181 protein-coding genes, 1 tRNA gene and 3 pseudogenes (2 of these 185 only partly in view) are annotated in these 230,686 nt (G+C 72.6%); 75 read left to right on the top strand and 110 right to left on the bottom strand.

The genetic code is table 11. The features are described 5' to 3' along the window. Positions 1-2,081: the 3' portion of a beta-propeller domain-containing protein gene (locus WMF27_RS44835; RefSeq protein ID WP_437943621.1), read on the top strand. 379 nt of this gene lie to the left of the window's left edge; only the last 2,081 of its 2,460 coding nucleotides appear in the window; its start codon lies off the left edge, out of view; it ends in the stop codon at positions 2,079-2,081. 69 nt (positions 2,082-2,150) lie between these two features. On the opposite strand, the gene WMF27_RS44830 is transcribed toward WMF27_RS44835, so the two are convergent. After that, entirely contained in the window at positions 2,151-2,879 is a 729-nt protein-coding gene (locus tag WMF27_RS44830) for a glutathione S-transferase C-terminal domain-containing protein (RefSeq protein WP_437762744.1), read from the bottom strand. Positions 2,880-2,964: 85 nt separating this feature from the next. On the opposite strand from WMF27_RS44830, the gene WMF27_RS44825 reads away from it, so the two are divergent. Beyond that, complete coding sequence (locus tag WMF27_RS44825) at positions 2,965-3,693, top strand: helix-turn-helix transcriptional regulator (RefSeq protein WP_437762745.1); 729 nt, start codon at positions 2,965-2,967, stop codon at positions 3,691-3,693. A 941-nt stretch (positions 3,694-4,634) separates the two neighbouring features. Here WMF27_RS44825 and WMF27_RS44820 read toward each other — a convergent pair. From WMF27_RS44820 to WMF27_RS44810, 3 genes and pseudogenes are all read right to left on the bottom strand, one after another. Beyond that, positions 4,635-4,766, bottom strand: a pseudogene (locus WMF27_RS44820) (helix-turn-helix domain-containing protein); the annotation flags it as partial. 163 nt (positions 4,767-4,929) lie between these two features. Next, entirely contained in the window at positions 4,930-5,373 is a 444-nt protein-coding gene (locus WMF27_RS44815) for a hypothetical protein (protein ID WP_437943619.1), read from the bottom strand. 184 nt (positions 5,374-5,557) lie between these two features. Then, a complete protein-coding gene (locus WMF27_RS44810) occupies positions 5,558-6,493 on the bottom strand; it encodes an FHA domain-containing protein (RefSeq protein WP_437943617.1) in 936 nt (311 codons plus the stop codon). Between the two features lie 113 nt (positions 6,494-6,606). Here WMF27_RS44810 and WMF27_RS44805 point away from each other — a divergent pair, with 113 nt between their 5' ends. After that, positions 6,607-8,124: a hypothetical protein gene (locus WMF27_RS44805; protein ID WP_437943615.1), complete on the top strand. Its 1,518-nt coding sequence runs from the start codon at positions 6,607-6,609 to the stop codon at positions 8,122-8,124. Positions 8,125-8,130: 6 nt separating this feature from the next. Here WMF27_RS44805 and WMF27_RS44800 read toward each other — a convergent pair whose 3' ends face one another. The 6 genes from WMF27_RS44800 to WMF27_RS44775 form a co-directional block, all read right to left on the bottom strand. Beyond that, complete coding sequence (locus tag WMF27_RS44800) at positions 8,131-10,590, bottom strand: protein kinase domain-containing protein (protein WP_437762749.1); 2,460 nt, start codon at positions 10,588-10,590, stop codon at positions 8,131-8,133. A 124-nt stretch (positions 10,591-10,714) separates the two neighbouring features. After that, on the bottom strand, positions 10,715-11,239 hold the full coding sequence (locus tag WMF27_RS44795) for an SRPBCC family protein (protein WP_437762750.1): 525 nt from the start codon (positions 11,237-11,239) through the stop codon (positions 10,715-10,717). Next, on the bottom strand, positions 11,226-11,582 hold the full coding sequence (locus WMF27_RS44790; RefSeq protein WP_437762751.1) for an ArsR/SmtB family transcription factor: 357 nt from the start codon (positions 11,580-11,582) through the stop codon (positions 11,226-11,228). Before WMF27_RS44790 ends, WMF27_RS44795 begins: the two co-directional genes overlap by 14 nt. 129 nt (positions 11,583-11,711) lie before the next feature. Further along, the gene (locus WMF27_RS44785) at positions 11,712-11,843 is read right to left on the bottom strand and encodes a hypothetical protein (RefSeq protein WP_437762752.1); all 132 of its coding nucleotides are present in this window, start codon (positions 11,841-11,843) and stop codon (positions 11,712-11,714) included. A 151-nt stretch (positions 11,844-11,994) separates the two neighbouring features. Then, a complete protein-coding gene (locus WMF27_RS44780) occupies positions 11,995-13,107 on the bottom strand; it encodes a M23 family metallopeptidase (RefSeq protein WP_437762753.1) in 1,113 nt (370 codons plus the stop codon). A gap of 122 nt (positions 13,108-13,229) precedes the next feature. After that, a complete protein-coding gene (locus tag WMF27_RS44775; protein WP_437762754.1) occupies positions 13,230-14,018 on the bottom strand; it encodes a Uma2 family endonuclease in 789 nt (262 codons plus the stop codon). A 209-nt stretch (positions 14,019-14,227) separates the two neighbouring features. On the opposite strand from WMF27_RS44775, the gene WMF27_RS44770 reads away from it, so the two are divergent. From WMF27_RS44770 to WMF27_RS44760, 3 genes are all read left to right on the top strand, one after another. After that, positions 14,228-15,013 carry an HAD family hydrolase gene (locus WMF27_RS44770; RefSeq protein WP_437762755.1) on the top strand — a complete coding sequence of 262 codons (786 nt, stop codon included), beginning with the start codon at positions 14,228-14,230 and terminating at the stop codon, positions 15,011-15,013. Between the two features lie 140 nt (positions 15,014-15,153). Then, positions 15,154-15,402 (top strand): type II toxin-antitoxin system Phd/YefM family antitoxin, encoded by a 249-nt coding sequence (locus WMF27_RS44765; RefSeq protein ID WP_437529506.1) that lies wholly within the window; start codon positions 15,154-15,156, stop codon positions 15,400-15,402. Continuing rightward, complete coding sequence (locus tag WMF27_RS44760) at positions 15,399-15,803, top strand: type II toxin-antitoxin system VapC family toxin (RefSeq protein ID WP_437762756.1); 405 nt, start codon at positions 15,399-15,401, stop codon at positions 15,801-15,803. Before WMF27_RS44765 ends, WMF27_RS44760 begins: the two co-directional genes overlap by 4 nt. Before the next feature lie 65 nt (positions 15,804-15,868). On the opposite strand, the gene WMF27_RS44755 is transcribed toward WMF27_RS44760, so the two are convergent. Beyond that, positions 15,869-16,810, bottom strand: a complete 942-nt coding sequence (locus WMF27_RS44755; RefSeq protein WP_437762757.1) for a hypothetical protein — start codon at positions 16,808-16,810, stop codon at positions 15,869-15,871. Between the two features lie 34 nt (positions 16,811-16,844). After that, positions 16,845-17,402 carry a glycine cleavage system protein R gene (locus WMF27_RS44750; RefSeq protein WP_437529497.1) on the bottom strand — a complete coding sequence of 186 codons (558 nt, stop codon included), beginning with the start codon at positions 17,400-17,402 and terminating at the stop codon, positions 16,845-16,847. 211 nt (positions 17,403-17,613) lie between these two features. On the opposite strand from WMF27_RS44750, the gene hisC reads away from it, so the two are divergent. Both hisC and WMF27_RS44740 read left to right on the top strand, forming a co-directional pair. Next, positions 17,614-18,711, top strand: a complete 1,098-nt coding sequence (gene hisC, locus WMF27_RS44745) for a histidinol-phosphate transaminase (RefSeq protein WP_437762758.1) — start codon at positions 17,614-17,616, stop codon at positions 18,709-18,711. Between the two features lie 223 nt (positions 18,712-18,934). Further along, positions 18,935-20,503, top strand: coding sequence for a DUF4832 domain-containing protein (locus tag WMF27_RS44740; RefSeq protein ID WP_437762759.1), 1,569 nt, complete (start codon positions 18,935-18,937; stop codon positions 20,501-20,503). A gap of 373 nt (positions 20,504-20,876) precedes the next feature. Here the strand turns inward: WMF27_RS44740 and WMF27_RS44735 are convergent, their stop codons facing one another. Together WMF27_RS44735 and WMF27_RS44730 are read right to left on the bottom strand one after the other, a co-directional pair. Further along, positions 20,877-21,407, bottom strand: a complete 531-nt coding sequence (locus tag WMF27_RS44735; protein ID WP_437762760.1) for a hypothetical protein — start codon at positions 21,405-21,407, stop codon at positions 20,877-20,879. A 108-nt stretch (positions 21,408-21,515) separates the two neighbouring features. Beyond that, the gene (locus WMF27_RS44730) at positions 21,516-21,758 is read right to left on the bottom strand and encodes a hypothetical protein (protein ID WP_437762761.1); all 243 of its coding nucleotides are present in this window, start codon (positions 21,756-21,758) and stop codon (positions 21,516-21,518) included. Between WMF27_RS44730 and WMF27_RS44725 the strand changes: the two genes are divergently transcribed. Beyond that, the gene (locus tag WMF27_RS44725) at positions 21,750-22,184 is read left to right on the top strand and encodes a hypothetical protein (RefSeq protein ID WP_437762762.1); all 435 of its coding nucleotides are present in this window, start codon (positions 21,750-21,752) and stop codon (positions 22,182-22,184) included. The genes WMF27_RS44730 and WMF27_RS44725 overlap by 9 nt on opposite strands. Before the next feature lie 6 nt (positions 22,185-22,190). Here the strand turns inward: WMF27_RS44725 and WMF27_RS44720 are convergent, their stop codons facing one another. From WMF27_RS44720 to WMF27_RS44710, 3 genes are all read right to left on the bottom strand, one after another. Next, on the bottom strand, positions 22,191-22,985 hold the full coding sequence (locus tag WMF27_RS44720) for a helix-turn-helix domain-containing protein (protein WP_437943613.1): 795 nt from the start codon (positions 22,983-22,985) through the stop codon (positions 22,191-22,193). 57 nt (positions 22,986-23,042) lie between these two features. Then, positions 23,043-24,059: an aldo/keto reductase gene (locus WMF27_RS44715; protein WP_437762764.1), complete on the bottom strand. Its 1,017-nt coding sequence runs from the start codon at positions 24,057-24,059 to the stop codon at positions 23,043-23,045. Positions 24,060-24,183: 124 nt separating this feature from the next. Continuing rightward, positions 24,184-24,834, bottom strand: a complete 651-nt coding sequence (locus tag WMF27_RS44710) for a glutathione S-transferase family protein (RefSeq protein WP_437769930.1) — start codon at positions 24,832-24,834, stop codon at positions 24,184-24,186. Between the two features lie 120 nt (positions 24,835-24,954). On the opposite strand from WMF27_RS44710, the pseudogene WMF27_RS44705 reads away from it, so the two are divergent. Continuing rightward, positions 24,955-25,740: pseudogene (locus WMF27_RS44705) on the top strand (AraC family transcriptional regulator N-terminal domain-containing protein); the annotation flags it as partial. A gap of 19 nt (positions 25,741-25,759) precedes the next feature. On the opposite strand, the gene WMF27_RS44700 reads toward WMF27_RS44705, so the two are convergent. After that, positions 25,760-26,083 (bottom strand): hypothetical protein, encoded by a 324-nt coding sequence (locus tag WMF27_RS44700; protein WP_437769994.1) that lies wholly within the window; start codon positions 26,081-26,083, stop codon positions 25,760-25,762. Between the two features lie 111 nt (positions 26,084-26,194). Continuing rightward, positions 26,195-26,872, bottom strand: a complete 678-nt coding sequence (locus tag WMF27_RS44695) for a DUF4336 domain-containing protein (protein ID WP_437762765.1) — start codon at positions 26,870-26,872, stop codon at positions 26,195-26,197. Between the two features lie 50 nt (positions 26,873-26,922). Between WMF27_RS44695 and WMF27_RS44690 the strand changes: the two genes are divergently transcribed. Further along, positions 26,923-27,420: a MarR family winged helix-turn-helix transcriptional regulator gene (locus WMF27_RS44690; RefSeq protein WP_437762766.1), complete on the top strand. Its 498-nt coding sequence runs from the start codon at positions 26,923-26,925 to the stop codon at positions 27,418-27,420. Positions 27,421-28,224: 804 nt separating this feature from the next. Here the strand turns inward: WMF27_RS44690 and WMF27_RS44685 are convergent. The 4 genes and pseudogenes from WMF27_RS44685 to WMF27_RS44670 all read right to left on the bottom strand — a co-directional run. Further along, complete coding sequence (locus WMF27_RS44685) at positions 28,225-29,544, bottom strand: peptidylglycine alpha-amidating monooxygenase (RefSeq protein ID WP_437762767.1); 1,320 nt, start codon at positions 29,542-29,544, stop codon at positions 28,225-28,227. Positions 29,545-29,969: 425 nt separating this feature from the next. After that, entirely contained in the window at positions 29,970-30,680 is a 711-nt protein-coding gene (locus WMF27_RS44680; RefSeq protein ID WP_437762768.1) for a hypothetical protein, read from the bottom strand. A 411-nt stretch (positions 30,681-31,091) separates the two neighbouring features. Next, positions 31,092-31,478 (bottom strand): AAA family ATPase, encoded by a 387-nt coding sequence (locus WMF27_RS44675; protein ID WP_437943611.1) that lies wholly within the window; start codon positions 31,476-31,478, stop codon positions 31,092-31,094. A gap of 23 nt (positions 31,479-31,501) precedes the next feature. Beyond that, positions 31,502-31,753: pseudogene (locus WMF27_RS44670) on the bottom strand (transposase); the annotation flags it as partial. A 565-nt stretch (positions 31,754-32,318) separates the two neighbouring features. Between WMF27_RS44670 and WMF27_RS44665 the strand changes: the two are divergent. Further along, positions 32,319-32,699, top strand: coding sequence for a hypothetical protein (locus tag WMF27_RS44665; RefSeq protein ID WP_437762771.1), 381 nt, complete (start codon positions 32,319-32,321; stop codon positions 32,697-32,699). Positions 32,700-32,717: 18 nt separating this feature from the next. Here WMF27_RS44665 and tam read toward each other — a convergent pair whose 3' ends face one another. Beyond that, a complete protein-coding gene (tam, locus tag WMF27_RS44660) occupies positions 32,718-33,488 on the bottom strand; it encodes a trans-aconitate 2-methyltransferase (RefSeq protein ID WP_437762772.1) in 771 nt (256 codons plus the stop codon). A gap of 308 nt (positions 33,489-33,796) precedes the next feature. Between tam and WMF27_RS44655 the strand changes: the two genes are divergently transcribed. Both WMF27_RS44655 and WMF27_RS44650 read left to right on the top strand, forming a co-directional pair. Further along, positions 33,797-34,408 carry an NADPH-dependent FMN reductase gene (locus tag WMF27_RS44655; protein ID WP_437762773.1) on the top strand — a complete coding sequence of 204 codons (612 nt, stop codon included), beginning with the start codon at positions 33,797-33,799 and terminating at the stop codon, positions 34,406-34,408. Positions 34,409-34,443: 35 nt separating this feature from the next. Beyond that, the gene (locus tag WMF27_RS44650) at positions 34,444-35,862 is read left to right on the top strand and encodes a sigma-54-dependent transcriptional regulator (RefSeq protein WP_437762774.1); all 1,419 of its coding nucleotides are present in this window, start codon (positions 34,444-34,446) and stop codon (positions 35,860-35,862) included. Here the strand turns inward: WMF27_RS44650 and WMF27_RS44645 are convergent. The 4 genes from WMF27_RS44645 to WMF27_RS44630 are packed head-to-tail and all read right to left on the bottom strand — an operon-like array spanning position 35,855 to position 40,387. After that, positions 35,855-37,189, bottom strand: coding sequence for a sensor histidine kinase (locus WMF27_RS44645; RefSeq protein ID WP_437762775.1), 1,335 nt, complete (start codon positions 37,187-37,189; stop codon positions 35,855-35,857). The two genes, WMF27_RS44650 and WMF27_RS44645, sit on opposite strands and share 8 nt — an antisense overlap. Next, the gene (locus WMF27_RS44640) at positions 37,186-38,412 is read right to left on the bottom strand and encodes an FtsX-like permease family protein (protein ID WP_437762776.1); all 1,227 of its coding nucleotides are present in this window, start codon (positions 38,410-38,412) and stop codon (positions 37,186-37,188) included. Before WMF27_RS44640 ends, WMF27_RS44645 begins: the two co-directional genes overlap by 4 nt. After that, a complete protein-coding gene (locus WMF27_RS44635) occupies positions 38,409-39,665 on the bottom strand; it encodes an FtsX-like permease family protein (protein WP_437762777.1) in 1,257 nt (418 codons plus the stop codon). Before WMF27_RS44635 ends, WMF27_RS44640 begins: the two co-directional genes overlap by 4 nt. Then, positions 39,662-40,387, bottom strand: a complete 726-nt coding sequence (locus WMF27_RS44630) for an ABC transporter ATP-binding protein (protein ID WP_437762778.1) — start codon at positions 40,385-40,387, stop codon at positions 39,662-39,664. Before WMF27_RS44630 ends, WMF27_RS44635 begins: the two co-directional genes overlap by 4 nt. A gap of 149 nt (positions 40,388-40,536) precedes the next feature. On the opposite strand from WMF27_RS44630, the gene WMF27_RS44625 reads away from it, so the two are divergent. From WMF27_RS44625 to WMF27_RS44610, 4 genes are all read left to right on the top strand, one after another. Continuing rightward, positions 40,537-41,496: a GlxA family transcriptional regulator gene (locus WMF27_RS44625; RefSeq protein ID WP_437762779.1), complete on the top strand. Its 960-nt coding sequence runs from the start codon at positions 40,537-40,539 to the stop codon at positions 41,494-41,496. A 217-nt stretch (positions 41,497-41,713) separates the two neighbouring features. Then, positions 41,714-42,430 carry a DJ-1/PfpI family protein gene (locus tag WMF27_RS44620; protein WP_437762780.1) on the top strand — a complete coding sequence of 239 codons (717 nt, stop codon included), beginning with the start codon at positions 41,714-41,716 and terminating at the stop codon, positions 42,428-42,430. 226 nt (positions 42,431-42,656) lie between these two features. Then, on the top strand, positions 42,657-42,971 hold the full coding sequence (locus WMF27_RS44615; RefSeq protein WP_437762781.1) for a DUF3817 domain-containing protein: 315 nt from the start codon (positions 42,657-42,659) through the stop codon (positions 42,969-42,971). 243 nt (positions 42,972-43,214) lie between these two features. Further along, entirely contained in the window at positions 43,215-45,134 is a 1,920-nt protein-coding gene (locus WMF27_RS44610) for a hybrid sensor histidine kinase/response regulator (protein ID WP_437762782.1), read from the top strand. Between the two features lie 142 nt (positions 45,135-45,276). Here WMF27_RS44610 and WMF27_RS44605 read toward each other — a convergent pair whose 3' ends face one another. Next, entirely contained in the window at positions 45,277-45,990 is a 714-nt protein-coding gene (locus WMF27_RS44605; protein WP_437762783.1) for a glutathione S-transferase family protein, read from the bottom strand. 250 nt (positions 45,991-46,240) lie between these two features. On the opposite strand from WMF27_RS44605, the gene WMF27_RS44600 reads away from it, so the two are divergent. Next, complete coding sequence (locus WMF27_RS44600; RefSeq protein ID WP_437762784.1) at positions 46,241-47,617, top strand: hypothetical protein; 1,377 nt, start codon at positions 46,241-46,243, stop codon at positions 47,615-47,617. A gap of 10 nt (positions 47,618-47,627) precedes the next feature. After that, positions 47,628-48,938 carry a hypothetical protein gene (locus tag WMF27_RS44595; protein ID WP_437762785.1) on the top strand — a complete coding sequence of 437 codons (1,311 nt, stop codon included), beginning with the start codon at positions 47,628-47,630 and terminating at the stop codon, positions 48,936-48,938. A 34-nt stretch (positions 48,939-48,972) separates the two neighbouring features. On the opposite strand, the gene WMF27_RS44590 is transcribed toward WMF27_RS44595, so the two are convergent. The 3 genes from WMF27_RS44590 to WMF27_RS44580 form a co-directional block, all read right to left on the bottom strand. Next, positions 48,973-49,875 (bottom strand): PfkB family carbohydrate kinase, encoded by a 903-nt coding sequence (locus WMF27_RS44590; protein ID WP_437762786.1) that lies wholly within the window; start codon positions 49,873-49,875, stop codon positions 48,973-48,975. 123 nt (positions 49,876-49,998) lie between these two features. Beyond that, positions 49,999-51,642 (bottom strand): 5'-nucleotidase C-terminal domain-containing protein, encoded by a 1,644-nt coding sequence (locus tag WMF27_RS44585; RefSeq protein WP_437762787.1) that lies wholly within the window; start codon positions 51,640-51,642, stop codon positions 49,999-50,001. Next, on the bottom strand, positions 51,639-51,971 hold the full coding sequence (locus tag WMF27_RS44580) for a hypothetical protein (protein ID WP_437762788.1): 333 nt from the start codon (positions 51,969-51,971) through the stop codon (positions 51,639-51,641). Before WMF27_RS44580 ends, WMF27_RS44585 begins: the two co-directional genes overlap by 4 nt. Positions 51,972-52,022: 51 nt before the next feature. On the opposite strand from WMF27_RS44580, the gene WMF27_RS44575 reads away from it, so the two are divergent. Further along, positions 52,023-52,529, top strand: a complete 507-nt coding sequence (locus WMF27_RS44575) for an MBL fold metallo-hydrolase (protein WP_437762789.1) — start codon at positions 52,023-52,025, stop codon at positions 52,527-52,529. Between the two features lie 271 nt (positions 52,530-52,800). On the opposite strand, the gene WMF27_RS44570 is transcribed toward WMF27_RS44575, so the two are convergent. Continuing rightward, positions 52,801-53,790, bottom strand: coding sequence for a hypothetical protein (locus WMF27_RS44570; protein ID WP_437762790.1), 990 nt, complete (start codon positions 53,788-53,790; stop codon positions 52,801-52,803). A 109-nt stretch (positions 53,791-53,899) separates the two neighbouring features. After that, on the bottom strand, positions 53,900-54,544 hold the full coding sequence (locus tag WMF27_RS44565) for a glutathione S-transferase N-terminal domain-containing protein (protein WP_437762791.1): 645 nt from the start codon (positions 54,542-54,544) through the stop codon (positions 53,900-53,902). 398 nt (positions 54,545-54,942) lie between these two features. Between WMF27_RS44565 and WMF27_RS44560 the strand changes: the two genes are divergently transcribed. After that, positions 54,943-57,087 carry a cytochrome C peroxidase gene (locus WMF27_RS44560; protein ID WP_437762792.1) on the top strand — a complete coding sequence of 715 codons (2,145 nt, stop codon included), beginning with the start codon at positions 54,943-54,945 and terminating at the stop codon, positions 57,085-57,087. A gap of 109 nt (positions 57,088-57,196) precedes the next feature. Here WMF27_RS44560 and WMF27_RS44555 read toward each other — a convergent pair whose 3' ends face one another. Beyond that, positions 57,197-57,937, bottom strand: coding sequence for an SDR family NAD(P)-dependent oxidoreductase (locus tag WMF27_RS44555; protein WP_437762793.1), 741 nt, complete (start codon positions 57,935-57,937; stop codon positions 57,197-57,199). A gap of 109 nt (positions 57,938-58,046) precedes the next feature. Here WMF27_RS44555 and WMF27_RS44550 point away from each other — a divergent pair, with 109 nt between their 5' ends. After that, positions 58,047-58,664: a TetR/AcrR family transcriptional regulator gene (locus WMF27_RS44550; RefSeq protein WP_437769931.1), complete on the top strand. Its 618-nt coding sequence runs from the start codon at positions 58,047-58,049 to the stop codon at positions 58,662-58,664. Positions 58,665-58,698: 34 nt separating this feature from the next. On the opposite strand, the gene WMF27_RS44545 is transcribed toward WMF27_RS44550, so the two are convergent. After that, positions 58,699-59,424, bottom strand: coding sequence for an SDR family oxidoreductase (locus WMF27_RS44545; RefSeq protein ID WP_437762794.1), 726 nt, complete (start codon positions 59,422-59,424; stop codon positions 58,699-58,701). A gap of 392 nt (positions 59,425-59,816) precedes the next feature. On the opposite strand from WMF27_RS44545, the gene WMF27_RS44540 reads away from it, so the two are divergent. The 10 genes from WMF27_RS44540 (at position 59,817) to WMF27_RS44495 (ending at position 73,721) form a co-directional block, all read left to right on the top strand. Then, the gene (locus WMF27_RS44540; protein WP_437762795.1) at positions 59,817-60,593 is read left to right on the top strand and encodes an ABC transporter ATP-binding protein; all 777 of its coding nucleotides are present in this window, start codon (positions 59,817-59,819) and stop codon (positions 60,591-60,593) included. Then, positions 60,590-62,623 (top strand): TonB-dependent receptor, encoded by a 2,034-nt coding sequence (locus WMF27_RS44535; protein WP_437762796.1) that lies wholly within the window; start codon positions 60,590-60,592, stop codon positions 62,621-62,623. Before WMF27_RS44540 ends, WMF27_RS44535 begins: the two co-directional genes overlap by 4 nt. A gap of 40 nt (positions 62,624-62,663) precedes the next feature. Then, positions 62,664-64,097, top strand: a complete 1,434-nt coding sequence (locus tag WMF27_RS44530) for a DUF3526 domain-containing protein (protein ID WP_437762797.1) — start codon at positions 62,664-62,666, stop codon at positions 64,095-64,097. Next, positions 64,094-66,901, top strand: a complete 2,808-nt coding sequence (locus WMF27_RS44525) for an MATE family efflux transporter (protein ID WP_437762798.1) — start codon at positions 64,094-64,096, stop codon at positions 66,899-66,901. The genes WMF27_RS44530 and WMF27_RS44525 overlap by 4 nt, the downstream gene beginning before the upstream one ends. A gap of 87 nt (positions 66,902-66,988) precedes the next feature. Beyond that, entirely contained in the window at positions 66,989-68,794 is a 1,806-nt protein-coding gene (asnB, locus tag WMF27_RS44520) for an asparagine synthase (glutamine-hydrolyzing) (RefSeq protein ID WP_437762799.1), read from the top strand. Positions 68,795-68,977: 183 nt separating this feature from the next. Then, positions 68,978-69,814, top strand: a complete 837-nt coding sequence (locus WMF27_RS44515) for a nicotianamine synthase family protein (protein WP_437762800.1) — start codon at positions 68,978-68,980, stop codon at positions 69,812-69,814. A gap of 53 nt (positions 69,815-69,867) precedes the next feature. After that, on the top strand, positions 69,868-71,019 hold the full coding sequence (locus WMF27_RS44510; protein WP_437762801.1) for a methionine aminotransferase: 1,152 nt from the start codon (positions 69,868-69,870) through the stop codon (positions 71,017-71,019). 29 nt (positions 71,020-71,048) lie between these two features. Next, the gene (locus WMF27_RS44505; RefSeq protein WP_437762802.1) at positions 71,049-71,906 is read left to right on the top strand and encodes an aspartyl/asparaginyl beta-hydroxylase domain-containing protein; all 858 of its coding nucleotides are present in this window, start codon (positions 71,049-71,051) and stop codon (positions 71,904-71,906) included. Positions 71,907-72,135: 229 nt separating this feature from the next. Beyond that, entirely contained in the window at positions 72,136-72,570 is a 435-nt protein-coding gene (locus tag WMF27_RS44500; RefSeq protein ID WP_437762803.1) for a hypothetical protein, read from the top strand. Between the two features lie 26 nt (positions 72,571-72,596). Next, positions 72,597-73,721, top strand: a complete 1,125-nt coding sequence (locus tag WMF27_RS44495; RefSeq protein ID WP_437762804.1) for an acyl-CoA dehydrogenase family protein — start codon at positions 72,597-72,599, stop codon at positions 73,719-73,721. A 52-nt stretch (positions 73,722-73,773) separates the two neighbouring features. Here WMF27_RS44495 and WMF27_RS44490 read toward each other — a convergent pair whose 3' ends face one another. From WMF27_RS44490 to WMF27_RS44470, 5 genes are all read right to left on the bottom strand, one after another. Then, positions 73,774-74,130, bottom strand: coding sequence for a response regulator (locus tag WMF27_RS44490; RefSeq protein ID WP_437762805.1), 357 nt, complete (start codon positions 74,128-74,130; stop codon positions 73,774-73,776). 88 nt (positions 74,131-74,218) lie between these two features. Then, positions 74,219-74,953, bottom strand: a complete 735-nt coding sequence (locus tag WMF27_RS44485; RefSeq protein ID WP_437762806.1) for a response regulator — start codon at positions 74,951-74,953, stop codon at positions 74,219-74,221. 30 nt (positions 74,954-74,983) lie between these two features. Continuing rightward, positions 74,984-76,561, bottom strand: a complete 1,578-nt coding sequence (locus WMF27_RS44480) for a sensor histidine kinase (RefSeq protein ID WP_437943601.1) — start codon at positions 76,559-76,561, stop codon at positions 74,984-74,986. A 25-nt stretch (positions 76,562-76,586) separates the two neighbouring features. Then, a complete protein-coding gene (locus tag WMF27_RS44475; RefSeq protein ID WP_437762808.1) occupies positions 76,587-77,321 on the bottom strand; it encodes a sensor histidine kinase in 735 nt (244 codons plus the stop codon). Between the two features lie 46 nt (positions 77,322-77,367). Then, on the bottom strand, positions 77,368-77,982 hold the full coding sequence (locus tag WMF27_RS44470; RefSeq protein WP_437762809.1) for a response regulator transcription factor: 615 nt from the start codon (positions 77,980-77,982) through the stop codon (positions 77,368-77,370). A 736-nt stretch (positions 77,983-78,718) separates the two neighbouring features. Here WMF27_RS44470 and WMF27_RS44465 point away from each other — a divergent pair. The 5 genes from WMF27_RS44465 to WMF27_RS44445 all read left to right on the top strand — a co-directional run bounded on the left by WMF27_RS44465 (position 78,719) and on the right by WMF27_RS44445 (position 81,948). Next, a complete protein-coding gene (locus WMF27_RS44465) occupies positions 78,719-79,210 on the top strand; it encodes a GreA/GreB family elongation factor (RefSeq protein WP_437762810.1) in 492 nt (163 codons plus the stop codon). Between the two features lie 156 nt (positions 79,211-79,366). After that, positions 79,367-80,494, top strand: coding sequence for a Spy/CpxP family protein refolding chaperone (locus WMF27_RS44460; protein WP_437943600.1), 1,128 nt, complete (start codon positions 79,367-79,369; stop codon positions 80,492-80,494). A 29-nt stretch (positions 80,495-80,523) separates the two neighbouring features. Next, the gene (locus tag WMF27_RS44455) at positions 80,524-81,099 is read left to right on the top strand and encodes an RNA polymerase sigma factor (RefSeq protein ID WP_437943599.1); all 576 of its coding nucleotides are present in this window, start codon (positions 80,524-80,526) and stop codon (positions 81,097-81,099) included. Further along, on the top strand, positions 81,092-81,490 hold the full coding sequence (locus WMF27_RS44450) for a hypothetical protein (protein WP_437762813.1): 399 nt from the start codon (positions 81,092-81,094) through the stop codon (positions 81,488-81,490). Before WMF27_RS44455 ends, WMF27_RS44450 begins: the two co-directional genes overlap by 8 nt. Further along, complete coding sequence (locus WMF27_RS44445) at positions 81,487-81,948, top strand: hypothetical protein (protein ID WP_437762814.1); 462 nt, start codon at positions 81,487-81,489, stop codon at positions 81,946-81,948. The genes WMF27_RS44450 and WMF27_RS44445 overlap by 4 nt, the downstream gene beginning before the upstream one ends. Before the next feature lie 41 nt (positions 81,949-81,989). On the opposite strand, the gene WMF27_RS44440 is transcribed toward WMF27_RS44445, so the two are convergent. Beyond that, positions 81,990-82,913 carry an NAD(P)/FAD-dependent oxidoreductase gene (locus tag WMF27_RS44440; RefSeq protein WP_437762815.1) on the bottom strand — a complete coding sequence of 308 codons (924 nt, stop codon included), beginning with the start codon at positions 82,911-82,913 and terminating at the stop codon, positions 81,990-81,992. A 124-nt stretch (positions 82,914-83,037) separates the two neighbouring features. Here WMF27_RS44440 and WMF27_RS44435 point away from each other — a divergent pair, with 124 nt between their 5' ends. The 3 genes from WMF27_RS44435 (at position 83,038) to WMF27_RS44425 (ending at position 86,297) form a co-directional block, all read left to right on the top strand. Beyond that, a complete protein-coding gene (locus tag WMF27_RS44435) occupies positions 83,038-84,015 on the top strand; it encodes a DUF4349 domain-containing protein (protein ID WP_437762816.1) in 978 nt (325 codons plus the stop codon). A 214-nt stretch (positions 84,016-84,229) separates the two neighbouring features. Beyond that, positions 84,230-84,568 carry a hypothetical protein gene (locus WMF27_RS44430; protein WP_437762817.1) on the top strand — a complete coding sequence of 113 codons (339 nt, stop codon included), beginning with the start codon at positions 84,230-84,232 and terminating at the stop codon, positions 84,566-84,568. A 385-nt stretch (positions 84,569-84,953) separates the two neighbouring features. Continuing rightward, positions 84,954-86,297 (top strand): PAS domain-containing protein, encoded by a 1,344-nt coding sequence (locus WMF27_RS44425; protein WP_437762818.1) that lies wholly within the window; start codon positions 84,954-84,956, stop codon positions 86,295-86,297. A 1-nt stretch (position 86,298) separates the two neighbouring features. On the opposite strand, the gene WMF27_RS44420 is transcribed toward WMF27_RS44425, so the two are convergent. The 7 genes from WMF27_RS44420 to WMF27_RS44390 form a co-directional block, all read right to left on the bottom strand. After that, positions 86,299-87,309 carry a hypothetical protein gene (locus WMF27_RS44420; protein ID WP_437762819.1) on the bottom strand — a complete coding sequence of 337 codons (1,011 nt, stop codon included), beginning with the start codon at positions 87,307-87,309 and terminating at the stop codon, positions 86,299-86,301. A gap of 26 nt (positions 87,310-87,335) precedes the next feature. Further along, positions 87,336-88,466, bottom strand: coding sequence for a tetratricopeptide repeat protein (locus WMF27_RS44415; RefSeq protein WP_437762820.1), 1,131 nt, complete (start codon positions 88,464-88,466; stop codon positions 87,336-87,338). Between the two features lie 31 nt (positions 88,467-88,497). After that, complete coding sequence (locus WMF27_RS44410; protein ID WP_437762821.1) at positions 88,498-90,066, bottom strand: serine/threonine-protein kinase; 1,569 nt, start codon at positions 90,064-90,066, stop codon at positions 88,498-88,500. Positions 90,067-90,234: 168 nt separating this feature from the next. Continuing rightward, a complete protein-coding gene (locus WMF27_RS44405; RefSeq protein WP_437762822.1) occupies positions 90,235-90,981 on the bottom strand; it encodes a cyclase family protein in 747 nt (248 codons plus the stop codon). 65 nt (positions 90,982-91,046) lie between these two features. Further along, positions 91,047-92,441, bottom strand: a complete 1,395-nt coding sequence (locus WMF27_RS44400) for a pyridoxal-phosphate dependent enzyme (RefSeq protein WP_437943597.1) — start codon at positions 92,439-92,441, stop codon at positions 91,047-91,049. Between the two features lie 197 nt (positions 92,442-92,638). Next, positions 92,639-94,366: a helix-hairpin-helix domain-containing protein gene (locus WMF27_RS44395; protein WP_437943596.1), complete on the bottom strand. Its 1,728-nt coding sequence runs from the start codon at positions 94,364-94,366 to the stop codon at positions 92,639-92,641. Between the two features lie 48 nt (positions 94,367-94,414). Beyond that, on the bottom strand, positions 94,415-95,497 hold the full coding sequence (locus WMF27_RS44390) for a formylglycine-generating enzyme family protein (protein WP_437762825.1): 1,083 nt from the start codon (positions 95,495-95,497) through the stop codon (positions 94,415-94,417). Positions 95,498-95,650: 153 nt separating this feature from the next. Between WMF27_RS44390 and WMF27_RS44385 the strand changes: the two genes are divergently transcribed. Genes WMF27_RS44385 through WMF27_RS44375 form a run of 3 tightly spaced genes read left to right on the top strand, consistent with a single transcriptional unit; the run spans position 95,651 to position 98,237 of the window. Next, a complete protein-coding gene (locus tag WMF27_RS44385; protein ID WP_437943594.1) occupies positions 95,651-96,181 on the top strand; it encodes a hypothetical protein in 531 nt (176 codons plus the stop codon). Continuing rightward, complete coding sequence (locus WMF27_RS44380; RefSeq protein ID WP_437762827.1) at positions 96,181-96,903, top strand: hypothetical protein; 723 nt, start codon at positions 96,181-96,183, stop codon at positions 96,901-96,903. Before WMF27_RS44385 ends, WMF27_RS44380 begins: the two co-directional genes overlap by 1 nt. After that, positions 96,900-98,237: an SLC13 family permease gene (locus WMF27_RS44375; protein WP_437762828.1), complete on the top strand. Its 1,338-nt coding sequence runs from the start codon at positions 96,900-96,902 to the stop codon at positions 98,235-98,237. The genes WMF27_RS44380 and WMF27_RS44375 overlap by 4 nt, the downstream gene beginning before the upstream one ends. Positions 98,238-98,855: 618 nt before the next feature. Here WMF27_RS44375 and WMF27_RS44370 read toward each other — a convergent pair. The 3 genes from WMF27_RS44370 to WMF27_RS44360 form a co-directional block, all read right to left on the bottom strand. Beyond that, positions 98,856-99,533 (bottom strand): hypothetical protein, encoded by a 678-nt coding sequence (locus WMF27_RS44370; protein WP_437762829.1) that lies wholly within the window; start codon positions 99,531-99,533, stop codon positions 98,856-98,858. A gap of 95 nt (positions 99,534-99,628) precedes the next feature. Continuing rightward, the gene (locus WMF27_RS44365) at positions 99,629-101,242 is read right to left on the bottom strand and encodes a hypothetical protein (RefSeq protein ID WP_437762830.1); all 1,614 of its coding nucleotides are present in this window, start codon (positions 101,240-101,242) and stop codon (positions 99,629-99,631) included. Next, complete coding sequence (locus tag WMF27_RS44360) at positions 101,239-104,259, bottom strand: hypothetical protein (RefSeq protein ID WP_437762831.1); 3,021 nt, start codon at positions 104,257-104,259, stop codon at positions 101,239-101,241. The genes WMF27_RS44365 and WMF27_RS44360 overlap by 4 nt, the downstream gene beginning before the upstream one ends. A 716-nt stretch (positions 104,260-104,975) precedes the next feature. Here WMF27_RS44360 and WMF27_RS44355 point away from each other — a divergent pair. The 4 genes from WMF27_RS44355 (at position 104,976) to WMF27_RS44340 (ending at position 112,762) form a co-directional block, all read left to right on the top strand. Continuing rightward, a complete protein-coding gene (locus WMF27_RS44355; RefSeq protein WP_437762832.1) occupies positions 104,976-106,619 on the top strand; it encodes a SulP family inorganic anion transporter in 1,644 nt (547 codons plus the stop codon). Positions 106,620-106,783: 164 nt separating this feature from the next. After that, positions 106,784-109,840 (top strand): YbcC family protein, encoded by a 3,057-nt coding sequence (locus WMF27_RS44350; protein WP_437943592.1) that lies wholly within the window; start codon positions 106,784-106,786, stop codon positions 109,838-109,840. After that, positions 109,830-111,263, top strand: coding sequence for a proton-conducting transporter transmembrane domain-containing protein (locus WMF27_RS44345; RefSeq protein ID WP_437943591.1), 1,434 nt, complete (start codon positions 109,830-109,832; stop codon positions 111,261-111,263). Before WMF27_RS44350 ends, WMF27_RS44345 begins: the two co-directional genes overlap by 11 nt. Then, positions 111,260-112,762, top strand: a complete 1,503-nt coding sequence (locus tag WMF27_RS44340) for a complex I subunit 4 family protein (RefSeq protein WP_437943590.1) — start codon at positions 111,260-111,262, stop codon at positions 112,760-112,762. The genes WMF27_RS44345 and WMF27_RS44340 overlap by 4 nt, the downstream gene beginning before the upstream one ends. A gap of 3 nt (positions 112,763-112,765) precedes the next feature. On the opposite strand, the gene WMF27_RS44335 is transcribed toward WMF27_RS44340, so the two are convergent. From WMF27_RS44335 to WMF27_RS44310, 6 genes are all read right to left on the bottom strand, one after another. Beyond that, positions 112,766-113,197, bottom strand: coding sequence for a hypothetical protein (locus tag WMF27_RS44335; RefSeq protein ID WP_437943589.1), 432 nt, complete (start codon positions 113,195-113,197; stop codon positions 112,766-112,768). A gap of 330 nt (positions 113,198-113,527) precedes the next feature. Beyond that, positions 113,528-114,913, bottom strand: a complete 1,386-nt coding sequence (locus WMF27_RS44330) for an SIR2 family protein (RefSeq protein ID WP_437943587.1) — start codon at positions 114,911-114,913, stop codon at positions 113,528-113,530. 53 nt (positions 114,914-114,966) lie between these two features. After that, the gene (locus WMF27_RS44325; RefSeq protein ID WP_437943585.1) at positions 114,967-116,091 is read right to left on the bottom strand and encodes a hypothetical protein; all 1,125 of its coding nucleotides are present in this window, start codon (positions 116,089-116,091) and stop codon (positions 114,967-114,969) included. Between the two features lie 205 nt (positions 116,092-116,296). Continuing rightward, the gene (locus WMF27_RS44320) at positions 116,297-118,525 is read right to left on the bottom strand and encodes a biotin carboxylase N-terminal domain-containing protein (protein ID WP_437943584.1); all 2,229 of its coding nucleotides are present in this window, start codon (positions 118,523-118,525) and stop codon (positions 116,297-116,299) included. A gap of 115 nt (positions 118,526-118,640) precedes the next feature. Then, complete coding sequence (locus tag WMF27_RS44315; RefSeq protein WP_437762840.1) at positions 118,641-119,954, bottom strand: FecR domain-containing protein; 1,314 nt, start codon at positions 119,952-119,954, stop codon at positions 118,641-118,643. Then, complete coding sequence (locus WMF27_RS44310) at positions 119,951-120,703, bottom strand: RNA polymerase sigma factor (RefSeq protein WP_437943583.1); 753 nt, start codon at positions 120,701-120,703, stop codon at positions 119,951-119,953. Before WMF27_RS44310 ends, WMF27_RS44315 begins: the two co-directional genes overlap by 4 nt. 336 nt (positions 120,704-121,039) lie before the next feature. Between WMF27_RS44310 and WMF27_RS44305 the strand changes: the two genes are divergently transcribed. Continuing rightward, the gene (locus WMF27_RS44305) at positions 121,040-121,249 is read left to right on the top strand and encodes a hypothetical protein (protein WP_044967283.1); all 210 of its coding nucleotides are present in this window, start codon (positions 121,040-121,042) and stop codon (positions 121,247-121,249) included. A 281-nt stretch (positions 121,250-121,530) separates the two neighbouring features. Continuing rightward, entirely contained in the window at positions 121,531-122,616 is a 1,086-nt protein-coding gene (locus WMF27_RS44300) for a hypothetical protein (RefSeq protein ID WP_437762842.1), read from the top strand. Between the two features lie 67 nt (positions 122,617-122,683). Here WMF27_RS44300 and WMF27_RS44295 read toward each other — a convergent pair whose 3' ends face one another. Next, positions 122,684-123,838 (bottom strand): ferritin-like domain-containing protein, encoded by a 1,155-nt coding sequence (locus WMF27_RS44295; protein WP_437762843.1) that lies wholly within the window; start codon positions 123,836-123,838, stop codon positions 122,684-122,686. Between the two features lie 243 nt (positions 123,839-124,081). Further along, on the bottom strand, positions 124,082-125,566 hold the full coding sequence (locus WMF27_RS44290; RefSeq protein WP_437943581.1) for a serine/threonine-protein kinase: 1,485 nt from the start codon (positions 125,564-125,566) through the stop codon (positions 124,082-124,084). Positions 125,567-125,859: 293 nt separating this feature from the next. Here WMF27_RS44290 and WMF27_RS44285 point away from each other — a divergent pair, with 293 nt between their 5' ends. Further along, entirely contained in the window at positions 125,860-126,573 is a 714-nt protein-coding gene (locus WMF27_RS44285; protein ID WP_437762845.1) for a hypothetical protein, read from the top strand. 7 nt (positions 126,574-126,580) lie between these two features. Next, on the top strand, positions 126,581-130,855 hold the full coding sequence (locus WMF27_RS44280) for a serine/threonine-protein kinase (protein ID WP_437762846.1): 4,275 nt from the start codon (positions 126,581-126,583) through the stop codon (positions 130,853-130,855). 28 nt (positions 130,856-130,883) lie between these two features. On the opposite strand, the gene WMF27_RS44275 is transcribed toward WMF27_RS44280, so the two are convergent. The 5 genes from WMF27_RS44275 to aceB form a co-directional block, all read right to left on the bottom strand. Further along, entirely contained in the window at positions 130,884-134,831 is a 3,948-nt protein-coding gene (locus WMF27_RS44275; protein WP_437762847.1) for a serine/threonine-protein kinase, read from the bottom strand. Positions 134,832-134,842: 11 nt separating this feature from the next. Beyond that, positions 134,843-135,685 (bottom strand): hypothetical protein, encoded by an 843-nt coding sequence (locus WMF27_RS44270; RefSeq protein ID WP_437762848.1) that lies wholly within the window; start codon positions 135,683-135,685, stop codon positions 134,843-134,845. A 191-nt stretch (positions 135,686-135,876) separates the two neighbouring features. Further along, a complete protein-coding gene (locus WMF27_RS44265; RefSeq protein WP_437762849.1) occupies positions 135,877-138,237 on the bottom strand; it encodes a glutamine--tRNA ligase/YqeY domain fusion protein in 2,361 nt (786 codons plus the stop codon). Positions 138,238-138,432: 195 nt separating this feature from the next. Further along, positions 138,433-139,731, bottom strand: coding sequence for an isocitrate lyase (aceA, locus tag WMF27_RS44260; protein ID WP_437296516.1), 1,299 nt, complete (start codon positions 139,729-139,731; stop codon positions 138,433-138,435). Between the two features lie 75 nt (positions 139,732-139,806). Beyond that, a complete protein-coding gene (aceB, locus tag WMF27_RS44255) occupies positions 139,807-141,429 on the bottom strand; it encodes a malate synthase A (RefSeq protein WP_437762850.1) in 1,623 nt (540 codons plus the stop codon). 211 nt (positions 141,430-141,640) lie between these two features. Between aceB and WMF27_RS44250 the strand changes: the two genes are divergently transcribed. Then, a complete protein-coding gene (locus WMF27_RS44250; RefSeq protein WP_437762851.1) occupies positions 141,641-143,071 on the top strand; it encodes a helix-turn-helix domain-containing protein in 1,431 nt (476 codons plus the stop codon). A 170-nt stretch (positions 143,072-143,241) separates the two neighbouring features. Here the strand turns inward: WMF27_RS44250 and WMF27_RS44245 are convergent, their stop codons facing one another. The 3 genes from WMF27_RS44245 to WMF27_RS44235 are packed head-to-tail and all read right to left on the bottom strand — an operon-like array spanning position 143,242 to position 145,763. Continuing rightward, a complete protein-coding gene (locus WMF27_RS44245) occupies positions 143,242-143,616 on the bottom strand; it encodes a response regulator (RefSeq protein ID WP_437762852.1) in 375 nt (124 codons plus the stop codon). Then, positions 143,616-144,305: a histidine kinase gene (locus WMF27_RS44240; RefSeq protein ID WP_437762853.1), complete on the bottom strand. Its 690-nt coding sequence runs from the start codon at positions 144,303-144,305 to the stop codon at positions 143,616-143,618. The genes WMF27_RS44245 and WMF27_RS44240 overlap by 1 nt, the downstream gene beginning before the upstream one ends. A 27-nt stretch (positions 144,306-144,332) precedes the next feature. After that, complete coding sequence (locus tag WMF27_RS44235; protein ID WP_437762854.1) at positions 144,333-145,763, bottom strand: sigma-54-dependent transcriptional regulator; 1,431 nt, start codon at positions 145,761-145,763, stop codon at positions 144,333-144,335. 613 nt (positions 145,764-146,376) lie between these two features. On the opposite strand from WMF27_RS44235, the gene WMF27_RS44230 reads away from it, so the two are divergent. After that, complete coding sequence (locus WMF27_RS44230; RefSeq protein ID WP_437762855.1) at positions 146,377-146,856, top strand: hemerythrin domain-containing protein; 480 nt, start codon at positions 146,377-146,379, stop codon at positions 146,854-146,856. Between the two features lie 102 nt (positions 146,857-146,958). Here WMF27_RS44230 and WMF27_RS44225 read toward each other — a convergent pair whose 3' ends face one another. From WMF27_RS44225 to WMF27_RS44210, 4 genes are all read right to left on the bottom strand, one after another. Continuing rightward, positions 146,959-147,243, bottom strand: a complete 285-nt coding sequence (locus WMF27_RS44225; RefSeq protein ID WP_437762856.1) for a hypothetical protein — start codon at positions 147,241-147,243, stop codon at positions 146,959-146,961. A 15-nt stretch (positions 147,244-147,258) separates the two neighbouring features. Next, entirely contained in the window at positions 147,259-147,480 is a 222-nt protein-coding gene (locus WMF27_RS44220; RefSeq protein ID WP_437762857.1) for a hypothetical protein, read from the bottom strand. A 47-nt stretch (positions 147,481-147,527) separates the two neighbouring features. Beyond that, a complete protein-coding gene (locus WMF27_RS44215) occupies positions 147,528-148,085 on the bottom strand; it encodes a hypothetical protein (protein ID WP_437762858.1) in 558 nt (185 codons plus the stop codon). Positions 148,086-148,313: 228 nt separating this feature from the next. Continuing rightward, positions 148,314-148,478 carry a DUF1328 domain-containing protein gene (locus tag WMF27_RS44210; protein WP_012241326.1) on the bottom strand — a complete coding sequence of 55 codons (165 nt, stop codon included), beginning with the start codon at positions 148,476-148,478 and terminating at the stop codon, positions 148,314-148,316. Between the two features lie 598 nt (positions 148,479-149,076). Here WMF27_RS44210 and WMF27_RS44205 point away from each other — a divergent pair. The 3 genes from WMF27_RS44205 (at position 149,077) to WMF27_RS44195 (ending at position 154,050) form a co-directional block, all read left to right on the top strand. After that, on the top strand, positions 149,077-151,914 hold the full coding sequence (locus WMF27_RS44205) for a PAS domain-containing hybrid sensor histidine kinase/response regulator (protein WP_437762859.1): 2,838 nt from the start codon (positions 149,077-149,079) through the stop codon (positions 151,912-151,914). Between the two features lie 85 nt (positions 151,915-151,999). Then, positions 152,000-152,416 carry a response regulator gene (locus WMF27_RS44200; protein ID WP_437296506.1) on the top strand — a complete coding sequence of 139 codons (417 nt, stop codon included), beginning with the start codon at positions 152,000-152,002 and terminating at the stop codon, positions 152,414-152,416. Next, positions 152,413-154,050 carry an ATP-binding protein gene (locus tag WMF27_RS44195; RefSeq protein ID WP_437762860.1) on the top strand — a complete coding sequence of 546 codons (1,638 nt, stop codon included), beginning with the start codon at positions 152,413-152,415 and terminating at the stop codon, positions 154,048-154,050. The genes WMF27_RS44200 and WMF27_RS44195 overlap by 4 nt, the downstream gene beginning before the upstream one ends. Positions 154,051-154,056: 6 nt before the next feature. Here WMF27_RS44195 and WMF27_RS44190 read toward each other — a convergent pair whose 3' ends face one another. From WMF27_RS44190 to WMF27_RS44140, 11 genes are all read right to left on the bottom strand, one after another. Then, positions 154,057-154,680 (bottom strand): methyltransferase, encoded by a 624-nt coding sequence (locus WMF27_RS44190; RefSeq protein WP_437762861.1) that lies wholly within the window; start codon positions 154,678-154,680, stop codon positions 154,057-154,059. Beyond that, positions 154,677-157,871, bottom strand: a complete 3,195-nt coding sequence (locus tag WMF27_RS44185) for an efflux RND transporter permease subunit (protein WP_437762862.1) — start codon at positions 157,869-157,871, stop codon at positions 154,677-154,679. Before WMF27_RS44185 ends, WMF27_RS44190 begins: the two co-directional genes overlap by 4 nt. Positions 157,872-157,887: 16 nt before the next feature. Then, positions 157,888-159,255 carry an efflux RND transporter periplasmic adaptor subunit gene (locus WMF27_RS44180; RefSeq protein WP_437762863.1) on the bottom strand — a complete coding sequence of 456 codons (1,368 nt, stop codon included), beginning with the start codon at positions 159,253-159,255 and terminating at the stop codon, positions 157,888-157,890. Further along, positions 159,252-160,508 carry a TolC family protein gene (locus WMF27_RS44175; protein WP_437762864.1) on the bottom strand — a complete coding sequence of 419 codons (1,257 nt, stop codon included), beginning with the start codon at positions 160,506-160,508 and terminating at the stop codon, positions 159,252-159,254. Before WMF27_RS44175 ends, WMF27_RS44180 begins: the two co-directional genes overlap by 4 nt. A 164-nt stretch (positions 160,509-160,672) precedes the next feature. Further along, a complete protein-coding gene (locus WMF27_RS44170) occupies positions 160,673-161,062 on the bottom strand; it encodes a hypothetical protein (RefSeq protein ID WP_437762865.1) in 390 nt (129 codons plus the stop codon). A gap of 632 nt (positions 161,063-161,694) precedes the next feature. Continuing rightward, a tRNA-Leu gene (locus tag WMF27_RS44165) sits at positions 161,695-161,776 on the bottom strand. A gap of 227 nt (positions 161,777-162,003) precedes the next feature. After that, positions 162,004-163,236 (bottom strand): sensor histidine kinase, encoded by a 1,233-nt coding sequence (locus WMF27_RS44160; RefSeq protein ID WP_437762866.1) that lies wholly within the window; start codon positions 163,234-163,236, stop codon positions 162,004-162,006. A gap of 57 nt (positions 163,237-163,293) precedes the next feature. Beyond that, on the bottom strand, positions 163,294-165,069 hold the full coding sequence (locus WMF27_RS44155; protein ID WP_437762867.1) for a carboxypeptidase-like regulatory domain-containing protein: 1,776 nt from the start codon (positions 165,067-165,069) through the stop codon (positions 163,294-163,296). Between the two features lie 483 nt (positions 165,070-165,552). Continuing rightward, positions 165,553-173,469 carry a hypothetical protein gene (locus tag WMF27_RS44150; RefSeq protein ID WP_437762868.1) on the bottom strand — a complete coding sequence of 2,639 codons (7,917 nt, stop codon included), beginning with the start codon at positions 173,467-173,469 and terminating at the stop codon, positions 165,553-165,555. A 161-nt stretch (positions 173,470-173,630) separates the two neighbouring features. Then, on the bottom strand, positions 173,631-175,490 hold the full coding sequence (locus WMF27_RS44145) for a S49 family peptidase (protein WP_437762869.1): 1,860 nt from the start codon (positions 175,488-175,490) through the stop codon (positions 173,631-173,633). Continuing rightward, positions 175,483-177,624 (bottom strand): zinc-ribbon domain-containing protein, encoded by a 2,142-nt coding sequence (locus WMF27_RS44140; protein ID WP_437762870.1) that lies wholly within the window; start codon positions 177,622-177,624, stop codon positions 175,483-175,485. The genes WMF27_RS44145 and WMF27_RS44140 overlap by 8 nt, the downstream gene beginning before the upstream one ends. 540 nt (positions 177,625-178,164) lie before the next feature. Here WMF27_RS44140 and WMF27_RS44135 point away from each other — a divergent pair. From WMF27_RS44135 to WMF27_RS44125, 3 genes are all read left to right on the top strand, one after another. Next, complete coding sequence (locus tag WMF27_RS44135; RefSeq protein WP_437762871.1) at positions 178,165-179,286, top strand: hypothetical protein; 1,122 nt, start codon at positions 178,165-178,167, stop codon at positions 179,284-179,286. A gap of 190 nt (positions 179,287-179,476) precedes the next feature. Beyond that, complete coding sequence (locus WMF27_RS44130; protein ID WP_437762872.1) at positions 179,477-179,794, top strand: YtxH domain-containing protein; 318 nt, start codon at positions 179,477-179,479, stop codon at positions 179,792-179,794. A 189-nt stretch (positions 179,795-179,983) separates the two neighbouring features. Continuing rightward, complete coding sequence (locus tag WMF27_RS44125) at positions 179,984-180,499, top strand: hypothetical protein (RefSeq protein ID WP_437762873.1); 516 nt, start codon at positions 179,984-179,986, stop codon at positions 180,497-180,499. A 204-nt stretch (positions 180,500-180,703) separates the two neighbouring features. On the opposite strand, the gene WMF27_RS44120 is transcribed toward WMF27_RS44125, so the two are convergent. From WMF27_RS44120 to WMF27_RS44105, 4 genes are all read right to left on the bottom strand, one after another. Continuing rightward, entirely contained in the window at positions 180,704-181,015 is a 312-nt protein-coding gene (locus WMF27_RS44120) for a hypothetical protein (RefSeq protein WP_437762874.1), read from the bottom strand. Between the two features lie 10 nt (positions 181,016-181,025). Continuing rightward, complete coding sequence (locus tag WMF27_RS44115; RefSeq protein WP_437762875.1) at positions 181,026-181,235, bottom strand: hypothetical protein; 210 nt, start codon at positions 181,233-181,235, stop codon at positions 181,026-181,028. Between the two features lie 306 nt (positions 181,236-181,541). After that, positions 181,542-182,255 carry an HAD family hydrolase gene (locus tag WMF27_RS44110; protein ID WP_437762876.1) on the bottom strand — a complete coding sequence of 238 codons (714 nt, stop codon included), beginning with the start codon at positions 182,253-182,255 and terminating at the stop codon, positions 181,542-181,544. Positions 182,256-182,258: 3 nt separating this feature from the next. Then, the gene (locus tag WMF27_RS44105; RefSeq protein WP_437762877.1) at positions 182,259-184,046 is read right to left on the bottom strand and encodes an AMP-dependent synthetase/ligase; all 1,788 of its coding nucleotides are present in this window, start codon (positions 184,044-184,046) and stop codon (positions 182,259-182,261) included. A gap of 179 nt (positions 184,047-184,225) precedes the next feature. Between WMF27_RS44105 and WMF27_RS44100 the strand changes: the two genes are divergently transcribed. Continuing rightward, positions 184,226-186,205 (top strand): serine/threonine protein kinase, encoded by a 1,980-nt coding sequence (locus tag WMF27_RS44100; RefSeq protein ID WP_437762878.1) that lies wholly within the window; start codon positions 184,226-184,228, stop codon positions 186,203-186,205. Between the two features lie 23 nt (positions 186,206-186,228). Here WMF27_RS44100 and WMF27_RS44095 read toward each other — a convergent pair whose 3' ends face one another. The 4 genes from WMF27_RS44095 to WMF27_RS44080 form a co-directional block, all read right to left on the bottom strand. Then, on the bottom strand, positions 186,229-186,924 hold the full coding sequence (locus WMF27_RS44095) for a hypothetical protein (RefSeq protein WP_437762879.1): 696 nt from the start codon (positions 186,922-186,924) through the stop codon (positions 186,229-186,231). Between the two features lie 117 nt (positions 186,925-187,041). Then, positions 187,042-187,401, bottom strand: coding sequence for a YXWGXW repeat-containing protein (locus WMF27_RS44090; protein ID WP_437762880.1), 360 nt, complete (start codon positions 187,399-187,401; stop codon positions 187,042-187,044). Next, positions 187,398-188,360, bottom strand: coding sequence for a prepilin peptidase (locus tag WMF27_RS44085; RefSeq protein WP_437769932.1), 963 nt, complete (start codon positions 188,358-188,360; stop codon positions 187,398-187,400). The genes WMF27_RS44090 and WMF27_RS44085 overlap by 4 nt, the downstream gene beginning before the upstream one ends. 10 nt (positions 188,361-188,370) lie before the next feature. Continuing rightward, positions 188,371-188,646 (bottom strand): hypothetical protein, encoded by a 276-nt coding sequence (locus WMF27_RS44080; protein WP_437762881.1) that lies wholly within the window; start codon positions 188,644-188,646, stop codon positions 188,371-188,373. Positions 188,647-188,720: 74 nt separating this feature from the next. Here WMF27_RS44080 and WMF27_RS44075 point away from each other — a divergent pair, with 74 nt between their 5' ends. Next, positions 188,721-190,007: a formylglycine-generating enzyme family protein gene (locus tag WMF27_RS44075; RefSeq protein WP_437762882.1), complete on the top strand. Its 1,287-nt coding sequence runs from the start codon at positions 188,721-188,723 to the stop codon at positions 190,005-190,007. 42 nt (positions 190,008-190,049) lie between these two features. Here WMF27_RS44075 and WMF27_RS44070 read toward each other — a convergent pair whose 3' ends face one another. The 5 genes from WMF27_RS44070 to WMF27_RS44050 all read right to left on the bottom strand — a co-directional run bounded on the left by WMF27_RS44070 (position 190,050) and on the right by WMF27_RS44050 (position 195,213). Continuing rightward, on the bottom strand, positions 190,050-190,535 hold the full coding sequence (locus WMF27_RS44070; protein WP_437762883.1) for a YbjN domain-containing protein: 486 nt from the start codon (positions 190,533-190,535) through the stop codon (positions 190,050-190,052). A 54-nt stretch (positions 190,536-190,589) separates the two neighbouring features. Continuing rightward, complete coding sequence (locus WMF27_RS44065; protein WP_437762884.1) at positions 190,590-191,762, bottom strand: hypothetical protein; 1,173 nt, start codon at positions 191,760-191,762, stop codon at positions 190,590-190,592. Then, positions 191,759-192,823 (bottom strand): alpha/beta fold hydrolase, encoded by a 1,065-nt coding sequence (locus WMF27_RS44060; RefSeq protein WP_437762885.1) that lies wholly within the window; start codon positions 192,821-192,823, stop codon positions 191,759-191,761. Before WMF27_RS44060 ends, WMF27_RS44065 begins: the two co-directional genes overlap by 4 nt. A gap of 42 nt (positions 192,824-192,865) precedes the next feature. Continuing rightward, entirely contained in the window at positions 192,866-193,096 is a 231-nt protein-coding gene (locus WMF27_RS44055; RefSeq protein WP_012241296.1) for a TIGR04563 family protein, read from the bottom strand. Positions 193,097-193,230: 134 nt separating this feature from the next. Continuing rightward, complete coding sequence (locus WMF27_RS44050) at positions 193,231-195,213, bottom strand: aconitase family protein (RefSeq protein ID WP_437762886.1); 1,983 nt, start codon at positions 195,211-195,213, stop codon at positions 193,231-193,233. A gap of 229 nt (positions 195,214-195,442) precedes the next feature. Here WMF27_RS44050 and WMF27_RS44045 point away from each other — a divergent pair, with 229 nt between their 5' ends. The 4 genes from WMF27_RS44045 (at position 195,443) to WMF27_RS44030 (ending at position 200,634) form a co-directional block, all read left to right on the top strand. Continuing rightward, positions 195,443-196,792, top strand: coding sequence for a protoporphyrinogen/coproporphyrinogen oxidase (locus WMF27_RS44045; RefSeq protein WP_437943576.1), 1,350 nt, complete (start codon positions 195,443-195,445; stop codon positions 196,790-196,792). Next, a complete protein-coding gene (locus WMF27_RS44040; protein ID WP_437762888.1) occupies positions 196,789-197,532 on the top strand; it encodes a glycosyltransferase in 744 nt (247 codons plus the stop codon). The genes WMF27_RS44045 and WMF27_RS44040 overlap by 4 nt, the downstream gene beginning before the upstream one ends. Positions 197,533-197,626: 94 nt before the next feature. Further along, complete coding sequence (locus tag WMF27_RS44035; RefSeq protein ID WP_437943575.1) at positions 197,627-199,408, top strand: glycerol-3-phosphate dehydrogenase/oxidase; 1,782 nt, start codon at positions 197,627-197,629, stop codon at positions 199,406-199,408. Then, the gene (locus tag WMF27_RS44030; RefSeq protein WP_437762890.1) at positions 199,387-200,634 is read left to right on the top strand and encodes an FAD-binding protein; all 1,248 of its coding nucleotides are present in this window, start codon (positions 199,387-199,389) and stop codon (positions 200,632-200,634) included. Before WMF27_RS44035 ends, WMF27_RS44030 begins: the two co-directional genes overlap by 22 nt. A gap of 45 nt (positions 200,635-200,679) precedes the next feature. Here the strand turns inward: WMF27_RS44030 and WMF27_RS44025 are convergent, their stop codons facing one another. Continuing rightward, positions 200,680-202,017, bottom strand: coding sequence for a S41 family peptidase (locus WMF27_RS44025; RefSeq protein WP_437943574.1), 1,338 nt, complete (start codon positions 202,015-202,017; stop codon positions 200,680-200,682). Positions 202,018-202,402: 385 nt separating this feature from the next. Between WMF27_RS44025 and WMF27_RS44020 the strand changes: the two genes are divergently transcribed. From WMF27_RS44020 to rpsT, 4 genes are all read left to right on the top strand, one after another. Beyond that, complete coding sequence (locus tag WMF27_RS44020) at positions 202,403-202,990, top strand: RNA polymerase sigma factor (protein ID WP_012241290.1); 588 nt, start codon at positions 202,403-202,405, stop codon at positions 202,988-202,990. Further along, positions 202,987-204,483, top strand: a complete 1,497-nt coding sequence (locus tag WMF27_RS44015; protein ID WP_437943572.1) for a hypothetical protein — start codon at positions 202,987-202,989, stop codon at positions 204,481-204,483. The genes WMF27_RS44020 and WMF27_RS44015 overlap by 4 nt, the downstream gene beginning before the upstream one ends. Positions 204,484-205,066: 583 nt before the next feature. Beyond that, the gene (locus WMF27_RS44010) at positions 205,067-205,255 is read left to right on the top strand and encodes a hypothetical protein (RefSeq protein ID WP_044967265.1); all 189 of its coding nucleotides are present in this window, start codon (positions 205,067-205,069) and stop codon (positions 205,253-205,255) included. A 13-nt stretch (positions 205,256-205,268) separates the two neighbouring features. Beyond that, positions 205,269-205,553 (top strand): 30S ribosomal protein S20, encoded by a 285-nt coding sequence (gene rpsT / locus WMF27_RS44005; protein ID WP_012241287.1) that lies wholly within the window; start codon positions 205,269-205,271, stop codon positions 205,551-205,553. A gap of 339 nt (positions 205,554-205,892) precedes the next feature. Here rpsT and WMF27_RS44000 read toward each other — a convergent pair whose 3' ends face one another. Both WMF27_RS44000 and polA (WMF27_RS43995) read right to left on the bottom strand, forming a co-directional pair. Then, positions 205,893-207,278: an IS4 family transposase gene (locus WMF27_RS44000; protein WP_437943004.1), complete on the bottom strand. Its 1,386-nt coding sequence runs from the start codon at positions 207,276-207,278 to the stop codon at positions 205,893-205,895. A 122-nt stretch (positions 207,279-207,400) separates the two neighbouring features. Further along, a complete protein-coding gene (gene polA, locus WMF27_RS43995; protein ID WP_437769933.1) occupies positions 207,401-209,455 on the bottom strand; it encodes a DNA polymerase I in 2,055 nt (684 codons plus the stop codon). 89 nt (positions 209,456-209,544) lie between these two features. Here polA (WMF27_RS43995) and WMF27_RS43990 point away from each other — a divergent pair, with 89 nt between their 5' ends. The 3 genes from WMF27_RS43990 to WMF27_RS43980 all read left to right on the top strand — a co-directional run bounded on the left by WMF27_RS43990 (position 209,545) and on the right by WMF27_RS43980 (position 212,792). Further along, complete coding sequence (locus WMF27_RS43990; RefSeq protein WP_437762894.1) at positions 209,545-209,931, top strand: hypothetical protein; 387 nt, start codon at positions 209,545-209,547, stop codon at positions 209,929-209,931. Between the two features lie 177 nt (positions 209,932-210,108). Further along, positions 210,109-211,392, top strand: coding sequence for a LysM peptidoglycan-binding domain-containing protein (locus WMF27_RS43985; RefSeq protein WP_437762895.1), 1,284 nt, complete (start codon positions 210,109-210,111; stop codon positions 211,390-211,392). Further along, positions 211,389-212,792, top strand: a complete 1,404-nt coding sequence (locus WMF27_RS43980) for a hypothetical protein (RefSeq protein WP_437762896.1) — start codon at positions 211,389-211,391, stop codon at positions 212,790-212,792. Before WMF27_RS43985 ends, WMF27_RS43980 begins: the two co-directional genes overlap by 4 nt. 18 nt (positions 212,793-212,810) lie before the next feature. On the opposite strand, the gene WMF27_RS43975 is transcribed toward WMF27_RS43980, so the two are convergent. The 8 genes from WMF27_RS43975 to WMF27_RS43940 form a co-directional block, all read right to left on the bottom strand. Continuing rightward, positions 212,811-213,620, bottom strand: a complete 810-nt coding sequence (locus WMF27_RS43975; protein ID WP_231864569.1) for a hypothetical protein — start codon at positions 213,618-213,620, stop codon at positions 212,811-212,813. Between the two features lie 122 nt (positions 213,621-213,742). Beyond that, entirely contained in the window at positions 213,743-214,339 is a 597-nt protein-coding gene (locus WMF27_RS43970) for a hypothetical protein (RefSeq protein ID WP_437762897.1), read from the bottom strand. Between the two features lie 156 nt (positions 214,340-214,495). Further along, entirely contained in the window at positions 214,496-217,198 is a 2,703-nt protein-coding gene (gene polA / locus WMF27_RS43965; RefSeq protein WP_437762898.1) for a DNA polymerase I, read from the bottom strand. A 33-nt stretch (positions 217,199-217,231) separates the two neighbouring features. Further along, positions 217,232-218,581 carry a carboxypeptidase regulatory-like domain-containing protein gene (locus WMF27_RS43960; protein WP_437943571.1) on the bottom strand — a complete coding sequence of 450 codons (1,350 nt, stop codon included), beginning with the start codon at positions 218,579-218,581 and terminating at the stop codon, positions 217,232-217,234. Between the two features lie 19 nt (positions 218,582-218,600). Further along, positions 218,601-218,807 (bottom strand): hypothetical protein, encoded by a 207-nt coding sequence (locus WMF27_RS43955; protein WP_437943570.1) that lies wholly within the window; start codon positions 218,805-218,807, stop codon positions 218,601-218,603. 86 nt (positions 218,808-218,893) lie between these two features. Then, complete coding sequence (locus tag WMF27_RS43950; RefSeq protein ID WP_437762901.1) at positions 218,894-220,831, bottom strand: S8 family serine peptidase; 1,938 nt, start codon at positions 220,829-220,831, stop codon at positions 218,894-218,896. Positions 220,832-221,304: 473 nt separating this feature from the next. Then, a complete protein-coding gene (locus tag WMF27_RS43945; protein ID WP_437762902.1) occupies positions 221,305-222,840 on the bottom strand; it encodes an aminopeptidase P family protein in 1,536 nt (511 codons plus the stop codon). A gap of 97 nt (positions 222,841-222,937) precedes the next feature. Continuing rightward, positions 222,938-223,678 carry an SDR family oxidoreductase gene (locus tag WMF27_RS43940; protein ID WP_437762903.1) on the bottom strand — a complete coding sequence of 247 codons (741 nt, stop codon included), beginning with the start codon at positions 223,676-223,678 and terminating at the stop codon, positions 222,938-222,940. Between the two features lie 113 nt (positions 223,679-223,791). On the opposite strand from WMF27_RS43940, the gene WMF27_RS43935 reads away from it, so the two are divergent. Beyond that, positions 223,792-224,640, top strand: coding sequence for a hypothetical protein (locus WMF27_RS43935; protein WP_437762904.1), 849 nt, complete (start codon positions 223,792-223,794; stop codon positions 224,638-224,640). Positions 224,641-224,675: 35 nt separating this feature from the next. On the opposite strand, the gene WMF27_RS43930 is transcribed toward WMF27_RS43935, so the two are convergent. The 3 genes from WMF27_RS43930 to WMF27_RS43920 all read right to left on the bottom strand — a co-directional run bounded on the left by WMF27_RS43930 (position 224,676) and on the right by WMF27_RS43920 (position 228,557). Beyond that, on the bottom strand, positions 224,676-225,221 hold the full coding sequence (locus WMF27_RS43930; RefSeq protein ID WP_437762905.1) for an HdeD family acid-resistance protein: 546 nt from the start codon (positions 225,219-225,221) through the stop codon (positions 224,676-224,678). A gap of 251 nt (positions 225,222-225,472) precedes the next feature. Then, entirely contained in the window at positions 225,473-226,819 is a 1,347-nt protein-coding gene (locus tag WMF27_RS43925) for a DUF1552 domain-containing protein (protein ID WP_437762906.1), read from the bottom strand. Between the two features lie 43 nt (positions 226,820-226,862). Then, positions 226,863-228,557: a DUF1592 domain-containing protein gene (locus WMF27_RS43920; protein ID WP_437762907.1), complete on the bottom strand. Its 1,695-nt coding sequence runs from the start codon at positions 228,555-228,557 to the stop codon at positions 226,863-226,865. 710 nt (positions 228,558-229,267) lie between these two features. On the opposite strand from WMF27_RS43920, the gene WMF27_RS43915 reads away from it, so the two are divergent. Next, a protein-coding gene (locus WMF27_RS43915; protein ID WP_437762908.1) for a bifunctional salicylyl-CoA 5-hydroxylase/oxidoreductase crosses the window boundary here: on the top strand, positions 229,268-230,686 show its 5' portion. 843 nt of this gene lie beyond the right edge of the window; only the first 1,419 of its 2,262 coding nucleotides appear in the window; its start codon is at positions 229,268-229,270; its stop codon lies off the right edge, out of view.

Genomic DNA, 230,686 nt, shown 5'->3' with positions numbered 1-230,686 from the left:
GCGCCGACCCTGCCCACTCCGAGACGAACACCCAGGTCGCCGGCGTCGATGAGGCGGATATCATCAAGACCGACGGCAACAACATCTACGTGCTCCACGGCCAGAGCTTCTACACCCTGACGGCGTGGCCGGCGTCGTCGCTCGCGGTGGGCAGCTCGCTCGCGATCGAGGGCTCGCCCCTCGAGATGTTCGTGGCAGGCGACAAGGTCGTCGTCTATTCGTCGGTCAACGGGGCCGCGATCTACGAGCAGGCGGGCGTCACGCCGCGGCCGGGGTATTACGACTACCTGCTCATCGACACCATGATCGGCGGCGGCGGCGTCGCGCCGGCGCAAGGAGACCCCGGCGCGCCGAGCGGCGCGCCGGAGACCCCCGCCGACGGCGGAGACGCGAGGCCGCTGCCGCCGGACAACACCGACCCACCGTCCGGCGGCGACACGCCGTCGGAGGACGACGCGCCCCCCGACGCCGGCGCGCCGGCGCCCCCGCCGCCGGACGGCGGCGGGGTCGATGAGACGCCGCCCGACGAGCCGGGCATCGACGTGCCCGGCTCGGGCGGCGTCTGGGCGCCGCTCACGAAGATCACCGTCCTGAGCCTCGCCGGCGGCGCCCCCAGCGTGGTCAAGGAGGTCTACTTCGAGGGAGGCTACAGCTCGGCGCGGCGCACCGGCCCGAACGTGCGCACGGTGCTGACCGGCGGCGCCCACGGCCCCGCGCTCCGCTACTGGCCGTCGGGCCTGACCGAGTACCCCGAGACCGCCGAGGCGTGGACCGCGGCGTTCGAGCAGCTCCGCACCGAGAACGCGGCGCTCATCGAGGACGCCCCGCTCTCGACGTGGCTGCCGTACCGCTTCGAGAAGCAGGGAGAGGCGGTCACGCTGCTCGACGCGAGCTGCTCGGACTTCTATGTTCCGGAGGCCGGCACGACGTCGTACGGCCTGACGCAGATCGAGTCGATCGACCTCGCCGACCTCGCCGCGGCGCCGGAGTCGACCTCGATCGTCGGCGCGACCGACACCGTGTACGCGAGCCACGACGCGCTCTACGTCGCCGCGCGCTCCTGGCAGGAGCAGGCGGCGCCCGGCGAGATGTTCGTCGGCACGAACCTCACCCACCTGCACAAGTTCGATCTGATCGCCGACCCGAGCCAGCCCGGGTACGTCGCGTCAGGCTCGGTGCCCGGCCACATCATCAACCAGTTCTCGCTCGATGAGCACAACGGCAAGCTCCGCGTCTCGACGACCTCGCAAGTGCCGGCGGAGCCCAGGTGGACGACCAGCAACAACGTGTTCGTCCTCGAGGCGCAAGGGACCGAGCTCGAGCAGATCGGCGCCGTCACCGACCTGGCCCCCGGCGAGACCATCCAGTCCACCCGGTTCGTCGGGGATCGCGGCTATGTCGTGACGTTCCGCCGGGTCGACCCGCTGTTCGTGATCGATCTCGCGGACCCGGCGTCCCCCGCCGTCGCGGGTGAGCTCAAGATCCCCGGCTTCAGCGAGTACATGCACCCGCTCGACGACGGGCACCTCCTGACGATCGGCAGGGACGGCGAGGAGGACGGCACGGTGACCGGCCTGGCGCTCCAGATCTTCGACGTCACGAACGCGTCGGCGCCCGCGCTCCTGCACAAGGAGGCGCTCGACGGGGCGGAGTACATGCACTCCGAGGCCGAGTACAACCACAAGGCGTTCACGTACTACGGCCAGCTCGGCGTGCTCGCCTTCCCGCTCGTGAGCTTCGACGGGGAGACCGGCGCGATGTCGAGCACGCTGGAGCTGTTCAACGTCGATGTCGAGGACGGGTTCAGCCGGCTCGGCGCGGTCGACCACAGCGGCTTCTTCAGCAGCGTGCCGTCGGGGTGCTATTACGGCGGGGCGGCCGTGCAGCGCGGCCTGTTCATCGAGGACTACGTCTACTCGTACTCCCAGGGCGGCGTGCTCGTGAACGCGCTCGACGACCTCGCGACGCCGGTGGCGTCGCTGCCCCTGCCCACCCCGGACTCGGCCGGGTACGCGTGCGCCGGCGCCGGCGTCGACGGCGGCGTCGCGGAGCCGGCGCCCGAGCCGGCTCCCGAGGAGTAGCGCCAACCAGGCCGCGATCGGCCGCAGCGCCGCCGCGCGTCCCACGACGGCGCGGCGGCGCGGCGCCGCTCAGGCGCCCGGCCGCGCCGCCTCCCACGGGTGATCCGGGTAAAACTCCTTCATGAGCCGCGCGGCGTACGCGGTGAGGTTCGCGAACCCCTCGGCCCTGCGCCGCAGCGGCGAGTCGAAGAACGGCGTGAGGAGGCCCGCCAGCACCGCGAACGCCGTCGCGTCGACGCCCGCCGGGCGCGCTCCGAAGAGGTACGGCCTGTCCCCGAGCAGCGCGGAGAGCGCGGAGAGCGAGCGCGCGCCGAGCTCGACGATCTCGGCGTCCGAGTGCCGCCCGATGCCCATCGCGCGGAAGTTCTCGCGGACGCGCGCGAGGAGCTCCTCGCGCAGCTTCGGTCGCACCTCCTCCGGCGCACCGTTGACGAAATTCGCCGGGCCCTTCGCGAAGTTCTCCGGGATGAGCCAGCGCGCGCAGCCCGAGGCCGCGGCGAGCTGGTTCTCGATCATGCGCTCGACGGCCCACGCCTCGGCGCGCTGCCGGGCGTCGAGGCCGGCGTCGAGATCCTTGCCGTGCTTCTTCTCGAGGTGCTCGCGGATGAAGTGCGAGTCGGCGATGCGCGCGCCGCCGTCGTCGATGAAGGGGAGCTGCCCCTTCGGCGACTGATCGGGCCGCGCGCGCTCCTTCGTGTAGGGCAGGCCCAGCAGCTTGAGCTGGACCTCGGTCTTGGTGACGTAGGGGCTGGCCTCCGGCAAGCCGAACATGGGGCCGAAGCTGTGGAGCGTGATCATGGGCAATCTCCGAGCGGTTGTGGGTGCGCCGTGGACTGCGCTTGATGTAGCCCCGCCCTGCTGACAACCTGGTGTCAGCATCCCCGTGCGACGCGCCGATCGCCTGTTCCAGATCCTGCAGATCCTGCGCCGGCAGCGGGCGCCGATCACGGCGGCGGCGCTCGCCGAGGAGCTCGAGACGTCGAAGCGCACCGTGTACCGCGACGTCGCGGACCTCCTGGCCCAGCGCGTCCCGATCCGGGGCGAGGCCGGCACGGGGTACGTGCTCGATCGCGGCTTCGACATGCCGCCGCTGATGCTGACGCCCGACGAGATCGAGGTCGCGGTCCTCGGCGCGCAGTGGGTCGCCCACCGCGGGGACATCGCCCTGCAGCGGGCGGCGAAGGACCTCATCGCGAAGATCGCCGCGGCGGTCCCCGAGCGGCTGCGGCCCTTCGTGTTCGAGCCGGCGACGGGCGTGCCGGTCGGGGAAGACCAGGCGCCCGACGCGCTCGACCTGGCCGAGGTGCGGGCGTCGATCCGCGCCGGCACGAAGATCGCGCTTCGGTACCGCGACGAGACGGGGCGCGAGAGCGAGCGCGTCGTGTGGCCCGTGATCGTGGGTTATCGCGAGTCGACGCGGCTCCTCGCGGCGTGGTGCGAGCTCCGCCAGGACTTCCGCCACTTCCGCACGGACCGCGTGACAGGCGCCAGGTTCCTCGACGAGCGCTACGCCGAGAAGCCGAGCGACCTCCGCGCGCGGTGGCGCGCGACGATGCGCGCGCGTGGCGAGCTGCGAGAGCGCGACGGCGCGACGTCGACCAGGGCGCGCTAGCGCCGCGTGTCAGCAATCCCGCCAGAGAAACCGGTCGATGGCGAGCGGTCGCCGGAAACAGTGGCGATTTTGATAGCTTCCGCCTGTCTCGCCGCCGAGGGCGGCTCCGGTGTGGCTTAACGGAGCGCCCTCCGCCGCCGCGTCGCCCGCGGCGGTGAAGGGCCCGCGGCGTCACCGATCGGGGTCGGCGCCTTTCCTGGCGGCAGAGCGCCGAACGAGTCTCCTTCGCTCGCCGCCCCGTGGCCGGGCCCTTCGATGCGCTGCCGCCTGTGTCGGGCTCGTGCCTGCGTCCCCGCACTCTGCCGGCCCAACGCTGGAGTTCAGCCGCGGATAGTGCTCAAATTTGCCCGAAGAGAGTTCACATGAAGGCGGGAAGGCGGGAAGATCATTGATGTTTTCTTCCCGCCTTCCCGCCTTCATGTTCCATTTTGAGCACTACCCAGCCGCGTGGGCGCACGGATGGGGCAGGCGTCGAGCCATAGTAATTCAGGGCATCAAGTGGGGCGCGCTCAGGAGGGTCCGGGGCTGCGCAGGAGCCACAAAAACGTGTGACCGGACACCAAAGTGGGCACGCGGGAGGGCCGCTGGGGCCGCGCAGGAGCCACGCGATCGTACGAAAGGACACCAAGGTGAATGCGCAGGAGGGCCGCCGGGGCCGCGCAGCACGGCGCCAGGGCCGCGCAGCAGGGTCGGCGGGACCGCGCAGAAGGGCCGCCGGGGCCGCGCAGCAGGGCGCCAGGGCCGCGCAGCAGGGTCGGCGGGACCGCGCAGAAGGGCCGCCGGGGCCGCGCAGCAGGGCGCCAGGGCCGCGCGCGCTGCTGTGCGAGCATGGACGCGGCCGGCGGGCTTGCCACCTCGTCCTTCAGCGTGCGATGCATCCGCTCGTGCCGACCGTTCTGCTCCGATGCGTGTGCCACCGGCCGGTGCTCTGCGAGCCCAGCAGCGCCACGCGCTTCATGACGCGCGACCCACTTGTAGCCTGTTTTCCGGCTGATCCCGAAGCGCTCGCAAAGCGCCGTGAACGTCTCGTCGGACTCGTTGACCCAACTGACGAAATGAATGCGCTGGTCCATGGGACAGATCGCTTTCCAGGGCACCGACACCTCCGGTCGGCTTCCTACAAAAACCGGGAGCCTGTTACCTAGGCTCCCGGTCAGATCTGTCACCCAGGGTCCCGGTTAACTTTATAACCCAGGCCCCCGGTCTGTACCTGTGCAACGCCTCATCCGTCAGCGATCAGGAAGGAGCCCTCGCCACGCCGCTCGTGGGCCGCTCGGCGGCGCGCGCCGCGCTGGAGGAGCTGGGCGCGTAGCCGTACTGGAGGATGGAGGTGCTGCCCTGGACCGTCGTGCCCTGGAGCACCACCACGCTGCTCCCGGTGCCCTGCAGCTGGAGATCGATGTCGCCGCCGTCCGTGTCGCACTCGGCCTTGAACTTGATCGAGGTGCCATAGAGGTTGTTCGAGGTGTCCGTCCACATGACGGTGAAGTAGTCGTTGCTGCTGGGCACGAGCGCGGCCCTCCACCCCAGCGTCAGGGTGGTCTGGCCATTCGCGACGTTCTCCCCGATCCAGCACTCGGTCCACGGGGTCTCGCTGGTGGTGTGCGAGAGCCAGACCTGGCCGATCCCGTAGCCGAGGTTGTTGGAGACGTAGATGTTCACGTAGGTATTGTCGGACATGATGTTTCCTCCATGCGCGGTCCACGAGGGGTCCGCGCGGACTGTCCGCGAGCGAGCGAGATGCCCCTCGCGAGCCGCCGTGACGCGGGGCGCACGGGTGGAGCGAGCCGTCGCTCCTGCCCGTCGCCCCGCGGGTACAGAGGAGTCTTACGCCGCCGCGCCCGACAGCACCATTACACGAGCCTTACGCGCCCGCGCCCGCCGCCATCGGCGTGATCACCAGCCGCTCCGTGCCCACGCGGAGCTGCCGGCTGCTGCGGCGCCGCTCGATCACCGCGGCGGCTCTGGCGAGGCCGGCGGCGCTCATCTCCTGCCGCACCCGGTAGATCTCGACGTTGAGCTTGTTCTCGTCCATCGACAGCATCCGGCAGAGATCGTCGACGAAGACCCAGCCGCGCTGCGGGGGGCCGAGCGAGCCCGCGTCGCGGTCCCGGAGCCGGGCGCGCGCCAGCGTGAGCAGCATGTAATGGTGCGAGCGGGGCGGGAGCACGCGCGCGTCTCCGCCTCCCGCCACGGTGAGCTCGACCGCCTCCTCGTCGCGGCTGACCCGGAAGCGCAGCTCGGCCTCGTCGATGCGGCCGGCGTGCTCGCCCGCGTCGTCGGTGGCGGCGGGGGGCGTGGGCAGGTGCAGCGCGAACGCCTCGCCCCCGAGCTGCAGGACCTCGCCGTCGTGGGCCGGGCGCGATTGCCCGTCGATCTCCACCAGGAAGCTCCCGCCCTCGGCCTCCACCACGCAGGCGCGCAGATCGTCCGCCGAGGGCAGGGCGAGCAGGGCGCCCGCGCCGGCGAGGAGCGCGCCGTCGGAGAGCCGCCGCGCCATGGGCACGGGCGGCGAGGCGTCGGCGAGGGTCCACGTCGCCTCCGGATCGCCGAACGCGAGCTGGTCGCCCCCGGCGAGGGCTCGCGCGCTCCCGGGCGCGAGGCGCTCGCCGTTGACGAAGGTGCCGTTCTTGCTGCCCAGGTCGCGCACCGACCAGGCGCCGTCGCGGTACGACAGGCGCGCGTGCTCCGCAGAGGCGAGCCGCACCTCGATCCGCACCGCGCACACCGACGACCGCCCCACCAGCGCGTGCGCCGCGAGCGCCACCCGGGTGCCGCCGCGTCGCTCCAGGATCGCCACGGTCGCGAGGCTACCACCGCCCCCCGCGCGGAAAGAAGGGGCAGCTGTAAGGTTCGCGTCATGGATGCTGCCCGGCAGGTGCGTTAAGAGCGGGATCGACGAGGAGGACAGGGATGACGAAGCTCGACGAGACCGCCGTGGAGCAGAAGCCGCACACGGCTCAGCTCACCCCGGACATGAAATACAAGCTGTCGATTTCAAGCGTGACCGACAAGTCCTGGGCTATCTACGTGACCGCCCCGGCCTCCGCGTCCGAGGTCCCCGGCGCGACGTCGTCCACGAGCTTCCCGGGGGACACGGAGCTCTGGAAGATCGATGGCGAATTCCTCCGTAAGCTGGGGAATGCCGTGGTGGGGCAAACCTCGATCACGATCAGAGCACAGGGGAACAAGATCCCCCCCTCGACGACCTCGACGAAGGTCGAGATGCCCGCGCAGAGCCTGTGGACACAGTTGTCGGCGGCGCCCGCGACCAACCTGTTCCTCGGCGAGAATGCCGCCGGGAATCAGGTGGGGATCGATTTCGCGCTCACGAAGAACACGCCCTGGCAAGGGACGGTGACCTGGTATGTCGGCATGCAGGGCGAAAGTCCACCGCCGCAAGATGTCGTCGGCGACGAACGAATCACCCTGACCTACACCACGGTGAGCTCCTCCAATGACGTCACGTGGTACATGATGACGCAATCGCCGCTGTCGTGGCGCGCGGAGCCGAGGACCGTGACCGCGACCGACAGCGCCGCGCTCGGCGTGGCGCCCGCGCAGGGGGGCGACCAGCTCTACCTCGCATTCACGGACGCCAACAACGACGTCTCCTGTTACACCTCCAGCGACGGCGAGACGTGGTCGGGCCCGACCTCGACCGGCGCATCGGACGCGGTCGGGCTGGCGCTGGCCTCGCTGAACGGCACGCTGTACCTCGCCTGCCAGCAGCAGCAGAACGGCTCGTCCTCGGTGCAGATGTACATGCAAACCCAGACGGCCTCGTGGACGAGCACCGGCCCTGCAATCGCCGCGTCGAGCGCGCCGGCGCTGGGCGTGTTCGCCGGATCGGGATCGACCGGCGTGCTGTGCATGGCCTACCTGGACGCATCCGACGCAGCGGAGCCCTGCATGTGCGTGCGCACATGGAACGGGTCGCAATGGTCCGACCCTGGCAGCCCGGGTGTCAGCGCGGCGGGCGCGCCGGCGCTCGTCGGCTATAACGGGCAGCTGCTCCTCGCCCAGCAGGGCGTCACGTCGCAGACCATCGAGATCTACGAGACGACCGCCCCCGTATCGTGGTCCACGAGCCCGACAGCGGTCATCTGGGTGGACGCGTCGAACTTCACGGTCACGAGCGCTCCTTCGGCGCAGGAGCCCGCGAGCGCCCTGGTCCTCTCGAACCCGAGCTTCTGCGTCTACCTCGACCGGCTGTACCTCGCGTTCACGGACGCGTCCCAGAACGTCTGGATCTGCTCCAGCGACGACGGCGAGAGCTGGTCTGGCTTCGCGCAGCTCCCTCAGCAGATCGCCGGCTGTGAGGCGCTGGCGAGCCCGGCTCTCGCGGCGTTCACCCCCAGCAGCGGCATCCCCACGCTCGCCCTCGCCTACGTCACGGGAAGCGGCGTCTCCGTGCTCACCGCGACCTGATCCCGATCAGCCCGGAGCCGGAAAGGAGCGCGCCGGCCGGATGCCCACGAGCGGCCGGCGGATCCCCGGGCGCGCGCCGAAGCGCACGGCGGCGCGCGAGTACGCGATCGAGCTCCCCCAGCCGCCCCCGCGAATGGCGCGGAAATCGTCGTCCTCCGGGTCGGCCGCCTCGAGCCGCAGCCGCCTGCCCTCCACGGGCGGCCCGCCGTGCCGCCACACGTTCGCGCACCAGTCGCGCGCCGTGCCGCCGAGCCCGCGCGCGCCATAAGGGCTCTCGTCGGTGGGCGGCTCGTCCACGGGCCACGGCGTGGGCTCGCCGCGGTGGATCTCCAGCACGCACGCGAACGCCGGCTCCGCGTGATCCCCCCAGGGGAACAGCCGCCCGTCGGCGCCGCGCGCCGCCTTCTCGCGCTCGATCTCGTCCGGCAACCGCCACGGCTTCCCCGTGCGGATCGCCAGCCAGCGCGCATAGGCCCCGGCGACGTGGCCGTCGACGATCGCGGGCCAGCGCTCCTGGAGCGGCGGATCCAGCGTGTCGCGGCGCAGCGCGAAGCGGCCCGCGGCGTCGCGCGTGATCCCCGGCATCCCGAGCGCCTCCGCGAGGACGCCGGGGTGGGCCGCAGGCAGCCCCAGCGCCGCGTTGTCGAGGCCCTGCCGCGCGAGGTCGTCGAGAAACTCCAGGAGCTCGCGGTTGGTCACGGAGAAGCGCCGGAGGACGAAGCCGTCCACCCAGATGCGACGCCGCGGCAGCGCGTCGGCCGCCTCGGGATCGCCGCCGGTCCAGGCGTACCCGGCGGGCACGTAGACCTCGTCGGGGCCGAGATCGCCCTCGCGGGGGAGCGCGATGGGGACCGGCGCGGACGCGCCGGACGGCGTGCTGTCCCAGTGCTCGCCACGCTCGACGAGCACCGGATAGCGGACCTCCCGGCGCCCCGGCGCCGAGACGCGGAGGAGGTAGCTGCCGTGCGGCAGCGCCGCCGCATGGAGCGGCGTCCGGCCCAGCTCGCCCGCCGGCTCCTCGACGAGGCGCCGCCCCCGGAGCACGTAACGGTGCACGGTGACGCGCGCGCCCGGCGGATCGGTGACCAGGGTGACGGCCCCGTCGCCGCGCAGGAACGCCGCGTGCCTGCCGCGATCGTGGGCGCGCAGCAGCACCTCGGCGCGGGCGGCGTCGGCGAGGCGGCGCGCGCGCTCGGCGTCGAGCAGCTGATCGCGGTAGTGGTCGGCGAGCGCGCCGTGCGCTTCGGGCAGCTCGGGGTCGATCGCCAGCGCGCCGTGCACGGCCTGGATCCACTCCGCCTCCCGGAGCGAGGCCTCGCGCTCCAGCCGCTCGGCCTCGTCCTCGCGCTCCCAGCCCGGCGCCTTGGCCTCGATGGCGTCGGACGGCTTCACGCCCGCGAGCGCGCGCCGCGCCTCGTCGCGCGCCGCCGCCGCCCGCGCGCGCAGATCTGCGCGCGCCTCGCCCAGCGCGCGCACGCCCACGAACGCCGCGAGCGCCCGCTCGCGCCGCCGCGCTCCGTCGAGGAACGCCTCGACGTCGCGCGCCAGCGCGCCCGCGTCCGGGTAGCGCGCCTCCACCTCGAGCGCCATGGCGCGCCGGCAGATGGCCGCGAGCTCCGGCGGCACGTCGGACGTCCCGCGCGCCCCGTCGAGCAGCGGCGGATCGTCCGACGCCCCCCTCGTCGACGCGGCGGGCGGCGGGCGGCCGACGAGCACGTCGTGCAGCATGGCCCCGAGCGCGTAGGTGTCCGTCGCGGGCCCGTGCCGCCGCACGTCGCCGCGCGCCTGCTCGGGCGCCATGTACGCGGGGGTTCCGATGATGTCGCCCGCGCCCGTCAGCCCGGCCGGCGCCGCCGCTCGGCCCGCTCCCGCGCCGGGCCCGGCGACATCTTCCCGCTCTCCGGCGCTCCGGGCGATCCCCCAGTCCATCACCAGCACCTCCGCAAACGCGCCCACCATCACGTTGGCCGGCTTCAGATCGCGGTGGATGACGCCGCGGCTGTGCGCGTAGGCCACGGTCTCGCAGACGCGCGCGAACACATCGAGCAGCCGGCGCCGCGGCACGTGCCCGCCGCCCGCGCGGAACGCCTCGTCGATGACCGCCCGCAGCGTCCGCCCCCGCACCTCGGCCATCGTGAACCACAGCTGTCCCCCCTCGAGCTCGCCGTAGTCGTGGACCGCCACGATCCCCGGGTGCGACAGCCCCGCGGTCAGCTCGATCTCGGCGAGGAACCGCGCGCGGCGCGCCGCGGACGGCGCCACGTCGGGCCGGAGGATCTTCATGGCCACGGCGCGCTTGAGCTTGCGATCCCAGACGCGCCGCACCTCCCCGAAGCCGCCGCTGCCGAGCTGGCCCCGATCCTCGTAGCGCTCGGGCAGCTCCAGCGCGCCCGCGAGCGCGCCCGCCGCCCCGGCGCCCGTGGCGGTGCTCTCCGTGTCGTCGCTCGGCGAAAGCGTCGAGGCCATGCGGCGCGGCGATGGTACCGGCAAAGCTCGGCCGGGACAGCCCTCGAGGCGCGCGGGAGGCGCTGAAATACTCGCGGAGGACCGCGCTCGTCGCGCTCCCCGGCGCCCCTCCCGCGCGATGGGTTCAGGACGATCGCGCCGTCGTACCCAGCGTGACGAGAAGCTCTTCGAGCTGCTCGAACGTCTCGCCCATCCCGCCGTACGCGCCCGAGGCCAGGGCGGCGTCGCGCGCTTGCTTCGATCGATAGAGCTCGTGCAGCACCTGCAGCGTCTTGCCGCCTTTTTCCTCGAGGGTCACGGTCGTGACGGCGCCATCGTCGCCCGCTTCGTCGTTCGTCCACACGATGCGCGAATGCGGTGTCACTTCGAGGTACGTGCCGAAGAACGCCATCGGCTGCGCGGCATCGTGACCAAAGACCAGGCGGTAGCTGCCGCCGGCGCGAATATCCGCTTCGTAGGAAAGTAGAGGCACGGGCATCGACTTCGGTATCCACCACCGCCTGAACAGCTCCGGCGTGGTCCACGCCTGGAACACGATGCGCGCCGGGGCATCGAAGGTCCGTGTGACGACGATCTCGCGATCGGACCTCGGTTCCACCGTCGTGCGATTGCTCGTCAATCGGGGCTCACTCTCTTTACTTGCATCCATCGACGTTCTCCTTTCGTTTCAGCTCCTCGATGACCTTGTCCAGCTCGTCGAAGCGTGCGGCCCAGAGCTGGCGGTACCTCTCGATCCACGCCGTCTCGTCGTCGAGCCGGCGCGGGCCGAGCTTGCAGGTACGCACGCGGCCGACCTTCTCGGTGGTGACGAGCCCGGCCCGCTCGAGGACGCCGACGTGCTTCTTCATGCCCGTGAGGGTCATGTGAAACCTCTCGGCGAGGTCCGTGATCGAAGCGTCGGCTCGTCCGAGCTGCTCCAGAACGCCGCGCCGGGTCGCGTCGGAAAGCGCGGCGAAGGAAGCATCGAGGCGGGCACTCGAATACTGAACCATGTGGTTCAGTATCTAACGCGCGAGTCGGCGTCGTGCAAGGCGAACGCGGGCAAGGACGACCGCGGCGCCAAGCTGCGCGCCACCTGGGAGGCGACCGGCAAGGCGGCGCCGTTGCTCACCCCTCCGGTGCTACCGGCAGCCCGAGCAGCCCACCGAGCGCGTCCGGAGCCCGACCTGGCGGCCGTGGCGATCGCGCTCGTATCCGATGACGCCCCCGAGCGCCGCGCCCGTGACGATCCGGATCAACAGGTCGACGTGCATGGTGACCCTCTGTGCTTGCACCTCCCGAGGGTGGAGGCTTGCGGCGCGCTTGCGCCCGCGCGCCTCCTCGCCGGACGCGTAGCGACGCGTCCGTACATAGGGCTCGCCGACGCGCAGGGGAGACAAGGCCGCCGGGCGGACTCGCCGGCGGTCACCGCCGCTGGCGCCGGGCGCCCGAGGCCGCCGCGCGCGGCTGCGACACCGAATCGTTCGCCGGCGACGCCGGCTCGCCCCCGCCTCCGGGCCGCGGCGCGGTGGGGAGCGGATCCCCGATGTCGTCGAGCTCGCGGTCGAGCTCGCCCTTCTCGGCGCGGAACGCGTCGCGCTGATCGGCGGGGAGCTCCCGCAGGCGCATCGCGAGCAGCGTCTCCGCGTCGAAGTAGACGCCCTTGCGGCTCGCGCTGAAGTGCAGGTGCGGCCCCGTCGACCGCCCGGTCGACCCCACGTAGCCGACGAGCTGATGGGTCGCCACGTGGTCCCCGCGCTTCAGGCCCGCCGCGAACCTCGAGAGGTGCGCGTAGCCTGTCTCGACTCCGTTGTCGTGCTGGATCGCGACCCAGTTGCCGTGACCACCATGCGGCCCCACCCAGGAGACGCTGCCCTCGAGCGCGGCATAGACCGGGGTTCCCGACGGCGCGCCGTAGTCCGTGCCCTCGTGCGGCCTCACGCGGTGCAAGACGGGGTGCATCCGCTTGGGGTTGAACGGCGACGTCCGACGCAGCGTGGCGAGCGGCGCTTGCCACGGGTTCGGCGCCGGCTCGCGTCCTTCTTCGTCGACCAGCCGCCCCGTGGCGTTGCCGTCGAACCGGTAGAAGCGGGCTTCCGGCTGCCCGGCCGTCCGCACGCCGAGCGCCAGAACACGAGGCTCCTTCGGCGGCCTGGCGGCCTCGGCCACGGCGCGGATCACCGCCCCGCGACGGAGCCCGTGAGGGAGGCGCCGCGCGAGCTGCTCCTCGGCTGCCCGCCGCACGCTCGCCAGCGGCTCCGCCGGCTCGCCCGGGGCTCCCACGGTCCAGGCCAGCGCGAGGTGCGGTTCCGCGACCACGTCGGGAGCCGGCGCGGGCGGCGGCGGCGCGTCCGGAGGCCCGGCGCTCGCGAGCTGCCGGCCCGCGACGTCGAGCGACCTGTCGATCTCGACGGCGCGCACGGTGAACCACACGACCCCGACGCCGAGCAGCCCGAGCCCGAGCCACACCGAGGCCTCGGTGCGGGGCGACCAGCCGTCGAACGTGGGCTCGGGTCGCTTGGGGCTTCCACCGGGCATCAGAGATCACCTTGCGCCATGGCGCCGGCGAGCCTTGGCGGCAGTGACAGAGGCACGAGACATGCCGACGCTATGCGCGAGCGTCGCTCGCGTCAACCTCGGCCGCCCGGCGGGTCCGTGCGTTACCCGTGATCCAGCTGCTCCAGCTCGCGCACGCGCGCCTCCAGCTCGCGCACGCGCGCCTCGGCCGCCTCCCTCGCGCGGGCCTCGATCGCCGCGGCTTCCTCCTGGGTGGGCACGAGCTCGCCCTTGCCGCCGGGGCGCGTGAGGCGGAGCCGGGCCTCGGCCCCACCGCCGATCACGCAGAGCCAGCTGTCGAGCGCGGGGCTCCACATGCGACCGGCGCCGGCGTACACGCGCACATACGCGCCGTCGGGGTCGCGCCGGTAGGCCTGGAGCGCCACGCGCCCCGCCGGGGGCCGGTGCGTGGCGGCCAGCGGATCGAAGATCGCGAGCTCGGGGCAGCCGAGCTGGCAGTACTTGAGCGGGACGTCCTCGTAGGCCTTCTGCCAGTCGGTCGCCACGATCTCCAGGGCGAAGCGCGGGGGCCGGTGGCCGGGCAGCCAGGTCTGCCACTGCTTGGGCAGCGGCGGCGCGGGGCGGTGATCGAGGAGGTAGACGTCCGGCGAGACGCGCACGAGCGGCTCCTCGCGCACCCAGGCGAAGAACCGATCCGTGCCGGCGTGGTGGTCGGTCCAGCCGCGCTCGCGCGCGAGCTGCGCGATCGAGGAGAGGAGCAGGCGGGAGATCTCGTCGTGCTCGCCCCACGCGCCGATGCCGTCCGCGTCGTCCAGGTACCAGTCCGACCAGTCGATGGTCGCGCGGAGCTCCTCGGGCTCCGGGTCGCGGACGACGAGCGCGCGCGGCAGGCGCGTCGCAGGGGGAGCGGCTCCGGAGCGGGCAGGCAGCACGAGCCCACACGGTAGCACCCCGAGCGGAGCGGCGGGAGCCACAGGCGGGCGCGACCGCGCGCGGCAGTCGGCCCCGGCGTGCCGTCGGGCGGAGCCGGAGGGAGGTGCGGCGCGGCGCCGCGGGCGGCTGTCGCCAGCGCGCTCCAACGGACTGCGCGCCGAGGCGCCGTGGGGCTCCCGATCCGGCGCGCCGGCGCCATGTCGGCGGCATGCGTTCTCTCGGGGGAGTGCTCTTCGACGTGGATGGGGTGGTGGTCGACTCGCCGCATGAGCGCGCCTGGCAGGAGGCGCTGGAGGCGCTGATGGCGACCGAGTGGCGCGCGATCGCGCCCGAGACGCGCTACGCGCCCGAGCGGTTCACGACGGCCGTCTACCAGAGCGAGGTCGCCGGCAAGGCGCGCGAGAGCGGCGCGCGCGCGGCGCTCGACTACTTCGGCGTGCCCGGCGCGGCGGAGCGCGCCGGGGTCTACGCCGAGCGCAAGCAGGAGGTGCTGCTCCGGAAGATCGCGGCGGGGAAGTTCGTCGTGTTCCCTGACGCGACGCGGCTGATCCTGGAGCTCAAGGCGCGCGGCGTGCCCCTCGCGGCGGCGTCGTCGTCCAGGAACGCCAGCGAGCTCCTCCGCAGGATCCGCGTCGATGCCTTCGTCGAGCACCAGAACCCCCGCCGCGCGCCGGTCTCCCTAGGCGCGACGCTGCTCGACCTGTTCGACGCCGACCTCTGCGGCGTCGCGGTGGCGCACGGAAAGCCGGCGCCGGACCTGTTCCTGGCCGCCGCGCGCGCGCTCCGCGTCCCGCCGCCGCGCTGCCTCGTGATCGAGGACGCGCCCTCCGGGGTGCAGGCCGCGAAGGCGGCCGGGATGACCTCGATCGGCGTGGCGCGGCTCGCCGACGAGGCGCTGCTGGCGGCCGCGGGGGCGGATCGCGTCGTGACGACGCTCGACCAGCTCGATCCGGACGCGCTGGTCGACGGGCGGATCGCGGCGCGCGCGGCGTGAGGAGGGCGGGCGGCGCGAGGAGGGCGTACGTCGCCGGACTTCGTGGGGCCACCTTGCACAGACAGCGTTCCCTCGGCACTCGCTCGGGTGCCGCTTGAAACCGCGCTTGATCGAGCGAGTGTTCTGGTCACAATGGTCATATGCGCAAGGCGTCGCTCGCGGAAGCCAAAGCTCACCTTTCCGCCCTGGTGGACGAAGCGGAGCACCACAACAAGCGCACGTTGATCCTGCGGCATGGCAAGCCCGTTGCTGCGATCGTGCCGCTCGATGTGGCCGTCCCTTCGACGCCTCGCCTATCGAAGGAGGAGATCGAGAGGCTGTTCGCGGCGCTGGGCTCGACGGCACCGCGCGAGAGCGCGGTGGAAGATTTGCTCGCGGGGCGACGATGAAGATCGTCCTCGACGCTTCGGTCGCGGTCGCCGCTGCGCGGCCGAACGAGCCTTCCCATGCCGCGTCGCGGGCACGAGTCGCGCGTGTCCTCGCGGGTGACGACGAGCTCGTCGTTCCAGCGATCTTTCCGATCGAGGTCGGCGCATCGCTGGCGCGCGTCGGTGAGCCGGTGACGGCCGTGCGCGACTATGTTGACGCGCTGATGTCCGTCGCGATCGACGTCGCTACCATAGGCCCCTTGCGCGCACGACGGATCCGAGACGTGGCCATGGCGTCGAGGCTTCGAGCAGCCGACGCTGTATACGTCTGGCTCGCAGCCCAGGAAGCGGCGCCCCTGTGCACGCTCGACAGGGAGATGGTGGAGCGAAGCGGCGCCTTCTGCCGGGTTATCCCGCCCTGACCTCGTCGCCCGCCCGACGAAGCGGCGGCGCCTGCCGGCGCAGTCCCCCGTAGGGAGCCGCCCCCTCAGCCGCCCTGCTTGCGGACGATCGAAAGGCTCCAGATCTCCCCGGCGCTCGTCCCGACCCACAGGGTCGGCGACCCCTTGCCGGCGACCGCGAGCACGGCCGGCTCGCCGCGGGCGCCGAGCGTGACGCTCGCGGTCGGGGCGAGCGGCGCGCCGGACGCGGCCTCGATGGCGGCGCCGTCGAACAGCGCGACGCGGCCGTCCGCGAAGGCGGCGAAGAGGCTCGACTCGAGGACGGCGACGTCGGCGACGGGATCGGCGAACGCGAGCATCTTGGCCGCGAGCTTGCCGGACGACCTCACGACCGCGCAGGCCGCGCTCGCGCCGCGCTTGTACACCGCCGTCAGCTTCGGGCCGCCGCGCACGCGATCGAGGTTCTGGGCCGCGCGCGGGAGCGAGGCGCGGAGCGTCGGGCCCGGCTCGGGCGTCGCGCCGGGGTGGACGCGGAGCTCGCCGCCCTCCCCCGCGCCGTCCATCACGACGTGCGCCTCGGTCTCGGTCAGGTCGAACGCCCGCGCGGCGCCGCGCACCGCGAACGTGCGGCCGTTCACCTCGGTCTTGTCGAGCTTGAGCTCCGTCGCGCTGCCGTCCCAGCCGAGCGCGAGCGCCGTCTCGCCCGACGGCCGCGTGGCGAGCTGCCGCGCGTCCCGGCCGACCTGATCGAGCTTCGGGCCGTGCGTGATGCCGAGCAGCGCCCACACGGCGTCGTCGCCGCTCCGCACCACGGCGACGTCCTTCGACAGGAGCGCCACGTCGTGCGCCGAGGACAACGACAGGTTCGTCGTCTTCGCGCCGGAGCCGCCGACAGGGCAGACGCCGAGGCGCACCGGGTCGGTCGAGACCATCGCGACGAGCCCGGGGCTCGCGAGGACCGCGGCGCCTCGGATCTCCGCGTCCAGGCCGTGCACCTTGCGGGGGGAGCTCAGATTGCTGAAGGGCATGGCCCGCGAGGATACCGGTTCTCGCGCGGCGCGGTCAGCCCTTGATGAGCGAGCGGACGTCGATGTCGAGGTTCTCGGACTCCGCGACCGCATCCATCGCCTTGCGGAGCTGGGTGACGGTGACCCCGGCGGGGACGTCGACGCGGGCCTCCATCCGGAAGAGCTGCGAGCCGGTGACGGGCGCCTCGTAGGCCGAGGTCTCGAGCGAGACGATGTTGACGCCGACGCCGTGGAGCGCGCGCGACACCGCGCGCACGATGCCCTCGTGATCGAGCGCGTCGACGGAGATGACGCAAGGGATGGTCGCCGCGCGCCGGTGCGACTCGGGGCTCTTGGTCCTGCGGCTCTGCACCGTGAGCCCCGTCGCCCGGGTGAGCGACTCCGTCTCGCGCTCGACCGCCTCGATCGCGCCGGGGGGCCCCGACGCGAGCAGGAGGATGCCGAACTCGCCGCCGAGCACCGCCATCCGGCTGTCCTCCACGTTGGCGCCGCGCTCCGTCAGGTAGTGGGTCACCTCCGCGACGATGCCCGTCCGATCAGGGCCGAGGCAGGAGAGGACCAGGAAGACTTCAGGCTCGGACGTCGTCGTCATGCGGCGCATCTTAGTCCGATCGGCGCAGCCAGCGCACCTCGCCGGGCGCGCGGCGAGGTGCGCGTCCCGGACGACGAGCGCCCGGGCAACGCCGTCCGTGTCCTCCGGCCGAGCTCCCCCGAAGGCGGCCGGAACGAGCGCCGCGCGCGCGTCATGCGGACGACGAGGCGCTTGTCTCCGGCGGGCCAGTGGGCGAGAGACGGCCATCCCCATGCTGTACGAACGCGACAACATCCATCGACTGACGCCCTACACGCCCGGCGAGCAGCCGCAGCGGGCCGACGTGGTCAAGCTCAACACGAACGAGAACCCGTACCCGCCGCCGGCCGCCGTGCTGGAGGCGATCCGGGACATCTCGGCCGATCAGCTCCGCCGGTACCCGCCGCCCCGGGCGCAGCAGTTCCGCGAGACCGCGGCGCGGCTCCATGGCCTGTCGCCCGAGCAGGTGATCGCCACGAACGGCGGCGACGAGCTGCTTCGCATGGCCGTGACGGTGTTCTGCGAGCCCGGCGGCCGCGGCATCGGCGAGACGTACCCGACCTACTCGCTCTACGACGTGCTCGCGGAGATCCACGGCACGACGATCACCCAGGTCCCCCTCGCGGAGGACTGGTCGGTCCCGGAGGATTTCGCGCAGCGCCTGAACGAGCGCGGCTGCCGGCTCGCGCTCCTCGTCAACCCGCACGCGCCGTCGGGGCGGCAGGAGCCGCTCGACAAGCTCGAGCGCGTCGCGCGGGCGTTCCGCGGCGTGCTCCTCATCGACGAGGCGTACGTCGACTTCGCGGAGCTCGACGCGACGCCGCTGCTCGACCCGGCGCGGGGGCTCGACAACGTGCTTCTGCTGCGGACCCTGAGCAAGGGGTACTCGCTCGCGGGGCTCAGGTTCGGGTACGGGCTCGGGCACCCGCGGCTCATCGAGACGCTCGACAAGGCCCGCGACAGCTACAACACCGATATCCTCTCGCAGGCCGCGGCCACCGCGGCGCTGTCCGCGCGGGACGAGGCGAGGAAGAGCTGGGAGAAGGTGATCGCCGAGCGCGCCCGGCTCACGGGGGCGCTCCGGCAGAGGGGGTTCACGGTGGCGCCGAGCCAGAGCAACTTCGTCCTGGCGAGCCCGCCGGGAGGAGGGCTGTCGGCGCAGGCGATGTACCGGGCGCTCTACGACCGCGCGATCTTCGTGCGCTACTGGGACGCGCCGCGCATCCAGGACAAGCTGCGGATCACGGTGGGCACGCCGGAGCAGAGCGACGCGCTCCTCGGGGCGATCGACGAGCTGTCGCGCGCCGCCGGGGCCGCGAGCGCGCCATGAGCTGAGCCGCCGTGGCGGATGGGGCGCCATGCGCCCTCGCGCGCCGTCCGCTTCGTGCGCACGTGTACGATCCTTGCGCAGCCCCTGGCCTCAGCGCTGCGCGCGCCGGCGGGCCGCGCCGGTGGCATCGGCCCTGCAATCCCCTCGACCATTCACTGCACAGCGTGACCCACAGGTCGGGTCCGAAAGCCTCGTCGATCCACGGCGGGAGAGGAGATTGCTTATGCCTCACCAGCGTCACCAGCATCACCAGAGCAGCCGGTCATCGTCCCATGTCCTGTCGCGCCTGTTTCGCGGCGGCGCCCCCTGCCTTCCCCTGGCGCTCGCGACGGCATGCGGCGCTGGCTCCGGCGGCAGCCCGGTCGACTCGCTGACGTCCAGCGCGGCAGCGGAAGGCTCCGGCAGCGGCGGCAGCGGCACCGGCGACAGCTCCAGCAGCGGTGCCGCCGGCGGCAGCTCCGGCAGCGGCGGCGGCGCGGTCGCCCCGCCGGGCAGCTGCGGCGCGGGCGGCGCCGTCGTGAGGCGCACCTACGCGCCCAGGCTGTTCACGGCGGGCGCGGATCCCTCCGGTGATGCCGAGTGCCAGGGCGTGCTCAACCCCGAGCGCGGCGTCTTCCATTTCATGGATCTTCGGAGCCTGGACTCCGTCGCTGGCCTCCGGGACGAGGGATACACACTGATCTACGGTCAGGCGCTCATCGACGATTACCGCGCGCGGGACATCGACCAGCCCCTCATCGACCAGCTCAACGAGAGCTTCGCCGCCGTGCGCTCGGCGGGGCTCAAGGTGCTCCCCCGCTTCTACTACGCGACGGACATCGGCGAGGACGACGCGCCGCTCGGCCGCGTGCTGTCCCACATCGACCAGCTCAAGCCCGTCCTGGAGGCGAACGCCGACGTCATCGCCGTGCTGCACCCGGGCTTCGTCGGCGCCTGGGGCGAGTGGCACGCCTCGACGAACGATCTCACCCGTCCAGACAGCCGCGAGCAGATCTTCGACGCGCTGCTCCAGGCGCTGCCCGCGAGCCGGATGACCCTCGCGCGCCGCCCCTCGCACAAGCTCGAGGCGTACGGCGGCCCGCTGACCGAGGAGACGGCGTTCTCGGGAGCGCCGCTCTCGCGGATCGGCCACCTGAACGACTGCTTCCTCGCGAGCGAAGACGACGTCGGCACCTACCAGCTCCCCGGCGAGAAGGCCTATGCCGCCGCGGACTCGGCGTTCACGCCGGTCGGAGGCGAGACCTGCGGCCGCAACCCGCCGCGCAGCGAGTGCGCCTCGGCGCTCGCCGAGCTGTCCGCGCACCACTTCAGCTTCATCAACACCGACTATCATCCTGACGTGCTCGATGACTGGCGATCCGGGGGCTGCTTCCAGACGATCGCCTGCCGCCTCGGATACCGCTTCGTCGTGATGGAGCACGAGTCACCCGAGCAGATCGCGCGCGGGCAGCCGCTGTCCCTCCGGCTGCGCGTGTTCAACGACGGGTACGCCCGGGCCTATAACCCGCGACCGGTCTACCTCGTGCTCCAGCAGGGCGAAGCGCGGCGCGTGGCCCAGCTCGACGCCGATCCGCGCCGCTGGGCCCCTGGCGAGGAGAGCGAGATGTGCCTCGAGGCGCAGATTCCGGCCGATCTCCCGCCGGGCGACTACCAGCTCGGCCTGTGGCTGCCCGACGCATCCGAGCGCCTGCGCGACGACCCGCGCTACGCGATCCGGCTCTCGAGCGGCGCCGCGTGGGACGGCGCCAGCGGCGTCAATGTGCTCGACGCTGCGGTCCGGGTGGTCGAGTGACCGGCCAGGCGGCCCCGCCGCGCGCGAGCGGCCGCCCCCGCGGCCCAGGCTGATCCGGCGGCCGTCAAGCGCTGAGCTTCGTCGTGCTAGAACACCAATCAATCATGTTGAAACCCGGAGAATTTTCACAGGGAGGCGGGGAGGAAGAAAGAAAACGAATTTCTCCCTCTTGCCGTCTCTCGCTCCCCGCCTCCCCGCCTCCCTGTGAATTTCTGTTTTTCTCGGGGTTTTAACCCGTTTGTCGCTCTAGGCAGGCGAGGGAGGCGTACGAAAGTACGCTGCAGGGAGCCGAACGACGCGGATGAGCCCGTAGCGCACGAACCTGCTCTCCGCTGTAATCGAGCCTGGTCCGCAGCCATCGGGCGCGCCGAGATCAGCGCGCGCAGAACAGCAGCTCGACGCAATCGACAGGGAGGGCGGTGCAGGGGCCCTCGACGGCGCCGTTCACGCACGCCTCGACCACGCCGATGGTGGCCGCGCAGGTGTCGTCGGCGGCCTGATAGCTGCGGACGCACTCGGCGCGGCTGGGCGCGGACGAGACGAACGCGCCGCCGCCGCAGTCCACGCGCCGGCCGTAGCCGCCGAAGCGACCAGCGACCCAATCACACAGCGTCGCGGCATCCGCCTCCGGCAGGTCGAAGAGCGGCAATTCGGGGGAGAGCCCGGAGCTCGGCCCGGGATCCGGCAGATCGTCGCCGTCGCCGTCGCCGCAGCCGGCGGCGGCGGCGAGCGCGAGCGCCGCGACGACGCGGGCAACCCTCTCCCGCGCCGCGGACGTCACGGCGCCGGGGCGCCTCGCGCGCGCCGAGGGCCCGGCAGCGACGTTCGCCCGCTCCCTCGATGCGAGGCATTCCGTCCTGTTGCTGGCCTCGATGCCCGCTCGCAGCAGCGACCCCGCGTTCATGGGCGCGGAGTGAACCACGGCGCGGCAGGGGGGATCAAGGAGTGAGAAGGCATCGCGTGAAGGTGGCGTCTTACAAGGAAGCGCTCCGCGAGCGCCCTCGTCTCGGCGTCACGCTCTGATGGACGACGGCTCGGCCGCGCCGCGCACCGCGTCGCGGAACCACCGCTGCGCCGGATCGCGGTGGTGGCGCTCGTGCCAGTACATGCGCACCTCGAAGCCGGGGAGCTTCACCGGCGGATCGACCACGCGCAACGGGAGGATCTCCGCGAAGGCCTCGGCCACGCGCGCGCCGACGGTGACGACCAGGTCGGAGCCGGCGACCACGTGCGGCGCGAGGAGGAAGTGCGGCACCGCCAGCGCCACGCGACGGCGCTTCCCGAGCTGCGCCAGCGTCTCGTCGACGACGCCGCCGGGCGTGCCGTGCTCGACTTCGTGTGGGGCGAGCCGGCCGTCCGCGTTCTCCGGGCAGCGACGAAGGACCGTGGATCCAGGGCCGGCGAGCCGCGCCTGCGCTTTGTTCAGCTGGGCACCGCGGCTGGCGACGGGATTCCAATCCGAGGCGACATGCTGCGCAGCACGGGGCTCGAGCTCATCGGCAGCGGTATCGGAAGCGTTCCGGTGAAGGAGCTGCTGGCCGGGGCCGGCGAGCTCCTGGCAGCGGCCCCGGCGGCCGGCTTTCATGCACCGTTCAAGAGTCTGCCGCTCAGCGCTGTGACCGATGCCTGGAACGAGGAGCCCGATGTGCGGTGCCTTCTCCTCCCGAACGCAAAGGCCTGAGGCCGATCATCCGCCATCAGCCCGCATGCAAGGAGAACGGGTCATCCGGCCGCTCGCGCGTTTGAGGAACGCGCCCGGTGTCAGCCCGACGAGCTGATGGAAGTCGGCGATGAGGTGGGCCTGGTCATAATAGCCCGCGTCTGCGGCGATGCGTGCCCAGTCGCACGAGGTAGCAGCCATTCGCACCGCGCGTTGCAGCCGGACGGCCCGCGCGAACTCCTTCGGGCCGATGCCGACGTTCTCGGTGAAAGCGCGGCGAAGATGCCGCGCCGTGACGCCGAGCCGATCGGCGACATTCTCGACCCGGACCTCGCCCCCTTCGAGCAAGCGGACCGCACGACGAGCGAGCTGCCCCGATGCCGTCTCGAGTGGTTGGCCGGCACGAAGCGTGAGTGCTCGGGCAACGCGGTCGATCACGTCCGCGCGGCTCCTCGCGGCGAGCAGGTCACCGCACAGCTCGCGCCCCGCGCGGCCCCACACGTCCTCCAGCGGAACGATCCGGTCCGTGAGCTCGCTCGCTGTCACGCCGAGCAGCGGAACCGACCAGCCCGGCCTGAACCGAAGAGTGACCATCCGCACGAGGCCGGTCTTGCTCTTGAATATCGCGCGCGTTCGGGGGCCCGCGACCCACACGTCCCCCTCGCGCCCGCCCTCCAGCGCTCGAAAAAAGAGGCCCGTTCTGCCGTCGGGAAGCCACTCGAGGTCGAGCGCCTGACCGGGGGGTGGCGCGACCGCACGGATGTCCTCGACGAAGCGCGGGAGCGCGAGGGTGAGGAGATCCATCGCTGCGGCCACGTTCATCACTCTTACGCCTCTCGTGCGGCCGTTCAAGCCGGCGCGGGTGCCCGCATCGATCCGCTACCGCTCGCTGTCGAGCGCCTTCATGTGCTGGGCAGGGTAGCGTGTGCCGCCGATCGCGTCCGCTGGCACGATGCTCTCGAGCGCCGCGACGTCGCTCGCCGACAGCGGCTTGTCGAGGGCCGCGAGGGCATCGTCGAGCTGGGTTCGCGTGCGGGCCCCGACGATCGGCACCAGCGTGGGCTGCTTCGCCAGCACCCACGCGAGCGCGACCTGAGCCGGCGTCATCCCGCGCTCGCCGGCGAAGGCGTGAAGCTTCTCGACGACGCTCACGTTCCTTGCCGCTTGCTCGCCCGCGAAGCGTGGCATGTACTGCCGGAAGTCCCCCTTTCCCGAGGGCTTGCTGCCGGTGAGCAGCCCACGCGAAAAGACCCCGTAGAGCGTCGCGCTCATCCCGAGCTCTGCGAGGGCAGGGAAGATGGACGCCTCGGGCCCGCGCGTTGCGATCGCGTACTCGATCTGCAGGTCCACGATCGGGTGCACCTTGCTCGCGCGCCGGATCGTCTCGACCCCCACCTCGGACAGCCCGATATGCCGTACGAAGCCAGCCTTGATGAGGTCGGCGATGGCCCCGACGGTGTCCTCGATGGGCACCTGCGGGTCGAGGCGCGCGGGGCGGTACACATCGATGACCTCCACGCCCAGCCGATGCAGGCTGTACGCCGCGAAGTTCTTCACGGCCGCAGGGCGGGCGTCGATGCCCAGCGCGGCGCCGTCCGGGCCGCGCATCGCGCCGAACTTCACCGACAGCTGGACCTTGTCGCGCACCCCCTCGGTCGCGCGCCGGAGGAGGAGCTCGTTGTGCCCGTTGCCGTAGAAGTCTCCGGTGTCGATCAGGGTGATCCCTCGCTCGATGGCGCGGCGGATCGTCGCCACGCTCTCGGCGTCCTCGGCCGGACCGTAGGCGCCGGACATCGCCATGCAGCCGAGGCCGACGGGAAAGACGCTGGGCCCGGTCTTGCCCAGCGGAGTCGATCGGAGCGGGGAGCGGCTCATCGCGGCGTCGAGGTGGGTCATGGGGTGTTCATGCCACGCGCCCGAAGCTTCCGATTGGAAGAACCGGACATTCGGGGACCCCGGCATCTCGTTCCAACTGGGCACCAGACCCGCGGATCGAGCCCGCGGCCGACGGCCCCCTCGGTCATGGAGCGGCCCCGAGCAACGGCGTCATGCCCGGATCCGCCTTCTGCATCGCGCGCCGATACGCGGGGCGCGCGCCGATCCGCTGCAGATAAGCCAGGATGTTCGGCCACGGCGAGAGATCGTACGGCTTGAACAGCCGCATGGTGGTCAGCGAGAACACCGTCATGATGTCCGCCGCCGTCAGCTCCGGACCGGCGAGATAAGGCGCCTCACCCAGCCGCTTCTCCACCGTCGAGAAGATCAGGTTGAACCGATCCTTCGCCGCCTGCAGCGCCGCGTTCTTCTCGGACGCATCGACGCGCTCCAGAGACCACACGCGCAAGACGGCCGGCTGCAAGGTCCCGTTGGCGAAGTGGAACCAGTAGAGATAGTCGGCGAATCCGGGCTGGCCGCGCCTCACGGCGAGCCGCCCCTCGCCATGGGTCTCGATCAGATAGTCGACGATCGCCCCGGACTCGCCGAGCACCAGGTGCCCGTCGGTGAGGATCGGCGCCGTCCCCATCGGGTGCAGCGCCTTGTATTCCGGCGGCGCCATCCTGTTGTCCTGTCGGCGCTCGTACCGTTTCAGCTCAATGTCGAGCCCGAGCTCCTCGCAGAGCCAGACAATCCGCTCCGACTGGGAACGACCGAGGTGATGCACGGTCAGCATGTTGTTCGCCATGAGCTCAACGTACGACCGCACGTCGCGAGATGCTTGCCGGTAGCTCTCTGCTTCTTGCTCGATCCTCTCGCCGGGGACAGAAAAGCGTGAGGGTGCTACGCTCTCCGCATGAACCTCGCGGCGCTCGCCGAGCTCGCTGCAAGCCAGCTCCCTCGCCCGAAGGACCGCGCCAGCCAGTACGTGCGACCGCTGAAGAACCTCGGCATCCTCCGGCACCACCAGCCGACATCGTTCGAAGCCGCGGTCTACGAGCCGGTCATGGGCCTTGTCCTCCAGGGGCGAAAAGAAACGGTGCTGGGAGCCGATTCGTTTCCGATGGGGGTCGGCGAGTGTCTGCTCATCAGCCACGACCTCCCGGTGATCGCGCGCGTCACGAGGGCCCCGTACCTCGTGCTGCTGTTCGATGTCGAGCTGGAGACGCTGCACGACCTGGTCGAGGCCATGGCCGACTCGCCTCCCTCCGCCGCGGGGTCTCGCTCGCTCGCGGTCCACACCTGCGATGCCAGGCTCGTCGACGCGCTCCATCGCTATCTCGCGCTCGTGGGCACGCGGACGGACGCAGCGGTGCTTGGTCCGCTCGTCTCGCGCGAGATCCACTACCGGCTCGCGACAGCGCCGTTTGGCGGCATGTTGCGCGACCTGATCCGCCGTGACAGCCACGCCAGCGCCATTGCGCGCGCGATCGCACAGCTGCGGCGTGACTTTCGATCGCCCGTCGAGATCCCCAATCTCGCGCGCAGCGTCGGGATGAGCGCGTCCTCGTTTCACAAGCACTTCAAGGCGATCACGGCGTCATCACCGCTTCAGTATCGAAAGGGCCTCCAGCTCCTCGAGGCCCGCCGCCTGTTGCGGGCCGGCACGCTCTCGGTCTCCGCGGCGGCGTTCGACGTCGGCTACGAGAGCGCGGCGCAGTTCAGCCGCGATTACACGCGCAAGTTCGGCGCATCGCCGAAGCACGACATCCCGGCAGCATCGCTGCCCCGCGGCGGCTCACCGCGTTGGCCGGGCGCGGGCCGGCGGTCGCGAAGCCGTGGGCGGCGGGCGTGGCCGCGAGCAGCTCGGCGAGCTCGGCCTCGTCCGGGCAGAACTGCCGCACGTCGCCGAAGCGCGGCCCGCGGGTGATCGCGCCCGCCTCGCCCTGCCCCTCCCCCGCCCGCGCCAGGATGCCCCGCGCGAGGGCCCATTCCAGGAACTCGCCGGCGGGCGCGCGGCCGTGGATCTCCCGCAACGTCTGCACGTCATGCCCGCTCGTGTCGACTGGGCGCCCATCACCGGACCGTCCTGATCTTCATGGCCAGGCCACAGTCCTACCGCACCGGCGCCCGCGCGCCGCTCCACGTCAGGGACGTCAGAGCACCCGCTCGAACGCGCCCTGCAGCGCGGCCCGACCGCCGCGCTCGACGACGTCGCCGTGCGCCACCACGATGCGCTCCGGCGCCCACGCGAGCATCCGCTCCACCGAGGCGCGCACCGCCGCGCGATCGCGCATCATCGAGCGCGCGATCCGCGACGGGCCGAACCTCCCGTAGGCGCCGTTCAGGCGCATGAAGAGGCGCGTCGGGAGGTGCTCGCTCCGCGCGATGTAAAAGCAGAGATCCCAGACGAAGAGCGTCCTGCTCGGCCGGTGGAAGAAGACCGTCTCCTCGAGCTTCGGCATCCCGCCGACCGCCACCTGGTCGATCTCCGCGGACCAGAGCGGGTCCGGCGCGCCGTCGAGCGCGCCGGTGAACGTCACGTCAGGGCGCTTCTCGCGGAGCCCCCGCGCGCCGACCAGCCGCGCCCCCGGGAACAGCCGCGCCGCCGGCGAGAGGCCGAGGTGGTGCAGCAGGTTCGGCGCCACGATCGCCCGCACCTCGCCGAGCGCGCGGATCTCGTCCGCCTCCCGCTCCACGCTCGGGAGCGGCGAGAACAGCAACAGCCCGCCGTCCTCGAGGCGCACGACCGGCGATCGCACCGGAAACCGGAGAAACCCCACCTTCAACGTGTCTTCCGCAACCCAGAGGGATTGATCGAGCCGTCGCAGCATGCTCCAATTGGTAAATCAGCTTGACCATTTGGTCAAGTAAGTTGACCATCATGACCAAGCACGACCTCGATCCATGCGACGTCGCCGAGCTCGAGCGGCGCAAGCGCGCGAGCCTCGGGCAGCTCCTGCTCCGCTCGGCGCGGCTGCTCGACGAGCGGGCGGTGGCGCGCGTCGCCCGGCGCGGCGCGCCCGGGGTGCGCCGGGCGCACACGGCGCTCATGCCGTACATCGACCTCGAGGGCACGCGGCAGATCGACCTGGCGGAGCGCGCCGGCGTGACGAAGCAGGCGGTGGGTCAGCTCGTGGAGGAGCTCGAGGCGGCGGGCGTGGTGGAGCGGACGCCCGATCCGGACGACCGGCGGGCGAAGCGGGTGCGGTTCACGCCGCACGGGCTGAAGATGCTGCTCCACGGGCTCGGGGTGCTGCACGAGCTGGAGGAGGAGCTCACGCGCGCCCTGGGGGAGAAGCAGATGGCCTCGCTGAAGAAGGGGCTCACCGCGCTGCTCGCGGCGCTGGAGGCGCCGGAGACGCCGCCTGAGGACCGGTGAGCGCCGGCGCGGCGGGGCTCGCGGGAGCGCCGGCGGGCGTCGCGCTCGATCTGCCGCTTGTCGTAGCCGCCCCAGGAGCAGAAGAGCGCCTGTCTTCCGCGCACCAGCTCCCTCAGCCGCGCCGCCGCCCCTGCGAAGAAGGTCGCGCACCTCGCGACCACCACGGACGACATCAGGCGCGGCGCCGCTCGTCAGGAGATCACGTCGGAAGCGTCCTTTGCTTCGAGGGCGTTATCGTGCTTGATGCATCGCCAGCCTCGCCGTCGCCATCGCACCTCCTCGCGGAGCCGACGGAGTTCGGGGAACCAGCAGACGTCGCTCGCCGTCGTCCCGGCACGACGGTCGTACCGGAACAGACGGTCAGGTGATCCAGCGTTCACGCGGCGGCGAGACGGGCGCTCACCATCGCGAAACGAGCGTTCACGATGCCGCGGTCTGGGTGTTCACGATGCCGCGATTTCGGCGTTCACGATGCTGCGGCGCACGCACCCAGGCGTTTCAGGCGTGGAAGGCCTGCCTGATCGCATAAGGCCCGTTCTGTCAATGAGCTCGTACAGTCGGACTGCACGAGTCAGGAACGGCTCCGAGAATCTTTACTTTGCGGAACGCGTTTGCTCGTCCTATCCGCTCGCTGAAAGCGAAGCGATCGACGCGGCCGTTCGGGGTGGCGCGCGGATCGAAGAGCCCCTCGAAGGCGCCCGGCGGCGCGCGCGGAGCTCCTGTTCGCCAGGCTTACGAGCGCTCTCACCGAACGGCGCGCGCCTCCCCGCTTGGGCACAGGCCGCGCGTCTTGCACGAGCTGGTCTATTTTGTCGTCACACAGGACACGTCGTTCGTCGGAGAAGTCCAGTCCCCCACCTTTAACTCTAGCTCTTGAGACGGATAGTACATCACGAAATTATAACACATCTCATCCAGCGTCCGCCCCCCGAATTCCACGGCACTGTTGCCCGGGTTGTCCCACGCGCAACGCGTCCTCACGGTGTCGCCGCCTCGAAGGATGGTATCGTTATCGTACCAGATCTGGTTGTCGAAGTTCCACGGATCGGCGAGCCCCAGGTTGCTCGGCTCGCTGCCGTCCGTGGGCACCGTGTTGCTCGACAGGTGCTTGCCGAGGATGTGCATGTGCGGCATAACACTGATTACCGAAAGCGCCCCCATATCCCGCGGGAACTGGTAATCGCAGCTCACGTCGAGCGAGCCGTGAGGCGGGATGTTGATGTCTTCTGTGCCGAACGCGAGGATGCCGGCGTCGTTGGGGCGGAGCTCCGTCGTCGTGCAGACGTCGAAGCCGGTGCTGTCTTGCTGCCCGTCGAGGCCCTTGATGTTGCTGTAGTGCACCTGGATTGTGAAGTGTGCCGTGCCTTCCAGCGGGAAGCCCGCCTCCAGCGGCAGCTCCGTGGCCTTGCCGCCGGGCGCCCAGACGGCCAAAAGAGGCCCCTTGATGTCGCCCCCATCGCACGGCGTGGGCGTCGAGGGAGACGCCTCATCCGCCTTGAAGAGCAGGATATGGTGTACAATGGTGCTGTTGTCGATGTGGGGCACGATCCCGACGAGGTGTCGTTTCTGGCCGATCTCTACATCGACCCCATAACACATATACTGGTCCTGGACGTCCTTCGGCATGACGTAAGGCGCGGACGGCGCTAGCAGGACATCCGGTGTGCAGCTCAGGGTCGGAGGGTCGATGGTTCCGCCGCCGCCCGGGTCGACGCACGTGTCTTTACCGGCCGGCACGCCGGCGGCGATCCATTGATCGAAGATCGCGAGCTCCGCGGCGGTCAGGCGCTCGGTTGGGGGCGGAGGCATGGGGCGCGCGGTGTCGCGGGCGCGTGCGGCGACGAGCTCGTAGACCTTCTTGTTGGGATCGCTCACCGCGGGCGCGACCAGATCGCTCCGGTCGACCAGCGGGAACGGCGCGCCGAACTTCGGGGACGCCCCGTGACAGGTCTGGCACCTCGTGGAGAGGATCTTGTCGACGTCGCACGGCAGCGCTTCCGCGTTGCCGTTCTCCGGACCGGAGCCGGATGAGCCGCTGCTGCCCTTCTCGGCGTCGCTGCACGCGACGACCACGAGAGCGGATAGGAAGGACAGCGCCGAGAACAAATAACGACTACGATTCATGCGAGCTCCTCGGGGAAAAGTGCGACCTGAATCGGCGTTCGAGGGTATCGAGCGCTGATCTGCAGCTTTTCGGAAGGGCGGTCGAAGATTGAGATTCCGAAAAACGCCGTCGAATTGGGTGGAGGAAGAACGCGCGCCGCGAGCTCCCGAGAACAGCGGGAGACTTGGCGCGTGAGAGCACCGGCGACCCAGGTCTACGGACGGGCCGGCGACCTGGCGTCGGTGCTACTTCGGTGAGTGCCCGCCCGCTCTGAGACTGTTCAACGGTGCGCTCACGCGGAAGGTATGGAGGCGCTCGCGCGCCAGGAGGCGCGGTGCCGTCTGGTCAAAGCTCGGCTGCGGACTCGGGTCGCGCGCGGGGATCCATCTACGGGGCGCGCCCGAGCCCGTAGGGTACAGCTATACGGTAGGATGCCTTCTTGGTGCTACGCGGCGGTAATCCCAGGCGTTTCAGGCGTGGAAGACCTGCCCAGCGCGCCGAGCGGCCGCGGCACCACGTACTCGAGGTCGCGCGCGGCCACCACGGCGCCGCCCTCGGCCAGTTCCTCGAAGCGCGCGCGCCGCACCTCGAGGAACCTGGTGCTGGCGCTCGGGTCCACCCGCGAGAACCGCCGGCGGCTCGGACGCTCGAGCAGGGCGCGCAGCGACGTCGGCCGCACGACGGCCACCGCGCCGCCGTCCCCGCCGGCGCCCTCGTCGGCAGCGCGTGCCGCGGCCCCTCCGGGCGGATCGGCGCGCCCCTCGGGGAGCGCGATGTCATCGCCGATCCACGGCCCGAACGGCAATCCGAACCGCGCCAGCAGGTCGTAGACGTTCAGCTCGAGCCGCGCGTCGGGCAGGCCTCCGGCGAAGAAGAACGGCACGATGTCGAGCGTGGGGTGGGGTCGCGCCGCCAGGTCGAACACCCCTCCGATGGCGCGATCCTGGTGATGCTCGATCCGCAGGAACTGCGGAGGGCCCTCCGCCGGCCGGAGCCGGAGCACGACCCCCTGACCGGCCTTCACCTTCTCGCCGACGATCAGGTAGTTCGTGGGCGGATAAGGCAGCCGCGCGCCCGCGGCGTCCCGGAGCTCGAACCGGCCGGCGAACCGGTTGCGCACGATCCAGGGGTTGCGCAGCGGCGTGGACGACAGCACGCTTGACCTCGGCTTCCCAGTCGGCGCGGTAATCCTTCCGCAACAAGAACTCGACAGCATGCTTGTGGGCGAGCCGATACCGGCGCCACCCGGGGCGCGGCGCGCGAGCCTTGACTTTGCGGAACGCGTTTGCTTGTCCTATCCGCCCGCGCCGGTGCCTGCCCCTCCGGGAATCGTGGACACGTTCCGCCTCCTCCACCCGAACGAGGCGACGGTCGGTACATTCCTCGTCCACGTCGCCCTCCCGGAGCAGCCGCTCGCCGAGCCACTGCAGCCCGTAGGCGAAGCCGCGCACCTCCTCGAGCACCTGCGCCACGTGCGCCGCGGCTCCTTGCGCGGCCACCTCCCTCGCTGCTTCCGCATCGAGCGGCCCGACCCAGATCCGCTGCGAGCTGGTCAAGAATCGCGACGTCAGCCCATTCTATTGAACATGCCCACGCATCGCCTCGAAGAAGCCCTCATCGAACCCCTGTCCACCGTCGCGAGCTTGTCCGCCTCGTCGAGAATCAACACCAGCTTCCCGAGCCTCCCTAACTGCTCCACCGCCGCGCGCAGGGTCGCCCCCTCCTGCTCGATTCGTGCGGCCACCTCGGGCTTGTTCACCTTCCGCGCGATCGCCGCGACCAGCATCCCTGGCGAGAAGCCGACGCCCGGATCGATCCAGGCCACCGGCCAGCCCGCGGGCACATGCCGCTCCACCCAGCGCAAGAGCGACGACTTCCCCACCTTCGCCCCACCCAGGATCTGCGCGTCCGGGGGGCCTGCGCGCGCATCAGCGCCTTGATCTTCGAACCGCACTTTTCAACCGGGGACAGATCGGGGGAGTACGGGGGTAGGAACAGCCATTTTGCTCCGACGGCTTCGATGGCTGAATCGACACCCTTCGCGTGGTGGGCTCCGAGGTTGTCGAGAATGATAACATCGCCGGGCTTCACCCGCGGCGCGAGTTGGTGTTCGACGTAGGCCCGGAAAGCCACGCCGTCGGTGGCGCCTTCGAAGGCGAAGGGGGCGACGAAGCCGCCGAGCCTCAGCCCCAGGGTGAGGGTGAGGTTGGGATCGGGGTTGCTCGGCACCGCGCCCCCCGAAGGATGCGGCGTGAGGCTGCCCGTCTGACGACGGAGGTTGAGGTAGTTCTGCACGGTATTGGGTGCCACCGCGAACCGTTCCGCCAGTTCGCGCACCGATCCTTCCTGATTGTCGTAGGCTTCCACGATCCGCGTGCGCAAATCGATCCCCTACGGCCGCATGCTTGCCCCCCCACGGGCCAGCAAGCATCGACCGTCCAGACGGGGTTGAGCACCGCTCTAGACGAGGCGATCCCCGAGCTGAGAGGAAAGGGCGGCTCGGTAGGGGGAGGCCAACCCGCGTCCGCTGGCGCAGACACGGGCTCGGCGAGCGCCGAAGCTTCGGCCTCCGGCGCGCCGCCCGGTCAGACGGCGCCCCCGGGCGACGTCCCCGCCCCCGCCACGGCGGACGCTGGCGCCTTCACAGGCGGTTCGTTGGGCCCGCGTTGGGCCACGCCGGAAGACGACTCGGCCAAGCGTCAGTCGGAACCCTTTGAAATAATAGACATTTCTTCCGCTGACGCCTCGGCGACGAGGGCTTCCCCTGGCGGCGCCGTCGCGATAGGACTGCAGCGTGACACGCACCATCGCACGGTGGATACTTCTCCTCGCAGCGCTCTCCGCCGGGTGCGCCCCGGCGCCGCCCCCCGCAGCCCCGACGGCCGAAGAGGTCACCGCGAAAAAGGCCGCCAGCGTGGCGCTCACCGCGCTGTTGAACCGCAAGTTCGACGTCCAGGGCTGCGACGCCTCCGGGGCGCGCGTTGTCCAGGAGGCCGAGGCGCGCGCGGGCGCGCCCCAGGGCGAGCGCTGCGCCATCCTCGTCGCGCGCAGGAGCGACCGGACATGGCTCGTCGCCGTCCGCTCCTCGCTCTCGTCAGCGTCCGTCGGAGCGCAGGCGCTCGTGACCGTGCTCCCCGAGGCCGAAGGCGTCGGCGCCATCGAGTACACGCGCTGATCCGCGCGGCGGCGGCGCTCACCGCGCCGTGGCGACGAGGAACAGCCGCCGGAACGGAAACGGCGTCTTCCCGTCCGCCGCCTTCGGATACGCCGCCGCCACCCGCCCGCCGTACTCCTCCAGGAACTCGGCCCGCTCCTGCTCATCGAGCGCCGCGAGCAGCGGCCGCAGCGCCGTCCCCTTGGTCCACTCGACGACCGGATTCACGCCCTCGAGGACGTGCAGATACTCCGTCTCCCAGATGTCGAGCCGCGCCGCGTGCGGCGCCAGCATCCCGTAATACGCCGCCGGCGCCGCGACCGGGCTCTCCCTCACCACCGCCGCCAGCCTGTCGCGGAAGCGAGGCAACCGGCTCGCCTCCACCATCGCCGTGTGCGACGGCGCGCCGTGGTTCCTCGGCATCTGCACCGCCAGCACGCCGCCGGCCGGGAGCCGCCCGAGCAGCGCCGGGAACAGCGCCTGGTGGTCGTCCAGCCAGTGCAGCGCGGCGTTGCTGAAGATCAGCGCGGGCGGCGCGGACGGCGCGAAGCGCGCGATGTCGCCCTCGACGAACCGCGCCCCGGGCAGCGCGGCGCACGCCTGCGCCAGCATCTCCGGAGAGCTGTCGACCCCGAGGATCCCCCGGCCCGGGAAGCGCTGCGCCACGAGGCGCGTGATGTTGCCGGCCCCGCACCCGAGATCGACGATCTCGCCCGGCGCGGTGAGGTCGACCCGGCCGAGCAGGTCAATCGGAGGGCGCGCCCTCTGGTCCTCGAACTTCAGGTACTGCGCAGGATCCCAGTCCGCCATCGCGCCCTCCGTCGTTCCAGCGCGGCAGAGCGTGAGCCCACCCGCCGCCGTTTCCCTTCCCTACTTCCAGCAGATCCGGGCGCGCCTGTCGACGCAGAAACCGAGGACGCCCCCGGCGGCGACAGCGCAGGAGCCGCCGAGCGTCGCGCTGGACATCCCCGCACGGGCGCGGCACCCTCGCGCCGGTGGATGCTCCGGAGATCTCCGATTCCTCGACCCGCCGCGCGAGCGCGGGGTAGCATCGCGCCGCAATCCACCGATCACCGAGGAGCGCCGCGCGATCCGTCGCCGGCCGCACGCAAGACCCTATGAAGCTCGCTGTCATCTCAGGCAGTCACCGCAACGGCTCCGAATCGGGGAAGATCGCCCGCCACGTGCAGCAACAGCTGGCGTCGTCGGCGGACGTGTCCTCCACGTACACGCTCGATCTCGCCGACAACCCGCTTCCGCTCTGGGACCCGGAGGTGTGGCAGCCGTCCGAGAAATGGGAGCGCGTCTGGGCCCCCATCTCCGCCGAGCTCAAGGCGTCCGACGCCTTCGTGATCATCGCGCCGGAGTGGGGCGGCATGGTCCCCGCCGGACTGAAGAACTTCTTCCTCCTCTGCTCCCGGGGCGAGCTCGCGCACAAGCCCGCGCTCATCGTCGGGGTCTCCGCGAGCATGGGCGGCGCCTACCCGATCGCGGAGCTGCGCATGAGCAGCTACAAGAACACGTACCTCTGCTACATCCCGGACCACGTGATCGTGCGCAACGTCCGCGGCCTCCTCAACGACCCGGAGGCGCCGCAGTCCCCCGACGACGAGCGCATCCGCGAGCGGCTCCGCTACGCGCTGGGCATGCTCCTCCAGTACGGGAAGGCCCTGCAGCAGGTCCGCGCGAGCGGCGTGGTCGACCTGGCCAAGTACCCTTACGGGATGTGACGGGCCCCCGGGGGCGAACACGCTAGTCTCGCCGGGTGCCGAAGATCCTCGTCATCGACGATCAGCCCGCCGTCTGCGTCGCGCTGACGACGCTGCTCGAGCTGCACGGGCACGAGGTCCGCGTCGCCGCCACGCCCGACGAGGCGATGGCGGCGGTGCTCGGCGACGAGCTCGGCGCCGTGGTCCAGGACATGAACTTCCGGCAGAGCGCCACCTCGGGCGAAGAGGGGTTGGCGCTGCTCCGCCGGATCAAGGCCGTCGACCCCGAGCTGCCCGTCGTGGCCATGACCGCGTTCACGTCGATCGCGGGCGCGGTCGAGCTGATCAAGGCCGGGGCGAGCGACTACGTGCCCAAGCCGTGGGACGACCAGAAGCTCGTCGCCACCGTGGGCAACCTCGCGCGGCTGCGGGCGCTCGAGCAGGAGAACGCGCGCCTCCTGGCCCAGCGCGGGCGCGCGCGGCACCGGCTCGCCGAGCGCCACGACCTGGCCGGGCTCGTGTACGCGAGCGACGCGATGCACGAGGTCGTGAGCCTCGCCGTGAAGGTCGCGCCCGCGGACGTGCCCGTCCTCATCACCGGGCCGAACGGGACCGGGAAAGAGCTCCTCGCCACCATCGTCCAGGCCAACTCGCGGCGGAGGGGCCGGCCGTTCGTCAAGGTGAACGCCGGGGCCCTCCCCGACGAGCTCGTCGAGGCGGAGCTGTTCGGCGCCGAGCCAGGCGCGTTCACCGGCGCGACCCGCCTCCGCGCCGGCCGCTTCGAGGAGGCCGACGGCGGCACCCTCTTCCTCGACGAGATCGGCACGCTGTCGCTGAACGGCCAGAAGAAGCTGCTGCGCGTCCTCCAGACCGGCGAGTACCAGCGCCTCGGGAGCAGCGTCACCCGCAAGGCCGACGTGCGCGTGCTGAGCGCGACCAACCGCGATCTCCCGCGGGCGATCGCCGAGGGATCCTTCCGCGAAGACCTGTACTTCAGGCTCAACGTCATAGAATTGGCGATCCCTGCGCTGCGCGATCGCCCCGAGGACATCGCGCCGATCGCGAGCCACCTGCTCGATCGCCTCGCCGCGCGCGCGGCGGGCGGCGAGCGGGTGACGCTCGGCCCGCGCGCGCGCCACGCGCTCGCCGAGCACGACTGGCCGGGCAACGTCCGCGAGCTGGAGAACCGGCTCACGCGCGCGGCGCTGGTGCGCAAGGGCGAGACGATCGAGCCGCACGACCTGGGGCTCGACATGGTCGCGCGCGTGCCGCCGGCGCCCATCGCGACCGGCGCCGCGGCCGCTGCGCACGCCGCGCTCTCCGCGACCTCCTCCGAGCGCCTCGAGATCGAGCGCGCGCTCGTCGAGGCGCGGGGCGTCGTCGCCAAGGCCGCGGCGTCGCTCGGCCTGAGCCGGCAGGGGCTCTACCGGCGCATGGACCGGCTCGGGATCCAGATCGAGCGGAAGCTCAAGTAGCGCGCTCGTCCGGCGCCGGCGGCAGGCGGCACTCCGCCTCGGCCCCGCCCCCCTCGCGGCGCCGCAGCGCGAGCGCGCCGCCGTGCGCGGTCGCGATCTCGCGGCAGAGCGCGAGGCCGAGCCCGCGGCCCTGCTGCTTCGTCGAGTAGAAGGGCAGGAGCGCCTTGCCCGGGGCGTCGTCCGGGAGCCCGTGGCCGCGGTCGGCCACCGTGAGCGCGAGCTCGCCCGTCGAGAGGCGCCGCACCGAGACCTCGACCCGGTCGGGCGGGCTCCCGGCCTCGACGGCGTTCTTGAGCAGGTTCAGGAGGAGCTGCTGGATCTGCGCTGGATCAAAGAAGCCGGGCTCGTCCGGCGCGTCGCCCAGCGTGAAGGGCGCGAGCCCGCGCAGCCGCTCGAGGAAGGGGCGCCACGGGACCCGCTCGGGGGCGGGCGGCGGGAGGCGCGCGAGCTCGGCGTACGCGGCGAGGAAGCGGGCGAGGTGCGCGCTCCGCTCCTCGAGGGTGTCGAAGACGACGCCGAGGCGCTCCCGCTGCTCCGGGCGATCGAGCAGGAGGCGGCCCGAGTGGAGGAGCGAGGAGATCGGCGCGAGCGAGTTGTTGAGCTCGTGGCTGATCAACCGGATCGCGTTCCTGTGGAGCTCCGCCTCCCGGCGCGAGATCTCGCGCGTGAGCGACCGGACCGAGACGAGGACGTGCGCCTGGGTGTTCAGGCGGAACGCGCGGCGGGCGACGTACAGCGTCTCGATCTCGCCCCGGCGCTCGACGGACACGAGCGCGTCCCGCCCGGCGACCATCGCGGCGCGGAGCTCCTCGGGCTCCCCGGCGAGCAGCGCGGAGAGCGTCCTCTGGCCGACGCGCTCGCCCGCGGCGAAGAGGGCGCGCGCGGCGCCGTTGCCGTACACGATCCGGCCCGCCTCGTCGTGGAGCACCATCGCGACGGGGGTGGCGTCGAGCGCCGTCTCGAGCAGGAGCTCCTTCTGGTAGAGGTCGTCGCGCTGCGCACGCAGGGCGTCCCCGAGGCGGTTGTGGCGCTCGACGAGATCCCCGAGCTCGTCCCGGCGGTCGTGCCGGACGCGCTGCGTGTAGTCCGACTCGGCGAAGCTCGCGAGGCCGTCGGTCACCGCGCGGAGCGCGCCGAGCGTACGCCCGAGGAGGAGGCGGGAGCCGAGCGCGCCGGCGACCAGCGCGAGCCCGAGCCCCGCGAGGGCGCACCCGGGCAAGGGCACCTGCGCCTGCGCCGCGGCCAGGCTCCCGGCGCAGGCGGCGGCGGAGCTCAGGAGCACCACCGCGGCGTGGCGTACCGGGAGCGGCGCGCGGATCGGCCTCATGATCGCGACGCCTCGGCGGGGGAGACGGCGCTCGCGCGGAGCGCGGGCAGGAGCGCCGCCGCCATGCCGGCGAGCCACACGGCCACGGCGACCAGGGCGACCGTGCGTGGATCCAGCGGCAGGTCGAGCTCGGGGGCGGCCGCGCGCGCCGCGGCCCGGAGCCCGGCGAGGGCGGCGGCGCCCGCGGCGAGGCCAGCGGTCGTGAGCAGCGCGTTCTCCACGAGGATGAGGCGCGCCACGTCGGCGCGGGTCGCGCCCAGGGCGCGGCGGATGCCGAGCGCCTGACGGCGCTCCGACACGAGCAGCGACGCCATCCCGATGCGCCCGAGGAAGACGACGACGAGCATCATCCCGATCAGCGTGAGGGCGAGGGCGCCGGCGCCGCGGTTCGTGTGGGTGTCGAGCTCGGCGCCCTCGTCGAGCGCGCGCACGAGCACGACGCGGCGCGGATCGGCGAGCTCGAGCGCCTCGCGCAACCGGGCGCCGGCGCGGTCATCGCCGTCGCCGTCGTCGCCGCCGTCGCCGCCGTCGCCGCCGTCTGATTCGACCCGGATCAGGTAGGAGAGCGTGCGGCCGAGCGGAGGCCCCTCGGCCGCGAAGAGCACGCTGCCGGCGTCGGGCCCCAGGGCGGCGCGGAACGGCGGCACGACGCCGACGATGGCGAGCGGCTTCTGCCGGGCGCTCCGGCGCACGATCTGCCCGATGGCGCGGCCGTCCGGGAAGAGGCGCGCCGCGAGCGCCTGCGTGACGACGGCGGGCGTCGCCTCCGCGTCCGCGGTGTCCTCGGGGGCGATCAGGCGCCCTTCGAGCGGGGCCAGGCCGAGGACGGCCGCGACGCCGCCGCGGTCGTCCAGCATCCACGCGAGCGCGCTCGGACCGCCCGGGGAGGTCGTCTCGACGATCTCCCGGTGGGTGATGTTGAACGGCGCCGAGCTCGCCTCCGCGGCGCCGCGGACGCCGGCGACGCGCGCGAGGGCCTCGGTGTCGCGGCGGACCGCGGCCTCGCGCTCGCCGCGGGACGCGAAGCTCGGGCCGTCGCGCTCCGTCATGGCGAGGAGCAGCGACCGCGTGTCGATGCCGCGCGGCGCGGCGGCCGCGCGGGCGTAGTGGAGGGCGAGCCCCGAGGCGTGCACGGCGACAGCGAAGCCGAAGGCGGTCTCGAGCACCATCAGGAGCGCGGGGATCTTCTGGCGGGCGAGCGCCCTGACGATGGGGCCGATCACGAGCGCCGGAGCCCTTCGGCAGGGGGTTGCCTCGCCGCGCGCCACGCCGGGTACCCGCCGGCGAGGAGGCCCAGGACGAGCGCGGCAGCGACCGTCGCAGCCGAGGTCCGCGCGTCCAGGTGGTAGTCGATCGGCCGGAGGTGGATGACGCGGTTGACGAGGGCAAGCACGGCCACGGCGACGCCGAGGGCAAGCGCGGCGCTGCCGGCGGCGACGAGCATCGCCTCGAGCAGGAGCTCGAGGAAGACAGCGCGGGAGCTCGCGCCGAAGGCGCGGTAAATGGCGATCTCGGCGCGCTTCGCGCGGAATTTCCCCTCGAGGAGCCGCGCGGCGTTGAGGGTGCAGGCCCCGAGGAGCACGTCGGCGAGCAGGGCGAAGAGCGTCGTGCCCGGGTCGTCCACGCGGAGCGCGTGCACCCGCTCGCGCGGCACGAGCTCGGCCCCGAGGGCGCGCCTGCCGCGTGCGCGCTCGCGGGTCACGTGGGCGTCGAGATCGGCCTGGAACGCGGCCCGGCGCGCCTCGTCGGGGAGCTCGACCAGGAGCTCCAGCCAGCCGTTGTCGGAGGCCGCGAGCGCGTCGAAGCCCCCGCTCGGGTCCTCGCGCTCGTGGATCAGCGGCGGCCGGACGCCGAGCGCGATCCCCACGGCGCTCGGCGCGAAAACGATGGGATGAAGCGAAGCGCGCGTGCCGGGAGGGGCCGGGATGGCGACGACGCCGGCGACACGGAAAGGCTCTCCGAACAGGCGCAGCGTGCGCCCGAGGCCGCTCGCCCCGCCGAACAGCGTGCGCTCGGCCGTCTCGGTGAGCACGACCGGGCGATCCTCCCCGGCGCCCTCCGCCAGCGACCAGAGCGCCCCGCTCCGGACCGGGATCCCGAACATCCCGAACAGATCGTGGGTACAAAATGCCACCACGACCGGAACGAGCGGACCGCCGTCGGCGCTGCCGGCAGCCATGGCCGCGAAGAGGTCGCTCTTGCGCGGGGGGTGGGGGCTTCCGAGGAGGACGCGGTCGCGAAGGCTCGGGGGATGGATCGCGCCCGGCGCCACAGGCGCGCCGCCCTCGTGCGGGACGGAGACGAGGTAGACCCCTCGCGCGGACGCCAGCGGATCGAACGTGCGCTCGAGGAGGACCGCGCGCGCCGCCGTCCACACGGCGAGGCCAAGCGTGAACGCCAGCAGCACGATCGCGGTATGGCCCGGCTGCCGCCCGAGGCTCCTCCGGACCAGCCAGAGCGTGTGGCCGAACATCATTCGCGGCTCGCGGCCATCGCCGGCGCCTCCGCGCGCGCGCCGGGGTCCGAGGGCGCCCACGGATCGATGAGCTTGCCGTCGAGCACGTGCACCTTGCGGCGCGCCCGCGCCGCGAGCTCGGGGTCGTGCGTGGTCATGACGATCGTCGTGCCGCCGGCGTGGATGCGCTCGAGCAGATCGAGGATCTGCCGCGCCGAGCGGGAGTCCAGGTTGCCGGTGGGCTCGTCGGCCAGGAGGAGCGAGGGCTCGCCGACCAGCGCGCGCGCGATCGCGACGCGCTGCTGCTGGCCGCCCGAGAGCTCGCTGGGCCGGTGGTGGAGCCGCGCGCTCAGGCCGACGTCCTCGAGCGCGCGCAGGGCACGCTCGCGCCGCACACGCGCGCCCAGGCCCCGGACCCGCAGCGGCACGTCCACGTTATCGAGCACGTCGAGGTCGGCGATGAGCTGGAAGCTCTGGAACACGAAGCCGATCTTCCGGTTCCTGACCGCGCTCGCACGGGCATCGGAGAGCCCCTGCATCGGCTCGCCGTCGAGGAGGTACTCGCCCCCGTCGAAGGGATCGAGGAGCCCTGCGACGTTGAGGAACGTCGTCTTTCCGGAGCCGGAGGGGCCCATCACGGCGAGGAACTCGCCGCGCGCGACGTGCAGCGTGAACCCGGCGAGCGCATGGGTCTCGAACAGGCCGCGCCGGTAGACCTTGGTGACGTTCGTCATCCGTATCATGTCGGTCTCTTTGGCAGGAAATGCAGGTACTTTATCTTCACGGCCATCGGCCAGCCAGCTACCGTCGTCGCGTGAAGCGGCCCCCTGCATCGAGATCCGCTCCTTCTGCCACGCCGCGCGCGCACCGCCATGGACCGACGCGCAGGGTCGTGGCCGTGGCCTACGACGGCGCGAGCGCCATCGACGTGGTGGGGCCAACCGACGTATTCGCGCTGGCCTCGGACATCGCGAGAGCGAAGGTGCCCGGCGCTCCCCCCGCCTATGCGGTCGAGATCGCCGCCGTGGACGGCGGCGTGATCCGGACGCTGTCGGGGGTGCATATCGCCGCCCACAAGGCGCTCGCGGATCTGGCCCCCGGCATCGATACGGTGCTTGTCGCCGGGGGCGAGACCCGTGAAGCGACGCGGGACGCCCGGCTGCTCGCCTGGCTCCGCGCGACGACGCCCGAGGTGCGGCGCATGGGCGCCGTCTGCACCGGCGCCTTCCTCCTCGCCGCCGCGGGGCTGCTCACGGGGCGCCGGGCGGCCACCCACTGGCATTCCGCGGCCGCGCTCGCGCGCGAGTTTCCCGGCGTCGAGGTCGACTCCGACGCGATCTTCGTGCGGTCCGGGAAAATCTACACGTCGGCGGGCATGACAGCGGGCATCGACCTCGCGCTCTCGATGGTGGAAGAGGATCTCGGATACGACATGGCGCTCATGGTGGCGCGGGGGCTCGTGGTGTTCCTCAAGCGCCCGGGTGGACAGTCCCAGTTCAGCCGCCCGCTCCTCGCGCAGACGGTCGCCACGGGCCCGCTGCAGGGCGTGATCGACTGGATCCTCCGGCACCTCGACGCCGACCTGCGCGTCGAGGCGCTGGCGGAGAAGGCCGGGATGAGCCCGCGCAACTTCGCGCGGACGTTCACCCGGGCCATGCGGATGACCCCGGCAAAATTCGTCGAGGCGGCCCGCCTGGAGCAGGCGCGCTCCTGCCTGGAGGGGGGCCGAGCGTCGATGAAGGAGCTCGCGCGCGACTGCGGCTTCGGCACGGACGAGCGGATGCGGCGCGCGTTCCAGCGCACCCTGCAGGTCACGCCGGAGGACTACCGGAGGCGCTTCGGTCGAGCGTGAGCGGGCGCCGGGCGCGCGATGCGCCGCCCTGCGCCAGCGTGTCCTGAAAGCAGGGGACGATGTCCTTTCGGCCCCCGCCGGCGTGGCTCACAGTCGGGTCAACGAAGCGCCTTCAGCCGCGCTCGTGAGAGCCAGGCGCGGGGCTGCGTCGAGACGAAGCTCCGCCATCGAGGCGATCATCCGCAGATGAAGAGACGAAAGGGTTCAGGGACCAAAGATGACGGACGCCTATGATATCAAGCTGCCAGATCCTCAGCCGCCGCTCCAGGTCGGCATGGTGCTCTACCCGGGCCTCACGGCGCTTGATCTGATTGGCCCTCAAAGCGTGCTGACCGCTCATGCGACGACCTATCTGCTCTGGAAGACGCGCGACCTGGTCATGACTGACTCGGGGATTCCTATCCAGCCGACGGCGACCTTCAGCGACTGTCCGGACGACCTGGACATCCTGTTCGTGCCAGGCGGCATGGGCACCCCCGACGCCATGGTGGATCAGGAGATCCTCCGGTTCCTGAGGGATCGGGGCGCCCGCTCCAGGTACGTGACCTCCGTGTGCACGGGGTCGCTCATCCTGGCCGCAGCAGGTTTGATGCAAGGATACAAGGCCACGACACACTGGTCCGCGCGCCACATCCTCGAGGCGTTCGGCGTGGAGTGCGTCCGGGCGCGCGTGGTGGTCGATCGCAACCGGATCTCGGGCGGCGGGGTGACCGCAGGCATCGATTTCGGGCTGACGCTGCTGGCGCTGCTGCGCGGAGACGATGCCGCGAAGCTCACGCAGCTCATGCTGGAATACGACCCCGCCCCGCCCTTCAACGCCGGGGTGCCCGAAGCTGCGGGACCCGAGCTGACGCAGCGCATATTGAGCGTCCTCGATCCCTACGATCGGCAGATGCGGAAGATCGCCGCCGAGAGGAGCGGCAGAGCGAGCTGAAGCGCGCCATCCGCGCCGCGGCCTCCCCGGGGCTGGTCGTCACGTGGATCGCGGGATACCTCTTGACCGCGCTGCGGCAACTCTCCATGACGGAGCGGCGATCAGCCCGTCGCTGGCTTCGCAGCTCGCCCTCGTCCACGGCGGGCGCGTTCGTAATGACCTTTACCCCTCTCTTCGTGGTGCTGCCGATGATGGTCTTTCGCCCCACCTGGTCTGGTGCCGGACGATGAACACGCTCCGCACCCTGCGCCTCGTCGGCTTCCTGGAAGGGCTGTCCTTCCTGGTCCTCCTCGGCGTCGCGATGCCGCTCAAGTACCTCTTTGAACTGCCGATCGCCGTACGGATCGTCGGCAGCGCCCACGGGCTCCTCTTCCTCCTGTTCGTCGGCGCGCTGATTCGCGCGGCCAGCGAGCGCGACTGGCCGCATCGCCGCTCGCTCGCGGCGCTCGTCGCGTCGCTCGTCCCCTTCGGGACGTTCGTGCTGGACCGCGCCCTGAAGCGCGAGATCGAGGGAGACGCGCAGGCGGCCGGCGATGGCTGACGCCGGCGCGTCGCGTCCACGTCACGCGCGCCGGCGCTGCGCGCGCCGCGCGCGGATGCGGCTCAAGGACACGGGCGTGATGCCCAGGTACGACGGACAGGCCAGGGCTGGCTGAACTTGCGAGGCGGTTGCACTCGGATCGCCCCGGCACGCTCGCCTGCTCGCGAAGCCGCTCGTCCGCCGCGAGGTCGCGACGCGCCGACGGCGCCGATCGCGCCGGTGCGCTATAGGGTGTCGTCGCGGATGAAGCAGCAGCAAGAGCAGCTGTGGCTCGACGACGTCATCGGGGGGCTCCCCCTCCCCGTCCTCGTGCTGAGCCCGGCTGGCGTCGCGACCCACGAGAACCCGGCGTATCGAGCGAGGTTCGGCCCGCGCGCCGACGAGCGCGGCGAGATCGCGTCCGCGCTGCGGGGCGGGCACGCCTCGGCGCTTTGCGCGGCGCTCGATGGCGTCTCGCGCGCCGTGCCGCTCGGCTCGATCAGCGGCGCGCCGTTCACCGGGCACTACTTCCCGATCCGCGACGCTTCAGGCGCCGTGGCGTTCGTCGGGATCCTGTTCGTCGAGGAGCGCGCCGCCCCGGTGCCGGCCGCCCCGGCGCTGACCTCGGAGACCCACGACATCCCGGAGGTCGAGCGCAGCCTTCGCCGCATCCTCGACATGATGCCGCAGCTCGTCTGGTCGACGCGGCCCGACGGTTATCACGATTTCTACAACCGCCGCTGGTACGACTACACCGGCGAGACGCCCGACGCCACGCGCGGCGCCGGCTGGAACGACCAGCTGCACCCGGACGATCAGCAACGCGCCTGGGAGCGGTGGGTTCGCTCCGTCGAGACGGGGGAAGACTACCAGATCGAGTACCGCTTCCGGCGCGCCGACGGCGCATACCGCTGGTTCCTGGGCCGCGCGCTGCCGATGCGTGACGAGGCAGGGCGCATCCTCCGCTGGTTCGGCACCTGCACCGACGTCGACGATCAGAAGCGCCTCGAGCAGCAGCGGGCCGAGGTCCTGGCGCAGGCCGAGGAGACCAGCCGGCTGAAGGACGAGTTCCTCGCGATCGTCTCGCACGAGCTCCGCACGCCCCTCACCGCGATCCTCGGGTGGGCGCGCATGCAGCGCTCGCGGCCGGAGCTCGCGCCCAAGGCGATGGAGGTCATCGAACGCAACGCCGAGGCGCAGGCCAGGCTCATCGAGGAGATCCTCGAGAGCTCGCGCATCGTGACCGGGAAGATCCGCCTCTACCCCAGGAACGCGAGCGTGAACGAGCTCGTCCGCGCCGCGGTCGACGCCATCCGGCCGGCCGCTGACGCGAAGGCCATCGGCCTCGAGGTCAGGCTCGATCCCGGTGTCGGGGAGATCGTCTGTGATCCCGATCGCCTCCAGCAGGTGGTCACGAATCTGCTGGTCAACGCCGTGAAGTTCACGCCGGGCGGCGGGCAGGTCGGACTCCAGACGGCGCTCCATCCGGGCGGCGTCGAGGTGACGGTGACGGATACCGGGAAAGGCATTTCGGCCGCCTTTCTCCCGCACGTGTTCGAGCGGTTCCGCCAGGCGGAGGCGGCCACCACACGGCAGCACGGCGGACTCGGTCTCGGGCTGGCGATCGTCAAATACCTCGTCGAGCTCCATGGCGGCGCCGTCCGCGCGCGGAGCGACGGCGAGGGGAAAGGGGCGTCCTTCTGCGTGCGCTTGCCGGTGCGGGCCGTGGCCCTGGCGCAGGGCGAGAGCTCCGAGGTCTCGTCCGAGATCGAGCATCCCTCGGCCGGGACGATCCCCCGGCTCGACGGGCTGCGCGTGCTCGTCGTCGACGACGAGCCGGACGCGCGGGAGCTCGTCACCATGGTGCTGCGCGAGGCAGGCGCCCAGGCGGACGAGACCGGCTCGGCCTCGGCAGCGCTGGAGATGATGAGTCGCGCTCGGCCCGACGTGCTCGTCAGCGACATCGCCATGCCGGAGCAGGACGGCTACGCCCTCCTTCGCGAGCTCCGATCCCGCGCTCCGGACCTCGGTGGCTCCGTGCCGGCGCTGGCGCTCACCGCCTTCGCCCGGCGCGAGGACGTCGTTCAGGCCCGCGACGCCGGGTTCCAGCTCCACCTCGCCAAGCCGGTCCAGCCGGGCGAGCTCGTGGCGGCGGTTTATCGGCTCGCGCGCAAAGGCGCCTGATACGAACCAGGCGCAGAAGCGGGGAGAATTCACAGGGAGGCGGGGAGACGGGGAGGAGCTCTTCAAATGCTCCCTGTTTCCCCACCTTTTTTGTTGAATTTCCCCGCTGAAAAGGGCTGCAAATGAGCGGATTCCTCGGAGGTCAGGCGGGAGGGCTCCAGTCGGCATAGTAGCGTTGCCGCATGCGCTCACAGTAGGCAACGAGGTTGGGCTGGGCCTCGGCGTGGCGCTTCAGCGGGGAATCGACGGGGAAGCGGAGCACGCTGGCGAGGAGGGCGTACACGGTCGCGTCCACCGAGCTCGGCTCGGTCCCGAGCATGAAGGGCTGGTCGCCGAGCAGGGTGGCGATGGCGCCGAGATCCGCCTTGCCCTGGGCATAGATCTCCTCGCGGCTGTGGCGCCCCGTGCCCTGCGCGCGGAGCATGCCGGTCATCCTTTTGCGCAGGAGCTCGACGATCACGCCGCCGACGACCCGCGGCATGAGCGGAAGGAAGATGGGGCGATAGGCAGCCCACCCCTCGGGCTCGCTCCAGCGGACGAACACCACCATCCAGTAGAACGCCTCTTCGAGCATGCGCCGGATCACATGGCCTCGAGCGCGCGCCTCCGCGGTGAGGTGGGCGTCGAGCTTGTCGCCGTGGGCGCGCTCCAGGTGCTCGATGATGAGCTGCGAGTCGCCCATGGTACAGCCGTCGATGTCGGCATACGGGATCTTGCCCTTCGGCGCGCGGCGCGGGTCGGCGGAGCGCACCTCGTAGGGGAGGCCGGCCATGCGCAGCCAGGTCTCGAGCTTGAGGCAGAACGGGCTGATGTTCGGGACGCCCCACGCGGCAGGGGCCTGATAGAGGGTGATCATGTCGGCGCTCCTCGTTGAAGTTCCAGCACGTCATGTCATCTCCCCGAGGAGCGGCGCGGCGTCCACGTAGACGGATGAAGGACGGAATCCCTCGCTCGTCCCCCGCAAGAAACCGGCGCCGGACCTCGGCCGCACGACACCTGTCCGCCTCCGCCGCGGACACCTGTCCGGACGCGGACACGCGCCCTCGCGCGCCGCCCGCCGATTGCGGCCAATCCTCTCGGGCACGCCCGCTGCTTGGGCGCCCCGCATGCGTCTTCTCATCCACTTCGTTTTGCCCTCCGCCACGGCGCTCCTCCTCGGCTGTTCCCCCGAGGCGGCGCCGGGCGCGAGCACCCCGACCTTCCACAGGGACATCGAGCCGCTGCTCCAGAAGAGCTGCCTCGGCTGCCACGCGCAGGGCGGCACCGCGCCGGTGAGCCTGGCCTCGTACGAGAGCGCGAAGGCGCTCGCGCCGGTCATCGCCGACGAGACCGCGGCGCGGCGGATGCCGCCGTGGGGCGCCCTGCCGACCGACGAGTGCGCGCCCCCTCGCCCGTTCCGGGGGGACCTGCACCTCTCCCTCGACGAGATCGCCCTGCTCCGCGCCTGGAGCGACGCCGGCGCGCCTAAGGGGGATCCCGCGGACGCCCCGGCCCCCACCACCCCCGTCGCGGCGGGCCTGTCGCGAACCGACCTCGAGCTCTCGCCCAGGGCCCCCTTCGCCGCGGCGGAGCGCTCCGACAGCTTCCGCTGCTTCGTCCTCGATCCGGGGCTCACGGAGCAGGCGTGGGTCCAGGGCTACGACGTGCTGCCGGGCAACCGCGCCGTGGTGCACCACGCGCTGCTCTTCATCGACGTGAACCGCGAGAGCGAGGCGCTCGGCGGCGAGAGCGGCAGCTACGAGTGCTTCGGCGACGCGCGCCTCTCCGAGACATCGCTGCTCGGCGCCTGGGCGCCCGGCACGCAGGCGTTCGAGCTGCCGCCGGACATCGGCATCTCGGTGCCAGCGAACGCGCTGCTCGTGATGCAGGTCCACTACCACCCGAAGCCCGGCGAGGCGCCCTCGCCCGACGCGACCCGGGTCGCGCTCCGCCTCATGGACGAGAAGCCGCGCCGCGCGCTCTCGCACCTGATGCTCGGCAACGCCGAGGCGCCGCTCCGGGACGGCACCGGGCTCCTGCCCGGGCCGGGCGACCGCGGGAGCGTCGAGTTCCGGATCCCGGCCGGCGCCCGGGGGCACGTCGAGCGGATGCGGTACACCATCGACTTCCCGATCCCCGAGATCTCGATCTACGGCGCCAGCGGCCACATGCACCGGGCCGGCGTCGACCTCAAGGTCGACCAGCTCCGCGCCGATCCGCGGGGCGACGAGGCCGACCGCGCGTGCCTCGTCCAGACGCCCGCGTGGGACTACAACTGGCAGCGGCTCTACAGCTACGACGCGCCGATCGACGAGCTGCCCACGCTGCGGTCGGGCGACACGATCGAGCTGCGCTGCACGTACGACAACACCACGGAGAACCCGGCGCTCGCGGCGCAGCTCATCGAGGAGCGCCTGCCCGCGCCGCAGGACATCGTCCTCGGCGAGTCGACGCTCGACGAGATGTGCGTGGCGTTCCTGCCTGTCGTCCACCCGAACCTCTGAGGAGACGCCGATGCCTTCGAACCATTGCCACGCACGCTTCGGTCTCGGCGCGCTCCTGCTCGCCGCCTGCTCTTCACCGCCGAGCGCCGCGCCCTCCGGACGCACGGCGCCGCGCGAGGACCTCTGCCCGGAAGGCTTCGCCGATTGCGACGGCGACAGCGACAACGGCTGCGAGGCCGCCCTGCTGACGAGCGTCGAGAGCTGCGGCGCGTGCGGCGCGCGCTGCGCGGGCGGCGACGGCGCGACAGCGCTCTGCTCGGCGGGCGCCTGCACCCTCGCGTGCGACGCCGGGCGGGCCGACTGCGACGGCGACGGCGGCAACGGCTGCGAGGCCCTCGTCGCGGAGGATCCGCGCCATTGCGGCGCCTGCGGCGTGACCTGCGCCGACGCTTGCTGGAACGGCACCTGCGACGCCGCCGTGCTCGCCGGCGAGCTCCGGCTGCCCACGTTCCTCAGGATGGACGCGACCGGGCTCTACTGGACGAACCAGGGCTCCGGCGACGCGCCGGACGGGAGCGTCATGCGGCTCGATCCGCGCGGCGGGACGCCGGCGGTGCTCGCGCCGGAGCAGGAGCTCCCGGGCCCGCTCGCGCTCGACGAGGCCGCTGTGTACTTCGCGCACGCGCGCGGCCTCGCGGCCGTCCCGAAGGCCGGCGGCGAGGTGGCCGAGCTCGCGCCCGACGCCCGCGGCGTCACGGCGCTCGCGGTCGACCAGGGCGCGCTCTACTGGGTCGAGGCGGGGACGCCGCCGGCGTTCGAGGACGGCGGGCTGTTCTCGCTGCCGCTCGGCGCCGAGCCCGGCGCGGCGAAGGTGATGCTCGCGACCATCCCGGGCGTCGCCAGCGGGGTGGCGCTCGACGCCGGCCACGTGTACGTGACCGCGCAGGGCACCGGCGCGGCCGGCGGCGCGATCTACCGGGTGGCGCGCGACGCGGCGCCGCCGAGCGCGCCGGAGAGGCTGCACGAGGCGCTGGTCGCCCCGCGCGCGCTCGTGGCGCGCGGCGGCGCGCTGTGGCTCATCGAGGGGCGCGGGATCGCCACGTTCTCGCCCGGGAGCCCGCTTCGCAGGGTCGTCCCGGATCTGCCGCAGATCCCAGCGCAGCTCGCGTTCGACGACGCGCGCGTCTTCTGGACGACCGCGCGGGAGGCCGACGGCCAGGTGCAGAGCGCGCGGCTCGACGGGAGCGATCTCGCGACGCACGCGCGCAACCTGAGCTACCCGTGGGGCATCGCCGTGGACGGGACGAACGTCTACTTTAACCTCGCGTGGGACGGCGGGCCAGCGACGGGGGCGCTGGTGCGCGGGCCGAAGGGCCCGTGACCGCGCTCTCCGCCGGGGCAGCCCGGCCTCAACGTCAACGCCGGCCGACCTTCGCGCTCGCCGCGGCGTGACCGCGCTGGATCGCGCGGGTCCAGAGGTCGGGGCGCTCCGGGCCGTGGTCGCCGGCGCGGGCGAGCTCGGCGCAGATCGCGGCGGTGAAGGCGTCGCCCGCGCCGGCCGCGCGGGTCTCGGCCACGACGGGCGGGGCGAGCGCGATCTCGCCGAAGGGGCCGGCGGCGCGGGCTGCGCCTGCGCCCTGGGTGAGCACCAGGGTCGCGCTCGGCCGCATGGCGACGCGCACCTGGGCGTCGTCGAGCCCGAGCCCGGCGAGGTCCGCCGCGCTGCACCGCACCACGTCGGCCTCGCGGAGCAGGGCGTGGAGCACGCGCGGATCGCGCCCGGCCCAGAGGCGCCATCGCGCGTTGAGGTCGACGACGACGACGGTGCCTGTGCGGCGCGCGGCCCGCGCGGCCCGGCAGAGCGCGGCGATCGGCGCGAGCGCCGGAGAGATCCCCGAGAGCAGCAGCACCGGCGCCGCCCACCCCTCGGGCACCGAGAGGGGCAGATCGTCCTCGGCGCGGTGGGCGACCATGTGCCGCGCCCCGCCGGTGTCCTCCAGCACGATGAGCCCCTGGCGGGCCGGGATCAGCGCCACACCCGCGACGTCGACGCCGAGCGCCGCGACCCTCGCCAGGAGCGCCCGGCCCGGCGCGTCGTCGCCGAGCGCCGCCGCGAGCCCGACGCGCAGCCCGCTCCGCGCGAGCGCGACCGCGGCGTTCACCGCGCCGCCGCCCGGACGGAACCGCAGCGAGGCCCCGCCCGGAGGCGCGAGATCCCAGAGGGCCTCGCCGGCGCAGATGACGTCCAGGGTCGCCACCCGCGACGGCGCGATGCGCGCCGCCGTGGCCCGCCCAGCGCTCGCCAGCATGGATGCCATGGGGTCCCCCATCTTACACCACGGGGCTCTCAGCAGCGCGCCGGCTGCGACGCTGGCCGTCGCAACCGCCATGGGAGGAGGGGCGCATCGCCGCTACGGCCTTGGCACATCACCAAGAGGCCCTCAGGAGTCGGATCGACCGCGCTCCCCCGCGTCCGGCGGGGAGGACAGCGCGTCGACCTCGCCGCGCGTCACGCGCTTGTCGCCGTCGCGGTCGAGCGCCTTCATCATCTCGCCGACGACCACCTCGGACGGCGTCTCGGAGCTCACCCTCGACGCGGCGGCCCTCAGCTCCTCGGCCGAGACGCGGCCGTCCCCGTCGGCGTCGATCTCCTCGAAGGGCCCGAGCTGGCGGACGAGGTCCGCGGCGAACGACTCCACGAGGACGAGCTTCGGATCGCGCCCGCTGTCCGCCGGCGGCACCTTCTCCGGGTGCTCCTGGGCGAAGCGGACCAGCGGCGCGATGTCATCCATGCCGCCGAGGAGCCCGCGCGGGAGGGCGATCCGGTACTCGCGGCCATCGACCAGCGGGAGGCCGTCGATCGCGCTCAGGACGCCTCGAGCGTCCGTCGCCATCCGGTCGTCGATCTGGAGGTAACCGCCGTGCTGGGCGGGGGCGCGCGACCGCGACGCGGCGACGGCCTCGCGGACGACGCGGCCAGGCAGGAGGGTCGCGACCACCTCGTTGCTGAAGGGCACCTCGGCCTTGAGATCCCCGTACGTGAAACGCTCCCGGTACGCGCGACCGCCGCGGATGCCACCGCCGTTGAAGAGGCACCCGTCCGCCCCGAAGGCGTCGCGGATCCGCGAGCAGAGCAGCGCGCCGAGCGACGTCTGCTGGACCCGCGTCCCGACGGACGAGAGCTCGCTCCCCGGCGGGAGCCGGAGGAGGGTGGCCGCGTCGAGGTCCCGCACGATCTGCATGTGGCGGTCGACGCGCGCGCGCATCGCCGGATCCTCGGGATAGGCGCCGACCTCCTCGATCCGGACAGTGACCGCAGGCAGGTCGGGCACCCCGGCAGGCGGCGCCATGGCCGGCCACACGAGATCGATGATGGCGGCGCTCTCCGCGTCCGTGCCGGCCTTCACGACCCAGCAGCCGCCCACGTCGTCGAGGGTCACCTCGTGCTCGTGGCCGCCCAGGATCACGGGAAAGCGCGGATCGCGCTGCGCCCGCGCGAGCGCGAGGTCCTGATCGCGGCTCTGGTGCGTGATCGGGATCACGCAGGCGCACCCCTCGTCGCGGAGGAGCCGGCGGGTCCAGCGGAGGGCCGCCTCGTTCGCCGGCTCGATGTCGATCCCCCCGAACGCATCCCGCCGGTACAGACCCTTCACGTGCACGAGCAGGCCGAGGAGGCCGATCCGGACAGCGCGCCCGCCGGGGCTCGAGACGTCGAGGATCTCGTGTGTCGGCAGCGCCGGGGCGAACGAGGGCATGTTGGTGTTGAGCCATGTGCCCCGGAACTCCTGCACCCGCGCCCTGAGCTCCGGGAGCTCGACGTCGGCCTCGTGGTTGCCGAAGATGGTGTGCGTGATCGGCAGCGCGTTCATGCAGTCGACCATGCCCCTGCCGTGATCGAGGCTCGACAGCAGGCTCGGCGCGAGGAAGTCGCCGGCCATCACCGCCAGGAAGCGATCCGCGGGCGCGGCGGCGTGGCGCCGCACGAGGGTCGCGAGGCGCGGCAGGTTGTCGAGCAAGTACACGTCGTTCACGCAGACGATCCGCAAAGAAGGGCCTCTGGGCAGGGCGTGTGCGGCGGCGGTCATGGCCGTCGAAGATAGCCCAGCCCGCGGGCGCGCGACGCCGTCAGCGCCGAGCGCCCCTCGCCTTCGGCGGGCGCCACGCGCGCAGGCTCTCCGCGAGCGGCTCGAGCACCGCGCGCACCCGCGGCGTACTGCTCCGACGCGAAGGCGCGCAGCTCGATGTCGACGGAGGCGACGCTGTCCTCGCCGGCGGGGACGCCCAGCCGCAGCGCCAGATCCGCCTCCCGCCTCGTCAGGTCGAGCGGGCCCACCGTGAACACGACGTGCAGCTCGATCGCCGGCGCGCGCCGCGAGAAGGCCGCCGCGAACGGGAACTCGCGGCGAGCGACCATCCCCTCCGCACCGGCCCCGTCGGACAGGCGCTCAACTTCGGCGCGTTGCGGGTGGAGGCCAGCCTCGGCGCCTTTCGCGGCGAGCGGGCGCTGGCCGGCGTGCTCCTCACGCACCTGCACATCGACCACGTGCTCGGCCTGCCCGACGTCGCGCGCGACGTCCCGATCTTCGTCGGACCCGGCGAGTCCACGTTCGAGAGCCCGTTCCATGCGCTCACCCAGTCCACCGTGGACCAGCTCCGCGAGGGCCGCGCGCCCCTCGAGGAGTGGGCCTTCGGCGGCGAGGGCGTGATCGACGTGCTCGGCGACGCCTCGCTCTTCGCGCTCTCGGCGCCGGGGCACACGCCGGGCTCGGTCGCCTACGTCGCGCGGACACCCGAGGGCCCGGTGCTCTTCACCGGCGATGTGTGCCACACGGCCTGGGGCTGGCGGAACGACGTCGAGCCCGGGAATTTCTCGTCCGACCCCGCCGGGAGCGCCGAGAGCCTCGCCTTCCTCCGCGCCCTCGCCGCCCGCCACCCGTCGATGCATGTGCGCCTCGGGCACCAGTCGCTGTGAGCGCGGCCCTTCCCGGCCAGGCGCTCATCCGTCGGAGGTGAGCTCCTTCTGGAGGTGCCGCGCCAGCCGCTCCAGCACCTGGCGCGCCACGCGCCGGAGCCGCCGAGGTAGACGACGAGGAGGGGCGGGCTCGGCAGCGGGAGCCTGTGGGCACGAGCCGGATCAAGCGCCCCTCCTGGACCCGGCGCCGCAAGAGAAGAGATTCGGCTGCTGCACGTCACGACGACAGAACGGCGATCGCGCGCCAAGCGTTCCATGCTCCTGCGGGCACTCACGAGCTCCGCACCGGCTCCGCGAGCCAGCGAACCAGCGCCTCGCTCTCTAGATCGAGCAAGGCATCCTCGACCTCGCCCGGACCGATCGCGCGGGCTCGCTCGAGGATCGAGCGCTCTTCCTCCGCCGTCGGCCGTCGGCCGATCCGCCGCGCGAAGAGGCGACCGAGCAGCTCCGCGATCGCCTTCTCCTCCCCGCGCTGCTCACCCCTTCGCTCGCCTCGTTGCTCGCCCCGTTGCTCGCCCCGTTGCTCGCCTCGCTGCTCCCCTCGCCGCTCGGCCTCGATGATCAGCTCCCCGATGATCGGGGTGCGCCGGAGCAGCCCCTCTTCCTTGTCCTCCACCATGTCGACGAGCTCCTTCATCAGATTATGGCCCCAGGGATCGATGGCCGCCATCACCAGCAGCGCCGTGTACAGCTCGGCCCGCTCCGCGGGCGTCGCCGCCCCCGCGTGGATCTCCGCGACGACCTCCCGCAGCGCCGCCGCGGTCGCGTTCCGCGTCAGCGGGGCGAACACCAGCCAGAGCACGCTGCCGCGCGCCCGGAGCTCGCCGATCGTGTGCTGGTAGACGGCATCGATCCTGAAGTGCACGCCGCTGAACCGCCGCCCCGGCCAGGCGGTAGAGCGCTCACCCGTCGCAGGCAGGCGCCGCCTTCTGCCCGAGAGGACCACGACGACGCTCTCGATCGGCGGCACCGGCTCGCCGGGGGCTTCGAGGCGGAGCGCGGTGAAGAGGAAGCCGAGGTATTCGAAGACGCGATCCGGTACATCGTCACGGAGCGCGAAGCAGAACTCGATGTGCAGCACCCGCGGCTCGCCGTCGACCCGCAGGCGCAGGGCCTTGTCGACGCGGCGCTCGATGGTCGTGACCTGGCTGTCGATCCAGCCGAGGACCTCGGTGCAATGGCCCTCGGGGACGAAGGCGCGCGCCAGGTCCCCGGGCCGCCTCCGGGCGAGGTGGCGCAAGGTGATGTCGGCGTCTCCCATGCGTGGCGTCCCCGGCAGATCGCATGCCAGGGAGGAGAAGGCCGAAATCACGGGCTTCCCGCATGAGGTATGCGCGTCGGTCGGGTGGCGGCGCCATGGCGGGCTGCGCTCAGGGGTCGAACCGGTAGGTGGTCTCGCCGGCGGACGCCCGCGCCGCGAACTCTCGACAGAAGCCGTTCAGCGCCGGATAGGGCTCGGTCGGCAGGACGCGCCGGAACTCCAGATGCGTGACGAGGCAGAACAGCGCGACCTCCAGGTAGCTCAGATCCCGGTCCGACGGGAGCGCGGCGAGCGCGTGACCCGCGTTGTCCTCCAGCCATGACATGGTGTTCATAAGGCTCTTTCGCTGCTTGGCCTGGAGCGCGCTCCCGTCGCCGGCCCCGGCGGCACCGGCCATGATCAGCCCGACCTCCGTCGCCATCGCATGAACGACGAGCTCCTGGGCGTTCGCGAGGAGGGGTTGATCGAGGTCCTCCGGCCATACCGTGCGTACCACGCGCTTCGACCGCCGCGACAGCTCGCGGCAGATAGTGAGCGCGCCGAACCACACGCCGCGGGATGTCCGGAGAGCCGGCATCTTGAGCGCGGGGTTGCCCCCGTAGTCCGCCGCGTTGGACGACATGAGGTCCCGCACGACCTCGAGCGAATGGTCGACCCCCATCTCGGCGGCGAAGATCCGCGTGACACGCGTGAAGTGCGAGCTGGAACGGCCGACGATGACGGGCTTGACGAGCTCGCCTAGAGCATCTGACATGCTTGCTTCTCCGATCGGGGAACCGTTCTGTGTCGATGCGGGCCTGGCGCGTGGAGCGCCTTGAGCGCCAACCCAGCCCCGTCGCGCCGCTCCCACGCATCGTGGATAAATAGCGTATCCGACGCCGGACCCGCGCTGTCAAGCGTCCCAGGCAGCATCCCAGTTGGCCACCCGAGTCCCCGGATCCACGATGTCCACGCGCTCATCTGCTCTATGGAACGCGCATCCTCGCAGCGGGGATGTCGTCGCCGAGGGGCATGCATCCGAGTGTACACCTTTCGCGAGAGCGGGCAGGCTGCTCCTCCGGCGCTCCAGCCCGGTCAGGCCAGGCCAGGCGAGCGACCATCCCGCGGCGACGCTCCTGTCACACTCTCGCCCGCTGGGCCGATGGTCCAGGCATGAGAGCCGCCGCTCCGACCGCCCTCGCCCTCCTCGCCCTCGCCTGCACCCCCTCCCCGCGCGACCCGGCCCCGGCGCCGCCGCCCAGCCCCCCTGCCGCGGCGGAGGCGCCGCCGCCGCCCTCCTGCGCCCGGCGCGCGGCGGGCCCCGCGCCTGCGCCCCTCGACGCGACGCACGCCGGCTCCGGCGTCGCCCTCGCGGAGCTCGGCGGGCGCACCCTCGCCTTCGTCGCCGACGAGGACGACACCGCCCTCCACACCGTCGACATCGACGCCCGCGCCGCGCTCGCGCGCACGCCGCTCGCGGGCCGGCCCGCCCAGGTGATCGTGCTGGGCGACGGCCGCGTCGTGGCCTCGCTGCGCGACCGCGCCCTGCTCGAGGTGCTGGAGCCGCTGGGCCCTGCTGCCCCGCTCGAGCGAAGGTGCCTGGTGCCCGTCGCGAGCGAGCCGGTGGGCCTCGCGATGACGCCGGACCGCGCCACGCTGCTCGTCGCGAGCCGCTGGGGCCACGCGCTCACCAGCCTCGCGACCGCCGACCTCCGGCGCACCGGTGAGCTGCCGCTCGCCCGCGATCCCAGCGCGGTCGTCGCGTCGAGCGACGGCCGGCGCGCGTTCGTCTCCCACGCGGTCGGCGGCCGCATCAGCGTCGTGACGCTCGGCGAAGGCGGCGCGCCGGCCGGCGCGCGGGAGCTGTCGACCGACGGGGTGGAGCGGCGCGCCCCGAGATCGACGTCGAAGCTCGCCAAGCCTTTCCCGCGCAGCTCGAGCGGGCCGTCGCGGAAAGCGCCCTTCGATCTGGAAGACGGGGCGCCGTTCCAGATGCGCCGCCCGACGGTGAACGTGGATCGCCGCGGCTCCCAGGGCTTCGCGCTGGCGCGCGCGGCGAGCGGCGCGGTCTTCGCGCCCATCGCGCACGTCGATCCGGGGCCCGCGACGGGCGCCGGTGGTTACGGCAGCGCGCTCGTCCACACCGTGATCGAGCACATCGCGGTCGTCGACGCGATGGGCGAACGCGCGGAGGTCCCGCCGGTCTCGGCCCACCTCGGGCTCCGCGGCTGCCGGCTCCCGCGGGCGGCGGCGATCGAGCCCGGGGACGAGGTCCTGCTCGTCGCGTGCCTCGGCCACGACGAGGTGATCGCCTACGACGCCCGCGCCCAGATCCCCGGCGAGCCGCAGCGGCCCGGATCGGTGCGGGATCGCGAGCTCTTCCGCGCCCGCGTGGGCGCCGGGCCCACCGCCATCGCGGTCGACGGCGCGCGCCGGCGCGCCGTGGTCTTCTCCCGGTTCGACGGCGCGCTGACGATCCTTCCCGCCGCGCGCGACCCGGGGCCGGCCGCGATCGGCGCCGCCGGCAAGGAGCTCGCGGGCGAGCTGCCGGTCATCGCCCTGCCCCGCGCGTCGCGCCTCGACGAGCGGCGCGCGGCGGGCCAGCGGCTCTTCCACGCGGCCGGCGGCCGTCGCGTCGCGTTCGACGGGCGCGCCTGCGCCAGCTGCCACCCCGACGGCCGCGACGACGCGCTCACCTGGTCGACGCCGGAGGGCCCGCGCCAGACGCCGATGCTCATGGGGCGGCTCGACGGCACCGCGCCGTACGGCTGGGAGGGCGGCAAGAAGGACCTGGAGAGCCACTTCGCCCGCACCATGTCCCGGCTCGCGGGCACCGGCCTGAGCGCGAAGGAGCGCGACGCCATCTTCGCGTACCTCCGCGGCATGGATCCGCCCGCCGAGGCGGCGGTCCTCACGGCCGAGGAGCGCGCCGCGCTCGCGGCGGCGCCGGCCGGCGCCGCAGAAGCGGCAGCCGCAGAGCCGGCAGCCGCGGCGGCCGGCGCCCGCGCGGCGCTCGCCGCGCGCGGCGAGGAGCTCTTCCACGCCCGCGAGGCGGGCTGCTCGAGCTGCCATGTCGGCGACGAGCTGACCACCGACGGCGCGCGGCACGACGTGCGGAGCGCGACGCGCTTCGAGACGGAGCGCTCCTTCGAGACGCCCTCGCTGCGCTTCGTCGGCCGGTCCGCGCCGTACTACCACGACGGCCGCTACCCGACGCTGCTCGCGCTGGTCGAGGGGGTGGACGGCGCCATGGGCCACACCGCCCACCTGTCGGCCGGCGATCGGCGCGCCCTGGTCGCTTACCTGGAGTCGCTCTGAGGGAGGCGCGGCCGGCCTGATACGCACGCGACGGCACCGCGCCGTACCTCCCTTGGAGTCGCCCTGATGGCCGCGCGACCGGCGCCCGGCGCGGGCCGCGCGGCCCCCCTCAGGCCGTGAACCCGCCGTCGACGGCGATCGTCGCGCCGGTGATGAAGCGCCCGCTTTCGCCGGCAAGGTGAGCGACCGTGGCGGCGATGTCGTCGGTGCTGCCGTAGTGGCCGAGCGCGAGCTGGCTCCGCTGCATGTCCGCTCCAGCGCCGTTGGCCGGGTTCATGTCCGTGTCGATCGGGCCGGGCTGGACGAGGTTCGCGGTGATGCCGCGCGGCCCGAGATCGCGGGCGAGGCCCTTCGTGAGGCCGACCAGCGCGGACTTGCTCATGGAGTACAGCGCGATTCCCGGCCCCGGCACCCGGTCGGCGAGGCAGCTGCCCATGCTGATGATGCGCCCGCCGGCGCCCATGTGCCGCGCCGCGGCCTGCGAGGCGAGGAAGACGCCCCGCACATGGATCCCCAGCGTCTTGTCCAGGTCCGCGAGCGTCACGGCCTCGAGCGGCCCCATGATGGCGACGCCGGCGTTGTTGACGAGGATGTCCAGCCTGCCGAGCTCGGCCACCGTCCGCTCGACCGCGCCGACGATCGCAGCCGCATCCGCGGTGTCCGCCGCGATCGCCATCCCCCGCCGACCCGCCGCCTCGACGTCGGCGATCACCGAGCGCCCCTTGTCCGCGGCGCTCACGTACGTCAGCGCCACATCCGCCCCGCCCCGCGCCAGCCGCTTGACGATCGCCGCGCCAATCCCGCGGCTGCCCCCGGTCACCAGCGCCACCTTGCCTGCGAACTCCGCCATGAGTACCTCTTTTCTGTACAGATCGATACAGAATATGTACTCTGTCCCGTGACCGGTGGTCAATCGGTTTTTTTATCGATCGTCACAGAAACACAGAAAGGTCTCGATGATGGTCGGACGGGGTCGCCCGCGCAGCTTCGATCGGGACGCCGCCTTGCGGCGAGCGATGGAGGTGTTCTGGGAGCGGGGCTACGAGGGCACTTCGCTCAGCGATCTCACGGCCGCGATGGGCATCAACTCGCCGAGCCTCTACGCCGCGTTCGGCTGCAAGGAGGCGCTGTTTCGCGAGGCCGTGGCGCTCTACAACGAGGTCGAGGGCGCGGCGGCGAAGCGGGCCATGTGCGATGAGCCGACGGCGCGCAGGGCGGTCGAGGCGATGCTGCGCGGCAACGTGGAGGGGTACGCGACGCCGGGCAAGCCGAGCGGCTGCATGGTCGTGCTCGCCGCGACGCTCGGCACGCCGGAGAACGAGCGCGTGCGCGCCTACCTCGCCGGGTGCCGGCGGGCGGCGCTCGACGCGCTCCGGCGCCGGCTGGATCGCGGCGTCGCCGAGGGCGACGTGCCGGCGGGCACCGACACGGCGGCGCTCGCCGCCTTCTACACCACCGTGCTCCAGGGCCTCTCCCTGCAGGCCCGCGACGGCGCCTCGCGCGAGGCGCTCCAGGCGATCGTCGACTGCGCGATGGCAGCATGGGAGACGCTGGCGAGGCCGCGCGCCGCGGTCTGAGCGCGCGCCGCGGCGCGCGAGGCGAGCCTGCGCGCTACGTGGCTTCGTTCATCGGCCGCAGGACGATCTGCACGATGCGCGAGCGGTCCCGCGGCAGCGCGGCGAGCACCACGGCCTCGGCCACGTCCTCCGGCGTGGAGAAGCCGCGCATGCGCTCCGAGCCGGCGGTGCGCCCGTCGCCGAGGGCGAAGTGGGTCTCGACGCCGCCCGGACAGACGGCGCTCACCTTGATGTTGTCCTGCCAGAACTCGCGATCGAGCGCCTGGGTCAGGCCCATCTGCGCGAACTTGGAGGCGCAGTAGATGGCCTCGCTCGGATAGCCCTGCAGGCCGGCGACGCTGGCGACGTTGATGATGTGGCCGCCGCCCTGGCGGCGCATGTGGGGGATGACCTCGCGGCAGAACAGCCATGTCCCCTTCACGTTCGTCGCCATGATGCGGTCGTAGTCGTCCTCCGACCACTCGAGGAAGGGCCGGTATCCGCCGATGCCCGCGTTGTTGACGAGGATGTCGATCCGCCCGAGCTCGCGGACCGCCTCCTCCACGCACGCGGCGACGGAGGCGGCGCGGGTGACGTCGGCCTCGATCATCCGCCCGCGGCCGCCCGCCTCGCGGATCTCCCGCTCGAGCGCCGCCAGATCGGCCGCGGTGCGCGCCACGCCGACCACGACGGCCCCCTCCCGGCTCAGCGCGAGCGCGCTGGCCTTCCCGATTCCCCTGCTCGCCCCGGTGATGAGCGCGATCTTGTCCTTCAGCCGCACGGTGTCCCCCTCTCTCGCCGCCGCGCGCAGAGGAACGGAGCGCCGCCCCCCCCCGCGCCGGCGGCAGGCACGTTATCACGGGCGCGGCGCGCGCGCGGGGAGCCGATACCCGACCTCAGCCGGAGCGCCGGCCTCGAGCCAGACCAAAGCGCGGTCGCCCTCGCCCCCCGGGTTGACCCAGACGATCGTCCGGAGCGCACGGACGCCGCGCGATGCACCGGCGAACAGGCCTCGCGCCGCGTCGTCCAGGGAGGGGCGGCCTTCGGCCTCCACGCCGCCGACCGGTCTCCCCTCGGCACTACAGATACAATTGCATCATATTTGCAATTGACTTTCCGATGCATCGATCGCATACGGTGCGCCGCCGGCGGCGATGTCCCGGCGGACCAGCCATGCTCACGGCGAACAAGCTTTCGAAGTCCTACGGGGGCGCGCCCGCGCTCGACGCGCTCGATCTCGAGGTCGCGGCCGGAGAGGTGCTCTGCCTCCTCGGCCCCAACGGGGCGGGCAAGACCACCACGCTGAACCTCTTCCTCGGCTTCACGCGGCCCTCCTCCGGCGCCGCGTACGTGGGCTCCGCCCACGTGGAGGCCGATCCGCTCGGGGCGCGGCGGAAGATCGCCTATGTCCCCGAGCAGGTGCGGCTCTACCCGCACCTCAGCGGCTGCGAGAACCTCGCGTATTTCCTCGGCCTGTCGCAGGCGCGCGCGCCCTCCTCCGCGGAGCTCTCGCGGCTGCTCACCGCAGCTGGGCTGCCGGAAGGCGCCGTGCACCGCCCGGCGAGCGGCTACTCCAAAGGCATGCGGCAGAAGGTCGTGCTCGCCCTCTCGCAGGCGAAGCGCGCCGCCGCCCTGCTCCTCGACGAGCCGACCTCCGGGCTGGATCCAGACGCCGTCCGCGAGCTCTGCAGCGCGATCCGGCGCGAGAGCGACCGCGGCGCCGCCGTGCTGATGGTGACCCACGACCTCGGCGCCGTCGCGAGCATCGCGCGCCGGATCGGCGTCATGAAGGCCGGCCGGCTCGTCGAGGTCACGCGCGCCGCCGGCGTGTCCGAGGCCGACGTCCTCGCGCTGTACCGCCGGCACTTCGACCCCCCGGGCGACGCGGCTCCCCCGCTCCCCTCGCGCAGCAGCGCGGCCGCCGCCCCCGCGCCCGAGGTCCTGTCATGACCCCGCGCGCGCGCACCTCCGGCCTCGCCACCGCCCTCGCCGCGCTCCTCTCGACCGCCGCCGCGGTCGGCGAGGAGATCCTCGTCATCGGCCAGCGGATCGGCCCCCTCGACAGCGCCGACGTCGTGGCCTCGGTCGATGTCCTCGGCGCCGAGGAGCTCCAGAAGCAGAGCGCGGCCGAGCCGCTCGAGCTGCTCCGGCGCGCGCCGGCGGTCACCATCGAGTCGTTCAACCAGGGAATCATCAACGCCGACGTGGGGCTCCGCGGCTTCAACACGCAGGGCGACGTCGCCCACACGAAGCTCCTCATCGACGGCATCCCCAGCAACCACCACGTCGGCCTCCCCGACATGAAGGCCGTCTTCCCGCTCGAGATCGAGCGGATGGAGGTCGTCAAGGGCACGAACGACCCGCGCTACGGCCTGAACAACGTCGCTGGCAACATCCATGTCATCACCCGCAAGACAGGCAATGAGCGGATCGCCCGGCTCCTCGCCGGGAGCTTCTGGACCGTCGAGCCCCAGGCGCTCGTCGCGACCGAGCACGGCGCGCTGAGCCAGACCTATTTCGCCGGCTACCGCGGCTCGGACAACCACCGCGATCACGCGAGGACCGACAAGGTCGCAGGCTCGGCCAAGTGGTTCTACGAGCCGTCCAGGGAGCTCCGGGTCGGGCTCATCCTGCGCGGCATGCTCCTCGACGCCGACGCCCCAGGCTACCTGTCCGCCGAGGACGCGCGCTCGCGCCCCACGGCGTCGCCCGCCCAGTCGGCGACCGACGGCGGCCGGCAGACGACCCTCCACGCGAGCGTCCACCTGGATCACGAGCTCACCCGGGGCCTCTCGTGGCAGCTGAAGGGCTACGGGCAGGCGTTCCTGAGGGACCGGTGGGTGAAGTTCGACCCCGACCTCGACCAGCAGCTGCGGATCGAGGACGATCGACAGTACGGCGCGATCTCGGTGCTCACGTACCGCACGCGCGACCCCCGGGCGCTCGACCTCACCGTCGAGTGGGGCGTCGACTACCAGCTCCAGGACAACCGGTACCAGCGCATCCCCACGGTCGCTCGCGAGCGGCGAGGCCCGGCGTTCCGCGACGAGAATTTCATGCTCCACGCCGCGGGCTCCCACGTGCAGGCGAGCGCGAGCCCGATCAAGCCGATCAAGCTGGTCGCCGCGCTGCGGGCCGACCGCCTGGCCGGCGCCGGCAGCTTCCTGGAGCAGCCCGAGGGCGAGGCGGCCCGCAGGGTCGACCACGATCTCAACGACTACGGCTTCATCTGGCAGCCGAAGGCGAGCGTCATGGTCACGCCGGTGAAGGGGCAGAGCCTGTATGCCAACTACGGGCGCACGTTCCAGATCGGCACGGGCAAGGGTGCTTATGCCGTTCAGGGCACGCCGCTCGATCCCTCGATCAACGACGGCTGGGAGATCGGCTATCGGTCGAGCGTCTTTCCGTGGATCACGAGCCACCTCGCCTTCTGGGAGCAGCGCGCGAGCGGCGAGGTGCGGGACAAGGGCGACGGCTCCGGCGACCTCGAGAACGTCGGTGAGACGGTGCGCCGCGGCTTCGACGTCGAGCTCACGCTCCGGCCGTACGATTTCCTCTCGGTGTGGGGCGCGTTCAGCCGCACCTTCTCCGAGCAGGTCGAGCCCGGGCCGGCCCTCGCCGCGAACAAGGGCAAGGAGCTCAATCACGTCCCGAGCTTCAGCGCCAAGGGCGGGATCGACGTTCACCCCGCGCGGGACCTGCTCGTCTCGCTCTTCTTCCACGCGCAGGGCGATTACTACCTGAACAAGGAGAACTTCACCCCCGAGCAAGGCGCGCGGAAGGTCGGCGACTACGTCGTCGTCAACGCGAGCGCGGCCTACGACGTCACGGAGGCCATCTCGGTCGGCGCCGAGGTGAAGAACCTGCTCGACCAATCCTACGACACGTCCATCTGGTACAAGGACTTCGGCGCCACAGGGGCCCAGCACAACCCGGGCAACGCTCGCTCGGCGTACGTGACTGGCACCTTGAGCTTCTGACGCTGCCGCGGTCCCGACGAGCCCCTCAGGGAGTCAGCGCATGAGAGCCCTCTTCACAGCGGCGCGGCACGAGGCGATCCGCGCGCTGCGCAGCCGCACCGTCCGCATCGCCGCCGCGCTCGCCGCGGCGCTCCTCGTCGCCGCCTTCCTGCTCGAGGCGGCGCGGCACACCCAGGAGGCCCGCCAGCGCGCGGCCTTCCAGGAGCTGGTCCATCGCCAGTGGGTCGACCAGCCCGATCGCCACCCGCACCGCGCCGCCCATTACGGCACCTTCGCTTTCCGCGCCCCGAGCCCGCTCGGCTTCTTCGATCCAGGCCTCGAGTCCTTCGCCGGCACGTCGATCTTCCTGGAGCCGCACCAGCGCAACTCGCTGAGCTTCAGCGAGGCCGGGCAGTCGAGCGAGCTCGCGCGCTTCGGGACCCCGAGCGCCGCCTTCGTCCTCCAGGTGCTGCTTCCGCTGCTCATCTTCTGCATGACGTTCGCGAGCGTCGCCGGAGAGCGCGAGTCGGGGACATGGCGCATCGCCGTCTCCCAGGGCGTCGACGCGCGCGTCCTCGTCGCCGGGAAGGTCCTCGGCGCGCTGCTCGCCGTCGCGCTGTGGCTCGCGCCGCTCCTCGCCCTCGCGCTCGCGGGCGCGCTGCTCACGGGCGCGCTCGACGCGTCCCGGGACACGCTCGTCCGCGCCGCCGCGCTCGCGGGCGGCTACGCCGTCTATCTGACGGCCTGTACGGCGCTCGGCGTGCTCGTCTCGTCGTTCCACCACCGCGCGCAGGGCGCGCTCCTGACGCTCCTCGGCCTCTGGGTCGCGCTCTGGATCGTCATGCCGCGGCTCGCCACCCAGGCCGCGAGCCGCCTCCACCCCACGCCGTCGCGCGCCCAGGTCGAGCTCGACCTCGCGCGCGCGATCCGCGAGGTCGGAGACAGCCACGACCCGAACAACCCCCATTTCCAGGAGCTCCGGCGCCGCACCCTGGCCGAGCACGGCGCGTCGCGCGTCGAGGACCTCCCGGTCAACTACGGCGGCGTGGTGATGCGCGAGGGGGAGAAGGTCACGACGGCGGTGTTCAACGACTACACCACGCGGCTGTTCGAGGCGCACCGCGCCCAGGACGCGCTCGCGCTCCGCGCCGGCCTGTTCACGCCGCTGCTCGCGATCCGGTCGTTCTCGATGGGGATCGCCGGCACCGACGCCCACCACCTCGTCGACTTCGAGGAGCAGGCCGAGGCGCACCGCTATGCCTTCATCCAGCACCTGAACCACCTGCACATCACGAAGATCCGCTGGCACGACGACAAGGCGCAGCGGGTCGATCGGGCGGAGTGGAGCGAGCTCGACCCCTTCCAGCACAGGAGGCCTCCCGCGGCGTGGGCGCTGTCCCGCGTGGCGCCCGCCGGCCTCGCGCTGCTCGCGTGGGCGGCGGCGCTCTCGCTCGCCGTCGCGCTCTTCACCCGCCGCCAGGGAGAGGCGTCATGAGCTCGTTTCCCGCACGTCTCCTCGTACGTCTTCCCTCACGTGCGCGCCTGGAGCTCCGCCAGATGCTCCGCGCGCGGATGGTCCTCGTCGCCGCCGCGCTCCTGCTCGTCGCCGGCGTCGCCGCCATCGTCGACGGCGCGGCCCGCGTCGCCCGCGAGCGCGAGGTCATCGCGGCGCTCGAGCCGGCGCTCAGGGAGGAGGAGAGCTACCTCCGCGAGACGCACGCGCCGGAGGACGATCTCGGCCTCGTCCTCTACTACCTCGCGATGCCGGTCGCGCACGAGCCGAACGAGTGGACGGCGCTCTCGACCGGGCTGCGCGACGTGCACTCGTACAGCCGGCACCTGCGCTTCATCGGCCTCGTGCCGCAGCTCTACAAGACCGACATCGCCAACCCGCTGAAGCAGCTCTCTGGCAGCTTCGATTACGGGTTCGTCCTCATCTTCCTCGTCCCGCTCTTCATCATCGGCGTGAGCTACGACGTTCGGTCGCGCGACGACGACCTCGGCACCGAGCCGCTCGTCTGCTCCCAGCCGACGCGCCTGTCCCGCGTGCTCGCCCTCCGGCTCGCGCTGCGCGCCGCGCTGGTCTCCGCCGTCGCGCTCGCGCTGCTCGCCTTCGCCGTCGCCCGGCTCGGCCTCCCGCTCGACGCGCGCGCCGGCGCCTTCGCGCTCGCGTCGCTCGCGTACATCGCGCTCTGGTTCGTCCTCGTGTTCCTCGTGGCCTCGCTGCGCCGCTCGTCCGCGTGGAACGCGATCTCGCTCGTGGGCGTCTGGATCGCCTGGTGCGTCCTGCTCCCCGCGCTCGTCAACCTCGCGATCATCACCGCCTCTCCCGCGCGCGGCGGCGTCGAGCTCACGCTCGCGCAGCGGCAGGAGATGAACGCCGGCTGGGACCGGCCGAAGCGCGCGACCCTCGACCCGTTCTTCGCGCGTCGACCCGAGTGGGCCCAGACCCCTGTGCCGGAAGACCGCTTCTCCTGGCCCTGGTACTACGCCATGCACGAGATGGGCGACGCGCACGTCGCCCGGCAGGTCGAGGACTACCACGCTGCGCTCGCGCGCCGTGAGCAGTGGACCGCGCGGGCCGCGCTCGCCCTGCCGCCGCTCGCGCTGGAGCTCGTGCTCGACCGGATGGCGGGCACGGACATGGCCACGGAGCTCGCCTTCAGGGACAGCATGGTGGCCTACCACGAGCAGCTGAAGCAGTACTTCTATCCGCTCGTCTTCAATCACGAGGGCCTCGCCGCGTTCGGCATCGACGACGTCCCGCGCCACCGCTTCGATGGCGGCCCGCGGCCCTTGCACCTCTCCGGCCTCGCCGGCCTGCTCGGCGTCCTCGCGCTGCTCGGCGCCACGATCCCGCTGGCCGTCCGCCGCATCGACGCGACGCCGTGGCTGGAAGAGGCGAGCGCCTCGCGCGAGGCGAGAGCTCGACCGATGGCCCAGCACCGCACGCAGCCCCGAAAGGAGGCCTTGAGCTTCGGATCGTACTGGAAGCTCGCCCTCCCCCTGACCCTCGCCGGCCTGTCGGGGCCCCTCATGAACGCCACCGACACCGCGGTCATGGGGCACTTCGGCGACGCGGCCACGATGGGGGGAGTCGCCGTCGGCAGCCAGATCTTCAACACCCTTTACTGGCTCCTCGGCTTCTTCCGGACGAGCACGAGCGGCTTCGCTGCCCAGGCGCGCGGCGCCGAGGATCGCCAGGAGGCGGCGTTGCAGCTGTTTCGTCCGCTGGTCTTCGCGGGCCTGGTCGGCTGCGCCTTCGTGCTGCTGCAGGGCCCCCTCGGGGCCGCCGGCATCGATCTGATGGGGGCCCGCGGACAGGTCGAGTCCCACGCGGCGGCCTATTACGAGGCGCGCATCTGGGGGGCTCCCGCGGTGCTGATGGGCTACGTGGTCGCGGGCTGGCTCATCGGCATGGCCGAGGTGCGCTGGGTGACGCTGCTCTATATCGGGATGGACCTGCTCAACCTGGTCCTCACCGTCACCTTCGTCACGGCGCTCGACCTCGGGGTGAGCGGCGTCGCCTGGGCCACCGTGCTGGCCGAGGTGACGAAGGTCGTCGTCGGCTTCCTGGTGATCTGGCGCAAGGGCCACCTGCGCGGCGTCCAGCTGAGATGGCAGCACCTCGCCGATCTCCACGCCATCACCCGCATGTGGCGCGTGAACAGCGATGTCCTCGTGCGCACGACCTGCCTGCTCGGCGTCTTCGGCTGGATCACCCGCCAGAGCGCGCTCCTCGGCCCCGAGGCCCTGGCGGTCAACGCGATCCTGATGCACATGCAGCTCGTCATCTCCAGCGCGCTGGGCGGGCTCGGGAACACCGCGGGCATGCTCGCAGGCCAGGCGATAGGGGCCCAGTCCCGGGAGCGCTTCCTCGGCACGATCCGGCTCTCGTTCTGGACGGCATCGCTGTCCGCGCTCGCCATCAGCCTCGCCTGCCTCGCCGCGCAGCCGGCCATCCTCGCGCTGTTCACGCCGCTGGAGTCGATCGCGCAGACGACGGGCCGCTACTTCATCTGGATGGTCCTGTTCCCCCTCGCGATCTTCTGGAGCATGATCCTCGAGTGCGTCTTCACGGGCGCGACGCGGGCCGGCCCCGTCCGCAACTCGCTGCTCGCCGCGACCCTGGTCTTCTTCGCCATCTGGCCTGTCGCCTCGGCCCACTGGGGCAACCACGGGCTCTGGATGGCCTTCCTCCTGTTCAGCCTGACGCGCTCCGTCTCTCTCCATCTGGCGCTCCCGAGGCTCATGCCCCTGGCATTCCCGGCGCGCCATCGGGAGCCCGTCACCGCCTGACGCCCACCGCTGGGCCGCGCGCCGCGTCGCGGTGCTCCACGTCACGTTCCACGTCACGTTCCGGTCCCAGCTCCAGGAGAGTGCTCGATGTGTTCGATCGCTGGCATCTTCAACAAGAAGCATCCCATCGGCGCCGCGCAGCGCGACGAGATGGCGTCGCTCCTCGAGGCGATGCACCACCGGGGGCCGGACGCGCGGGGCGCCCTGCAATGCGCGAGCTGGGCCCTGCTCGGCAGCAACCGGCTGCGCATCACGGACGCCGGGAACCCCGGCGCGGACATGCCGCTCACCTCGGCCGATCAGCGCCTCGCCATCGTCTTCAACGGCGAGATCTACAACCACCGCGACCTGCGCGCGCGGCTGTCGGGGTTCCCGTTCAGGACCGCCTCGGACACCGAGGTCATCCTCGCGGCGTATGAGGCATGGGGGCTCGCCTGCGTGGAGCACCTCGAGGGCATGTTCGCCTTCGCCCTGTTCGACAGCGCGACACAGACGGGGCTCATCGCCTGCGACCCCACCGGACAGAAGACCGTTTACCTGTGGGAGGACGACGACGCCCTGGTCTTCGCGTCGGAGATCGACCCGCTCATCAAGGACCCTTACCGCAGGAAGGACTGGGACCTCGACGGCCTCGCGGAGTTCACCGCGCACCGCTTCATCCTGGGCAGCGCCACGCACGTCCGGCAGATCCGCAAGCTCGAGTCCGGCACCTGGCTGACCAGGACGCCCGAGCGGCAAGCGACGGGGCGCTTCTACCGGGTCCCGCGCGGCGACCTGGCGAGGACCGACGTCCCCGCGATCCGGCAGGAGATCAGGGACGCGGTCATCGACGGATGCCAGAGGACGTTCGACCTCGAGGTCCCCTACGGTCTCCTGCTGAGCGGCGGCATCGACTCCACGGCGGTCCTCGCCGCGGCCCGCCGCGCCGGCCTGCCGATGAGGACGTTCTCCATCGGCTTTCAGCCGACGGGTCAGCTCCTCCCGAGGAGCAACAGCGTCTTCGACGAGTTCGCCTATTCGAGGGCGCTCGCCCGCGAGCACGCCACGCAGCACACCGAGATCACCCTGTCGGACACCGACTACTGCGCTTACCTCGACCGGTGGATCGAGACCGCCGGTGAGCCGCTCGGGTCCCAGGAGGCGCCCTGCCTCATCCGGCTCTTCGAGGAGGCCGGGCGAGAGGCGCGCGTGATCTTCTCCGGGAGCGGGCCTGACGAGATCTTCGACGGGTACTCCTACGGTCGGGCGATGGCGGACGTGCCCCTCGCCGAGCTCGCCGAGCGCTACTTCGCCGCCTTTCACTGGTCCGGCAAGGCCGACCTGAGGCAGCTCATGCCGCGCCACGACGCCGCGCGCCTGACGACCCGCAAATACCGCCAGATCCTCTCGCTCTACAGCGACTGGCCGCTCGACAGCCTGCAGGCCGTCCAGCTCCTGCACTTCCACGGCCGGCTCGTCGTCTACGAGTTCCGGCAGATGGATCTCATCAGCATGCGCCACAGCGTCGAGGCCCGCTCGCCCCTCGCAAGCGCCGAGCTCGCCCGCGTCGCCTTCGATTTCCAGAGCGAGCTGAAGCAGCAGGGCGGCTCCGAGAAGGGAATCTACAAGCAGGCCCTCGTCGATCTCGTCCCTCCGGCGATCGCCTCGCGCAAGAAGCAAGGGTTCCCCATCCCCGCGGAGATGTGGTTCTCGAGGCCGTTCGCGGACAGGGCCGCCATCCTCTTCGACCAGGGCTGCGTGCTGAGCGGCGCTGGCCTCGTCGACCCGAGCTACCTGAGGAGGCTCTGGGAGGATCCGGACCCGGCCACGCGCAACCTGTTCTCGCGCCTGTACACGGCCGAGGGCATCCTCCGTCGCCAGGCGCCGCACCTCGCGCCGTCGCGGGCCGCCTGATCCCAGGCGCATCGGGGCGGGAAATGACGGCCCCGGCGCAGCGCTCGCGCCCGTTAAATGCAATTCATTTGCAATTGACATTTCAGGGTTCATGACGCACAAGTGGCCTGCCGGCGTCGGCGAGGCCGCCGGGGGTCCCGCACACCGATCCTGACGAGCGGGTCCGCTGATCAGGAGTGCCTCATGAACACGATCATCGACTCTTCGCTTCCGACACGCATTCACCGCATCTACAACGAGCTCGCGAGCATGGGCTCCCTCGAGCCGAGCCAGCGGGTGAACCACCTGTTCAGCGAGCTCGTGAGCATCTCCATGTCGCGCTCGCGCGGCGAGGCCGATGAGGTGCTCGGAGATCCGGCCGTGAGCGCGATCCGGGAGGGCCTGTGGCGCGTCTGCTCGCGCGGCGAGTACGAGCTGGAGCGCCACTGGGCGCGGCGCATCGCCGCCGCGGACGACCCGGCGGCCGAGCTCCGGAGCTTCCCGTACGCCGTGAATTACGAGAAGCTGACCCGGCTCGAGCTCTCCGGCCTGCGGGGCGTGCGCGACGAGCCGCCGCGGCGCGTGCTGTTCATCGGCTCCGGTCCGCTGCCCTTCACCTCGCTCCTGCTCGCCGAGCGCCTCGGCGTCCAGGTCAGCAACATCGACGTCGACGAGGAGGCGTGCGCCGACGCCCGCGCGCTCGCGCGCCGGCTCGGGCTCTCGGAGAAGCTCGGGTTCATCTGCGCCGACGCCCTGTCCTGCTCCGACCTCTCGGAGTTCGACTGCGTGTTCCTCGCCGCGCTCGTCGGCATGAACCGGCGCGAGAAGAGCCGCCTGCTCCACCACCTCCACGGGGTGATGCGCCCGGGCGCGCTGCTCCTCGTCCGCAGCTCGCAGCGACTACGCACGCTGCTCTACCCCGAGGTCGACATCCATGGAATGGCGCCGTTCGAGCCGCTCCTGGAGCTCCATCCGCACGACGAGGTGATCAACTCGGTCATCATCGCGGAGCGGCCGGGGCGCGACCGGATCACCGGCTGAAGCGGTGACATGCTAAGGTCCCGGCCTGTCAGGACCCGGCCGAGGAGCCCATCATGACCCGACCTGCGATCCCATCGAAGCTGCCGTCGACCGGCGTCAGCATCTTCACCGTGATGACGCGCCTCGCGAACGAGCACAGCGCCATCAACCTGTCGCAGGGCTTCCCGGATTTCGACTGCGCGCCGGAGCTGGTCGAGGCGGTCGCGCGCCACATGCGCGCCGGCCACAACCAGTATGCCCCCATGCAGGGCGTCCTGGCGCTGCGCGAGGCGCTGTCCGCGAAGATGGAGCGGCTCTACGGCCGCCGCTACGACCCGGCGACCGAGATCACGATCACCTCGGGGGCGACCGAGGGCATCTTCAGCACGCTGACCGCGTTCGTCCGACCCGGGGACGAGGTCGTCCTGTTCCAGCCTTGCTACGACTCGTACGCGCCGGCCGTGCTGCTGAACGGCGGCACGCCCGTGTTCGTCACGCTCCGCTTTCCGGACTACCGCGTGGACTGGGACGAGGTGCGGCGCGCGCTCACGCCGCGGACCCGGCTCCTGCTCATCAACTCGCCGCACAACCCGACCGGAACGATGCTGTCGGCCGACGACATGCGCGAGCTCGCGCGGGTGCTCGAGGGGACCGACGCCCTCGTCGTCGGCGACGAGGTGTACGAGCACATCCTCTTCGACGGGCGCCGGCACGAGAGCCTCGCGCGGTATCCGGAGCTGGCCGACCGCTCCGTGGTCATCAGCTCGTTCGGGAAGACGTACCACACGACCGGCTGGAAGGTCGGCTACTGCGCGGCGCCGCAGCCGCTCTCGGCCGAGATCCAGCGGGTGCATCAATTCGTGACCTTCGCGGTGAACGCGGCCATCCAGCTCGCCTATGCCGAGATCGTGGCGCGCGATCCGCTCGCCGCCGATCTCGCCCCCTTCTACCAGGCGAAGCGCGACCGGTTCCTGAAGCTCATCGAGGGCTCGCGGCTGCGGCCCCTGCCGTGCGAGGGCACGTATTTCCAGCTCGTCGACTATTCCGCGATCACGACGGAGCGAGACGCCGATTTCGCGCAGCGCCTCCTCCGTGAGCACGGCGTCGCCTCGATCCCGATCTCCCCGTTCCTGTCCGGCGTGGAGCCCGGGCCCGTCCTGCGGTTCTGCTTCGCCAAGCGGGACGAGACGCTCGAGCGCGCGGCGGAGCGGCTGCGCCGGGTCTGAGGCGCCGGGCTCCGCAGAATGGAGGACTCATGCTGAAGTACACGTCCCAGCTCCGAGAGATCCCCCGCGCCGTCGTCGACGGCATGCTCGACGACGTGGCGCGCGCCGACATCCCATGGACCGAGAACTACTCGCGGTATCAGTCCGGCGGGTGGAAGACGGCCGCGCTCTACAACGCGAGCGGAGACTCGCAGGAGAACGATCTCGCCGACTGCGCGCCCATCCCCACCGAGGTCGTCCTGCGGCTGCCCCGGGTCCGCGCCTTCATCGAGGGGTCAGGCCTCCAGCTCATGTGGGTCAGGTTGCTGCGGCTCGACCCCGACGCGTTCCTGTGGGAGCACACCGACTACGGGGCTCACAACCTGCGCCGCATCCCGCGGCTGCGGCTCCACGTTCCCCTGAAGACGAACCTGGACGCGCTCATCGTCCTGCCGTCGCGCTCGGTCCACATGAAGAGCGGCTTTCTCTGGAAGCTGTCTCCTCACGAGACGCGCCACGGCGCCTGCAACCGCGGCTCGGAGGTCCGTATCCACCTGATCCTCGACTGCTACATGAGCGGAACGCTGGAAGCGCTCGTCTCCCGGGAGTTCCTCGATCCTTACGCGCTGAGGGACAAGGAGCGTCTCTCGGAGGAGCGCTTCGCGGAGCTCTGCCGCGCCGCGGACGCGCTGGTGAGCGGCGGTCGCCAGGGCGCCGCAGAGGACCTGTTCCGGAAGGCGTTCCACGATCACGACCTGGGCTCCCTGTCGAGCTACGACCTGCTCGCGCGCTATCACGAGGAGCGCGGCGACGCCGCCAGGCGGGATCACTGGCTGAACGAGAAGATCACCTTCCTGAACCTCAACGTGCCAGGACATCCGTTCTATCAGCAGCACGCCCAGGGGTGAGGCCTGCCATCAAGAAGGGAACATAGACGAGGAAGGCGCCTCTGCCGCCGCCCAGGCTCATCCACATCGGCCAGCGCACGCGCCGCCGGCGGCGCCGGGAGTGGGAAAGGCGCCCGATTGCCAGCGAGGCCGGACCTTCATAGCATTATCATATTGCGGGCTCCGGGGCTCCACGCTTCGAGGGAAAGGGCGGATAATGCTCAGTATCAACCACGCACAGACTGGCGCGGTGGAGGACCTATCGCCGGGCGGCGCCGAGGCGCGCCCTTCGGCCCGTCGAGAGCGGGAGTGGCCCTCCAGCCCGCGTGACGCCGCCGAGCCGGACGAGGGCCGCATCAGGCCGGCCTCCGCGCGGCGCTGCGTCACGGCGCGCGCCGTCCGCTCCGACATGTTGCTCGTGCTGCTCGCCGCGCTCGCCGCGGGCGGCGCCATCGGGTGCGGACACGCCTGCAACTACGGCTTCTCGCCGTGCTCGGCGGTGTCCCCCGCGACCTCCGTGCCGGGCTCGACGGACGCGCAGGGCGCCTGCCCGACCGAGTATCGCCCCATGTGCTCCAACATCCGCTGCGTGACCGACAAGAACGGCTGCCAGATCTGCGATTGTGCGGAAACCGGGACGGCCCCGCTCCACCCGCGCGACATGCAGCCGCCGGACGGACGGTGATCGCAGCGCCCCGGAGGAGCGACCCCATGAATGCACAGAAAGACGACGCGAGGCAGGCCCACGAGCTCCTCGCCGAGGCCGAGCGGATCTCGGCGCTCCTCGCCGAGCACGCGGCCCGGCACGACCGGGACGCCACCTTCCCGGTCGAGGGGCTGGCCGCCACGATCCGCTCACCGATCAACACGGCGCTGCTCGGCGGGGCCGCCGGCGAAGGCGGCGCCCGCGCGCCCTGCTCGTGGCTCACCTTCGGCCGCATCGTCGCCCTCCTCGCGCGGGGCGACGCGTCGTTCGCCACGGCGTGGCTCATGCACCAGGGCGCCCTGTCGGTGTACCGCGGCCTGGTCGACCCCGGCGAGCGGTCCCGCTTCGAGCAGGCGATCCGCCGCGGCGCGTGGGTCGGCAACGCCCTCTCCGAGCCCACCAGCGGCAACATGTTCCTCGTGCCGCGCCAGGTGGCCCAGAAGGCCGAGGGCGGCTATCGCCTGACCGGCGAGAAGCGCTTCGTCACCGGGTGCGAGCACGCGGACTTCTTCTTCACGGCCGCGGTCTGCGACGGCCAGCCCGCGTTCTTCCTCATCGAGAGGGACGACTCGATCGCCATCGAGCCCGTCTGGGACACGCTCGGCATGCGGGCCACGCGCAGCCAGATCGTCCGCTTCCAGGGCACGCTCCTGCCGGAGTCGCGGCGGCTCGCTGTCGATCCCACGGCGCCCAACCCCATCCCCAACGGCCTCGGCTGGCTCTCCGTGGGCATCGCCGAGGCCGCCATGGCCGCGGCCGTGGCCTACGCCAAGGAGCGCGTCCTGCCGCCGGGAGACCGGCCCATCGCCGAGCTGCAATGGGTGCAGTTCGCCGTGGCCGACATGAGCCTGCGCCTCGAGGCCGCGCGCGCCCTCGCCACGCGCACCGCCGCCGCCCTGGACGCGGGCGACCCGAGCTACGGCCTCCTGCAGCTGCAGTCCAAGGTCGTGGCCAACGAGGCCGCGGTGGCCATCGCCACCTCGGCCCTGGAGATCGCCGGCGGCGCCGGGTACATGCGCAGCCGCCCCATCGAGCGCCACCTGCGCGACGCGATGAGCGGCCCCATCATGGCCCTGTCCGGCCCCGCGATCCGCGACATCGTGGGCAAGGCCCTGCTCGGCGTCGCCTGACGCCGCGCGCGGCCATCCCGCGCCGCGCGGGCCCGCGGGGCGTCGGAGCGCGTCAGCCGAGCAGCCGCCGGATCCGATCGAGCAGATCCGGAAAGCCGATCCCCTTCGAGAGCACCGCGTCCGGCGGGGGCGCGTCGCCGAGGGCCTCGTCGCCGCTGCCGCTGATCAGCACCGCCTTCGCGCGCGGCAGGCGCGCCCGCAGCACCGCCACGAGATCGGTGCCGTGGCCGTCGCCGAGGTTCTGATCGAGCAGCGCGAGGTCGTACCGCGCGCCCTCCGCCGCGATCTTCCGCCCGGCCTCGGCGAACGAGCCGGCCTCCTCCACCTGGAAGCCCTCGTCCTCCAGGAGCGTCGCGAGCACGAACCGCGAGGACGCGTCGTCGTCGACGAGGAGCACGGTCACGCTCACGCCGCCCTCCTCCGCCCGCGCGGCCGACGCTGTCGCGGCCGGGCAGGGCGCAGCGCCCGCCCCTGCCCGGCGCCATGTCCCGCGGCCCTCAGCACGTCCCCGGGTCGCTCCGGGCGCGCGCGATCGTGAGCATCAGCTCGCGCACCTCGAACGGTTTGTGGAGGCAGGCGTACCCGCCCTGGCTCGTGAACGCGTGGATCATCTCCGGCGTCGCGTGGCCGGTCATCGCGATCACCGTGATCCCGCGGCTCAGCCGCCGGATCTGCTCGTGGGTCCTCACGCCGTCCAGGGAGGGCATCCGGAGGTCGAGCACGCAGACGTCGACCGCCGCGTCCCGCGCGCGCTGGATGGCCGTGTGCCCGTCGTACGCGGCCTCCGCGCGCAGCCCGGCCGCCGTGAGCCCCGCCACGATCGACTCCGCGACCGCGGGGAGATCGTCCACCACGAGCACGCCGCGCGACGACAGGGCCCGCGCGATGATCCGCATGAGGTGCTCCATCGAGAAGGGCTTGTAGATGACCGCATAGGCGCCCTCGCCGATGCCCTGCTCGATGAGCTGCTCGCGCGCGAAGCCGGTCATCAGCACCACCGTGAGCTCCGGCTGGAGCCGCTTGATCTCCCGGAACGTCGCGACGCCGTCGAGGCCGGGCATCCTCACGTCGGTCAGCACGAGCGCGAAGCGCCGCTGCCTCACGAGCTCGAGCGCGTGCGCCCCGTCCCGCGCCTCGACGACCTCGTACCCCTCGAGCTCGAGGTTCGCGGCGAGCGTGGCGCGCATCCCCTCCTCGTCGTCCACCACGAGCACCGGTCCGGTCTCTTGCATCGACGGCCGTCTCCCTCCGCTGTCACGCTGTTATGCGAGCTTCAGGGAGTGTACCTCCGGCGCCGCAGCGCGCGGCAACCGGATGGTGAACGTCGTCCCCGCGCCGGGCGCGCTCTCCACCGCGATCGTGCCGCCGTGCAGGCGGACGATCCCCGCGGTGATGGCGAGCCCGAGGCCCGTCCCCTTCAGCTTCGTGCTGAAGAGCGGCTCGAAGATCTTCGCGAGGTGCTCCTCCTCGATCCCCTCCCCGTTGTCGGCCACCTCGAGGCGCACGGCCTCGTCACATGCACGTCCAACCACACGCACCCACCCTTCGCGTTCGACCGGGATCGCCTCGGCCGCGTTCTGGATCAGGTTCACGAGCACCTGCCGGAACTGGTCCTTGTCGAGGCTCAGGACCGGCAGCGCCGCCGGCACGAGGTTCTCCAGGCGCACGTGCGCGGGCGGCTCGACGACCGACATGGCGTCGTCCACCAGGGGCGCGAGCGGGCAGGCGGTGCGGCGGAGCCTGCGCTCACGCGCGAAGTCCAGGAGATCGCCGATGATCCGGTTGCACGAGAGCAGCTCCTTCTCCATCAGGCCGAGGAACTGGGCGACGCGCGGCTCCGCGCCGACCTCCGTCCCGGCGAGGCGCTTCTTGAGGTAGTGCGTCGCGTTCCGGATGGCGCCGAGCGGGTTGCGGAGCTCGTGCCCGACGCTCGCCGCGAGCTGCCCTATCGCCGCGAGCCGCTCGACGCGCACGCTCGACGCCTGGGCCTCGCGCAGGCTCTCGGCCATGTGGCGGAGCGCCGCGCCCATGCGCCCGAACTCGTGCTTTCCCAGGTCGGGCACGCGGTGCTCGAGGTCGCCTCCGGCGATGCGCCGCGAGCACTCCGCGAGCGCGCCGAACCCGCGCGCCATCGAGCGCAGGAGCCCGCCGAGGAGGACGACGAGGAGCACGAGCGCCGCCGTCATCAGGGCGATGCTCGCGATCCTGATCCTGGCGCCCGCGCGGCCCGCCTGCTCCGCGTTCCGCGCGACGTCGCGCCGCGCGTCGGCGATGGCCGCGTCGATCTGGGGCACGAAGCCCTCCTCGTACTCGGCCTCGGGGCGCTCCACGAACCTCCGGTAGGCCGCCGGATCCCCGGCGCTCGCCATGCGGGACACGTGGTCGACGCCCCCGGCGATCGCCGCGAAGCTCGCGCGCATCCGGCGCAGGCGCTCGTCGCCCTCCTGCGCCTCGCGCAGCGCCTCGGGGGCGCGCTCGCCCTCGATCAGCGCCCGCTCGAGCGGCTCCCACGCCCGCTCGATCGGCTCCCGCGCTCGCTCGAACGGCCCCCGCACCCGCTCGATCGCCTCCGCCGCGGCCAGGTCCCGCGCGACGAGCCCGGCCAGGTGGTGGAGCTCCTCGGAGTCGCCGCCGCCGAGGGAGATCTCCGCGGCTTCCCGCATGTAGCGGCCGGCGTGGTTGGCGAGCGTGACGTGGCGGGTGAGGTCCTCGTAGGACAGCTCTGCGCGCCGCTGGAGCCGCGTCATGCTGGCGGACGTGACGTAGAGCGCGCCGGTCGCGAGCAGCACGACGGCCGCCGCCACGGCGAAGATCAGCGAGAGGACGGCCCGGATGCTCATCGCGGCGCCTCGGCCGCGCGCGACGTCACAGCCGCTCCTCGGCGCCCGCGCCGGGCGGCTCGGGCGCCAGCGCGAGGGGCAGCTCGATGCAGGCCAGCGTGCCCGAGGGCGCGCCGCGGCCGACGGTGAGCGCCCCGAAATAGCGGCGCGCCACGCGCCCGGCGATGTTGAGCCCGAGCCCGAGGCGGCCCGGCTTGGTGGTGTAGAACGGGCGCGTGATCGCCTCCCGCTCCTCCTCGGGCACACCCGTCCCCGCGTCGCCGACCTCGATGCGGTAACGCGCGCCCACCACGCTCCCGCGCAGCGTGACCACCCCGCCCCCGGGCATCGACTCCGCCGCGTTCTCGACGAGGCACCGGACCGCCAGGGCGAGCTCGGCCGGATCGAGCTCGACCACGCCCTCCGCCGCGTCGACGTCGACGCGGATCGCCGGCTCGGCGATGCGCGCGCAGGCCGCCGCCGTGAAGACGCACTCGCGGGCGCTCGCGCTCACCGGCCGCCGCCTGAGGCTCGGGTTCGCGTCGACGGCGCCGTCGACGAGCGCGCTCGCCGCGATCGCCTCCTCGTCGATGACGTCGAGGAACTGCTCCACCCGCGGGTCGTCCCGAAAGGCCTGCTCCCGGGCAACCTTGCGCCGGATGAAGAACGCCGCATTGCGGATCGTACCCAAGCAATTGCGCAGATCGTGGCGCAGCGTGGCCACGATCTCCTCGGCCGTCGCGGTCTGCTCCACCGCGCCGAGCGGATCTCGGCTCGTCATCGTGGGGGATGGCCTCCTCGGGTGCCGCGTTCGCCGCCGCGGGCGATCACTTGAGGGTCCGGGCCGGGAGCCCAGCGTCTCCGACCCGCGCCGTGTCCAGGTAGCTCGACGCCGCGCGGGAGGACGGGGGCGGGTACGCGCTCACCCGCTCGCGCGGCGAGGACGCCGGCGCCTCCTGGGGGGCCTCCCGCGGCCTGAGCGACGGCGCGGCCCCCCTCGTCTTCGAGGCGGGCGCGGCGGCCTCGCGCGCCGAGGCGGCGCCCGCGCCGGCGTCCGCGGACCGCCGCGCGTGGGCGAGGCGCGCGAGCTCCAGGACGATCCGGGTGACCCGGGCGGGCTCGAACGGCTTGAGGATGACGTAGTGGCGGCTCGCCTCGCCGGAGCGGATGTACTCCTCGTCGCCGGTGACCAGCAGGCAGCTCGTGTAGAGCGGCAGGCCGGCGACCCGCTTGAGGAGCTCGTCTCCGTTCATCCCGGGCATCTTGTAGTCGGAGCAGACCACGTGGAACTGGCCTGTCTGCAGCAGCTCGAGCGCCCGGTGGGCGGACGTGCAGGTCTCGACATCGACGTCATCGTCGAGGATGGCCGCGATGCTGTCCAGCATCCTCCGCTCGTCGTCGACGACGAGCACGCGCAGCCGCTCCTGGGCATACAGGCTCACGATTCTCCTCTTGTGTGCTCGTGCAGTGATCGGGACGCAGCCCGGGCGAGCGGCGGCAGGACGCCTCGCGTCATGTCGCGCGCGCTCGGCCCGCGCGCTCCAGGCTGTGCGGCGGCGCCGCACGACACCCATGCTCTCGTGTCGATGCGTTCCAGCCCGGAGCAGCGGCGCAGCAGATTAGGAATCTACACGACTCACCCTTCCCCGGCAACGAAGATTCCTGAACGATTCCTGAGCGGTTCTCCGGTTCGCCGTTGTGGGGCGTCTTTGCGCGTCTTTGCGCGTCTTTGCGCGTCTTTGCGCGTCTTTGCGCGTCTTTGCGCTTCCAAGTCACCGTTTTGAAACATTCGATTTACACGAACGATAAGCGCGTCGGCAGTCCGCCGCGCGCGACGCGCATGGAATTGCACATCTGCAAGGAGCGGGGAGAGCTCGACGCGAAAAGGCGCCATGAGCTGCGACTCTGTGCGAGAGGCATCCATCACAGAGCTGCAATCAGCGCAGGTGTGCGCTCGGCGCCGCTCGCCGGCGGGTTCGCCGGCGGGCAGGCGCGCGGCGCGCGGCCTCCCCGGAGGAGCCGGGCCGCCTCCCTTCTCCTCCTCTGCGACCGGCCGCGACGGACGCGCGCCGGGCGGCGCCGAGGACGGCTGCGCCCCTCGGCTGTCTTCAGCGCCGCGCGGCGCCTGACGACCGTGGAGTGACCGCCGCGATCCCGTCTGGTAAGGTGTGCGTGTCTATGCCACCGGCCATCGACAAGCGCGCGTTGCTCGCGGCCCTGAAGGACCAGCTCGCCCGTGAGCTCGAGCGCTCCACCGAGCGGGCGCGCGACGCCGCGAGCGCCGTGACGCACGAGGAGAACCGCGCCGAGGGCGACAAGGACATGCGCGCCACCGAGGCGTCCTACGTGGCGCGAGGGCACAGCGAGCGCGTGCTCCAGATCGAGCAGGCGCTCGCCAGGCTCGGCGCCGTCACGGTGCGCGACTTCGGCCCTGGCGCGGGCATCGAGAGTTCGGCGCTCGTGGAGCTGGAGAGCGGAAAGCGGCGCGCGCTCTACTTCCTCCTGCCGGCCGCGGGCGGCGAGCGCATCCATTTCCAGGGGGTCGAGCTGCAGACCCTCGCCACGACGAGCCCCCTCGGCGCGTCCCTGCTGGGCCTCTCGGAGGGCGACGAGGCCGAGGTCGCCACGCCGCAGGGGACGCGCACCCACCTGATCGCCAGCGTGCGGTAAGGCCGGGCCGATCCGGCCCGCGCTGGCCCCTCCCGCCTCCCTGCGGAGCTCGCCTCCAGAAAAAGTGGCTCGCCCTCGTAGGGCCCCCCTGCCCGCCGGCGTCACAGGGATGAACGACCCGCTCGGCACGACGCGGGCGACGCAGGAGAAGAGTCCATGACGCAGTCTCGTTGGTGGAGGCTTGGTGGGATATTGCCGCTCGTCGGCGCGCTCGTCGGCGCGGCCGGTTGCACGGCGGAGACGGGGCAGGGCGACACGTCCCCGAGCGACGAGGCCGCCGAGGCGGCGCTCGCCAAGGGCCCGTCAAGGGCGGGCGGTCCTCGGGAGGGCTTCGGCGGGCATCACGGCGGGCCGCGCGGCCCCGAGCACCTCCTGCGCGCGGCGCTCCACGAGCTCGACCTCTCGGACGCGCAGGAAGCGACGATCGAGGGCGCCCTCGAGGGGCTGCGCGACGGCGCGAAGGAGCGCCCGAAGGACGGGGCCGTCTTCGCGGCGCTCGCCGAGGGCGTGCGCGCCGGCAAGATCGATCGGGCGGCGATCGAGGCGAAGCTCCCCGACGCCGGCCGCGCGGCCGAGGAGCGCCGCGCCCGCGTCGCCGGGGCGCTGAGCACCCTGCACGCCACGCTCACGAAGCAGCAGCGCCGGCAGCTCGTCGATGGGATCGCCGCGAAGATGGACGGGCGAGGAGAGCGCGGCCCGCGCGGCGGCGAGCACCACCGCGGCCCGCAAGGCGGCAAGCACCACCGCGGCCCGCAAGGCGACCGCGGCGGCATGGGCGGCCCCGGCATGCGCGGCGGTCCGCTGGGCCACCTCCTCGCCGGCCTCGACCTGCGCGACGAGCAGCGCGCGCAGATCGACAAGGCCCTCGAGGCCGCGCGCCCGGGCGACGCCGACCGGGTCGGGCGGAAGGAAGATCACGCGGCGAGGCGCGCCGAGATGCGCGCGCGGCTCGAGACGTTCGCCGCGGATCGCTTCGACGCGAACGCGTTCCTGCCGCGGCCGCCGGCGGGCGAGAAGATGGGCCCGCGGGCGCACCTGGACCGCATGGTCGGCGCGCTGGCCGCGATCGTCCCGATCCTCGACGAGGCGCAGCGCAATGCGGTCGCCGAGCGCATCGAGAAGGGGCCGGCCGCGGGCAAGCCCGAGCGCGGCATGCGCGGCCCCGGGCATGGCATGCGCGGCCCCGAGCACGGCCCCGGGCATGGCATGCGCGGCCCCGAGCACGGCCCCGGGCCCGGCATGCGCGGCCCCGGGCCCGGCGGGCGCGGCTTCGAGCGCCGCTGAGCGCCCGTCCCGGTAGCGCGCGCGATGCCATGGGCGCAGAATCGCGGGGGAACGTGATCGTCGACCTCAGGCTCGTCGCAGCGCGCGTCGCCAGGGGCGATGACGCGGCCTTCCGGCAGATCGTCGAGCACACGCGCGCGCCGATGTACCGCCTGGCCGCGCGCGTGGTCGGCGACCTCGCGGAGGCAGAGGACGCCCTGCAGGAGGCGTTCGTCGACGCCTACCGCGCCCTGCGCGAGGGGCGCTACGACGGGAGATCGAAGGTGGAGACCTGGCTGTACCGCATCGTGACGAACGCCTGCCTCGACGCCCTCCGGCGCCGCCGCGACACCCCGCGCGAGGCGCGCGAGGCGTCGACCGAGCCGCGCTTCGACGGCCTCGTCTCCGCCGAGGCGCGCGTCGCGCTGCGCGAGCTCGACGCCCTGCTCGCCGCGCTCCCGCCCCAGGAGCGCGCCACGCTCGTCCTCGTCGCCGTCGAGGGCCTGCCCGCGAAGGAGGCCGCGGCGGCGCTCGGCTGCTCCGAGGGCGCCGTCGAGCAACGCCTGGTGCGCGCTCGCGCCGCGCTCCGCGCCCGGCAGCTCGAGAAGGAGGCGCCGCATGTCTGACCGCGACGACGACCGGACCGGACCCGATCGGGACCTCGCGCGCCTCGCGGCCGCGACCGCTCGCATCGACGCCGACGACCGCTTCACGGCGGCCGTGCTGCGCGCTGCGACGGCCAGCGATCCGCTCGCGCGCATCGCGGCCGCGACCGACGGCCTCGCTCCGGACGCCGGCTTCACCGAGGCCATGGTCCGCGCCGCCAAGGCCGCGCCTCTCCTCCTCCCCCTGCCCGCGCGGCCCGCGATCGCCGACGGCATCGTCCGCTCGGGTCGCCCTGCCCTCGTCGTGACCGCCCTCGCGGCGGCCGCGAGCGTGCTCTTCTTCCTGCAGACGCAGCGCGACGTCGACAGCGCGATCATGGCCTCCGTGGAGGCCCTCGAGGCGAGCGAATGACCGAGCGCCCCGCGTCCCCGCCCGCCCTCGCCCGCTGGAAGCCGCTGGCCGTGCTCGCCGCGGTCTTCCTCTTCGGCGGCGTCGCCGGCGCGGCCATCGGCCGCGTCACGGCGTTGCGCGACCTCGAGGCCACCTTCCGGGGCCCTCCGACCGAGGTGCGCGCCAAGTTCCGCCTCAAGGCGATGCGCCGCCACCTCGACCTCACCGACCGCCAGGTGCGCGAGCTCAGGGCGACGCTCGCCGAGGCCGAGACCGAGCGGGACAGGCTCCTCTCCGAGTGCCGCCCCGCGCTCGACGCCCTCCGCGATCGCACCGACGCGCGCGTGAAGGGCGTGCTCACGCCCGAGCAGCTCACCCGCTACGAGGAGCTCGAGGCCGAGCGGCGGCGGCGCCCGGGCCCGCCTCCGTTCGGGCCGGGGCCTGGCCGCGGCCGCGGGCCGGGCGGTCGGGGCGACTGAGCGCCTGTCCGGGCAGCGCCGGCGAGGGCGCGCTGCCCCCGCTACGCGAGCTCCTCTTCTTGCAGCGCGCAGTTGATCCCGAACGCCGCGGCGGCGCCCTCGGCGGCGGCCACGATGGCGAGCAGCACCTCCTTCGAGGCGTCCCCGGCGACGAAGACCCCTTCCCGGGTCGTCTCCTCGTGCTCGGCGACCGTCTCGACGCCCCGCTCCTCCGTGACCGTGCAGCGGAGCCGCGCGGCCAGATCCGACCCCTGCTCCTGCTTCGCCTTGAGGAAGAGCGAGCGGCGCTCCACCGCGCTGCCGTCCTCGAGCACCACGCGCTCCAGCATCCCGTCCGTGCCCTCGAGCCGGGCGACACGCTCCTCGCGCACGCCGATCCGGTGGCGCGCGAGCCGATCCGCGTCCGATCTCGACAGGGACGCTGGTCCGTCCGTGAACAGGACCACGTCATCGCTCCACGTCTTCATGTTCACGGCGAGCGAGACCCCGGTGCTGCCCTGTCCGTAGACGCCGATCGCCTGATCGCGCGCCTCCCATCCATCGCAGTAGGGGCAGTGGTGCACGCTCTTGCCGTACATCGCGGGGAGCCCCGGCAGCTCCGGCAGCCGGTCGACGAGCCCGGTGGCGAGCAGCAGCTTGCGGCAGCGCACGCGCTCGCCGCCTTCCAGCGTCACCTCGAAGCGCGTCGCTCGGCGGCGGACGTCGGCGACGGCCGCCTCGCGGATCTCGACGCCGTACGGCGCCAGCTGCTCGCGCGCTATCCGCCGGAGCTCGGGCGGCGCGATCCCGTCGCGCGACAGGAAGCCGTGCATCTCGCGCGCCGCGTGGTTGCGGTACCGCCCCGAGTCGCACACGAGGACGCGCCTCCGGCAGCGCCCCAGGATGAGCGCCGCGCTGAGGCCGGCCGGCCCCCCGCCGACGATGATCGCGTCGTATCCCCGGATGTCCTCTTCGCGTGTCGACATGGTCGGCGCCCGCCTCGCAACGGGCGGGCCCGCCACCGGCGCGCACGGCGTGTCCGCGTCCTCGCGCGAGGTGGGCTCGCGGGCTCCGCTCGCGGTCGTTCGCTCGAACCGCTATGGTCGCCTCATGCGCTCCTGCATGAGGCTGCCTGCCGTGCTGCTCCTGGCGGTGACGCTGACGAGCGCCTGCGCCAGAGAGGACCGTCCCGAGTCGGCCCCGCCCGCGCAGGCCGCGGCGCTGGATCAGCGAGCGCAGGGCCCATCACCTGCGGCGTCGCCGCTCGCCGGGAGGGCGATGCGGATCACCGTCGAGACCGCGATCCTCGTCGACGCCTTCGAGCCGGCGATGCATCGGCTGCGGACCGCGGTCGAGGAGCACGGCGGCTACGTGAGCGAGGCCCGGGTGCACGGCGGCCTGCGCCGGAGCGCGTCGCTCGAGGCGCGGGTCCCCTCGGCGAAGGTCGGCGCGTTCCGCGCCGCGGTGGCGTCGGTCGGCGAGGTGGTCGACGACGCGGAGAAGGCCGAGGACGTGACCGAGCAGCGCGCGGACATCGGCGCACGGCTGCGGAACGCCCGCGCCCAGGAGAAGCGGCTGCTCGACCTGCTCTCCGACAGGACGGGGAGCCTCGCGGACGTGGTCGCCGTCGAGAAGCAGCTCGGGAGCGTGCGTGAGACGATCGAGCAGATCGAGGCGCAGGAGCGGTTGCTGGAGGGGCAGATCGCCTATGCGACCGTGAGGATGTCGATCACGGCGCGCGGCGAGGAGCAGACACTGGGCGCCGGCGGCAAGATCGCCCGCGCGGCCAGCGAGGGAATCGAGAACGCGGGGGTCGTCGCCGTGAAAACCGCGGTCCTCGCCGCGTCGATCGGCCCCACGTTGCTGCTCCTGGCGGCGTTCTTCGGGGCGCTCTACTACGCCCTTCGCGCGATCGTCCGGCGGCAGCGGCGCACGACGGCCAGCTTCCGTCCGCCCTTCCAGGCGGGCCCGACGCACGCTTACCCGAGCGGCGCGCCGCCGGTGCAGGGCGCGCAGCCTTCCCCGGAACCGACCCCGCCGCCTCCGGCGCAGCGTCCGCGCGGCGACGGCGAGATCGGCCCCGGGTGAGCCGGATCGCAGAGCCGAGCAGCTCGATCACCGCCTGCTCGGCCCCCGCGCACGAGATCCCCTGACAGCGCGTGCCGGGGCGCTCGGCGGCGCGCTCGTCAGCGGCGCGCCTCGCGCCATTGCCCCCGGCCCCGCGCACGCTCCTGTCGCCACACTGCACATTGCAACGACACGCAGGCCGCTCGCTGCCGTTCTGTCGCGCCTTTCAACCCCAATGCCCTCAACCCCACAAGTCCGGCACCTCGAGCTCACGGCCTACCCGCATCTGGAAGGCGCCTTCTGGGGGAATCTGTTTGCGCCCTCTCCTTACCTGAACGCCTGCTACGACGAGGCCAATCGCACCTATTCACGGTCGCTGATGCGGGAGTGCGCCGCCGGTCACCTCACCAGCGGCGGGGCCGTCCAGCAATGCGGGATGCTCAGCATCCGCGGGTCGTGCACCGCCTACTGCCAGCAGCTCAACACGAACGGCATGTACTACCCGAGCTGCGTCAACAACCTCACCGGCATCCCGGAGTCGACCACCCGGGTGATCACCACCTTTCTTCCCTAACCACGGGCGGCGAGCCCGAGCCGCGGGACCTACCGCTGGTTGGCAGGACATTCTCCGGGAACAGGAGCCACGCAAACACGAAGCGGCGTCCGTCCGGATCAAAGGTGTCTTTCACCGTGTCGATAGCGTCTCCGAGATGCTCCGATGTACGAGGTGGCGAGCGCGAAGGGCAGGTCCCGGTCGGTGGTGCGCGGGGCTGCGATGAGGGCGAGTCGGTCTTGCGTGGGAGTACCGCTGTCGACGGTCGACGCGCCAGCCCGAGAGAACGAGCCATCCCCGGCCGATTCAGTACTTCACGGGGCCGGCCCGATGGTGCACCATTTCAGCGCAAACGATATCCCGGACGGCGCGGGCGGAGAGCGGCGCGCAGGGCGCAGAGGGAACGATGGAGATCGATCGGCAGAGCGACGAGCGAATCAAGGCAGAGAACGCGCGGCTCCGGGCGCGCGTGGAGGAGCTGGAGCGGAGGCTCGGCTCGGGCGCGGCGCCGCGCGACGCGCAGCGCGAGCTCGCGGACAGCGTGCCTTACCGCGCGCTCTTCGATGCGGTGCCCCTGCCGCTGGTGGTCCACCGCGCGGACGGGCTCCTCGTCGCGATCAACCGGGCCGACTGCGCGCGGTGGCGCATCAGCCCCGAGCAGATCATCGGCAAGTACAACGCTCTCGAGGATCCGCAGGCGGTGAAGACGGGCCACGCCGAGGCCTTCCGCCGAGCGCTCGCCGGGGAGGTGGTCACGCTGCCCCCGGTCCCGTACGACACCGAGCCGGGCGAGCTTTACAAGGATCGGCGTCGGCTCTGGACCGAGCCGAGCTACGTTGCATTCGAGGACGCGAGCGGGAACCGCTTCGTGGCGGTGGTGACCATCGACGTCACCGCGCGCGTGGAGTCCGAGGCGCAGAGGCGCCGGGGCGCCGCGCTGCTGGAGGCCTTCATCCAGAACGCGCCGATGCTCATGCTCGCGCGGGACGACGAGGGCCGCCACACGCTGCTGAACCCGCCGGTCGAGGCGCTTTTCGGCAAGCCCCGCGAGGAGCTGATGGGGAAGACCCAGCACGACCTGTTCCCCGCGGAGATCGCCGACCGGCTCGCGACGCAGGACCGGGCGGCGATGGCGTCGTCCGAGCCCATCACCTCCGAGGACGAGATGGAGCTGGCCGACGGGACGCACGTGTTCATGAGCACCAGGTTCGCGCTCCGCGACGAGGAGGGCAGGGTCTCCGGATGCGGGGCAATCGCGGTGGACATCACCGGGCGGGTGCGGGCCGAGGCGAGGACCCGGCAGCTGCAAGAGAAGATGCTGCTCGTGCAGCAGGAGACGATACGGGCGATCTCAACGCCGCTGTTGCCCATTGCGGACGGGGTGCTGGTGGCGCCGCTGGTCGGCGAGCTGACCCGCGAGCGGGGCGCGCAGTTCACCGAGACGCTGCTGGACGGGATCTCCCGCCAGCACGCCCGGATCACCATCCTCGACGTGACGGGGGTTCCGCAGGCGGGGCCGGAGGTGACGGACGCGCTGATCCGGGCGGCGCGGAGCGCGCGGCTGCTCGGGGCCGAGGTGGTGCTCACCGGGATCCGGCCGAGCGTGGCGCAAGCGCTCGTGGCGCTGGGGGCCGATCTGGGGGGGATCGTGACGCGGGGGACGCTGGAGCGCGGGGTGACTTATGCGCTCTCCGGCCGCGAGGGCGCGCGGGCGCCAGCGCGACCCCGGAGCGGGCGCGGCGCGCACTAGCTCACATCCCGGGGCCGTCGTCGCTCTTCGCCAGCGTCGCGGCGTTGTCCTTCACCTGCTCGGGGGTCAACGGCTTGCCGTACACCGCGGCATACTGGATCGAGCCGCGAAGAGAGCGCCCGGCCTTCCGCGTGTTTCCGAGCACGAGATACCACGTCGGCTCCGCCCACGTGAAGACATAGTCGGCGGGCGGCCGCTCCGCGATCGCGTTCGTCCGCACATCGCCGTTCACGTAGAGATCGACGACGCCCTCGGCGGCGTTCAGCACGAGGTGCAGGACGCACGGCCGCTCCATCTCCTCGAGGGGAATGAACCACTGCCCCACGAACTGCGTCTTGGAGCCGGCGTAGATGTGGAACTGCAGCTCTCGGTTTCCCATCCCGTCGGAGTCGCCCGCGCTCAGCGAGTACTTCCCGAACTCTCCGGTGTCGGTCCCGAGGTACAGAATGCGAGACGGCACGCCCTCGACCGCCGCGGCCGTCACGCTCACCACGGTCTCGAGCGTGAGCGCCGCCTTCGAGACGAGGAGCTTGCTCGGGGGCGTGGCGGTGGACGGAAACGCGGCCTCCACGCGCGCGTTGCCGCCGAGGGTCGTCCAGCGGAGGCCCACGCGCCCCGCCTCGCCTTCCAGCGTGAGCCTCTCTCCCTCCGGCACCACGTCGAGCGGGAGCCCCGGCGCCGGTCCCGAGTCGACGAGCTTGCCTTCCGCGTCGTACGCGTCGAGGAAGTACCGCGCGAGCAAGCCATCATCGACAAGGCACGTCGAGATATGGCTCCCCGGCCCATCGCAGCCCTCCTGGGGCGCCCCGCCGCAGCCGCCGCCCCCCTGCCCGCAAGGCTCCACGGTGCCCCCGGCGCCGCCGCTCGTTCCGCCCGTTCCGCCGGCTCCGCCCGCGCCGGGGACGACATCCTCGTAGCTGTAAAAGACGCAGCCACCCCCGGTGAGCGCGACCAGCGGGACGATCGTCGAGAGCGCCCGGCCCATCCACGTCCAAGATACGATGCGCACCATCGGGAAGATCCCTCTCCTCGGAAACCTCACCAGCGCTTGCTGATCGCGAGCCCGCCCGGCAGGGGGTTCACCGACAGGCCGGTCGCCGTCGCGTCCCGCGCGTCGGGCTGCCCTGTCAGGAGGACGTACGCCGCCGTGCCGAGCCCCGCCGCGCCCGCGGCCAGGAAGCTCCAGACCGCCGCGTTCGCGAGGTCTGCCTTGGCGTGCCCCAGGTCGTTGTACGCGCGCAGGTCGAGCCCGGGGCAGCGCGCAGGGTCCGTGCAGGCCGGCTCCAGGAGGCGCTGCTGCGAGCTCGACTTGCCGTTCGAGAGGAGCACGAACGCGACGCCGAGCCCCGTCCCCGCGGCGGTCGCGGCGAGCCCCGTGAACACGACCGCTGTGCTGCGCGGGCTCGGGCGTCCATCCGCGTCGCCGCCCTCCTGGGCGCCGCCGTCGGCCGCCCCCTGCCCAGGGCCCGGCGGGCCGCCGCCCTCCTGGGCGCCGCCGTCGGCCGCACCCTGCCCAGGGCCGAGCGGCTGCGGCTCGCCGCCCGGGTCGCGCCCGGTCCTGTCGCTCTCGATCCGCACCTTTCCGGCCGCGAGATCGACCTCGACCTTGGCCCTCATCCCCTCCTTGAGGACGATCTCCTTCGTCAGCCCGCGCCGTCCAGGCGCCCCCACGGCGAGCGTGTGGCTGCCCGGATCGCGCGCGACGGGCGTCGACGGCGGCACGTCCAGCCCGCCGAGCGCCACCTGCACGCCCCCGGAGCCCGCGCCCGTCACGGTGATCTCCACGGTCGGGATGCGCGACGAGACGGCCTCGAGCTCCGTCCTCGCCTCGGCCTGCGCCCGCCGGAACGCCTGCGAGGCGTCGGCCGGGAGCTGTTCGTCGACGATGACCTGGTAGACCGAGCGCGCCTCGGTCAGGCGGCCGAGCTTGTGGCAGGAGCGCGCGACCATGATCAGGAAGGTCGGCGCGTGCACCGTGGCCTCGGCTCGGCGGAAGGCCTGGAGCGCGTCCCGGTACCGGCGCGCTCGGTAGGCCGTCCACCCCTGGTTGGCGTGCGCGACGGCCGCCTGCCGCGCCTTCGCCGACGGGGGCGGCGCCTGCGCGGACGCCTCCGCGCCGGCGAGCGTGACAAGGAGGAACGTACCCATCACCGCCGCTCGGAAGCGCATTCCTGCTCTCTGGGGACGCGGAGCCACCCGGCTAGAGCCCCCAGTCCGGCCTGCTCCCGCCGGACTTCTTGCGAGGAGCCGGCAGCGCCTTGCGCGGCGCCGCCGTCGACGCGGTCCGAGCGGTGGCCGGGGACGCGGGGCGCGCGGGCGCGGCGCTTCGCGCCGCCGCCACGGAGGGGGCGGCGGATGCCTGTGCCGGCGCCAGGGCGGCGGCGCCCGGCGCGCCCGCGCCCGGATCGGGCGGCAGCGGGGCCGGCACCACCGCGGGAGTCGCCGCGGCGCGCGCCTCGGGAGCGCTCGCGACGGCGGGGACCGCGGCGAGCCCGGCCGGCGCGCCGCTCGACGGCGCGGCGGCCGCGGGCGCCGCGGCGGCCGCGGACGCCTGGGTCGTGGCCTGGTGGCCGTCGGTCGATGCGCCCCTGAGCGTGGCGATGAACAGGCCGACCCCCACGACGGCGATCGTCGCCCCGATGGCGACGCGCCCCGCGACCCGCGCGATGGCGCCGCGCGCCGTGTGCGGCGCCGACAGGTTGATCGCGCCGGTCAAGGTGCCCGGCAACGATTGCGGGTTCGGCGTCGAGGCGCGGACATCGTTCGGGTCCGAGCGCCGCTGGATGGGCATCGTCGTCAGCTGCGCCACCGGCGGCGTGCCGGGGTCGGCGAGCCCGGGCTCCCCGCCGGAGCCCCGCGATGACCACCCGGCGCTCAGCGAGGTGTCCCCCGCGAGCGAGAAGAACGGCGGCGCGCCCGCGACGCGCGCGAGCTCGTTGATCATCTCGCGCACGTTCTGGAACCGCTTGTCCCGATCGCGCGCCAGCGCCCGCGCGAAGAACGCGTCGATGCCGCTCGGCAGATCGGGGGCGAGCTCGCGCGCCGACGGCACCGTGCCGAGGATCACCTTCGTGACCACGCGCCCGATCGCGTCGCCCGGGAACGGCAGCTGCCCCGTGAGCATCTTGAACAGGATGACCCCGAGCGACCAGAGATCGCTGCGCGCGTCCACGTCCCGCTCGCCATAGAACTGCTCCGGGCTCATGTAATTGGGCGAGCCCATCACCTCGCCCGTGGCCGAGATGTCGGCCGCGAGCACCGCCGAGACGTCCTTCGCGATCCCGAAGTCGAGCAGCTTCACGATCTCGCCATCCTCGCCGTCGACGCGCGCCAGGAAGAAGTTGGCGGGCTTGAGGTCGCGGTGCACGAACCCCGCCTCATGGACGCTGCGGAGCGCCTTCCCGGCCTGGACGATGATGTGCAGCGTCTCCGGGAGCGAGAGGCGGCCGCACCGCTGGAGGCGCTTGCTGAGATCCTCGCCTTGCAGGAGCTCCATGACGAGGTAGGGCACCTCGTCCTCCTCCTCGAAGCCGAAATCGTGGACCTGCACGATATGAGGGCTCTTGAGCTGCGCGGCGGCGCGCGCCTCCCGCTCGAAGCGCGCCCGGAGCACCGGCAGCCGCGAAAACGAGTCGCGCATGAACTTGATCGCGACGAGCGTGCCGAGCTGTACGTGCTGCGCCACCCAGATCGAGCCCATCCCGCCGTGCGATAGCTCTCGCTCCAGGCGGAATTTGCCGGCCAGAAGGACGTCTTTTTCGAACTTCATACGCCCGGTCACCTCCCGAGGGGGGAGCCAAGAGGATACCGAATCCCGGGCAGGACGCGAAGCTTCGTGTGGTCGATCCGGCGCGGCGAGCAGCACCTCGTACGACCGTGGCGGCGGGCGGTATGCAAACAGGCGACACCGCGCCAGAGCAGGGCGAGGCGCGCCGCGCTATCCCGCCGGGCCGCCGTGGGTCGGCACCAGCGCCAGCACCCGGGCCGGCGCGCCGCTGCCGCCCGCGAGCGGGAGCGGCGCGACCACCACGACCGCCCCGGCCTCCGGCAGCTGCTCCAGATTGGCCAGGTTCTCGATGTGACAGCCGCCCGCGCCAAGGAAGGCCCTGTGCTGCTCGAATGTCTCGCTCTGCCCCGGGTCGGTCGACAGCGTATCGATACCGATGCAGCGCACGCCGCGCTCGCGCAGGTAGCGGCTCGCCTCCACGGACACCCCGGGAAAGCGCATGACGCCCTGGGCGTCCTGGTTCCTGTACTTCACCGGATCGGACCAGCGAGCCCCCCAGCCCGTCCGGATCAGCACGATATGCCTCGCGCCGAGCGCGCCGTGCCGCGCCTCCCAGCGCCGGAGATCATCCACCGTGACCCGGTGGTCCGGGCTCGCCGCCACGGCCGCCGTCACGTCCACGACCGCCGCCGCCCCCACGAGCTGCTCCGGCGCGATCTGCTCGACGGTCGCCGCCCCGGCCGTGAAGTGCGCCGGCGCGTCCACGTGCGTGCCCGCGTGCTCGGCCATCGAGAACCGATTGGCGCAATACGCGTCCTCCTCGATGGTGCTCAGCGTCTCCGACGCATAGGGCTCGTCGCCGGGAAACAGCGGCATCTCCGGGGTGATCGGGTGCGTCAGATCGACCACCCGCGCCGTGGCGAGGTCGATCACGAGAGCTCCGTGCGCCTCCTGCATGGCGCACAGCTCACCACGAGCCCGCCGCCCGCACAAGGCACGGCGGGCCGGTGCCCGCGCGCGGCTCACACCTCGTGCAGCTTCACCCGGCGTCGCAGGTAGTTGATCAGGTCGATGCGGGTGACCAGCCCGACGAACTCGTCACCATCGGTCACGATCGGCACGAGCCCGGCGTCGAACATCGGAAGGAGCTCCCGGATCGGCGTCCGCACGTCGACCGTCCGGAGCCGCGTCGTCATCGTCGCCTCGACCGGCTGGCGGAAGCGCGTCACGTCGTCGACGGCCGCGAGGAGGAGATCGGACTCGTCCAGGATGCCGATGATCTTGCCGTCCTCCAGGACGGGCAACTGCGACACGTCGTAGAGCTTCATCCTCGCATAGGCCACGAGGAGCGCGTCCGACCGCTGCACCGTGACCACCGCCCTGTCGGCGTGGCGGCGCGTGATCACGTCGCGCAGATCCCCTGTCGGCGCGCGGTCGGTGAAGCCCTGATCGGCCATCCAGAAATCGTTGTACATCTTCGACAGGTACTTGTTGCCGCTGTCGCAGACGAGGGTACAGACGCGCTTCGGCGACGACTGCTCGCGGCAATAACGCAGGGCCGCCGCCAGCAGCGTCCCGGACGACGAGCCGGCGAGGATGCCCGTCCTGGAGAGCAGCAGCCGCGCCGTCTCCAGGCTCTCCCGGTCGGAGATCGTGTAAGCGCGCTTGACATGGGAGAGGTCGAGGATCGGAGGAAGGAAGTCCTCCCCGATGCCCTCCACGAGCCACGAGCCCGCCTTGCCGAGCTTGCCGGTCTCGACGTAGCCCGCCAGCACCGAGCCCTCCGGATCGGCGAGCACCATCTCGCAGCGCGGCTGCGCCCTGGCGAAGTAGCGCGAGAGCCCTGTCATGGTGCCGCCGGAGCCGACGCCGCACACCATCGCGTCGATCCTTCGATCGAGCTGCGCGTCGATCTCGGGGCCCGTCCCGGTCTCGTGGGCGAGCGCGTTCGCCGGGTTCTCGAACTGGTTCACGTAGAACGCGCCCTCCTCGCGCGCGATGCGGGCGGCGAGGTCCTGGTAATAGCTCGGGTGGCCCTTCTCGACGTCGGAGCGCGTCATCACCACCTGCGCGCCGAGCGCCTTCAGGTGAAACACCTTCTCCTGGCTCATCTTGTCCGGGATCACGAGCGTGAGCCGGTAACCCTTCTGCGCCGCGACGAGCGCCAGGCCGAGCCCGGTGTTGCCCGCCGTCGCCTCGACGACGTGGCGCCGCTCGCCCCCGAGCTGACCGGCGCGCTCGGCCGCCTCGATCATCGACAGGCCGATGCGATCCTTGATGCTGCCGCCCGGGTTCTGGCTCTCCATCTTGAGGAAGAGCTCGCACGGACCGGCGTCGAGCTGAGTCACCTGGATCATCGGCGTGTGCCCGATGAGAGCGACGATGTTCTCTGCGGGCGCAGGGGTCGGCGAGGGCATTGGCATGACAGCTCAACGGTCACACGACGCGCACCGTCTGTCGAGGTGGTGCCGGCGATGACGCGCGCGTCACGCGCGTCGCATGGGCGGCGTGGGCCGCGCGGGGTTGCCGCGGACGGCCGAGCTCTGGACCGACGCGGCCTTCGCGGCGTCCGGGCCGCACGCTGCCACGCTCAGAGGCGCGATCCGGGAGGCGATCAGGCGGGCCGGACCGCCTTCTGGAACGCGGCCGGGCCGAGCGTGTTCAGCACCTCGCCCCGGCGGAGGCCGCCTCGCCGCGCGGTCCCCACGCCGAACCGCAGGTTGCGGAGCGCGCGCGTCGAGTGTGCGTCCGTCGAGATGACGAAGCGGATACCGCGCTTGCGCGCCTCCTTGATCCACCGGGGCTCCATGTCGAGGCGGTACGGGTCCCCGTTCACCTCGACGGCGGCCCTCGACTCGGCCACGGCGTCGAGCACCTCCTCGACGCGGCACGCGAACGGCTCGCGCCGCTGGATGAGCCGGCCGAGCGCGTGTCCCCAGATCTTGAAGACCGGCAGCCGCATGGCGCTGACGAGCCTGCGCGTCATCTGGTCCGCGTCCATCTTCATGCGCGAGTGGATGCTCGCGATGACCACGTCGAGCTGCTCCAGGATCGCGTCCGGATAATCGAGCTTCCCCGACTCGAGGATATCCGACTCGGTGCCTCGGAGGAGCTTCACGCTCACGCGCTCCTGGACGCGGGCGATCTCGTCCCACTGCTGCTTCAGCCGGTCGAGGCCGACGCCGTTCGCGTAATGGGCGGCGGGCGAGTGATCGGTGATGGTGAGGTATTTCATCCCCATCGCCTCGGCCTCCAGGGCCATCTCCTCGATCGTGTTCTTGCCGTCCGAGTACACCGTGTGGCAGTGCACCATCCCCTGGATATCGCCCTCCTCGACGAGCTCGCCCTCGCGGCCCGCCCGCGCGGCGCGCTCGATGGCGGCGACGATGTCCTCCGCGCCCTCGCGGAGCTCGGGCGCGATGTACGGGACGCCGATGTGCTCGTAGAGGTCCTCTTCCGTCTTCACGGAGAGGCGCTTCTTGCCCCGCGAGAGCCCTCTCTCGTCGAGCGTGAGCCCCAGCTCGCGCGCGAGCGCGCCGAGCGCCGAGAGGTACTCGGGCGCCCCCGTCCGGTGGTGAAGCGCGGCCGCGTAGTCGCGGGGCGGCACGCAGAGGAGCTCGCCGCGCAGGCCGCCCGAGAGCCTCACCCTGCAACGCGCGTCGCCGCGCTCCTCGACCTCGGCGACCTGCGGGGACCGGACGAAGCAGTCGATCACCTGCGCGGCGTCGTCCGCCGCGGCCACGAGGTCGATGGCCGCCACCGTCTCTTCCCAGCGCCGGATCGAGCCCGCGAGATCGGCCTGCTCGGTCGCCTCGCAGCCGCGCACGTGGGCGAGGAGCGGCTCGGCCGCCTCGAGCGCGTCGACGAGCAGGACGCGCTCGTCGCGCGCCTCGTGGCGGGCTATCCCCTCGAGCAGGCTCGCCTCGGTCTTCGCCCCGAAGCCCTTCACCGCCCGGACCTCCCCGGCGAGACAGGCCCTCTTCAGCTCCTCCACGCTGCCGACGCCGAGCGCCTCGTGGAGCGCCTTCATCCGCTTGAGGCTCATGCCCGGCACCTGGGCGAGCTCCAGCACGCCGCTGGGCAGCTCGGCGCGGAGCTCCTCGAGCTGCGCGGAGCGCCCCGTCTGGTAGAGCTCGGCGATCTGGGCGGCGAGCGCCGGGCCGATGCCCTTGACGCCGGTGAGCTTCTTGCCCCGGACGAGCGCGCCGAGGTCGTCCGTGAGCTGCTCCAGCGCCTCGGCCCCCGTCTCGTAAGCGCGCGCTCTGAACGGGTTCTCCCCCTTGATCTGGAGGAGCGTGCCCGTCTCGCGGAGGGCGCGGGCGATGTCGAGCTTGTCGAGCATGGATGACGGCAACTCTAGCACTCGTGGGCCGCCGGAGTCATGGAGGGTTCACGGCCCTGGCAGGTCGCGCGCGCACATCGCCGATACATAGTAGTGGCGGCCGCTCGTCTCGTAGGGTGCGCGGTAGGTCGTTGTCTGCCGGTATCCGGCGGCGACGAAGCTCCCGCCGTGCGTGACGCGCAGGGCAGCGTGGTTGTCCAGGCGGGAGCAATCGTCGCACGGCACGAGCGGGCGATCGTCGTCGGCGGCGTCGCGCGTGACCTTGTAGGCCTCGCCGGCGAGATCGAGCTGGCCCCAGCGCCCCGCTCCGCTGGGAAAGGAGCCGACGGGCGCGAGATCGTCGGTGGTGCAACGGATGAGGCTCCACGGGGGAAACGCGTCCTCGCAGGGCACCGACGTCGAGCCTTCGCCCTGGCAGCAGTAGGCCGCGTCCTCGGAGGTGATGGGGGAAGAGCCCCACGGATACAGCCGCTGCTCGTCGCCGCCTGCGGCCGCGTAGTTCATCTCGGCCTGGGTCGGCAGGCGCCCGCCGTCCCACGCGCAGAACGCGAACAGCTCGAGCCATGTCGCGCACACGATGGGTTTGTCCTCGTTCGCGGCCGGGGCGTCGGTCCACGTCGGCCAGCCGTAAGGATCGCAGACGAGCGCCCGCTTCATCTCGGCCGTGGTCGCCGGGAGCATCGTGTTCCAGGCCGCGTCCCACCCGCTGTCCGGGATCTTGGGGTGCGCCCCGGCGCCGGCCGGCGGCGGGCTCGCCTGCGTCGGGCCGCCGGCCTCTTCCAGGTAGCGGCGAAACCGCCCGACCGTCACCATGTACTTGTCGAGGTGGAAGCTGCTCACGCTCGCCGGATACCGCGGATCGTTGAGCCGGTTGAACGTCCCGCCGGGCACGAGCAGGCTGGCGCAGCAGTCGTCGTCATGACCGAGGCCGCAGCGGTCGTCGGCGCCGGGCGTGCCGCCGGCGCAGCTCGGCGGCGGCGCCTGCGCGCGGTCGCGCCCGGCGTGAACGGAAGCATTCGCGTCCTGCTCCGCAGCGCCGCCGCTGTACGCGTGGCTGGGTCCCAGGATCGCCGCGAGCGTGCAGAGGGCGAGGAGGATCGAGAGCGGCTGTCGAGGCGGTCGCGTGGCCATTTGAGCGATTAGGTGCGAGCGCCGCCGCTCTGGTTGTGCGACACGGCGGAAGGCCAGCACGAGGCGGCTCGGGCGCCCGGGCGCGCGGGGCGCCGGCGCGCGAGATCAGGCCTGGATCCGGGCCCTTCCGGGCAGCTACGCTGAAGTGCCCTCATGCCTCCGCACCGACCGCCTCGCGGCCCCGGCCATCGCGACCCCGGCCATCGCTACCCTTCATTGCCCTCGTCCGTGGTGTCCGCGTTCCTCCGCCCCGCGAGGCTCGACGCGCTGCTCGCCCCCTGGATGCCCGACGCGGAGGAGCGCGCCTTCGTCGTCCGGTGCATCGTCGGGGAGGGCCCGGTCCATCACCGCGGCGCGAGCTACACCCTGGTCTGCCTGCTCGGTCTGCTGCTCGAGGAGCTCGGCCCGCCGGAGGGCGGCGCGCCGAGCGGCGAGTCGCTGCCCGTCCCGATCCGCCTGCCGCCGCACCTCGCGCGCGGCAGCGAGCACGACTACCCGCTGGCCATCCCGCTCGCGCCGCTGGCGCGCCTCGCCCCGAAGGGCTCGCCGGAGCTCGCGGCGCTCGTCGACTGCCTCACCGACGGCCCGCCGCACCACGCGCTCGCCAACGCCGCGATGGTCTGCCTGCTCGACGCCCTCTTCGCGCGCGCCGAGCGCGCCCGCGCCGGGGCGGAGCCGGCCTGATGGCGCTGCCGCCGGCGCTCGGACAGGCGTTCCGGATGGTGGCGGCCGAGCTCGGCATGCGCTCGGCGGCGCGGCTGTTCCTGCGCGAGCTGATGGGCGCAGGCGGCGCCCCGCTCGCGCGCGAGGCCCGCGACCAGCTCGGGCGCGAGTTCCCCGTCCTCGACTTCGTCGCCGAGCAGTGGCTCTCCGGCGGCGCCGAGGCGCCGCTCGACGTCGCGGGCGTCCTCGACGCGCTCCGCGGCGTGACGCGGCTGCTCGTCGTGGGGCTCGAGGCCGACTGCCTCGACGCGCTCGTGCCGCGGCTCTCCGGCATCGAGGCGGGCCTCGTCACCGACGCAGGCGGGCTCGACACGGACTTCGGCCGCGTGCTCGCGAACTACGACGGGCTCATGGAGCCGGTGGGGCTGTCCGAGCTCCACCGCTGGGCCGGGCGGAGGAGCGCGCTGCTCACGTTCGTCTACGGCACCGACGGGCACGCGGCGCACGTGAGCCCCTCGTGGCTGCGCGTCTCGGGCCCCGACGTGCGGACCCAGTTCCGCTCGCTGATCGGCTGGGACATCCTCGGCCGGCCCATGACGGTGTACCCGCGCTGGATGGTCGAGACGAGCTCGGCCGATTTCTCGTGCCTCGTCGGGCCGGCCCCGCGCGGCCCCGCGCCCGAGGTCGCCGCCGCCGGCGCGGGCGACCCGCGCGCGCTCGCGCCGGCGCTCGAGGCGACGTGACGGCCCCCCAGGCCGCGCTCTTCGCCGTCCTGCTCGGCACGCTGCTGCTCCAGGCGCTCCTGCCGTCGCGCCGCGTGCTCATCGTGACGGGCGGCGCGGGCCTCGCCTGCCTCGCGTCGACGCTGCTCGGGGTCGCGACCACGCCGCTCCTGCTCGCCGAGGTGCCGTGGGACGTGCTCGTCATCCTCGTGACGCTGGGGCTCCTGTCCCAGCTCTTCGCCGCCTCGCGGGTCTTCGATCGCCTCGCCGTCGCGGCGACGCGGCTGAGCGGCGCCGAGCCGTTCCGCGTCCTCGTGGTGTTCTCGATCGCGATGTACGTCGTGAGCGGCGTCGTCAACAACCTCACGGCGCTCGTGCTCGTCCTGCCGGTGCTGCACGTCCTGCTCAGGCTGATGGGCACGCGCCAGCGGTACGTCTCCTGGCTGCTCGGCCTGCTGCTCGTCGCGTGCAACCTCGGCGGGGCCGCCACGCCGATCGGCGATTTCCCGGCCATCCTGCTGCTCGGCCGGGGCAGCATGACGTTCGGGGCCTACCTCTCGAGCGCCGCCCCGGCGACGCTCTGCGCGCTCGCCGCGCTGCTCCTCGTCGTGCGCGCCGTGGTGCGCCCGGCCGCGGGCGTGCCGCGCGATCCGGTCTCGGCGCGGCTCACGCGCGCGGCCATGGAGGCGCTGCACCGGCGGGTGCGGGCCGACCGGCGCCTCCTCGTGCCGGCGGCGGCGTCGCTCGGCGCGATGGTGGTCGCGTGGCTGTTCCTGCCCGCGGAGCTCGGCGTCGGCCCCGAGCTCGTGTGCTGGCTCGGCACCGGCGCGGCGCTGCTCATGTCGCGCAGGCTCGGCGAGCGGCTCGCGCGGACGGGGCTCGACATCGAGGCGGTGCTCTTCCTGCTCTCGCTCTTCGTGATGGTCGCGGCGGTGCGGCGCACCGGCCTGTTCGAGGAGGTCTCGCGCTCGCTGGCGCGGCTCCCGGTCGCCCCGTCGCTGCAGCTCGTCGCGTTCCTCGTCCTCGCCGGCGTGCTCACCGGGCTGTTCTCGGCGGGCCCCAGCATGGCGGCGCTGCTCGACGTGGCCGAGTCGCTCGCCGAGCGGCTGCCCGCGCCCGCCGTGTATGTCGGCCTCGCCCTGTCCGTCTGCGCGGGCAGCTCGCTCTTCCTGACCGCCGCGACGTCGGGCCCGCTCGCGCAGGCGCTCACCGAGCGGGCCGACCTGCGGGACGTCGACGGCAGGCCCATCCGGTTCGGCTTCTTCGATTTCCTGCCGACCGGGCTCCTGAGCTTCGCGATCATCCAGGCCGTGGCGATCGCGTACGCGCTCCTCGCCATCTGGGCGGCGCGATGAGGGCGCCCGCCGGCAGTGGTCAACTTTGCCCGGAGAGAGTTCACATGAAGGCGGGAAGGCGGGAAGGCGGGAAGAGCATTGAGGCATCTTCATGCCTTCATGTGAACTTTTGACCACTACCCTTCCAGCATGAAGACGGGTCGCACCCGTCTCCCGCTGGACATGCCTCCACCAAAAGATGGATCGCCCCGCCCCCCCGCTGGCCCCCCCGCCAGCATGAAGACGGGTCGCACTCGTCTCCCGGTGGACATGCCCTCAACAAAACACGGATCGCCCCGCCTCCCGCTGGCCCCCCCTCCAGCATGAAGACGGGTCGCACTCGTCTCCCGCTGGGCATGCCTCCACCAAAAGATGGATCGCACTCGTCTCCCGCTGGACATGCCTCCACCAAAAGATGGATCGCACTCGTCTCCCGGTGGACGTGCCTCCAACAAAACACGGGTCGCCCCCGTCTCCCGCTGGACATACCTCGCAGGTGGCCTACTTCGAAGAAGACTGGCCTCGTTCGACGCCTGGCCTCGCGTGCGGGGCTGGAAGCCTCGGCGCTGCGGCTTCGGAGGTGGCGATAGGCCCGCGCCATCAAGCGGCGGCATCACCTCCGGTTGTCCGGTCCGGTCGTCACGCGCGAGGCATCGCGGCGCCGTAGCGCCGCTGCAACGCGCGGCGCTCCTCCTCCGTCGATGCCGTGATGAGCTCGATGTAGGGCTCGAAGGCGAGCGGCATGGGGAGATCGAAGAGCAGGTGCTTCTCCGGGTCGACGCTCTTCCCCGCGCCATGACAGAGGAACAGCCGCTCCTGGAGGAGCGGGAAGACGGCGAGCGAGGTGAGCTCGTGCCGCTCGATCGTCTCGATACCGGCGATCGATGGCTCGAGGATCTCGTCGAACACGCCGCTCGGATGCTTGAAGGGACCTCCGGCGTGATGGTTCACATCCTTGCGCACGAGCGCCCCGCCGTGACCGATCGTGATGAACGAGCGCTCGTGAGGCGTGCCCTCCCAGACAGTCACCCGCCGGCTCGTCGCGTCGGGGTGGATCCACGCGGTCGGGAGGTCGACGTTCAGCGGCTCCACGCCCTTGACCCGGCCAATCACGCTCGACCTGAGGAGCTGCCGGGTGACGGCCGTGCAGAAGAGGACGTCCGCCGGAGCGAGCCGTGTCCCCTGCCAATCGCGATCGCGGCGGAAGTGACGGAAGAAGACGAGGTAGGGAGACCTGCCCATCTGCGCGAGGACGAAGAGCCCCCGGCGGGTCTCGAGGTCGATCACGTCGCCGACGCCCCAGGTGACGCGCCCCATCGCGGCCGCGACTCTACCGATTCAGGCTCGCTCCCGCGAGGCGAACGTCTCCTGGATCGCGGGCGGTTCTGATCGTGGCAGGTGGGGCGAGCCAGCTAGTTGCACCCCAGCCGGCACACCATGGCCGCCGTGTAGGAGCACCCGTGGTCGCCCCACAACGACGAGCTCGGCCCCGTGCACCGGAACGCGCACCCCCGCCCGTCCGCGGTCGCCTCGGCGGTCAGCCGGTATCCCTCGGCGTTGCAGCTCCCCGTCGATGACAGGCAGCTCGCCAGCTGCGGCTCGCACTGCTCGACCACGTAGCCGGCCGGGCACGTCCAGTCCACGCTCGCCCGGCCGTAGTCCGGCGACCGCCCCGTCTCGGTCGCGATCGGCTCGTGCTTCGAGAAGGTCGGCATCCCCGTCGTGACCTGGAGCGGCACCACGACGGCCCGCTCGCGCGGCACCACCGGGGCGGACACGTCCTTCGGCTGCACGACGAACGTGTCCCGCCGCGTCTGCCGCTCGCACCCGGCCGTCGCGCCCTCCGGCGTCCACGAGAACGTGAGCTCCGCGCTCCCGTGCGCGGGCACCTCGACCGTGCGCTCGCCGTGGGTCACCCGGACATCGACCTGCGCCCGGTTCGTGATGAGCGCCTGCGCCGTCCCCGCGGCGCCGTACGGCACCACGCCGAGGTCGACGGGCAGCGGCGCGATCTCCGGCTCGGCGAGCGAGAACCGGCACACGTCCGCCACCGGGTAGATCGCGTACGCCAGCGGCACCGCCTTCTTGACCTCCATCCGCAGCGCGCCGAACGCCTGCCCGCCCCCCTTCGCGCCCGCGACCGGCGCGCCCTCGACGCCCTCGATGGCCAGCTCTCCGACCGAGGTCATCGTCACCCGGCGGTCGCCCGCCTCGAGCCGGGCCTTGAACAGGCCGAGCGCCGTGCCGTGCGCCTCGCCGGCCGTCACGTCCGTCTCGTAGGCGACCATCGCGCCGCGCTTCACGGCCCCGATGAAGTGCGTCGCGCGACCGCAGGCGCAGCCGCCGGCCGCCGCCGGCACCACGCTCTCGGTCGGCTCGAAGAACTGAGGATCCTCGTCCGCGACCAGCGCCATCGCGACCAGCCGCAGCCGGCGGCGGTCGAGCGTCCCTCCGGCGCTGAAGTACGCCGGCAGCTCGACGTCGGCGCCGACGAGGACCGAGTCGACGGCGATGCCCACATAGCGGAAGTCGATCGCCCGCTCGCCCGGCGCCGGCGCGGGCGCGCCCGGCGCCGCCGTCGCCGCGGGCGCCGCCGTGCTCGCGGCCACCGTCTGCGCCGCGGGCGCTGCGGCCGACCCGGGCGCGCCCGTCACCGCGGGCGCTCCCGCCGCCACGGGCGCCGCCGGCTCCGCCTTCGGACGGGCGCAGGCAAGGCCGACCGGCGAGAACGCGCCCGCCGCGCTCCTCGACAGCCCGCGGCCCGGCACCATCGCGCTCGACGTGTCGAGGAGGTAGTCGTGCCGCACGTCGCTGAACGCCCGCGCGGCCGCGAGCAGCGCCCCGGCCTGAGAGCAGCCGCTGTCCTTGCAGGCCGGCAGCGCCGCCGCGCCGGCCGGCTTGCGCGGCGGCGGGACCGGCACCTCCGGCGGCCCGGGGCAGCCGAGCGCGGAGGCCAGCGCCCCGAGGAGGAGCCCGCCCGCGCGCAGCGGCGCGGCGCGCCGCCGAGCGCGATCTGCGCCGCTCACGGCCACGCGATCGTCATCCACCGGACGCGCCCCGAGCCGCTCACCGCGTCGTCCGCAAAGAACAGCGAGGTGCCGGACCGCCCCGCGAACGCCGGCGACACGTCCTGCGACGCGCCGCCGGTCAGCCACACCAGCGGCTTGAGGGAGGGCGCCGACACGTCGCCGGGCGCCAGCGTGAAGGCGCTCAGCTCCACCGAGTCCCCCGGGGCCGACGCGAGCACGCCGCGGCAGATCTTGTCGCACGCGAGCGCGAGCGACGACACCGCCGCGCCGTCCGGGCCGCTCACCACGACGGGCGAGCCCTGCACCGCGCCGTTGCCGTCGACCCGCACCAGCCGCGCGCGCCCGCCGGCCGTCGCGTTCCCGCCGGCCTCGTCGGCCGGCTCGTCGATCCAGCCGACGAAGAGCCCGCCTTCGAGCGGCGCGAGCACCGGGCTGCGCGAGTGCTCCGAGGATGCATGGAGGCGCGATTCGTCGCCGATCCGCTGCAGCGTCTTCGCGTCGAGCCGCGCGAGGAAGATGTCGCCGCCGGGCTCGTCGCCCTGACCAGCCGCGCCGCCCGCGGCCGCGCCGCCGCTCACACCCGCGCCGCCCTGGCCAGCCGCACCGCTGCCCGCAGCCGCGCCGCCCGCAGCCGCGCCGCCGCCCGTGCGCGCGTCGGACCACACGAGCCACACCTCCTGGCCGCGCACCGCGATCTGCACCTCCGCCGCGTCGAGCGGCGCGTTCGTGATGCGGCGGTCCGGCGCCGTCCGGTTCAGCGCGCGGTCCACCCGCGCCGCGTACACCTCGGCGTTGCCGTCGCGCGTGTCGATCCACGCGACGATGAAGCCCCCCGCGCCGTCGTAGGCGATCGCCACGTCGGACGCCTCGCTCACCACGCGGCCCTGCTTCTTCCGCGGCGCCGTGGTGAGCTTCTTCTGCGCGACCTTCGCGCCCGTCGCGTCGACCTTGGTCAGGTAGACCTGCGTCTCACCCCGCTCGCGCGCGACCCACGCGATCACGCTCTCGCCCTGCGCCGCGCCCTTGCCCTTCGCGTCGGCCGGGAGCGGCGGCGCCGCCGCGATCGCGACGCCGCCGAGCGACGACGCCTTCTGCGAGAGGACGCTCAGCTTGCCGAGGCCGCCCGGGGACACGGCGCGCGCCGCGAGCGTCGCGGAGACCTCCTGCCCGCGGGGCGCGGCGTCCGACGCGCCCTCGACGAAGTACGTGACCCACGCCGAGAGCGCCGCGCCGCCGTCGAGCTCGACCGCCGCGACCTTGGCGATGGGGTCGCCCTCGGCGAGGGCGCGCACCGCGGTCGCGCGCGGCGGCGGGTCCTTGTCCTCCCGGAACGCGGGCGCGCGCCACGCGCTCTCGCGCACCGGGAGCGACACCAGCGCGAGCGGCGCCCGCGCGCCCGCCGCGCCCGCCGCGCCCGCCGCGCCGCCAGGCTGCGGGCCGGGCGCGGCGCTCGCCAGCGTCGCGCACGCGCCCGCGTGGCACGTCAGCCCGCGCACGAGGTACGGCACGCCGTCCGTCGCCGCGAACGGCGCTGCGCGCACCGGCTCTGCCGCCCGCACCGAGAGATCCGGGCCGAACCGCACGAACGTCGGCCAGACCGGCGGCGCGGCCGCCCCGTCGCGCGCCATCTTGAGCGTGGCGGGCGCGAGCGTCACCGCGGCGAAGCCGTCGCCGTCGGCCACGATGTCGGGCGGCCCGCTCGCGCTGAAGACGAGCGCCGCCCGCTCCGCGCCGAGCGTCCCGTCCGGGCCGACCGACGCGAGGTGGATGAGGCGCCCCGGCCCGCGCGCGCCGCCGGCCTCGCCGTCGCGGGTGCGCAGCAGGTCCTCCCACGCGAGCAGCGCCCGTCCGCCTCCGCCCTGGGAGGGCGCGACGAGCGACACGAGCGCCTGCTCGCCGGACGGCGGCGTCGCCTGCCGCGGCGCCACCACCACCTTGCCGCCCGGCTCGACCGCCGCGAGGTAGACGGCGCCGTCGATGTCCCGCTCGTCGGTCCAGGTGAGCAGGTAACGCCCACCGAGGGAGGCGATCTCGAGATCGATCTGCGCCGTCGGCTCGGGGCTGACGACCACCGGCGCCGACACCTTCCCGGCCGCGTCGATCTCCAGGAGCGCGACGGATCCGAGCTTCCCGTCCTCCTCGGCGTCCTCCGCCTCCGCCGTGCGCGCGGGCTTGCCCTCGCCTCGGCCGCGCGGCGCGGCCGGCGGGAGCACGAGGGCGACCGCCGCGCCCCGCTCGGTGGCGACCGCGTGCCACCCGAGCACCTGGCGCGCGACCGACGCGGGCGCCGTCGGCTTGATCGCGGCGCCCTTGCCCTGCGCCACGACCGTCATGACCACGTCGACGCGGTCGACGCCGGGGTGGGCGACGCCGGCGCGGGCCGCGTCGCCCTGGGGCTCGCGCGGCATCTCCCACAGCACGAGCGCGCCCTGCGCGTTCGGGAGCACGTCGAGCCACGAGATCTCCTCGGCCGTCTGCGCGACGAGGCTCGCCGGGGCGCTCGGCTTGCCGGCGGGGTCGAGCGCGAGCACGCGCACCGCGCGGCTCCCGTCGATCTGCTCGATCCAGGCGGCGAGGTAGCCCTGCGGCGTGGCGCGCAGCGCGGCGACGGGCACGTCGGCGGCGACCGGCCCCGCGTCCACGGCGTCCCCGCGCGGCGCGCCGTCCGCGCCGAGGAGGCGCGTCCGGAGGCGCCCTCCCGCGGCGTAGAGCAGCAGCGCCTCGTCGCCGCGCCGGGCGAAGTAGGGCGTCGCGTCCTCGTCGTCGAGCTCCGCGATCACGCGGGCCGGCAGGAGCGGCGGCCCTTCCGGCGCCTTCGGCTGCGCGGGCGGCGTCTTCACGACCCGCGCCGGGCGCGCGACGGGGGCCTGCGGCGCGGCGGAGCACCCGAGCGAGAGGGCGAGGGCGGCGCCGAGCAGCGCCGGCGCGCGGCGCCCGAGCGCGGGGCCGGTCAGGCGGCGTGCGTCGCGCCGCGGGCCGCGTGGAACCGAGGGGAGAGCGCTGCGGACGAGCATGGCGGCGACCATGCCAGAAGCGAAGAGCCCCCGCTACAGGGCGCCGCGCGCAGCCCACGCCGAGGCTCGGCTGCGCTGGTCGAACGGCCCGAACCGCGGACCGACGGGCCCGGGCGGTGGACCCAAGGAGCGCCCCTTCGAGGAGCGGCAACCCTCGGTAGGAGAGCTGAGCGCGCTCGATGCTCGCGCCGAGGCAGCGCTGCGCGGAGGGCGGGTCGCGCGGCTCGTTCAGAAAGGGGAGCACGACCAGAAGGGGGAGCACGACACCGACGCCGCCCTTGGCCGGTATCAGGGAGTATTTGCGCCCCATGCGAAGCGCTGGAGTGCCGTGGTGCCCGGGCCAGAGCGAACTCGGTGTACCGGCGATCTGGGTATCTGGGTATCTGGGTAGGGGACAGGCATTCGCGCACAGGCACGGCGCGCCGATTCGTTTGTGGTGAAATGATGTGGCGCGGGTGCGTCAGGGCGGCAACCCCAAATTTCGTGTGGTCCGGTGCTGGACACGAGCCACCCCGTTTCCTAGGAACGCGTCGCCCGAGTTCGTCCGAGGTCCGCCGCGAAGGACCGGCGTGGAGACGAGCCGCAACAGCGGCTCGCCGGCGCGCTGGCCACGTGTGCGACGAGCCTGAACGAACCAGGGCGACAACCCACCAGCGGTCGGAACGGCGACTGCGGGACTTTCGTCCTGCCCGCGCATCCGAAGGTCGAACACCACCATGCCCGTGCCCAAGATCCCGGACCCACCACCAGAACCTGCTCTATCCACGTGGAAGAGCGATCTCGTCTCGGGGTTCCTCGTCTTCTTGATAGCGCTCCCGCTCTCCCTCGGCATCGCCATGGCGAGCGGATTCCCCCCCATCGCAGGCGTGCTCACCGCCGTCGTCGGCGGCGTGATCGCCACCTGGCTCGGCAGCGCGCAGCTCACCATCAAAGGCCCGGCAGCGGGGCTCATCGTCATCGCGCTCGGCGCGGTTCAGGAGCTCGGCGACGGGGACAACGCGACGGGCTACCGCCGCGCGCTCGCGTGCATCGTCGTCGCCGCCGTGGTGCAGATCGCCTTCGCGCTCGCGCGCGCCGGCACCCTCGGCGACTTCTTCCCCACCTCGGTGGTGCACGGCATGCTCGCGGCCATCGGGATCATCATCTGCTCGAAGCAGATCCACACGCTCCTCGGCATCACCCCGACGGCCAAGGAGCCGCTCCCCCTGCTGCTGGAGATCCCGGCGAGCGTCGTCCGGCTGAACCCCGCGATCGCCCTGATAGGCGTCCTGTCGCTCGTCCTCCTGTTCGGTTATCCGGCGCTGGCCAGGAGAACACGATGGATGCAGAAGATCCCGGCGCCGCTCCTGGTGCTCGCGGCCTCGATGCCGCTCGCGCTGGTCTTCGACCTCGAGCACAGGCACACGTACACCTTCTCGGTGACGGACTCGATCTACACGATCGGGCCAAAGTTCCTCGTCAACCTGCCGGGGAGCCTGGTGCAGGCGATCGCCTTCCCGGACTTCAGCCAGGTCGCCTCGTCCGCGTCCCTCAAGTATGTCCTCATGTTCTCCCTGGTGGGAAGCATCGAGTCGCTGCTGTCCGCGAAGGCGGTCAGCTCCCTCGATCCCGAGCGGCGCAGCGCCGATCTCGACAAGGACCTGCTCGCCACCGGCGTCGGCAACCTCGTCGCGGGCATGCTGGGAGGGCTGCCGATGATCTCGGAGATCGTCCGCAGCTCCGCCAACATCGGCTACGGAGCGAGGAGCCGGCTCTCGAACTTCTTTCACGGCGTGTTCCTCCTGGTCTTCGTCGCCTTCGCGCCGGGGCTCATCCACAGGATCCCGCTCGCCGCGCTGGCCGCGATGCTCACCTTCACGGGCGTCCGCCTCGCGTCTCCCAGGGAGTTCGTGCACACGTTCCGCATCGGCAAGGAGCAGCTCGTGGTCTTCGTCGCCACCGCCGTGATCACCCTCGCGACCGATCTGCTCGTGGGGGTCGCGGCCGGCATCGCCGTGGAGATGTTCATCCACGTGCTCAACGGCGCGCCGCTCCGGAGCCTCTTCCGGCCCGACATCGAGGAGCGCGTCGACGGCGGGCGGCTGGTGCTGCGCGTCAAGCAGGCCGCCGTCTTCAGCAACTACCTCTCGATCAAGCGGAGGCTCGCGCGGCACCCCGACGCCACGGCCGTCGAGATCGACTTCGCCGACACCCGCCTGGTGGATCACACGGTCATGGCCAACCTGCACGATCTCAAGGCCACCCTCGAGCGCGAGGGGCGGACGCTGACGCTCTCGGGCCTCGACGACCACGGTCCGATGTCGTCGCACCCGCTCTCCGCGCGAAAGAAGGTCGTGCTCGCGCCCGCGATGAGCCGCTGAGCTTGCACGGCGGGCACGAGGCAACTCACGAGGCAACTCACGAGGCAACTCACGAGGCAACTTACCAGGCGACCGGCGTGCATCCGGTGAACCACGCGCGAGATGCGCGAAAACTGCGCGTGCACGCCGCGGATTTTGGACGATAACAACACTCCACGATTGACATGAACGAGCCAAGTTCGACATCCGGCGCAGGCGAAGCCCCAGAAGAGCGACTGCGCGCCCTCCTCCAGCACGTCGGTCATTTCCTGCCAGCACAGGGGCCGATCGGCGTGTTCGTCCACCACAACACGCTGCACGCGTTCCAACACCTGCCGTTCCACGACGCGCTCGCCGCGGCGAGCGCGCTGTTCGAGGCAGAGCCGTACCTCTCCGAGGCGGAGTTCCGCGCGCACATCGCGTCGGGCCGCATCGACGACCAGGACATCGAGGCGGCGCTCGCCGAGCGCTTCGCCGAGGTGCCTGACGAGCGCCGAGGCCCGCTGTCACGCATCGAGATCGAGCGCCTCGCGCTGCGCTTCTCCATCGAGACCGCCACCGAGGCGGGGCTGGGGTGGCGCATCGCCGAGACGGGAGCGACGCGCGAGCTCCGGCCCGATCTGCCGTCCGGGCCGTACCACCGCCTCCTCGTCTATACGGAGCGCTGGCTCGCCGAGCGTCCCCACGCCGCCGCGCGCCTCCTGGACCAGGGCGGCCGTGACCCGGAGTCCCGCGCCGCGCTCGCCCTCTGGGACACCTGCCGCGGCGTGCCGCTGCCGCCGACGGAGCCCGCCGAGCCCCCGCTCGTCGATCGCGTGGGCGTCGATCGATCGCACCGCGATCTCCTGCTCGCGATCACGGGGGAGGATCCGGCCGAGCTCATCGATCCGCCCTTCATCCGGCTCCTCGGCGCCTACCTCGACGAGGGCGTCGCGCACTGGGCGATGCCGGACCGCGCGCGGGGGCTCTTCCGCGCGTTCCGCGGCCTCGTGCTGGAGGGGTCGAGGCCGGCCGGCGCGCACTTTGCCGGGCTCGACGCGGAGCTCCGCGCGATCGGGGCGAACATGCCGCCCGCCGCCGTGGCCGTCGCCGCCCTGCGCGACCTCGGCGTCACGGAGGACCACTGGGAGGGCTACGTCACGCGCGTGCTGCTCGAGCTGCCGGGCTGGGCGGGCATGGTCCACCGCGTCGAGCACACGCCGAGCGACCGGCCCGCGGGCGCGCCGCCGGCGTCGCTGATCGAGTACCTCGCCGTGCGCCTGACGCTCGCCCGGTACGCGCTGCGCGACGTGGCGCGCCGGAGACTCGGGTATCGGGGGCCCCTCGCGGGGCTCGTCGGGCACGCCCGGCGCGCCGCGAGGCCCGTCGATCCGCCGCGGCGCTCGCCCGACGGCGACAGGCCCTTCCGCCTGTTCCAGCTCGCCCAGCTCGCAGGGCTGTCGGTCGCCCAGGTCCAGCCGCTCCCGGCGGCGGATCGCGTCTGGGCGCTCGAGGTGCTCGAGGGGCTCGACGAGATGGCGCGGCGGCGCCTCCTGCACGAGGCCTACGAGCACCACCACCGCGTCGAGGTGCTGCACGGCATCGCGGCGAACCTTCGCCGTCCGGCGGACGAGCGCGCGGTCCGCTCGCCCCGGTTCCAGGTCGCGCTCTGCATCGATGACCGCTGCGAGGGGCTCCGGCGGCACTTCGAGGAGCTCTCCCCGCGGCACGAGACCCTCGGCATCGCCGGGTTCTTCGGCGTGCCCATCCGCTACCGCGGGCTCGACGACGCAGGCCACGCGAGCCTCTGCCCTGTCAACGTCGCGCCGGCGCACGAGATCGTCGAGCGACCCCGCGAGGAGGGCGCCGGGCTCGTCCGGAAGGCGCGCCGCAGGCGCTGGGCGCGCTTCGTCCACGCGCTCGGGCACGGGACCCGGACCCTCTCGCGCGGCGTCTTGCTCACGCCGACCCTCGGGCTGTTCTCCACGATCCCGCTCGTCGGCCGCACCCTCTTCCCGCGGGCCTACGCGCGGCTGCGCCGCGCGTTCGAGCGCCGCCTCCTGCCGGCGGTGCCGACCCACCTCCACAGCCCGCACGAGGAGGGGACGGCGCAGGGCCGCGGAGGCGCGGCCTTCACGGCCTCCGAGAAGGCCGCGCGGGTGGCGGCGACGCTCGAGATCATGGGGCTCACGCGGCGCTTCGCGCCGCTCGTGGTGATGCTCGGCCACGGCTCGAGCAGCGTGAACAATCCGCACCAGTCCGCGTACGACTGCGGCGCGTGCGGCGGCCGCCACGGCGGCCCGAACGCGCGGCTGTTCGCCGCCATGGCCAACGATCGGGAGGTGCGCGCCCAGCTCCGCGAGCGCGGCATCGACATCCCGGACGGGACCTTCTTCCTCGGCGGGATGAACAACACGACGACGGAGGAGATCGTCCTCTACGACGAGCACCTCGCGCCGGCGTCGCACCGCGGCGAGATCTCCGCGCTCAAGGAGGCCCTCGGCGAGGCGCGCAAGCGGCACGCGCACGAGCGCTGCCGTCGCTTCGCGTCGGCCCCAGAGCGCCTGAGCCCCGAGCAGGCGCTCGCGCATGTCGAGGCGCGCGCCGTGGACCTCAGCGAGGCGCGGCCCGAGCTCGGCCACGCCACCAACGCCGTCTGCGTGATCGGCCGCCGCGAGCTCACCCGCGGGTTGTTCCTCGACCGCCGGGTGTTCCTCGTCTCGTACGACCCGACGCAGGACCCCTCCGGTGCGATCCTCGAGCGCGTCCTGCTCTCGGCCGGGCCGGTCGGGGCGGGGATCAACCTGGAGTACTACTTCTCCCGCGTCGACAACCTCCGCTACGGCGCCGGCACCAAGCTCCCGCACAACCTCGCCTCGCTGCTCGGGGTCATGGACGGCGCGCTGAGCGATCTGCGCACCGGCCTGCCGAAGCAGATGATCGAGGTCCACGAGCCGGTGCGCATGCTCACCGTCGTGGAGACGAGCACGGAGACGGCCGCGGCGATCTGTGCGCGGCAGCCGGCGCTCCGCGAGCTCATCCACAACGGCTGGATCCAGCTCGCCTGCCTCGATCCGGCGACGGGCCAGATCGCGCGCTTCACCCGCGGCGCCTTCGCGCCGTTCACGCCCCCGGAGCGCCCGCTGCCCGAGGTGGCGCGGTCGCTCGACTGGTACGCGGGCAAGAGCGGCTTCGTCCCGCCCGCCATCATCCGCGCCACGCCCTCGCGGCCCTCGATGGAGATCGCCGACCATGCTGCCTGACCTCGTCCTCGGCAAGCTCACCGCGCTCGCGGTGCTCTCTCCGGCGGCCGCCTTCGCCGCGCTCGGCGCCTTCCTGCTCCTCCTGCGCAAGCCGAGCGAGCGGGTCATGTCGGGCGTCGTCTTGTCCTCGCTCTCGATCTCGCTCGCCGCCTCGCTCGTCGTCTGGGGCTCGTCCGTCCTCTCGCCCTACGCCTTCCTCTCGGTGGAGCTCGGGCACTGGTTCGAGGCGTCGGGCTACGCGTTCGACGTCGTCCTGCTCGTCGACCGGCTGTCGGCGACGATGATGGTGCTCGTCTCGCTGATCGCGCTCGTCGCCGGCAGGTTCTCGGTCGCGTACCTGCACCGCGAGGCGGGGTTCGCGCGGTTCTTCCTGCTCCTCGCCCTGTTCTCGGCGGGCATGCTCGCGCTCGTGTCCGCGGGGAGCCTCGACCTGCTCTTCATCGGCTGGGAGCTCGTGGGCGTGACGAGCGTGCTCCTCGTGGCCTTCTTCCACGAGCGCGCGGCGCCGGCGCGGGCGGCGCTCAGGGTCTACATCACCTACCGGCTCTGCGACGTGGGGCTGCTCGTGGGCGTGGTGCTGATGCACGAGATCGCGGGCTCCTCCCGCTTCGGCGAGGTGTTCGGCGGGGCCGCCTGGCCCGGGCCCGCCGCCGCGATCAGCGCCTCCGGGGCGACGGCGCTCGCGCTGTGCCTCTTCCTCGCCGCGATGGGCAAGAGCGCGCAGTTCCCCCTCGGCAGCTGGCTGCCGAGGGCGATGGAGGGCCCGACGCCCTCAAGCGCGCTCTTCTACGGCGCGATCTCGATCCACGCGGGCGTGTACCTGATGCTGCGCGCGGCGCCCGTGCTCGAGCGCTCGCCCGCGGCGAGCGCGGCGGTGGCCGTCGTCGGCGCGCTCACGGCCGTCCACGGGACGCTGGTGGGTCGCGTGCAGGCGGACGTGAAGAGCGCGCTCGCGTACGCGACGATGTCGCAGGTCGGGATCATCTTCGTGGAGATCGGGCTCGGGTATTACAGGCTCGCGCTCGTGCACCTGTTCGCGCACGCGTGCCTGCGGTGCCTGCAGATGCTGCGCGCGCCCTCGGCGCTCCGCGACGCGCAGGAGATCCGGGCCGCGCACGCCGGCGCCCCGCTGCCGCACCTCGGGATCGCCGCCCGCCTGCTGCCGGCGCCGCTCGTGCGGCGCGTGTACTGGCTCGCCCTCGAGCGCTTCCACGTGGAGGCGCTGCAGCAGCGGTTCATCGCGGCGCCGTGCATGCGCCTCGGGCAGGCGTTCGACCGGCTCGAGCGCCGCTGGGTCGCCGCGCTGAGCGGCGTCGCCGAGCGTGAGCCCGGCGGCGCGGTCGCCGGGAGCGCGCGCGGCGAGCGCGCGGGGGCGGCGGCTCCCGCGGCCGCTCCGGCCGGCGCGAAGGGGGCGCGGTCATGACGATGTTCCTGCTCCTCTCGGCGCTCGTCCTCGCGCCTGCGCTCGCCGCGCTGGCCGCCTCCCGCGCGCGCGGCGACGATGCCGCGCGCCGCGTGGCCCTCGCCGGCGCGGCGCTCACCCTGCTGCTCGCGCTCGTGGCGCTCGCGGTGTTCCACGCAGGCGGCGGCGTCGCCCTCGACGCGATAGGCCCGGCGGTGCCGCTGCTCGGCGTGCGCCTCCGCCTCGGCCTCGACGGCTTCAGCGCCTCGCTGCTGCCGCTGCTCGGCTTCATGCTGCTCGCCCTGATCGCCGCGGGCCCGCGCGCCGCGCTCGACCGGCCGAACCTCGTGGCGCTGCTCGCCACGGGCAGCGCCATCCTCGGCGTCTACTGCGCGACCGACCTCGCGGTGCTCGCCGTGGCGTGGGTCGCCGCGCTCCTGCCGGGCGCGCGCCTCACCTCCGGGAAAGGCGCGTCGGATCAGCTCCTCCGGCGCACCTACCGCATCTTCTTGATCGGCGGCGCGGCGCCGCTCGTCCTCGGGATCGGCATCATGGCCGCGCTCGCGGCGCGCCGCGGCGCGGCGCTGCCGTTCGACATCCAGGAGGTCGCCCGCGCCGGCATCCCAGAGGCGTGGCAGTCGCCGCTGCTCGCGCTCGTCGGCATCTCGGTGCTGATGCGCATGGCCGCCGTGCCGTTCCACGGCTGGCTGCCGGTGCTGCTCGAGCGAGGGCCGATCGGCGTGACCGTCCTGCTCGCCGAGATGCAGGTCGGCGTCTGCGTGCTGGTCCGCGTGGCGGTGCCGCTCCTGCCCGATGCCTGCGCCGAGCACATGCCGTTCCTCGCCGTGCTGGGGCTCATCAGCGCCGTGCACGGCTCGATCCTCGCGCTCACGCAGACGGATCTCCGTCGGATGATCGGGTACCTCGTGGCGAGCCAGAAGGGGCTCGTGCTCCTCGGGATCGCGTCGATGAACCCGCAGAGCGTGAGCGGCGCGCTGATCCAGAGCTTCGGCCTCTCGATCGCGGTCACCGGGGTGGCGATGGTCGTCTGGGCGATCGAGGCGCGGACGGGCACGGCGGACATGAGGGAGCTCGGCGGCCTCGTGGCGAGGACGCCGCGCATGGCCGCCTTCTTCTTCCTGCTCGCGTTCGCGGCGATCGGGTTCCCGGGGGCGCTGACGTTCATCGGCGAGGATCTGCTGCTGCACGGGGTCCTGCACGTGCACGCCGTGCCCGCGGTGATGATGCTGGGCGCGACGGCGCTCAACGGGATCACGATGTTCCGCGCGTTCCAGCGCACCTTCCTGGGCCCGATCCCGCGCGGCCGGGCGAGCGCCGCGGCGATCACGCCGCTCCTCTTCCGGGAGCGGGCCGTCCTGCTGTCGGTCCTGGCGCTCATCGTGACCCTGGGCGTCGCGCCGTCCCGGCTGCTCGCGCAACACGCGCCGGTGGTGGAGCGCGTCCTCGCGGCGGTCGGCGACGGCCCGGCGAAGGTGTCGCCTCACGCGCGGGCGGAGTGAGCGCTAGAACGCGAGCAGGCGCCCGAGCAGCGATCTGTACCTGCGCAGGGCGAGCCGGAGCTCCTCCGTCGACGCCTCCTCTCGCCCGGGCTCGCCGTCGATGAGGCGCTGCAGCGCGGCGCGCTCCTCCCGGAAGCTCTGCACGACCCGCTGGATCACCTCGTTCACGAGCGAGTCGGCCTGCTCGACCGAGAGGCGGGGCGCTTCGATGAAGCCCGCCTGGATCGCGCCCCAGCGCTCGGACAGCTCGCGCGCCTCTTCCGGCGTGAGCACGGGCGCGCGCTCCGGCCAGGGCTCTCCGGTAGGCCCGCCGCGCGCCGTGTACACGGCCGGCTGGCGGCCCGACTCGGGTGGGATCTCTTCGTCGGCGAACCGCGCCTCGGGCTGGCTGCTCTCGCGCGCCGTCACCATCCGTTCTCTGTGCAATGGGCTCACGATGGCCACCTCTCCGCTCGTTCGCGCTGTGCGCCCAGCGGACATAGCAAGCCGCATGCGCGTCCCGATGTGCATCCGCGCCCGCTGCGGCGCGCGCAGCGCGACAAGGCCAGAGGCCCGGAAGAGCGCGTGAAAATCCAGAGAGCCCTCCGGGCACGCGGGGCTGCCCGGCGCCGATCACGCGGAGCGGCGATCCCTTCACGAGCCGATGAGGCGGAAGAGTACGGAATACGCCCGGCGCCGGCCGAGCCGCCGCTCGCGCACGCTCGCACATGACGGAGCCGCCGCCCGAGCGCGGCGAGGCCGCCGCTCGGGCGCGGGCGCGCAGCTTCACCTCAGCGACGGGCGCAGCTTCGTCACGACCGCGCGGATCTCCCGCACCACCTGGAGGAGCGCCTCGTCCTCATCGGGCCACTTGGTCACGGGCCTCTTGTCCCGCGGCACCGCCTGGAGCTCGGCGAAGCGCGTCGCCTCCCAGTCGCAGGGGCGGAGCAGGATCGGCACGACCACGGCCTGCCCCGCGGCGCGCCGCTCCATCGCGCGCGCCACCTGCGCGTCGCCCTGCTCGGACGCGAGGTAGCTCGCGCTCACCAGGAGGAGGATGAGGTCGGCCGCCTCGAGCTGCTCGCCGATCGCGCGCTCCGTGTCCTCGCCCGCGCCGAGCTTCCCGCTGTGCCACAGCGCGATCAGCCCCTCCCGCCTGAGCGGGGTCATCTGGGCCTCGAGGCGCGCGAGGAGCTCCTCGTCGCGCGAGGCGTAGGAGAAGAAGACGCGCACCGGCCGCGGCGCCGCCGTGGCGCCGTGCGTGGACGGCGCCACGGTCGAGGACGGCAACGTGGGCGACGACGGCTGCGCGGCCCGCGGCGCGGCGTGCGGCGGCGCGGCCGCGTGCGGCGGCGGAGGCGCCGCGCCAGGCTCCAGGCCGAGGAGGACCTGGGCGACCTCCGCGTGATCGCCCGCCTGGTTCTCGTAGACGAGGAGCCGGACGCCCGACTCCTCGAGCAGCCGGCGGCGGAACGGCGGCACCCCCTTCGGGAGCAGCGCGAAGTGCACCGGCGGCTGCCCGCCGGAGAGCGCGCGCACGCGGGCGAGCGTCTGGTCGATGTTGTCGTCGGCGAGGCCGAAGCCCACGAACACGATGGAGTGCGTGCGGTAGAGGGCCCCGAACGCGTCCTGCAGCAGGGGCGAGCCGAAGATCGCCCGGTCGTACTGCTCGCGCGAGAACACCCAGGAGTCCCACGCCCGCAGCGTGCCGTGCAGCTTCAGGATGAAGCACCTGTCCATGGCGACGTCGCCCGCCGGCCGATCGACCATGCGCCACTCGCCCTGGAACGCGCGCTCCAGGAAGCGGTCGATGTTCGTGGTGAGCACGGCCTTGAGCTTCGGCTTGAGCGCGGCGATCGCCCGCGCCAGCTCCGGCACGTCGCGGCCTGTGTCGTCGAGCTCCTTGTCGACGGTCCAGTTGAAGTCCTGCGGCCCGAGCGCGAGCCTCGCGGCGGAGAGCGCGTTGATGAGCTGGTTCGAGGAGATGTACTGCTGGATCTCGTCGATGACCGCCGGGTCCGCGCTCCGCCGCCGCGCGCGATCGCGCAGCTTCTCGGCGAGCTGCTTCCAGGTGGGCATGCCCGCGGCCGCCGAGACGCCGGCGCCCGCGAAGACGATCAGATTCCCTGACGTGTAGCGCTCGCGCAGCTGCTCGAGGATCTCTTCATCCATCGGCGATCACGATACCGCGGATCTGCGGCAGCGGGCGGCGCCCCGCCGCACCCTCACCGCGGCGGCGCGGAGCGCCGCTCGGTGGCGAGCGAGAGGCCGACCCCCAGCCAGGCCCCCTCGACGGCGCCCGCCTCCCCGCGGGCGCCCTCGTAGGGCGCAGGCCGGAGCACGATCCCCGGGTCCAGCGTGAGCCCGAGCCACACCGGACCGCCCAGCCGGGTCTCCACGCCGAGCCCGAGGCCAGCGCGGGCGGACCACGTATCGCGTTCGCCCGCGATGCCATCGACGGAGACGGCGGCGGGCAGCCTGAGCGACGCGACGGAGGCGGTGGCGCCGATCGACAGGCGCCACGAGGCGGAAAGCCAGAAGCGGTAGTCCCCCGAGAAGCCCGCCTCGATCCAGCGCAGCGGCTCGTCGTCGGACGGCGCGGCCAGCAGGCGGGCGAACAGCGACTCCGTGAGCCGCAGGCGCCGCAGGCCGAGCGCGAGGCCGGCCCCGCCGAGCACCCGCGGCCCGCCCGAGACGACCGCCGCGTACGGCCCGGCCGAGACGGACAGGGTGTCGAGATCGCGCGAGGCGAGCTCGACCTCGTCCTGGGTGGGGCGCCGCGGCGACGGCGGCCGCCGCGGGGCGCGCGCGCGGCGCATCTCGGCGCGGATCATCTCGGAGGCGGCGATCGCGACGAGCCGCGCGGCCACGTCCGAGGTGAGGCCGGAGACGGCGATCTGCCGCCGCACGACGGCGCGGCCGTCGAGGCGCACCTGGATCTCGAGGCGCGCCGCGGTGGGCCGGTCGACCCACACGGCCACGACGCGGTCGCCGAGCGGGCCGACCGGCTCGGCGGCGAGCGCCGCGCCGTCCGGGAGCTCGATCTCGAGCAGGCGCCGCACGCGGTCGCTGGAGACCTCCTCCGCCGCGCCGCGCGACAGGGCGACGCGCACCTCGACGGGCGCCGCCGCGTCGGGCAGCCGCGGCGCGACGGGCGCGGCGGCGCGGCCGGTGATCGCCACGACGGCGCGCGGCTCGGCGGCCGCGGCCGGGAGGGCGAAGCTCAGCTGGACGACGACCGCGGAGGCGGCGAGCGCTGGGAGATCCCAGCGCGGGGCGCGCGCCGGGGGCAGGCGGCCAAAGCCCGTCCTCTGCGGCGGCGTCCGCGCCGGAGATGATCCGCTGGGCATCCTCGCACGGGCCATCGGGGTACTGGCCCCATACCCTGTTGCGATCTGAATTGCCTCTTTCTTGTGGCCCGAGACCACCTCACCGAGGCTGCTCTGGCCAGACGAATCCGCCGCGGCGCGCTGTCGGGCGAGAGCGGCCGCGCGTTCGCGGATTATTTCGCTGCCAGCGCTCACCCCACAGGGGAGCGCGGCGGGCCTGCCCGGGTCACGCCTCCTGGCGGAACGCGGCCACGAGCCAGTTGACGTGACGTCCGGTGTCGTCGTCGCTCGAATGGCGCTTGAACAGCGGCATCCTCAGGATGCGCACGTGATCCTGGAGGTTCGTCTTGAAGGGCGAGCCCTGGATGGGCGTCCCGTCGGGCCGCACCTGCCGCCCCTCGATCTTCATCTTCTTCAGCACCTCGAGGGACGCGAGCCGCAGGAGCTCATAGGCCCTGTCCGGGTCCTTGCAGCTCACGGAGACGATGAGCTTGCCGAACGTGGGGTCCTTGTTCACGAGGACGTCCCCCGCCTCGAAGCCGCAGTCGAAGCGGACCTTCAGGTCGGTGAGGCCCTTCTCCTCGAGCGCCTCGCGGATCGCGTCGGTGTCGGGGAGCGCGATGCGATCGAAGATACCCGCGTTGGGCAAGAACAGCCCTTTGCTGCCGTCCCGCGAGTCCCTGAGATCGGGATTCCAGCTCTCCGCGTTGATGCGGAACTCGCGGCTACAGTGGGTCTGCACCACGTGGTCCTGCTCGAAATCGATGGGTTGCCCGTCCGCGATGCGCATCTGCCACGCGACGAGGTTCACGGGGACGCGGCTGCGCTTCCGCTTGATGGCGTAGCTCTCCTCGCTGACGGGGTGCTCCACCTGGATCCGCGTGTTCATCTCCAGGAAGTAGAACTTCCCTTCCTTGAACATCAGCTCGACGGTGCCCGCGCCCACGTAGCCCACGCGGTCCGCGATCTGCACGGCGAGCCCGCAGATGCGGTCTTCCAGGCCCGGGTACCGCCGGAGCAGGGCCGGCGGCGCCTCTTCCTGGATCTTCTGGCTCGCGCGCTGCTCGCTGCAGTCGCGCATGCCGAAGTGCCGCGCGTTGCCGTAGCGATCCCGCAGCACCTGCACCTCCAGGTGGATCGTCTCCGGGATGTTCTGCTCGAACATCACGCCCGGCTGCCAGTTGTACGCCTTGATCTCGCCGAGGACCTTCTGGATGGCCTGAGGCACCTGCTCCACCGTCGGGATGACGGCCTGCCCGCGGCCGCCGCCGCCGTTGGCGGCCTTCAGCCGCCCCGGGAACGTGAAGCGCCCAGCCGCGTGGGCCTCCAGGACGATCCGCTGGATCTCGCCCGGATCGTCGCTGTCGATGACGATGCCCGGCGTCACCGCGGTCGGGTCGAAGTCCTGGGCCATCAGGCGGAATTTGCGCTTGTCGCCGGCGCTCTCCACCACGTCCTGCATCGGGCCGACGAAGACGATGTTCTTCTGGCGGAAGTGCCGGATGGCCGCGGCGTTCTCCGCCAGCGGGCCGTACCCGGGGTAGAGCCCCGCGCGCGACAGCTCCTCCTGCCAGCCGTCGCCGAAGCGCCGCTCGAACTCGGCCCTCACCTTGTCCGCGATCTGGGTGAAGTTCGCGTAGCTCTCGCGGAAGCTCCCCTCGAGCCCCACGCCGAACCCGCCGCCCTCCCGCGCGATCCGCAGCTGCAGCGCGTTCGCGTCGTCCTGCAGGCTGTAGAGGACCACGGGGATCTTGCCGAGCGCGATCGCCTCCCGCGTCGCCCGTACGCCCATCTCGCCCTTGTCCGCGACGAGGACGTACTTGAGCTGGCCCGCGCTCACCGTCGTGGCGGGGTAGCTGTCCAGGCGATGCACGGCGGCGTACAGGAGATCCAGCGCCTGCGCGTCCTCCCGCAGGAGGTCGCCGGCCCGGGAGCGCAGGAGCTCCGCCGCCTGGTCGCGGAGCGAGGGCTCGTCCTGCTCCAGGATCAGGAACTTGAGGAGCCGCTCGTCGTCGAAATCACGGCGCTTCAGCGCGCGGAGCAGCCCGCCCTCCAGGTAGCGGGCGAACCCGTCGCGGTCCGCGGCCGTGAGCGCCGCGCGCGTGTCCCGGATCCGCGCGAGCAGGCCCTCCGCCGCCGCGAGGAGCTCCTGCACCTGCTCCTCGTCGAGGAGCGCCCTGCGCAGCGCGGCTTCCAGGGGGCGCTGCCAGCCGAAGTGCGCCCGCCACACCTCGCCGTTCGCGATGAGGTACCGCAGCCCGAGGAGGCGGTGCGCGTCCTGGCCGCCGGCCAGCGTGCCCAGATCGAGCAGCACGAAGCCAGGGACGCCCATCGCCGTCGTGAACGCCTCCATCGAGGACACATAGCCGCCTCGGGGCAACACCAGCTTCCACGACGGGAGCGATTGAACGTCGTTGCGAGCGGGTAGAGAGCTGGTGCGGACGGCGGTGGTCATCCTGAGCGGTTCTCCGGCGCGGCGAGCGACCAAGCAAGCGCAGAACCGCCGGGAGTGTCAAGCATGTCCACCGCGCTCGGCGGAGCGCGATCGACGAGGACGGGCGCACCCCGCTCTACGGGGTCGGGCTCGCGTCCGGGGCCGGCGGAGGCTGGGGCGGCGGGGCGGCGTGCTCCTCTTCCTCGGCCGGCTCCTCGCCGGACTCGCCGGAGACGATCCGCTGGACGTCCTCGCACCGGCCGTCCGGGTACTTGGCCACATACTCCCTGGCCATCTGAGAGGCCTCGTCCTTGTGGCCGGCGACCACCTCGGCGCGGATGCGCTTGCAGAACGAGTCCTCCGCGAGGTTGCCCTCGGGCGACAGCGAGCGCGCCTGCTCGTAGTACCTCGCCGCCAGCGCCTGCTCGCCCATGCTCGCGTGCATGTCGCCGAGCTTGTAGGCCGCGATCGGCGCGTTCGCGTCGCTCGGGAAGCCCTCGACCACGCGCGCGAACGCGCGCATCGCCGCGGCGCGATCGCCGCCCTTCCCGCGCAGGAGGTCGCTGAGGTCCATCAGCTCCCTCGCCGTCTTCGCGGAGGCGATGGCGCCGTCGATGCCGCCGCTCTGCTGCTGCAGGCTCTGCAGCGCCTCGGCGGCGTTGCCCGCGTTGTACCGCGCGCGCCAGTCCGGCGCGGCGGCGGAGGCGGCCGGCGCCGCGGCCGCCGGCGGCTCGATCGGCGCCACCTCCGCGCTCGAGCGCGGGAGCGACGAGGCGCGGGCGCGCCGGGGCTCCGGCGGCGCCACGACCGCGATCCGCTGCCGGATCGGCACGCCCTCCTCGGCGTCGCCGCGCCCGAGCTCCCGCGAGCCGGCCGGCGACGTGAGCTTGACCGAGCCATCCGCGACGTTGACGTCGATCGCGTCGACGTTGTGCTTCACGCGCAGCACGCTGCCCGCCGCCGCCGCGAGGCGGGCCTCGCCGGCGACGATCGCGAGCGCCGCCGTGCGCGTCCCGCTCACGGTGTCGAGCCACGCCTCGCCCTGCACGAGCCGCAGCGTCAGCGCGCCGCCGTCCGCCTGCTCGACCTCGACGGTCGTGCCCGCCGTCAGCGAGATCCTCCCGCCGCCCGGCAGCTGGAAGGTGCGCCCCTGCGAGCCCGCGGCGAACACGTCGACCAGCGACGGCGCGTCGTCGGCCGGCGCCACGGCGGTGGGCGCGGGCGCCGCGCGCTCGTCGCTCCAGATCGCCTTGCCGAGCCACAGGCCGCCGCCGAACGCCGCGAACGTCGCCGCCGCGAGCATCGCGGCCATGCCCGCGCGCCGCGGCGACGAGCGCTCGCGCGCCCCGAGGTCGTGCTCGATGCGGTCCCAGACGCGCGCGATCCGCTCCTCGGTCGCGTGGTCGCGCAGATCTGCCGGGGCGATCCTGGGTAGCCCTCGCCGGCTCATGATGAGACCTCGTTGCTGGTTGAGTCTACAAAGTGACCGTCGAGGAACTGCTGCGCCCGCGAAATCCGCCGCTTGACGGTCGCGAGCGAGCAGTCCGTCATCTGCGCGACCGTCTCGAGATCGTGCCCCTCCACCGCGCGGAGGATCCACGCGATCCGGTCGTCCGCCGGCAACGTCTGGAGCAGGGCGTAGATCTGCGCGATCTGCGCGCGCGCGTGGGGCGACGCGGCCGGGCTCGCCAGCGCGTCGAGATCGACCGGCTCGCTCGACTTGCCCATCCCGAGCACGCCGAGCAGCCGCGCGCGCCGCATCCGCGAGCGGACCTTGTGGACGATGATCGACCCGAGCCAGGCGCGGAACGCGGCGGGATCCACGAGATCGTCGAGGCGCTCGAAGGCGCGGAGGAACGCGTCGTGGGCGATGTCCTCCACGTCGCGCGCGGAGCCCTCGATGCGCGTCGCGAGGTGGATGGCGAAGGCGGCGTGCCGCCGGTAGAGCTGCTCGAGCGCGCCCACGTCCCCGCGGGCGCCGAGCACCACGAGCTGCGCGTCCGGCAGCTCCGCGAGGCCCGCGCCGCGCTCGGCCGGCCCGGCCGCGGCGGAGGAGCGCCGGTCCCGCGCGCGCGCCCCCCCGAACCGGCCATCGCCGGGGCCGCGCTCCTCCGGAGCGAACGCGGCCCCGGCGTCGCCCATGCCCTCCTGGGCCTCCGCGGCCGGGGCAGCCGGGGCGACCGGTTCGACAAGGCGCAAGCGCCCTCGCTGAGGTCTCAGAGCCATGCGTTCGTACCAGGGGACATGACCGGAAATGTACAGCAGACGGTGATCGCGATGCCCTCGCGGGAGGCGCGGCAGCGGCCCGGGCGGAGCGCCGCGCCCTGGGCTCCTGTCCAGGGCGGCATCAGGAGCGCCCCGAGCTTCCCACACTTTTCTCAGACGCCTGGTCGGGCCCGGGCGGCTCATCGAAAAAACTGTGAGCCGTTCTGGCCCCCCGCGGCGTCTGGGTGGTGGCCGCCGGATTTGCGTGCGGCTCACACGCCTGTTTGGTTGTGAGGGTGGCCTGACCGCCCTCTTTTTCGGAGGATTCCCATGAAGAAGCTCGTTCTTGCGCTCGCCGCCGTCTCGTCCCTCGTCGTCGCCTGCGGCGGCAGCGCCCCGGCCCCGACCGACCCGGGCGCGGCTCCGGCGGCTGACCCGGCGGCGGCGCCGGCGGCCGACCCGGCGGCGGCCCCCGCGGCCGACCCGGCGGCGGCCCCCGCGGCCGACCCGGCGGCGGCGCCGGCCGACGCCCCCAAGTGAGCTCTCTGCGCGGCACGCCGCTTCCTGGGTGAAGCGCGCACCGCGGAGCGCTTTGGGCGACGCCTCTCCGGAGGCGCCGCCCTCTTTTATTTTGTGCCCCTCGTCCGGCATGCGCCCGCGGCGCCGGCGCGCCTGTGCTTTGGCGCCATCCGCGGGCCGTCTCCATGTATGTTCCGTCCGCGCGCGTTCCCGTGGACGGCTCATCGCGGCGCCGCTGCAGCCCGCGAGCCGGTCCCCCTCCTTCTGACGACCCGACCTCTCGTGTCCCCGGGGCTGATCGTATGGGTACCACAAGCCGGCTGAGCTTCCTGCTGCGGTCCGGGCGGCATCGCCCTGGCTTCCTCTCCTCGCGCGCCTTCGCCTGGTCTGCGCTCGTCGCCCTCGCGGGGGCCTCGCTCGGGGCGGGCTGCGGCCGCACCGAGACGTGGGAGTACGACAGCTCGTCCGGCGCCGAGCCCTCGGCGTGCGGCGACGGCGCCTGCAACGGCGCGGAGGACTGCCGCTCCTGCGCTTCCGACTGCGGCCCGTGCCAGGGCCAGGGGTGCGGCGACGGCGCCTGCTCGGGGACAGAGACGTGCGCGACGTGCGCGAGCGACTGCGGCCCGTGCGGGGGGTGCGGCGACGGCGCCTGCAACGGCGCCGAGGACTGCGGCAGCTGCGCCGAGGACTGCGGCCTCTGTCCGCGCTGCGGCGACGCCGCCTGCGATCCGGCGAGCGAGTCGTGCTCGACGTGCCCGGGCGACTGCGGGGTGTGTCCGAACTGCGGCGACGGCGTGTGCAGCGGCGCCGAGACGTGCGCGACGTGCGCGGGCGACTGCGGCGTCTGCCAGGGCTGCGGCGACGGCGTCTGCTCGCCGCGGGAGGACTGCCGCTCCTGCGCCCCCGACTGCGGCGTCTGCGAGGCCTGCGGCAACGGCGTGTGCAACACCGGGCTGGAGAGCTGCTTCTCTTGCCCGGACGACTGCGGCGCCTGCGCCACGTGCGGCGACGGCATCTGCTCGGGGACGGAGACGTGCGCGTCCTGCCGGCGCGACTGCGGCGTGTGCTCGGTGTGCTCGAACGGCGTCTGCGAGAGCTTCGAGACCTGCGGCATCTGCCCCCAGGACTGCGGCGTGTGCGAGCCCATGGACTGCCAGGAGGTGGTCACCTGCGCCGCCCGGTGCATCGACAGGGAGCGGATGCCGCCGGAGTTCAGCGTCGCGTGCGTCTCCAGCTGCGTCTCGCGGGGCTGCCCCAACGCTCAGTTTTTCGCCGATCAGGTCCTCTCGTGCGCCTTCAGGTCGCTCGCCGCCTGCAACGGCGACTTCGCCTGCATCCAGAGGCGGTGCGGCGTCGAGCTCTCGGCCTGCGCCCGGTCCACCTGCTGATCTCCCCCCGGGGCGGGCGCGGGCGTCCGCCTCTTTCGCCCCCGGACGCCCCCCGGGCGCCCTCGCCTCACGCGTCGTCGAGCAGCTCCTTGGCGGTCAGCTCGCTGGCCGCCCGCCCGTGCTCGTACTCGAGCAGGCCGAGCGAGGCGTAGCGCGGCCGCATCCGCGGGGACAGCAGGCCGATCCGCTTCAGGTTCGGCACGATCCGCCTGAACATCGTCCGGCGGAAGAACCCCATCAGGTCGCTCTGGAGCATGAGCTCGTCCCACGCGCAGCGCGTCATGCGGTGAGCGTAGAACTCGTCATAGAACTCGTGCGCCAGGAAGCGGTTGCGCAGGAGCACCGACAGGTCGAACGCCCAGTCCTCACGCTCCCTCCGCGCCCGCTCGTCGATGCCCTCGCGGTAAAACCTGCTCAGCGCGAGCACCCCGTAGTGGACGTGGCGCGCCTCGTCGGTGATCACCGACCGGAGGACGTCCTTGAGGAGCGGCTCGCTCGTCATCTGTCGAATCGAGCCGAACGCGCCGAGCGCCAGGCCCTCGATCATGATCTGCATGCCGAGGAACTTCATGTCCCACCGGCCGTCGCTCATGATCGCGTCGATGACGACATAGAGGTTGTCGTTGATCTCGTAGAGCTTCTCCAGCTTCTGCGTCAGGTAGGCGTGGAACACCTCGACGTGGCGCCCCTCGTCGGCGACCTGCGTGCTCCCGTAGAGCTTCGCGTCGAGCGACGGCACGCACTCCGTGATCTGCGAAGCCGCGAACAAGGCGCCCTGCTCGCCGTGCAGGAACTGGCTCAGCATCCAGGAGAGCAGCCCGTGGCGCTGCGTCGCGCGCTCCCGCTCGGAGAGCCTGCCCCAGGCGGGCAGCTTGGACGGCGGCATCCAGCTGTCGGGCAAGAGCGGCGTTGCCGGGTCGAGCCAGTCGACGCTCCGCGACCAGTCGAGGTCTGTCGCAGCGTCCCACTGGGACGTCTTGGCGAGGTGGTAGAGCCTCGCCATGTCGGGGTCGTCCCGCCCGTAACTCCAGTTAAAGCTGGCCTCGTATCCAACCGAGATATCGGTCGAGACCACGCCCTTGCCGCGCCGCTGGACGAAGCCGCGGAAGGCGGGCCCGAGGAGCGAGGCGAGCACACGGACGTTACCGCTGCTCGATGCGTCGCGAAGGAGAGGGGCGGAATCGAGGAGGGTCTGGAGTGCTTGCTGGAGGCGTATGGACATGAGAGCTTTCCGGAGCGGCGAGGCGCGGGCGCGAGGCCGAGCGACCCGCGGGCAGCCCTTATAATGGCACCTATCATCGAGCGGCAATCGCCCCTCGCTCGTTTTTGCGTCGTCATATCGACTCCGGGAGCTCCCGAGTCGGCCATGGGGTCCACGCCGAGCGCGCGCCCGTCGCCGACCTGACATCGCGCGTCGCGGGGGCGCGGCGCGCGCATCCCCGGCGCTGGCCGCGCGCCCTCCGCGTCAGAGCGCGCGGCACCGCAGCGTCGGCGCCGGCGAGGAGCAGTGCCCGGAGAGCTCGCCGATCAGCAGGAGCCCGGGCGGCCCCGCGGAGAGCTCGAGTCCGCCGATCCCGCGGACCGCCGCCTCCGTCGCGCAGAGCGCGTGCACCGCGTCGACGGGCGCCCACGCCCCGACCCGGGCCAGGTCGCCGCCGATGATCTCCGGGTGGTTCGCCGAGCGCACCACGACCTGCCCGGCGTGCAGGCACAGGTTCGTGTGAACGCGCGTGTCCGGGCCGCTCCTCAGCGCGATCTCCTCGTGGAGCGAGGCGGCGATCTCGATCACCGCCGCGCGCTCCAGCAGCGACTCGCGCAGCTCGCTGGAGAGGAGGCGCACGGCGAGGATCTCGCTGCCGGTCACGGAGACCAGCGTGAGCCCGGCGTCCCGGAGGCGCTCCTCCGCGAGGTCGAGCACGAGGCCGAGCTCCTCGGCGAGCGCGTCGTCGAGATCGTCGGCGTCGGTGCGCACCCGGAGATCGAGGTAGATCGCGATCGCGTCGGTCTGGAGCTCCGGCATGCTGCTCCGCCCCGACGTCGGCTCGCCGACCGCCTCGCGCAGCGTGTAGAGGAAGCTCTTCACCGAAGGATAGCGGTGCTCCGGCTGCTTCTCCATGCAGCGCAGCACCACCGCGTCGAGCGCGGGCGGCAGCGGGGTCCGCCGGCTCGGGCGCGGCGCGGGCTCCTCCAGGTGCTGTCGGAGCAGCTCGGTCGCGTCCGGCGAGTAGAACGGGAGCTTGCCCGTGAGGAGCCTGTGCAAGAGGACGCCGAGCGCATACACGTCCACGCGCGCGTCGAGCACGCCGCCGAGGATCTGCTCGGGCGCCATGATCGTGAGCGTGCCAGGCGCCCTCCCCGCCGTGGTGAAGCCGCTCGCCCCCTCGTCCGGCTCCATCAGCTTGGCGATCCCGAAATCGAGGAGCTTGACCGCCCGCGGGGCGCCCCGCGAGACGAAGATGTTGCTGCCCTTCACGTCGCGATGGATGATCCCGGCCGCGTGCGCCGCGTCGAGCGCCGAGCAGACCGGCTCGAGCAGCTCGAGCGCCTGCTCCGGCGAGAGCCGCCCCTCCTGCCGGAGGAGCACGTCGAGCGTCACCCCGTCGAGGTGCTCCATCACATAAAATGGCCGGCCGTCCGCGAGCTCGCCGGCGTCGTGAATCTCGACGATCCCCGGGTGATTGAGCAGCCGCACCACCTCGATCTCGCGCAGGAAGCGCTTCACCATCTTCGGCGACGCGGCGAGCGTCCCGTGGAGCACCTTCATCGCCACGCGCGCGCCGGTCCGGAGGTGAATGGCCTCGTACACGGCCCCGCATCCGCCCCGGGCGATGGGCGACACAACGCCGTACTCACCCGCCCGCGTGCCGCACTGCAGCTCGCCTCGGGAAAAGGACCTCTCCTCCAGTGAAAATGCCCGTGTCTCGTTATCTCGCGTCGCCAAAGCATCCATCGTCATACCCCCCCCGATGCGACTAAGGACTCACCCGAGCGAGGATTTTCTCCGCGCCAGACGGCCGGGTTGGCGCTACACGCCGCTTCGCCAAGTGGTACAGTAAATCCATCGTTATCCTTACGGTAGCCTATTCCATCTGCTAGCAGAACGGGCGGGGAGGGGGACAGATGAAGAGGCGAATTCGAGCGCTGTGCGCGAACACGTTTCTGTTGGCTTCAGTGCCGTGCTGCGGTGGCAGCGACGGATTTCCCGCGGAGTGGGGGTCGGTCGACGAGGTCTCAAGTGCGCTCGTGAATCACAACGCGCTCAACCCGAACGCGCTCAACCCGAACGCCCTCAACCCGATTGCGCTCGCCCCGAACAGACTCGCCTCGAACGCGCTCTCGGCGGCGGTCCGCGCCGCCATCACCCGCCCCGGGGAGCTCGGCGCGATGTCCAGGCAGCTCCTCCAATACATCGTCGGCTGCGCGCTGACCCCGTCGCAGTCGTTCAGGTTCTCGTGGCGCGACGAGCTCGGCGAGCTGCGCGAGGAGGTCTACCCGGGTTACCTCGGGCTCGCGGCGAGCTGGGCCATCGCGCCGCTGAGCGAGTCCCGGGAGCGGTGGGTCTCGGCCTGCGTGGCGTCGCGCGCCAACCGGGCCGGCGTCTCCGTGATGATCTCGTCGCGCGCGGCGCACCTCGCCCTCAGGCACCCCGACGCGAGCGAGGTCGAGTCGTATCCGATGGAGGAAGGCGCGTTCTGGGGCGATCTGTTCGCGACCCCGCCCCGCCTCTATGCCTGCTACAACGAATCCAACGTGGAGCGCTCTCGGGCCCTCAGCAGGGACTGCGCCGCGGGGCTCCCCGAGCCCGGAGGGGGCGTCCGAGAATGCCCGAACATTCACATCGTGGGCTCATGCGATCTCGCGTGTGACGCGCCCAGCGCGGCCGACGGCTATCGCCCGAGCTGCACCGACGATCGAGGCGAGTCGTGGCCCGCGGTGATTACGACGTTCCTGCCATGAGGCCCCCATGTTGCCCGATGCTCGTCGAGGCGGAAGCGCGGCTCGCTCCGGGGCGCCCACCGCGCGGTGCAAGGAGTGCGGCCGGCGCGTCGCGCACGCGGATCCGGGGTGCCCGGAGCACGGCCCCGTGGTGCGGCAGGCCAGCCCGGAGCCCGGCGCGCCCGGCGGCGCGGACGAGCCCAGCGGCAGCTGGCTGAGCGCGACCGCGCTGCCCAGCATCGAAGGCTACCGGGGCGTCCGGCTCGCCGGCGCAGGCGGGTTCGGGGCCGTGTTCTCGGCCGAGCCCGAGGAGGGCGGCCCGACCGTGGCGATCAAGGTCGCGCGCGCCGGCCAGCCGGACGCGAGCGCGCGCCTCGTCAAGGAGATGCGGGCCCTCTACGACGTCGGCCCGCCCCACGTGCCCGCCGTCTACGGGTGCGGTCAGCTCGCCTCGGGCGCGCCGTACTTCGTCATGGAGTACCTCGACGGCCCCACGCTCGCCGACCGCCTCGTGGCGCGCGGGGTCGCCGGGCCGATGCCGGCGCGCGAGGCGTGCGCCCTCGCGCGCGCCGCGCTCCGGGCCCTCGAGGCGATCCACGCGCGCGGCTACGTGCACCGCGACGTCAAGCCGGAGAACATCTTCGTCTACGGCGCGCCGCTCGCCGCGCGCGCCGGGGACGGCGGGCACCGCGCCACCATCATCGATCTCGGCCTCGCCGCGGGGCGCCGCGAGCCGTCGCCCGGCCTCACCGCCGAGAGCGACGCGCCCGGCACCGCCGAGTACATGGCCCCCGAGCAGTGCGACGGCCGCGGCGACGTCGACGCGCGCGCGGACGTGTACGCCCTCGGCGCCGTGCTGTTCGAGCTGCTCACCGGCAAGCCGCCCTTCTGGGGACCCCCCGCCCTGGTGCGGCAGGACCACCTCAGCCGCCGCCCCCCGCGGCCCTCGTCGATCGCGCCGATCTCGCGCTCGCTCGAGGAGATCGTGCTCCGATGCCTCGCGAAGGACAGAGGCCAGCGCTTCGCGAGCGCCGCGGCGCTCGGCGCCGCCCTGGAGAGCTTCGAGCGCGGCCACGAGCGCCGCCCGGGGCACCTCCGGCGCCCCACCACCGATCCGCCGCCGCCGAGCGCCCGCAGCGTCGAGCGACGCGCCGTCGCGCTCCTCTTCTTCGAGGCCAAGCTCGACGTCGTGGCCCTCCAGCGGAGGCTCAGCGCGCTGGGCGGCGAGCTCGCCCACGCCGCGGGCGGCCGCTTCGTCGCCGTCTTCGATCACGCGGACGGTGCGAGCCCGCTGCGCCGCGCGGCGCACGCCGGCCGCGAGCTCGAGCAGCAGCGCGTCCTCTCCCGCGGGCTGCTCGACCTCGCGACCGTGTCCGTCCAGCCGCGGCCCGACGGCACGCGGCGGTTCCTGAGCCCGCTCTTCCACCGGGAGGATCGGCTCGCGGCGGGCGGCCCTCCGGGCCTCACCCTGTCGCCGGCGGCCGCGGCGGCGCTCGGCGACGACGCCTCCCAGACCCCGGGCGACGGCCTCCCCCCGCCAGGACCGGCCTCCGCCCGGCCCATGCTGGCCGCCGCCCTGCCCGACGCCGACACCGCGTTCGACTCGAGCTCCCAGCCGCTGTTCGGCCGGAACGACGTGCTCGACGCGCTGGTCGCGGGCGCGCGCGACGCCGTGGCGACCGCGACGCCCACCATCGCCAGCGTCATCGGCGTGGCCGGCCACGGCAAGAGCCGCCTCGCCGGCGCGCTCGCGCAGCGGCTGCGCGCGCTCGAGGGGCGCGCCGAGGTGATCGAGCTCCGGACCGGCGAGCCGGTCGCGGGCGGGGCCGATCGCGTCGTCCGGGAGATCCTGCAGCGGGCGCTCGCGCTGCCCTCGTCCCCTCCGGCGGACGGCGGCAGCGCGCTCCTCCGGCGCCGCCTCGCGGGCGCGCAGCAGGCGCGGCTCGGGGCCGCCGTGGCGCTCGCGCTCGGCTGGATCAGCGACGACCCGCTCGCCGAGGAGCGCTACCCGGAGCTCCGCGCGCTCTCCGCGGCGCCCGGCGCGCTCCGCGCCGCGCTCTCCGTGGCCGCCGGCGAGGCCCTCCGCCGGCGCTCGCGCCGGACGCCGCTCTTCGTGGTGCTCGACGACGCGCACGTGGCCGACGACGCTGCGCTCGCCGCGCTCGAGTACGCGGCGCTCGCCGAGGCGCAGGCGCCGCTCTTCATCTGCGCGTTCGGGCGGCCGAGCTTCGAGAGCGCGCGGCCCTCCTTCGGCGAGCGCGCCGCGCGCCACGAGACCTACCGCCTCGAGGCGCTCGATCGCGAGAGCGCGATCGCCCTGTGCCGGCGGCTGCTCCTGCCCGCGGAGGACGTGCCCGAGCCCGCGGTCGCGCACCTCGTCGAGCGCGCGCAGGGCGTCCCGCTCCTGCTCATCGAGCTCGTGCGCGGCCTCAAGCGCGGGGGCGTCGTGCGCCGGCACCCGCGGGGCGACGCGTGGTACCTCGCCACCGACGAGCTGGATCGGCTCCCCGACATGCCGCTCCTCGACTGGCTGGCCCTCGGCGAGATCGACGCGCTCCCGCCCGCGCTGCAGGCGCACGCGCGGCTCATCGCGCTGCTCGGCCCCGACGTCGCGGTCGCCGAGGTGGCCGGCGTGCTCCACCGGCTCGACGAGCACGGCGAGGCCGACGACCTGCCGCTCGACGCCGCGGTCGCCGTGAAGCGCCTGATCGCCGCGGGCCTCCTCGTCCAGGACCGGCGAGGCCGGATCGGCTTCCGCCACGCGCTGGTCCGCGAGGCGGTGGCCCGCGCCGCGCCCGAGCCGCTCCGCCGGCGCGTCCACCTCGCGGCCTTCAAGGTGCACCGCGACGCCGCGAGCGACGAGGCCGGCGAGCGCGACGCGCCGCACCTCAAGAACGAGCGCCTCATCCCGTTCGCGTACCACGCCGCCCAGGCGGGCCTCGGCGAGATCGCGGAGATCGCCTACCTCACCCTCGCGGAGCGCGCGCGCGCCCGGCACGCCTACCTCGACGCGGAGACGCTCTACAGCCGCGCCCTGGAGCAGCCGATCGAGCCGACGGCGCCGGGCGGAGGCCCGCCCAGCCGCCGCGCGCCGGGCGGGGTGCGCCCCGACCGCGCGGCCGCGCACCGGGGCCGCGGCCTCATGCGCTACCGCCTGGGCCGCTACCACGACGCGCTCGCCGATTTCGCCAGCGCGCGGGCCATCGCGCGGGCGCGCGGCGACGTCCCGGCGCAGATCGACATCCTGCTCGACGAGGCCACGGCGCTCGACTGGATGGACGAGTTCAAGAGCTCCGAGGAGCGCGTCGAGGAGGCGGGCGTGCTCGCCGAGGAGATCATGCTGTCGCCGGCGCTCGCCGCGCGCCTCGCGCTCGGCGCCGGGCGCACGCTCCACCGCTTCAGCCAGGAGGAAGAGGCGGCCGCCGCGCTCGAGCGCGCGGCGGCGTCGGCCGCCTCGCTCGGCGACGAAGGGTACGAGACGCTCGTCATCTCGCTGCTCATGCTCGGCTTCGTCCTCCAGGGGCTCGGCCGGCTCGACGACGCCGAGGACGCGCTCGGCCGGGCGATCGCGCTCTGCGAGGCGCACCACGACACGCTGCACCTCTGCGTCGTGACGAACAACCGCGCGCTCCTCTGGGCGTGCCGCGGCGACAAGGCCCGGATGATCGCCGACCTCGAGCGGGTGCTCGCGCTCGCGCGCGACCTCGGCCAGGGCGCGCTGGAGCGGGTCGGCGAGTACAACCTCGGCGAGTACCTCTACCTCATGGACGACCTCGCGGCGGCGGGGCCGCACATCGATCGCGCGCTCGAGATCGAGCGGCACCGTTTCTGCGGGATGTGCCGGCCTGTCGCCCTGCTCCTCAAGACCCGGTTCCTCTTCTTTTGCGGCGAGCAGGCCGAGGCGCGCGCGCTGTTCGAGCAGATGCGCGGGATGCAGGAGCGCGCCCGCGACGAGGGCCAGGCCGACGCGCTGATGGTCCCCTCGGAGGAGGTGCTCTGCGCCATGATCGATCTGGCGACGCAGGACAGGGGCGCCGCGGACGACGCCGCGTGGGACGCGCTCGTGGACCGCTCGGCCCAGAGCTCCGTGGGCCAGGAGCACATCGAGGTCCTCGAGATCCGCGCGGTGACCGCGCTGCGCCGCGGCCGGCTCGCGGCCGCGCGCGCCGCGCTCTCGGCCGCGATCGCGGCCTCAGCGCGCATCCCGAACGTGATGGGCGACCGGCTGCGCCGCCACGCCGCCGCCATCGCCGAGCGCGAGGCGGCGGAGGCCGCCCTGGATCAGCCGACGCAGCCGGCGTAGGCGGGCCGCGCCGCCGCCCCGTAAAATGTCACCCGGCGGCGGCGAGCGCGAGGGTCTTCGCGTTGTCGGGCACGCACGTCAAGAACCGCTCCCGGAAGGACGCGTCGCTGATCTTCGCCGCGCGGTCGAGCAGGTGCTGGCGCGCGACGGCGAGCGCCTCCGCCGCCTCGCGCGCGGCGCCCGCCGCCGCGAGCGCCTCGGCGTAGGCGAGCCGCACGAGCGACTCGCCCTCCTCGAGCGAGCCCGCCTCCTCGAGCTGCACGAACGCCTCGCGCGCGGCCGGCAGCGCCTCTTCCGGGCGGCCCTGCGCGAGCAGCGCGCGCGAGAGCACCGCCACGGCGGCGGCGCGGAGCGGAGGCGCCACGACCAGCGCCTCGACCGCGGCGCGCGCCTCGCGCTCGGCGGCCGCGGGATCGCCCGACAGGAGCATGATCTTCGCCATGTACGTCAGCGTCACGCCCTCCATGCGCCGGTCGCCCTGCTGCTGGAACGCCGCGGCGGCGCGCTGCTCGAGGAGCTTCGCCTCCTCGAGCTGCCCCAGGTGGGCGATGACGTAGCCGAGGTTCTGGAGCGCGGCCGTCTCCAGGTCGTCGAGGCCCATGCGCTGCGCCCCGGCCAGCGCCGTCCGGAGCTCCGACTCGGCCACCTCGAAGTCGCCGAGCTCGCCGTACAGGAAGCCCAGGTTCGAGCGCGTCGTGCAGGCGTTCCGGCGGTCGCCGGCCTGCTCGAACGCCGCGCTCGCCGCCGTGAACCCGCTCAGCGCGGCCCCGATGTCGCCCCGCGTGTGCGCCCGGACCGCGCGCGCCTGCTGGTACTGCCCCGCCGCCTGCGGCTCGAGCCCGGCGGGCTCGCTCGCGGCCGCCTCGAGCATCTGGATCAGCGCGTCGGCCGCCGTGTAGCGACCGCCGAAGATCAGGTACATCGCGGCCTCGCACAGGCACATGATCCGCGCGCTGATCGCGCCGGCCGCCTCGGCCGCCCGCGTCGCCCAGGCCTCGACGCGATCGAAATGGCCGAGCTTCCCCTCCGCGATGATCACCTGCCCGATGGCGCGGAACCACGGCGAGCTCCCGGTCCGCACGAGGCTCGCCGCCTCGGTGCCGCGCTGCACGGCGAGCGCCGTCTCCTGTTGCCACAGGGCGATCTCGGCCTCCACGAGCCGCAGCCGCCCTAGCTCCTCGTCGGCCGCCCCGCACTGGACGCCCATCTCGGCGCGCGCGAGGGCGCTCGCCAGATCGTTCGCCTCGAGCGCCTGCTCCGCGGCCCTCCGGTACCACCGCACCGCGCGCCCCGGCTCGCCGCCGCGCCGGAAGTGCTCCGCGAGCGCCATCGCGTCGGTGTGCCCGCTGCGCTCGAGCCACTCGCCGGCCAGCTTGTGGCCGAGGGCGCGGTCCGGCTCCGTGAGCATCGCGTACGCGGCCTCGCGCACGATCGCGTGGCGGAACACGTAGTCCGTCGGGATGAGCCACCCCGGCGTCGAGACCGGGGCGATGAGCTCCCGCGCCGCGAGCGCGTCGAGCCACGTCTCGGTCTCCTTCACGCGCGTCGCGCCGCCGAGCAGCGCGGCCACCGCGAGCTTCGAGAAGCGGTCGCCGAAGATGCTCGCGGCCCGCAGCACGCGCTTCGCCTCGTGCCCCTCGGCGTCGAGCCGCGCCTCGACCGTGCCCAGCACCGAGTCGGGCAGCACGTCCCCCTTGCCCGTCGCGACCGCGCGGATGAGCTCCTCCAGGTAGAACGGGTTGCCGTCGGCCCGCTCCACGACCCGGGCCACCGTCTCCGCGGGCGTGTCCTCGCCGAGCGCGCTCCGCACCATGCGCTCGCTCGCCTTGGCGGGCAGCGGCCCGAGCTTGATCGTCTGCACCTCCCGGTCGGTCCACAGCCCGGGGAACTGCTTGCTCACCTCGGGCCGGGCCAGCGCGAGCAGCATGAGCGGCAGGTCCCGGAGGTTCCGGAGCGTCTGATCGATGAGGCGCACGGTCGCCGGATCGCCGAAGTGCAGGTCCTCGAGCACGAGCAGCACCGGCTGCGCCGCGCACTCGGCGGCGAGCCAGTCCTCCCACGCCGCGCGCGTCGCGTCGGCCATGAGCATCGCGTTGTCGCGGGCCGCGCGCAGCCCGCTCGTCTCGCCGTCGGGGAACGGCGTCCGCGAGAGCTCGCCCAGGAAGGCCGCGATCCGGCTCAGCGCCTCGCCGCTCAGGTGGCGCCCGAGCCGGCGCGTCAGCTTGCGCCGCCGGGCCTCCACCGGCTCGCCCTCGCGCATCCCCGCCGCCTTCTGGATCGCGTCGGCGATGAGGCCGAACGGGGACCCCGCGGCCATCGACTCGGCCCGCCCGGAGAGGATCTCGACCGACCCGAACTGGCGCCGCACCCGGGTGAGGAACTCCAGGCGGAGCCGCGACTTCCCGGACCCCGCCGCGCCGATCACGAGCACCGCGCTCGCCAGCGACTCGCTCACGCACCCGGAGAACACGCCCTCCAGCATGGACAGCTCGCGGATGCGGCCGACCCAGACGCTCGGCTTGCCGAGGAGCACGGGGACGCTCTCGTCGGCCGCCGTCTCGGTCGCGAGGAACGGCCCGTTCTCGTCGCTCTCCACCTTGAGCCGGCCGCCGACCACGCTGGCCGTCACGTCGTCGAGCCGGACCGCCCCGGCGTGCGCGGCCCGCAGGGCGCGCACCCCCCGGTCGATGACGTCGCCCTCGATGAGCTTCGCCGACGACACCCCGCGCCCCGTGGCGACGGCGAGCGGGATGCCGGGGAACCGCGCGCGCAGCGCGAGCGCGCACCGCGCCGCCCGCTCGGCCCGGTCCACGGCGCTCCCGGCGCCGGCGAGGATCGCGATGAGCGAGCCTCGCGAGATCTCCGTGATGTGGGCGCCGTAGGGCTCCACCGCGGCCCGCACCTCCGAGCGCGGCACCGCGGAGCCCGGGCCCTCGCTCGAGAGCTCCTGCAGCACGCTCGAGACGTCCGAGGCGCTGGGCACGCCGCCGGCCGCCGCGACGCTCATCTGCACGTCGTCCGGCTCGCCGGCGAGCACGAGGGACACGAGCCGCTGCTCGCTGCGCGTGAGGAAGCCGTCGGGCCGCGCCGAGCGCATGGTCGCGTCGCGCGGGGAGGCCAGCGTGGCGGGCCGCGGCGTCGCCCAGCCGTCGAGCACCTCCGCGATCTGCGCGAGCTCGACCCCGACGTCGCCGCAGTCGCGCGGCCGGTCCTCGGGGTTCTTCGCCATCATCCGGTCCATGAGGCGCTCCAGCGGCTCCGGGACGTCCGCGCGGACCTCGCGCAGCCGGGGCGTCGTCTGGAACAGGAGCTTGGCGAGCGCCGCCATGACGTGCGCCCCCTCGAAGGCCGGGCGGCCGGCGATGCACTCGTAAAAGACGCACGCGAGCGAGAACACGTCCGCCCGCGCGTCGAGGGCGCCCCCGCCCTCGATCTGCTCGGGCGCGATGTACCCCGGGGTCCCGAGGATCCCGCCCGTGTAGGTGAGCCGCCGAGACTCCCCGTCCGGGCGCGCGATCCCGAAGTCGACGAGCCTGAGCTGGCCGACGTCGCCGGCGACGAGGAAGATGTTGCTCGGCTTGACGTCGCGGTGGATGATCCCGCGCGAGTGCGCGAAGGCGAGCGCGTCCGCGGTCCTGCGCAGCACCGCCAGGCTCTCGGCGAGCGCGAGCTGCCGGCGCGCGAGGCACGCCGCCAGGTCCTCGCCCTCCAGCCACTCCATGGCGAGGTAGTGGTCCTCGGCGCCGGTCCGCCCGTGCGTCACGTACCGCACGATCCCCGGATGGCTCAGCTCGGCGAGGATCTGCGACTCGCGCTCGAACCGCTCGACGTCGAAGGCCTCGCGGCTGTGCAGGACCTTGAGGGCGACCGGGCGGTCGTCGAGGCGGTCGTGCGCGCGATAGACCGTCCCCATCCCCCCGGCCGCAACCTGCTGCCCGACGACGAAGCGGTTCGCGAGGACGGCGCCGGAATCCACGCCGCCCGATGCTACTCGAGGAAGACGGACACCGAAGCCTTGTAGCGGTCGGCGCCGCGCGGAAAGACGCGGGGGCCGCGGCCGCACGGAACGTCGAGCGGCTCACGATCGCGGCAGTTCAGGAAGCTGCCGTCCGACCTCGGGCCATCGCACACGTCCTCACACTTGCCCACGACATCGATCGGGCAGCGGTCAATCGAGGGCCCGCAGACGCGCGGGATCTGCCTCTTGCCCGGCGCGAGGCAGGCGAAGAGGCGCTGCGGCTTCTGGAAGACGTTGCCGAAGTAGGTCGCCTCCGCCTCGTCGTACCTCGCCAGCTCCCGCTTCGTGGACGAGAGCGCTTCGTGCTGTCCGCGGAGCGAGATCATGACGTGTTCGCCCCGGTAGTTCACGCGCGCGAGCAGGCACGCGGAGACCCACTCCTGGCAGTCTTCATCACACGAGCCACGCTTCGAGCCCCACTCGGGCGCGAGGCCGAGATCCCCGACGAAGCTGTAGGACACCCCATCGATCTTGACGTTGAGGCGGGCCTCCTCGGGGAGCGCGCAGCCCACGATGAAGCGGAGGAGCTCCCTCGACTCGGGAGTACGGAGCGCGTCTCTCGTCAGCGAACTACCCATCAACGAATTGACCGTCAGCGCGTTGACCGTCAACGCGTTGACCGTCAGCGCGTTGACCGTCAGCGCGTTGACCGTCAGCGCGTTGACCGTCAGCGCGTTGACCGTGATGGCCGCCTGCTGGACCTCCTCCACCGCCTCATCGTCCCCTTCGAGCTCGGCAGACGCGACGCAAGCCGCCTGCGAGAACGACACCGCCACGCAAGCGAGGAGAGCGAACTGGCGTGCAGATTCCATAGTACCAATCAGATCTACACCACTCCAGCTATCAAGCTCAATTGATTTATGGACATTTTGCTGGACATGTTTCTGCACACCGCCACGACACGCAACACCTAGTCAGGTGCCGGGAGTGGGATAACGCAGAGCGCAGCACTCGGGCGCACCCCGCGTCGGGGGGGAAGCGAAACAGCGCGTGGGTGGGAGATTTACGCCAGCTTCCTGGCCAGCAGCGCATTGACCAGGTCGGGGTTCGCCTTACCGCCGGAGGCCTTCATGACCTGACCGACGAAGAACCCGATCAGCTTCGAATTCCCCGCGCGGTAGCGGGAAACCTCGCCTGGATGGCCGGCGATGATCTGGTCGACGATGCGCTCCAGGGCGCCTTCGTCGGCGACCTGCCGGAGCCCTCTCTGCGCGACGATCGCCCTGGGGCTACCGCCCTGCTGCATTATCTCAGCGAGAACATCCTTCGCGATCTTCCCGGAAATCGTCCCGTCATCGATCAGCGCCAGGAGCTCGCCGAGCTGCGCCCCCGAGACGGGGAGGTCGCCTGTCTTCCTGTCCTTCAGCTCGCGGGCGAGCGAGTGGATGATCCAGTTGGCGGCGCCCCGGGGGTTGTCGTGCACGGCAACCGTCTCCTCGAAGAGCCGGAGGAGGCCGTCGTCGTCGGCCAGGACCACCGCGTCATCGCCCGGTATCCCACGTGTATCGATGAGGTGTCTGGCCTTCTCGGCCCGCGCCGGGTCGAGCCGCGCGAGGCGCTCCTCGAAGGGCGCGCGCTCGCGCCGAGGCTCCGGCGGCGGCGCCTTCGCGGCCGGGCTCTCGGGCGCGGGCCCGGGGGCCCGAGCGGGCTTCTCGGCCGAGAGCCTCGACCACGAGTCCTTGAGCGCCACCGTGCGGTTGAAGACGGGCGCGCCGGGCGCGGAGTCGACGGGGTCCACGAAGAAGAACCCCTGGCGCTCGAACTGGACATGGCTCCCCTTCTCGACCGTGGACAGGCTCGGTTCCACCTGACACCCGCGCAGGACAACCAGCGAACCAGGATTCAAGTTCTCCAGGAAATCCTTGCCCTCCTCGACCGCGTCGGGCCGCTCGGCCGCGAAGAGCCGGTCGTAGAGCCGGACCTCGGCGGTGAGCGCGTGGGCGGCCGAGACCCAGTGCAACGTTCCCTTCGGCCTGCGGCCGTCAGGCGCCTCACCGCTCTTCGTGGGGCGATCGTACGTGCAGCGGAGCTCGACGACCTCTCCTGTAGCCTCGTCTCTCACCACGTCGCGACAGGTGATGAACCCGGCGTAGCGGAGCCGCACCTGCTGCCCGGGCGCGAGCCGGAACCACTTCTTGGGGGGGTCCTCGAGGAAGTCGTCGCGCTCGATGTAGAGCACCCGGGACAGGGGGACCTTGCGGGAGCCTTCCCTCGGCACGTCCTCGGGCCAGTAGGGCGCGTCGATCTCCTCGACCTGCCCCTCGGTGTAGTTCTCGAGGACGACCCGGAGGGGGCGCAGCACCGCCATGACGCGCGGGGCGCGGAGGTTCAGGTCGTCGCGGACGCACGACTCGAACTTGGCGATGTCCACCATGCTGTTCGTCTTGGCGACGCCGATCTCCTCGCAGAACGACCGGATGGCCTCGGGCGTCACCCCGCGGCGCCGGAGGCCGGCGATGGTGGGCATGCGCGGGTCGTCCCAGCCCGTCACGAGCCCGCCCTTCACGAGCGCGAGCAGCTTTCGCTTGCTCATCACCGTGTAGCTCAGGTTGAGCCGAGCGAACTCGTACTGGCGAGGGCGGGACGGGACGTCGAGGTGCTCGATGATCCAGTCGTACAGCTCCCGGTTGTTCTCGAACTCCAGCGTGCAGATCGAGTGGGTGATCCCCTCGATCGCGTCGGAGAGGCTGTGAGCGAAGTCGTAGAGCGGGTAGACGCACCACGCGTCGCCCGTCCGGTAGTGGCGCGCGCGCTTGATGCGGTAGATCGGCGGATCGCGCATCTTCATGTTGGGAGCGGCCATGTCGATCTTGGCCCTGAGCACGTGCGCGCCCTCCGGGAACTCCCCTGCTCTCATCCGGGCGAAGAGATCCAGGCTCTCCGCGACGGACCTGTTCCTGTAGGGGCTCTCCCGACCGGGCTCCGTCACGGTGCCGCGGAGCTCGCGGGTCTCTGCCTCGCTCAGGCTGCACACGTAGGCGCTGCCCTTCTGGATGAGCTCCACCGCGAAGGCGTAGAGCCGCTCGAAGTAGTCCGACGCGAAGAAGAGCTTGTCGCCCCAGTCGCCGCCGAGCCAGCGCACGTCCCGCAGGATCGACTCCACGTACTCCATGTCCTCGGCGGCCGGGTTCGTGTCGTCGAAGCGCATGTGGCATGCGCCCCCGAAGTCCGCCGCCAGCCCGAAATTCAGCAGGATCGACTTCGCATGTCCGATGTGCAGGTAGCCGTTCGGCTCGGGCGGGAACCGGGTCACGACCCGCGTGTGCCTGCCGGCGGCGAGGTCTTCGGCGATGATGTTGCGGATGAAGTTGGACGCGGCGACGCTGCTGTCAGCGTCGCTCGCTCTGGGGCTCTGCGTTGTCACAGCTCTTTTCACCTCGGCTCGGGCGGCGCCGCCCGCGCCGAGCCTACTCAAACGGCACCCGCCGGGCCACCGCGGAGACGGCGCCCGGCCTTCATGGGAACTCTCTCGGGGCAAAGGTGAGCCCCCTGCGGGGGGGGGCGCCGCGGCGGACAGGCGCGGGCGTGCGCGACGGACGGCGCACGCCCGCGCGGGCGCTCAGAACTGGGCGGCCTCGGTGGACTCGTGGAGGGCCAGCGTGGACGCAGCGCCGCCCGAGATCACCTGGGCGACCTCGTCGAAGTAGCCCGTCCCGACCTCACGCTGGTGGCGGGTCGCGCTGTAGCCGAACTGCTCGCCGGCGAACTCGGCCTGCTGGAGCTCGGAGTACGCCGCCATCCCCCGGCGCTGGTACTGGCGGGCGAGCTCGAACATGCTGTGATTCAGCGAGTGGAACCCGGCGAGGGTCACGAACTGGAACTTGTACCCCATCGCGCCGAGCTCGCGCTGGAACCGGGCGATCGTCGCGTCGTCGAGGTGCTTCTTCCAGTTGAACGAGGGCGAGCAGTTGTAGGCGAGCAGCTTGCCCGGGAACTGCTTGTGGATCCCCTCCGCGAAGCGCTTCGCCTGATCGAGGTCCGGCGTCGAGGTCTCGCACCAGACGAGGTCCGCGTAGGGCGCGTACGCGAGCCCGCGCGCGATGGCCGCCTCGAGGCCGCCCTTCAGCACGAAGAAGCCCTCGGGCGTGCGCTCCCCGGTGACGAACGGCCTGTCGCGCGGGTCGACGTCGGACGTGATCAGCTTGGCGCTGTCGGCGTCCGTGCGGGCCACGAGGACGGTCGGTACGCCCATGACGTCGCTGGCGAGGCGGGCCGCGATCAGGGTGCGGATGAACTGGCTGGTCGGGACGAGGACCTTGCCGCCCATGTGCCCGCACTTCTTCTCGGAGGCGAGCTGGTCCTCGAAGTGTACGCCCGAGGCGCCCGCCTCGATCATGGCCTTCATCAGCTCGAACGCGTTGAGCGGCCCGCCGAAGCCCGCCTCCGCGTCGGCCATGATGGGCGCGAGCCAGTAGCGCCCCGCCTTGCCCTCGGCGCTCTCGATCTGGTCGGCGCGGAGGAGCGCCTGGTTGATGCGGCGCACGAGCGTCGGGACGCTGTTCGCCGGGTACAGGCTCTGGTCGGGGTACATGGTCCCGGCCTCGTTGTTGTCGGCCGCCACCTGCCACCCGCTCAGGTAGATGGCCTTGAGCCCGGCCCGGACCTGCTGCATCGCCTGGTTGCCGGTGAGGGCGCCGAGCGCCGCCACGTAGGGCTCGGCGTGCATCAGGTTCCAGAGCCGCTTGGCGCCGAGGGTCGCGAGCGTGTAGTCGATACGGACGGTGCCGCGGAGGCGCGCGACGTCCGCCTCGGAGTACGGGCGGACGACGCCGCTCCACCGGCCCGGGACGGTGTCGCTCGGCGGCGCGTGCAGGGAGTCGGCGGAGATCGGCGTGTTCAGCGGGAAAGCAGCGGACATGACTGGGCTCCTAGTGTGTTGGGGTTGGGGGCGGCAGCGGCCGCTGTGTCGACGTCAAACGAGGCGCGCCGGGCGTCACGAGCGCCGCTCTCCGGCGCTGGAGATCAAGAGCTCGTACGCAGGCAGCGTGAGGAACTCCTCGAAGGTCTCCCCGACCGACAGCCGCTCGAAGAGCGCGCGCGCCTCGGCGAAGCGGCCGCCGTCGAAGCGCGCCGGGCCGAGCGCGCCGCGGAGCGCGGCCATCTCGCCGTCCACCGCCGCGCGGAAGCGCTCGACGGTGAGCGGCTGCCCGTCGTCGAGCGTCGCCCCGTGGCGGATCCATTGCCAGACCTGGGTGCGGGAGATCTCCGCGGTGGCCGCGTCCTCCATCAGGTTGTAGAGCGGGACGCAGCCGAGGCCGCTGATCCACGCCTCGAGGTACTGGACGCCGACCCGGATGTTGTGGCGCAGGCCGGCCTCGGTGCGCGCGCCCTCCGGGACGCGCAGCAGGTCGGCCGCCGAGACGCGGACGTCCTCGCGCTTCCGCTCGATCTGGTTCGCAGCCGGCATGTGCGCGTCGAACACCTCGCGCGCGAGCGGCACGAGCCCCGGGTGCGCGACCCAGGTGCCGTCGTGTCCGTCCTTCACCTCGCGCAGCTTGTCGGCGCGCACCTTGTCGAGCGCCGCGCGGTTCGCCTCCGGGTCGCTCTTGATCGGGATCTGCGCCGCCATGCCGCCCATCGCGTGGACGCCGCGGCGGTGGCACGTCTTCACGAGCAGCTGCGTGTACGAGCGCAGGAAATGCTGCTCCATCGTCACCTGCGAGCGGTCCGGCATCACGCAGGCGGGGTCGTTCCGGAGCTTCTTGATGAAGCTGAAGATGTAGTCCCAGCGACCGCAGTTGAGGCCGGCCGAGTGCTGCCGGAGCTCGTGGAGGATCTCGTCCATCTCGAACGCCGCGGGCAGCGTCTCGATGAGGACCGTCGCCTTGATCGTGCCGATGGGGAGGCCGAGCGCCTCCTGCGCGAACACGAAGACGTCGTTCCAGAGGCGCGCCTCCAGGTGACTCTCCATCTTCGGCAGATAGAAGTAAGGCCCGGTACCGCGGCGGACGAGCTCACGCGCGTTGTGGAAGAAATAGAGTCCGAAATCGAAGAGCCCGCCCGGCAGCGGCTTGCCGTCGAGCTCGACGTGCTTCTCGGGGAGGTGCCAGCCGCGCGGGCGCACGAGCAGGGTCGCCAGCCTGTCTCCGAGGGCGTAACGCTTGCCGGTCGCCGGGTCGTCGTAACGGAGCTCGCGCCGCGCCGCGAGCCGCAGCGCCGCTTGCCCCTCGATGAGGTTCTTCCACGTGGGCGACGTGGCGTCCTCGAAATCGGCCATGAACACGCTCGCGCCCGAGTTCAGGGCGTTGATGATCATCTTGGGATCGACCGGACCCGTGATCTCGACGCGCCGGTCGAGCAGGTCCTCGGGCAGCGGCGCCACCGTCCAGTCGCCGTCGCGCACATCCCGCGTCTCGGGGAGAAAATCGAACCGCTCGCCCGCGTCCAGCCGCTCTTGCACGGCGCGCCGCCGGGCGAGCAGGGCAGGTACCCGGTCAGCGAACTTGCGCCCAAGACCGGAAAGGAAACGGAGGGCCTCTGGCGTGAGGACGGACTCGTCGCCACCGACCCGAGGAGCGAGCAAGCGGACGCTTGCGGTCTCATGATTCTGGCTCATCCACATCTCCTGCAACGCTGCGCGTCGTTACAAGCAACCTATGTTTGTCGACGAGGTTTCAGCGTCAACTTCGCTCTGAAATGCAGGCGGATAACGATGTAGACGAAAGGGCTTTACAGCGTGTCAACGTGTAAACTATTGTAAATTTCCACCAGGGCGAGCTGTGCCTACATCTCATCCAGGTTGTCCCAGTTACGTCGGGAGGGTCCCCATGGCCGATGCACCTCTTCTCGGAGCCAAGGTCCGCGCGCTCCGGCGTCGCGAGCAGATGACGCAGGTCGATCTGGCGGAGCGCCTCGGTGTCTCGGCGAGCTATCTGAACTTGATAGAGAACAACCGGCGTCCGCTGACTGCGCCGCTGCTCATCCGGCTCGCCCAGGTATTCCAGCTCGACCTCCAGAACTTCGCGTCGGAAGAGGACGTCCGGCTCACGGCCGATCTCCACGAGGTGTTCGGCGATCCCATCTTCGAGAGCCACGGGCTGACGAACGCGGATCTGCGCGAGCTCGTCGCGGCGTCCCCGAACGTCGCGCGCGCGGTGCTCACGCTCTACCGGAGCTACGCGACGACGCGCGAATCGCTGGATACGCTGGGAGAGCGGCTGGCGGGGGACGGGTTCGTCGGGGTCGACAACTCGCGGCTACCGTCCGAGGAGGTCAGCGATCTCATCCAGCGCCGGATGAACCATTTCGCGGAGCTCGAGGAAGGCGCCGAGGCGCTCTGGCGCGAGGCGGAGCTCGACGCGGACGACGTCTACCGGGGCCTCGTCCGGTACCTCCACGCGACGCGCGGCATCGAGGTGCGCATCGTCCGGGTCGCGGACGAGCGCCAGGCGATGCGGCGGTACGACCCCGACAGGCGCGTGCTGAGCATCTCCGAGGTGCTGCCGCCCCGGAGCCGCAGGTTCCAGCTCGCGCACCAGCTCGGCCTCTTGACGCAATCGACGGCCATCGACCGCATCCTGCGCGACGAGAACCTCACGACCCCGGAGTCCCGCGCGCTCGCCCGCGTCGCGCTGGCCAACTACTTCGCCGCCGCGATCCTCATGCCGTACCAGCCGTTCCTGGAGGCGGCGCGCGCCGAGCGCTACGACATCGAGCTGCTCGCGCACCGGTTCGGCACGAGCTTCGAGCAGGTGTGCCACCGGCTGACGACGCTCCGCCGCCCGGGCGCCGAGGGGGTGCCGATGCACATGGTCCGCATCGACATCGCGGGCAACATCTCGAAGCGCTTCAGCGGCTCCGGCATACGGTTCGCGCGGTTCAGCGGCGCGTGTCCGCGCTGGAACGTCCACGCCGCCCTGATGACGCCCGGCATGATCCGGATCCAGCTCTCGCAGATGCCCGACGGCGCCGTCTACTTCTGCATCGCGCGCACCGTGCGCAGCGACCGCGGCGGCTACCACGTCCCCCACACGGTGCAGTCGATCGGCATGGGCTGCGACGTCCGCTATGCCCGCGAGCTCGTCTATGCCGACGGGATCGACCTGGACAACATCGGCGCGGCCGTGCCCGTCGGTGTCACGTGCCGGACCTGCGAGCGCCTCGACTGCGCCCAGCGCGCGCTGCCGGCGCTGCAGCACCCGCTCCGCCTCGACGAGAACCGGCGGGGCGTCTCGTTCTACGCGTCAGTCGACAAGTGAGGCGACAAGTGAGGCGAGCCCGCGGCCGCCAGGCAGTGGTCGACTTTGCCCGGAGAGAGTCGACATGAAGGCGGGAAGGCGGGAAGATCATTGAGGTTTTCTTCTCGCCTTCCCGCCTTCATGTTCAAATTTGACGACCACCGCGCGGCGCGGGATCACCGGCGGCCCGCTCAGCTCGTGGGCCGCCCGAGCAGCCCGTTGAGCGTGGCCACGAGCCGGGCCACGTCGATGGGCTTGACCATGTGCGCGTGAGCGCCGGCCGTCCGGCTCTTCTCGCGATCGTCGTCCCCGCCGAACCCGCTCACCACGATCACCGCCCGTGGCCTGTCCGCGAGCGACGCGACCAGCTCGACGCCGCTGCCGTCGGGCAGCGACACGTCCGTCACCAGGGCGTCGACCGCGCTCCCGGCGAGCATCGAGCGCCCTTCCTCGCACGAGCGCGCCACGAGCACGCGGAAGCCGCGGCGGCGGAGCGCCATGCCGAGCAGCGCCGCCGTGTCGTCGTCGTCGTCGAGCACCAGCACCTGCGGCAGCTCCGCGCTCATCAGGCCCCCGCCTTGCGGTCGGCGTTCAGCGGCCACTCCAGGGTGATCTGCGTCTCCGCGCCGACGCGGTCGGCCCGCGCCTCGCCGCCGTGCGCCTTGAGCACGCCGTCGATCACCCGGACGGGCAGCCCGCCGTCGGCGAGCGGATCCGCGTCCGGCGCGAGCGCCGCCTCGAAGAGCTTCTCCACCGAGGCCGCGCTCGAGTCGCACGTCAGCACCACCCGCGCGCGATCGCCGTGGGCCGCGAGCGCCACGACGACCCGCGCGCGGGCGACGTTCAGGGCGAGCATGAGCGCGTCCGAGAGCGCCGCGGTCATCGACGCGGCGTGCGCGAAGCCGCGCACAGGGGCGAGGTCGAGCGCGACCGTGACGTCGCGCCGCCCGTAGACGAACGACGCCTCCGCGACGGCCTTCTGGACGAGCGCCTCGAGGTCGAGCGGCTGCGCCGGGGCGTCGAGCTGCCGCGACAGCTCGGACGCGGCGGTGTAGCGGTCGGCGAGGCGCAACAGGCGGCGCACGCCCCGCCGCGCCATGGTGAAATACGCCGCGTTCTGGGCGGTGGCCTCGCCCCCGAGCACGCTCTCCAGCTCGTTGAGCGCCGTGGCCACCACCCCGGCGGGCCCGCGCACGTCGTGCCCCGCGCGCGCGAACAGCCTGTAAATCGAGTCGGACAGCGCCTTTTCGCTCATTCGTTACGCCTCGCTCCGCGCCCCGCCTCAGCTCAACGACGAGCTCGCCGAGCCCGGCGAAGAGGCCGCCTTGTCCGGGCCCTCGTCCCCGCCCGAGGAGCCGTCCTGCTCTCCGTAGCGCTCCAGCTTGCGGTAGAGCGTCCGCCGGTCGAACCCGAGCATCTGGGCGGCGCGCGACTTGTTGCCGCCGACGAGCGCGAGCACGCGCTTGATGTAGCGCTTCTCGAGCTCGTCCATCGTCATGATCTCCGCCGGCTCGTCGACGGCGACGACGAAGCGGTCGGGCCGGTAGGCCTGGACCTTCTCCGGCAGGTCCTCGACCGTGATCTGCTCGAAGCGAGCGAGCGCCACCGCGCGCTCGATGCTGTTCTCGAGCTCGCGCACGTTGCCCGGCCAGTTGTACGCCGTGAGCTTCTCCGCGGCCGCGGTCGAGAGCGAGAGCACGCCCTTGCTGCTGCGGGACGAGAACTTCTCGAGGAAGTGCATCGCGAGGTGGAGCACGTCGGTGCCGCGCTCGCGCAGGGGCGGCAGGTCGATCTTCACGACGTTGACCCGGTAGTAGAGGTCCTCGCGGAACCGCTTCTCGTACACCTCGGTCTCGAGGTCGCGGTTCGTCGCCGTCACGATGCGGGCGTCGAAGGGGATCTCGGCGTTCGAGCCCACCGGCCGCACCTTGCGCTCCTGCAGCGCGCGGAGCAGCTTCGGCTGGACCTCGAGCGGCATCTCGCCGATCTCGTCGAGGAAGATGGTGCCGCCGCTGGCCTCCAGGAACAGACCGGTGCGCTGGGTCTTGGCGTCGGTGAAGGCGCCGCGCGCGTGGCCGAAGAGCTCGCTCTCGAGGAGCGCCTGGGGCACCGCGGCGCAGTTGACCGCCACGAAGGGGCCGGACCGGCCGCTGGCCTCGTGGATCGCCCGCGCGATGAGCTCCTTGCCGGTGCCCGTCTCGCCGTGCACGAGGACCGAGGCGTCGCTCCGCGCGACGCGCCCGATCAGATCGTAGACGCGCTTCATCGCGGGGCTGCGCCCGACGAGGCCCTTGGTCTGCTGGACGTCGTGGGCCGCCTCGCGCAGGCGCTTCACCTCCGAGCGGAGGCGCCGGTGCTGGACGGCGCGCGAGACCGTCAGGCCGAGGAGGTTCGCGTCGAGCGGCTTCGTGACGAAGTCGAACGCCCCGGCGCGCATGGAGGAGATGGCGGTCTCCATGCTCCCGAGCGCCGTCATGACGATGACGAGCATGTCGGGGCGCGCGCCGAGGATGCGCTCGCAGAGCTCCAGGCCGCTCATCTCGCTCATGCCGACGTCGGTCAACACGACGTCGAAATCGTCCTCGCTCACCAGCTCGAGCGCGCTCTTGGCCGATGTGCGCGCCGCGACGGAGAACTCCTGCCTCTTGAGGAGGGCCTCGACCAGATCACACGTCGCTTCGTCGTCGTCGACGACGAGTATCCTGCCGCTCATCGCGTGTCCTTCCCCCGGCAGCTCTTCTAAAGGTCGACCGCTGCCTGCAGCTGCAGGGAACGTGCCACGGAGAGTCCGCGTCATCAAGCCCAGTCCGCTCCTCGCCGACGTCCTTCGAACGTGACGTTTCGCCACAGGTGCGCGTTCTTGCCCCAACCTGGATGGCACAGGCCGCGCGCAGCGACCGAGCGGTCCGCCGCCGACGGGGGCCAGCGAGCGCCGCTGCGCCCGAGGCGCCGCGGCCGGTAGGGGGCTCACCCACCCGCCGGATCGGCGTGGGCCGTAGCGCGCGCCTCTTCGCGGCGCGTATCGCGCGCCTCGGGCGGGCCACGCGGGCGAGGGGCGCTGCCGGGGCACCGCCGCGGTCCCCCGCGGACGCCGCGCGCCTCTCTCGATCAGAAGACGACGCCTACCGGCAACAGCCGAGTTCGCCCGGGCTCCGGGAGCCATGTCGAGAGGCGAAATTGCACATCCATATTCCCTGTCCGGCGCCCAGCGTCTCTTCCTATCCGGAATAAACCTAATCGGCACGGTGATTGCTTGAGTGCGCCTCATGCGGCGGAGGGGGCGGGAGGGGGGCTAACCTGACGTCCGGTCGTTGAGAGGAGAATGCATGAAGGTGACACAGCTCTTGAAGAGGCAACACCGCGAAGCCGAGAGGCTGTTCGATCTGGCCCTCTCGACCACAGGCGATGTCCGGGGAGCGACGGACGAGCTGACCAAGCACCTCCTCGCTCACATGCTCGCCGAGCAGGTGGTCCTCTTCCCGGAGCTGCTCGCCGTCGAGCCGGACCTCATCGATGGAGCCTGCGAGGAGCATACGGTCACGCGGTTCGAGATCCGCCGCGTCGTCGGCACGGCGCCGGAGGACCCGGGCTTCAAGGCCAGGCTCGCCACCCTGAGGGAGCTCGTCACGCACCACGCCGAGCAGGAGGAGCGGGACCTCTTGCCGAGGATCGAGGCGGAGCTGACCGAGGACACGAACGAGCGCCTCGGCCGGCAGATGCTGGAGCTCTTCGAGGCGCTCATCGCCCACTCCCGCCGCGCCAACGCCTCGAGCCACGCCCCGCTCCGCACGGCGAAGGCGGCCTGACGGCCGGCGCCCTCCCTCCGGCGGGGTGATTGGTCAACCTTGCCCGAGAAAGACCGGAGGGAGGGGCGCCCTGCGCGCGAGGCGCGGGGCGCGCTCGGTGGATCAGGAGCCGGTCGCGGGCGCGTCGCCGGGGCCCGTCGGGCCGCCGTGCGCGGGTCCGTATCCATGGGACTCGCCGTAGCCGAGATCCTCGGGGACCATGGGGTCCGCCGGGCTCGACGGAGCGGTCGCGTCGAGGCTCCGCGCGTCGCTCGTGGCGAGCTCGTGAACGCCGCGCTCGAGCTCCACCTCGTCGAGGGCCGAGCCGCAGGCCCGGCAGGGCGTGGCCGCCGTCGACACGAAGACGAACCGGCGGCCACAGGCTTTGCATCGGAGCTCGCGGATCATCGCTGCTCACCCGGCTCAGCTGGGTTGACCTCGCCGCGCCGCTTCCTCGGCTTCGCGCAGCTCGTCGCCCTCGGGTCCGTCGAGCGCGCGGGCGGCCTCCTCGGCGTGCTCCTTGATCTTGCCGGCCTTCACCGACTTCTCCACCCCTTCTCGGTAACGCCGATCGGCCGTGCGGTTGCCCTCTCCCTCGATGTCCGCCGACGGGGTCTGCTGAGTGGCCTTCTGATTCGCCATCATGTCCTCCTCGTGTCGAGCTTTGCTGGGCCCGGGCGAGCGAGCTTGCATCAAACGCGCCGCTTCGCCGCCTGGATCGCGCGATCCAGCTCCTCCACGCGCTGGTAGACGCCTTGTTTCACCCGGTCGAGGGTCTCGCCGGTCGCCGCGTCGAGGTCGCGCAGGCTCCTGCGGACCGCCTCCGACTTGTCCTCCACGTCCTTCATCAGCCTGCCGACCTCGTCCTTGGGCAGCTTCTTCTCGGCCTTTTCGCGGAGCTCGACGGCATCCTTCTCGAGGTCCTCGATCCTGCGCGACGTGGACGCGCGCACGTCCGCGCGCGCCTTCGCCAGCTCCGCCTCGGCCTCTGCGGTCTTCTCCTGGGCCTCGACGGCGGCGTTGTTGAGCTTCTCCGCGGCCTCGCGGAGCGCGTCGTCGGTGGCCCGCTCGGCCTTCTGGTCGATCTCGGCGACCTTCTTGTCGAGCTCGGTGGCGACCTCCGCCGCCTTCTGCTGCGCCTCGCGCTGCGCGCGCTCGGCCTTGGTTTGCGCGTCCGCCGTGGGGGACTCGCAGCCCACGACGGCGCTCATGACGATGGCGATAGGCAGGAATGTTCGGACGGTCAACATGATGTTCTCCTCTGGTCTGCGATCGACGCGCGACCTCGCGTCCGGGCGAGCGCCCGGCGCGACACGGACGCCTTATCGACGCCGCCCGGGATGGGCCTCATGGCGCGATAGATGGGTCGATTTGCGGGTATTGCGACAGACGTGCCATGCGGAAGCATGGATACCGCTCGGCCAGGCGAGGCACGTCGCCCCGATCGTGGCCTCCGAGCACGTGCGACCCGCATGGCGTCAGGTCGGGGCGCGTCGGCCGAGCGCGAGGGAGACGACCGCCAGGACGAGGAAGATGACGAAGAGCAACTTCGCCACCGAGGCGGCGCTCGCCGCGAGGCCGCCGAAGCCGAGGATCGCGGCGATGATCGCCACGACGAAGAACGCGACACTCCAACTGAGCATGATAACCTCCTCATTGGGTGAAACATCGTGTGAATCGGTGTTCCAGCGCTTCGATGCTGCGGTGTTGCAGCGATTGCAGCGATTGCAGCGCTTACGACGTCACGGCGTTGCAGCCGACGTGCCGCGACCTCGCGAGTTGCCCGGATCCGCGGGGCGCCCGGGCGCCCCGGCGGCTCGCCGCCGATGCCGCCGCTGAACACGGGCGGGCGGGGTAGCTGCGGCAAATTGCCTCACTCGTGACGTCGCGCACCGCGCATCATCTCGTTCATCGGCTGGCCGATCTCGGCACAACGCTTGCTCGCGCCTGGGCTTGTGCGGGCGAGGTGGAAGTCAGGCTCAGCGCAAGGCCGGTGTCGAGATCGACGCCGACGGAGAGCCGGCCGCGGCACCCTCAGGAGGGTGGCGGCCGGCCGTCCGAGGCCGGATGAGCCGCACTGGCGGCAGTGCGCCTTGTGGCGGTCGGTCAGCTCTCCGAAGATACCGTGCTCGCCGGTGCCACCCGCGCCGCCGATCGCCCACCGTCGCTCGCCGCTCGCTGCACAGGCCCCCTGACGGCGACGTCTGCCGAGGCCGTGCTCCCGACGCGAACGATCCGATCATGACGATCCCGCTCTCCACGCTCATCAGGACCCGCCGCGAGGCCATCATCGAGCGGTTCGTGGGCGAGCTGCGCAAGCGAAGCGCGGCGGTGCGGAACATGCCGAAGCCGCTCATCATCAACTCGCTGCCGAGCTTCCTCGACGAGGTGGCCGCCAGCCTGGAGCAACGCGCATCGACGGCCGGCAGCAAGGAGGCCGCGCGCGAGCACGGCGAGATGCGCTGGGAGCACGGGCTCGACCTGGGCGTGATGGTCCGCGAGTACGGCGTCCTCCGGCAATCCATCCTCCGCGAGCTGGAGGAGGCCGGGGTCACGCCGGATGTGCGGCAGATCGAGGCGCTCTCCGAGCGCGTGGACGCGGGCATCGCCCAGGCGGTAAGCGAGCACGCCCGGCTCCAGCTGGAGGCGATCGAGACCGAGCGCAGGCGCACCGAGATCGAGCGAGGCAGGAGCGGCTCGCTGCTCTCGCAGGCGCCCGCGCCGATCTGCTTCCTCAAGGGCGCGGCGCTCGTGTTCGAGCTCGCGAACCCGCTCTTCTGCCGCATGGTCGGCCGCGACGATCTGCTCGGCAAGCCGCTCGTCGAGGCGGTCCCGGAGCTGCGCGGGCAGCCGCTGCACGCGCAGCTCGAGGCCGTCCTGGCGAGCGGCGAGCCGAGCGTGGCGAGCGAGATCCCGGTGCGGATCACGCGCTGGACCGGCGAGACGGTCGAGCGGCTGTACAACGTCCTGTGCAAGCCGGTGCGCGACGTGGGCGGCGCCGTGGAGGGCGTCATGGTGACGGCGTTCGACGTGACCGAGCAGATCGGCGCGCGCCGGAAGGCGGAGCGGCTCGCGCTCGAGCTCCAGCAGAGCGTGACCCAGCGCCTGCACGCGGAGCGGGCGCTCCGCGTGAACGAGGAGCGCTTCCGCAAGGCGCTCCGGGGGTCGCCGGTCATGGTGTTCACCCAGGACCGGGACCTGCGCTACACGTGGATGCACAACTCGTTCGGCAAGTCCGAGCGCGAGGTGCTCGGGAAGACCGACGGGGAGGTGCTGGAGGACCCGGAGGCCGCGAGGTCGCTCGATCGGACGAAGCGCGACGTGCTCGCCAGCGGCGTCGGCCAGCGGCGCGAGCTCGCGGTGCGCGCCGGCGAGCGCACCCAGCACATCGACGTCTCGATCGAGCCGCTGGCCGATGACACGGGCGAGATCATCGGCATCACCTGCACGGCGACGGACATCACGGAGCGGAAGTCGATCGAGCAGGCGCTGCGGGCGAGCGAGGCGAGGTTCCGCACCGTGCAGGAGGCGTCGCCCGACGGGTTCATGATGCTGCGCAGCGTGCGCGGCGCGTCCGGGGCGATCTCCGACTTCGAGTGGGTCTACGTGAACCCGGCCACGGGGCCGATCGTCGGGGGCCGGGGCAAGGATCTGGAGGGCAAGCGGCTCTTGATCGAGGTCCCTGGCAGCGCGCTCGCGAGCGCGTTCGACGCGTACGCGCGCGTCGTGGAGACCGGGGAGCCCGCCCGGATCGAGCTCTTCTGCGCGCACGAGGGCGCTCCGCGGACGTTCCGCGCCATCGCGGTGGCGCTGGGCGACGGCGTCGGCCTCTCGTTCCACGACATCACGGAGGAGAAGCGCACCGACGCCGAGCGCGCCCAGCTCCTCCAGCAGGAGCAGCGCGCGCGCCAGCACGCCGAGCAGCTGAACCGGCTCAAGGACGAGTTCCTCGCGACGGTGTCGCACGAGCTCAGGACGCCGCTCCAGTCGATCCTGGGCTGGGCGCGGATCCTCCGGACGGGCGAGGTGGACGCCGAGTCGCTCGAGCGGGGGCTCGCCACGATCGAGCGCAACGCGAAGGCGCAGTCGCAGCTCATCGAGGACGTCCTCGACGCCTCGACGATCATCGCGGGGAAGCTGCAGCTCCGGACCGATCCGGTCGACGTGCGGCAGGTGCTCGCCACGGCGCTCGACCTGGTGCGCCCGGCGGCGCTGGCGAAGGGCGTCGCGGTCGACATCTCCGTCGCCGACGACGTGGGCATCTTCCTCGGCGACGCGGAGAGGCTCCAGCAGATCGTCTGGAACCTGCTCACGAACGCGGTGAAGTTCACGCCGTCCGGGGGCCAGGTGCGGGCCCTCGCCCGGCGCGTCGAGGCGATGCTCGAGGTCGAGGTGGAGGACAACGGCGAGGGCATCCCGAGGAGCTTCTTGCCGTTCCTGTTCGAGCGGTTCCGGCAGGCGGACGGGGGGATGACCCGGGCCCACGGCGGGCTCGGGCTCGGCCTCGCCATCGTGCGTCACCTGGCGGAGGCGCAGGGCGGCAGCGTGCACGCCGAGAGCGACGGAGAGGGCAAGGGCGCGCGCTTCCGGGTCCGGCTGCCGATCCGCGCCGACGCGCCCCCGGCGCCGCCGTCCCCGCAGCGCCGGGGCGGCGAGGCGCCGGGGGGCGCTGCGCGGCGCGAGCTCGAGGGCATCCGGGTCCTCGTGGTCGACGACGAGACCGACGCCCGCGAGCTGCTCGGCATCATCTTCGTGCGCGCCGGGGCGACGGTGCGCGAAGCGGCCTCGGCGGGCGCGGCGCTCGAGGCCCTCCACACGGGCGAGTTCGACGTGCTGGTGAGCGACATCGGCATGCCGGGCGAGGACGGTTACGCGATGATGCGGCGGCTGCGCGCCCTGGGGGCCGACGTCCCCGCGAGCGGCATACCGGCGCTCGCGCTCACCGCGTACACGCGCATGGAGGACCGCCGCCAGGCGATCGCCGCCGGCTTCCAGATGCACCTGGCCAAGCCGATCGAGCCGAACGGCCTGGTGACCGCGGTCGCGCACCTCGTCGGCCGCGCGGGCAAGGCGTGGTAGCTGGCCGTGGCGCCGTAGCCCCTGCGCGCGGCCTGCGGTTGATGCTATCAACGAGCCTCCGCTTTGCCCCTCCACGAGGACGAGGATGGACGGTAAATTCCTGAATATTATCCTGGTCGAGGACGACACCGTCGACGTGATGAACGTCCGGAGGGCGTTCGAGAGGGGCAAGATCACGAACCCGCTCTGGGTGGCGGGCGACGGCGTGGAGGGGCTCGATCTGCTGCGCGGCAACCAGGTGCCCAGGGATCGGCGCCTCGTCCTGCTCGACCTGAACATGCCCAGGATGAACGGCATCGAGTTCCTCCGCGAGCTCCGGGCCGACGTCTCGCTGCGGGCGACGCCCGTCGTCGTGCTGACGACCTCGAACGACGATCGGGACAAGGTGGACGCGTACGATCTGAACGTCGCGGGCTACCTGCTGAAGCCGGTGACGTTCATGAGCTTCGTCGAGCTCATGACGGCGCTGAACCGGTACTGGACGCTCGTGGAGATGCCTTGAGCCCGAGGTCGGTTCGCCTGCTCGTCGTCGACGACGACACGGTCGATCGGATCGCGATCTTGCGTGCGCTGCGGAGCGGCCGCGTCGACGCCGAGATCAGGGAGGCCGATTCCGTCGATTCGGCGCTCGCGGTGCTGTACGAGCAGCAGGTCGACTGCGTGCTGCTCGACTATTACCTCCCCGGGGGCGACGGGCTCGCGGTGATCGAGGCGGCGCGCAAGGCGAAGCTCACGGCGCCGTTCATCATGCTGACCGGGCAGGGCGACGAGTCGCTCGCGGTCGATCTGATGAAGCGGGGCGCGGCGGACTACGTGCCGAAGAACCTGCTGACGCCCGAGCGGCTGGTGCAGAGCCTGCGCCACGTCCTGCGCCTGAGCGAGGCGGAGCGCCGCGAGGAGGAGGCGCGCAGGGCGCTCGCCCGCCACGCGAACCAGCTCGCGCAGCTCACCGAGGCGACGCTGCGCATCCACCGGTCGCTCTCGCTGAACGAGCTGATCCAGCGCACCACCGACGAGGCGCGCGCGCTGCTCGACGCGGGCGTCGCGGCCTCGCGGCTCTCGGCGCGGGGCGTGGAGCATCGGCCTCTGACGGGCATCTCGCTGTCCGAGGAGTACGCCGCGCGGGAGGACCGCGACGGCGTCCGCGAGATCGCGCTCGGCCTGATCGAGCGGAGGAGCACCGGCGTCCGGCTGACGGGCGACGAGATCGCGAGCGATCCGACGTGCGCCGACGTGCTCTCGCGCGCGCCGGCGGAGCTCCACCCGTGCTCGCTCCTCGCGGCGCCGCTGCGCGGCCGGGACGGCCAGTGCATCGGGAGCATCCAGCTGCTCGATCGGCGCGACGGCCCCTTCGTGGAGAGCGACGAGGTGCTGCTCACCCAGCTCGCGCAGTCGGCGTCCGTCGCCCTGGAGAACGCGCGGCTCTACAACGAGGCGCAGGCCGCGACGCGCGCCCGGGACGACCTCCTGGCGATCGTGTCGCACGATCTCCGGAACCCGCTCAACACGATCGCGATCACGGCGTCGCTGCTGCGGAGCGATCTGCTCCAGCGGAAGGACGGCGACGACGACGACGCCGTCCAGCTCGTCGACCGCATGGACCGCGGCATCCAGAGCATGACGCGGCTCATCGAGGATCTGCTCGACGCGTCGCGCATCGAGGCGGGGCGGCTCGTGGTGTCGCCGAGGGTGGAGCGCGGCGGGACGCTCGTCCGCGAGGCGCTCGACGCCGCCACGTCGCTCGCGGAGGCGAAGGGCTGCCGGGTGACGCAGGGGCCGCTCGACGCGGGCCTGGAGGTCCTCGCCGACCGGGATCGCGTGCTCCAGGTCTTCTCGAACCTGCTCGGCAACGCGCTGAAGTTCACGCCGAGGGGCGGCATCGTGAGCGTGGCGCTCTGCCGGGTCGCCGACAGCGCGCGCTTCTCGGTGGCCGATACGGGCCCGGGCATCCCGCCCGAGCACCAGCCGCACCTCTTCGATCGCTACTGGAAGGCCGCGCAGGAGTCGCGCACCGGGGCGGGGCTGGGCCTCTACATCGCGCGCGGCATCGTCGAGGCGCACCACGGGAACATGGCGGTCGAGAGCGCCCCGGGCCAGGGGACGACGATCCACTTCTCGCTGCCCCTGGCGAGCTGAGGGGCGTCACGGCGACGGCGGCGAGCCCCCTCGGCCGACGCCGGGCAGGAAGCGGCCGACCTTCGCGCAGTAGGCCGCGTACGCGCCGCCGTGGGCGCGCAGGAGGTACGGCTCCTCGACCAGGCGGACCTGCAGCTCGATCGCGATGACCAGCGCGACGAGCGAGGCGAGCGCGGCCGCGTTGGGGAGGACCAGCAGCAGCCCGAGCGCGGCCAGCATCATGAAGCTGAAGACAGGGTTCCGCACCACCGCGAACGGGCCTCCGGTCACGAGGCCCGTGCGCTCCGCCTCGCTGACGCCGATGCGCCAGGACGCGCCCATCGCGCCCTGGGACCAGAGCGTGCCGAGCGTCCCCGAGATCGTCATGGCCGCGCCGAGGCCGGCGAGGGGCAGGCCGGGATCGGCGAGGGGCCCGATCCAGGCCGCGAGCTCCGCGACGGGGGCCAGCGCTCCCAGGACGAGCGCGATCACGAAGAGCACGCCGCCGAGCCACGGCAGCGACCCGGGTGGCCCCGAGATGCCACGGAAGCCCGCCGATCCCGTCGCGCGGAGCTGCCTGAGCGAGCGCCATCCGAAGGCGAGCGCGAGGTAGATCCCGTAGAGAACGAGGGCGAGCCAGGGTCGGTTCATGTCGCGCTTTCCTGTCGATGGGTCAGCCGGTAGAGGACCGGCAGGACGAGCAGCGTGAGCGTGGTCGAGGAGAGGATCCCGCCGATGACGACCGTCGCGAGCGGGCGCTGCACCTCGGAGCCGGTGCCGGTGGCGAGCGCCATCGGGACGAAGCCGAGCGCCGCGACGAGCGCCGTCATGAGCACGGGGCGGAGCCGCGCGATCGAGCCGTGGAGCACGGCGTCGTCGAGCGCCTCGCCGCGCTGCCGCAGGTTCTCGATGAACGTCACCATCACGAGCCCGTTCAGCACGGCGACGCCCGAGAGCGCGATGAAGCCCACGGCCGCCGAGATCGAGAGCGGGAGCCCGCGGCCCCAGAGCGCGAGGACGCCGCCGGTGAGCGCGAGCGGGACGCCGGTGAAGATCAGCGCGGCGTTCCTGAGCGTCCCGACGGAGAGGAAGAGCAGGCCGAAGATCAGCCCGAGCGCTGCAGGGACCACCACGGCGAGGCGCCGCTGGGCGGCGAGCAGGTTCTCGAACTGGCCGCCCCAGGACATCCAGTAGCCCGGCGGGAGCTTGATCTCGGCGTCGATCCGCGCCTCGGCGTCGGCGACGAAGCCGCCGAGGTCGCGCCCGCGCACGTTGCACTGGACGACGACGCGGCGCTTGCCGCTCTCCCGGCTGACCTGGTTCGGGCCCTCCTCCACGCCGATCTTCGCCACCGCGCCGAGCGGCACGAACGCCGCCCGCTCGGGCGCGCCTGCCGCCGCGGCGATGGTCGGGCCGCTCGGTCCGGTCGCGTGGCCCCCCTTGCTCCGGAGCGGGATCGGGAGCCGATCGAGCGCCCCGATGTCGCGGCGGATGGAGTCGGGCAGCCGGAGCACCAGATCGAAGCGCTTGTCCCCCTCGAAGACCTCGCCGGCGCTCACGCCCCCGATCGCGGCCTCGACGACCGCCTGCACGTCGGCGACGTTGAGCCCATAACGGGCCACCATGCGCCGATCCACGTCGATGGTCAGCACCGGCAGGCCCGTGACCTGCTCCACCTTGACGTCGGCGGCGCCCGGCGTCGCCTTGAGGAGCGCGCCGATCCTGCTGGCCTCCTTGAGCATCACGTCGAGGTCGTCGCCGAAGACCTTGACGGCGACGTCGCTCCGCACGCCGCTGATGAGCTCATTGAACCGGAGCTCGATCGGCTGGCTGAACTCGTAGTTCTGCCCCGGCAGCTCGTGGATGACCGCCTCGATGGCCTCGGCGAGCTCCTCCTGCGTCTTCGCCTTCTTCCACGCGCTCCGCGGCCGCAGCATCAGGTAGGTGTCGGAGACGTTCGGGCCCATCGGATCGGTCGCGACCTCGGCCGTGCCGGTCCTGGCGAAGACGTGCTCGATCTCGTCCGGGAACCGCTCCCTGAGGAGGCGCTCGAGCTGCGCCTGCATGGCCACGCTCGTCGTGAGGCTGATCGACGGGATGCGCGCCGGCTGGAGCGCGAGCGCCCCCTCGCTCAGCTTGGGGGCGAACTCGCTGCCGAGCCCCGCGGCGACCAGGCCGGAGGCGGCGAGGGCGACGCCCGCGATCGCGACCACGATCGGCCTGTGGGACAGCGCCCAGGCGAGCGCCCTCCCGTAGGCGCGCTTCGCGTGGTGAAAGAGGAGGTTCTCCTTCTCCGACACGTTGCCCCTGAGGAACAGCGCCACGAGCGCCGGGATGAACGTCATCGACAGGATGGTCGCCCCCGCGAGCGCCAGGACGACGGTCTGCGCCATCGGCCGGAACATCTTCCCCTCGATGCCGGTCAGCGTGAGGATGGGCAGGTAGACGATCGCGATGATGAGCTCGCCGAAGATCGTCGCCTGGCGGACCTCCTGGGACGCCTCGTAGGCGAGGCCGAGCCGCTCTTCGCGGGTGAGCACGCGGCCGAGCCGGCGCTGCTCCTCGGCGAAGCGCCGCACGCAGTTCTCGACGATGATCACCGAGCCGTCGACGATGAGCCCGAAGTCGATGGCGCCGAGGCTCATCAGGTTGCCGCTGATCTTGCTCTCGACCATGCCGGTGACGGCGATCAGCATCGAGAACGGGATCGCGAGCGCGGCGATGAGCGCGGCCCGGAGGTTGCCGAGCAGGAGGAAGAGCACCACGACGACCAGCGCCGCCCCTTCGAGAAGGCTGTTCCTGACGGTGCTCAGGGTGGCGTCGACGAGGTAGGTGCGGTCGTAGACGGTCTTGACCGTCACGCCCGCGGGCAGCGACTTGTTGACCGCCTTGATCTGGTCGTCCACCCGCCTGGAGACGGCGCGGCCGTTCTCCCCGACGAGCATGATGGCCGTGCCGATGACCGCTTCTTCTCCGTCCTCGGTGGCCGCCCCCGTGCGGAGCTCCTGGCCGACGCTGACCTCGGCGACGTCCTCGATCCGGATCGGCGCCTCGTGGTGGTTGCCGACGACGATGCCCCGGATGTCGTCCTCGCTCTGCACGAGGCCCGTGGCGCGGACGAGGTACTGCTCGCCCTTGTGCTCGATGTACCCTCCGCCCGCGTTGGCGTTGTTGGCCGCGAGGGCCTCGAGCACGTCGCGGAACGAGAGCCCGTAGCCGACGAGCTTCGCCGGATCCGGCGAGACCTGGTACAGCCGCTCGTACCCGCCGATCGAGTTGACCTCCGTCACCCCCGGCACGGTCCGGACCTGGGGCCGCACGATCCAGTCCTGGATCGTGCGTAGATCGGTCAGGTCGTACGGCTTGCCGTCGGGGCGCCTGGCGTCCGGCGCGGCCTCGAGGGTCCACATGTAGATCTCGCCGAGGCCGGTCGCGATGGGGCCCAGCTGCGGCTCGCCGAGCCCTGGCGGCAGGCTCTCCTTCGCGGCGCCCAGGCGCTCGGCCACGAGCTGCCTCGCCCAGTAGATGTCGGTGCCGTCCTCGAAGATCACCGTCACCTGGGAGAGCCCGTAACGGGACAGCGAGCGCACCTGCTGGACGCCCGGGATCCCGCCCATGGCCCACTCGATGGGGAAGGTGATCTGGCGCTCGACCTCCACGGGGGAGAGCGCCTTGACCGACGTGTTGATCTGCACCTGGACGTTGGTGATGTCCGGGACCGCGTCGATCGGCAGGCGGGTGAAGTTGTAGGCCCCGAGCGCGCCGACCGCGAGGGTGATGGCGACGACGAGGAAGCGATGGCGGATCGAGACGGACAGGAGCCGCGAGAGCAAGGTGAGCATGGGGTCCTCGCGCTCCTCAGTGCTGGTGTCCGGCCTCGGATTTGCCGAGCTCCGCCTTGAGGATGAAGCTGTTCTTGCCGACGTAGCGCTCGCCGGCGGCGACGCCGGCCTCGATCTCGACGACCGGCGCGCCGCGCCGCGGCTCGGCGCTCGGGGCACCGGGTCGCCCTCCCCCGCCCTCCGCCCCGCTCGTGCCACGGCGCCCGATCTTCACGGGGCGGGCCTCGAAGGCGTCGCCCTCCTCGACGAAGACGACGTCCTTGCCCTCGACCCGCTGGAGGGCCTCCTCGGAGACGACCACGGGCGCGGCCGCCTCCTCGACGGCGATGTCGGCGGTCGCGAAGAGCCCGGGGCGCCACGCAGCGCCCGGGCTCTGGAGGACGACGCGGGCCACGGCGGAGCGGCTCTGCTCGTCGACGACCTGCCCCAGGTACGCCAGCGTGCCCTGCGCGCTCTGCTCGATCCCCTCGGCCTTGACCCAGGCCGTCTGGCCGATCCGCGCGCGGCTGAGGTCCTTGGCGTAGACGGTGACGTTGACCCAGATGGTGGACAGGTCGGCGATCACGAAGACCTGGGTGTCTTCCTTGAGCACCTCGCCGATGGCGATGTGCTTCTCGATGATGGTGCCGTCGATGGGGGCGATCAGCGCGTAGCCGCTGCCCTTGCCCGCGCCCGAGCCTGCGGCGGCGCTGAGCTTCTGGGCGGCGCTGCGGTGCTCGATCCGCGCCTCGGCGACCGCCTGCCTGGCCGCGAGGTACTCCTTCTCGGCCGAGATGCGCTCCTTCCAGAGCGCCTCGTGGCGCGTGAAGCTCGCCTCGGCGAGGGAGAGGCGCTCCTTGGCCGCCAGGAGCTCGCGCTGGAGCTCCGCGAGCTCGCGGCTATCGAGCACGGCGAGCACCTCTCCTCGCGTGACCGTGTCGCCGAGCTGCTTCTTCACCTCGCGCGCCGTCCCCGGCACGCGGGGCGTGACGTGCGCGATGGCCTCCGCGTTGAGCGCGACCTCGCCGGGGAGGGTGATCGTCACCGCGACGCTGCCGGGTCCGGCGGTGAGCATCTCGAGCCCGGCGTTCTGGATCATCGCGGGCGACAGCTTGAGCTTGTCGCCGTGGGCGTGCGCCTCCCCGGGCTCGTCCGGCGCGTGCTCCTCCGCGTGGTCGTGGTCGTGGTCATGATCGCGGTCATGGCCATCGCCGTGCGCTCCCTCCTCCTCGCCGTGCGGATGCCCGTCGTGCGCCTCATGGCCGGCCTCGCGGTCGTGCCCGTGGCGTCGATGCTCGAAGCGCACCGTGATGGCGACGGCCGCGGCGACGAGCGCCAGGACCGCGGCGGCGATCGCGGCGATCACCTTCGGGGAAAGCTCTATCTTTCGCGGAGGCGCGCTCATCGGGGCGCCCTCCCCGCGGCGACCAGGAGCTCGATCTTGGCCGCCGCGTGGGCGTGCTCGGCCTCCAGCAGCGCCGCCTCGGCGTCGATGACCTCACGCCGCACCAGGAGGACGCTCGCGAGATCCTTCTCGCCGAGCTCGTACCCTCGCGCCGAGATCGCGGCCGCCCGTTCCATCAGGGTGGCCGTCGGCGCCAGCGCCTGGAGGGCCTCTTTCGTCGCCTTGTAACGCGCGTAGAGCTGGGTGACGTGGCCCGCGGCGCCGGTCCGGGCGGCCTCGGCGCGGGCCTGGGCGACATCGATCTCCGCGGCGGCGGTCGCGGCGCCGGCGCGGTTGGCGTTGAGGATCGGCAGCGGGATCGCGAGGCCGAGCATGCCGATGTTCGCGCCGTCGTCGCGCTCGACCTGGGCGACGACGTTGACGGTGGGCCACCCGGCCGCCCGCTCGCGCTCCGCCCTGGCCCGCGCGGCGTCGACCGAAGCCTCGGCGGCCCCGACATCGGGGCGCCGTGCCAGGTCCCCGAGGATCGACGCGAGCGGCGGCGGATCGTCAGGCGGCACGAGGGGCCCCTCCACCGGGGGCAACGGCTGCGCTGCCCGCAAGGGGAGGCCGAGCAGGCCGAGGAGCGCCGCCTCGTCGGCGTCGCGTGTGCCTTCCGCCGCCTTCGCCGCCGCCTGGTCGCGCCCTTTCTGGAGCGACGCCAGGGCGACATCGACCTCCGGCACCTCGCCCGCCTTGCGCTGGCGCTCCGCGGCGGCGTGGAGCCGCTCTGCGAGCGCGACGCGGGCGCGGGCGAGCTGCACCTGCCGCTCGCCCCGGAGCACGAGGGCGTGCTGGAGCAGGGCGGCGAGCAGGACGCGGCGCCGGCCGTCCTCGGCGTTGATCTCGGCGGCGCGCTGCTCGGCCTTCGCGGCTGCGATGCGCTCGCCTCGCTGGCCGCCGAGCTCGATCGGCCACGCGAGGGACGCCGAAGCGGCCGCCGGCTTGCTCCCGTCGGGGTTGAGCCGAACGCCGCCCATGCCGGTCAGCACGGGGTTCTCGAGGGAGATCACGCCTGCAGCGGAGGTCGCGGCGCGGGCGACGCCCGCCTCCGCCGTGGCCACGCGCGCGCTCGGGGCTGCGCGGGCGAGGTCGGCGACGCGGGCGCGGGTGAGGGGCGGCTCTTCGGCGAGGGCCGCCGGCGGCGCGATCGACAGGACGTGCAAGGCGAGCGAGGCAGCGACGAACAGACGACGCACGGGGGAACGGAACATGGACGGACAGCCCTCGAGCGCGTGGAGCGCTCGCGCGAAGAACCGCGGTTGTGCCCGGTCAGGATCGCGTGAGAGGTCCGAGCTCACGGCGGCGCGGCGCAGGGGCGCTCAAACGCCTGTGCGCTGCTGCCGTGCTCGCGGGTGCGACACCTGACGCGGGCGCCTCAGGCGCGCGGGCGTCGGGGTGGCCGTTCGAGGCGGTGAGGGAGGCTGCGCCCTGGCATTTCCGGCAGCGCCGACGCGGCGATCTCGTACGCCTCCAGGAGGATGTAGGGCAGCGCGGCGCCGACGGACAGCGTCATGGGGATACGGCCACAAGCGCAGTCGCTGCAGCCGGGCGGGCAGTCCTCGTGGGAGCTGTCCGGCGCCGCGTCCTCCTCGTGATGGGCCGACGACGCCTCGAGCATCGGGTGCTCGCAAGCGATCGCCATGCCGAGCGCCTGGAGGGTGTGGCCCTGCGCCATGAGACCGACGACGAGCAGCACCGGGAGCGCGGCGCGGATCCAGCGAAGGATCGCGCTGCGGTCACGATGGGGTCGCCGGAGGCGGAGCATCCGACGTGAGCGTGGGGGAGCACGAGACGGGCGTCAAGGAAGGCGTTCGTGCGAGCCCGACCAGGCCGCTCGGCGACCGATGCAAGCCTGCGTATGCCGTCGATGCGCGCCCGAACAGAGGATTGAGCAGGAACGCGCACGACACGGTCATCGTGGCACCCTGGACTCCACGCTGGAACATGCGGAGTGGACCCTCCACGAACAGCGTGGGTCCGCCTTCAAAGCCCCCTGCCGCGGGCACCTCGCGCGCACAACCGATGGTTCGATTGGCGTCAACGCCCATGCGATAGGGACATGAACCATCGTCCGTATCGAGCGAGTCTGCGAGGATCTCCTGGACCGGACGGCCAGCGAGAAGCCTCGGGGCAGCCGCCGAAACAACACGCTCGGAGGCGCCCTGAGGGCTCCCAGGCGCGCTCCCGCATGCATCGCCGCGCGTCCAGCTGGGCGCAGACGAGCGCTCAGCGGTGCCAGGGCAAGCCGTCGAGACGCAGACGCGCGCTCCGAAACCGGGCGGCCCCGTCAAGACACAGGGGCGGCACCACCGGTACCGCACACGGGCTGAGAGAATGCGCTCAGCCAGGTGTGCACAAGGAGTGGAGGACGAGGCGTCGAGAGAGAGAGACAGGGAGTGCGAAGGGGGGGACTTGAACCCCCACGGTGTTACCCGCTAGCACCTCAAGCTAGTGCGTCTGCCAATTCCGCCACCTTCGCGAGCGCGGTTGCGGGACGGAACCTACCCAGCTGGCCGGGGAAGTCAAGCTAATCCTCACAACGTCGTCGTGCGGCGCAGCGCCCGCGCCGGTCAGCCCGGCGCGGCGGCCTCGCGGCCTCGGCCGATCGCCGGCTGCCGCGGCGGCGCGCGCACGATGTGGCGCGCGCGCCAGAGGAGCACGCCCGCATCCGCGCGGAGCGCTGCGCGCACCTCGCCCGCGGGCGCTTCAGCGGACGAGCGCCTCGACGATCTCGCGGATCTCGAACGGCTTGCGCACCCAGGAGACGCCGGAGTTCGCGGGGAGAGGGTCGGCGCCGGCGCTGCCGGACATGACCACGAGCCGCACGTCCGGGTTGGCCCTGCGCACGGCGGAGACGGTGCCGAGGACGTCCTGCTGGATCGGCGAGATGTCGAGCAGCGCAGCCTGGAACGGCCCGGAGGCGAGGGCCCCCGGGAGCTCGACCGCGCTCTGCACGCTGACGATGCTCGCGCCGCGCGCGGTGAGCGCCGTGTCGAGCAGATCCACCACCGCGTCGTCGTCCTCGACCACCAGGATCCTGACGCCATCGAGGATCGTCCCGTGGTGAGGCGGCGACGTCATGTTCCGCGGCACGGGCGGCCTTTCCTCGGCCCCTGCTTCGCCGGGCGGGGCGTCGGCGGGCGGCGTGTCCTCGATGGGCCAGCGCAGCTCGAAGCGAGCGCCTTCCTCCGAAGGCACGAGCGCGAGCGCGCCGCCGGCAGCGCTCGCCAGCGCTGCGGAGTGGCGGAGGCCGATGCCCGCTCCGCCAGGCCGCGTCGAGACGCCGGAGCTCAGCAGCGTCGCTCGGCGCGCCGGCGGGACGCCGGGCCCCTGGTCCGCGACGCCGATGACGACCGCGGCGCCCTCCAGCCTGGCATCGACCCGGACGGACGAGCCGCGGGGCGACAGCGCCACGGCGTTGAGCAGGAGGTTCGTCAAGATCTGCACGACCGCAGCGCCGTTGCTCACGCCGGTGCGCGCGACCGCGGGCGCGATCGCCGCGCGGAGCGCGATCGCCGAGCGGCGCGCCTCGGGCTCGAGCCCCATCACGGCGTCGTCGATGACGTCGGCGATCAGGCGCGCCGGCTCCCCCAGCGGCCTCGACGCGACCTCGCCGTCGCCGGCCGGACGCCCCTCGGCGCCGATGGCCCGCCGGATCAGGCGGCGAGCGTCGCGCGCGCGGGACGCGGCGACGCCGAGCGCGCGGCCGAGCTCGGGGCCTTGCTCGCCCTGCGCGCGCTCGATGCAACCCACGATGACGGTGAGCGCGTTGGAGACCTCGTGCAGCGCGATCGCGAGCTCCTGCGCAGACGGAAGCGAGGTCCCGGTCGCGCGCTCCTCGTCGGCGCGCTCGCCCAGGTCGCCGCGCAGAGGAGGCGCGAGGGTCAGGCCATCCTCGGTTGAAGGCTCCGATGTCCCACCGCGCGTCGGCTGCGCCACGGGCGTTAGCCTATCTCGCTCCGCGCTGAGCTGGTACCGCCCTTTTTCGCTCCGACTTCACCGGGACATCGATGGAGGGAGCGGCAGTACATAGGAGCCATCGGCCGCCGACCGGGTCTCGCCGATCTGGATGCCCCTCGTCTCCTGCGCGGTCGCGCCCTGGACCGGCAGCCAGGCCACGACCGTGGCGTCGCCGAGCCGGGCGCCCGACGCGTCGCGGACGACGCCCTGGAGCACGGCCGGGAACGAGATGGCGAGCTCGAGGTCGGTGACCGCGGCGTCCATCGCAGAGACCGTGAGGCGCGGCCTGACGAGCCACGGGTAGGCGGAGCCGGGCGTCGGGCGGACCGAGAAGTCGAACTCCCCTGGATCGATGCCGATCGAGAACGCGCCGTCACGGAGGACCCCGGACGCCTGCCGGGGCAGCAGCGGCCCCGGCGTCAGCACCTGGCCGATGTAGGGCGTGACCTGGCCGCGGGCAGGGACCGCGAACACGCTGGCGCCGTCCATCAGCTCGCCCAGGGGCCCCTGGACGTGGCCGCGCAGGGTGCCGGCGTCGGGGATGACGACCGACTGGCCGCAGTAGCAGTCGTCGCCGGCGGCGAACTTCAGCGGCTGCTTGACGGCCGCCTTGGTGGTGTCGTTGATCGGCTGCGCGAAGAGGACGTACTCGCCTGGCGGGAGATCGGCACGGAAGAGGCCGTTCGCGTCCGTCTCGGTGTCCAGCTTGTAGGCGGCGGTGGGCGCCCTGTCGATGATGGCGCTCTGGATACGGACGGCGGAGAGCACCGGGTTGCCGTTCAGGTCGAGCATCTGACCTTCCACGCGGCGCGCCGCCGCGTCGAGCTGGAGGAGCGACAGGTCCAGGTTCCCCGTGGAGCCCTGGAGCGCGAGCGCGGCGAGCTCCCAGTAGACCGTGGGCCTCGGCACGCCGTCCCTCGGACGCAGCCGGATGAGCGGGCTCCTGTCCTTGTCGGTCCAGTAGAACTTCACGCTGAACCCGACCTGCGTCGCGGTCGCCGGCGGGTCGGGCTCGGCCTGTTCGAGGAGGCCTACCTGGGAGAGGACGCTGCCGGTCACCGGGTCGACGAGATCGAGCTTCCACCCGCCGACGTGCACGCGCTCAGGCACCTGCAAGCTGCCCTGGAGCACGGCGGGCGCCTCGGCGTTGATGCCGAGCGTCCACTGCTCGGGGACCACCTGGTTCGGCAGGAAGATCGGCGGGGGGATGTCGTCGGGGCAGTCGGCGCGCGCCTGCGGCATCAACGAGATGTGGTAGTCGCCAGCGGGGATCGAGAGCTGGAATCGCTGGCCGTCGGTGCCGTCCGGCTCCGAGAGCGTCGAGTAGCTCTGGGTGGGCAGGCCCAGGATCGGCGCGATGCGCCGGAACTCGACCTTCACGGGGAACTGCCCGCCGGTCAGGGGAGGCAGCCCGCCGGAGCGGCCCTCGCAATAGGAGCCGCCGAGGCGCACGGTGGCCTTCACGCGCGCGGGCATGGGGATCGTGAGATCGACGGAATGCACCTGCCCGCCAGGGTCCTGAGGAGGGAAGCCGCTCGCTGCATCGATGGCGAGGAGATGGGAGACCTCCGCGCCCTGCTCGGGCGAGGCGCGCGGCCGGATCTCGAGGATGAGCCCCTCGAGGTTCGCGCTCGTCGAGACGCACGCGCGTTGCCCGCTGACATCGGCGCAGATCGCGCCCGGGCCGCACTCGACCGACCCGTCGCAGGCGTTCATGGGGGCGGACTCCGCCATTTCGAGGGGAATGCCGCAGGCCACCAAGGTCGGTACGCAGGCGAGCAGCGCGGCGCACACGACGTGTCGCGCGCTCACGACGCCCTCCTCGCCAGGGACGCAGCGCGCGCAGCGCGGAGCAGAGACCGCCCCCGTGGGGGTGCGGCGGGAGAGCGCCGCGGCCCCGCGGAGACGCCGGCGACCGGTGGTCGCCGAGCTGATGAGAGCGACGCGCGGAGCCCGAACGGGTCCGCACCCGAGCAGGCGCAGGGAAAAATCACACCCGAACGAGAAGGCGATGTTCGTGCCAACCGACAGACGGCGTTCCGGGCAGCGTGCGGCGTGCATCCGCTCGACAGGGCGCCGCGCAACCAGCGGCGGCGCTGTGACAGCGCTGTCGCGTCGAGACGGATGCGCCGATGCGGCCACCCCGCACTCATCGCAGCCTGGCGAAGCACGGACATGCACACGGGAAAGCTCGGGTGAGACGGGATACGACCGGGCTCCGGTCGGCGCTGCGGGGGCGCGAGGTCTGCGAGGAACATGACGCCACCAACGTCCACGCAGCGGGTGCCGCGGCGCCTACGTGCCTGCACGGAAGCGCGAGCTTCCCGTGTCGACCCGCCGGAGTGAAGGCACCGTACCAGGCTGCCATCGCGCTTCGGCGTACTCCATCCGCGTCGCGAGGCGTACGAGATCGGCGATCTCGGGGACCGACGCGCAGGCCGCGGCGAGCCCTTCGGGGTCGGAGAGCGGGACCGCCAGCTCCACGCCGCGCTCCTTGAGGGTCGCGCGCACGGCCGTGGCGACGTTGCCCGCGGCGAAGAGGCCAGCGCGGCGCATCGCGGTGCGGGTCGTCTTGACGGCCCCCTCGTAGGTGATCTTGTCGGCGCTGTCGCAGATCTCGCGGAGGCGACGCTCTGCGCGCGGGGGGATGAGCTGCCAGAGGTTCTGCTCGAGCCGCACCACGGCCGGGTTGCCGCGGGCGCTGTGCGCGGTGGCCTCCAGGGGCCCGAACGCGGCGACGATGGCGGAGAGCAGCGTGCGGAGCTCATCCTCCGAGCTGGTGTTCACCAGGACATGGTCGGGCATGGCGCCAGCGAGCTGAGCGCCGAGCAGGTAACGCAGCTCGGGGGTGTCCTCGCGGACCTCGCCCCGCAGCAGCACGGCCGGCGGGTTGACCCGGACGACCTGCGCCTCCGGCGGCGACGGAGCAGGCAAGGGAGCGCGCTGGTGGAAGAGCGCGGTGCGCAAGAGGCCGAGGTGAGCGGCCATGACGCCGTAGATTTCCCCGAGGAGGGTCGGCGATGTCGGCTGGATCCGCTCGGAGGGGACGAGCCCGGACTGGCCTGCGTCGCGGCGGTAGAGGCCCGTCTCCCAGACGATCGCGAGCGCCTCGTTGACCGGCGACTCCAGATCGCGGAAGAGCAGCGCGCTCACGAGCTCCGGCGCGTCGCGCTGCGTGGCGAGGGGCGGCGGCGTGACGACGCCCTCGCCGGGCCGGTCGGACGGCTCGTCACCGTCGAAGGCGCGCAGCACGTGCTCGATGGCGCGGGCGTAGGTCATGTTCTTGTCGGCGATCGCGGCCGCCTGGAGGCGCTCCAGGGTGCCCCGATCGCCGAGGCGCAGGTGGGCCTGCATCCGTCGGACCGCCAGCGCCTCCCGGGAGCGATCGTCGCGCGGAGCGAAGCTCTTGATGAGCCGCTCGCCAGCGTCGTACGAGCCCGCGGCGAGCTCGCGGAAGAGCGCTGCCTCCTCGAAGCTCTCGGCCGCGGACGGCGACCACGCGGCCACGAGCCGCGTCGCGGAGGAGGGCGGCTGGATCGACGCCGGGGCGGAGACGGGGGGCCCGGGCTGCGGCGCGCCGGCGCCGGAGCGGCTCGACGCGGCGCCGCCGCGCGCGGCGTTGCTCTCCGCGGCACCTGACACAGCGCTCGGTGACGACGCCGGCGAGGCGGCGGAGCTCGCCGCCCCGTCGAGCAGATCGTCGTCCGTCACCGCGGGAGAGGTGGATTGCGACGGGTCGTCGGTGATCAACCCCTCGTCGAGCGGGTCGTTGAGCTCGACGAGATCGATGTGCGGGTTGCTCGAGGCCGGCGCGCCGCCGCTCGACGGCGCGCGGCTGCTCGCGGGCCCGGCGCCGCTCGACGGCCCGCGGCTGCTCGCGGGCCCGACCCCGCTCGACGGCGCGCGGCTGCTCGCGGGCCCGGCGCCGCTCGACGGCCCGCGGCTGCTCGCAGGGCCGACCCCGCTCGACGGCGCGCGGCTGCTCGCGGGCCCGGCGCCGTTCGCCGCCGATGCAGCGCTGGGCGGCGCCTCTGGTGCCGCCCGGGCCGGCTCCGCAGCGGCAGCCCGGAGCGCCGCAGCCTGGGGCACGTCCTCGGGAGGCAGGGTCGCCCGCTCGCTGGCCAGCTCGGCGTTCAGCTCGGCGATCTTCAGCCCCAGCGAGCGATCCGAGCCCGCGAGCACCGTGGCCTGCGAGAGGATCTTCGCCGCGCGATCCGGGTCGCTCGGCGCGTGCAGGCGCGCGAGCTGCATCAGCGCGCGGGCGCGATCGATCCCCGAGCTCTGCGCGGCGAGCTCCTCGAGCGCCTTCCGGGCGGCCTCGGGCTCACCTCGCGCGGCCGTGAGCTCCAGCTGGCGGCGCAGCGCCAGCGTGCGCGTCTCCGGCTCCGCCGCGGCCTCCTCGAGCAGGCGCGCGGCCGCCTCGAGATCGCCGGCGTTCTGAGCGGTCTCGGCGGCGGCGAGCGCGACCCGACCGCGCGCGCGCATCCCCTGGAGATCGCCGCCGAGCGCGCGATCGAACAGCGGGAGGGCGGCAGAGAAGTTCCGCTTCAGGGCCAGGCGCTCCGCCATGCCGAGCGCGACCAGCGTGCTCGGGCCGACCTCGGCGTGGCGCCGGGTCAGCTCCCGCATGCCGGCGCCGTGGCCCTGGATGACGTCGAGCGTCTCGGCGAGCAGGAACGCGTGCAGGTCGACGTGCGCCGGGCGCAGGCGCGGCGCGATGCGGCCGAGCTCCTCCACCGCGGCCTGCGCGTCGCGCGGCGTCCCGGTCCCGCGCAGGCGATACTCGATGCGGCGCGCCTCGAGGACGGCGTCGGGCGACTCCGGGGCGAGCTTCACGGCGCGGCGAGCGCGCTCGAGCGCCGTCGCGTCGTCCCCGAGCATCGAGGTGGCGCGCGCCGCCTCGACCAGCAGCTGCGCGCGCCGCTCGGGGGCGTCGCGCGACGCGCTGGCGAGCTGATCGAGCGCCGCGGCGAGCGCGTGGCCGTCCCCCTCGCGGCGGGCGATCTCGACGCGGAGCTCGATCACGGCCTCGCGCGGCGCGATGCGAGCGACGCTCTCCAGCGCGTCCTTCGCGGACTCGACGTCCCCGCCGCCGAGGTAGCTGCTGCACGCGCGGAGGCTGTACTCGGCCCGCTCGTCGGTGGTCGTCGCGAGATCGCCCAGCCTGCACCAGAGCGGGGCGGCGCGCAGCGGCGTCCCGAGCCGCTCGTGGATGTCCGCGAGGAACCTCAGCGCGCTCACGTCGTCCGGCGACGCCGCGAGCAGGGCCTCCAGCTCGGCGCACGCCTCGTCGAGGAGGCCGAGGCGCTGCTCGAGCAGCGCGGCGCGCCGGAGCCGCAGCGCGCGCCGCGTGTCCGGCAGCGGAGCCGCCTCGATGCGGCGCGCGAGGAGGGCGGCGACCGCGGCGTGATCGCCGCGGTCGCTCGCGTCCTGCTCGAGGACCTCGACGGCGTGCATGTCGGTGAGATCCAGCCGGGCGATCGCCTCGTAGAGCGCCACCGCGGCGCCGCGATCGCCGATCTCCTGGGCCAGCGGCGCGAGCTCGCGGAGCACGAGCAGCCGCTCCTCGTCGCCGGTCAGGATGCCCTGGAGGCGCGTGAGCACGTCGAAGAGCCGCTGGCGATCGTCGGTGCTCCGCGCGAGCCGGATGAGCTCGTCGATGTGCGCCTTGTCGAACGGCGTCCTCTGGGCGGCCTCCAGGAGGAGCTCCACCGCGCCATGGAGATCGCCGCCGGCGGCGAGGATGCCGGCGTGCTCGCGCGTCAACCCGAGGCGGACGGCATCCGGCAGGTCGATGCGCGCGAGCTCGGACTGGACGAGCGTCTCGAGATCGGCGCTGCGACGTTCGGCCGCGTACAGCCGGCGCAGCCGGGTGACGACCTCGTCGCGGATCTCGCCCACGAGCTGCCCGCCGGCGAGCGCCCGCTCCAGGGCGACGGTGGCCTCGGCGCGCTCGCCCTCGCGCTCGTGTTTGTCGGCGAGGTGCAGCAGCGCCTCGAGGCGCCGCGCGACCGGCAAGGCGTCGTCCAGCGAGCGCTTCAGCGCCTCGTCCCCGCTGCCCTCGACGGCCGCCTCCGCCTCGTACGCGAGCGCGTCGTCCTCCGGCGCGCGCCGGGCGGCCTCCACGAGCAGCGCCGCGGCGACCGGCGGCACGTTCAGGGCGCCAGCGAGCTTGCTCGCCCACCTGAGCAGGCCGGGACCGACGCTCGAGTGCGGCCTCATCGCTGCGGCGTACACCGCCGCGACGAGGTGCGACGCCGGCTCGGTCTGCCGCGCGAGCTCGCCGACGATGTCGAGGAGCGTCTCGAACTCGTCGACGTCGCCGTCGGCGAGCATCGCGCGCTCGATCGCGGCGAGCGCGAGCGCGGGCGCGTCGAGGACGGCGACGGCGATGCGCGCCATCGCGAGCCCCGCGCGGGCCCCCTCGGGGCCGTCGAGCTTCGCGATGCTCGCCTTGACCGCGCGGTCGAAGCGGATGGCCTCGACCTCCGGCTGCCCCGTGCACGCGATGAGATCGCGGATGGCCGCGCCGACGTCCTCGACGAGCGCCGCGTCCGGGCGCACGATCATCGCGCGGAGCAGGATGTCGAGGCGCAGCCGGAGGCCCTCCTCCGTGCGGCCGGTGAGGGCCGCGGCGCGCTTCAACCACGCGTTGCGCGACGCCGGATCGGCCGTCGTCGCCACCCGCTCGAGCGCGCGCACGGCGTCCGACGGCTCGCCGACGTGCTCGGCGAGCCGAGCGAGCAGCACGTACGAGGTGCCCTCGGTCGGGACCGCCTCGAAGCTGGCCACGGCGTGCGCGAGCGCGAGCTCGAACGCGCCGCGCCTCTCCAGCTGCCGCGCCGCGCGGTAGTGGGCGGCGCGGCGGCCATAGCAGCCCAGGGCAGCGTCGGCGAGCAGCCGGTAGGTCTTGTCGAGGACGACGATGCCGCCGTCGGCGTCCGCCGATTTCTCGACCAGCGCGACGGCGTCCGCGCGGAGGGGATCGAGCTCGATCGCGCTCGCCGCCGCGGAGAGCGCGCGCTCGGGCAGGCCGTGCTCGTGCGCCAGGTTGGCGGCCTCGATCAGCAGGTTGGCGCGCCTGCGCCGCTCGGGCCCGACGTCGCCCGACCACCTGTTCTCGTCCGCGGCGGGCCGCGCTCCCCCCTCGCTCCGCGCCTCCGCGGCGCGCGCGACGATCGCCTCGATCGCCGCCTCGACGCCCGCGAACTCGCACATGTCCCGCGCGTAACGCTCGGTGCCGCCGCTCGGCGCGAGCTCGCTCGCGCGGAAGAACGCCTCCTCGGCGCCCCGGTGATCCTCCGCCAGGTCCCAGCGCAGGCTGCCGAGCTCACGCCACGCGGCCGCGGCCTCCGCCGCCGCGCCGGCGCCCTGCGCGGTGAACGCCCGGGCCTTCGCCTCGACCAGCGCGATGGCGCCGTCGGAGCTGAGCCCCTTCGCGTCGAGCAGCGAGGACTCGAGGCGCTGGACCCGCGCGAGGATCTCGTGAGGATCCGCCTGCACCGCGGCCGCGCGCGCGAGCTCCTGCGCCGCGCCGTCCGGATCGCCGCCGTCGAGCCGGCAATCGGTGAGCATGAACATCAGCTCGGGGGCGTGCGCCGCCGTGATCTCGACGGCCAGCCACCGCTCGAGCACGGTCACCGCGAGGTGAGGGTCGCCCGCCCGGCGCGCGAGCTCCAGCAGCCGCTCGCGCAAGAGCGGGTTCTGCGGGCCGAAGACGTCGAGCGAGCGCCTCGCGAGCGCCGTGCCGCGCTCGGGATCGAGGTCGTAGAGGGCGTGCAGCGCGCTCGCCAGCGCGGACGCCATCTCGCCGAGCGGCTTGGGCTGCGCCAGGATCCACGCGAGCGCGTCCGAGAGCCGGGCCGCGTCGCCGGCGGCCGCGGCGCGGCGGATGAGCTCCGCGGTCGCCTGGGGGCACCCTGGCCGCAGCGCGAGCCAGCGCTGGGTCCACGCGAGCGCGAGCGGCAGCTCGCCCAGCGCCTCCAGCGCCCTCGCGAGGCCGTCGCAGAGCACGCCGCGCGGGAACACCGTGGTGATGGAGCGCTCGATCGCGGCCGCCACCGCCCGGTCGACCTCGAACGGAGGCGCCTCGCCGGCCTCCGCGGCGGCGGCGAGATCCGCCGTGAGGATCGAGGCGAGCGTGGCCACGGCGCGCGCGGACGACGGATCGGCCTCGCAGGCGAGCAGCGCGACCTCGCGCGAGAGCGCCGCCTCGCGCGCCCGCTGCGTCCGGTGGTAGAGCGCCGCGGCGACCGAGAGCAGCACCGCGCGCAGCGCCGGCCAGACCGGCGCGGCGAGCTGCACGAGCGCGTCGGCGCGCTCCCGCAGGCGCCCGGTCCGCGTGGCCAGCACGAGCGCGGCGCTCGCCGCGCCGCGGTGCCCCGGGGCCTCGCCGAGCAGCGGCAACACCTCGTCGAGGGCGCGGGCGTCGTGGCCTTGCCGCCGGGCGATCGCCGACAGGAGGAGCCTTACGCGCACCAGCTCGACCCGCGTCAGCGAGGCCGCGCGGATCGCCTCGGACCTCGCGGAGCGCGCACCCTCGCCCTCCGAGGGCGCCCGCGTCGCCTCGGCCAGCCGCGCGCGGAGCAGGGCGTCGAGCGCGGCGCCTCCCCCGGTCCGCCGGCTCAGCCGATCGAGCGCCAGCAGGCAGCCGCGGTCGGCCGGCAGCGCCCGCGAGAGCCCCACGAGCGCCTCCTCGTAGGCCGCGCGCTCCTTCGGGCGGCCGCGGTAGATCACGACGAGCCGGCGGAGCGCGTCGATCCGCCCCTCGGCGGTGTCCGCGCCGCGGAGCGCGCGCTGCGCCGCGGAGAGCGCCTCGTCCTGGCCCTTGAGCCGATCGGCGATCCGCTGGAGCCCTGCCTCGGCGTCCTTCGGGTCGCCGCCGGCGTCTCTCAGCGCCTCGAGCGCCCAGCGCGCGAGGCCGGGGTCGCCGATCTTCTCTTCCGCGAGCCGCGCGAGCTCCGAGAGCGCGTCGATCCGCCCCGCCGCGTCCTCCGTCGCCCTCGCGTCCGAGCCCTCGCCGATGCGGATGAGCGCCTCGACGAGGGGCGCCATGTCGTGCAGCGTCGCCGCGTGGTCGCGCAGCGCGGAGCGCGCGGCGGCGCTGCCGGAGTCGCTCGCCGCGGCCTCGATCCAGGCCTCCACGGCGCGATCGGGGCTCGCGAGCGGGCCAGCGTGGAGCCGCGCGAGCGCCACGTACGCCTCGGCCCTCGGCGCCCCGACCCGCTGCTCCGCCCTGAGCTCGATCCGCGCGGCCACGAGCTCGTAGAGCCCCGCCTGCTCGAGCACCTCGTCGATCGCGCGGGCGGCGTCGCCGTCGATCGCCCCGTCGAGGCCCGCGTCGAGCACGCACCCGACGGCGCGCGCCCAGTCGCCCTCGTTCGTCGCGCCCTGGAGCCGGTGGCCGTGCACCTCCAGCGCGCGTCGCAAGGCGGAGGGGCCAGGGGCCTCGCCCTCGCCGCGAGGCGCCCGCGCCGCGAGCGCGTCGGCGTGCGTCCGGAGCACCTCGTCGGCCGCGCCCTGCCGGCTGCGCAAGAACAGCGCGGCCGCCATGGCCTTGGCGGCCATGTCGTCGTGAGGCGCGATCTCGAAGGCGCGCAGGCGATCCTCGAACGCCGCCTCCCGCTCCCGCGCGGCTTCGCGCCGCTTGGCCGCGTCCAGGTACGCCTTCGCCGCGGCCGCGGGGAACACCTCGTCCGACGCCCAGGCCGCGATCGTGCCGAGCAGCTCGCTCGCCATCGCGTCGTCCGGGGCGAGCGCGCTCGCCTCTTCGAGCGTGTCGACCGCGCCCGCGACGTCGCTCGCGCGCGCGAGGAGCACGGCGATCTTCACCAGCATCCGCGCCGTCGCGCCGGGCGGCTGCGCGTCGTCGCGAAGGCCGCGCAGCGCCGCGGCGGCCAGGGCTGGCTCGCCCAGCCCGGCCAGCCAGCCGGCGAGCTCGCTCCTCATCGCCGGGTCGTCGCCCAGCGAGAGCGCCCGGCGCGCCAGCGCCGCCGCCTGGTCCAGCTCGACGCCGCGCGCGGCGAGGATCCTCGCGAGGGCGAGGGCTGCCTCGCGCTCCCCTTGCGCGTCGCCGGCGGCGCGGCGCTCGTCCACCCGCGCGCGCCAGTAGGCCTCTTCAGCCCGCGGGCCGCGGTGGCGCGACACCGGCGCGATCGCCCGGGCCCCTGCGAGGACCAGCTGCCCCGCAGAGGCGGGCCCGGCAGGCTCCATCAGCTCCGGCGAATGCAGCGACCTCCTCGCGCCCGACGCTGATGCTGCCCGATCCGGAGGTGAAGAGCTCATTTCGGCGACCCGCTTCGGGTATGCTGAACCCGCTCAGCCTACCAGAACGACCGAGGTACAAGGCCAATCTTCCGGTGCAATCTCGCGCTTCACCGGAGCGTCACCGCGAACGGTAACACCGTGAGCGCCCTCTCTCCGGCCAGGAGAGGCGCCATGGAGGCGGCGAAGGTCCCGACCTCCGGCGCGACGCCGAGCCACTCCGGCAGGAGGACGGAAGCCATCGCCTCCCGCGCGCGCTCCCTGAGCGCTGCGCGGTCGGGGGCCCGAGCGCTGCCCTCGCTGGCTTCGTCGCCCGTCGCCAGGAGCTCCAGCAGCCCGCCGTCGTCCTGCTCGATCTCGACCGGCGCGTCCGCCGGCAGCGCCGCCAGCTCGCGCGCGATCGCGATCGCCCGCTCCAGGCCGCCGAGCTCATCGACGAGCGAGCGCCCTGCGGCCTCGACCCCGCCGAAGATCCGTCCCTCCGCCGACGGCGCGATCGTCTCCAGCGGGAGGTTCCGTCCGGCCGTGATGCGCTTCAGGAACAGATCGTACACCGCCTCCATGGAGGCGAGCACACGGGCGCGTGTGGGCTCGTCCCAGGGTGTGAGCGCCGACATGTACGCGGCGCGCGCTGCCCGCTGAGGATCCGGGTTGGCCGCGACCGTCTCCGCGTTGATCCCGATGTCCGCAAGCGCCTTCCCGACGGCGAACTTGCCGCCCACGACGCCTATCGAGCCGATGATGCTCGTCCGCTCGGCGACGATCTTGGTGCCAGCGCAGGCGAGGTAGTAGCCGCCGCTCGCGGCCATCCCGCCGATCGAGACGACCAGCGGCTTCTTCTGCCGCAGCCGCATCAGCTTCTGCCAGAGCAGATCCGAGGCCAGCGCCGAGCCGCCGGGCGAGTCGATCCGGAGCACGACCGCCTTCGCGCTCTGATCCTCGGTGAGGCGCGTGATCGTTTGCCCGAGCTCGCGCTCGCCGATCCCGTCCGACGAGCCGATGGGCATCCCCTTGGCGCTCATGCTGATGCCGCCGATCGCCGGGACGACCGCCACATGCGGCGCCCCCAGCGAGCTCGCCCCGGAGACCGAGCGGAACACGTCCACGAGGCTCCGGGAGAAGCTCGAATCACGCGGAGCGCCGCCGAACCGCGGCACGGAGCGCTCGGTGCCGGCGAGCTTCTTCGCGTCCTCGGTCGCGGACTCGAGATCGCCGATCTCGTCCACGAGCGCCCTCGCCTTCGCCTCCTCAGGAGCGAACGGGCCGTCCTCGAGGGCCTCCCGGAGCTCCTCCTTGCCGCGCCCCTCCACGATGGCCGACAGCCACGCCTCGCGGACCCCGCCGAGCGCGGACTCGAGCGATCGACGCGCCTCGGGGCTCGCCCCTTCCCGGGTGAACGGCTCGCTCGCGCCCTTGAACTTCCCCACCTGGAGGAAGTCGACGTCCACGTTGAGCTTGTCGAGGAGCCCCTTCGCGAACACCAGCTGCGCCGCGATCCCCACCGTGTCGACCTGCCCGGCAGGGCTGAGCCAGAGCTTGCTGCAGGCGATGGACGCCAGCAGCATGGTCGCGTTGTTGTACTCGTCCGCGTGGCACACGACAGGTCGCCCCGCCGCGCGGACATCGCCGAGGATCCGGCCGATCTCGTGAGCCCGCGCGAACGCGAGGCGCGCGCTCCCGAGCCGCACGAGGAACCCCTTCGCGCTCGCGGACTCGGACAGCGCTCGCAGCGACTGCACGAGCTGCGCGTGGGTCCTGCCGCTCGGCGGGCCGAAGAGCGACGCGGACGCGCTCTCGGGGAGCCCGCGCGAGAGATCGATCTCGACGACCGCCGGCTCGTCGAGGCCCGCCGCGGCGCGCGCCGGCAGCGCCGCCGCCCGCTCCCTCCCGGTGCACCCTGCCATCGATGCCGCCACGGCGAGGGCGCCGACGCAGGTCCACCGCACCCCTCGAGCTCGGCGCTTAGTCATGCTTCATTCCAGGCAGATCCGAGGTGTCGATCGGCGGCGCCGTCGCCCCGGGCGCGGCGGTCGGCGGCGGATGCACGCCGGGCAGATCGCTCGTATCGATGGTGCCGCCCGGGGCGACGTAATCGTCGGGCACGCGGCCGTCGTCCGGCTCCGGCGCGCGGCGAACGCGCGCCGGCGCGGCCGGCGCGGCCGGCGGGCTCGCGGGAGGAGCGCTCGCCGCGGCCTGTGGGCTCGGCGGAGGAGCGCCCGGCTGCGGGCTCTCCGCGCGCGCGCTCGACGCCGGCTCGGCGACGCTTCCTGGCTCGCTCTGCGCCTTCTCGAGCCGGTCGATGAAGGCCCGGAGCGGGCGCGCGAGCGGGTGCTGCCGGCTCGTCGCCAGCAGGCGCTCGTTCTCGGCGCGCGCGGCCGCGAGATCGCCGGACCTCGCGAGCGCATAGACGAGGAGCGCCCGCGCTCGCCCGGGGCTCTGCTCGATGCTCGCCCCCGTCCGGAGCCGCTCGACGACGGCGGCCCAGCTCGGATGAGCCTCCGCGAGATCGAGCGCGGCCAGCGTCAGCGCGCTCTCCGGCTGCGCGCTCTCGGCCGAGATCGCGCCGACGAGCTTCCGCGCGGAGGCGAGATCGCCCTGCATGCGGAGCAGATCGATCGCCGCGCGGGTCACCTCGGCGTTCGCCGGCGCGACGCGCCGCGCGTGCTCGACCGCCTTGCGGGCGCGCGCGATCGCGACGTCGAGCTCGTGCCGCGCCGTGTCCAGATCCGCGTCCCCTGCGGCGAGCAGCTGCAGCCGCAGCCACCGCACGTCCGCGTTCACCGTCTCGACCCGGGCCAGCGCCACCGCGACGCGCGGGTCGTCCTCGGCGAGCGCGCTCGCCTTGACGAGCTTGTCCCTCGCCGTCTCCGGATCCCCTTCGACCAGGCTCCTCTCGCCCTCGGCGAGCAGCGCCGAGACGCGATCGTCGCTCGCCGCCGGCCGGGCCTGCGCGGCCGGCTTGAGGTACTTCGGCCCGAGGGTCGCCGCGCTCACCACCATGAGGCCGACGACGATGAGGCCGACGACCCACCGCGCGATCCCCGTCCTCCTCGAGGGCAGCGACGTGATCCCCGCGTCGCCGTCGCCCTCGTCGACATACGAGGGACGCCCCTCGGGCTCCGCGGGTGCGGTCGGCGCCCCCGACGTCGCTGCCCGCCGCGACGCGTGGTCCTCGCTCGCCGCGCGCGGCGCCCCGCGCCTCGCCACGGGGGCTTCTTCTCCCGGGCTGTCGGCGGGCGCGGCGGCGCGCTCGATGCGCGGCGGTGGGACGCTGTTCGGCATCCGCAGCGGAACGACGCCTGCGGCGCGCCCCTGCCCCTCGCCGCCGGCGTCCGCGGGCCCAGGCTTGACGGTGCCCTGGCGCGCCTCGGCGACCCCCGCGCCGCGGAGGGTCCGCGGCTCCTGCCGGCGCGCGGGGTGCCCGTCCGGCAGCGGCGGCGCCTCTTCCGGCGGCACCACGACCCCGGGCAGCGCGCCCGGCTTCGTCATCGCCCGCGCGGGGGCGCTGGCCTCGGAATCGTAGGCCGCTGTCTGCGCCCCGCGGCGCGGCGACGGGCGCTCCCTGCCCGACTGGACCTCCCGCACATCCCGGACGACCGTCTCTGCGTCGTGGATGGACTCGGGGGCGATGTCCGCGTCGCTCTCCGCCCGCGGGAGCGGGATCGCGACCGAGCCCTCGGTCTGCGCCGGCGCCGGACCGCCGAGCCCTGGAGGCGTCAGCGACCTCGAGCGGCCAGGGAACGGCGAGGGCCCGCCGATGCCCAGCGCGGTCCCGGCCATCACGATGCTGCCCGGCCCCTTGAAGAACGGCTCCAGCTCCGCGATCGACCCGAGCCGCCGCGGCCTCGCGTTGCCGCGCGAGATCACGTCGTCGCGGGTGATCTGGCCCTGGGCGATCGCCGCCTGGAGCTCCCGGAGCATCTTGAACTCGAGCTCCCGGCCGCCGAGCGTGCGCACCACCCACTTCTCGGGGAGCGCGCCGTCGGTGCGGCGGACCTTGAACTGGAAGCCGCAGTTCGTGCACTTGACCGTCGTGCCGCGCTCCGACACGAGCGCGTCGTCGAACTCGTACTCGGTGCTGCAACGCTCGCAGGTGACATCCATCTGCTCGACCGGTCCCCGTGTCCTCGCGAACGGCTGGCCCCCCCCAGGCGCGAGCCTGCCGGGGTTCCTCGTTCGGAGGTAGCCGCCCGGAACTCGGCGGAACGGTAGCACGGGTTCCCCTGTACGCCCCAAAGGCTCGCGCCGCGCCGCGCCGTCCGCCGCTTTCCTCCGGGGTTCAGGGTTCACGGTCCCTTGCGGTCCCCCCTCCCTTGCGGTCCCCCCTCCCCTGCGGTCCCCCCTCCCCTGCGGTCCCCCCTCCCCTGCGGCCCCCCCTGCCCCCCCGATGTCGCGGCCGCCGCCGCGTGACCCCTCCGCGAGGCACGGCACATCGGGGCCGGGACGCGCCTCGCCTCGCCTCGCGCGGGCCACATGCCGACGTGAACGCGGCTTCACGGCGAGCGCGCGATCGGCCCAAATACGCCGCGACTTGCCAGGCTTGTGTGGGGCATGTCGCTTGCTACGATCGTCCGGTCGCGACCGTCACGCGCGAGGGCGCGGCTCCTCGACGCCGGGCGGCCGAATGCTTTCGGGAGACGGTGAATGAAGCGACTTACTCTGCTGGGTCTCGCGAGCGTGCTGGCGCCCCTCCTCGCGGGTTGCCCCATCTACGACGACGACGCCGACAGCCACTTCTGTGATGCAGAGGACTGCGGGCCCGGCATCCCGACCGGCTGTAACGAGCCAGCCGACTGCGGGATCAACGAGACCTGCGGCAAGGACAACGAATGCCACGTCGGCGACTGCACGACCTGGGGGTGTAGCCGGGGCTTCGAGTGCGTCATCGCCGACGACCACACCGCCGCCTGCGTCGCGAGCGGCTCCTCCGGGGAGGGGGGCAGCGGCGGAGCCCCCGGCGGCGTCGTGTACTGCGGCAACCCGGACGACTGCGCCGATGGCGAGACCTGCGCGCCGGATGGCACGTGCCAGCCCGGCGGCTGCGATCAGGTCCTTCCGAGCGGCGAGCCGCTCGGGTGCATCCACGGCTATGTCTGCGAGGGCGACGGGGCCGATGCGACCTGCGTGCCGGCGACCCCGGCCGCGTGCGGCGCCGACGTCGACTGCGCCCGCCTCGGCGCCGGCTACCTCTGCGTCAGCGGCATCTGCACCGCGCCTCAGGACCAGTGCTTCGATCAGACGCAGTGTCCGGTCAACGACAAGTGCGTCGAGGGCAAATGCACGCCCGCCTGCCGCGAGGACGCGGACTGCCCCGGCAGTTACCGTTGCGACACGACCCTCGGCATCTGCTCCCGCCCTGCGCAGCCCTGCGTCATCACCGACGACTGCGGCGGCCCCTCCGCCGTCTGCGTCGACGGCGCCTGTGTTCCGAGGAGCGACGGCGCCGCCTGCCCCGAGGGCGACGTCTGGGTCGAGAACGGCTGCATCCCGAATCAGTCGAGCAACTTCGTGTGCGGCGAGGATGGAGCGCAGGACGTCTGCGCGCCTGGGTCGATCTGTCTGCACCACAGCTGCTACATCTCGTGCGACCAGCCGAACCCGAACGCCTGCGACAACCAGTCGCCCTCGCTGAGCGAGTGCAGGACGGTTGCGACGTTCTCCGGCGAGCACCAGGTCTGCGGGTCGAGCGAGAACCTCGGCGGCGACTGCGATCCCGAGACGCCCTGCAGCGAAGGCAAGATCTGCATCGACGGCTTCTGCCGGTAACGCCGCGGCGCTCCTCCGCCGCGATCGCCCCTCGGGGCAGGGCAGCCCCCTGCCCTGCCCCCTCCGTGCGCAATATGCCCTTGGCATGCGCGCTGCCTCACGTCCCGCCGGTCACTGTTCCAGCCACGTGAATCCACGCTGAGGGATACGCGCCACGCGCCCCCACGCGACACGAACCGACGGAGCCACAATGAAGGCAAACGATCTCGTCAATTACATGGCCGACATGTTCCCCTACAGGAGAAGGAGCTCACTCGATTGGATCGTTCCCCTGTCGGCCGGGCTCGGCCTCGGCATCGCCATGGGCGTCGGGGTTGGCGTCCTGGTCGCGCCGACGTCAGGCGACGAAGCTCGCCGCCGGCTGCGCGACAGCACGAGCCGGCTGCGCGAGCGCGCGGAGAAGGCCAAGGAGCGCGCCCTGGGCGCTGCGCAGCGGACCCAGAGCCAGATCCAGGAGAAGCTCGAGGAGAGCACCGGCTCGTACTCCAACGAGCTCGGCGCCCGCTGAGCGAGCTCCAGGGGGGCGCGAAGGCGCCGCACCGCGTACGCGCGGAGCGGCGCCTTCCATCATTTCCCGGGATGTGCTCCAGCAGCCGAGCGACATCTGCGCAGCCGGAGCGGCACAAGCGATGCTTTTCCGAGAGCAGATGGATTGAACGAGACACCTCGCGAACCGCGGCACAGGGGCACTCGTCGAATGATGTATTACCGGACGCTCACTGCATTCTTCCCAGGTCGCACGGAAGCCGCGGGCGCACTTGGCCGCCTCCTCGCCCTGGGCGTCGCGGCCGAGGACATCAGCATGGTGCCCAAGCAGCACTCCCGCCTGGACGAGCTCGAGCTCACGATCCACAGCAAGGCGTCCGAAGGGGCCGCCCTGGGCGCTGTGATCGGAGGGCTCGTCGGGGGTACGCTCGCGGCGATCACGGCGGGAGGCGCGCTGATCATTCCGCGGCTCGACGCGTTCCTGGCGGGGCCCATCGTCGCGTGCCTCGCGGGAGCGGGCGCCGCTGGCGCGGCCGGCACCCTGCTCGGCGCCGTCCTCGGCGCGCGCCTGCCCGAGTACGAGGCGCGCCGGCTCGACGACGGCGTCGCCGGCGGCGGCGCGTTGCTCTCCGTGCGGTGCTTGCCCGACGTTTCCCGCAGCGTCGAAGAGGTGCTGAGCGAGAGCGGCGGTCGCCGCATCCGCAAGACCTGCAGCCGCAGGACCTGAAGGAGGACGTGCGCCCGGCGTGGCGTGGCCCAGCGATCTCGCGAATGAGCAACGAGCGAGCCGCGATCCACGTGCGGACGCGGCCGGGACGCGCCCGTGATGAAACCGCCAAGGGCGCCAAGAAACCTCAAAGATCTTGGCGTCCTTGGCGGTTCAAACGACCCCACCTTCAGCCAAGGGAACGCGCAGCAGGTGCCCGCTGGATCAGGGCGACGAGCCGAGGTGGCTCTGGGACCGCGTCTGCTCATCGAGGACGAGCTCGACCGCCTGGGCCAGCGCGCTCTTGACGTAGCTGCGCGTCGCGAGCGACCCGAGCCTGCTGAGCACGCGCGGCGTCAGGCCCCCGCCGAGCAGGAACCCCAGCCCAGCCGCCGCCGCGATCGCCACGTGCGGGTTGTCCCGCGCGAACGCCGAGACCGCCCGCGTGACCTCCGCCGCGTCGAGCCGGCTGAGCGCGTCGTTCACCACCTCCCGCGCGTCGCGATCCCGTTCGGCCTCGACCTCGCGTACCGTCATGATGACCTCCTCAACTCAGCCGTGTAACGACCCGCCCGATCAGGTAACCCACAGCGGCCACCGCGAGGAGCGTGGCCACAGGGCGCTCTTGCACCAGCGAGACGAGCCGCTCGTCCGCGCGGCGGACCTCGCCGAAGAGGCGAGGGACGGCGGCGGGAACGTTCGCTCTCCGCTCCCGGCGTCCGGACTCTTGTTCGACGTCTGCATCGTTGGCGATCATCGTGAACCGGTCTCCAGCAATGCCCGAACCACCGCGCGACGTGCATCGGCTGCACGATCCGGAGATCGACCCACCGGCGCGGGGCAGCGAGGCGAGGAGAGCCAGGAGAGAAGCGCGCGCGACGAGCGCGGGCGGAGCGCCTTCCGGGACGTTCGTGCTCACGGACGGAAGGGCGAGCGCGCGGCGCGCGTGTGGACCTCGCGACCTCGCGCGCGAGCGCCGCGCCGACGGGCCGCGCTCGCCAGGTGACGGGCTCACGGAGATCGCTTCGCTGGCCGCACGACGGCGCGCGGCGCAGCGCACGCGCTAGAAGCGGACGCCGAACACCCGGAGCGCGCGGCGCAGCGTCTCCGCGCCGTCGCACACCGCCACCCGCTCGGCCTGGGACACCTCCGCGGCCCGCGCCGGGTCCCCCTTGAACCAGACGGCCCGCATCCCCGCCGCGAGGGCGCCGACGACGTCGGCGGCGAAGGAATCGCCGACGTGGACCACCGCGGCGAGCGGCGTACCGAGGCGCTCGGCCGTCCACGCGAAGATCTCCCTGCCCGGCTTCTCGAACCCGAGCCGCCCCGAGTCCGCGACCGCCACGAAGTGCGCCGCCCAGCCGAGCTCTTCGATCAGCTCCTCGAGCCGGCCCTCCGAGTTCGACAGCACCGCGACCGGCACGCCGGCCTGCCGGAGCTCGATCACGACGTCGATCATCCCCGCGATCGGCCTGCGCCAGAGGTTCTTCCGGGGCTGCTCCGTCCAGAGCCAGTCGACCGCCGCGTCGAGCGCGCTGGCCTCGACGCCGCCCACCTCGAGCAGGCGGCGCATCATGATCTTCCACGGGTGGCCGCCGAGCCCGCGCTGGATCGCCTCGTTGTACGCGCGCCAGCTCTCGTCCACCGCCCCGTCCAGCCGCTCCCGAGGCGCGGCGATGCCCCGCTCGGCGAGGCGGGCGGAGAGCAGCCCGGTGTCGAGCTCCACCAGGGTCTGGCCGAAGTCGAAGGAGACGGCTGTGGCAGGCTCGTTGCTCATGGATTACTCGGCGTACATCGCCTCGATCTCGCGCGCAAAATTCTGGCTCACATTGCGCCGCTTGATCTTGAGCGTCGGCGTCAGCTCACCGTCCTCAATGGTGAAGCCGCGCGGCAGGATCGAGAACTTCTTGATCGTCTCGACCTGCGCGAGCTCGCCGTTCACCGCGTCGACGGCCCGCTGCACGGCCTCCCTGATCTCGGGCGACGCGTGCGAGAGATCGCGGCCGAGCCCGCGCTCGGCCGAGAGGCGCTCCACCGCGTCGGGGGCCAGCACGAGCAGGGCCGTGAGGAACTTGCGCCCATCGCCGACGACCACCGCCTCGGCGATGAGGTCGTGGCGCTTGAGCGCCTCCTCGATGTTCTTGGGCGAGATGTTCTTTCCGCCGGCCGTGATGAGGATCTCCTTCTTCCGCCCGGTGATGTGGAGGAACCCTTCCTCGTCGAATCGGCCGAGATCCCCCGAGTGGAGCCAGCCGCCGACCAGGGCCTGCGCGGTCGCCTCCGGCTCCTTGTAGTAGCCGAGGAACACGGTCGGCCCCTTCACGAGGATCTCGCCGTCGTCCGCGATCTTCACGTCCATGCCTGGCACCGACGGCCCCACGGAGCCGAGCTTCGTCCGGCCCGGCACGTTGTAGCTCGTCGCGCCGGTCACCTCGGACTGGCCGTAGACCTCGGTGATCAGGATGTCGAGCGACGCGAAGAACTCGAGGACCTCCTTCGCGATGGGGGCCGCGCCGCTGCTGAACGCGTGCGCCCGGCCGAGCCCCACGGCCGCCTTCACCTTCGCGTAGACCAGCCTGTCGAAGGCGCGGTGCTGAAGCGCGAGCAGCGGCCCCGGCGGCTCGCCTCGGGCGCGGAGCTCGCTGTGCTGGAGCCCGACGCGCCTCGCCTGATCGAGCACGATTTTCTGCACCCCCGTCGCGCCGGAGAGCTTCGCGTCGATCCCGGCCCTCAGCTTCTCCCAGACGCGCGGGACCCCGAAGAAGGCGGTAGGCCGCACCTCCTTGAGGTTGTCGGCGAGCGCCGCCATCGACTCGGCGAAGTACACGGCCGCGCCGACCGAGGCCGGGATGTGGATCGTGAACATCTGCTCGGCGACGTGCGAGAGAGGCAGGTAGGAGAGCGCGATGTCCCGCGACGAGCACGGGATCAGGCGCGCCGCCATGTCCGCCGAGCGCGTGAGGTTCTCATGGCTCAGCATGACCCCCTTCGGCGGCCCCACCGTCCCGGAGGTGTAGAGCAGCGTCGCGAGGCCGTTCGGCTCGAGCGCGTCGAGCCGCTGCTCGAGCAGCTCGTCCGAGATGCGGTCGCCCCGCGCGAGGAGCTCATCCCAGGCCAGGATCCGCGGATCGCGCGGATCGCCCGCGAACTCCGCGCCCCGCATCAGCACCACCCACGAGAGCCGCGGCAGCCGATCCCACTGGCTCAGCACCTTCTCCAGCTGGGCCCTGTCCTCGACCAGCACCACCTGCGACCCCGCATGGCGCACGACGTGGCGCACCTCCTCGGGCGAGCACGTCGTGTAGATGCCCGCGGGAGCGCCCCCGATCGCCATGCAGGCCACGTGGAGCACCACCCACTCGGGCCGGTTGAAGCCGAGGAGGCTGACCGTGGCGCCGGGCTCGAGGCCGAGCGCGAGCAGCGCCTTGCCGGCGCGCCGCACCTCGCCCGCGTACTCCCGGAAGCTGGTCATCCGCCAGAAGCCCCCCTCCTTGACGTAGTGGGCAGGAGCCTCGGGACGCGCCTTCGCCTGGCCTAGCAGGCGCCGCGGGATCGAGTCACAGGGCATCGGGCTACCTCGTTCACGGGCAAAGATGCGCAATCACAGGCGAATTTTACTGCACCCGCCCGGCGTCCGGGACCGCCTGGGGGAGTGGCGTCCCGCACAGTAGCAGCAGACGCCGCGGCGTTGCTGGTCCGCGCTGTCGTCAGCTTGACGGCACGTCTTTGGATCAGGACCATTCGGCGGTGGGCGAGCGCAAAGGGACGACCGAGGAGGCTGACTGGGCGGCGGACTCCGCCCGCAGCAACGAGCTCGCCGCCTCGGGCCCGCCGGAGCGCCTGCGGGCAGCGATCGACGGCGGGACCCTGGTCTCCAGACAGGGGCTCGTCCCCGCGCCCGAGCCCCCGCCCACCGTCCAGGTGCGGCGCGCGGATCGCGACACGCCGACCACGGTCGGCCGGGATGCGCCGCCGTCGCCCTCGGATCGGCACGCGCGGAGCTTCGGAAAATACCGGTTCATCGCGACGCTCGGGCACGGGGGCATGGCGGACGTGCACCTGGCGGTCGCGGTGGGGCCGGCGGGCTTCAGCAAGCTGCAGGTCATCAAGCGCCTCCGGCCCAACATCGCCGACGAGCCCGAGTTCCGGGACATGCTGCTCGACGAGGCCCGCCTCGCCGCCCGCCTGAACCACCGCAACGTGGTGCAGACCAACGAGGTCGGCCTCGCGGACGGCGAGTACTTCATCGCCATGGAGTACCTCGACGGGCAGCCGCTGAGCCGGGTGATCTCCCGCGCGCGAGAGCAAGCGCGGGCGATCCCGTTCGCCATCCAGTTCTGGATCCTCAGCGAGGTGCTGGCCGGCCTCCACTACGCCCACGAGCTCGTCGACTACGACGGGGCGCCGCTCAACGTCGTTCACCGCGACGTCAGCCCCCACAACATCTTCGTCACCTACGACGGGCAGGTGAAGATCGTCGATTTCGGGATCGCGCTCGCCGCGCACCGCCTCGTCGAGACGCAGACCGGCACGATGAAGGGCAAGGTCGCGTACATGGCGCCGGAGCAGGCGTTCTCGCACTCTTCCCAGATCGATCGGCGCGCGGACGTCTTCTCGGCCGGCGTCATCCTCTGGGAGATGCTCGCCGGCCGCCGCCTCTGGCGTGGGCTGTCCGATCCGCAGATCATCTCGCGCCTGATGCGGGACATCCCGGACCTGCGATCCGCGCGCCCCGAGGTGCCCGTCGAGCTCGCGCGCATCTGCGCCAAGGCGCTCGCGCACTCGCCCGACCAGCGCTATTCGACGGCCGCCGCCTTCCGCGCGGAGCTCGCTCGCTACACCGAACGCCTGGAAGAGCAGGTGACGGCCGAGCAGCTCGGCGCGCTCATGCGCGAGCTGTTCGCCGGCGAGCGATCCGAGATCCGGGCGATCATCGATCGCCAGCTCAAGCAGCTGCAGGAGCACGGCGCGGAGGCGGGGAGCGCGGGGCTCGCCGGCCGCGCGCCGAGGCTGCCGTCGCTGCCGGGGCGCGAGCCGCTCGACTCGGATCCTCCCGCGCAGGAGGAGGGCGCGACCACGGGCTCTTCGCCGTCGGCGCCCACGCGTGCCCTCCACCGCTCGAGCCCTCCGCAAGCGACGCTCCACGCCGTCGTGCGGACCGAGCCGGCCACGGCCGTTCAGCCCGCGCCGGCGCCGCGGCGCTCCCGGTTGCCGCTCGTCGCGTTCGCGGCGGTCATCGCGCTGGTCGGCGCCGCGACGCTGTACCTGAAGCTGCGCGATCCGGTCCAGCAGAGCCTCCGCGTGACCCCTCCGCCGGCCCAGAGCGCGCTGCCCGCGCCGGAGCCCTCGCCGCCCCGCGCCGAGCCCTCGCCGCCATCCGCCGCGAGCAGCGCTCCACGCGAGCAGACCGACGCGTCGCTCCTCCGCGCATCGATCAAGGCGAGCCCCGCCAGCGCGAAGATCTTCGTCGACGGGGTGGAGCTCCCGTCGAACCCGTTCGACGGCAAGCTCATCAAGGACGGCGCGGCGCACCGGATCGAGGTCTCCGCGCCAGGCCACGCCACGCAACGACGGATGCTCGTGTTCGATCGGGACATCGAGCTGGAGGTGACGCTCTCCCACGCGCAGAGAGGGCCGGCCCCCGTGGCCACGGCGACCCCGAAGATCGTCAAGCCCCCCGTCGAGGCGGATCCCACCGTCCCGCCGCCGAAGCCCGATCCCTACTGACGCGCGGGGCCCGCGGGCGGCCGTTACAGATCCTGGTAACCGATCGGCGGCTCGACGAGCTTCGCCGCCTTGGCGACGCCGCGGAACACGTAGTCGGAGTAGCTGTAAGGCCCGTCCGACCACACGAGAAAGTCGTCCGCGAGCACCCCGCTGGGCGCTCCCTCGCAGAGCTCCGGCGCCGCCATGACGGGCCCTTCGTTGTAGATCGGCGCCGACGCGTTGACGGCCTCCTCGGCCTCTTCCATGGCGGCCAGCGCGCCGGCGTGCCGGTCGGCGTCGAGCTCGTCGACGGGGTAGAGCTCCCAGTCGAGCAGCACGAGCTCCGGGTGCGGGGGCTCGTTCGGGGCCGACGCGAAGGGGGCGTGCGCGGCCCCGGGGAGGCCCATCCGCGCGAGCGCCTCGATCAGGCGGCTCCGGTAGCGCAGCGCCGCGTCATCCGGGGTCCAGAACGCCGTGAGGGCCGCGATCACGTCCTCGGTCTTCGCCTCGCGCCACAGCGAAGGGTCGCGCGAGCCGAGATCGAGCGCGCGCTCCTTCTTGAGGCGCGCCTGGAACGCCGACGCGTGCGGCGCGAACTCCGGCAGCTCGGCCAGGGCGTGATCGACGGACCAGTGGAGCCGATGATCGACCTCGCGCACGTACCGGTGCTTGCCGAGGGCGCGGAGGAGTCGGGCGATTTCGTCGGGTGTGCGCGCTGCGAACGACCAGGCAAGCATCATGGGGCAAGGCTCATCGATCCGTGCAGGGGATGGCACGCCGAGCTGGCTCGCCGATGCCGATCGGGCGGCGGGCACCTCGGCACGAGCTGAATTCCCATCGCTCGGCCGCGGTGTCGATCACTTCTTGCCGGGGAGGTGCCACACGCCGGCGAACCACACCAGGGATCCGTCTGCGCGGCGCACGGTGGTGGCAGGCGCGAAGTACGCACCCGGCGGGACGGGCTCCCATCGTCCCTGCTGCCACGCCCAGCGGCGGCTCCGCCACTGCCACTCGCCGTCGATCCACACATCGCCCGGCCGCTCGGACGGCGAGATGATCTCGACCCGCGCAGACGGCGGAGGGTACGGCACGACCACCGTCGTCTCGCTCGGCAGGTGAGGGCCGGTCGGAGGCAGCGGGAGCGAGCTGCCGCAGCCCGCGAGCACGAGGAGCGACGCGAGCGGGATCCCGAGCGCGCGGCGCAGGGCGGCGTTCATCCTGCGTCGATCCAGGAGAGGTACGCGTCCAGGACGTCGCGGCCGACGAGCAGGCACTCCAGCGTCGCGAGCGCGAGGAACGGGCCGAACGCGATGCGGGCCTGGCCGAACCCTTCGCGAGGCTCCTCCGCGAGCGGGTCCTGCGCCAGCTCTTCCTCGGCGGCGGCCCGCTCCTCGGGGGACATGGCCGCGAGCTCGGCGCGGATCTGCTCCCGCTCGAGGCGAACCGCCTCGGGCTCCTCGATGCTCCCGCGCAGGAGCAGCGTGGCGATCGCCATGATCGAGCCCTGGATGGCGCCGGCGCCGAGCACGAACAGGGCGCCCCCCCAGCCGAACCACGCGCCCGCCAGCATGAGGAGCTTGGCGTCGCCGAGGCCCATGCCGACGCGGCCGCCGCGGATCCGCGGGTAGATCACGACGAACGGCAGCCAGACGATGCCGAAGCCGACCGCCGCGCCGACGAGGGCGTCGACGAAGCCCATCGACCGCAGCGACGAGGTCGCGACGCCGAGCACCGCGCCGCCGAGGGTGATCGAGTCGGGGATGAACATGTGCTCGAGATCGATGAACGTCGCCGCGAGCAGCCCGAGCGCGAGCGCCAGGTCGGCGGTGTACGTGGCGAGCGCGTGGAGGGCCGGCGTCGTCCCGGGGAGCCGCAGGATGATGACCTCGATGATCGCGAGCGAGAGCACGCCGCCCGCCGCCTCCACCAGGGGATACCGCGGCGACACGGGCGCCCCGCAGCAGCGAGCGCGGCCGCGCAGCAGCAGGTAGCTGAGGACGGGGATGTTGTCGTAGGCGCGGATCGGCGCGCCGCACGCCGGGCAGCACGAGCCCGGACGGACGACGCTGAGCTCGCGCGGGACGCGGTGGATGACGACGTTGAGGAAGCTCCCCCACAGCAGGCCGAAGCAGAGCCCGAAGGCGCGCAGGAACCACGGCGAAAAATCGGCGAGCATCACCTGGGGCTCACGTCCTCGGGCTCGACGCGGCGAGCCGGAGCATCATCGTGAGCGCCTGCTCGAGCTCCGCGATCGTGGGTTGCACGGGGTTCTCGGCGAGCGCCGCCTTGAGGTCGACGAGGCGGCCGCCGAGCTCCTGGTAGTGACGGCGCACCCCCTCGGTCGGCGCCTCGGCGACCCACCGCCCCACGATCTCGCGCAGCTCGTCGAGATCGCTGCCAGCGAGGAGCTGCGCCATCTGCGAGGCCATCGGATCCGGTGCGCCGCTCACGCCCTGCCCCATCCCGGCCAGCATAGCGCGGGCACTTTGACGGGCGAGGGGTCCTGCGACATAAGGCGTGGCGCTTTCGAGGAACCGTGCCGACGAGGACGCCTGCCGTTGCCCTGATCCTGCTCGCCGCCGGCATCGCCGGAGGGGCCGGCTGCAGCCGCGCCGAGCAGCGAGAGCCCGAGGAGAAGCGCGCGGACGGCGGCGCCCCGCAGGCGCCCGCGCCGCAGGGGAAGGTGCTCGAGGCGGCCGAGAACGAGTCGCCCGCTGCGAGCGCGACGCCGCGGGCCGGCGCCGCGGCGGCCGGGCCCGCGCGGATCGAGATCCCTGCAGGAAAGCTCGTCGCGGGCAGCACGCCCGGCGACAAGGGGCGCGATCCGACGCTCGAGCCGGCGTTGCTCGACGTCGAGCTGGGCGGCTTCACCGTCGATCGCTCCCTGTACCCGAACGATCCTGCGCAGGCTCCGCTCACCGGGGTGACGCGGGCGCGCGCCTCGGAGCTCTGCCAGCAGGCCGGCGGGAGGCTGTGCACCGAGCTGGAGTGGGAGCGCGCGTGCAAGGGCCCCGAGGGGACGCCCTACGCGGGCGGCGCGGCGTGGGATCCGGCGTGCGCCAAGGCGCCCGCGTCGTGCGCATCCGGGTTCGGCGTCGTCGGGATGGGCGCCGCGCTGCGCGAGTGGACCGCGAGCGACATCGCGCCGATCGAGAACCTCCAGCCCAAGGCCGCCGCCGTGCGCGGGGCCACGGCGAGCGCGAGCGCCGTGGATCACCGGTGCGCGCGCCGCGCGGCGGTCGATCCGGCGGTGACGGGCGACGACATCGGCTTCCGGTGCTGCCACGGCGCGCCGAACGCGGCGTCGATCCCGTCGCCGCAGTGGCAGCAGACGTTCCGGCGCGCGGAGATCGGGCCGCAGCAGGTCGCAGAGCTGCTCGCGTCGGTGCCGCAGCTGCGCGACCTCGGCGGGCGGATCTCGTTCTTCAAGGAGCCCGACGACACGAACGCCGTGCTCAACCGGGGCCGGACGCGGCTCGCGCCGAGCGGCGCTCCGGCGAGGCAGCCCGAGGCGGGCCCGCCCCCGAACACCACGCTCACGACGGCCCCGCTGCTCTGGAACCCGGTCCCGGGCGAGGAGGTGCTCGTCGTGACGGGAAAGGCCGACGACGACGCGTTCATCGTCGCGTTCCTGAAGCTCCCTGGAGACCGCTACCGCATCGCGTCGTCGCTGCTGCTCAAGGACGACCCGGGGCCGCTCGCGCTCGGGTTCAACGGCTACGTGCGGCGACGGCTCGCGTGGGCGACCTGCTGGGACTGCCGCGGCGAGTCCGGCAACATCACCTACCGCGACGACAACCGCGTGGTGATCACGCAGAAGTGACCCCGCCGCGGCGCGGACCGGACACCGACGCGCCCCGGCGCCTCATGTGTCGGCGCCGAGCAGGGTGTGCTGGTAGGTCGTGCCGTATTCGATGATCCGCTCGACCGCGTCGACGAACTCCGAGCGGTCGAGCGACTCGGTGGGCAGCTCGGCGCACAGCAGGATCTCGTTCCGATCATCGAGGGCGAACTTGGCGACGCGCATGTCGCGGTTGGCCTCGAGCAGATGGCGGAGCAGGCCGAGCACCTGGCCGGTGTCCTCGGCCAGGGTCGGCATCGCAGCGCCGTCCTGGGCGTCGCGTTCCGCGTTGAGCAGATCGAACACGCCGAACATCGAGAGCACGACCCAGTTCTCGGTGCACTGGACGTAGAACGGTGGGAGCTCGACGATCCCTTCCTCGCGCGGACGGATGCGCAGGGTCGACGGCTTCGTCAGCTCGGCGCTGTAGCCGATCTCCTCCGTCCAGCCCTGCAGGGTCGCCACGTCGATCACGGATGACGTGATCGCCCTGCCGCCGCCGGAGATCAAGATGCGGCGCGCCGGAAGCCCCTTCGCAGGGGCAAGCGACGGAGGCGAGGGGCGCTAGAGGCTGAGGACGGCGTCCTCTCCCCGGTCGGCGACCTTCGCCGCGATCAGGCTGAGCAGCGCTTGCCTCCGCTCCTCGAGCTCGACGAGCGCGCGCGGCGGCACCAGCTCCTCCTCGATGCCGCCGGGGCGCAGCGCCGCGGTGGCCTCCTCGGGGCCGAAGCGCGCGAGCGCATCGCGAAGGGCCCGGGGGAACCGCGCCGCCTCCACGAGGCGCCCGAGCTGCCGATCGAGCTCGTGCGCCTTCACGTGCAGCGGGAAGGCGCTCGCGTTGGCCTCCAGGCTGAGCGCTCCCGCATGCACGTCGATGACGATCTCCTTCCGGAGCCCGTTGCCCGCCAGGTAATCGAGCACCAGCACCTCCAGGTAGCCGCGGAGGATGGGCGCGCGCTCGCCGCGCACAGGCGACGGCGAGCGCGCCCAGCGCGCCCACACGTCGAGCTCGGGCGCGTCGTCGAAGCGTACGGACCGCCGGCGAGGCGAGAGCCAGCGCGGGCCGGGCGGACCGGGAGCGGGCGCGAGGACCAGCGCGTCGACCGTCCCGTCGTTCATGACGGCGAGGCGACGCAGCAGCTTGCGCGCGTTCGGCTCCCGGCCGATGAGCGCCGCGAGCTCGCCGATGCCGAAGCGCCGCGCCGCCGCCGCGGGCACGACATGCGCGCCGAGCGCCCTCGCCATGCGGTAGAACGCGAGCGGGCGCCGGAACGCGAGCGGGGCCTTCTTCTGCGCCGGCGCGAGCTTCACCTTCACCTCGCGCGGCGCCGCTCCCTCCGCGGGTGCGCCCAGCAAGAGCGTCGCCTCGAACCGGCCGTCCGCCACCTTGCCCGTGAGCCGCAACGCGCGCAGGGGCGAGCGCTGGAGGGCGCGCGCGACGCGCGCGTCCCCCGCGGCCCAGGCGCTCGACGCGAGAGGCGAGCGCTGCTCGGCCGGCGAGCGCGCATCGGCCGGCGAGCGCGCCGTGGGCGCGCCGATCGCATGCGCGCTCTCCTCGTCGACGAGCGCAGCGATCGCGCCGACGGACCCGTCGCTGCGCTCGGACGACGGTCGCGCGCACGAGACCGCGAGCAGCGCCGCCGCGACGAGCATGCGCGGCGCCCCCGCGCCGCCGAGGCGCCGCAGCGGTCCGCGCGCCGATCCGGGGGCGCGCAGGTCGCGCGCGCACCGGCTCATCCGTCCTTCGCGAGCCCGCGCGGATGGTCCGGCGAGGGCCCGCCCTCGGCGAGACGCTGCGACGACGCCTCCTCGGCCAGCGGCCGCGAGCGCCCGTCATCCGTCGCAGCCTGCGAGCCTGACGCCCGCGCGCTCGCCCCGAGCGACGCGCCGCCGATGACGCGCTCCAGGAGGAACTGCTCCACGCGCTCGATGACCATCTTCTTGCGCTCCAGCGGGACGATGTGCGTGCCGCCGCTCACCATCATCAGCTCTCCGCGCGGCAGCGCCGCCGCCATCTCCTCCGCGAGCCGAGGCGGGGTGAACGTGTCGCGATCGCCCGCGATCACGAGCGCCGGCACGTCGATCTGCGGGAGCAGATCGAGCGTCGAGTGCTCGCCGGCGCTGCGCAGCATGTGGAGGAACATCGAGAAATCGATGTCGACCATGTGCCGCATGTACGGCAGCAGATCCGCCGGGGTGACCGCGCTCGCGTCGACCTCCCGCGTGAGCAGCGCGATCCGCAGCGCCATCGGCGCGGGCACGCGGCTCCAGAGCGCGCGCGCGATGTGCGGGTACGCGTCGACCTGCTCGATCAGCCGCGGCAGGAGCTGCGCGAGCACGTCCGTGCCCTTGAAATGGTGCGTGATCCTGCCGGACGAGCCGCAGATCAGCACGAGCCCGCGCACCCCCTCGCGGTGGGTCCGCAGGTGCTCCAGGATGACCTGGCAGCCCATCGAGTGCCCGAAGAGCACCACGGGGCCGTCGCCGATCGACGCGCGCACCGCAGCCAGATCGCTGGCGTGATCGCGCAGCTCGACCGCCTGCGGATCACCAGGCAAGCTGCTACGACCATGGCCGCGGTAGTTCCAGTGGGCGACGTTGACCGTACGGGCCAGGTCGTCCCACAGGTACTTCCAGATGAAGCCGTCGCACGCGATGCCGTCACAGAGCACCGCGGTGAGGCGTCCCGAGCCCGCCCCTACCCCGCTGGCCAAGCTTCCGCTGCCGCCGGGACCTTCCCGGTAGCGGACGTAAATCCGCGTACCGTCCTTCCCGGCGGCGAAAAGCTCTCGACCCATCGATCCCCGAGCGACGCGGCTTACGCGAGGCTCGCGGCGATGTTAGTCGCCGCTGTCCTCGTCGTCAGCCACGTCATTGACACTCGGAAGCTTTTTGATGTCTATCCGCGCCAGCTTCCACGCGCGCTGCACAACCCAAGAAAGCGAGCGATCGAGCCGCGCCGCTTCCTCCTTGATTTCCTGCAGCATCGACTCCGGAAAGTAGAGGCTCTGCTTCCGCTTGTCCGTCTTCGAGGCTTCGTTGTTTTTCGCCAGCGTGTCCTTGTCGGTCATACGCTCTTGGGGCTCCTCCCGATCCGCCACAGAAGAGCACCTTAGCGTACGGTGCACTTCCGTGGAAAGCATTCGTTTTTCCATCATGCCGATTGCGGCCACTATGTGTGCATTGCCGCGATAGGCGCTCTGCGTCATGATTCCGGGAATGCGATCTTCCCCGCAATCGCGCTCGCCGCGACGATGAGGGGACTGGCCAGGTAGACCTGGCCGGGCCCGCTTCGCCCCGGGAAGTTCCGGTTGATGGCCGAGACCGTGACCTGTTCCTTGCGGTCGGATACACCGGGACCGGCCTTGATGCACGCGCCGCAGGAGGGGTCGACGAGCTCGGCGCCGGCTTTCTCGAAGATCTCGAGGTAGCCCTTGGCCTCGGCGTAGCGGCGGATGTCCTGCGAGCCGAACTGGATGTAGAGGTGCACGCCGTCAGCGACGCGCTTGCCCCGCTCGACCGCCTGGCGCAGCACGGACGCGTACATGTCCATGTCGGCCTTCTTGCCGCCCGTGCACGAGCCTCCGTACGCGATGTCGATCTTCACCGGACCGCCGGCGGCCTCATCGAGCGACCGCAGCGGCACGCCGTTCCGCGGATCGCCCGGCGTCGCGACCATCGGCTCGACCGACGCGAGATCGACGTCGAACGTCGCCATGTACTCGGCGCCGGGATCCGCGCGCACGATGCGCGCGCGCACGTCCTCCGCGGCGAGCCCGCGCTGCTCGACGAGGTAGCGCACGATCTCCTCGTCGGCCTCGATGATCCCCGTGAAGCCGCCCGCCTCGACCGCCATGTTGGTGAGCGTCGCCCGCTCGTCGAGCCCCATCGCGCGGACGCCATCGCCCGCGAACTCGAGCACCTTGCCGATGCCCTGGCCCGTCTTCCAGAACGGCTGCGAGAGCAGGAACAGCATCACGTCCTTCGCCGTGACCCCCGGCCCGAGCCGCCCGGTCAGGTTGAAGCGCACCGACTGCGGCACCGCGACGCGGACGTCGCGCGTGAGCCACGCGTTCGCCATGTCCGTCGAGCCGACGCCGAACGCGAAGCACCCGAGCGCCCCCGCCATGCAGGTGTGCGAGTCGGTCCCGGCCACGATCTGCCCTGGCAGCGCGAGCTCCTCGATCACCTTGTTGTGGCAGATGGCCTCCGAGCCCACGGTCCTGCCGTCGCGCTCGACCTCGCCGTACAGCTTGATCCCGTGCCGCTCGGTGAAGGCCTGCTGCACCGTCGCGAGCGAGGCCGCCTGCTCGCGCAGGCCGAGCCTGAGGTGCGCCTCCGGCATCACGCGATCGAGGAACGTCAGGTGATCCCGGAAGGCGAAGACGCTCTCCGGCTCGGTCACGACCGCGTCCGACCCGACGCCCGCCCGGAAGAGCGACTCGGCCATCGGCGTGACGTACTCGTGCGAGAAGCGCACGTCGATGCGGGCGAAGAGCGCGTCTCCAGGCTTCACCGCGGGGACGCCGATCTTCCCTGCCCGGGCGTCCACGATCGCGTGCGCGGCGATGATCTTCTCGCACAGCGTCATCGGCCGCGGCGGCGTGGCCAGGGTGGGCGGCGAGACCTCGCCTGCCATCCGCGCCTTGTTGTAGGCGAAGAGGCCACCGTACTCGACGACATCGGCGCTGATCGGGTCGAGCCCGCGGGTGAACTCGCCGATCGGGATCTCGTCGCCCCGCGCGATCCGGTCGAGGAGCGAGAAATCGGTCGTCGTGAGCAGCCCGATGTTCTGGCAGTTCTGGCCGTAGATCTTCTCGATGCTTCGCGCGACGACGATCTGGATCCCCGCCTCGCGCTCCGAGTACGGCGCCGTCTCGCGCGAGCTGCCGCACCCCTTCGAGCGCCCGCTGACGATGACGCCGAAGCCGCCGTTCTTGATGGCGTCACGCTCGACGTGCCCGCCGCGCAGCCCGACCAGGCAGTAACGGGCGAGCGTCTCGTCGTAGTAGTAACAGACCCAGCCCGGCGTGAGCTCGTCGGTCGAGATGTTGTCGATCAGCGCGTGCTGCTCGGGATCGAAGCGAAGCTCGCCGCCCGCCAGCTGCTGCTTCAGGAGCGCCGGGTCCTCGGTCAGGTAGAGGGCCCTCCCGGTGACTTGAACGGACTTCCGGCGGGGGATCGGCATCTGCACCTCGGACGCCCCGGGGCGCGCGGCGCGCGCTGGGACCTCTCCACACCTAGTCGCTCTGGGCGGAGGCGCCAACGGCGGTCTTTGCGCGGCGCGCGCGGAGCTCCGCGCACCTTACGTCGAAGGCGGGAAATCCAGCATGCGCCGAGGAGCGCCTGGACGGCAGCGTGCCTTGACGACGCACCAGGGAGATGGTGTCTTCGCGGCCGCGGCCGGGCCGCGAGCGATGACCCGACCCACGATCTCCAGCGTTCCCGTCGCGATCCTCGGCGCCGGCCTGACGGGCATGGCAGCGGCGTACCACCTCGGACGGGCCGGCGTGCCCCACCGGGTGTTCGAGCGCCTGCCGCGCCCGGGCGGCCACGCGATCACGCTCGAGGACGCCGGCTTCCGCTTCGATCGGACAGGGCACCTCCTCCACCTGCGCGACCCCGCGACCCGGGAGCTCGCGCTGGGCTGGCTGGGCCCCGACCCGCTCGAGATCGAGCGACGTTCGATGATCTGGTCGAACGGCACGTACACCCGCTATCCGTTCCAGGCGAACACCTTCGGCCTGCCGCCCGCGGTGGCCTACGACTGCCTCCGCGGCTTCATCGAGGCGCGCTTCGCCAAGGACAGACCTCCGCCGAGCAACTTCGAGGAGTTCTGTCTGGCGCACTTCGGCGAGGGGATCAGCCGCCACTTCATGATCCCCTACAACAGCCGCCTCTGGGGCGTGCACCCGAGCGAGATCACCGCCGACTGGTGCTCCCGCTTCGTCCCGATACCGAAGCTGGAGGACGTGCTCGCCGGAGCGGTCGGGCTGAACGACCGGGAGCTCGGCTACAACGCGAGGTTCCTCTACCCGCGGCTCGGCATCGGGCAGCTGACGCACGGGCTCGCGCGGGCGCTCGCCGAGCAGCGGCCGCGGGACGCGGGAACGCCGGCGATCGAGCTCAGCCGCTCTCCCAGGTCGATCGACTGGCGCGCGCGCGAGCTCGTGTTCGACGACGAGATCGTCCGGTACGACGTGCTCGTCTCGTCCGCGCCGCTGCCCGCGCTCGTCAGGCTCCTCTCGGACGCGCCTCGCGCCGTCGGCGAGGCGGCTTCCCGGCTGCGCTGCACGCACCTCTACTACCTCGACGTGGCGCTGGACACCCCGTGCGGGCAGCCGCTGCACTGGGTGTACGTCCCGGAGGCGAAGTACCCGTTCTACCGCGTGGGCTGCTACTCCCACTTCTCCGCCGCCATGGCCCCGCCGGGCAAGGCCGGCCTCTACGTCGAGCTCGCCGATCGCGCCGAGCCCGATCTTGCGGCGCTGCTCCCCCGCGTCGCCGAGGGCCTCGTCGAGATGGGCCTCATCCCCGCCCCGAGCGCCATCCGCTTCGCCCGCCTGCGCCGCATCGATCACGCGTACGTCGTGTTCGATCACAGCTACTTCGGCTCGCTGGAGGCGGTGCGGCCGTTCCTCGAGGGCCAGCGCATCCTCTCGTGCGGGCGCTACGGCGGCTGGAACTACTCCTCGATGGAGGACGCGCTCCACTTCGGGCGCGACGCGGCGCACCGCGCGCAGGCGCTCGTCGGAGGCGCGCCGTGAGCACGGCCGAGCCCGATCGCGAGGATGCGGGCGGATCGCCGGAGATCTCCATCGTCATCCCCGTTTACAACGAGGAGGCGATCCTCCACGCCGCCGTCGTGGATCTGCGCGAGCGGCTCTCGTCGTTCGGCTGGCGCTGGGAGCTCGTGCTCGCCGAGAACGGCTCGTGCGACGGGACCCTCGGCATCGCCGGCGAGCTCGCGCGCAAGTACCCGGAGGTGAGGCACTTCTCGATCGGCGAGCCGAACTACGGGGCCGCGCTCCGCGCGGGCATCGAGCGGGCGCGCGGGCGCTTCGTGCTCTGCGACGAGATCGACCTCTGCGACGTGGATTTCCACCGCCGCGCCATCGCGATGCTGCGGGCAGGCGGCGTCGACATGGTGATCGGGTCCAAGCTCATCCAGGGGGCGCGCGACGATCGCCCGTGGGCGCGGCACGCGGCGAGCCAGGTGTACAACGGGCTCCTCCGCGCCACGCTCGGCTTCCGTGGGACGGACACGCACGGGCTCAAGGCGTTCCTGCGCGAGCCGCTCCTCGGGGTCGCGCGCGACTGCGTCGTGGACAGGGACGTCTTCGCCAGCGAGCTCGTCATCCGCGCCTACCGCGCTGGCCTGCGGATCGAGGAGATCCCCGTCCGCGTGCTGGAGAAGCGGCGCCCCTCGATCAACCTCACCCGCCGCGTCCCGAACGTGCTGCGCAGCCTCGCGAAGCTGACCTGGGCCATCCGGGTCCGCGGCTGACGGCCGGCTCCTCCAGCATTCGCGCACCATTCGCAGCGCCACGCGCGAGGCCGCGCCCGCTCGTGGAAAAATTCTGGCATGCTATACGCCGCAGGTGACGATCCTCCTCTCGAGCGCCGCAAGACCGGCTCGCCGCGCGGACACCGACGTGGACGTCGTGGTCATCGGCGGCGGCGTGAACGGCGTGGGGGTCGCGCGGGACGCTTCGCAGCGGGGCCTGAGGGTCGCCCTCTTCGAGCGCAACGATCTCGCGTTCGGCGCGAGCGGCAACTCGAGCGGCATGATCCACGGCGGGCTCAGGTACCTGACCAGCGATCCGCAGGTGACCGAGAAATCGTGCCGCGACTCGGGCCACATCCAGGCGATCGCGCCGCACCTGCTCTTCCGGATCCCCTTCCTCGTCCCGTTCGAGGACGCGCGGCACGGGCGCCTCCTCTACCCGCTCGCGGACGCCTTCTTCGAGGCGTACGACAACTACCAGCCGCTCAAGCGCGGCAAGCCGCACGCGCGCCTCACCCCCGACGAGCTCCGCCGGCTCGAGCCGGGGCTGCACGGCGACCTGGTGGGCGGCTTCAGCTTCGACGAGTGGGGGATCGACGGCGCGCGGCTCTGCGTCGCCAACGCGGTCGACGCGATCGAGCGCGGGGCCAAGGTCTACGTGGGGCACACGGTCGAGCGGATCGAGCGCCGGGAGGACACCGGCGAGGTCGTCGCCGTCCGTTACCGGGACCGCACGACGGGGGGAGGCGGGCGGCTCCGCACGAGCACGGTCGTGAACGCGACGGGCGCGTGGTCGCCGATCACGGCGTCCCTCGCCGGCCTCCCCGCCGCGAGCTCGCGGGTGCGGCCCGGCAAGGGCGTGCACGTCGTGTTCGACCGGCGCCTCACCAATTACGCGATCATGGCGAGGACGATCGACGGCCGTCAGATCTTCCTCGAGCCGTGGGAGAACATGAGCGTCATCGGCACGACCGACGACGATTTCTACGGCGATCTCGATCAGGTCCGCGCGACGAGCGAGGAGGTCAGGTACCTGGTCCAGGGCATCGCCCGCGTGTTCCCGCAGGTCCGCGAGGCGCGCGCGATCGGCACGTTCGCGGGCGTGCGGCCCACGCTCTACGCGTTCGGGCCCACCGAGGACGCGCTCTCGCGCGAGCACCAGATCGTCGATCACGCGGCGCACGGCGCGCCGGGCCTCTACTCGATGATCGGCGGCAAGCTGGCCAGCTTCCGGCTCTTCGCCGAGGAGATGACCGACGTGCTCTCGCGGCGCTTCGACCTCGGCGCCCGCTGCGTGACGCACACGACCGCGCTGCCCGGCGGCGATCGCGCGGTGGACGCGCTCGCGCTCTCGCGGCGGATGGAGATCGACGCGGTGGCCGCCCGGCGGCTCGTGTACCGGCACGGCTCGCGCGCGCTCCGGATCGAGGAGCGCGTGCGGCAGCGGCCGCGCGAGGCCGCGACGGTGTGCCCCTGCGAGCCCGTGATCGAGGCCGAGGTGCGTTATGTCCTCCGGCACGAGCTCGCCCGGAGCGTCGCCGACGTCGCGCGCCGAACGCGCCTCGGCCTGGGCGCGTGCGGGGGCATGCGCTGCGCGGCGCGGTGCGGGCAGATCGTGGCGCAGGAGCTCTCGCTCCCGCCGCGCGACGGGATGCGGCAGGCGGCGGCGTTCCTCTCGCGGCAGGCGGTGACCCGCGCGGTCGCGCTCGGCCCGGAGCAGGCGCGGCAGGAGGCCCTCGCGATCGCCAGCGTCCGGTCGGAGCTCGGCGCGCCCGCGGACGACGAGGCGGCGGCGGCGTGCGAGGACGCCGATCGTCGCGCGCAGCGCGCAGCGCGGGAGCCGGAGGAGAGGGCGTGGCGCGATCGATCCTCGTGATCGGCGCCGGCGTCGCCGGGCTCGCCGCCGCGTGGAGCGCGCGGCGGCGCGGGGCCCGGGTCGCGGTGATCTCCGCGGGCGTCGGCGAGACGGCGCTCGCGGGCGGCGCGGTGGACGACGTGCCGTGGGAGCAGGTCGAGCGGGCGTCGCGGCTGCTCGGCGGCGACCTGCCCGCGAGCGATCTCGCGCCGGCGGTGAGGCAGTTCGCCGCGGAGCTCGGCCTGTGGGAGCTGCCGCAGGCGGCGGGCGTGCGCCTCGCGACCGTCGCGGGGCGGATCCGCCCCGCCCGCGGCAGGGATCGCGCGCTGCTCGACCTCGGCCCGCTCCGCCGCACGCGCGTCCTCGTCCCGCGCGCGGCGCGCGCCGCGTGGGACGCGGACGCGCTCGCGGAGGCGCTCACGGACGAGCCGTTCGCCCGCGCGCGGGGGCTCCGCTTCCTGCCGGTCGACGCGCCGGTCCTGCGCTTCGACGACGAGCGGCACATCGCCGACGGCGATCTCGCGGCCCGGCACGACGACCCGGCGCGGCTCTCCTGGCTCGTCGATCGGCTCCGCCAGGCGCTCGAGGGCGCGGGCGGCGCGGGGGCGATCCTGCTCGGCCCGTGGCTCGGCGCGCGCGCTCCGCGGGCCGAGGCGCTCGCGGCCCGCCTCGGCGTCCCGGTGGGCGAGGCGCTGATGGGCGCCGGCTCTCCGGCGGGGCTGCGCTTCGAGGCGGCGCGCGACGCGCTGCTCGCCGCGATCGGGGCGACCCAGCGCCACGGCCGCGCGCGCGCGGTGGGCGGCGGGCACCGAGAGCCGGGGGCGCCGGACGAAGGCGTGACGATCCACGTCGAGGGGGAGGACGTGCCGCTCGCGGCGGACGGGGTGATCCTGGCGATCGGCGGCCTCGCCGGCGGCGGGATCGCGTACACGCCGCCCGAGAGCGGCGCCGGCGCCGATTTCCCGGCGCGCGGCGCCGCGCCGTTCGCGCTCTCGATCGCCGCGCCCGTCACGATGGGCGACGATCGCGGCGCGCTCGGCGTGGTGAGCTCCATGCAGGGCCCGGAGCTCGACGTCGTCGCGTGGCCTCGCGGCGAGCGCCTGGGCGCGCTGGAGGCGGTGGGGGTGCGGTGCGAGGGCGTCCGCGCCGCCCCCGGGATCCTCGCGGCCGGGGCGACCATCGCGGGGAGGGCGCGCACCGTGCTCGACGCGGTGACGACCGGGCTCCGCGCCGGCGCCGAGGCCTGACGCGCGTCGCGCGGCGCCCGGCGCAGGGCGCTCGACGCGCGATCCTCAGCGCTGGCGGATCGCCGGGATGGCGCGGAGGAGCTGCTGGTACCCGACGGAGAGCGCGAAGTCGCTCCCGCGGGTGGGATCGGAGGGCATGTCGCCCTCGGGGCCGGCCGCCGCGGCCGTCTCGGCGCGCTTCTCCACGAGCACGGCCCTCGGCGAACGGTCGCCGATCGCCCCTTCGGCGGGGAGGTGTCCCTCGAGGTCCTGCTCGCGGAGGATGGCGGCCGGGGCCTGCTGCGCCGCGCTCTCGATGACGACGTCCGGCCGGATGCCCTGGGCCTGGATCGAGCGCCCGTTCGGCGTGTAGTAGCGCATCGTCGTGAGCCTGACCCCGGCGCCGCCGGGCAGCTCGTAGATGGTCTGCACCGACCCCTTGCCGAAGGTCCTCGCGCCGACGAGCACGGCGCGCCCGCTGTCCTGCAGGGCGCCCGCGACGAGCTCGGCGGCGCTCGCCGAGTACTCGTTCACGAGCGCGACGATGGGCAGCGCGGCGAACGCGCCGCCGTCGTGCGCCTTCGCCTCGTCGACGACCTGGTTGCGCTGGCGCGTCGAGTAGATCGTCCCCGAAGAGAGGAGCTCGTCGGCCACGGCCTCCGCCTCGTTGACGAGGCCTCCGGGGTTGTTGCGCAGGTCCAGGATGACGCCGGCCAGCGGCGCCTTCGATGCGGCGCGCAGCTTCGCCGCGGCGCGGAGCATCTCTTCGTGGGTGCCCTCCTGGAACTGCTTCACGCGAACGTACGCGATGTCCCGGTCGAGGCGCTTCGCCGCGATGCTCGTGACGTGGATCTGCTCCCGCGTGAGGTCGAACGAGAGGGGCTCAGGCGCGCCCTGCCGCCGGATCGTGAGCTTCACCCGCGAGCCGGGCGCCCCGCGCATGATCTTCACGAGCTTGTCGAGGCGCTCGCCGCGCACGGGGCGGCCGTCGATCGCGAGGATCTGATCGCCGGAGCGGATGCCCGCCCGCGCCGCCGGCGAGCCCTCGATCGGCGCGATGACGGTGATGTTGTCGTCCTTGGCGTCGACCTCGATGCCGACGCCGCCGAACGTCCCCCCCGTCTCTTCCTGGAACTGGGCGAACTCCGAGGAGTTCATGTACGCCGAGTGCGGGTCGAGCTCCGCGACCATCCCCTTGATGGCGCCGTCGAGGATCTTGCTGCGCTGCGCCGGCTCGACGTAGTTGTTCTCCACGAGCACGAGCACGCGCGCGAGCTGCTCGAGCGGAGCGTAGGGGCTCTGCGCCTGTGTGCTCGCGCCCGCGAGGTGGGAAGTCGCCGCCCCTCCTGCGAAGGCCGCAGCGATGAGCCCCAGGGTGCGCATCCAGCTCGAGAAGCGTTGCATCCGCCGACCATAGCAGCGGTACGGGCGGCGGCGCGGTGCGACGGCGACGGCCGCGCTCGTTCACGCGCCTGCGCGGCGCCCTGTGGAGCGGGGCGCCGCGCAGGCTTTTCAATGTGCCAGCGCGGGCGTATCGCCCGCCAAGTCGACGAGATCACCACGGCGCCCAAGCTCCGGGCGCATGGTTTGTCCTAAGAGGAGTGTTCGGCTATCTTCGCGCGCCTGAACGTGGAACTTGCCTCCTCATCGCCCGGCTTCGCGTCCGCGAAGCGGGGCTCGCCGCGAGGGGCTTCTCTCGCCGAGACGGTCGGGGGCCGTCGCGAGGAGGTGTCCGCGGCTGCGCTGTCGTCCGTGCGCGGGAGACAACTCGCACCCCGAGGCGGCTAGGATGGCCAAACCCACCGATCGTGAGCTCGTCGATCAAGCCCGGAGCGGAGATGCCCAGGCGTTCGGGGTGCTGGTTCGTCGATATCAGAAGCGCATCTTCCGGCTGGCGTTCCACCTTGTCCGCTCGGGCGCGGAGGCAGAGGACGTGACGCAGGAGACCTTCGTCCGGGCCTACCAGGCGCTCGACCGGTTCGACGGCCGGAGCGAGCCGTTCACCTGGCTCTACCGGATCGCCGTGAACCTCTCGCTCAACATGATCCGGGCCCGCAAGCCGAGCAAGAACTCGACCCCCGCGGACGATCCGCGGATCGAGGCGCTGCTGCTCGAGACGCGCCCGAGCCACGGCGTCGATCCGGCCGCGTCGACCCAGCGGCGCGAGCTCGCGGCCGCGCTCTGCGACGGCATCGACGCGCTCTCGGACACGCTGCGGACGACGCTCATCCTCGTGTGCATCGACGGCGTGCCCCACGAGGACGCCTCCAGGATCCTGGGTTGTCCGGAAGGAACAGTCGCCTGGCGCGTCCACGAGGCGCGCCGCAAGCTCCGTGCATACCTCGCGGAGCGCGGTTTCGGAGGGGACGCCGAATGAACGTCACCGACAAGCTCGACCTCGACGGGATGCTCAACGATTGGCCTGCCCCCGCCCTCGAAGACGAGGCGTGGGAGACGCGGGCCGCTCACATCGTCGAGCTCGCCATCTCCCGGCGCTCGGAGGACACCGCGGCGGCAGCCGGCCTCCTCGCCCCCCCCGACCTCACCGCAGCGCCAGGCGAGGAGCAGACGGAGGACCCTTCGCGCGAAGAACGCGCGTCAGGAGAACGCAGCACCATGGGGGACGGATCACAAGCAGCCAGGGCCTCGAAGCCTGAGGGCCTGTCGGGCGGCACCTTGTCGCGGCCGCCCGAGAAAAGACGCCAGTCGCTGAAGGAGATCGCCGAGCGGGTCAGCCAGGCGCCGGGTCGCGCGAGCGGTATCCCCGCGATGAGCGGCGCTGCGCTCTCGACGCCGCTGCCGGCGTCGGGACGCATCTCGGCGCCGCCAGGGCGTGTGTCCCCGCCGCCGGGGCGCGGCTCGCTCTCCGGCGGCGCCCGCGCGTCGTCGCCGTCCCTGCGGCCGGCGGAGGGGGCGCCCGAGGACTCCGGGGTCATCGATCTGAACCGGCTCAACGCGTCGGCGCCCTCGGAGGTGGAGGCCTTCGAAGCGGCGCAGCACGGCGCGGCGGATCGGCTCGGGGACGCGAAGGCCGCAGCGGTCATGCCGGTGGCGGCGCGCCGCGCCCCGTCCGCGCCCGTGTCCTCGGCTCCAGCGAGGAAGCGATCCGGCGGGATGATCGCCGGCGCGGCCGTCGCGGCCCTGGGGCTGGCCGCGACGGTCACCGTCATGGTGAAGACGACGGCGCCGCAGCAGCAGGAGATCGCGGCGACCACGGCGCCTGCGCCGACCACCGTCGCGGCGCCCGCCGCGCCGCGCGGCGACACGCGGGTGGAGCCGGCGGCTCCGGTCGCCGCGGCGCCGGAGGAGCGCGCCGTGGTCGAGCAGCCCGTGCAGGCGGAGGAGAAGCTCGTCGCGGCGCCCAAGGCGCAAGCCGCCCCTGCCGGCGGCGGCGCTCCTGCGCCGGCGGCCGTCGAGGCGCCGGCCACGCCTGCCGTCTCGCCGAAGCCCGAGCAGGGAAAGACGGCGGCTGCGCCGCCGGCGGCTGGCAAGCCGGGGGACCTCCCCTCGGCCATGCAGGCGGCCGTGGGCGACAACGGGGAGCGGCAGCCGTCGGTCGTCTCGGAGGCGCCGGTGCCGGCGTCGGGTCCGCTCCGGCAGCAGAACATCCCCGAGCAGCCGTCGCAGGGCTCGGTCCAGGCCGCGCTCGGCTCGGTCATGGGCAGCGCCAAGTCGTGCGTCGCGGGCGCGAACGACGTGTCGCGCGCGCAGATCACGTTCTCGTCGACAGGCCAGGTGAGCAAGGTCAGCGTCAGCGGGTGGGCGGCGTCGAACGGCCAGTCGAGCTGCGTGCAGTCCGCGCTCAAGGGCGCCAACGTGGGTCCTTTCTCCAAGCCGTCCTTCTCGGTCAGCGCGACGATCCGACCCTAGGGCCTCTCCTCGAAGTCGCCGGCCGGAGTGTCGTGCGGCGCGCCGAGGGCGGCCAGCCGCCTCTGGCAGACCGTGTCCGGTGCGCCGAGGGCTGCCCAGCTGCCTCCGGAAGACCGTTTCCGGTGCGCCGAGGGCTGCCCAGCTGCCTCCGGAAGACCGTTTCCGGTGCACCGAGGGCTGCCCAGCTGCCTCCGGAAGACCGTTTCCGGTGCGCCTGGGGCTGCCCAGCTGCCTCCGGAAGACCGTTTCCGGTGCACCGAGGGCTGCCCAGCTGCCTCCGGAAGACCGTTTCCGGTGCGCCTGGGGCTGCCCAGCTGCCTCTGGAAGACCGTTTCCGGTGCGCCTGGGGCTGCCCAGCTGCCTCCGGAAGACCGTTTCCGGTGCACCGAGGGCTGCCCAGCTGCCTCCGGAAGACCGTTTCCGGTGCGCCTGGGGCTGCCCAGCTGCCTCCGGAAGACCGTTTCCGGTGCGCCTGGGGCTGCCAGCTGCCAGACTGAGGTTGAAGACACGAGCCGCCACAGGAGCGCGACGCCGGGCTGTCGTGATTGACACGAGGGGGCTCGCGGGTAGAATGCGCGCCCCCATGGTTTCCGCAACTCAGCAAACCCAGCGCATCCGCCGGCGCAAGGCGCGCACGGCGGGCACCCGCCGCAAGCGCTTCGAGCGCGCTCACGGCACCCCCGCGTTCCCGATCCATCCGGCGGGTTACGACCAGAACGCGCCGGACGCCCTGCGCGCTGCCACGCCCGCCGAGGCGCAGGCGAAGAAGTAGGAGAGCTTTTCTCATGGCCAATCACGCATCCGCCGACAAGCGCAACCGTCAGCGCATCACGAGGACCGCGCGCAATCGCGCCATCAAGTCGGAGCTCCGCACGACCGTCAAGAAGGCGCGCACCGCGCTGAAGGGCGTCCCGCAGGAGTCCGCCGCGCCGGTGACCGCCGCGGTGAGCGCGCTCGATCGTGCCGCGTCGAAGGGGACGATCCCCGCCAAGCGCGCGTCGCGTGTGAAGAGCCGCCTCGCCCTCGCCCTTCACAAGGCGAGCGTCGCTGCCAAGACCGCCGCGAGCTGAGAACAACCCTTCCGCACGTACGCCCCGCTCACCGCAAGGTGAAGCGGGCGTCGTCGTTTTGTCTCCCCGGAACACCGTAGACCCCCGTTGCCGTGGACCTTCGCTGCCGTTCCACCGCCGCCGTCACAGCTCGTGGCGCTTCCGCCCCTCTCCACCCCGTGACGCCAGCGGCAGGCACCCGCACAGGAGACGGTCCGCCCCTCTCCAACCCATGACGCCAGCGGCATGACGCCAGCGGCGTTGACGGCAACGGCGTGACGCCAGCGGCGGGCACCCGCACAGGAGACGGGCCCAGATCGGCGTTTTCGGCGCGGAAGCGTACTCCGGTCTCAGGATTGATCATATTTCCCCCACCTCCCTCGCGGCGCTCCAGCCCTGGACGAGGGTGAGGAGCTGCTCGTAACCACGGCCCAGGGTCTGCCAGCCGGGCTCGCCGTTTCGCCGCAGGTGTCCGCCGAGCCCGGCGATTGCCAGGAAGGCATCGCGGGCCGTGGCGTTCTCGGGCAGGGGCTTGCGCGCGAAGACCCGCAGCACCTCGAGCTGGGTGGGCGTGAGCACGGCGGTCGCGGGCTGCTCCGGAGCGCGCCGAGCCTCGCTGCGCAGCAGCAATAGCTGCCAGGCGATGGGCGCGAAGAGCGCCAGCACGTTGCGCAAGCCGTGCAGGTCCTCGATCTGGCGCTTCTCGTAGGCGCATCCGGTCTTCAGGGCCTTGAAGAACTCCTCCACCATCCAGCGCGCCCGGTACCAGTCGACCAGCTGCGTCAGCTGCTCGACGGACTCGACCGGCTCGCTCGTGAGCAGCACCCACTCGACCGGCGCTTCGCCCGGCGGCGGCTCGAGCTCCCAGACGCGTACGACCTGGAGCGAGAGCGTCGCAGGCAGCTCGCGCGGCTGGGATCTCGGTCGCCGCAGGGTCACGCGCGTGCTTCCAAGAGCGAGCTTGGCCAAGCGTCCTGCGCGCGGAGGATGCAGCCGTTTCTGTTGAGGGCTGCGATTGCCCGCCGGCCGCGGCGAAAGCTCTACCTCGCGTACGGCCACCGCTTGAACATGCGCGAGCGCCTGCTCGAGCTTGGCCTCCTCTCCGAGGGCGTCAGCCTCGACGAGGCGATTGTGCGCGAGCCGAATCACGAACCGATGCCGTGCGCTCAACAGCTGCGCGAACAGGCCGTAGTCGTCTCCTTCGCGGTCCATGACGTGCACCACATCGTGCGGAGCAGCGCCCAGGGCCGCGACTCGCTCCACCTGCTCTCCCCAGCGGTCGTGCTCGTTGTCCGTCGTGCCGTCGTCGCGCACGTGCGTGCTCAGATCGAGCACGCCGAGCGGGCGGCGCGTTCCATCGCCGCTGACCGCCAGCGTGAAGTGGGCGAAGAACGTCTGCCCCGAGGAGCGCAGCCGTCCGAGCCCCTGCCGCTGGCCGTCGGAGCGGAAGGAGAGGGTCGTGGTGTCATGGATGGCGAGCACGACCGGCTCGGCCTCCATGCGCGCGAGGGTGGCGCGCACATGCGGAGCCAGAATCGCCGCGGGCGTGACGGCGTCGTTGCCGAAGAAACGGTACGCCGCCTCCAGCTCGCTGTCGGACAAGAGCGAGGGGAAGCTCTTGTCCGGCGCCTGCGCCAGCTTCTGCACCAGCTTGCTCTGGCGCTTCGAAAGCCGCGCATCGCCGAAGTGCGCGTCGCTCATCTCCTCGGCGAGTGCCGCTGCGTGCTCTGCTGCAGGTGAACCCATCCGCAGCTTTGATCACGTCGCCCAGTACACATCAAGCGAGATGTGTAGGATCCTGAGACTCCGGTACGCTGAGCACCGAAAACGCCGAGATGGGCCCGTATCCGAAGCGGGTGCCCGCCCCTTCAATGAGCGTCGGCCCAGGTGGGTCCGTGACCTACGTCGACGACGAGCGGGACGTCGAGCGGGAAGACCGACTCCATGGCCTCCCGCACCTTCGCCTTGGCCTCGTCCACGGCCCCGGCCGGCACCTCGAACGCGAGCTCGTCGTGCACCGTGAGCACCATGCGCGCGCCGGGGACGACGGGGCGCGGGACGCGCACCATCGCGAGCTTCAGGAGATCCGCCGCCGTCCCCTGGATCGGGGTGTTCTGCGCGATGCGCTCCGCCTGGGCGCGGCGCATGCGGTCGCTGCTGCGCAGATCCGGGAGCAAGCGGCGCCGGCCGAGCAGCGTCCGCACCGACTCGGAGCGCTTCGCCTCGGCCATCGTCCCCTCCATGAACTCGTGCACGCCCCGGTAGCGCGCGAAGTAGGCGTCGATGAAGCGCGCCGCCTCCGCCCGCGAGATGTCGAGCCGCTTGGCGAGCGCCGACTCGCCCATGCCGTAGATCACGCCGAAGTTGATCGTCTTGCTCCGGCGGCGCATCTCGGCGGTGACCCCCGCCTGGTCCACGCCGAAGATCTCCATGGCCGTGCGCACGTGCACGTCCTGCCCGGTGCGGAAGGCATCGACGAGCACCGGGTCCTTCGAGAGGTGCGCGAGGACGCGCAGCTCGATCTGGGAGTAGTCGGCGCTCACGATCACGCTCCCGGGCGGCGCGACGAACGCGCGCCGGATCATCCGGCCGAGCTCCGTGCGGATCGGGATGTTCTGCAGGTTCGGGTCCTGCGACGAGAGCCGCCCGGTCGCGGCCACGGCCTGGCCCCAGCGCGTGTGGATCCGGCCCGTGCCCGGGTGCACGAGGCGCGGCAGCGCGTCGACGTACGTGCCCTTGAGCTTGGCGATGGCGCGGTGCTCCAGGACCACCCCGGGGAACGGGTGCTCCTCCGAGAGCGCCTCGAGCACGTCGGCGTCGGTCGAGCGGCCGGTCTTCGTCTTGCGCTGGGAGCGCAGCTTGAGCTCGTCGAACAGGACCGCCTCGAGCTGCTTCGGCGACGCCAGGTTGATGTCGTGCCCCACGATCTCGCGCGCCTTCTGCTCCAGCGCGGCGAGCTCGGTCGTCATCTGCGCGCCGAGCTGCGCGAGCGCCTGCGGGTCGACGAGGACGCCCGTGAGCTCCATCTCCGCGAGCACGGCGGAGAGGGGCAGCTCGATCTGCACGAGCAGGTCCTCGAGCTTCTCGGCGCGGAGCCGCGGGCGCAGCCGATCGGTGAGCGTGAGCGCGACGTCGGCGAACGCGGCCCCGTAGCTCGACGCCTCGCCGAGCTCGATCTCGTCGAGGGCGCGCTGCGCCTGCCCGCGGCGCTTCGGGGCCACCTCGTCGAGGGTCTGCATCTTGGCGCCGAGCTCGCGCTCGGCGAGCTCGTGGAGCTGGTTCTTCCCCTCGGGATCGAGCAGGTAGCTCGCCAGCATCGTGTCGAAGGAGACGCCCACGAGCCCGATGCGGTGCCGCAGGAGGATCACCTCGCAGAACTTCACGTCGTGGCCGACCTTCGGGAGCTCGGGGTCGGCGAGCAGCGGGCCCATCACCGCGTCGACGTCGCTCATCGAGAGCTGGGCGGGCGCGCCGAGGTAGCGGTGGCCCAGCGGGACGTACACGGCTTGCCCCGGCTCGCAGGCGAGCGCGACGCCGCAGACGTGGGCGCTCATCGGCTCGCGGCTCGTCGCGAGCACGTCGAGGGCGAGGCGGCCGGCCGCGCGCGCCGACCTGGCGAAGGCCTCGAGCTCCTCGCGCGTCGTCAGGACCCGGTAGGTCGCCGCGCGCGCGGTCGGCTCGGGCGCGCGGACGGCCTTCAGGAAGCGCGAGAAGCCGAGCTCGGTGAAGAGCTCGCGGAGCCTGCCGGTGTCCGCGCCGCCGTAGCGCAGCGTCTCGAGGTCGAGCGACACGGGCGCGCCGCCGTCGAGCGCCCGGGCGCGGAGCCCGAGCTTCGACGCCGCGTGACCCGACGTGCTTGGAGCGCCGGTCTCGGCGGGCGTCGGGGCGAACGTGTGCCCGTGGCGCGCCGCCGTGCGTGACAGGCGCGCCGAGAGGGGGCGACCGCCTCGTCACGGGGGCTCGACCAGGGGTCATCGCGGCGGGTCGACCTTGCGGGATGGATGGGGCTAACTTGTCCTACCCTCCCGCGGCCGCCTGCTCGGGGGTCGCGGCGGGGTGCACGGCCACGACGTTCCCCCGTGCGTCAAGCTCCTGCACGCCCGTCTCGGGACGAGAGCCGCCCGCCGGCCCGCGATGGCTCTGCGGGCTCTCGCCGTCTTCTCCGAGCGCGCTCGCGTACGACAAGCCGCTGGGCGCTGCGCTCGATGGCGTCACCTTGCACGCAGCGACGCGCGCCGGTGCGCACCATGCCGCGGCGAGCGAGGCGCTGCTGCGCTACGTGCTGCGACCCACGATCGCAAAGGAGCGCGTCGAGCCGCAGCAGGACGGCCTGGTGCGGCTCCCGCTCAAGCGCGCCTTTGCGGACGGGACTGTCGCGGTGGATATGGATCCGGCTTGATTTGCCTACGCGCTTGCGTTTCCTATACCCTAGTGATACCGCCTCCTCGATGTGAGGGATTACTGGTTCTCTAGAGCGTGGAGGCTCTACGGCTTCGGCGGTGAGAGGACCTATGTGCTGCGAGCACGTGATGCACCGGCCGAGCCGGCTGGGGCCCACCTCGAGCCTATTCCTGCCGTGTTCGCTTCGTTAGCCGTCGATGACTGGCGGGACGACCATGTTCGCGTCCTGCAGGACATGTTCTGCGAGCTCACGTTCAGCAGCTGGTCGAGCTTGCTCGCCTATGACCAGCGAGCGGTCCGCGAGATGATCAGCGTTCGCCTACGGGAAGCCCTGCGCAGGGGAGAGCTCGTCGCCTTTCGCGAGGCTCGCACGCCGGCATCTTTCGTGCCGCGAGGCGTGGGTGCGAAAACACCGGAGCCGCGACAGCCGCCTCTGGAGACGCCGGCCACGCTTTCGTTCTACGAGATCACCCTGCTCGATGAACTCGATGCTCCCATTGCGGGCGTGCGCTTCTCCATGCGCACGCCGGCCGGCACGTTCACGAGGACAACCGATGCTAGAGGCGTCGCCCGCGTCGATGACCTACCGCCTGGCATCGGTAACGCGTCCGTGGTCGGCTTGGCCGAGCTCTGGGAGAGATTGAAGGAGCGCGAGCGCAAGCCACGCCGCACGGCTCCACCACCCGACGGGGACGCGTGGCACATTCGCACGCTCGCGCGAGCGCTTGATCCGATCACGGTGCCCAGCGGCGAGCGACAGCACCTCATGCTGGTGACACGAACCGACGTGTTTGCGCTTGTCGCAGGTTGGGAAAGGCTATCACTTGCCGATGCGGCAGGCCCCTGGACCTTCCATGGGGGCACCGAGACGGTGCTGAGCCTGCACGCCGATTCGGCGGAGCGAAAGGTTCAAGTCCTTGGCCAACCGTTCTCCCTACCCGAGTTCCTGCCCCCGAAGAACGATCCTCTACCAGGCGAAGCGGAGCGCTGGAAACCACCAAACATCTATATCGTCCAGCCGGGAGATACACTGAGTCTCATCGCCGCACGCCATCTTGGCGCCGTGGATCGCTGGGGTGAAATCTGGGCACGGAATCGAGCATCGTACGAGGGCCGATCCCCCGATATCATCTATCCGGGCGACCGCTTCGTCATGCCTGATGATGCCCTTCCCCCCTGGTTGCGCGCTGCCTCAATCGATGCGCCCCCACAGCCCGCCGGCGACCTGACGGCGCCGGAATGGCTCAGCATCGCTGTGGACTGGATTCATGCAGCGCTGTTTGACAAGGACTTTGACGCGGTCATCTCCCTCCTGGAGAGCCTGCCCATCGAGCCCTCGCCACCCCCAGTGCAGGCACCAACGCCCATCGTCGAAGATCTCATTTTTCGAGCTCACTTGACCCACCTGGCCTTCGAGGGGCAGGTCGATCCGCCCTACTCGGCGTCGGAGGAGGGATGACCCTGCACATCGCGGTCACCTGGCCAAACGCAAACAGCCCGCTTCTCCCGGACAAGCTCGCTGACGTGAGATTGGAAGCCGGAGGCACACCGCTCACGCCAAAGCAGACTGCGCCGGGGCGGCGGGAGTACGAGATCCCGGACGGTACGGCGAAGCTCTCGTTGAAGGCGAGTTTTTCGGTCGCGTTCGGCCCGGTCAAGGGTACGGCCAAGAACCCGGATGTGCTGATCGATGTCGGCGCGATGACCCATGTGGTGCTCCGAGCCCAGCAGGAGTTCGATGTCGTCGACGGCGGAACGCGGCTACGGCCGGTGGATCAACCGGCGTACGCAGGCCCGCATCCGCTCGTTCACATGGTCGGAGCGGCTAATCTTCATGCCGCTGTCTCCATCAAGCTTCGCACGGAGTTCGTCGACATCACGCCGTTCTGGAAGGTCTACGCGGCGGTCTGGAGCTATTACGAGACCGAGCATAAGCCGGGTACCAGGCTCCTGGTGCTCGGCGCGACGGGCGCGACACCGATCATCTGGTTCGCGAGCATCCCGGACGCCTGCCTTCATTGCACCAACGGCTTCGCCTCGTGCCTCGTATTCTTCCGCCCGGAAAACTATATCTATACCCAGGTGAACCAGCCACACCAGATGGCCGCACTGGCCCGGTATCTCCTCAAACCCAAGGAGGCGGACGATGCAACGGCCCAGTCGTGGGAACGCGACTACATCGCCGGCGACGGATACAACCTCATCCGCTGCGGGTTCGAGGATGCGCTCGCACGGAGCCAGCGCGCTGTGGTGATGCTTCACCCCTGGCCGAGCGGCACGGCTTTCGGCGGCGCAGCGGGCAGCGAGCTGCCAGCTCTCTGCTCCGGCGCGCTTCGCCTGCTCTGGGCCGATCAGCACATCTTCCGGGGGACAGCCAATGTCCGACTCGGCCGTCTCGGTATCTCCGGCTTCAGCCGGGGTGGCGGTAGCCTGTGGCCCGCGCTGACCTCTAACATTGGTCGGGTCGATGAGGTGTACGCCTTCGATTGCGTCGGCACGGACACGAGCGCCCGAACGATCGTGCAATGGTACAATAGTCGTCCCGAAGCGCGGCTCCGGATGGTGGGTGGCGCGTACAACGTCGCGAAGCACCAAGCCATCTACCGAACGATTCAAACTACGAACGGGGTGACTGGGCCGCTCACGCACGTGACAGCGATCCCCGAGAGCAACGAGGGGTATGCGCCCAGGGTCAATCCGCTCTGGGATCACGTCCTCAAGGAGCGGGAGGACCTGCGAAGCCATCCCGATACACGGCATCAATTTGCGATTTTCGGCGGTTACATAGCCCTGCCCGGACCGTTCGCGCTGACGTTCCTGCTACGGTTTCTCAAGGAATCGCTGTTCATGGTCCCTTGAGTGCGCTGAATGCGCCTCTCAGGGGGCGCGCCGGAGGGCACGGCCTTTCCAGGTATAGCGACCGCGGCCGCTGCAGACGCGCCGGTACACGTCGCGCGCCGATTGCCATGCCGCACGGCTTTCAGGCGCGGCGCTGCGGTGGGCCGCGTCGACGGCGTTGAGGGCATCATCGCAGGAAGAGCCGGCGGCAGCGGCGGCCGAGTCCGAGAACCGGAGCACGCCCTCCTCGACCCGCGGCACGATCGCGACCCTGCAGATGGCCGGGTTCTGGGGAGCGCAATCATCAAGTGCCGCCGAGGAGGGCACGTCGAGTACCGGCCGGAGGGCGCTGCCCTCCGCGACGTAGAGCACCGTGTGTGCGACAAAGGGGACGAGCGCGGCCTTCTGCTCGCGCCCGCGCCAGCAGACAAGCAGCTCGGCATCGGGCAGAACGAGCGTCCCGCTGCAACTGCAGTCGTTGACCGGCTGAGGTGGGCTGACGGCGAGCATCGACCAGCAGGCAGCGTCGGGCCGCCACCGCACGCCGCGGGCCGTGAGCCAGTCATCAACGTCGAACGGCGTGGCTGCATCGACCTTTGGACGCCCGCCCGTCATCGCGGGGATCGGCGCGACAGCGGACGGCGGAGCGAGAACGCCGACAGATGTCGCTGCGCCACCGGATGCGGTTGGAGTGACGCTGGACGATGAAAGCGGAGACGTGCCGGACGGCAGTGCGCCGGTGGTGGATGCGTTCGGCGGTACCGGCGACGATAGGTCGCACGCCATCAGGCTCGACGCGGCGCACAGGAGGGTGGTGAACGCGAGGAGGAAGCGAGCGGCGCGGAGCATGTCGGACGCAGGGTAGCGCGGGGGCGGGTCAGGTCCTGCAGACAAAGGAGGTCTTACGGTGAGCAGCGTGGGTGCGCGCGTGGTCCACGTGATCGGCCTCGGCGCTCAGACGTCGGTCGGCCTCACGTGCCCTCCACGATCGCGGCGGTCCGCGGCGCGATTCGCCGGTTTCGCACCTGGAACCACCTGCGCGACCGCCGCACCGGCGACGCGCTCACCCTTGCCGTGCCCGGCACGCTCGGCCGCGATCTGCCGGTCTCTCGCAAGCGGCGCGCATGCCGGTCGTCCTGGACGCGTGCCGTGCCGGCGCCTTCTCGCTGCCCAAGGATCTCGGTATGGAGCACGACCACAGCGAGCGCATCGGCGGTCGGCACCATGAAGTCGAGCGGTGCCGCGATGGTGGCGGTTGCGCTGCCGCCGCGTGTCGTCGTGAAGGTCGCGCCCGTGAACGAAGGCTCGCGCTCGACGAGCGGCCCGCCGAAGAGCGCGGCAACGAAGGAGCGGCCCTGTCGCCGATGGAGGACATGACCCGCATCGCGCTGTCGCGAGGGACCTTCCTCGCGCGCCCCTTCGCGCGCAAGGGCAAAGACGACCAACCGTTCGCCCCAAAGCCGAGCCGCTTCGCCGCGTCGTACGACGGCTTCGACGTGCACTGTGCCGTGCGTATCGCGGCGAACGACGACGAGGGACGGGAGCGCCTGCTCCGGTACTGCGCGCATCCGCATCGTGGTGCTGAAGGACGGGCGCGTGGCCTACCTCATGAAGACCGCACGGCGCGGCAGCACGCACCGCGTGCGAGACGGGCGCAGAGGCGCCGGCGAGCCCTGCGCCTGGAGCAGGCCCCGTGTCCGGAGCGGGTGACCGCCCTGCCTAACCTAGTGCGCTTCAGCCCAGGTGGGTCCGTGACCTACGTCGACGACGAGCGGGACGTCGAGCGGGAAGACCGACTCCATGGCCTCCCGCACCTTCGCCTTGGCCTCGTCCACGGCCCCGGCCGGCACCTCGAACGCGAGCTCGTCGTGCACCGTGAGCACCATGCGCGCGCCGGGGACGACGGGGCGCGGGACGCGCACCATCGCGAGCTTCAGGAGATCCGCCGCCGTCCCCTGGATCGGGGTGTTCTGCGCGATGCGCTCCGCCTGGGCGCGGCGCATGCGGTCGCTGCTGCGCAGATCCGGGAGCAAGCGGCGCCGGCCGAGCAGCGTCCGCACCGACTCGGAGCGCTTCGCCTCGGCCATCGTCCCCTCCATGAACTCGTGCACGCCCCGGTAGCGCGCGAAGTAGGCGTCGATGAAGCGCGCCGCCTCCGCCCGCGAGATGTCGAGCCGCTTGGCGAGCGCCGACTCGCCCATGCCGTAGATCACGCCGAAGTTGATCGTCTTGCTCCGGCGGCGCATCTCGGCGGTGACCCCCGCCTGGTCCACGCCGAAGATCTCCATGGCCGTGCGCACGTGCACGTCCTGCCCGGTGCGGAAGGCGTCGACGAGCACCGGGTCCTTCGAGAGGTGCGCGAGGACGCGCAGCTCGATCTGGGAGTAGTCGGCGCTCACGATCACGCTCCCGGGCGGCGCGACGAACGCGCGCCGGATCATCCGGCCGAGCTCCGTGCGGATCGGGATGTTCTGCAGGTTCGGGTCCTGCGACGAGAGCCGCCCGGTCGCGGCCACAGCCTGGCCCCAGCGCGTGTGGATCCGGCCCGTGCCCGGGTGCACGAGGCGCGGCAGCGCGTCGACGTACGTGCCCTTGAGCTTGGCGATGGCGCGGTGCTCCAGGACCACCCCGGGGAACGGGTGCTCCTCCGAGAGCGCCTCGAGCACGTCGGCGTCGGTCGAGCGGCCGGTCTTCGTCTTGCGCTGGGAGCGCAGCTTGAGCTCGTCGAACAGGACCGCCTCGAGCTGCTTCGGCGACGCCAGGTTGATGTCGTGCCCCACGATCTCGCGCGCCTTCTGCTCCAGCGCGGCGAGCTCGGTCGTCATCTGCGCGCCGAGCTGCGCGAGCGCCTGCGGGTCGACGAGGACGCCCGTGAGCTCCATCTCCGCGAGCACGGCGGAGAGGGGCAGCTCGATCTGCACGAGCAGGTCCTCGAGCTTCTCGGCGCGGAGCCGCGGGCGCAGCCGATCGGTGAGCGTGAGCGCGACGTCGGCGAACGCGGCCCCGTAGCTCGACGCCTCGCCGAGCTCGATCTCGTCGAGGGCGCGCTGCGCCTGACCGCGGCGCTTCGGGGCCACCTCGTCGAGGGTCTGCATCTTGGCGCCGAGCTCGCGCTCGGCGAGCTCGTGGAGCTGGTTCTTCCCCTCGGGATCGAGCAGGTAGCTCGCCAGCATCGTGTCGAAGGAGACGCCCACGAGCCCGATGCGGTGCCGCAGGAGGATCACCTCGCAGAACTTGACGTCGTGGCCGACCTTCGGGAGCTCGGGGTCGGCGAGCAGCGGGCCCATCACCGCATCGATGTCGCTCATCGAGAGCTGGGCGGGCGCGCCGAGGTAGCGGTGGCCCAGCGGGACGTACACGGCTTGCCCCGGCTCGCAGGCGAGCGCGACGCCGCAGACGTGGGCGCTCATCGGCTCGCGGCTCGTCGCGAGCACGTCGAGGGCGAGGCGGCCGGCCGCGCGCGCCGACCTGGCGAAGGCCTCGAGCTCCTCGCGCGTCGTCAGGACCCGGTAGGTCGCCGCGCGCGCGGTCGGCTCGGGCGCGCGGACGGCCTTCAGGAAGCGCGAGAAGCCGAGCTCGGTGAAGAGCTCGCGGAGCCTGCCGGTGTCCGCGCCGCCGTAGCGCAGCGTCTCGAGGTCGAGCGACACGGGCGCGCCGCCGTCGAGCGTCACGAGCTTCTGCGAGAGGCGCGCGTCGGCCTCGTTCTGCTGGAGCGACTCCCGGATGCGGGGCTTCTTGACCTCGCCGATGCGCTCGTAGATCGCCGAGAGCGAGCCGAACTGCGCGAGCAGCTCGGCGGCCGTCTTCAAGCCCACGCCGGGGACGCCAGGGACGTTGTCCGAGGTGTCGCCGACGAGCGCGAGCAGGTCGCGCACCTGCTCCGGCGGCACCCCGAACTTCGCGACGACCTCGGGGTGCCCGTAGACCTTGTCGCGCATCGCGTCCCAGAGCATCACCTGCTCGCCGTCGACGAGCTGCATCAGATCCTTGTCGCTCGACGCGATGACGACGCGCAGCCCCCGCTCCCTGGCCCGCGCGACGGCGACCGCGACGAGATCGTCCGCCTCGAGCCCCTCCTGGATGAAGATCGGGATGCGGTACGCCTCGACGATCTCCCGGCACCGCTTCATCTGCACCCCGAGGTCGGGCGGCGGCGGGGGCCGGTGCGCCTTGTAGCGGGGGTCGAGGTCGTCGCGGAACGTCTTGCCCGGGGAGTCCATCGCCACGCCCAGGTACGCGGGCTTCCGCTCGTCCACGAGCTTCGTGAGCATCGCGACGGTGCCGTACGTCGCGTGGGTCGGCTCGCCGCTCGGGCTCGAGAGCGGGCTGATCGCGTGGTAAGCGCGGAAGACGTAGCCCGACAGGTCGACGAGGTAGAGGACGTCCGGAGCTCCGGCCGGGGGAAGCGCGGTAGGGCGCGTGGACATGGACCGACCCTTAGCACCTCGGCGCGCGGCCGTTCACCGAACCACGACGTCGCGCCGTATCGTCACGTCGAGGGTGCGCCCTTCCCGCTCCACGCCGACGGTGACGACCGTCCCCGCAGGGCCGCGGAGGCGCTGGATGCAGTCGGTGAGCTCCAGCTCCGTGGTGGGCCGGCCGTCGATGCGGGCGATGACGTCGCCCGCCATGAGCCCGGCGGACGCCGCGGGCCCCCCTTCGACGACGCCCGCGATGATCACGCGGCCCGAGGAGAGCGAGAGCATCGCGCCGATGCCCGTGAGCTCCTCGCGCGCCCCGCCGTCGTCCAGCTGGCGGAGCTCGACGTCGACGCGCGCCGACTGCGCGCCGCGCGCGTCGAGGCCGGACACGATCTTGGCCATGTACTGCTGGTGGCGCACGCGCACCGAGAACGGGCCGCTGGCCGGCACCCCTTCGAGCTCGTAGTCGCCGTTCGCGTCGGTGAGCGCGAGCGAGATCGCGTTCGCGCCCGACGAGGTCGCGGAGTCGAGCTCGACCTGGGCCTCGACGACCGGCGCGCGCGACGCGGCGTCGACGACCCTGCCCCTCAGCGTCGCGCCCTGCGGCAGCACGATCCGCACGCGTGCGGCGGCGCGGCCCGCCTCGACGTCGACGGGCCGGCTCCGCGCAGGCGGGCGTCCGGCCGAGCTCGCCGTCAGCACGTAGCGGCCCGAGGCGAGCGCGTCCCACCGGAAGGCGCCGCCCGGATCCGACACCTTGCGCGCGCGGCCGTTCACGCCCGCGTGCGCGCCGGCCCCGGCCGGCGTGAACGACTCGATCGCCAGGAGGTACGCCTCGACGGGCCTGCCCGACGGATCCACGACCTCGCCCGCGATCGCGCCCGCGGCGAGCAGGCGAAGGACGTTGTCGCGGCCCGCGGCGACGCGCGTGGGCTCGGCGTCGCCGTACGGAGGATGCGCGGCGGTGGCGGTACAACCGTCGGCCTCGGCCGGCAGCTCGAAGCGCCCCTCGGCGTCGGCGGCCGCAGATTTGCCGGGCGCTTCGCGGCAGCTGACCACGGCGCCGGCGCTGGGGTGGCCCTCCGGATCCAGCACGACGCCGCGGACCGGCCCCACGCTCGCGGCCGTGATCTCGCGCGGCGGCGGCGAGGGTGGCGCCGGCGGCGAGGGCGGCGCCGGCGGCGCCTCGACGACCTCGCGCGGCGCCGTGAGCTCCGGCCGTGGTGGAGGGAGCAGCGCAGCGGCCGGCTCGCGCCGGACCGGCATCACGGGGCTGGGGCGCGGCAGGAGCAGCCAGACGAGGAGCGGCATGACCAGCAGCGCGACGGAGAGCAGCGCTGCGGAGAGCCAGGCCCTCCGCTGCGCGCCTGCCGTCCGGATGTCCGCCATGCCATCCTCCGCCGCCGGTTCACCGGCCGGCGTCGGCCTCGCTCGCCGGGCCCTCGCCCGCGCCTTGAGGGGCCGCGCCCGGTTCGGCCGGCCCGTCCGACGACGCCTCGTCCGTGGGACCGAGCGCGGGGCCCCGTGGCTCCGCGGGCCACGGCGTCTCGCTGGAGGAGCCGCCGCACGCCCCGAGGAGCAGCATGAAAGGTAGGAGCCAGGTGCCGGACCGCATCGCCGGCATCCTAGCTCGTTTTTGCAGGGTGGTCATGACGGCCGGGCGCACCGCCCGGCCATGGAGCGAGCGCGGCAGGCGCCGGCTCAGCGCGTGGACAGGTTCGTCCGGGCGATCCAGAGGCAGGCCGCGGCGTTGACCGCGCACCACACGACGAGGGCCACCCTGCCGAAGGGACCGGCGGCCTCGCCGAGCAGGACGACCGACGTGAGGTAGGCCGCCGTGCCGACGGCGAAGCCCGCGATCGCCGGCCGGAGCCTCTTCACGCCGAAGAAGAGCGCCGTGAGGCCGAGCGGCACGAGCGCGTTGGCGAGCGGCAGCCAGCGGTGGACCGACGCGCCGATCAGCAGGTCGAGGTCGGCGATCGGCCGGGCCAGCACGTCGACGGCGAGCTCCACGCGCGGCAGGAGCCACGGGGCGAAGAAGAACAGCCCCGGCCCCGCCGCGAGCGCCGGGAGGAGGAAGCTCGCCCGCCACGGGCTCGTGGCGGTCGCGTCCTTCTTGCGGGCGCGGCGCGCGACCCACGTCGCGAGCACCAGCAGCGCGAGCAGCCGCACGACGATGTGGTTCTGCGTCACGCGCACGACCGAGCTCGCGGCGTCGAGGATGCCGGCCCCGTAGAGGAGCTTGCCGCCGTCGGAGTCGTCGACGACGCGCGCGCCTGCGCGGAGCGCGTCCTCGACCGCGCGCGGGTCCGTCACGCCGAGGCTCACGAGCAGCGCCGCCGCGCCGGCCACGTGGGGCGCGGCCATCGACGTGCCGCTGTACGCGTAGAAATTCTGGCACTTGTCGCGCCCGCGGTTGCAGATGGTCTGCTGGGTGACGTTCACCCCGGGCGCGGCGACGTCGACGCCCTGGCCGCGCGAGGAGAACCGCGCGATCTTGTCGTTCACGTCGGTGGCGCTCACGCCGATGACGCCATCGGAGGCGCCGGGGAACTGCACGCGCCCGCCGGTGTTGCCGGCCGCCGCGACGACGACCGCGCCACGCGCGACCGCGTCGTCGATCGCGCTCTGGAGCACCTTGGAGTTGCGCGGGCCGCCGAGGCTCAGGTTGATGACCTGGGCGCCGTGCTCGGCCGCCCACCGGATGCCGTCGGCCACGTCGGCGGTCGTGCCCCAGCCGCTCTCGTTCAGCACCTTGACCGGCATGAGCCGCGCGTGGAACGCGAGCCCCACGGCGCCGAGGCCGTTGTTGGTCGATTGCGCGATCGTCCCGGCGACGTGCGTGCCGTGCCCCTGGTCGTCGTTCGCGTGGGTCGTCTTGGTGACGAAGTTCCATCCCTCCACGCACTCGGTCGAGGCCAGGTCGGTCCCCTTGGTGAAGGGCCCGTGGTCCTCGCACGCGATGCCCGTATCGACCACGGCGACGGTGACGCCGCGGCCGGAGGCGAAGTCCCACGCGCGCTCGGCGCCCACGCGCGCCATGTGCCACTGGTCCTTCATCAGCGGGTCGTTCGCGACGAACGAGGCGCGCACCCACGCGAGCGGCTCCGCCGCCTCCACGCGCGGATCGCGCGCGAGCCGCTCCAGCGTCGCGCGGACGGGACCGTCCACCGTGGCGATCTGGATCCGGGTCTCCGAGAAGAGCGACGTCGGCTTGACGACGCGCAGCGAGAAGTCGCGCACGAGGTCCGCGAGCGAGGCGTCGTCGAGGTCGTCGCGCGCATCGACGACGATCTGCCCGGGCTCGTCCCAGCTGGTCTCGTCGAGCTCGGAGGCCATGCCGTGCAGCGGCTCGCCCGCGGTCGCGACCGGTTCATTCAGCAGGTCCGGGCCGCGCAGCGACGGGCCGACATCGACGGGCAGCGCAGGGTTGACGTACGCAGGGAGGCGAGGTTCGAGCATCCCCGGCGAGCGCGCCGCGAGGACGGCCCTGGCGCCTTGGCCGTCCGTCCCATCCTCGGCCCTGGCCGCGCCCGCCGCTGCGACCACCGCTGCCGCGGCGAGCAGCGACGTCGCGAGCGCGCGTCCGGTTCGGAGATTTGCGATCCCAGGCCAACGCAGAAGGCGAGACGTGTGCATGCGGGTCTCCTCATCGGCAGGGTAGCGCCGCCGCCCGCGAGCAGCCATCGCTCCAGCATCCTCGCGCCCGCCGTTGCGTCCGTGCGCCAGCCCCCCTCGCGCCCGCGGCATCAACCGCCAACCGCAACCCCAGACTTCCTGGAACACCGCCCCATCCCCTTCAAGCCCGAGCTCGCCTGCCCGAGCTCCCGACCACCGCTCCCCACGGCAGAGCCGCCGGTGGAGGGTGGGGCCGCGCGGGAGGGCGGCGGGGGTGGGCCCCACAAACCCGAGCGCCGGCCCGCATCGGAGCGAGTCGCCCCCGACCCCACCCCACCCTCCCGTGTGGCAACAGCCCCCCAAAAGGCGCGAGTTTGTGGGGGGACCCCCGCCGCCCTCCCGCGCGGCCCCACCCTCCACCGGCGGCCCCCGCGTCCGGGCGCGCTCTCCAGCTCGCTCGCCTGGACCGTCCCCCGCCCGCCGTTCAGTTCAGTTCACGTCGGCGTAGCCCAGAGTCCCGCCATCCACGCTTCCACGTCGCTCGCGGCCCTCGGGAGTTCGCTCGACAGGTTCCGATACCCCGTCTCCGTGACGAGGATATCGTCCTCGATGCGCACCCCGATCCCGCGGTACCTGGCCGGGACGGTCTCGTCATCGAGCTGGAAATAAAGCCCCGGCTCGACCGTGAGCACCATGCCCGCCTTGAGCTTGCCGAACTTGTAGACCTGCTGCCGCGCCTGCGCGCAGTCGTGCACGTCGAGGCCCAGCATGTGGCTGACGTTGTGGAGCGAATACCGCCGGTAGAGCTGCCTGTCTTCCTTGAGCGCCTCCTCGGCGGAGACGTGGAGGATGCCGAGCCGCTCGAGCCCCCGCGCGAGCACCCGCATCGCCGCCCGGTTCGGCTCCATGAAGTCGTTGCCCGGCTTCACCTCGCCGATCGCCGCCTCCTGCGCCTCGAGCACGAGCTCGTAGATCTCGCGCTGCTCCCTGGAGAACTTCCCGTTGATCGGCAGGGTCCGGGTGATGTCCGCCGTGTAGAGCGCGTTGCCCTCGACGCCGGCGTCGACCAGGAGGAGCTTGCCCGGCTCCAGCGCGCCGTCGTTCCTCGTCCAGTGCAGGATGCACGCGTGGTGGCCCGACGCGGCGATGGTCCCGTAACCGACGTCGTTGCCCTCGACCCGGGCGCGCAGGTTGAAGGTGCCCTCGACCTCTCGCTCGCTCCGCGCGCGGGGGAGCGCGCGGATGATGTCCTCGAAGCCCCGCTTCGTCGACGCGACGACCGCCTCGAGCTCCTGCACCTCGAGGGCGTCCTTGAGGAGGCGCATCTCCGAGAGCGCCTCGCCGAGCTGCTTGTCGCGATCGTGCCGGGCGAGGAGCTTGTCGACGCGCTCGGACATGCCGCGGAGCACGCGGTGGGGGCGCGTCACCGTGCCGACGAGGCCGCTCAGGTACGCGTCCAGCTCGGGGAGCCCGCGGCACTCGTCGACGCCGAAGTGCGCGCGGCTCTGCTCGACGCCGAGGCGGGGGCCGACCCAGAGCTCGCCCTTGGCGCGATCGGTGAAGAACGTCTTGTCGCTGCGCCCGGGGTTCGGCTCGACGAAGAGGATGTCCCGGTGCCCGCCCCCCTCCTGCGGCTGCAGCACGAGCACGCAGTCAGGCTCGAGGTTGCCCGTCAGGTAGAAGAAGTCCGAGCCCGGGCGAAAGCGGTAGTGCGTGTCGTTGGCGCGCACCTTCTCGTGCCCGGTGGGGATGATGAGCGTCTCCGCCGGGAAGAGCTTCGACAGGGCGTGGCGGCGGGCAGCGAACACCTCCGCGTGCGCGATCGCCTGCGGGAGCTCGCCGGACGCCGGCGTCCAGCGCTCCAGCATGAACGCGATCAGCGCCTCCGGCAGCGTCGAGTCGTGGCTCGCCGGCTTGACCTCGGCGCCGGGAGCCGCGGCCGCGGGTGCCTCGGCCGGACCGCCGGCGGGCGCGCTGTGGGCAGGATCTGCCTGGAGGGGGGCGGCGCTGGTCTCGGGCGTGTGGCTCATGAGGCTCGAACTATGGGTCGATCAGGCGAGGTCGTTCAAGCCAAAGCGCGCCCCCGTTCACGCTGGGGCGGATCGACCCGCGCGACAAGGCGGCGCGTCACGCGACCGAGGCGCCGCCGTCGACCGCGAGGATCTGGCCTGTGATGAAGTCGTTTTCAGCAAGGAACACCACGGCGCGGGCGACGTCTTCCGCCTCGCCGATGCGCTGGAGCGGGATGCGCTCGCGGAGGCGAGCGAGCGTGGCCTCGTCGTAGGAGGACGGCGGCAGCACCGTCCCGGGAGCGACGCCGTTCACGCGCACCTCCGGCGCCAGCCCCACGGCGAGGCCGCGGACCAGGTGCGCGAGCGCGGCCTTCGACACGGAGTACGGAATGTAATTTTTCCAGGGGCGCTCGGCGCTCACGCAGACCATCGCGACGACGCTGCCGCGGCAGGCGCGGAGCGCCGGGGCGAGCTCGAGCGTGAGCAGGTACGGCGCGGTCGCGTTGAGCGCCATGGCGTGATCCCACGCGTCGGCGGAGAGCTCGGCCGGCGGGACCCGTTCGAAGTTCGCCGCGTTGTGGACCAGGAGGTCGAGCCGGCCAGACGACCAGCCGAGCACCGCGCTGGCGAGCGCGGCGAGCGCCCCCCGGTCGTGGAGATCCGCCTGGAACGCGGCGGCGCGGCGGCCGAGGGAGCGCGCCTCGTCGACGACGAGCTCCGCGCCGGCGGCGCTCGTGGCGTAGTGGACGGCCAGGTCGGCGCCGGCAGCCGCGAGCGCGCGGGCCGTCGCGGCGCCGAGGCGGGTGCCGGCGCCGGTCACGAGGGCGATACGGCCGGTCAGGGGAGCATGGGGCATGGGGAGCTGTGTAGCCGATGCGGGGCCCCGCGCGTCGAGGCGGTAGACGTCGCGACGTCGCGCGACGCCGTTTTTTTCGCCCGCGCCGCGCGCCATGGCACGCTGGACGGGCTTTGCCGACGCCTCCGACACGCCGAGCAGCCGCACAGGAACGCTCCCAGGAGCCGCCGCGCCGCCTGCGCGCCCTCGCCGCGGCGCTGCTTTGCGCGGCCGGGTGCAGGGAGCGGATCGAGTCGATCGATCTGCCCAGCATCGGCCTGCCGGGCCTCGATCCGCCCGGCGCGAGCGCCCCCGCGGCGCCGGCGAGCGCCGCGCCGCGGGCCCCGAGCGCGCCGCGCGCCGCGGGGACAGCGAGCGCCGCGCCGCGCGCCGCCGCGCCGGCGACCCGGCCCGAGTGCGACGAGCTGCCGTCGGAGGAAGAGGAGCGGCGCGCGCAGCTGCCGCCCCTGACGGCGCTCGGGAAGGCCGTGCCCACGGAGCCGTGGGCCCCGCCGCCGTACGAGGTGCTCCCGGGCGTGACGCTCCCGGCGAAGATCGCCGCCAAGGTCGAGCAGATCGACGAGGGCTACGCGCGACGCACGCGCGAGCACCTCGTGATCACGAGCGGGACACGCGACGCGAACCGCCAGGCCAGGGCGATGTTCACGAAGCTCAGGCTCGGCGAGGACCTCCTCCGGCTCTACCGCAACAAGGCGGCGGTCCAGGAGATCAAGAAGGCGTACAAGGCGAACTCCCGCAAGCCGCCGGAGCAGGTGGTCGCTGCCATGGAGGCCGTGATCCAGGACCAGATCGACCGGGGGATCTACGTCTCCGCGCACCTGCGCAAAGGCGCCGTCGACGTGCGCAACAGGACCATGTCGCCCAAGGAAAAGCGCGCGTTCCTCGAGAGCACCGCGGAGGTCGGGGGCGTCCTGGTGATCGCGGAGACGACGCCCGCGCACTACCACCTGCAGATCGATTGACGGGCGCGCTCCGTGCCATGGCGCCCCGCCGGGCGTCAGGGCATGCGCAGCGGCGCGACCACGCCCGGCACGCGGCGCAGGCGCAGCGAGAGCCCGATGAGCATCGCTCCCTCGGCGATGGCGAACGCTCCGATGAACCAGACGAGCGCCAGCACGCCGGCCGCCGGGAGCGCCACCATGAGGACGCCGAAGAGGAGGAAGGCGGCGCCGCTCAGCCCGAGCCAGAACTCGTCGGTGATCACGTGCCGGAGCTTCACCGCGCTGATGATCTTGAAGATGCCCATCACGATGGCCCACGCGGCGATCACGCCGTAGAGCGTGAGCGCGGTGATCATGGGCCGCCAGAACGTCAGCACCGCGATCCCGACGCCGAAGATGCCCTCGACCACGGAATACACGCCGCCGCGGCCGCTGATCGCGGACCCGAACGCGGCGCAGCCGTCGAGCAACGCCCACACGCCGAACAGCAGCACGAGCGTGGCGAGCGATGGGATCGGCCACACGAAGAGCAAGATCCCGAACAGGATCCCGACCACGCCCCTCAGGGCCAGCAGCCACCAATACCGTCCCAGCGATTCCATGCCTCACCCCTCCTCTGGCATCCACGTCGCTCACACCCGGCGGACGCGCGCGGCCTGAGCGGACGGCGTCTCCGCCGCCCGCGCGCGGAGCGCTGTGCCGCTCATGCCCGCACGGCGCCACACTGCCCGGGCTGGATGCACGTCCCCTGCCCGACCGCGGCGAGCGAGCTGCTCAGCAGCCGCGGGAGGGCGGGCCCATCGGAGGTCGAGCGCTGGTAGGTGTCACGCGCAGGCCTCGCGGCGCGCGAGGCTCACAGGCCGGCGATGGGCCCGCCCGCCGGGTCGCCGTACTCCGACAGCTCGACGCCGAAGTAGTTGATGATGGAGCAATGGAGCGCGCCGGTCGGGGGCTTGTTGGCCTTGACGGCGCGGCCTGTCTGGAACCCCCCCACGTGGCCGGCGAGCATGATGGGCATGTTGGTCCGACCGTGGGAGTCCCCGTCGCCGTTCTCTGACGTGTAGAGCACGAGCGACTCGTCGAGCAGGTTGCCCGTCGCCGTCTGGGCGGCCTTCATGGCGTTGAGCAGGTAGGCGAAGCGGCGCACCTTGAACCGCGAGGTCTGGACGACGCGGGCGTTCGCGATGCGCATCGCCTCCGCCTGCGGCAGCCCGTCGAGATCGGTCGCGCGGTCGCGATCGCCGAGCTTGTGCGAGATGAAGTGGTCGCTCCAGTCCCCCACGCCGTCGGGCAGATCGTACCCGGCGAAGTCGAGGCCCCAGCTGTTCGAGTACTGCAGGACGAGCACCCGCGTCAGGTCGCAGGTGAGCGCGAGGAGCCCGAGATCGATCATCTGCTTGAACTTGCCGTGCAAGCTCTGCCCCTTCGTGGGCGCGCCGGGGACGGTGCAGCCCGCCTGCGTCGTGGACTGGATCTGCTTCTCCAGCTCGAACACCGACTCGAGGTGCTGCTCCACGCGCGCCCGGTCCGCCGCGCCGAGGCGCAGGTTCAGGCGCCTCGCGTCCTCTCGCACCCAGTCGAGGACGCTGGCGCGGCGCCGCCGGATGTCGTCCATCTCCTCGCTGGGGTTGCCCATGTTGCTGAAGAGCGTGTCGAACACCTTCGCCGGATCGCGGAAGGCGTCCTCGACCTGACCGCCGTCCCTGAACGAGATGAAGCCCTGCGTGACCGCCGTGTCGCCCGTGGGGGACAGGTTGAGGCTGCGGAACGGGGTCTCGGCCGCGATGTGGTTGGCGAGGTACTGGTCGAGCGTGGCCTTGCGCGGGACGGCCGTCCCGCCGCCGTCGGTGTGGGCGCACAGCGCCATGGCCGGGCTGTGGATGTCGGAGCAGATCACCTGGTGGTCGACGCCGGACACCATGGTGACGTCGCGCCAGATCGCGTCCCCCGCCGGCCACTCGCGCTCGGCGTCGAAGCCGTTCATGTCGACGAGGCACGGAGGCAGCCCCTCCGCCGAGAGCGGCCCCGCCGTCTTCGGGTGCCACGCCCCGGGATCCGTGCCGTTCGGGGCGAAGAACGCCACGAAGCGCTTCGGATCCGCCGGCGCGGCGCTGGCGCGCTGGGGCCGCATCACGTCGAGGAACGGCAGGGCGACCGCGACACCCGCCCCGCGGAGCAGAGCTCTTCTCGAGATCTTCACTGGCGACACTCCTCTTCCGTCGGTCGAACCGTGTGCGAGCACATCACTCTGGCGCCCTCCGCAGCCGGAACTCCGGCGAGCGCACGATGGCGGTCAGGAAGGAGCGGAACCGGTTGCCGTCCTGCGTGAAGCTCCCCGCGGAGGCGTCGATCGCGCAGCGGTCCTCGGCCGCCGGCTCGCGCCCCTGGGTGTAGATGAACAGCTTCTCCGCGACGCAGGCGGCCAGATCGGGGCTGCGCCGCAGCTCCGCCGCCAGGGCAGCGAGCGAGTCGAACGACTCGTTGGCGGCGCCCTCCAGGCGCGGCGCCAGCCCGAACTCGTCGATACCGATGCTCCCATCGTACTTCCCCAGCTTGTCGTACTGGGCGAAGCCGACGCCGATGGGATCAATGAGCGCATGGCAGCCAGCACACCCTTGCTGGGTATTGCGCTTCCGGAGGACCTCGAGATAGGTCAGGCCGGAGAGCTCGCTCTCCAGCTGCTCGAGGAGCCCCGCGGGGATCGAGATCTTCTCGCAGAGGAAGGCCGCCCGGAGCCACTGGCCGCGCACGGCGATGAGATCGCCGTCGTTCTTGGCGCTGATGAGGCTCGCGTGCGTGAGCAGCCCCGTGTTCGCCCGGTGGTGGCCGGCGGGGAACTCCACGCGGCTCACGCCGCCCCCCGGCACCTCGAGGCCGTAAAACTTGCCGAGCGCCGGGGTGACATACGTGTGGTTCGCGGTGAGCGCGTCGAGGAAGTCGACGTCGGGGGTGAACGCGTGCTCGCCGAGGACGAGCTCGCTCTCGGCGATCATGTCCTCGAGCAGCGCGGGCGTGAACGACGCGTCCGGGTTGACCGGCGCGCGGAGCTGCTCGAAGGTCAGCCACTGCTTGAAGAACGCGTTGAAGAAGACCTGCGTCCGCTCGTCTCCGACCATCTCCTCCGCGACGGCGCGGAGGCCCTCGTCGCTGTCGAGGTCGCCGGACTCCGCCCGCTCGAGCAGCGCTGCGCTCGGGGACCGGCCCCACAGCGTGAACGACAGCCGCGACGCGAGCTCGAGCGGCGTCAAGGTCGACGTCTCCGAGCCGGCCGAGCCGACCTCGATCCTGAACAGGAAGCTGGGCGAGGTCAGCAGCGCCTCGATGACGAAGCGGAACGCGTCCTCCCTGTCCCGCGCGACCTCGCTCGCCCGCGCGACCAGATCGCTCGTCTCCTCGGCCGAGAGCGGCCTTCGATACGCCAGCTTGCCGAAGCGCTGCACGAAGCGCTCGAGGCAATCGTCGGCCTCCGGCTCGCAGCCGAGCACCGCTGTCCGGCGCGCGTCGTCCGCCATGAGCTCCTGCCCGAGCGTCTCCGCGATCGCCAGGTAGGCGCGCAGGTGCTGATCCGACACGTTCTGGAGGGCGGCGATCGTCCGGAAGCCACCCTGCCCGGTGTCCTCCGGGATGCTGTCCACGGCGGGCGGCCTGTCGAGCTGGAACAGGTCCTGAAGGGTCAGCTGGACCTCGACCTTGGACAGACGGCGCAGCACGCCGGGGCTCGTTCGGGCCTCGCGGCAGTCGTACGCGGCCGGCTTCCCGGTGGTCGGGTCGATGGGCCTGTCGTCGTCGATGGAGCTGCCCGAGCTGCCATCGCCGAGCTGCCCTGTGCAGGCAGCCGCCGTCAGGCCGACGAGCCCCATCGCGAACATGCCCGCCGCGATGGAGCGGCGGAGGAACGGTACCGATTGATGGGTGTCGGGCGGCGCTGTCTTGCTCATGGAGTGACCAGCCGTTCGGGTGGAATTCACCTGGTCCATGCCGGGGCGTGTCCCGGCGATGAGCCACGTCATGGCTAAGGAGAATATTTGAAGCAGAGCGGTACGTGCGCCCCGGCGTCACCTCGGGGTTCGGTCTATATTCCCGACGATCGCTCTTCTGATCCAGGCTTACCCTACTTCCGCTCGCCGACCAACCCCTTCGTCGGTCGCCCGGAGGCGGTCATGCAGAGCGCATTCAGGGCGCAAAAGCATTCCCTCGAATTTTCCGGAGGAATTGAACAGGGAGACGGGGAGACGGGGAGACAAATCCCACCGATCGCCCTTCCCGTCTCCCTGTTCAATTTTCCGCCCCCCAAACGCCAATCCATGAGGGGAATTGTCAGATGAAGCGGACCGATCTGCTCCAGCGCGCCGAACTCGCCCTCTGACCGGCGGGCTCGACACCGATGCTCGCGGCGCTCTCGGAGCCTCCATGAAATCGGGTGGGGTGGTCGTCTCTGACGACTGCGTCGCTGGCCGCCTGCGCGAGCCGAGCGACGGCGCGACTGCCGCGCTCGATCGCGCGATGATGCGAACCAGCTCTTGCGCGTCCCGGAAATCCCGTTCTTCGATCCTGTCCACCCTTGATTTCCACCGGAGCGGCGCTGTACCTCGGCGTTCTCGTGTAGGCTCCGGCGCGGGCGCAGACGCGGGAGCAGAGGAGCAGGGCGTTGAGGATTTCATGCGTGGGCGGCGGGCCGGCGGGCCTCTATTTCGCCCTCCTGGCGAAGCAGGCAGACCCCCGGCGCGAGGTCGTCGTGGTGGAGCGGAATCGGCCCGACGACACCTTCGGCTTCGGGGTCGTGTTCTCGGACGCGACGCTCGACGGCCTCGCCGACGCGGATCGCCCGAGCTACGACGCGATCCGGAGCAGCCTCGCCCACTGGGACGAGCTCCACGCGCACTTCGGCGGGCGCGTCCTCGTGTCGAGGGGGCACGGCTTCAGCGGCCTCTCGCGCCGGAAGCTGCTCGCGATCCTGGGGGACCGGGCGCGCGAGCTCGGCGTCGTCCTGCGCTTCGAGGAGGAGGTGACGGCCCCGGAGGAGGCCCTCGCCGGGAGCGATCTCGTGGTCGCGGCCGACGGGGTGAACAGCCGGATCCGCGAGCGCTTCGCCGACCGGTTCAGGCCGCGCATCGACGTCCGCCCGAACCGGTTCGTGTGGCTCGGCACGACGTTCCCGTTCGACGCCTTCACCTTCTACTTCGAGGAGAACCGCCACGGCCTCTTCCGGGTCCACGCGTACCGCTACGAGCCGGAGCGCTCGACCTTCATCGTCGAGTGCCGGGAGGAGACCTTCCGGCGCGCGGGCCTCGATCGCGCCGGCGAGGACGAGACGATCGCGTACTTCGAGGAGCTCTTCGCCGAAAAGCTCCAGGGCCACCGGCTGCTGAAGAACCGGAGCGTCTGGCGGAGCTTCCCCACGGTGCACAACGAGCGCTGGAGCGCGGGCAACGTGGTGCTGCTCGGGGACGCCGCGCACACGGCGCACTTCTCGATCGGCTCGGGGACGAAGCTCGCGCTCGAGGACGCGATCGCGCTCGTCGACAGCCTCCAGCGGCACCGGGGCGTGCCCGAGGCGCTCGCCGCGTACGAGGCGGAGCGCAAGCCCAAGGTGCTCGCGCTCCAGCGGGCCGCGCAGGTGAGCCTGCTGTGGTTCGAGAACACCGAGCGCTACATGGCGCTCGACCCGGTGGAGTTCATGTTCAGCCTGCTGACGCGGAGCCTGCGGGTGACGCACGAGGGCCTGAAGGCGCGCGACCCGGCGTTCGTGCGCGAGATCGACGCGCACGTGGCGCGCAAGGCGGAAGCGCAGGCGGGGGCGCGCCTCATCGCCGGAGACGGGCCGCCGCCGCCGCCGATGTTCACGCCGTTCCGGCTGCGATCGCTCGTGCTGGAGAACCGGGTCGTTGTGTCGCCCATGTGCCAGTACTCGGCCGAGGACGGGCAGATCGACGACTGGCACCTCGTCCACCTCGGCAGCCGGGCGCTCGGAGGCGCAGGGCTCGTCATCACGGAGATGACCGATGTCAGCGCCGAGGCGCGCATCACGCCGGGCTGCGCCGGGCTCTATCGCCCCGGCCACGTCGAG

This window comes from Sorangium sp. So ce281, from assembly GCF_051527395.1.
GTDB lineage: Bacteria > Myxococcota_A > Polyangia > Polyangiales > Polyangiaceae > Sorangium > Sorangium cellulosum_B.
Note: the sequence above shows the minus strand (reverse complement) of the source record. Positions and strands in the feature narration are given on the sequence as shown.

Bases quoted from the DNA above. Each gene is read 5' to 3' on its own strand.
- WMF27_RS44525 (WP_437762798.1), top strand. From the start codon at position 64,094: ATGAGCTCGTTTCCCGCACGTCTCCTCGTACGTCTTCCCTCACGTGCG.
- WMF27_RS44400 (WP_437943597.1), bottom strand. From the start codon at position 92,441: ATGCCCTCGCCGACCCCTGCGCCCGCAGAGAACATCGTCGCTCTCATC.
- WMF27_RS44170 (WP_437762865.1), bottom strand. From the start codon at position 161,062: ATGCTCCGCCTCCGGCGACCCCATCGTGACCGCAGCGCGATCCTTCGC.
- WMF27_RS44085 (WP_437769932.1), bottom strand. From the start codon at position 188,360: ATGCTCGCCGATTTTTCGCCGTGGTTCCTGCGCGCCTTCGGGCTCTGC.
- WMF27_RS44350 (WP_437943592.1), top strand. From the start codon at position 106,784: ATGAACGAGCCAAGTTCGACATCCGGCGCAGGCGAAGCCCCAGAAGAG.
- WMF27_RS44080 (WP_437762881.1), bottom strand. From the start codon at position 188,646: ATGGGGCAGGGCGTGAGCGGCGCACCGGATCCGATGGCCTCGCAGATG.
- WMF27_RS44710 (WP_437769930.1), bottom strand. From the start codon at position 24,834: ATGCTGACCGTGCATCACCTCGGTCGTTCCCAGTCGGAGCGGATTGTC.
- WMF27_RS43950 (WP_437762901.1), bottom strand. From the start codon at position 220,831: ATGCACACGTCTCGCCTTCTGCGTTGGCCTGGGATCGCAAATCTCCGA.
- aceA (WP_437296516.1), bottom strand. From the start codon at position 139,731: ATGTCCGCTGCTTTCCCGCTGAACACGCCGATCTCCGCCGACTCCCTG.
- WMF27_RS44715 (WP_437762764.1), bottom strand. From the start codon at position 24,059: ATGACCCACCTCGACGCCGCGATGAGCCGCTCCCCGCTCCGATCGACT.
- WMF27_RS44125 (WP_437762873.1), top strand. From the start codon at position 179,984: ATGATGTATTACCGGACGCTCACTGCATTCTTCCCAGGTCGCACGGAA.
- WMF27_RS44450 (WP_437762813.1), top strand. From the start codon at position 81,092: ATGTCTGACCGCGACGACGACCGGACCGGACCCGATCGGGACCTCGCG.
- WMF27_RS43960 (WP_437943571.1), bottom strand. From the start codon at position 218,581: ATGGCGGACATCCGGACGGCAGGCGCGCAGCGGAGGGCCTGGCTCTCC.
- WMF27_RS44360 (WP_437762831.1), bottom strand. From the start codon at position 104,259: ATGCTCGTCCGCAGCGCTCTCCCCTCGGTTCCACGCGGCCCGCGGCGC.
- WMF27_RS43930 (WP_437762905.1), bottom strand. From the start codon at position 225,221: ATGGAATCGCTGGGACGGTATTGGTGGCTGCTGGCCCTGAGGGGCGTG.
- WMF27_RS44695 (WP_437762765.1), bottom strand. From the start codon at position 26,872: ATGCTGCGACGGCTCGATCAATCCCTCTGGGTTGCGGAAGACACGTTG.
- WMF27_RS44210 (WP_012241326.1), bottom strand. From the start codon at position 148,478: ATGCTCAGTTGGAGTGTCGCGTTCTTCGTCGTGGCGATCATCGCCGCG.
- WMF27_RS44505 (WP_437762802.1), top strand. From the start codon at position 71,049: ATGCTGAAGTACACGTCCCAGCTCCGAGAGATCCCCCGCGCCGTCGTC.
- hisC (WP_437762758.1), top strand. From the start codon at position 17,614: ATGCTGTACGAACGCGACAACATCCATCGACTGACGCCCTACACGCCC.
- WMF27_RS44355 (WP_437762832.1), top strand. From the start codon at position 104,976: ATGCCCGTGCCCAAGATCCCGGACCCACCACCAGAACCTGCTCTATCC.
- WMF27_RS44465 (WP_437762810.1), top strand. From the start codon at position 78,719: ATGCCACCGGCCATCGACAAGCGCGCGTTGCTCGCGGCCCTGAAGGAC.
- WMF27_RS44560 (WP_437762792.1), top strand. From the start codon at position 54,943: ATGAGAGCCGCCGCTCCGACCGCCCTCGCCCTCCTCGCCCTCGCCTGC.
- WMF27_RS44420 (WP_437762819.1), bottom strand. From the start codon at position 87,309: ATGGTGCGCATCGTATCTTGGACGTGGATGGGCCGGGCGCTCTCGACG.
- WMF27_RS44515 (WP_437762800.1), top strand. From the start codon at position 68,978: ATGAACACGATCATCGACTCTTCGCTTCCGACACGCATTCACCGCATC.
- WMF27_RS43940 (WP_437762903.1), bottom strand. From the start codon at position 223,678: ATGCCCCATGCTCCCCTGACCGGCCGTATCGCCCTCGTGACCGGCGCC.
- WMF27_RS44135 (WP_437762871.1), top strand. From the start codon at position 178,165: ATGAAGCGACTTACTCTGCTGGGTCTCGCGAGCGTGCTGGCGCCCCTC.
- WMF27_RS44305 (WP_044967283.1), top strand. From the start codon at position 121,040: ATGAAGAAGCTCGTTCTTGCGCTCGCCGCCGTCTCGTCCCTCGTCGTC.
- WMF27_RS44440 (WP_437762815.1), bottom strand. From the start codon at position 82,913: ATGTCGACACGCGAAGAGGACATCCGGGGATACGACGCGATCATCGTC.
- WMF27_RS43920 (WP_437762907.1), bottom strand. From the start codon at position 228,557: ATGAGCAAGACAGCGCCGCCCGACACCCATCAATCGGTACCGTTCCTC.
- WMF27_RS44800 (WP_437762749.1), bottom strand. From the start codon at position 10,590: ATGGCCTCGACGCTTTCGCCGAGCGACGACACGGAGAGCACCGCCACG.
- WMF27_RS44290 (WP_437943581.1), bottom strand. From the start codon at position 125,566: ATGGATGCTTTGGCGACGCGAGATAACGAGACACGGGCATTTTCACTG.
- WMF27_RS44315 (WP_437762840.1), bottom strand. From the start codon at position 119,954: ATGAGCCGGCGAGGGCTACCCAGGATCGCCCCGGCAGATCTGCGCGAC.
- aceB (WP_437762850.1), bottom strand. From the start codon at position 141,429: ATGAGCCAGAATCATGAGACCGCAAGCGTCCGCTTGCTCGCTCCTCGG.
- WMF27_RS44220 (WP_437762857.1), bottom strand. From the start codon at position 147,480: ATGATGGCGAATCAGAAGGCCACTCAGCAGACCCCGTCGGCGGACATC.
- WMF27_RS44415 (WP_437762820.1), bottom strand. From the start codon at position 88,466: ATGCGCTTCCGAGCGGCGGTGATGGGTACGTTCCTCCTTGTCACGCTC.
- WMF27_RS44460 (WP_437943600.1), top strand. From the start codon at position 79,367: ATGACGCAGTCTCGTTGGTGGAGGCTTGGTGGGATATTGCCGCTCGTC.
- WMF27_RS44430 (WP_437762817.1), top strand. From the start codon at position 84,230: ATGCCCTCAACCCCACAAGTCCGGCACCTCGAGCTCACGGCCTACCCG.
- WMF27_RS44610 (WP_437762782.1), top strand. From the start codon at position 43,215: ATGAAGCAGCAGCAAGAGCAGCTGTGGCTCGACGACGTCATCGGGGGG.
- WMF27_RS44025 (WP_437943574.1), bottom strand. From the start codon at position 202,017: ATGCAACGCTTCTCGAGCTGGATGCGCACCCTGGGGCTCATCGCTGCG.
- WMF27_RS44230 (WP_437762855.1), top strand. From the start codon at position 146,377: ATGAAGGTGACACAGCTCTTGAAGAGGCAACACCGCGAAGCCGAGAGG.
- WMF27_RS44175 (WP_437762864.1), bottom strand. From the start codon at position 160,508: ATGTTCCGTTCCCCCGTGCGTCGTCTGTTCGTCGCTGCCTCGCTCGCC.
- WMF27_RS44605 (WP_437762783.1), bottom strand. From the start codon at position 45,990: ATGATCACCCTCTATCAGGCCCCTGCCGCGTGGGGCGTCCCGAACATC.
- rpsT (WP_012241287.1), top strand. From the start codon at position 205,269: ATGGCCAATCACGCATCCGCCGACAAGCGCAACCGTCAGCGCATCACG.
- WMF27_RS44270 (WP_437762848.1), bottom strand. From the start codon at position 135,685: ATGGAATCTGCACGCCAGTTCGCTCTCCTCGCTTGCGTGGCGGTGTCG.
- WMF27_RS43975 (WP_231864569.1), bottom strand. From the start codon at position 213,620: ATGCTCCGCGCCGCTCGCTTCCTCCTCGCGTTCACCACCCTCCTGTGC.
- WMF27_RS44130 (WP_437762872.1), top strand. From the start codon at position 179,477: ATGAAGGCAAACGATCTCGTCAATTACATGGCCGACATGTTCCCCTAC.
- WMF27_RS44010 (WP_044967265.1), top strand. From the start codon at position 205,067: ATGGTTTCCGCAACTCAGCAAACCCAGCGCATCCGCCGGCGCAAGGCG.
- WMF27_RS44570 (WP_437762790.1), bottom strand. From the start codon at position 53,790: ATGGGAGACGCCGACATCACCTTGCGCCACCTCGCCCGGAGGCGGCCC.
- WMF27_RS44320 (WP_437943584.1), bottom strand. From the start codon at position 118,525: ATGACCACCGCCGTCCGCACCAGCTCTCTACCCGCTCGCAACGACGTT.
- WMF27_RS44115 (WP_437762875.1), bottom strand. From the start codon at position 181,235: ATGATCGCCAACGATGCAGACGTCGAACAAGAGTCCGGACGCCGGGAG.
- WMF27_RS44370 (WP_437762829.1), bottom strand. From the start codon at position 99,533: ATGGGGCGCGTCACCTGGGGCGTCGGCGACGTGATCGACCTCGAGACC.
- WMF27_RS44690 (WP_437762766.1), top strand. From the start codon at position 26,923: ATGACCAAGCACGACCTCGATCCATGCGACGTCGCCGAGCTCGAGCGG.
- WMF27_RS44395 (WP_437943596.1), bottom strand. From the start codon at position 94,366: ATGCTCGACAAGCTCGACATCGCCCGCGCCCTCCGCGAGACGGGCACG.
- WMF27_RS44050 (WP_437762886.1), bottom strand. From the start codon at position 195,213: ATGCCGATCCCCCGCCGGAAGTCCGTTCAAGTCACCGGGAGGGCCCTC.
- WMF27_RS44815 (WP_437943619.1), bottom strand. From the start codon at position 5,373: ATGTCCGACAATACCTACGTGAACATCTACGTCTCCAACAACCTCGGC.
- WMF27_RS44145 (WP_437762869.1), bottom strand. From the start codon at position 175,490: ATGACTAAGCGCCGAGCTCGAGGGGTGCGGTGGACCTGCGTCGGCGCC.
- WMF27_RS44225 (WP_437762856.1), bottom strand. From the start codon at position 147,243: ATGATCCGCGAGCTCCGATGCAAAGCCTGTGGCCGCCGGTTCGTCTTC.
- WMF27_RS44200 (WP_437296506.1), top strand. From the start codon at position 152,000: ATGGACGGTAAATTCCTGAATATTATCCTGGTCGAGGACGACACCGTC.
- WMF27_RS44110 (WP_437762876.1), bottom strand. From the start codon at position 182,255: ATGAGCAACGAGCCTGCCACAGCCGTCTCCTTCGACTTCGGCCAGACC.
- WMF27_RS44445 (WP_437762814.1), top strand. From the start codon at position 81,487: ATGACCGAGCGCCCCGCGTCCCCGCCCGCCCTCGCCCGCTGGAAGCCG.
- WMF27_RS44635 (WP_437762777.1), bottom strand. From the start codon at position 39,665: ATGATGTTCGGCCACACGCTCTGGCTGGTCCGGAGGAGCCTCGGGCGG.
- WMF27_RS44185 (WP_437762862.1), bottom strand. From the start codon at position 157,871: ATGCTCACCTTGCTCTCGCGGCTCCTGTCCGTCTCGATCCGCCATCGC.
- WMF27_RS43945 (WP_437762902.1), bottom strand. From the start codon at position 222,840: ATGAGCCACACGCCCGAGACCAGCGCCGCCCCCCTCCAGGCAGATCCT.
- WMF27_RS44095 (WP_437762879.1), bottom strand. From the start codon at position 186,924: ATGATGCTTGCCTGGTCGTTCGCAGCGCGCACACCCGACGAAATCGCC.
- WMF27_RS44385 (WP_437943594.1), top strand. From the start codon at position 95,651: ATGCCTCCGCACCGACCGCCTCGCGGCCCCGGCCATCGCGACCCCGGC.
- WMF27_RS44345 (WP_437943591.1), top strand. From the start codon at position 109,830: ATGCTGCCTGACCTCGTCCTCGGCAAGCTCACCGCGCTCGCGGTGCTC.
- WMF27_RS44340 (WP_437943590.1), top strand. From the start codon at position 111,260: ATGACGATGTTCCTGCTCCTCTCGGCGCTCGTCCTCGCGCCTGCGCTC.
- WMF27_RS44565 (WP_437762791.1), bottom strand. From the start codon at position 54,544: ATGTCAGATGCTCTAGGCGAGCTCGTCAAGCCCGTCATCGTCGGCCGT.
- WMF27_RS44180 (WP_437762863.1), bottom strand. From the start codon at position 159,255: ATGAGCGCGCCTCCGCGAAAGATAGAGCTTTCCCCGAAGGTGATCGCC.
- WMF27_RS44475 (WP_437762808.1), bottom strand. From the start codon at position 77,321: ATGACGAGCCGAGATCCGCTCGGCGCGGTGGAGCAGACCGCGACGGCC.
- WMF27_RS44060 (WP_437762885.1), bottom strand. From the start codon at position 192,823: ATGGGTCGAGAGCTTTTCGCCGCCGGGAAGGACGGTACGCGGATTTAC.
- WMF27_RS44250 (WP_437762851.1), top strand. From the start codon at position 141,641: ATGGCCGATGCACCTCTTCTCGGAGCCAAGGTCCGCGCGCTCCGGCGT.
- WMF27_RS44735 (WP_437762760.1), bottom strand. From the start codon at position 21,407: ATGAACGCGGGGTCGCTGCTGCGAGCGGGCATCGAGGCCAGCAACAGG.
- WMF27_RS44435 (WP_437762816.1), top strand. From the start codon at position 83,038: ATGCGCTCCTGCATGAGGCTGCCTGCCGTGCTGCTCCTGGCGGTGACG.
- WMF27_RS44615 (WP_437762781.1), top strand. From the start codon at position 42,657: ATGAACACGCTCCGCACCCTGCGCCTCGTCGGCTTCCTGGAAGGGCTG.
- WMF27_RS44755 (WP_437762757.1), bottom strand. From the start codon at position 16,810: ATGCCCTTCAGCAATCTGAGCTCCCCCCGCAAGGTGCACGGCCTGGAC.
- WMF27_RS44410 (WP_437762821.1), bottom strand. From the start codon at position 90,066: ATGAAGTTCGAAAAAGACGTCCTTCTGGCCGGCAAATTCCGCCTGGAG.
- WMF27_RS44765 (WP_437529506.1), top strand. From the start codon at position 15,154: ATGCGCAAGGCGTCGCTCGCGGAAGCCAAAGCTCACCTTTCCGCCCTG.
- WMF27_RS44330 (WP_437943587.1), bottom strand. From the start codon at position 114,913: ATGGATGAAGAGATCCTCGAGCAGCTGCGCGAGCGCTACACGTCAGGG.
- polA (WP_437762898.1), bottom strand. From the start codon at position 217,198: ATGTCCACGCGCCCTACCGCGCTTCCCCCGGCCGGAGCTCCGGACGTC.
- WMF27_RS44785 (WP_437762752.1), bottom strand. From the start codon at position 11,843: ATGCACGTCGACCTGTTGATCCGGATCGTCACGGGCGCGGCGCTCGGG.
- WMF27_RS44830 (WP_437762744.1), bottom strand. From the start codon at position 2,879: ATGATCACGCTCCACAGCTTCGGCCCCATGTTCGGCTTGCCGGAGGCC.
- WMF27_RS44405 (WP_437762822.1), bottom strand. From the start codon at position 90,981: ATGCAGGAGGCGCACGGAGCTCTCGTGATCGACCTCGCCACGGCGCGG.
- WMF27_RS44530 (WP_437762797.1), top strand. From the start codon at position 62,664: ATGAGAGCCCTCTTCACAGCGGCGCGGCACGAGGCGATCCGCGCGCTG.
- WMF27_RS44105 (WP_437762877.1), bottom strand. From the start codon at position 184,046: ATGCCCTGTGACTCGATCCCGCGGCGCCTGCTAGGCCAGGCGAAGGCG.
- WMF27_RS44245 (WP_437762852.1), bottom strand. From the start codon at position 143,616: ATGAGCGCGGAGCTGCCGCAGGTGCTGGTGCTCGACGACGACGACGAC.
- WMF27_RS44065 (WP_437762884.1), bottom strand. From the start codon at position 191,762: ATGAGCCGGTGCGCGCGCGACCTGCGCGCCCCCGGATCGGCGCGCGGA.
- WMF27_RS44495 (WP_437762804.1), top strand. From the start codon at position 72,597: ATGAATGCACAGAAAGACGACGCGAGGCAGGCCCACGAGCTCCTCGCC.
- WMF27_RS44655 (WP_437762773.1), top strand. From the start codon at position 33,797: ATGAAGCTCGCTGTCATCTCAGGCAGTCACCGCAACGGCTCCGAATCG.
- WMF27_RS44480 (WP_437943601.1), bottom strand. From the start codon at position 76,561: ATGAGCATCCGGGCCGTCCTCTCGCTGATCTTCGCCGTGGCGGCGGCC.
- WMF27_RS44015 (WP_437943572.1), top strand. From the start codon at position 202,987: ATGAACGTCACCGACAAGCTCGACCTCGACGGGATGCTCAACGATTGG.
- WMF27_RS44205 (WP_437762859.1), top strand. From the start codon at position 149,077: ATGACGATCCCGCTCTCCACGCTCATCAGGACCCGCCGCGAGGCCATC.
- WMF27_RS44555 (WP_437762793.1), bottom strand. From the start codon at position 57,937: ATGGCGGAGTTCGCAGGCAAGGTGGCGCTGGTGACCGGGGGCAGCCGC.
- WMF27_RS44750 (WP_437529497.1), bottom strand. From the start codon at position 17,402: ATGACGACGACGTCCGAGCCTGAAGTCTTCCTGGTCCTCTCCTGCCTC.
- WMF27_RS44780 (WP_437762753.1), bottom strand. From the start codon at position 13,107: ATGCCCGGTGGAAGCCCCAAGCGACCCGAGCCCACGTTCGACGGCTGG.
- WMF27_RS44685 (WP_437762767.1), bottom strand. From the start codon at position 29,544: ATGAATCGTAGTCGTTATTTGTTCTCGGCGCTGTCCTTCCTATCCGCT.
- WMF27_RS44325 (WP_437943585.1), bottom strand. From the start codon at position 116,091: ATGCCCAGCGGATCATCTCCGGCGCGGACGCCGCCGCAGAGGACGGGC.
- WMF27_RS44645 (WP_437762775.1), bottom strand. From the start codon at position 37,189: ATGAGGCCGATCCGCGCGCCGCTCCCGGTACGCCACGCCGCGGTGGTG.
- WMF27_RS44720 (WP_437943613.1), bottom strand. From the start codon at position 22,985: ATGAACGTGGCCGCAGCGATGGATCTCCTCACCCTCGCGCTCCCGCGC.
- WMF27_RS44620 (WP_437762780.1), top strand. From the start codon at position 41,714: ATGACGGACGCCTATGATATCAAGCTGCCAGATCCTCAGCCGCCGCTC.
- WMF27_RS44630 (WP_437762778.1), bottom strand. From the start codon at position 40,387: ATGATACGGATGACGAACGTCACCAAGGTCTACCGGCGCGGCCTGTTC.
- WMF27_RS44455 (WP_437943599.1), top strand. From the start codon at position 80,524: ATGGGCGCAGAATCGCGGGGGAACGTGATCGTCGACCTCAGGCTCGTC.
- WMF27_RS44805 (WP_437943615.1), top strand. From the start codon at position 6,607: ATGACGAAGCTCGACGAGACCGCCGTGGAGCAGAAGCCGCACACGGCT.
- WMF27_RS44790 (WP_437762751.1), bottom strand. From the start codon at position 11,582: ATGGTTCAGTATTCGAGTGCCCGCCTCGATGCTTCCTTCGCCGCGCTT.
- WMF27_RS44580 (WP_437762788.1), bottom strand. From the start codon at position 51,971: ATGGTCGCTCGCCGCGAGTTCCCGTTCGCGGCGGCCTTCTCGCGGCGC.
- WMF27_RS44770 (WP_437762755.1), top strand. From the start codon at position 14,228: ATGCGTTCTCTCGGGGGAGTGCTCTTCGACGTGGATGGGGTGGTGGTC.
- WMF27_RS44795 (WP_437762750.1), bottom strand. From the start codon at position 11,239: ATGGATGCAAGTAAAGAGAGTGAGCCCCGATTGACGAGCAATCGCACG.
- WMF27_RS44140 (WP_437762870.1), bottom strand. From the start codon at position 177,624: ATGGATGTCACCTGCGAGCGTTGCAGCACCGAGTACGAGTTCGACGAC.
- WMF27_RS44150 (WP_437762868.1), bottom strand. From the start codon at position 173,469: ATGGAGCCTGCCGGGCCCGCCTCTGCGGGGCAGCTGGTCCTCGCAGGG.
- WMF27_RS43980 (WP_437762896.1), top strand. From the start codon at position 211,389: ATGACCCTGCACATCGCGGTCACCTGGCCAAACGCAAACAGCCCGCTT.
- WMF27_RS44045 (WP_437943576.1), top strand. From the start codon at position 195,443: ATGACCCGACCCACGATCTCCAGCGTTCCCGTCGCGATCCTCGGCGCC.
- WMF27_RS44240 (WP_437762853.1), bottom strand. From the start codon at position 144,305: ATGAGCGAAAAGGCGCTGTCCGACTCGATTTACAGGCTGTTCGCGCGC.
- WMF27_RS44540 (WP_437762795.1), top strand. From the start codon at position 59,817: ATGCTCACGGCGAACAAGCTTTCGAAGTCCTACGGGGGCGCGCCCGCG.
- WMF27_RS44740 (WP_437762759.1), top strand. From the start codon at position 18,935: ATGCCTCACCAGCGTCACCAGCATCACCAGAGCAGCCGGTCATCGTCC.
- WMF27_RS44590 (WP_437762786.1), bottom strand. From the start codon at position 49,875: ATGGCATCCATGCTGGCGAGCGCTGGGCGGGCCACGGCGGCGCGCATC.
- WMF27_RS44190 (WP_437762861.1), bottom strand. From the start codon at position 154,680: ATGAACCGACCCTGGCTCGCCCTCGTTCTCTACGGGATCTACCTCGCG.
- WMF27_RS44215 (WP_437762858.1), bottom strand. From the start codon at position 148,085: ATGTTGACCGTCCGAACATTCCTGCCTATCGCCATCGTCATGAGCGCC.
- WMF27_RS44485 (WP_437762806.1), bottom strand. From the start codon at position 74,953: ATGCAAGAGACCGGACCGGTGCTCGTGGTGGACGACGAGGAGGGGATG.
- asnB (WP_437762799.1), top strand. From the start codon at position 66,989: ATGTGTTCGATCGCTGGCATCTTCAACAAGAAGCATCCCATCGGCGCC.
- WMF27_RS44550 (WP_437769931.1), top strand. From the start codon at position 58,047: ATGGTCGGACGGGGTCGCCCGCGCAGCTTCGATCGGGACGCCGCCTTG.
- WMF27_RS44120 (WP_437762874.1), bottom strand. From the start codon at position 181,015: ATGACGGTACGCGAGGTCGAGGCCGAACGGGATCGCGACGCGCGGGAG.
- WMF27_RS44595 (WP_437762785.1), top strand. From the start codon at position 47,628: ATGCCTTCGAACCATTGCCACGCACGCTTCGGTCTCGGCGCGCTCCTG.
- WMF27_RS44425 (WP_437762818.1), top strand. From the start codon at position 84,954: ATGGAGATCGATCGGCAGAGCGACGAGCGAATCAAGGCAGAGAACGCG.
- WMF27_RS44300 (WP_437762842.1), top strand. From the start codon at position 121,531: ATGGGTACCACAAGCCGGCTGAGCTTCCTGCTGCGGTCCGGGCGGCAT.
- WMF27_RS44280 (WP_437762846.1), top strand. From the start codon at position 126,581: ATGTTGCCCGATGCTCGTCGAGGCGGAAGCGCGGCTCGCTCCGGGGCG.
- WMF27_RS44390 (WP_437762825.1), bottom strand. From the start codon at position 95,497: ATGGCCACGCGACCGCCTCGACAGCCGCTCTCGATCCTCCTCGCCCTC.
- tam (WP_437762772.1), bottom strand. From the start codon at position 33,488: ATGGCGGACTGGGATCCTGCGCAGTACCTGAAGTTCGAGGACCAGAGG.
- WMF27_RS44380 (WP_437762827.1), top strand. From the start codon at position 96,181: ATGGCGCTGCCGCCGGCGCTCGGACAGGCGTTCCGGATGGTGGCGGCC.
- WMF27_RS44090 (WP_437762880.1), bottom strand. From the start codon at position 187,401: ATGAACGCCGCCCTGCGCCGCGCGCTCGGGATCCCGCTCGCGTCGCTC.
- WMF27_RS44235 (WP_437762854.1), bottom strand. From the start codon at position 145,763: ATGAGCGGCAGGATACTCGTCGTCGACGACGACGAAGCGACGTGTGAT.
- WMF27_RS43955 (WP_437943570.1), bottom strand. From the start codon at position 218,807: ATGCGGTCCGGCACCTGGCTCCTACCTTTCATGCTGCTCCTCGGGGCG.
- WMF27_RS44055 (WP_012241296.1), bottom strand. From the start codon at position 193,096: ATGACCGACAAGGACACGCTGGCGAAAAACAACGAAGCCTCGAAGACG.
- WMF27_RS44535 (WP_437762796.1), top strand. From the start codon at position 60,590: ATGACCCCGCGCGCGCGCACCTCCGGCCTCGCCACCGCCCTCGCCGCG.
- WMF27_RS44510 (WP_437762801.1), top strand. From the start codon at position 69,868: ATGACCCGACCTGCGATCCCATCGAAGCTGCCGTCGACCGGCGTCAGC.
- WMF27_RS44000 (WP_437943004.1), bottom strand. From the start codon at position 207,278: ATGGGTTCACCTGCAGCAGAGCACGCAGCGGCACTCGCCGAGGAGATG.
- WMF27_RS44020 (WP_012241290.1), top strand. From the start codon at position 202,403: ATGGCCAAACCCACCGATCGTGAGCTCGTCGATCAAGCCCGGAGCGGA.
- WMF27_RS44600 (WP_437762784.1), top strand. From the start codon at position 46,241: ATGCGTCTTCTCATCCACTTCGTTTTGCCCTCCGCCACGGCGCTCCTC.
- WMF27_RS44760 (WP_437762756.1), top strand. From the start codon at position 15,399: ATGAAGATCGTCCTCGACGCTTCGGTCGCGGTCGCCGCTGCGCGGCCG.
- WMF27_RS43970 (WP_437762897.1), bottom strand. From the start codon at position 214,339: ATGCGCGCAGTACCGGAGCAGGCGCTCCCGTCCCTCGTCGTCGTTCGC.
- WMF27_RS44585 (WP_437762787.1), bottom strand. From the start codon at position 51,642: ATGACCGCCGCCGCACACGCCCTGCCCAGAGGCCCTTCTTTGCGGATC.
- WMF27_RS44295 (WP_437762843.1), bottom strand. From the start codon at position 123,838: ATGTCCATACGCCTCCAGCAAGCACTCCAGACCCTCCTCGATTCCGCC.